Raw genomic sequence first — 230,686 nt, forward strand, 5'->3', positions numbered from 1 at the left:
AGCCACCCTAAGTGTGCTGACAGCGACTTCGCTGCATTCGCGCGCAAGGTATTACCTGCTGGCAATTAGCAGCAATAGTGCAAAAAATAGCAAAAAGGCTGCATCGCTTTATTAACAAGCGATGCAGACATTAATTTTGATCAATCAGGCCAGCGCCGTCTGAATATCGGCAGCCAGTTTCTCGGGCTTGTCCTGGGGGGCGTAACGGCGAATCACCTGGCCATCACGGCCCACCAGAAATTTGGTGAAGTTCCATTTAATGGATTTGGTGCCCAGTACACCCGGTGCCTGCGCCGTGAGCCAGCGGTATAGCGGGTGCGCGCCGTCGCCGTTGACGTCGATCTTGTGCATGAGAGGAAAGCTGACGCCGAAGTTCAGCTCGCAGAAGCTGGCGATTTCATCGTCCGTGCCTTTCTCCTGGGCACCAAACTGGTTGCAGGGGAAGCCCAGTACCACCAAGCCCTGGTCGCCATATTGCTCATGCAAGGCCTGCAGCCCTTTGTACTGGGGCGTGAAGCCGCAGGCGCTGGCGGTGTTCACAATCAGCAGCGCCTTGCCCTTGTACTGCGACAGGGGCACGCTGCGGCCCTGAATGTCAGTGGCTTCAAAGTCGTAGAGGCTGTGGGCGGTGTTGCTCATGCTGGGGCTCCTGTCGCTGCTGCGATGTGAAGGGCCAAGCTTAATGCAGCTTATATTGGCTCTCACAGCCAGAAACAACCCTGTCTGCGCAGGCTAGGCAGACAATACCGGGGCTGCGACCATAGAAAAAACTATCACCGCAAGCAGAGCGCCTGTTTTTTGGGCATTCTTCGCAGTCTTGCCTTCTTGCGGCCCTTGGCGGGCCACCATGCAACGTGCGTTTGTCCTTGAACGAATTAAAAGAAAAATGGGTTCCGCGTGCCTCGGCACTGTGGTCGCGCGCTCGTGCTTCTGCGCTGGGTCAGCGCGTTGAGGCCCTGCCCTGGTGGCGTCGCTGGCCCACGCGGCGTGAGTGGCTGCGATTGGCAGTGGCGCTGCCGGTGCTGTTCATCGTCTATGTGCTGCTGCTGATTCCGTTCACGCCCAGCATCAGCGATATCCGCAAGGCCAAGCTCGATCAGCCGGCCCAAATCTTGAGTGCAGACGGCAAGCTGCTGGGCGAATTCAAGCGCAGCAACCGCCAGTGGGTGCCGCTGGAGCAGATCTCGCCCGCCGTGGTGAAGGCGCTTGTCGCTACTGAAGACCACCGCTTTTATGAGCACCACGGCATGGACTTCACCCGTACGGCGGGATCCGTCATTCATACGCTCAACGGCAATCCACAGGGCGGCTCCACCATCACCCAGCAGTTGGCGCGCAACCTCTACCCCACAGAGATAGGCCGCGCGCGCAATATCAACCGCAAGCTCAAGGAAGCGATCACCGCCTTCAAGATTGAGGCACTCTATACCAAGGACGAGATTCTCGAAACCTATCTCAACACCGTGCCCTTTCTCTATAACGCCTACGGCATTGAGATGGCAGCGCGCACGTATTTCGACAAACCAGCCGCCAAGCTGACGGTGCTGGAAAGCGCCACGCTGGTAGGCATGCTCAAGGGCAATGCCTACTACAACCCCGTCATCAACCCGGACCGTGCCATTGCCCGGCGCAACACCGTGCTGAGCCAGATGGTCAAGCGCGGCGAACTGAAAGACGAAGAGTTTGAGCGCCTGAAAAAGCGCCCCATGCGGCTGGACTTTGAGCGCCAGGAAGAGCCCACCGGCATGGCACCGCATTTTTCGCAGCAGCTGCGCAAATGGCTGATCGCATGGGCGGACAAGCACGACTACAACATCTACACCGATGGTCTGGTGGTGCGCACCACGCTGGATTCGCGCCTGCAGAACTGGGCGCAGCAGGCGGTGAACCGCCAGATGAACACGCTGCAAGGCATTGCCAACACCAACTGGAGCCACCGCGATGGCTGGAGCACCGACAACCCACTGGTGCTGCAACTGGTGCGCGAGAGCGATGAGTTCCGCAAGCTCACCCGCACGGGCAAAGCCGAAGCGGTGAGCGAGGAAGACGCCATCAAGAAGCTGCTGTCCGATAAGCCCTTCATGAAAAAGCTGCGCGAGGACAAGACCCGCGTGCAGGCCGGCTTTCTGGCCATGGACCCGCGTACATCCGCGGTGCTGGCCTGGGTGGGCAGCCGCGACTATGCGCTGGATGCGTTTGACCATGTGGCGCAGGCCCGCCGTCAGCCCGGCTCCACCTTCAAGCCCTTTGTGTATGGCGCGGCCCTGCAACAAGGTGCCAAGCCAAGCGACACGCGCAAGGATCAGGAAGTGGAGATCAAGCTGCCCGGCGGCGAGGTCTGGTGCCCCAGCGATGCCGTGGCCCCCACGGGCATGCCCATCACGCTGACCGATGCGCTGGCCTACTCCAAGAACACCATCACCGCCGAGCTGGGGCAAGAAGTGGGCATGGACCGCGTGATCAAGCTGGCGCGTGCCCTTGGCGTGCGCCAGAGCCCGCTGGAGGCTGTGCCCTCGCTGGCGCTGGGCTCCAGCCCCGTGACGCTGCTGGAGATGGTCAACGCCTACGGCAGCATTGCCAACTCGGGCCGCTACACCCCCCCACAACTGGTCACACGTATTGAGAACGCCGATGGAGAACTGCTGGCGGAGTTCACCCCACCCAAGCCCGATGTGGTCTGGGACGAGGAAGAGAACTACGGCCTGCTGGAGATGATGCGCGCCGTCATCGACAAGGGCACGGGCCGCGCCATTCGCAAGCAGTACGGCATTCGCGCTGATGTGGCGGGCAAGACTGGCACCACACAGGGCAATGCGGACGGCTGGTTCATCCTCATGCACCCACAGATCGTGGCCGGCGCATGGGCGGGCTTCAATGACTCGCGCATCAGCCTCAAGAGCGACCAGTGGGGTCAAGGCTCGCGCAGCGCCCTGCCCATGGTGGGCGACTTCATGTCCCGCGCGCTGCGCAGTCCCATGCTCAATGCCAAGGCCCACTTTACAGAGCCCAATACCTCGCACTGGTGGAGCGATCTGGTGGGCCGCCTGCGGGATAAGGTGCAGGAATGGAGCAGCAGCGATGAAGAGGTCAGCGACAAGCATGAGCGCGCCACGCCAGCCGCGCCTTCTGCCCCTGCGCCGCAAAGCAAGGGCAGCGATGCCGACATCATCGAGAGCACGCCTGCTGCGCCGCCCTCTGCCAACTCATCCTCCACCCCGCCAGCCAGCCCTGATCGCAATGGTCAGCCGCCCGATCTGGACAGCAGCCCGGGGCTGGCGCCCAGCGATGCATTGTCTGCACCAGTGCCCGCTCAGCCCTCAGCAGCCGCCAGGATGCCAGCACCATCCAACTGGAGCGATATAGGCACGGCGCTGCCGCCTGCAGCACCGCTGAATGCACCCGCCGATTCAAGGTAGGCACTGCCTTTCAGCCACATACGCTACTGGGCTGTCGAATAGCTGGTCCAATTGACGTCTGACATCCGCCAGGTTGCCTCTCACCCAGGGGCCCCCTGGCGGATTTGTTTTCGCTCAACATAACACTCACATGTTGATAGCGCAAAGCGCCTATCCGGAGCCGACATGACCGCCAATACGCCAACCCTCGTCACCTTTGCCATCTACCTGCTGGGCATGCTGTTCATCGGCTGGGCAGGCTACAAAGCCACGACCAATCTGTCTGACTACATTCTGGGCGGACGCAGTCTGGGCCCGGTGGTCACCGCCTTGTCGGCGGGCGCATCGGACATGAGCGGCTGGCTGCTCATGGGTCTGCCCGGTGCCGTGTTTACCCAAGGGCTGTCCGCTTCGTGGATTGCCATTGGCCTGTGCATTGGCGCATGGTTCAACTGGCGCTTTGTGGCGGCGCGCCTGCGCGTCTATACCGAGAAGGTGGGCAATGCGCTGACGCTGCCCGACTACTTCACCAACCGCTTTGAAGACCAAAGCAGCCTGCTGCGCATCGTGACCGCACTGGTGATTCTGGTGTTCTTCACCATCTACTGCGCTTCGGGCGTAGTGGCCGGTGCCCGCCTGTTTGAGAGCATGTTCGGCATGAGCTACCAGACCGCCCTGTGGGTGGGTGCCGTGGCCACCATGGCCTATGTGTTCATCGGCGGCTTTCTGGCCGTGAGCTGGACAGACACCATTCAGGCCGCGCTGATGATTACGGCGCTGATTCTGGCCCCGCTGATGGTGATCTATTCCGACGGCGGCATTGGCCCCAGCACGGCCATCATTGAAACCGCACGCAGCGGCGCTTTTGACATGTTCAAGGGCCATGGGGCGATTGCCATCATCTCGCTGCTGGCATGGGGTCTGGGCTACTTTGGTCAGCCCCATATTCTGGTGCGCTTCATGGCGGCTGAGTCGCTCAAGACCATCCCCAACGCCCGCCGCATCGGCATGACGTGGATGGTGCTGTGCCTTGGCGGCGCCGTGGCCGTGGGCTTCTTCGGTATTGCCTTCTTTGCCAGCCGCCCTGATCTGGCCGCAGGCGTGAATGCCAACAGCGAAAACGTGTTCCTTGAAGTTACCAAGCTGCTGTTCAACCCATGGATTGCTGGCGTGCTGCTGGCCGCCGTGCTGGCTGCCGTGATGAGCACCCTGTCTTGCCAGTTGCTGGTGTGCTCCAGCGCGCTCACGCAGGACATCTACAAAACCTTTTTGAACAAGAACGCCAGCCAGAAGCAACTGGTCTGGTTCGGCCGTGCCATGGTGTTTGCCATTGCCTTGATTGCTATCGCCATCGCTCAGGACCCCGACGCCAAGGTACTGGGCATGGTCAGCAACGCATGGGCGGGCTTTGGTGCGGCCTTTGGCCCGCTGGTGCTGATCTCGCTGCTCTGGAGCCGCATGACGCGCAATGGCGCTCTGGCCGGCATGATCGTCGGCGCAGTCACGGTGCTGGTCTGGCAGCACTTTCAGTGGTTCAAACTCTATGAAATCGTTCCTGGATTTGCGCTGTCTGCTATCGCAATCGTAGTATTCAGCCTGCTGGACAAAGCACCATCCGCCAGCATCGCTGCCAAACACAAAGAGGTAGAGGCAGAAATCGCCGCCCACGGCGAATAAGCGTTTTCAACCTCCGCACAAGCCCTGCATGGCCCACGCCTGCAGGGCTTTTTTCCAGGGTAGGCAATCAGAAGACGCTCATTCATCGACAGCAAACAGCCACTCTCGCGCTGTATAAAAAACAGGCACGCCTTGCAATTTTGATGCCTATCCGTCACACTTGCGGGTCGAAATTTCAGGCATTACCTGAGATTCTGAAAGGTTTAGTGAATGCTCAAGGCCGCTGCAGCCAAGGTGTATCAGACGGGTTTAGCGTTGATGTTGGGTGCCGCTTTTGCGCTTGCATCCCCCTCGGCGTTGGCGCGCAAAGCGCCTGAGGTCAGCACCACCGCCCCCGGGTTTGAAACGATTACGCTGGCCGATTTGCCGCGCGATGGCCGCACCACCTATGCTCGCATTCTGCAGGGTGGCCCCTTCAGCAGCGACAAAGATGGCTCAGTCTTCGGCAACCGCGAACGCATACTGCCGCGCCAGTCACGGGGCTACTACCGCGAATACACGGTACGCACTCCCGGTGCCAGAAATCGCGGCGCGCGACGCATCGTCTGTGGAGGCCTGGAGCCCCAGTTGCCAGACGCCTGTTTTTATACCGGCGACCACTACAACAGCTTTCAACAGATCGTCCAATGAATCTTGAAGACGGCCTGCGAGCCTTTCACCCCCCGGCTTTTGCCCTTTTGAATTCCGCAGCCGTGGTTTGCGCAGATCGCCTACAGGTCTGTCAGTACCGCTGCTGCCACCAGTATTGATGTTTTTAGAAAGAATCACGGAGATGGACACGCCACTTCGTAAGCCGTCGGATACCCCTTTGCGCAATGTTCGTACGAACATTGTTCAATCCATTCGCGCCTATCGCATCCCTGATTTACAAGCCGCCGCTGAGACTTTGGGCGCTCACTTTCTCTATGCCAATCTCGCGCATGCGCAGACCAAGGCCGATATCTTCGAGCTGCTGGCGACCCAGTTCTTCCTGCCTGCCCATTTCGGCAAGAACTGGGATGCGCTGTATGACTGCATGACCGACCCGATTCATAAATCCGGCCCACAACCCGGCTTTATCGTGGTGCTCGATCAGATTCCCACTACGCCCAAGTTCGACAAGGAAGTGCGCGAGCAGTTGCTGGACGTATTCCGTGACACGGCGGAGTTCTGGGCCGAGCGCAAGGTGAGTTTCCGCTGCTTTTACTCGTTCCTCTGAGCTATCGAAATACATAGCAAAACGCCCGCATCCAATGCGGGCGTTTTTGATTTCAGAGCCTGATAAGGCTCAGCCGTTCTTGGACTGAGCTGTCGCTCTGGTCTGCATCCACTTCCCCAGCAAAATCACCAGCACAGCTCCCCCCGCTGCCGCCGCGTAGTGCACCCATGGGTGCTCCTGCACAAAGCCTTGCAGCACATGGTCATTGGTAATGGTTTCACCAGCCACCCAGCCAATCAGCGCCGCGCCCAGAGTCACGATGATCGGGAAGCGCGCCATGAGCTTGATCATCAGCGTGGAGCCAAAGACCACCAGCGGAATGCTGATGGCCAGACCTAGAATCAGCAGCAGCACATTGCCACCAGCGGCAGCTGCCACCGCAATCACGTTATCCAGACTCATCACAAAGTCTGCCAGCAAGATGGTGCGTACCGCCGCCAGCATGCCTTGCTTGACGGCATTGCCAGAGTCTGCGGCATCATCTTCACTCTTGAGCAGGCCCATGCCTATCCACAGCAGCAGCAGGCCGCCAATCACTTCAACAAACGGCAGCTGCATCAACTTTGCAGCGATCACGGTGAGCGCAACCCGCAACAACACCGCAGCACCTGAGCCGAACATCACCGCCTTCTTTTGCTGCTCAGGCGGCAAACCACGCGTGGCCAGCGCAATCACCACCGCGTTATCACCAGAGAGGATGATGTCGATCCAGACAATTTTGAACAGGCCGATCCAGAAATCGGCTCCAAGCAAAGCATCCATGGGGAAATATTCCTGATTTCTATGTCCGAGCCACTGTGACCGGACAAACGCCTGACATTCAGTGTCAGGCGCGCATAGCAATACGGGAAAGTTTAGCCACCCGGTATCAAAATGAGCTGTCGGCGTATTGCTTCATGCATCATGGGAATTTCAGGCTTGTGAAGCACTTCAGGCGTTTTAAGCGCACGAAACGCGACGAATTTTTGAAATTACCAGTTTTCAGTGATTCCCAGAATTCCTGATATCGGTAACAGTTCGTGTCATAAATATAAAGTTGGATTCCTTCATGGCAGAGAGCTTTCCCATTCCCACTGAGTCCACCCTCCCCAGCCCCTTGATCGTGGTGGAGGATGAGCCCCTGATCCGCAATCGGCTGGAGAGCATTTTGCGCAGCCTGGGCTATGACAGTGAGGCTCTGATTTTTACCACCAGCCTGGCGCAGGCGCGGGCGCAGCTGGCAGAGCATCCGGTGGCCATGGCACTTGTCGATCTGGGCCTGCCTGATGGCAACGGCATTGACCTGATCCGCCAGCTGCGAGCCGCTGACCCCGGCATGGGCATTCTGGTCATATCGGCCTGGAGCACGGAAGACGCCATTCTCTCGGCCTTGCGCGCAGGGGCCAATGGCTATGTACTCAAGGAGCGCGACGATCTGGAGGTCATGCTCTCCATCCGCAGCGTGCTGCGCGGCGGCGCTCCGATCGATCCCTTTATTGCGCGGCGCATCATTGCTGAGCTGCAGGCACCAGCCTCCACCGAGGCGCAAAAAGACGTACCGCCCGAAGCCGTGCTCAGTGCCCGGGAAATTCAAATTCTCAAGCTGGTGGCCGACGGCATGACCAACCGCGAAATTGCCGAAACGCTGTTCCTGTCGCGCTATACGGTGGAATGCCATGTGAAGAATATTTACCGCAAGCTGGCCGTTCCATCACGCACCAAAGCAATCAGCGAAGCAAGAGCTCGCGGTTTGCTGAGCTAAGACCCCCGCCCTCACATGCTTCGCCTGCTACTAGCACTCATGCTGGGACTGAGCCATTGCATGGGGTGGGCGCAAGACGCAACGCCACGGAGCCTGTTTTGCGAGCCAAAAATCGTGGCTCGGCAATCCGCCAAGGCCTTGCAAGAGGGGCCACCACCCAGCGCAGCCACATTGCAATGGACGGATGTGGGGTTTCTGGACGATTGGAACCAGCGCTGGCCCGGCTATGACGGCGCCGCCTGGTACCGCGTGGACTGGGAAAGCCCCTGCGGACGCGATCAGCCCGTGGCGCTGGCCATCATCAACATGGCGCTGGCAGGCGAGGTCTTCGTCAACTCCGAGCTGATCTGGCGCGACAGGTCGCTGGTAGAGCCGCTGAGCCGCAGCTGGAACATGCCGCGCTACTGGCTGCTGCCCGAGGCCTTGCTCAAAGAGCAGGGCAATAGCGTCTGGGTCCGCATTCACGGCATCAGCTCGCAGACGCCGGGGCTGAGCCGGCTGCGCATCGGCCACCCGGAAGAACTCAAGGAGTGGACGACATCTGCCACCTGGAATATGCGCACGATCTACCTGATCTGCCTCACGGTCTGCGCCGTGCTGTCCCTGCTGTTTGCCTTTGCCTGGTTCTATAACCGCAACCAGAAGGTCTATGGCTGGTATTCGCTCAACCTGCTGTGCTGGGCGCTGATGCTGTGCCATATTTTGATGACAGAGCCCTGGATTTTTCCTAGCTCGCAGGCCATTGCTCGCTCCAACCTGCTGACGTTTATCGCTTTCACCTACACCTTCTGCCTTTTTACGCTGCGTTTTGGCGAGCTGCGGCTGCCACGGGTCGAGCGAGTGCTGGCTGGTTTCTGCGGCCTTGCAGCCTTGGCGACTCTGCTGCTGCCCGATGATCAAATGACCATAACTAGCTTCATCTGGCTTGTGATGTTCATTATTTGCGCTCTGGTCTGCCTGCTGTTTCCCTTGCGGGCCATGCAGACGCGTGCACCCATGCACATCATCTTCAGCGCCTGCTTTTTGCTCTATCTGGTCATAGGTCTGCACGACATTTTGCTGCTGCACAAGGCCCTGGAACACAATCACCCGCTGACCCCCTACACCACCCTGCTGAACATGCTGGTAGTGGCCTGGGTGCTGGGGCGGCAGATCATGCTCAATATGCGCCGCATCGAGCGCTTCAACCACGAGCTGAGCATTACCGTCACACAGGCCTGCGACGACCTGAGCCAGACGCTGGAGCGCGAGCACAAGCTGGCGCTCAGCCATTCCCGCCTGCAAGAAAGGCTGCGCATCTCGCAAGACCTGCACGACAGTCTGGGCGGCTCTCTGGTGCGCTCTATTGCGCTGGTGGAGCAAACCAGCACGCCCCTGCCCAACAAGCAGGTGCTGTCCATGCTCAAGCTCATGCGTGACGACCTGCGCCAACTGATTGACGCAGGCACCAGCGCCACCGTTCAAGTGCCCGAAACCCCGACGCAATGGCTTGCACCGCTGCGCCACCGCTTTGCGCGGCTGTTTGAGGAGCTGGACATTCAGGTGAAGTGGGAGCTACCCATGCACTGGAGCCGTACGCCCAGCCCCATTCAATGCCTGACACTGACCCGCGTGCTGGAAGAAGCCCTGACCAATGTCATCAAACACAGCCATGCCAGCAAAGTCCAGATACGCCTGGATATTCCTGCCTCACAAGTGCTGCAGTTACAGATCATGGACAACGGCGTGGGCTTTGATGTGCACAGCACACAGATCAACAGCATGGGAGTGGGCATGCGCAGCATGCTGGCGCGGCTGGAGCGTTTGCAAGGCACGCTGGATGTGCAATCCAGCCCCGGTGGTACAGCGCTAAGGGCTCACCTGCCGCTGCACGGCAAGGTATCGACGTCTATCCCTGCGCCACAGACACCCTCGTCACCCGAGTCCGTCTGGTCACTGCGCTAAGCTGGCCGAATGCCCATATTGATCGACGGAACCCCGCATGAAGACGGCATCTTCCCTCTGCAGCTCACGCAAGGTGCCCCCCACAAACTCAAGACCAGCCCCGGCCAGGGCAGCCTGAGCTTTGGCCCCAAAGAGCAACTGCCCAAAGCAGATTTGTGGCTGGCCGCCGATGCCTCCGTACTATGGCCTTGCTTTGACCCTTTTGCCACGCCCGCAGGATCGCCATGGCCGCGCAATTTTTACTATGCAGGCAATGACAGCGGCTTTTTTGCCTGGGCGCAGCGCCGCCCCATCGAAGGCTTTACCTGGTACCCGCAGCTGCAGCAAGATATGCATATCGATGCCAGCCAGTCGAAAATCCGTGAGCTGAGCATCCACCTTCAACAGGGTAATCGCGGCCACATCCATCTGAAACTGCCAGAGCAAGGCTTGCGACTGCATCTGCATGACCAACTGAGTCAGATCACGGTGACAGGCGGCCTGCCTGACAGCTTGAGTCTGAACCCCGCCACCAGCAAAAAACCCGCCGATGCACCGTTGCAGTTGCCGGATATGGGCGCTTTGAAGAAAGTCAGCGCACTGGAACTGAGCAACGGCGCTGGAAAGCAGGCTATTTCGCTGCAAAGCCTGCTGCAATTTTCAGAGCTTAAATCGCTTGCTCTGTGGGGTAATCACAGTGATTTAGCCCTACTTTCAAGCTGTACACAGCTCAAGGCGCTATCCCTGCGCTTGATGCCCCATCTGCAGGGGCTGCCCGCATTGCAGACATGGCCTGAGCTGGACTTCTTTGTCGCCTACAACGTGGAAGAAGCCACCGGCAAATGCCTGCGCCAGCAACTCAAGGACCGCGCCAAAGAACGCCCCTCGGCAGAGCATGCATCCATCAGCCAGTTGCGCAAGCCTGAATGGTGGGCCAAAGAATATGGGCGACCATTTACCAGCTGGCCCGCAGCCCGCGCCAAGATGGGACATGCGGCCTACGATCTGGCAGAGCAGCAACTGAGCGTAGCCCAGAGCCTTAGCGATGTGCAAACGACGCTGGTCGGCTTCACCAGCCGCTTCAACACCGTCAAAGGCATAGAAACCACTGAGCGTGAAGACCTGGGACAGGCCGTGAACCAGCTAGCGCAGCTGCCAGCGGCCCAATCACTGGGCCTGACGGAAGAGCAGGCCCAGCAATGGTTTGACGAAAACCGGGATTACTGAGCCGCGTCAGGGTCCACCTGCGCAATGATGCCGCCGCCTAGGCAGACATCGCCGTCATACAGCACGGCAGACTGGCCAGGCGTGACGGCCCATTGCGCCTCTGGGAAGTCCAGACGAAAGCCATCAGCCGTCGCCTTGGAAATCAAAGCGGGCGAATCCGGTTGACGGTAGCGGGTCTTGGAGCCGTACTCCTTGCCCTCAGCCGGTGCATGGCCTGCCACCCAGCTGACCTGATCGGCCACCAGTGCATGTGACAGCAGCAGCGGATGGTCATGCCCCTGCACCACGCGCAGGATGTTCTTGTCCAGCTCCTTGGCGGCCACGAACCACGGTGCATGCTCGCCCGCACCACGGGCAGCGCCCTTTTCCTTCACGCCGCCAATGCCCAGACCCGAGCGCTGACCCAGCGTGTAGAACGACAGGCCTACATGCTTGCCCAGCTTGCGGTTGCGGTCGTCAAGAATCAGGCCCGGCTCTTTGCTGATGTAGCGATTCAGAAAGTCGCGGAACGGGCGCTCACCGATAAAGCAAATGCCGGTGGAGTCCTTCTTCTTGGCATTGGGCAGACCAATCTCTTCCGCAATGCGGCGCACCTCGGTCTTTTCCAACTCGCCCACAGGGAACATGGCTTTTGACAGCTGCGTCTGATTCAGGCGGTGCAAAAAGTAGCTCTGGTCCTTGCTGTTATCCAGACCCTTGAGCAGCTCAAACAGCTGCGTATCGGGGTTCTGGCGCACGCGAGCGTAGTGGCCGGTGGCGATCTTCTCGGCACCCAGTCTCAGGGCGTGGTCCAGAAAGGCCTTGAACTTGATTTCGGCATTGCACAGCACGTCCGGGTTGGGCGTGCGGCCTGCCTGGTATTCGCGCAAAAACTCGGCGAACACACGGTCCTTGTAGTCAGCCGCGAAATTGACATGTTCAATCTCGATGCCGATCACATCCGCCACCGCCGCAGCATCCACAAAGTCGATATTGGACGAACAGAACTCGCTGTCGTCGTCATCTTCCCAGTTCTTCATGAAGATGCCGACCACCTCATGGCCCTGCTTTTTCAAAAGATAGGCGGTCACGGCGGAATCCACACCGCCCGACAAACCCACCACGACACGCTGCTTGTTGCTCATAGGTATGCGATTATCCCAGCGCCCGTCAACTGCTGCGGGTGTGAGGATTTGCCATGGAACTGCGCCAGCTGCGCTACTTTGTACGAATTGTTGAACTGGGCTCCATGAGCCGCGCCGCGCTGGATCTGGACATGGTGCAATCCGCGCTCAGCCAGCAGATCAGCCGCCTGGAGTCCGAACTCTCCACCCGCTTGCTGCAGCGCACACCGCGCGGCGTCATCCCCACCGAAGCGGGCCAGGCCTTTTTTCATGAAGCCCAGCTCACCCTGCGCCACGCCACGCAGGCCATTCACGCCGCCCAGCAAGCGCGGCTGTCGGGTGCCGTCAGCATGGGTCTGTCTCCCACCATCGCCAATGTGCTGGGCCTGCCGCTGATGCGCGCCATGCGCGAGCGCTACCCCGATGTGCGCCTGCACATGGTGTCTGCACTTTCGGGGCATTTAACGAGTCTTCTCAACGCCAGACAACTGGATCTAGCTATTCTTTTTGATACGCAGTCAGCCCGCCGCTGGAGCGTGCTACCGCTGCTGGAAGAGCGGCTCTTCCTCATCCAGTCGCGCCAGCAGCCCGTGGCGCCGCAGATCACACACGAAGCGCCCATCAGCCTGCAGCAGCTGCAGCAAGTGCCCCTCATACTGCCCTCGGGCAGCCATGGCCTGCGCAGCTCCATCATGGCCTCGTTCAGCAGCGCGGGCTTTCAGTCGCAGATGGCCATGGAAATCGACTCACTGACCCTGCTGATGGAAGCCGTGGACGCCGGCATGGGTGCCACCGTCCAGCCCTGGTCAGCCGTGGGCATGTACCGCGATGCCGCCGAACGCTTTCAGTGGTCGCAAATTGCCGATGAATCCGTGCGCCGCAAGGCTGCGCTGTGCAGCCTGTCAGACGATGAACTCTCCCCTGCCGCTCTGGCCGCACGCGTGGTGCTGATGGACTGCGCGCGCCAACTGGTGAGGTCAGGGGGCTGGGTGGGGGCTACGCTCACCGATTGAGATATGGCTCTGGCTCTGCCTCGGCCGCTGCAATGCAGCAAGAGCCAGAAATGCAAGTTCTGAATTGCAGCGTGCTTCTTACGTAATTTCCACAGCAACTTTGTTGTGCCGAAACGCTCTCACCTCATGGCAAACCTAGATCTTCATTACAACATTGCTGTTGCGGTCCCCTCGCTGCATCTCGTCATCCATCTCGCATCACACCAGCGGCAACAGACTACAGCCGGCGTGAGCGTGCTTTTTTAATATGAGCCTTGCCCAGGGCTGGATGCGACGTGCGCTTCAGGACAGCCAGCCAAAACCAAGGTTCATTTATGACATCTCTAGATATTCAGTTGCTGCTGACCGCGCTGGTCAGCGTGCTGGTGCTGGTCGCATTGATTGTGTCGCGCATCAAGATGCACCCGCTGCTGGCCCTGCTCGTCGTCTCCATTGGCGTGGGCTTTGCCACTGGCATGGAGCCGGGCAGCATCGTCAAACAGCTGAGCAACGGCGCAGGCAAGACATTGGGCGCCGTGGGCGTGGTCATCGCACTGGGCGCCATGCTGGGAAAAATTCTGGCCGATGCAGGCATCACCGAAAAAATCGCCGAAGCCATACTCAAACATGCTTCGGATCGCATGATCCCCTGGGCCATGACCCTGGTAGCCTTTATCGTCGGCATTCCCATGTTCTTCGAGGTCGGCCTAGTCGTCATGCTGCCGCTGATCTTCAGCGTGGCGCGCAAGCTCGAGAGCCAGGCCCGCTTCAAAGGCTCGGCCTATGTGTACGTGGGTGTTCCTGTGATCTCGGCCCTGGCTGCCATGCATGGCATGGTGCCGCCCCATCCCGGCCCTTTGACCGCCATTGCCACCCTCAAGACCACGGTCGGACCAACCATGCTGTATGGCTTTCTGGCGGCCATTCCCGCCATGGTTCTGGGCGGTCCCCTGTACGGTGCCTTCATTGCACCGCGCATGAACACCAAGCCTGACCAGACTCTGCTGGATCAGTTCACCATCACGGGAAATGCCGATGGCAAGCAGCCCGGCATTGCGCTCGGCGTTCTGGCCGCACTGCTGCCAGCCATTCTGATGCTGGTTCATGCCGTCGCGGAAATGTTGCTGCCCAAGGACTCCTCGGCCATGCATGTGGCCAGCTTTCTGGGCAATCCGCTGATCGCCATGCTGCTGGGCGTGCTGTTCGCCATCGTGGCACTGGTGCTGGCGCGCGGCGGTGATATGGAAAAGCTGCGTGAGGCACTGGGCCAGAGCCTCAAGCCCATTGCCTCCATCATCATGATCATTGCCGGTGGCGGTGCCTTCCAGCAGATGCTGACCAGTGCCAAAGTCGGCGATGCCATCGTGCACCTGACACAGCAGTTTGCCTTCCCACCGCTGATTCTGGGCTGGTTGATCGCCATGCTGCTGTCGGTCTCCACCGGCTCGGCGACCGTCGGCATCGTGGGCGCTGCCGGCTTGCTGGCACCGCTGGCCGGGGCCGATCCCAGCCTGAACCTGCCATTGCTGGCGTTGTCCATCGGCTGCGGCTCGCTGTTCTTCAACTACGCCAACCATGCCGGTTTCTGGATGGTCAAGGAATCCTTTGGCATGACCATGAGCGAAGCCACCAAGACCATCTCGGTGGTGCAATCCATCGTGGCGGTGGTGGGTCTGATCATGGTGCTGATCTTCAATGCGCTGCTGAGCGTTCAGTAAACCATTCCTGTCGCCTGCAGCGGCGACAGGCCTTGGCAGCAAGGCCTCATCACAAATCGTGATACCCCCATCCCCTCAGACCTCTGCACGGGTGAGGCGGCGCTCTCTACAGTTCGGTTCAACACTTGCTGACGCTCTCTGAAAAGCTCTGCTTTCCGAGCGATCAGCAAGACAAGACTCACCCACGTTGAACCGCCACAGGCCCCCGCCTGATGGCAGCCCATCATGAAAACTGAAGCCTTTGACACCGATGTGCTCATCATCGGTGGTGGCAACGCTGCCCTGTGCGCCGCTCTTATGGCTCGCGAAGCCGGCAGCCGCGTGCTGCTGCTGGAATCCGCGCCCCGCGAATGGCGTGGCGGCAACTCGGGTCACACCCGCAATCTGCGCTGCATGCACGATGCGCCGCAAGACGTGCTGACCGAGGCCTACCCCGAAGAAGAGTACTGGCAGGACTTGCTCAAGGTCACGGGCGGCATTACCAACGAGCACCTGGCGCGCATGGTGATCCGTGCGTCTTCCACCTGCCGCAACTGGATGCGCAAGCACGGCGTGCACTTTCAGCCACCGCTGTCTGGCGCGCTGCATGTGGCGCGTACCAATGCTTTTTTCATGGGCGGCGGAAAGGCGCTGGTGAACGCCTATTTCCGCAGTGCTGAAAAGCTGAGCGTGGAGATTCGCTACGAATCGCCGGTGGACCGCATCGAAATCGACAAAGGCCAATTCAAAGCCGCTTGGGTGAACGGTCAACGCATCACCGCCAAAAGCTGCGTACTGGCTGCGGGCGGCTTCGAGTCCAACCGCGAATGGCTGCGCGAGGCCTGGGGCCAGAACGAGCGCGGGGAATGGCCTTCGGACAACTTTCTGATCCGTGGCACGGCCTTCAACAAGGGCGTGTTGCTGCGCCACATGCTCGATGAGCAAGGCGCCGACCGCATTGGCGACCCGACGCAAGCGCACATGGTGGCGATTGACGCCCGCGCGCCGCTGTATGACGGCGGCATTTGCACACGCATTGACTGCGTATCGCTGGGCGTGGTGGTGAACCGCGATGCGGAACGCTTTTATGACGAGGGCGAAGACTTCTGGCCCAAGCGCTATGCCATCTGGGGCCGTCTGGTGGCCCAGCAACCGGGGCAGATTGCCTATTCGATCATCGACAGCAAGGCCATTGGCCGTTTCATGCCGCCGGTGTTTCCCGGCGTGAAGGCTGACTCGCTGCCAGAGCTGGCCCAGAAGCTGGGTCTGGATGTAGACACCTTCATGCAGACCATGGATGCCTACAACGGCAGCTGCAAGGTCGGCCAGTTCGACCACACCGCACTGGACGATTGCCACACCGAAGGGGTGACCCCGGCCAAGACGCACTGGGCGCGACCGCTGGATACAGGGCCGTTCTACGGCTACGCGCTACGCCCCGGCGTCACCTTTACCTATCTGGGTTTGAAGGTGGATGACACCGCGGCGGTTCGCTTTAACGACCAGCCCAGTCAGAACCTGTTTGTGGCTGGCGAAATGATGGCTGGCAACGTGCTGGGCAAGGGCTACACCGCAGGCGTGGGCATGTCGATTGGCACGGCCTTTGGCCGCATTGCCGGGCGCAACGCTGCGCTGGCTGCCGCAGGTAAACCCGCCGTGCGTGGCGCTGTGAAAGACGAGGTCTGAACCATGAGCATCCCATCCCTGCAAGACCTCGCCAACGAAGCCCAAACGCTGGCCACCGGCAAGATCATCCCAATCATTCCCGCACCAACAGAGACCGCAGCCGAAGGCGAAGTGGCGCGCCAGATGCAGATCTGCAATGCCTGCCGCTACTGCGAAGGTTTTTGCGCCGTGTTCCCGGCCATGACGCGCCGCCTGGAATTTGGCAAGGCCGATGTGCATTACCTGGCCAACCTCTGCCACAACTGCGGTGCCTGCCTGCACGCCTGCCAGTACGCGCCGCCGCATGAATTTGCCATCAACATTCCCAAGGCCATGGCCGAGGTACGCGGCCAGACCTATGCCGACTATGCCTGGCCGCCCGCCATGGGCAAGCTGTACCAAAAGAATGGTTTGACGCTGTCACTGGCGCTGGTGGCAGGCCTGTTCCTGTTCCTGGCGCTGGCTGTGGCCGCACAAGGTGGGCTGGGCCAGTTGTGGAACCACAATCTGGGCAATAACTTCTACAACCTGTTCCCGCACAACCTGCTGGTCAGCATCTTTGCGCCGGTATTTCTGTTCGTGGTGTTCGCGCTCTTCATGGGCGTGCGCCGCTTCTGGAGGGATGTGAAGCCCGCCACCAGCAATGTGGATGTGAGCGGCCCGGCCGCTGCCGAGGCCACACACGATGTGCTGCGCCTGAAGTATCTGGATGGTGGCCACGGTGACGGCTGCCACAACGAGGATGACGAGTACACGCTCAAGCGCCGTCGCTTCCATCACCTGACGTTCTACGGCTTCATGCTGTGCTTTACCGCCACCGGTTTGGCGACGGTGTACCACTACGTTTTCAACCTGCCCGCGCCGTATGAGTTGCCCAGTCTGCCCAAGATTCTGGGCGCTCTGGGGGGTGTGAGCCTGATGATTGGCACCGCCGGTCTGTGGCATATCAACCGCACCCGCCACCCGCTGCATGGCGATGCCAAGCAAAAGCCCATGGACCTTGGCTTTATCGCCCTGCTGTTTGTGGTGGCCGCCAGCGGCCTCGCGCTATGGCTGGGCCGTGGCACACCTGCCCTGGCTTTGCTGCTGTGCCTGCACCTGGGCGCGGTGATTGCGCTGTTTGCCACCTTGCCCTACGGCAAGTTCGCCCACGGCGTTTTCCGCACCGCATCACTTCTGCGCCACAACGCTGAAAAGCGCCAGCCCAGCCCCATCGGTCTGGGCGCTGACTGAGAAAAAACCAACGACCCCGGGCACATCGATCCGGGGCACCCCTCATCCCTACAAGGAGACATCCCATGCTGAATAAACGCTATTTTCTGCGTGCCACCGTTGTGGCCGCGTCCATGCTGAGTCTGGGCTCTGCGGCCCTGGCCGCGCCAGACTGGCTGCCCAACAAGCCCGTCACCCTGGTCGTGGGCTTCGCTGCAGGCGGTGCAGCCGATGCAGCAGCGCGCCTGATTGCCAAGAAACTGGGCGAAAACATTGGCCAGACCGTGGTGGTGGACAACAAGGGCGGCGCGGGCGGCAATATTGCCCACCAGTTTGTGACCAAGGCTCCCGCAGATGGCACGGTGCTGCTGTTCGGCTCCATCGGCCCGTTGACGATCGCCCCCCACATCATGAAAGTGGGCTACAACCCGTTCAACGATCTGGCACCCATCTCGGGCGGGGTGAACTTTCCCAACGTGCTGGTGGTGCACAAGGGCGCTGGCGTGAAGAATCTGGCCGAGTTTGTGGCCAAGGCCAAGAAAGCACCGGGCAGCGTGGATTACGCATCGACTGGCGCGGGCTCGGCCTCGCATCTGGCGGGCGAGCTGTTCAACCAGCGGGCGGGCATTGAGATGGTGCATGTGCCCTACAAGGGCGGAGCCCCTGCGCTGCAGGACTTGCTGGGTGAACGCGTGACCTCGTACTTTGCCGCGCCGCCCACGGCTTTGCCGCACATTGAAACCGGCAAGCTGATCCCGCTGGCCACCACAGGCCTGACGCGCCCGGCCTATATGCCCAACATCCCCACCGTGGCCGAAGCGGGCTACCCCGGCTTTGAGGCCTTGAACTGGTATGCTTTTGTCGCCCCGGGCAAGACGCCCACAACAGTGCTGGACCGCTGGAATCTGGAGATCGTCAAGGTGCTCAAGGACCCCGGCGTGGCCGAAGCACTCAAGCTGCACGGCCTGACGCCCCAGCCCACGACCCGCCCCGAGTTCGCGGCCTTTATGAAGAAGGAGTACGAGCAATGGGGCAAGGTGGTCAAGGAGCGCAAGATCACCCAGAACTGAGGATGATGCGCTGGTGCTCAGACAGTGATGGCTTTCCTCTCCACCGGTGCGGCAAAACCCACGCACAGACGGTTCCAGACATTGATGCAGCCGATGGCGTAGCTGAGCTCCACGATCTCGCGCTCGCTGAAGTAGGGACGCAGGGCTTCGAAGTCCTGCGGCGCGGGATGGGCCTTGCTCAGCTGCGTGCAGCGTTCGGCCCAGTTCAGGGCGGCGCGCTCGCGCATCTCGAAGAAATCCACCTCGCGCCAGGTCACCACGCTGTTGATGCGCTGCAGGTCCTCGCCGCGTGACAGCAGCTCGCGCACATGCATGTCCACGCAGAAGGCGCAGCCATTGATCTGCGAGACGCGCAGATAGACCAGCTCCAGCAGTTGCACGCCGAGGCTGGAACGGGCAAGCAGCGCGTTGATGCCTCCCTGGGCCCTGTAAAGCTCGGGAGACAGCGCACGGAAATCCAGGCGTGGCGTGGGGATGGCAATGGGGTTGGCGATATCGGCCATATGAAGACTCCTGAGGTATTGCAGGCCCGCCCCTGTGGCTGACCCATAGCTCTTAGACGCGCCAGCGGCCCGGTTTGTGACAGACCATGCAATCCATTGCGTGAGTTTCAATAAAGATAGCTGCTAGCGCTTTATTCACAAACATCTCAGGCATAAAACCATCTGAATCTATTGAATCAAAATCGCTTGCAGCTATGATTTTATCTGTTGTCCCATCCACCTGAAAGCCGTCACTCTTCAGGTGGATGGCGGCATCACGCCGCTCAATTTATCCGGGTTGCGCAGCGTGTAGATGCGCTGGATCAGCCCGTCTTCGACCAGCAGCGTCTGCACCGACTCCACCTTGCCATCCACGCAGCGCACCAGACCCGGCAGGCCGTTGACCCGCACCAGATGCAGGGTCTGCAGCTGTCCATCGCGGCGCAGGCGCCGGGCCGTGGCGAAGTACAGCAGGGCCAGGCGACGCCCGGTTTCCAGCACCTGACCAAAGGATGCGACCTTGCCCCCGCCGTCGCTGATCAGCGCGGCATCGGGGGCGAACAAGGCCTGAATCTGCGTCAGATCTCCGCCCTGCACGGCCTGGGCAAAGCGGCGCAGCAGCTCGGCATGGGCTGGTGCTGGCACATCGAAGCGCGGCCGCCCGGCCTTGACATGGACGCGTGCACGATGCACGAGCTGGCGACAGGCGGCCTCGCTGCGGCCCAGCGCCTGAGCCACTTCGGCATAGTCGGCATCGAAAACTTCGCGCAGCAAAAAGGCCGCGCGTTCCTCGGGCGTCAGTTGCTCCAGCACAAACAGCAGCGCGGTGGAAACATCGTGGGCCCGCTCCAGCACATCCTCGGCAGAAGGGGCCGTCTCGGTCCAGGGCTGGACCAGCGGCTCGGGTAACCAGAAGCCCACATAGTGCTCGCGCTCCACGCGCAGGCGCCGCAGCCGATCTATGGCCAGCCGCGTGGCCGTGGTCACCAGCCAGGCCTCGGGCTGGACGATGCCGGCGCGATCGCTGGCCTGCCAGCGCAGCCAGACATCCTGTACCAGATCTTCGGCCTCGGCCCGCTGGCCCAGCATGCGATAGGCCAAGCCGAACAGACGCGAACGATGGCGCTCAAACTCCTGCAACCTCGTATCGACGGACGGCACAGCGTGGGAAGTGGTGCTCAAATGAAGTCTCCTGCGAATAGGCCTGGAACCCGCCACCCAGTGTGACAGGCCTCAAGCCTTAGACGCAGAACCCGCAACTTTTGTGACAGCTCGCAGCGCTTAAAACTGACACAACCCAAGCCAGAGACGGCAAACAAGGGCCGCCCCGCAGCGATGCCGTCGTCCCCCTGGGGGAAGGCGCGAAGCGACTCAGGGGGGACCTTAATACCCCACCGCGCACCCATCCTTGCGCGAGTCAGACCCCGCGATGTAATGCTCGCCATCACGCAGCACCAGCTGCGCGCCGCCAAAGGCGAACACGCCATGGCCGGCCTCCACGCTGACTTCGTGGCCGCGCGCGCGCAACTGCTCCACCACGGCGGCGTCAAAGGCCGGCTCCACCGCCACGCCCTTGCCCCCGGTCACGCGCCAGCGCGGTGCATCGGTCGCGGCCTGCGGGTTCTGGCCGTAGCGCAGCACGCGCAAAGCCATCTGCAGATGGCCCTGGCTTTGCATGGGCCCGCCCATCACACCGAAAGCCATTTGCGGCTGGCCGTCGGCCTTCATGGCAAAGGCCGGAATGATGGTGTGCGAAGGGCGCTTGCGCGGGGCGACCTGGTTGACATGGCCGGCCTCGGTGGTGAAACCATGGCCGCGGTTCTGCAGGCTGATGCCCGTGCCCGGCACGACCACGCCCGAGCCGAAGCCCATGTAATTGGACTGGATGAAGGAGACCATCATGCCGCTGGCATCGCCCGCCGCCAGATAGACCGTGCCGCCGGGCCGGGGTGCGCCATAGGCTGGCAGACCGGCTTTTTCCGCATCGATCAGCTGGGCGCGTTCCCGCAGATAGGCGCGGTCCAGCAACTGCGCGGGAGTGACGCGCATATGCTCCAGGTCGGCGCTGTGCTGGTTCAGGTCGGCCAAGGCCAGCTTCATGGCCTCGATCTGCAGGTGCACGCTGTCCACGCCGTCCAAGGGCTGCTCTCCCGCGCCCAATTCATCGAGCATGCCCAACGCCATCAGCGCGGCAATGCCCTGGCCGTTGGGCGGGATCTCATGAATCACCGAATCGCCGAAGGGCTGCGATACCGTGCCCACCCAGTCGGCCTGATGTGCTGCCAGGTCTTGCTCGGTCATCACGCCACCGCAGGCCCGCGCATGCGCAGCCATCTTCTGAGCCAGCGCACCGCGGTAAAAGGACTCGCCCAGGGTCTCGGCAATCTCCTCCAGCGTGCGCGCATGGGCTTCGCTCTTGAACACTTCACCGGCTCTGGGCGCGCGGCCGCCGGGCAGAAAGCATTCGGCAAAGCCGGGCTGGTCGCCCAGCTTCTTGCCGCCCAGCTCCCACAGCGTGGCAATGGTGGGCGAGACCGCAAAGCCATGGCGCGCATAGTTGATTGCCGGCTGGGCAACCTGTGCGAAAGGCAGTTTGCCGAAGCGCTTGGACAGCGCCACCCAGGCGGACACGGCGCCGGGCACGGTCACGGCGTTCCAGCCTTTCTCCGGGATACCGCCGAGCTGCTCAAAGTACTCGGGCGTCCAGCCTGCGGGCGAGCGGCCCGAAGCATTGAGGCCGTGCAGTTCCTTGCCGTCCCAGACGATGGCAAAGCCGTCGCTGCCGATGCCGCAGCCCGTGGGCTCGACCACGGTCAGTGTCATGGCTGCAGCCAGCGCCGCATCCACGGCGTTGCCACCGGCCAGCAGCATGGAAAGGCCGGCCTGCGCGGCCAGCGGCTGCGAAGTGCTGACCACATTGCGCCCCAGCACCGGCGAGCGCTGCGAGGCATAGGGAAGCGTCCAGTCCTTGACGAGGTTTGTCATATCTAATTCCGATCAGTGATTCATGGGCCCGACGTTTAACACTGACGCTCCGGGCCAGAGGCATCGAGCAAGAGCCGCCTCGTAACGAGGACGTGCCCACCTCCCGCGTTGGGAGAGAAGGGGAAGGTGCAAGGTCGCTCAGAGCGGTGCTTTATTCCAAAGTGATGTGGTTATCCTTGATGACCTTGGCCCAGCGTGCGCTGTCGGCCTGCACCATGGCGGAGAACTGGGCAGGCGTCTGCGCCTTGGCGGGCTCCACGCCCTGCTTGGCCAGGCTGGCGATCACCTCGGGATTCTGGATGGCGCGGTTGAAGGCCTGGTTGATCCTGCCGACCAGCTCGGGCTTCATGCCGGCCGGGCCATAGACGCCGAACCAGGTGACCGAGGAATAGCCGGGCAGACCCGATTCGACCACCGTGGGCAGATTCGGGGCCAACGTGCTGCGCTTGTCACCGGTCACGGCCAGGGCCCGCAGGCGGCCGCTGGCCACATGAGGCATACCGGTCGGAATGGAGTCGAACAGCAGGTGCACTTGGCCGGCGGCCAGATCGGTGATCGACTGCGCCGTGCCCTTGTAGGGCACATGGGTGAGCTGAATGCCGGCCTGCGCGGCAAAGGCGGCCGTGTTCAGGTGCACGATGGTGCCGTTGCCGCTGGTGGCGTAGTTGAGCTTGCCGGGGTTGGCCTTGGCATGGGCAATCAGCTCCTGCACGCTTTTAACCGGCAGCGAGGGCGTGATCAGCAGCACGCTGGCCGCGTCGGCCGTGTGGGCGATGGGAGTGAAGTCCTTGTCCGCCTTGTAGGCCAGCTTGGGCATCAAATGCGGCGAGATGGCATGCGTGCTGCTGGTAGTGAACAGCAAGGTGTAGCCGTCGGCCGCCGCCTTGGCGGCTTCGGCCGTGCCAATGGTGCCGCCGGCCCCCGGCCGGTTGTCGAGGATCAGCGGCTGGCCCAGCTCTTGCGATACACGTTGCGCAATCACACGCGCCACCAGATCGGTTGCCCCGCTGGGCGGGAAAGGCACGATCACCCGTACCGGACGGTTGGGCCAGGCGGCCTCACCCTGGGCCAGAGCCGGCAACGCCAGCAGAGCACCGGCCAGAGCCGCTGCGGTCTGAAACCAGTGACGGCGCATCGTTGAAACAGTAGATCGTGCCCGCATGGCAACTCCCGGTGAGATGGCAGCTTGTTCGAAAGGGGTTGCCGCTGCCTGGCGACAATCAAACACGCCATCTTAAAAAGTCCAGACGTTTGCCGCTATCGGCAAATTTGCAAGCCGTCGTTGCCAAAAAAGCAAAGCGAGCACAATGGCGATTTGCACCCACCGCTTGCCATGCCCGATTCCCGCCATTTGCTGCTGCAAGACACTGCACTGCGCTACTTTCACGAAGTCGCGCAAGGCGGCTCGCTGACCGAAGCCTCGGCCAAACTGCATGTGGCTGCCTCGGCCATCAGCCGCCAGATTGCGGCGCTGGAGGCGCGGCTGGGCACGCCGCTGTTCGAGCGCCACCCGCGCGGCATGGTGCTCAATGCGGCAGGCGAGATCCTGGCCGATCACGCCCGCCGCGCGGGTCTGGACGCCGAACGCGCGCTGGACGAAATCAAAGCCCTGCAGGGCCTGCGCAGCGGCAAGGTGCGCATTGCCAGTTCCGACGCCTTCGCCAGCGAATTCCTGCCACGCCTGTGCGCGGCCTTCCAGCGCGAGCACAGCGGCATCGTCTTTGAGGTGACCGTGCTACCCACGCCCGAAGTCTCCGATGCCGTGCGCGCCGGCATGGCCGACATAGGCCTGTGCTTCAGCCGGACCCCCGAGCCCGGTATTACCGTCGCCTGCCGCATGGCCGCGCCCGTGTTGGCACTGGTGGCACCCGGCCATGAGCTGGCACAGGAACGCCGCGTGACATTGGCCAGGCTGGTGCGCTACCCGCTGGCATTGACACCGCCCAGCACGGCCGTGCGCCAATTGCTGGATGCGGCCTGCAACCGCCAGGGACTGATGCTGGCGCCGGCCCTGGAAAGCAATCACGGCAAGACGCTGCTGAACTTTGCGGCCCAGGGCGTCGCGGTCGCCGTGGCCAGCGAAATCGCCGCCCGCCATATGGTGGCCACGGGTGCGCTGGTGGCCGTTGCGCTCAGCGACCGCAGCATGGATCTGCGCGATATCGAGGTACAGACCCTGGCCGGCCGCACGTTGCCGCATGCGGCACAGTCGTTTCTGGAGCTGCTTCAGCTGCGCCTGCCTGCCGCCTGGTGAGCAGAAGACCAGACGCAGCAGCCTCGTCGACTCAAGAGGCCTTCGAGCGCAGCACCATCCACAGCGACAGCGCAATCAAGCCGCCGCCCACGGCATGGGCGGCGCTCAGCGGCTCGCCCAGCAGCAGCCAGCCCCAGAGCACGGCAAACACCGGCACGATAAACGTCACCGTCAACGCTTTTTGCGGGCCTTCATCGGTAATCAGGCGGAAGTACAGCACATAGGCCAGCGCGGTGCTCAGCAGACCCAGCAGCGCCACATTACCCCAGGCCAGCAGCGGCGCAGCCTGCAGCTCCGTCATGGCCTGTGGGTGCAGAAACAGGTGCACCAGCAATGCGGGCAGCAGCACCAGCAGCGCCCCCAACTGGCTGATGAAGACGGCAGCGCGCATATCCACCGGCGCATTGGCCCCCACAAGCCGGAGTGTGAGAAAGCTGGAAAACGCATAGCAGACCGTGGCCACAAAGCAGGCGGCCATGCCACCCAGCACGGCCGTGGTGATCTCTAGCGGCCCGGCTTGGGCCAGCACTGCCACACCACAGATGCCCAGCAGCACGGCAGCAATGCGGGCGCGGGTGATGCCCTCGGCAAACACCAGCGCCCCCACCACGGTGGCCACCAGCGGCGTGGTGGCATTGAAGATGGCGCTGTAACCCGAGGGCAGCACCTGCGCGGCCAGCGAGTACATCAGAAAAGGAATGCCGGAGTTGATGACGCCCAGCGCCAGCAGCGGCCACAGATAACGCCCCAGCCGTGGGCGGTATCCCAGAACGAACAAGGCAGCACCCAGGCCCAGCGTGGAAAACAGGCCGCGCCCCACCGCCGTGGGCACTGCGCCCAGATGGGGAACCGCTATACGCATGAACAAAAAGCTGCCGCCCCAGAGGGCGGCGAGTGCAATCAGTCGAATCAGGCTGCTCAAGGTCATGACTGGGCATTGTGCACAGCCTTGTGCCTTTCAGCCTGTCACAGTACCTTCAAGCAGCGATCAATGAATCTGCGCCAGCACATCGTCGAGCGTGGCACCGGCATCCTGCGGCACGGCCGGCGTGGGCTGTGGGAGCCGGTAGATGCTGGAGTCCGTATGAACCAGGCCCAGATCATGGCGCTGGCCAGCCAGATAGTCTTGCACCGACTCCAGCACGATGGGGCTGCGGTGCAGATGGGCCGTGGCCTTGAGCTCATCGAGCGTAAGCCAGACGCTGCGCACAATGCCATCGTCCAGCGCGCAGTGGGCGTGATGCATGCCCAGCTCGCCCGTGAAGGCAAAGCGCAGATAGGTGATGTCAGAGCCGGTGCGCGTGCGCACAAAGCGGTTCATATAGATGCCAACCAGCGCCGTGGGCGTGAAGCTGTAGGCGGTCTCTTCCAGCACCTCGCGCACGCAGGCATCGATGGGGCTTTCGGCAGGGTCGAGGTGACCTGCAGGCGTATTCAGCCGCAGTCCATCTGCCGTTTGTTCTTCTACCAGCAAAAAACGGCCATCGCGCTCGATGATGGCCGAGACGGTGACATTGGGTTTCCAGCGATTGGGCATGGGCGGCATTATCCTTGCCCTGCCCAGAAAACTGGTCAGATTATTCCCACCATATAGAGGGCACTCTCTCCATAACTGGCCAAATGTTGCTGCTGCGCTGCACTTGCCACATTCTCGGCCTTATAGCCTTGACGTTCCCAGTAAAGCTGTGAGCCCTGCACCGACACCAGCGCCGTGCGCTGCACACCGCGCTCCCGGGCCTGCGTCTTGACTGCCTGCACCATGCGCTGCGCCAGCCCCTGGCCTGCAGCCACTGATGACACGGCCATATCGTGCAGATACAACACGCTGGCGTCTGCATAGTCGGCAAAGTCACCGTTAAGCGGCGTAATGGCACCGGGGCGCGACCAATAGGCAGCCAGATAGGCCACCAGTTCGCCGCCCTGCTCAGCCGCCCAGGAGCAATGCCCCACGCCCTGCAAACGGCGCGCAAACACCTCGCCCGGCTCAGCAAAACCATCGCCATAGCACTGGGCCTGTATGCGCAGCACAGCATTCACATCTGCCACGCCCAGCGCACGCAGCTGAATTGGCATCAACTCTGACATTTCAAACTCTTAAATCAATAGCTACCAGCGCCTGTCAATAAAGGGCTAGAAGCCAATTTCACTTAAATTTACTATTGACAGCTTAGCAAGTCCCTCATGTCACTGTCTGGCGCAGGCACTATCATAATGATAATGATTCTCAATTGGATTCAGCCTGCCTGAATCCATAACATCGAGCTATCGACTCAGGAAAATGCCATGACACGTTTGATTCAGGCCATGCGCCAAAACAAGCTCACGCTGAGCAAAACCATCAGCTACTACTTTATCCACATCACCGTGGCCGCCTGCGTGGCCTATGCCGTGACGGGGAACCTGCTGGCCTCGCTCACCCTCAGCCTGCTGGAGCCCACGGTTCAGGCCTTTGCCTTTTTCTTCCATGAAAAAGCCTGGGAGCGCCGCCTGAAAAAACAGGAGCAGAAAGCGCTTGCTGCACAAGCCTAAGCACATAAAAGGCCCTTATGAATACCAGCAACCCTGCCACTTTTACGCATTGGCTGCTGCAGTCACTGGCCACGCTGGGCGATTGCAACGGGCAGCTTGCCGACCTGTAGAAATCATGTGCACAAGCCTGCATTGAGCCTCTTGATAAATTAAGGATTCAGCTGGTTTCTTTCAAGTCTCTTATTGCAAGCCGCTGAAAATTTCTGAGTGCAGCTATCAGAAACAAGGCCTATCTGTGGATAACTATCGCACAAGCCTCTGCCAAGTAAGCGCCCATGGGTTTGCGGCTATTTCCCAAAGCCAGCACGCGACCAACAATGCGAAGAACTCCAGGAGTTCCCATGCAGCTTGCAGATACCCAGACTTCGGCATCCGCCACGCCTCATGATGCGCAGTGGCTGGCCGCCCACTGGATGCCCTTCACCGGCAACCGCGACTTCAAGGCCAAGCCGCGCATCATTACCGCCGCACAGGGCGCGTATTACACGGATGCCGACGGTCGCCGTATATTTGATGGCCTCTCGGGCCTGTGGTGCAGCGGCCTGGGCCATGGCCGACGCGAGATTGCCGAGGCCATTGGCAAAGCAGCGCTGCAGCTGGATTACGCCCCGGCGTTTCAGTTTGGCCACCCTGCATCATTCGAGCTGGCCAATCGCATCATCAAGCTGATGCCCCAAAGCTCAAGCCACCGGCTAGAGCATGTGTTCTTCACCGGCTCGGGCTCAGAAGCCGCTGACACCTCGCTCAAAATGGCTCGCGCCTATTGGCGGGCCAAGGGCCAGGGCACAAAAACCAGGCTGATTGGCCGCGAAAAAGGCTACCACGGGGTGAACTTTGGCGGCATTTCCGTCGGCGGCATGGTGGGCAACCGCAAGACTTTTGGCCAAGGCATTGAGGCCGATCATCTGCCCCATACCCAGCCACCGCCGGGATCGTTTTACCAAGGCATGCCGCAGACGGATGGCAAGGCACTAGCCGAGCGCCTGCTGGATCTCATCGCCCTACATGACGCCAGCAATATCGCCGCCGTGATTGTGGAGCCCATGTCCGGCTCTGGCGGCGTGGTGATTCCGCCCGCAGGCTATCTGCAGCGCCTGCGCGAGATCTGTACCCAGCACAGCATTTTGTTGATTTTTGATGAAGTCATCACCGGCTTTGGCCGTCTGGGTGCCATGACGGCAGCCGAAGCCTTTGGCGTGACGCCAGACATCATGAACATCGCCAAACAAGTGACCAATGGCGCACAGCCGCTGGGTGCCTGCGTGGTGACGCCCGAGATTTACAACAGCTTCATGGCCGCAGGCGGTCCCGAGTACATGCTGGAGTTTGCCCATGGTTATACCTACAGCGCCCACCCCGTGGCCTGCGCCGCTGGCATTGCCTCGCTGGATTTACTGGAGAAAGAAGACGGCCCGGGCCGCGTCAAGGCGCTGGCCCCGTTCTTTGAGCAGGCCGTGCACAGCCTCAAGGGCGCAAAGCATGTGCTGGATATTCGCAACATCGGCCTGGCTGCCGGGCTGACGATTGAGCCCTTGCCCGGCGAGCCCGCAAAGCGCCCCTACGAGATTGCGATGAAGTGCTGGGATGCCGGCTTTTACGTGCGCTATGGCGGCGACACCATTCAACTGGCACCGCCCTTTATCAGCGAAAAAGCGGAGATTGAGCGCCTGATCAATGCCTTAGGCGATGCGCTGCAAACGACTGACTGAAATATCAAATCAATAGCTTCTTGCGCTTATGAAATAAGCACGAGAAGTTATTTTCATCCTCAATCAGGAAAGCTGTGCGGCAAGCGCTTCGTACTCCGCCACGGGTACTTCTTCCGCACGGCGCTGCACGTCGAACTCACCCGCGAAGCCCTTTTCTTCCAGCCACTTGCCCAGCGTATTACGCAAGATCTTGCGGCGCTGGCTGAAGGCCACACGCACCAGCTCTTCCAGTAGCTGGGGGTTGAGTTCCGCAGGCTTCTCACGCGGAATCATGCGCACCACGGCGCTATCGACCTTGGGCGGAGGGTTGAAGCTGCCCGGCGGCACAAACAGCACGTCTTCCATGGCGTAGCGCCACTGCAGCATGACCGACAGGCGGCCATAGGCGGAATTGCCCGCATCGGCCACCATGCGGTCAATCACCTCTTTTTGCAACATGAAGTGCTGGTCTTGCACCACATCCACCTGCTCCAGCAGATGGAACAAGATGGGGCTGGAGATGTTGTAGGGCAGGTTGCCCACCACGCGCAGCTTGGGCACGCCCAGACGCGCCGCCAGAGCTCGGAAATCGACCTTGAGCACGTCGGACTCGACCACATCCAGATCGTCGCGCAAACGCAGACGGGCCGCTAGGTCACGATCAAGCTCGATCACGGTGAGCTTGCCCAGACGCTCGACCAGCGGCTGCGACAGCGCCATGAGGCCGGGGCCGATTTCGACCATGGGCTGGCCCGCCTCGGGGTTGATGGCGTCAACAATGCTGTCGATGATGGCGCCATCCGTCAGGAAGTTCTGGCCAAAACGCTTGCGTGGAATATGTTTCATGAATGCGAAAGCGGTGCCTGAGCACCGCTTGAAAGCTGTGGGATTGTGAGTGCCCGATGCCGAATGATGACATTAGCAGGCACTTCAAGTGAACTGCATGGGCTTATTGAGGTGGCTCGCGGTACTCAACAAAGGCCTTGCCTCGCAGCTCTTTGAGCCAGGTGTCATAGTCTTGTTCGGCCTTGCGCTCACGCACGACGTTACGCACCATTTCGCGCTGCTCGCGCTCGGTCAGCTTTTCCTGACGACGCTCGATCAACTGAATCAGGTGCACGCCAAAGCGCGACACGACAGGGGCACTGATCTCGCCGGGCTGCAAGTTGTTGAGCACGCGCTCGAACTCCGGCACATACTGGCCGGGCGAAGACCAGCCCAGATCACCGCCATTGCGTGCGCTGCCATCCTTGGAGAACTCCTGCGCCAGTTGCTGGAAGGTCGCCTGACCCGCCTGCACGCGACGCTTGTAGTCTTCGAGGCGCTTTGCGGCCTGCGCTTCAGTCATGCCATCACCCACGGTCAACAGAATATGGCGTGCATGGTTTTGCGTGATGAAAGCGGCTGCAGCGCCGGCCTGCGACTTTTCCAGCACCTTGAGCACGTGAAAGCCCGCGCCGGAGCGAAACGGCCCCACTACAGTGCCCTTAGCGGCAGAGCCCACTTGCTGAACGAACAACTCAGGATATTCGCTGACGGGGCGCATGCCCATGGCACCCCCGCCCTGACCATTAGGCACATCCGAGAATTCATGCACAGCAGCCACAAAGTCAGCGTTGCTGCGAGCGGCCTCTGCTGCTTTCTTGGCCTTGGCTTCACGCTCGGCGACCACCGCAGCGCTGGCGTTTTCAGGCACGGTGATCAGGATGTGACCCAAATTGGCCATGGCACCCGCAGCAGCGGCATCGCCGGGGCGCTTTTGCTCCTTGAGATAGCGATCGATATCGGCTTCCGTGACCTTGACCTTGCCGTCCACATCACGTTCACGCACGCGCTGCATCTGCATCTGGCCACTGATTTCAGCGCGGAACTGCGCCTCCGAAATGCCATCGGCCTTGAGGCGAGCCAGCAAACCGGCCATGTCCGTATTGTTCTGGCGGGCCACATTGGCCACGGCCTGATCAACAGTCAGCTTGTCCACATTGATGCCGGTGTCCCGGGCTTCCTGCAACTGCACGCGCTCTACCACCAGACGCTCCAGCACCTGGCGAGCCAGCTCGCTCTGGGGCGGAAGCTGACCACCCTGCTCAGTCACGTTCTGCGCCACGCGCTCCATGCGCGCGCGTACTTCGTTGTTGGTGATGGGTTCAGAATTCACCACAGCCACGATGTAATCAGCCGAGCGAATACCGCTTGCTGCGGCCGGAGCCTGACGGGCCGAAGGCTTACCAGTGGCCTCCAGAGCACGCGAGAGCGACGCATCATTGCCAGCCTTGGCCTTGCCGGGAGTCTTCAGAGACTGAGCCTGCACACCGGCAGCCATCACAGCCAAAGCCATGGCCACAGCACATGCATTGGTTGTCTTGGAGAAAAAACGCATGAAAAAGCCTTGATTAATCGTAATTGGTAAAGCGGCTGGGCGGAGTCACCGCCTCACGCAGATATTGGTAGCGCGGCACATTTTGCTTGAGACTTGTCGTGGGATCCGCACCAAAGCTCAGGCGCGAGAAGCCGACGAACTCGACCTGGAACAGCAGACGCAGATTGGACTGGACGACCGAGCTTTGCAGGCGCTCCAGCACCACGCGGCCAATCCAGCAGCAGCCGTCGTATTCAAAACCCACGACGGTATCGACCAGCTTGTTGTCCTTGATCGAGTAGTTCAGACGCCCCACGGCATACCAGCGGCCACCACCCTGACCCCGGCCTGCACCCAGATCCTTGCCCTTGTCGCCCCAGAGATCATTGATGGGCCATTGCCAGCCCACATCCACCAGTTCACTGGAAGGCTTTCTGGTCTGCGTATCAAGCTGGGTACGGTAGCCAATATTGAAAGTACGGTAGTTACCAGGGCTGTAGCGCGCCGTGGCCGTGGTCCGAACCGTACGGCCAATGTCCTTGTTGTACTGGGTCGTGCCTTCCAGCGACCATTTATCGGTCCAGTTGAAGGCCGCACCCAGCAGAACATCAGACAATTTGCTGGTGGCCGCGACCTCTCCGGGCAGCAGCACGCGCTGATCGGACAAACGCACACGCTGGGCAATCGCAAACTTGAGCTTTTCCGCACCACTTTCCGGGTCGATAAAGCGTGAAGTTGCCCCCAGTGTCAGCAAATGGTTGTCGGCGATACGGTCCTGCCCGACGTAATCATTCTCGGAAAAAATACTCGCAAAGTTGAAGTCACTGCGGCTGGTGTCATACAGCGGCAGCATGCTCTGGTTGCGGTATGGCGTGTAAGTGTAGAAAGCGCGTGGCTCAAAGGTCTGCAGCAAATTTTTGCCAAACCAGGCGGTGTCGCGCTCAAAAAACAGACCGCTGTCCAGACTGAAAGTCGGCAGCGTGCGATTAGCGCTCTTGCTGCCATCACTCATCAGCTGATCTGTCTGATACATCGCTGTATGCAGCAATACCTTGGGTGTAATGAAGGCACCGGGCGACAAGAAGGGCCGGCTCAGCTGAGCCTGTACATAGCTGCGCTGACCGTTATTTCCGACTTGCCCAGCAATCGGCCGGATCAACTCAAAGCGAGTCGTATCTGCCACCAGCGTGAAATCCAGCCCATGCGGCAGGTCCAGCGGTGTGTAGCGGTACTGCAGCTGCGGCACCATGCTGTAGGGCGGCGCAATCGGCGATGTCAAATCCTGCTGCACCTGATAGCGCAGCACATTCAGGCTCAACACACCGTCGCCCTTGGCCCAGCTCAGATTGGCAGTGCTGGGCAGCAGGCGCTGGCGCAATGCCACGGGAGCTAGGCGGAAGTCACGCCAGTAATCGCCGTCGCTGACACGGTTCAGGTTCATGCTCAGACCCAGCCCACCCACAGGCGTGTCAAAGCTCGTGCGATGCTGCCACGAATAGCCCCAGCGATCCCGATTTCGCAAGTTGTCGCCGGGCATGTAGCTGGCATAGGTCTCGCCGGAGTAACCTGGCTCCAGATAGCGAAATTGCCCCGTCAGATTCACGCCGCGCTTGGTCATCAGCGTGGGAACGATGGTCATGTCGCGGTTGGGCGCGATATTCCAGTAATAAGGCTGCGAATATTCGATACCGCCCAGCTTGTCCATGCCAATCATGGGTGGCAGCAAACCAGACTTGCGCTTGTCCGATAACGGAAAGCTCATGCGCGGCACAGGCAGAACGGTCACGCCCTTGAACTGCAACCGAGCTCCTTCAGCCACACCCACTTCTTCGGCCATGTCCAGATGAATGACCTTGGCCTTGAGCATCCAGCTCGGCTCCCAGCTGGCTTCGTCATCGCGCTGACAGGTGGTGTAAGTGGCATCGTGAACAATCGAGTGGTCTTTATCGACAAAATCCACCCGCGACGATTCGCCATGACCACCATTGGCCAGAAAACGATAGTTGGCGTTATCAAACTGGCCCTTGAAGGCATCAACCTGTAAATCCAGCGCCGTGCCCTCGTAGACATTGCCGCCTTGATTGATATGGACCGAGCCCACGGCCTTGACCTTGTCGTCCGGAACACCATAGTCCAGCTTCTCAGCGCGAATCGAGGTATCGCCACGGCGCAGTTCAGCATCGCCATGTACCGAGGCCTTGATATCGGGCTGGCCAGACAGGCTGTCACCCTTGAGATAGACCGGCTGCTGGTCGCGTACGTCCTGCGGATAGCTTTCCTGCAACAGGCTGCTGGATTTGAGTTCCAGCGTCGGCAGTGCGTCACCGACGCTGGGCGCGGACGACTCAGCCGGTGCCGCAGGCTGCGCATACGCCTGCATGCCCGTGCCGGCCCATGCCAGTGCCACAGCCCATGCCAGAGGGCGAATCACCGGCCGAGTGCCTCCCACGCGCGTCAAACGAGCGGAGCTGGCGGGTTGAAAATCTCGTGGATGGGATGGGGATTGCACGATGATCAAAAGCGTCAAAAGCGCGCATGCGCAGGCATACGTCAACAGAAAACCGAGAGCCTAGCACCACTGTCCGAAGACGGGTTGGCATCGGTTTGTAAAATCCGATTATCCATGACCGCTTCAATCACCCCCACAGACGGCGTTGCCTGGGCAGATTCTGCCCGCCACGCTGCTTTCGACGCCTGGCTGGCTCCGCTCGCTGCAAAGCACCAGGTGCTTCCTACAACTCTGCGCCCCGCCTCGGCCGATGCGAGCTTTCGCCGCTATCTGCGGCTGGATCGCGCCGATGGCAGCAGCCTGATTATCATGGACGCCCCCCCTGACAAGGAAGACTGCGCGCCGTTCGTCAAGGTGCAAGGCCTGATGGCTCAGGCCGGTCTGTGCGTGCCCCAAATTCTGGAATGGGATGCCGTCAATGGCTTCATGTTGCTCAACGACCTGGGCAGCCAGACCGTCATCGAAGCACTGAACCCCGAAAAGCCCCAGGACGCCGAAGGCTGGTATCGCTCTGCCCTTGAGACCTTGCTGGACTGGCAACTGGCCTCCAAGGCCGGCAATACAGGCAATCTGCCGATTTACAATGAGGCCCTGCTGCGCCGCGAGCTGCAGTTGTTTCCCGATTGGTACATTGGCCAGCACCGCAAGTTCACGCTGGACGACAAGCAGCAGGCCTTGATAAGCAAGACCTTCGACCAGATCGTCGCCCACAACCTGCAAGCGCCCAGCGTCTATGTGCACCGTGATTTCATGATGCGCAACCTGATGCAGCCTGTGACCAGCGGCGCACCCCTGGGTGTGCTGGACTTTCAGGACGCGGTCTACGGCCCCATCACTTATGACATTGCCAGCTTGCTGCGCGATGCTTTCATCAGCTGGGAAGAAGACTTCATCATCGACATCACCATCCGCTACTGGGAAAAGGCCCGCAAGGCGGGCCTCGTCGGCGCCAACAGTGCCAGCGGCTGGGGTGATGACTTTGGAGAGTTCTACCGCGGCGTGGAATGGATGGGTCTGCAGCGCCACCTGAAAGTGGCCGGCATCTTTGCCCGACTCACGCTGCGCGACGGCAAGCCTAAATATCTGGCCGATGCACCGCGTTTCATCCACTACATCCGCACCACCTGCGATCGCTACCGCGCTCTGGGCCCATTCCTCAAGTTGATCGATGAGATCGAGGGAATCCAGACTCAGGTGGGCTATGCCTACGGCCGGATGTAAGCAACATAAAACAATAGCGGCTAGCGTTTTTTGAGTATGAATTTCAGTATCAAAAAGGTCTGAGGTCATTGTTCAAAGAGCGCAAGCCGCTTCACTTTTGAAGAACATGCCCCGTTTTCATTGCCCCACGCCCTTGCTCCTGGGTGCCGAGCTGGACCTGCCCGCAGGCGCAGCTCGCCATGTGCAAGTGCTGCGCCACCAGCCCGGCGATGTCATCACCCTGTTTGAAGGCCAGACCGGCAACGGTTTTACCGGTGGTGAATTCCAGGCCTCCATCACCCACATGGGCCGCAGCGATGTGGGCGTGCGCGTAGACAGCCACAGCCCTGTAGAGCGCGAAGCCCCGCGTGCCATCCACCTCGTCGTGGGCATGCCCGCCAATGAGCGCATGGACTGGCTGGTGGAAAAAGCCACCGAGCTGGGCGTGGCCAGCATTCAGCCCGTAATGGCTGCGCGCAGCGTGCTCAAGCTCAAGGGCGACCGCGCTGACAAGAAAATCGAGCGCTGGCAGTCCATCGCCGTTTCGGCCTGCGAGCAATGCGGCCGCAATCAGGTGCCTGTCATCCACCCCCCCCAATCACTGGCCGACTGGCTGCGCAGCAAAGATGCGCCTCCAGCCGATGCCATCCGCCTCGTGCTATCCCTGCGCGAAGGCAACCAGCCACTGCGACTGGCCGCTGGCGATGCAAAGGCCGTCTGGGTGCTTCACGGCCCCGAAGGCGGCCTGACCGCGCAAGAGGAAGACTGGGCGCTGGCACAAGGCTGGAAGCCTGCCAGCCTCGGCTCCCGCGTGTTGCGCGCCGAAACGGCCTCTGTCGCCGCCCTTTCACTGCTGGCACTGGAGTAAATCAATGAGCAGCTGTCACCTCTCTCTGGCCAAGCCCGAGTTTTATTCGCAGAACTTTCGTGTCGATGCACCAGAAGTTCTGCCCGAAAAAATCATCACCCCGCGTCGCTCGGGCTGCATCATCGTCAATGCAGCCGCAGAATCTTCTGCAGCGCTTTTAGGACGTACGTTTACAGCTCCTGAAGAAGGAGCTCCCACATTGCCCGTAGAGCGCGTGCTGGTAGCTGCAAGCTTTGGCCTGGTGCCCAGCTGGGTCAAGTCCGCGTCTGACGGCCGCCTGCGCGCGCTCAAACTGGTCACCGCCAAGATTGATAGCCTGACCACCGGCACGGCATTTCGCGACGCCTGGCTGGCTGGCCAGCGCTGCATCGTGCCGCTGCAATCGTTCCAGGTCGATGACGTGCGATCCGGCAAGCCCGTGCCTACCCGCATCACCCGCGTGGACAACAACCCCATGGGCGCTGCAGGCGTCTGGGCCCGCTGGGTGGGTGAAGACGGTGAAATCATCACCAGCTACGCCATCATCACCGTTAACGCCAATGCCCATGCGCTGATGAACCGCTACGGCCACGCCGGTAACGACAAGGCCATGCCCGCCATCTTGAACGAAGGCTCGTACGACGCATGGCTCAATGCCAAGGTCAACAAGGCCAAAGAGTTTCTGCGTGCCTACCCCACAGAAAAGCTGCGCGCCAACCCTGTGGAAAAAGGCCGCAAGCAACCACCTCCGCAGTTCTAAAAGACGCCAAGAGTCGTTATGCAGCAGGAAACTGCTGGTTCAACCACTGCTCCAGTCGCGCAAACACCGGCGCAGCCAGCTCGGGGCTTTCGTTGAAGATCTCGTGGTAGGCCTGGTCAAAGCACTGGGCCTGCAGCACGGCGGCTGGTGCATGCTCGGCCAGCAAGGCGCTGCCAACGGGGTTGACCAGTTTGTCCTGCCCTGCCCACATCAGCAGCGTGGGCACGCTCCAGTGGCGTGCCTTGGCCTGCACCCGGCTACCGCCGCTCCCCATATAGCCCGCCAGTCTGGCGCTGATGCGGTTGTGCTGCAGGGCGTCGTCATCATAGGCCTTGACCACAGCGGCATCGTGCGAGAGATAGCGCGACTGCACGCCATTGGCAATGCGCAGATTTGGCAGCAGCTTGGGCAGATATTCCATCAAGATTTTTTGCACCCCAGACAGATGCAATGCCAGCGCTGGCGATGAGAGCACCAGTGCATCGACATGGCGCATGCCTGCTGCTACAAAATCTGCAGCTACCAGCCCGCCAAGACTGTGGCCTAGCAGCACCAAAGGCTGTTGATACGGCATGGAGGCACGCGTGGCGTCCATCACCACGGCCAGATCGCCAAGCAGCCTTGTATCGCTGCTCAGCCCGCCACGCGGCCCGCCAGAGAGGCCGTGACCATAGTGGTCATAGGCCCGCACCGCAAAGCCCCATTCGTTGAGAGTGCGCGCCAGCGCTTCGTAGCGCCCACCATGCTCCCCCAGCCCGTGGACGATGAGCACCGTGGCCCGTGCCCGGGTGCTGGCTGCTACCGGCCAGTCACGCAGGCAAAGCTGCGTACCGTCGGGGGCGGCCAGATGGCTGATCTGCATGACTGGAAGAGCGGCATTCATGCAAGCAGCATGCAAGCCGCTGGGCGGCGCGTCAATCCGTAAAGACGCAGCCGCTTCGCTTAGCAACTCATCAAGTTGAATAGCAGCTACCGCATGAAGACATTGCGCTGCAGCCTAATTCGATACTGAAATCAGGCCTGTTCAGGTTCTGCCTGCGCACGCGCCATGGCGGCAATCACTTCGGCCACAGAAGCCGTGAGCTTCTTGGCGTAAGGCACATGCAGGAACTCGTTAGGACCGTGGGCATTGCTCTTGGGGCCCAGCACGCCGCAAACCATCATCTGCGCCTTGGGAAAGCCCTTGCTCAGCATATTCATCAACGGAATCGTGCCGCCTTGGCCGATATAGCCGCAGCCCGCACCAAAGTGCGCCTGACTTGCTGAGTTCAGCGCTTTTTCAAACCAGTGATCCATGCCCGGCGCATTCCAGCCGCTGGAGCTGGACAGGCCTTCCCAGGTCACTTTGGCTTCATAAGGTGCGTTGTCTTCCAGCAAGGCCTTCATCTCCTGCACACAGGCCGCAGCATCCACCAGCGGAGGCAGGCGCAGGCTGAGCTTGAAGGCCGTGTAGGGCCGCAGCACATTGCCCGCGTTCTGCAGGCTGGGCATGCCTTCCACACCCGTCACGCTCAGCGTGGGCACCCAGGTGCGGCGCACCAGTGCTTCGACCGGATCAGTGGTTGTGGGCAAGGAGATTCGCGCCGAGCCGCCGCAGTCATAGTGCGCCCAGGGAAAGCGGGCATAGGCGTCCTCGCCCAGAATATCCGCCGTGGCGCGAATTTGCGTCATGCGCTCGGCGGGCACGTCGCAGTGAAAGCTCTCGGGCAGCACGCGGCCGTTCTTGCTGTCTTCGAGACGGTCCAGCACCTGGCGCATGATGCGGAAGGACGATGGCACCACGCCCGAGGCATCGCCCGAGTGCACGCCTTCGCTCAAAATCTGAACCTTCAGCGTGCCGCTGGCCATACCGCGCAGGCTGGTTGTGAGCCACAGCTGGTCGTAATTGCCAGCGCCGCTGTCAAGGCAGATCACCAGACCCACATCACCCAGACGCGGACGTAATGCATCCACATAGGGCAGCAGGTCGGCCGAGCCGCTTTCCTCGCAGGTTTCGATGATACCGACGATGCGCGGATGGGGCACGTTCTGGCGCTTGAGTTCCTGAATCGCGGCCACGCTGGCATAGACGGCATAGCCATCATCGGCACCGCCACGGCCATAGAGCTTGCCGTCTTCATACTTGGGCGTCCACGGGCCCAGGTCGCTGCGCCAGCCTTCAAATTCGGGCTGCTTGTCCAGGTGCCCGTACATCAGCACCGTGGGGCTGGTCGATGCTTTGTCCGCCGTGCCCTCCACCTCAAAAAAGATGAGCGGCGTGCGGCCAGGCTGTTGAATCACCTCCAGCTTCAGGCCCGCAACTTTCTGCGCTTCCACCCAGGTGGCTGCATTGCGCAGCACGGTGGCGATATGGCCTTGCTGCTCCCAGTCGGGCGCAAACATGGGCGATTTGGCCGGAATGGTGATGTAGTTCGTCAGCTCGGGCAGGATGCTCTGATCCCACTGCTGGTTGATGTGCTGCAGTGCATCTTGCGGCTGCAGCAGATTGGCGGGAGTGCGTGCGTTCATGGTCGGCTCCTTCAATAACGGGGCGGCGAGCCATGACAGGCCCGCGCCATGCCCGTGATTGTGCGCCAATGGCAGCAAGCTACGCCGCAGGCATTGGCATAGTCGGTGAAGGCTTAACGCAGCGCCACCGCCCCCCGCTCCAGCTGAAAGCGCGATACCGCGTGCAGCAAGCCCTCGGCCTGCTGGCGCAGACCCTCGGCAGCCGCTGCGCTTTCTTCCACCAGCGCAGCGTTTTGCTGGGTGGCCTGATCCATCTGCGTGACGGCTTCACCCACCTGGGCCACGCCCGCGCTCTGCTCGTTACTTGCTGCGCTGATCTCACCCATGATGTCTGTGACGCGGCGAATGGCCTGAACGATCTCGCCCATGGTGCTGCCGGCCTGGTCGGCCAGCGCACTACCGTCTTCCACGCGCTCCACGCTGGCGGTGATGAGCTGCTTGATTTCCTTGGCCGCATCCGCACTACGCTTAGCCAGCGCCCGCACCTCAGTCGCCACCACGGCAAAGCCACGGCCTTGCTCACCGGCACGGGCGGCTTCCACCGCAGCGTTCAGCGCCAAAATATTGGTCTGGAAGGCAATGGCATCAATCACGCCAATGATGTCGGCAATGCGCGAGCTGCTGGCGTTGATGTCCTGCATGGTCTCCACGACACGAGCCACCACGTCGCCGCCCTGCTGGGCCACCTGCGATGCGTTTTGTGCCAGCTGGTTGGCCGTCTGGGCACTGTCAGCGTTCTGACGCACGGTGGCATTGAGCTGCTCCATGCTGGCCGCTGTTTCTTCTAGCGCGCTGGCCTGGCTTTCAGTGCGGGCGGACAGGTCGGCATTGCCCTGCGCAATCTCGCTGGAGGCATGGTGCATCTCCACCGATGCGCCTTGGACGCGCTGCACCAGCTCGCGCAGCGAGCTGCGCATGGTTTGCAGGTCAGCCATCAGGCCCTGGGCCGCCAGGTTGTGACCTGTACCTGTGTTACTGAGGTCTCCATCCGCCACACGGCGCAGGGCCTGGCGGGCTTCGGCCGGGTCGCCGCCCAGCTCACGGCGCACGGTGCGCACCATCACCAAAAGCAGGGCCACCGCCACCACCACGGCCAGCAAGGCCAGTACGCCAGACCACAGCTGCATACGCTGGGCTCTGCTGCGAGTTTCCTGGTGCGAAGCCTCGGCCGCATCGCGGGCCGCCTTGAGTTCCTGCAACACGGCTTCGCGCAGCGTGCGCCAGGCTGGGGTTTCCTCGTTCTTCAGGGCTGCTGCTGCTGCGTCGTAGTCCTCACCCGCCAGCTGCGCGATTTTGTCCTGTGCTGCGGACTGTGCCTGGCGTAGAGCCTGCATGTCGCCCACGGCTGCGTCCATAGCCGTGCCCTGCACGCGCTGGCGCAGATCGGCATAGGCAGCGTCATAGGCCTGGCGGGCGTTACCCAGATTCTGCACGGCCTGCTTGTCCGACGGATCCATCACGATATTGCGCAGCGCCTGACCGGACTGCAGGCCTTGCGCATACAGCTCTTGCAGCTGCGCCACCACGGCCTGGTTGTTCTTCAGGTAATCGTTGAAGTCAGACTGGGTACGCGTGAGCCCCCATTGACTGCTAAGCAGGGCAAAAACAAACAAGGCTGCAGGAGCAGCCGAGCAAAAAATCAGACGGGAACTAAAACGCATGGCAATGCGCGCGGACAAGAGTTGTCCGCGCGTTGATTCATATCAAAAAAGGGAGTGATTGATTATGAGTCAGGCGCTTACATTTTTTTGCAATGTGCCCGCCAAGCAGCATGAGAAGTACCCGCCATTTTTAAATTTCATAGCTGCTAGCACTTTTAAATCATGGGTTTTAGTGAGTTTTTAAACGAAAAACCACGTTACTCATGCGCAGGCAGCTACTGTTTAAAGAGCAGCCATCAGCCGTGCTCGATGTGAAACACCGCCGTCGTCGCCAGCAGATTGGGCAAGCTGCGCACGACTTGCCCGTTCTGCAGGCCAAAAGAGTCACGGATACGCAGGCGGTTCTTGGTGGCCAGCACCTCAAAGTCTTTGTACGTGCCCACGCGGATATTGGGCGTGTCGTACCACTGGTAAGGCAGGCGACGCGTCACCGGCATGCGCCCGCGCAGCACGGACAGGCGGTTTTGCCAGTGCGCAAAGTTGGGGAAGGCCACCACACCTTGCTTGCCGATGCGGGCGGTCTCGCGCAGCATGGTCTCGGCGTTACGCAAGTGCTGCAGCGTGTCGATCTGCAGCACCACATCAAAGCTGTTGTCGCCAAAAATGGCCAGGCCGTCTTCCAGATTGAGCTGCAGCACGTTCACGCCGCGGCGGGTACAGGCCAGCACATTGGCATCGTCCAGCTCCACACCGTAGCCCGTACAGCCACGCTCGCGCACCAGATGCTCCAGCAGAGCACCATCGCCACAACCCAGGTCCAGCACGCGTGCACCCTTGGGCACCAGCTCGGCAATGGCTTTCATGGTGGTCAGCTCGGTCATACAGCGTCTCCTGTGCGGTTGGCGGTTTTCAGTTCCTGGGCGATGCCCTCAAAATAGGAGCGCATCACGCTCATGTAGCGCGGGTCATCGAGCAAAAACGCATCATGTCCATGGGGCGCGTCGATCTCGGCGTAGCTCACATCGCGGTTGTTCTCCAGCAGCGATTTGACGATCTCACGGCTGCGCGCCGGGGCAAAGCGCCAGTCCGTCGTAAAGCTCACCAGCAAGAACTTGGCTTGGGCCACAGCCAGCGCCGGCGTCAGCTCACCGCCATGGCTGCGAGCCGGGTCAAAGTAATCCAGCGCGCGGGTGATGAGCAAATAGGTGTTGGCATCAAAGTAGCCGCTGAACTTCTCACCCTGATAGCGCAGATAGCTCTCGATCTGAAACTCCACATCCTGCGTGCTGTACTTCAGCTGAAGGCCATCTCGCAGCTGGCGACCGAACTTCTGGTTCATCACGTCATCGCTCAGGTAGGTGATGTGGCCAATCATTCGCGCAATGCGCAGGCCGCGCGCGGGCACCACGCCGTGCTCGTAGAAATGGCCTCCGTTGAAGTCCGGGTCCGTCACGATGGCGCGGCGTGCCACTTCGTTAAAGGCAATGTTCTCGGCGTTCAGATTGGGCGCGCTGGCCACCACCACGGCATGCCCCATGCGCTCGGGGTAGCGCAGCGACCATGAAAGCGCCTGCATGCCGCCCAGGCTGCCGCCCAGCACAGCGGCCAGCTTGTAAATGCCCAGACGGTCAAGCAGACGTGCCTGCGCATCCACCCAGTCTTCTACCGTGACCACAGGGAAGTCCGCACCATACGGTTTGTCCGTGGCCGGATTGATGTGCATGGGCCCGGTTGAGCCAAAGCAGGAGCCCAGGTTGTTGATGCCAATGACAAAGAATTGATTGGTATCAACCGCCTTACCCGGGCCGATCATGTTGTCCCACCAGCCCTCGCTCTTGGGCTGGCCTTCGTAGCTGCCTGCTACATGGTGGGAGGCATTGAGCGCATGACAGACCACGATGGCGTTGCTCTTGTCGGCGTTGAGCTGGCCATAGGTCTCGAAAGCGAGGTCGTAATTGGCAATGAAGCCACCACTTTGCAAGGGCAGCGCCTCGTCAAAGTGCATGGATTGCGGTGTGGCGATGAAGGACATACGAAAAACCCGGCATCGCTAAAAACGAGGCCGGGTCGGTGTACTTTCACTTCGCGGACGGGTCTTTAGCTGGATTTATAAAGCGCCCGCAAGCTTTGGCAAATCGGCGCGTGAAAGGCCAGTGTACTGCATCCACTACGGCAGACTCGAAAGCTGACTGTTACAGCAGTCCAGCCCTTTAGAGTCATACGCAGACAGCTATGCTTTTGGCAGCTTCACACTTTGGTCAGGAGTGCAGCAACACCCAGCACCAGGAAGATCACGGCACACACCCGGTGAATGGTCTTGATGGGCAGCTTCTTGGTGATCTTGTCGCCAAACCACACCACCGGCGCATTCGCCAGCATCATGCCCAGCGTGGTGCCAAGCACCACCCAGTAATAAGACAGTGGGTACTTGGCAGCCAGACCCACTGTGGCCAGCTGCGTTTTGTCCCCCATCTCGGCGATAAAAAACAGCAGCAGCGTGGTGCCAAACACGCCCCAGCGGCCCGCATCGTTGCCAGTGTCGTCATCGTCGAGCTTGTCGGGGATCAGCATCCAGCCCGCCATCAGAATGAAGGAAACGCCCAGAATCCAGCGCAGCATATCGGGGCCGAGCACCGTGGTGATCCAGTTGCCGACCGCGCCTGCCAGCGCATGATTGACAACAGTCGCCACAAAAATGCCCGCAACAATTGGCAAGGGCTTGCGGAACTTGGCCGCCAGCACCAATGACAGGAGTTGGGTCTTATCCCCCATCTCGGCCAGAGCGACGATGGAGGTAGATACGAGAAAAGCTTCCATGATGTGGGAACGGCCGGAGTAGGCTGATAACGCATTGACCACGCACCGACTCCGGCCTATTTGTCCATAGGTTTGCTCGGTACGTAATCAATGGTCTCGACCAGTCACACCCTGAATTGCTCACGGTGCCGCATGCGCCATAGATCGCGAAGATCCAAGTCTGTTGACGCATACATCCGGCATGTGGTTGCCGAACGGCCTACTCCCCAAAGACAGTAAGGCGTCATTCTAGCTGTTTAGTTTTGTAAGGCAACAGCGCATATAGATATTCAAATTTGTGTCTTTTAGGGTAATTCCCGCCCCTGCAATGTTGTTACCAACACGAAATTTCAAGCTTTCAGAATACGGCGGTATCGCTGATGACTCATAATGCTCAAGTCTTTGTTTAGAGATCATGTTTCTAGATGAGGGCGAGTGCGTTAGCGTCTCTACCGTTGTCATCGCTGGTTGACTCCCTAGGGCTCCATCGCGTTTTCAAGTTTTTTCAGGAGTCCATCATGGGCAACAAGCTTTACGTCGGCAATCTGCCTTATTCTTTCCGCGACCAAGATCTGGAGCAAGCCTTCAGCGAATTCGGTGCTGTGAACAGCGCCAAGGTCATGATGGAGCGCGACACTGGCCGTTCCAAGGGTTTCGGCTTTGTCGAAATGAGCAGCGATGCTGAAGCACAAGCTGCTATCCAAGGCCTGCACGGTCAAAACCACGGTGGCCGTGACCTCGTTGTGAACGAAGCACGTCCCATGGAGCCACGTCCTCCCCGTTCCGGCGGCTTCGGCGGCGGCTTCGGTGGCGGCCGTGAAGGCGGTGGCGGCTTCGGCGGTGGCCGTGGCGATGGCGGCGGTTACGGCCGTCGCAATAGCTATTAATTAGTTATCACCCATAATAAAAAAGGATCTTCGGATCCTTTTTTTGTTGCTAAACGTTATCAAAGCGGTTTTCGAGCATTTATTTTTTCCATTAACCTCCCCCATAATTCGACACACTGGGATTTCCCAGTCGCAAGCGTATAGGTATTTAGGATTTTGTGCGTGTTTTCTTGCAGCCGACGTCCTGAAGTCGATCGCAAATTAAAGGCATTGAGGAGCTAGGAGTTATTAATGGGCAATAAGCTTTATGTCGGCAACCTTCCATATGGTGTGCGCGACAATGATCTGGAGCAGGCATTCGGTCAATTTGGCGCAGTCGCCAGCGCACGCGTCATGATGGAACGCGACACCGGCCGCTCCAAAGGCTTTGGCTTTGTCGAAATGGGAAATGATGCCGAGGCACAAGCAGCTATTCAGGGCATGAATGGTCAGCCACTGGGCGGTCGCAGCCTTGTGGTCAACGAAGCACGCCCCATGGAGCCTCGTCCTCCTCGTACCGGCGGCTTTGGCGGCGGCTTCCGCAATGAAGGCGGATTTGGCGGTGGCAACCGCGAAGGTGGTTACGGTGGTGGTGGCGGCTATGGCAGCGGCCGTAGTGAAGGCGGCTACAACCGTGGTGGCGGCGAAGGCGGCGGTGGTTACGGTGGCCGCAGCGATGGCGGATTCCGCAGCCCCTACGGTTCAGGCCCACGTCATGGTGGTCGCGGCGGCTATGGCGGTGGCGATAACCGCGGCGAATAAATTTCGCACCTCATCGCAAATAAAAAAGGCACTGTTAAGTGCCTTTTTTAATACTCTTGATATTGAAATGTATAGTCAAATATCTCCAGCGTATTAATTTCAATCCTTTTTCAGATAACGGGGTTTTCTCGTTTTTCCCTGTGTCACCTTGTCCCAGATCCATGCCGGAAGCATCCGCATCACCCGCCCTGCAATACCCATCTGCCAGGGGATCACAACATATCGCGCCTTGCGCTCAATAACGCTACAGGCACGCCTCGCAAACTCAGATGGAGCGAGTAAAAAAGGCATGGGATAGGGATTGCTTTGCGTCAACGGAGTATCGATATAACCAGGCAACAAACTGGTTACAGACACCCCTGTTTTCTGCAGTTCTACACGTAAACTTTCGCAGTAGGAAATAGCCGCCGCCTTACTCGCTGAATATGCTGCATGCCCGGGTAAGCCACGAATACCAGCCACGCTGCATATCCCCACCAAGCGCCCAGAACCTCGCACCACCATGGGTGCAATAAATGGCTGAAAGCTGGCTGCCAACCCCATGGTGTTGCAAGCGAGCACCTGCTGCATCACATCAAGGTCTTCCCGCAGTGAGGTATCCACGCCCCAACTGATGCCTGCATTGGCAATCACAATGTCGGGCAGACCTTGCCGCTCCAGACATGCCAGCCCCGCATGGCAAGCGCTGTCGATTAGCGATAAATCCGCCTCATAGACTGCATAGCGCTGCTCATCCATGCCAATGGACTGCGCCCATTGCTCAATGACCTGAGTGCGCCTGGCAACCAATGCCAATGACCAGCCAAGTTGATAGTAGTGCAGAGCCAGTGCCTGGCCAATGCCGCTGGAGGCACCCGTGATATAGACCAGCCCCGGCTTTGTCATTATTACTTGGCCTTGCCCGGCTCAATCACACCCTTGACACGGCCCTGCATCTGCAATATCTGATCAAGGTGGTGGTATTGCATGCTGTCGCCGGTAAATTTATCGCTGCCACGGGTCATGACCACGGGCTTGTTGGTGCTGACACGCTCTTCATTGGGCCAGATTTGCAGGAACTCACTTTCAAGCTGCATGGCAGGCAATGCCTTCTGGTTGGCGCGTGCAGCTATGGGCTCGCGCGTGATGACGGCCTGACCAAACATTTGAATTTCCGAGCCATCGCCATTGCTCAAGGCACGATTGGAGCGGCCTACGGTTTTACGGCCATCCGGGGTAAAACTCAGCATGCGCGCATCGTCAATCTCCAGTGTATCGGTGTCCGGAAAGTGCTCGCCCGCTGTACCGCTCAAACGACTTTTGAGCCGCCCTGACACTTCGAAGTTCTTGATGACAAAGTCCTTCAAGAAATAGTCCGGGTCATGCTGCAGCACCCTCTCAGTGCCGACCGCAATGGGCTTAGGGGCGTTGCGCACCAGCCACCAGGTGCCTAGCGCCAGCAGGCCCATGATGAGTACCGGCAAGTACATCGAAGCCTTATCGCCCACACGGCGCCAATTCGCATTCATGAGCCATACCCCGCCAGCAGACCTGCGTAAGCGCCATTGGCCGCCAGCAACAGGTCGCAAAACTGCCGCACCGCGCCATCTCCACCGCAGCGGCTGCTGACCCAGTCTGCAACATGCAGAACCTCGTCGTGCGCATTGGCCGGGGCGCAGGCAAAACGGCTACGTCGCATAACGGGAAGGTCAGGCCAGTCATCCCCCATGGCTGCCGCCTGATCCCATTGCAAACCCAGCTCGGCCAGAATGGACTCGGCAGCAGGCACTTTGTCTTCGGTACCAAAGCGCGCATGTTCAATGCCCAGCTGCTTCAGGCGTAAACGCAGCGGTGCCGAATCGCGCCCCGTCACTACAGCAGGCGTGATGCCCGCCTTTTGCAGCATTTTCAGGCCGTGACCATCCAGCGTATGAAAGCGCTTGAGCACCTCGCCTTCGCCAGAGAAGTACAAACCGCCATCGGTCAGCACGCCATCCACATCAAAGAAGACGACACGAACCTCTTGCGCTTTGAGCAGCAGTTGCGGATCCCATTGCTGGCTGGGAGTCAGAGCAGGTCGGTTCATCAAATCACCTTGGCACGCATCAAGTCGCGGATATGCACCACGCCCCGCAGTTGTTTGCGCTCATCCGTGACAAGCACTGCCGTTACGCCGCGCTCTTCCATCATGCGAGCTGCAGCAACAGCCAGCAGGTCAGGTTTGATGGTCAAAGGATTGGCGTGCATCACATCTTGCGCAGTCTGGGTGCGCAGGTCTATGCCTGCCTCAACACAGCGGCGCAAATCACCATCCGTGAAAATGCCAAGCAGCTCGCCTGTAGCATTGACCACAGCAGAGCAGCCAAGCCCCTTGGCACTCATTTCACGCATCAGCGCTACGGTACTGACGTCTTGTGCAACCTGAGGCACATCCGCCCCGTGGCGCATCACATCTCGCACATGGGTCAGCAGACGACGGCCCAGCGCGCCGCCGGGATGCGAGCGGGCAAAGTCTTCGGCGCCAAAGCCTCGTGCATCCAGCAGAGCGACAGCCAACGCATCGCCCATGGCCAGTTGCGAGGTGGTGCTGGCAGTCGGTGCCAGATTCAACGGGCAGGCTTCTTTATCGACACGGGTGTCCAACACCCAGTCGGCGTGCTTCGCCAATGTGGATTGCAGGCCGCCAGTGACTGCAACCAGTGGCACGCCCATGCGTTTGATGGCGGGCAAAACGCCTGTCAGCTCATCCGTCTCACCGCTGTTCGACAGTGCCAGCACCAGATCATCGGCCGTCAGCATGCCAAGATCGCCATGGCTTGCTTCCGCCGGGTGCACAAAGAAGGAGGGCGTACCGGTAGATGCCAAAGTCGCGGCGATCTTGCGGCCCACATGCCCGCTCTTGCCCATACCCATGACCACCACGCGGCCCGGCAGTTGCAGCACGCGCTGCACAACTGCGGTGAATGCGCCATTGAGGCGAGCGGACATGGCACGCAAGGCATCCGCCTCAATATACAGAGCCTCACGGGCCAGGTTCAGAGCACGCGGTGCGTCGATCAGTCGCGAATGGGCAGCATCAGAATTCATAGTTGGATTTTAGCCAGCCCGCACCGACCAGCCTGTGGACAACATCCCTTTTGCCTGCATTTTGGGCCTGAACCCATACACTTACCTCCGTTCCGAACCCCTGAGACCGTCCCATGCAAACTTCTACCAGCGTCAACGACTATCTGCGTGACCACATCCGTACCGTGTCGAACTGGCCGGCTCCGGGCGTGCAATTTCGCGATATCACGCCTTTGCTGCAGGATCCCAAGGTCTTCCGCGTACTGACAGACGCCTTTGTCCAGCGCTATATGGACCCAGCGCTACGCCCCGATGTCGTCGCCGGCCTGGATGCCCGCGGCTTCATTCTGGGGGCGGTGATTGCGCACGAACTGAATGTGGGCTTCATTCCTATCCGCAAGAAAGGCAAGCTGCCTTTTACTACGGTGGAAGAAACCTATGAGCTGGAATATGGCAGTGCCACGGTGGAGCTGCACACCGATGCCGTCAAACCCGGCCAGCGCGTGCTGCTGATTGACGACCTGATTGCCACTGGCGGCACCATGATGGCAGGCAAGAAGTTGCTGGAAAAACTGGGCGCCATAGTTGTGGAAGGCGCTGCCATTGTGGATCTGCCAGAACTAGGCGGCTCCAAACACCTCAAGGACAGTGGTTTGCCCTTATTCACGCTAGTCGACTTCGCCGGGCACTGATCCCGGACGCAAGCGCTGGGACTTAGCGCAACTCGCCATACTGTGTCACTCCCAGAGAGCCGAGGCCAGACACGGCGAATTCGCCACCCTCTTCATGCCCGGAACCCGGGCCCAGCAAGGGGGCTCGGCGCGACGGATGCGTACCGGCAAGCGTCGCACCCGACTGCGCCACGGCTTGCTTGAAGGCATCCATTTCCAGCGAATCAATGGGCTCGAAAGCGCGACCGGCAAATGCGGGTTGTGCAGCGGCAACGGGGACTTGTCTCTGCGCAGTTACAGGTGCTGTCGCATGGCCGCCCAGTGGCGCGGCAAAATTCGGTGCCGGTGCGGCCTGAATCTGTCCGTTGACCCGCCAATACACGGCATGAACGCCCGCTTGCATGCGGGTTCTGGCCAGTTCGGCGATCAGGGCTTCAATGCTTCTTTGCTGCGAGGCATCTGCCGCATAGGCCGGAGCCAGATCAACCATGACGACAAAGCGCTGCCCGCTGCTGTCGAGCGAAAGCACCTTGAACTTGTAGCCCGCGGAGAGGATGCCGACCCGCACCATGGCTTCACGCACGATGATATGCAACTGCTCGCGCCTTGCAGAGCGCTCTCTGCGCTGCGTCTGGCGCGCGCTCGACTCATCCTCGTGGCGAGGCGCTTGCGTGCCACCGTCTTGGCGAGACCCGCGAGAAAACCATCGAAACAGGGACATGAGCACACTCATTTAAGCAAGGTTACAACAAGACACATTCTGCCTCCAGGGCAGAGACAGCTTGCGTAATTTGCTGAAATATTAGCCTGAGTCCGACATAGATCAAGCACGAAATCCAGAGCAAACGCTAAATATCACCCATCAAGTACTGGCGACGCGGCGTCGGCTATCACCGGCACGGCGGGCCAGCACCTGGCCTGCCATGGTGACCAGTGCCAGGCCCAGAACGGGCTGGCGATTGGCCAGCTCTGTAAAACGCATGGCCGTCAGGCACCACAGGCGGCTGGGTGCTGCAGCCTGGACCGTAGCGCGGCGCGGACGGTGGGCAAAGAATGCACCCTCGCCCACGATAGAGCCGGGCCCGACCAACGCGAGGCGAATTCTTTCTTTGGCATCCTGATAGTGGACGCTCAACGAGCCATATTCCACCATGTAAAGGTTACGATCCAGCGCACCTTCGGCAAACAACACCTCACTGGCCGCAAGCGTGATCGGCTGCAGATACGGTGCCAGCAACTCCCACTGAGCTGCCGTGAGCATGCTTTGTGCGGTATCAGTGGCAACTGAAGTTGTCATCGCCTGAATCAGCGCCGACAAGTCTTTAGATGTTGAAGCAGACATAAGCAATGGTTAGATCGCGACCGCCGCATGCAATCAGAGCAGGCAGCTCTTGATCAGCAACATGGCCACTCATGGATAGAAGAAATTCATTGTGCCATGGCACACCATTAACGCAGGGTGAATGCTAAGTGACTCTGGCAATCCCGCCAATCACTTACTAGGCTAAGTTACTTTAACTGACTCAAAGAGTCTGCATTGGCATGAACAACAGCAAAAAAGGATCGATAAATCGATCCTTTTTTGATAGCTACCAGAGCTCTACCCATCAAGACAGGCGCGGTATTTGACTAAAAGTTCAAGCCCGACTCAACCGTTCGCGCGCTTTTGCAGAATTTCGAAGGCGGGCAGCATCTTGCCTTCCAGCACTTCGAGGAAAGCGCCGCCGCCGGTGGAGATGTAACCCACCTTGTCTTCGATGTTGTACTTCGCAATAGCCGCCAGAGTATCGCCGCCGCCAGCAATGCTGAAGGCGCTGGACTCAGCCACAGCCGTGGCGATGGCCTTGGTGCCACCGGCGAACTGATCGAACTCGAACACGCCCACAGGACCGTTCCAGACGATGGTGCCAGCCTTCTTCAACTGCTCGGCCAGCTTGGCAGCAGTTTCTGGGCCAATGTCCAGAATCATGTCGTCGTCTTCAACTTCAGTGGCCTTCTTCACCGTGGCGGGGGCATCTGCAGCAAAAGTCTTGGCAGTCACCACATCGGTAGGCACGGGCACGTCAGCGCCGCGTGCCGCCATGGCGTCGATCACGGCCTTGGCATCAGCCACCAAGTCAGCTTCAGCCAGAGACTTGCCGATCTTCAGGCCAGCAGCCAGCATGAAGGTGTTGGCAATGCCGCCGCCCACGATCAGCTGATCGACCTTGTCGGCCAGCGACTTGAGGATGGTCAGCTTGGTCGAGACCTTGGAACCTGCCACGATGGCAGCCAGAGGGCGAGCAGGCGCAGCCAGAGCCTTGGTGATGGCATCAATCTCTGCGGACAGCAGCGGACCAGCGCAGGCAATGGGGGCGTACTCGGCGATGCCGTAAGTCGTGCCTTCAGCGCGATGGGCGGTGCCAAAGGCGTCGTTCACAAAGATGTCGCACAGCTTGGCCATCTTCTGTGCCAGTTCGGGCTTGTTCTTCTTCTCACCCACATTCACGCGGCAGTTTTCCAGCAGCACGACCTGGCCTGCAGCCACTTGCACGCCATCCACCCAGTTGGCAACCAGAGGCACGTCACGGCCCAGCAGCTCGGACAGGCGCTTGGCCACGGGAGCCAGCGAGTCTGCAGGCTTGAATTCGCCTTCGGTGGGACGTCCAAGGTGGCTGGTCACCATCACGGCGGCTCCGGCCTTCAGCGCCATTTCAATCGCAGGCACAGAGGCACGCACGCGGGTGTCCTCGGTGATTTCACCGGCGTCGTTCAGGGGAACGTTCAGGTCGGCACGAATGAAAACGCGTTGCCCCTGGACTTTGTCCTGGGCGCACAGATCGGAGAAGCGGATGATATTCATGCAGCAAAAAAGCGACCCGAAAGTCGCCCATACAAAGGTTGGAAAACAAAAAATCTGCCGGTATTTTAGGGTGTCCGACCTGTTAAGTGCATGCGTTTACCCGCTTACTCGACTCAAAAACAGGAGCATCACTCGCTCGTGGTAACTGGGTTTCAGACCATTTACCTGCAACTCACAAGAAAACAGGAGCACTCAACTCCTGTATATCTAGCGATGGGGCTACCAGCCCAAACCGATGTGCAACGGCAGATAGATCACCATGCCCAAAGCGATGGTCCCCAAAATGCTGCGCTTGTAAAAAAAGTACACCACTGCAGCCGCTAATGCAGGCAACCGCGCGTCGGCAAAGCTGCTGATGAGCTGGCCGTTGCTCATCACAATCTCGGGAGCAATCACGGCAGCAAGGGCCGCCAGCGGTGCGTACTTGAGGCCGCGCTTGAGCCAATTGGGCAGGGGTACTTCCTGCTCGGGAATCATGAAGAAGGCGCGCGTCACCAAGGTGATGATGGCCAGGCCAATGCAGGCAATGACGATCCAGAAGCTGCTCATCATGACCGTCTCTCCTTGTCCGTGACTGCAGGCAACTGGCTCGCCTGCTTTTGCAGCTGCTCGGCCACCAAGCCCGCTGCAACGGCAGCCGCAATCGCTACCAGAATATTGAGCTTGAGCGGCAATGCAAACGCCGCCACCGCCGCCGTGCAGGCCACAACGGAAGCCACCCAGGTCGCGCGATCATTGAGCATGGACAGCAGCACGCCCAGCAGCGCCAGCACGCCAGCAAAGCCCAGGCCCCAGGACAGCGGAATCTGATCGGCCAGAAAAATACCCAGCGTAGATGGAATCTGCCAGGCCACCCAGTTGGTCACTGCGGCGCCCCAGAAATAGGGCAGTTGCTCTGGCTGCGGCTTGGCATCCGGGTAGCGGCGCATGAAGTTCACAAAAATCACGTCGCCGCTGAAATAGGCAGCCGTCAAACGATGGCGCAGGCTCAGGTGCGAAAAATAGCTGCGCCACATGCTCGACAAAATCACAAAGCGCAGGTTCACGCAGATGGCCGTGAACCAGACCACCCACAGCGGCGCACCCACGGCAATCAGCGGCAGAACGGCCAGCTGGGCGCTGCCGGCATAGGCGGTAAAGCCCATGAGTAGCGCCAGGGGCACAGAAAGGCCGCTTTTGACCATGGCCACGCCGGTGACCAGGCCCCAGGCTGCAATGCCCAGCGCCGTGCCGCTCATCTCTTTGGCACCCAGCCAGAAGAAAGGGTCTTTGACTATCGATTTCGCACGCTGGCTCAGCGTAAGCGCCTTATCCGTCATACCTTTTCAGAGCCCTCGCCCAGCACCGCGCCTGCAGGCAGCTCAAAGCCACGCAGAAAATCGCCAGCAGCCAGGCGCTTGCCGCCCGCACGCTGGAGCAGCTGCATGTTGAGGACGCCGTTGCCGCAGGCCACGCGCACGCCTTGCGCATCGGCCGACAGCACGGTGCCAGCTTCGCCTGAACCCTCTTCGGCCACAGCAACCCAGACCTTGATAGCTTCGCTGCCCAGACTGGTGGAGCCTCCGGGGAAGGGGTTGAAGGCGCGCAGGCGGCGAGCGATGACTTCAGCGCTTTCATTCCAGTCAATCAGGCTCTCGGCCTTTTCAATTTTGTGAGCGTAAGTCACGCCTTCGGCGGGCTGGGGCATGCGATTGAGGCCACCACAGGCAGCCAGCTCCAGTGCTTCAACAATCAGGCGGCCACCGAGTTCAGCAAGCTTGTCGTGCAGGCTGGCCGTGGTGTCGTCGGCAGCGATGGGCAAGCGCTCGATCAAGCACATATCGCCGGTATCCAGCCCCGCATCCATCTGCATGATGGTGACGCCAGTCTCGGCATCGCCGGCTTCAATCGCACGGTGGATGGGCGCAGCACCGCGCCAGCGCGGCAGCAGGCTGGCATGAATATTCAGACAACCCAGGCGCGGGGTATCGAGCACCCATTGCGGCAGGATCAGACCGTAAGCGGCCACCACCATCACATCAGCCTGGGTGGCATCAATCGCGGCTTTGGCGGCAGCGGCTTCTTCGGGGTACTTGCCATCCAGGCGCAGGCTCATGGGCTGGGCGATGGCAATGCCATGCTCCAGCGCGCACTGCTTGACGGGGGAAGCCTGCAGCTTCATGCCGCGACCTGCGGGACGATCTGGCTGGGTCAAGACCAGCGGTACTTCAAAGCCTGCAGCCAGCAGGCGTTCCAAGGCCACGCGCGCAAACTCGGGCGTGCCCGCAAAAATGACTTTCATATGCTTTCCGTATATCTCGGCGAGAAGCTCATGCTCCGGCGCAGCTCACATCAAAAACGCTTGACAAGAGCCGCCTCACGGTAATGGCGTCGTCCACCTCCCAAAGAAGGAGAAGCGCGCAGCGCCTCAGGGGGAGTCGTTACCGGTTCGGTTCTCTGATGTACATGCTCTCATCGGTGAACATGACCTTCTGCACCACACCTTGTGGGTCTATGTGTACATGGGCACGACGAGCAAAGGTATTGTCCAGAAAACGGTAAGTCCAGATGTCACCTTTGAAGCTGTAGACCCTCTCGACTTTGGCAGGTGGGCCAAACTCGCGGTACACCGTATCTTGGGTATCTACGCCGTTGCGCAGTGCAAAAAAGTGAGCCGTATCCAGAACCTGCTCAACGCGCACCAAACGCTGCTGGGCGTCAAAGTCCATATGGTAGACCTGCTGCCCCGCCGGTTGCTGGCTATAGACCAGGCGCTGACCGCCATCCGGCAAAGGCACGACCAGCGTGGGCTTGCCCATGCCTTTTTCGACCTCGGCCTGCGGCATGCCGGGCTTTTGCCACTGCGGCACCATGCAGCCCGCCAGCCCCAAGGCCAGCAAACTGGCAGTCAACAGAATTCTGAGACGGGGCAGGGGCATGACGGCTCCAGTCAGTCTTTAAGGGCTTGCTTTTGAGCCTTGACCAGCTTGGTCTTGATGCGATTGCGCTTGAGGGGAGAGAGGTATTCGACAAAGACCTTGCCCATCAGGTGATCCATCTCGTGCTGAATGCAGATGGCCAGCATGCCTTCAGCTTCAATCTCGCGGCTTTTACCGTTTTCGTCCAAAGCGCGCACCTTGACCGAGGTGGATCGCTCCACGCCGTCATAAATGCCGGGCACGGACAGGCAACCTTCTTCACCCAGCTGCTTTTCTTCGCTGGCCCAGAGAATTTCGGGGTTGATCAGCGTCATGGGCTCGTTGCGCTCTTCAGACACATCGATCACGACAACGCGCACATGCGCATCCACCTGCGTGGCGGCCAGGCCAATGCCATGGGCGTCATACATGGTTTCGAGCATGTCTTTGACCAGCGTCTGGATGCGCTCATCCACCTGCGCCACGGGCTGGGCAACCTTGTGAAGACGGGGATCGGGGTAGCAAAGAATGGGAAGAATGGCCATGGTATCTCGGTAAATCTGTCGTTATTGTCCCAACTTTTGACGCTAAACGCTGGGCTCAACCCCAATAAACATTGATCTATCGAGGCCTTGCATCGAGAATTTCGTCACATTTGTAAGACTTGTAGGGTCGGTTATGCCAAGATCGACCACGGTGCGGCGACGTGAGGGACGCTGCAGTAAACGAATCCCGCAAGAAGGAATTTCATGACCGCATTTGCCACTGCACGCGCCTTGAGTATTGGGGCCAGCTTGCTTGCAGCCCTGACTACGGTCCACGCTCAAAGCTACCCAGTGACCGCCACTCAGCGCTCAACAGCCCAGCAAGTCGCTCAGCAAGGCATCCCCGAGACAGAATTGGCACCCAATGCGCCCGCTCAATACACCGTCAAGCGCGGTGACACGCTGTGGGGTATTTCAGGCATGTATCTGCGTCAGCCATGGCGCTGGCCCGATCTGTGGGGCATGAATCTCTCCAACATTTCCAACCCTCACCTGATCTTCCCCGGTCAGGTGCTGTATCTGGTGCGCAGTAATGGCTATGCCCGCCTGTCCTCAACAGCACCCAACGGGGACTCCGGCGTGGTGCGCCTGTCACCACAAGCGCGTGAATCGTCACTCAGCGACCTGGCCCTGCCTACGCTGCCCCCACACCTGATCGAACCCTTCTTGGCCGAGCCACTGGTGGTGGACAGCCTGACACTGTCGCAAGCCCCTCGCATCATTGCCACCATGGACAAGCGCGTGCTGATGGCCAAAGGTGACCGCGCCTATGTCCGCAACTCCGGCGGCGCACTGTTGAGCACCGCCAAGGGCCAACCTTTGAGCTACCGCCTCTTCCGCGAAGCAACACCGCTCAAGGACCCTATCAACGGCGAAATTCTGGGCTATGAAGCCAAGTATCTGGGCAATGCGGCCGTGGTGCGCGGTGAGACGCTGATCGAAACGCCCGAAGGCCAGCCCGCGCAAAGCACGCCCGGCACGGTTGACATCACCCGCTCCAAGAACGAGATCCGCGCTGGCGACCGCCTGCTGCCCGCCCCCGAGCAGCAATACCTGAGCTATGTACCCCATGCACCCCGCACCGCCGTCAATGCGGCCGTGGTGTCTATCTACAGTGACTCGGTGGGCGTCAATGCCGCCCAGAATCAGGTGATCGCCATCAACAAGGGCGCGCAGAACGGCATGGACATTGGTACGGTGCTTGAACTCATCAGCAAAGGCAATGTCATCGTGGACAAGACTAGCGCTACCCGTGACTCAGTGAGGCTGCCTGACGAGCAAAACGGCTATGCCATGGTCTTCAAGGTCTTTGACCGCGTCTCCTACGCCCTCATCACTACGGCTCAGCGCCCCGTCAACATCGGCGACGGCCTGCAGTCGCCGCAGAACTAAACCGGAGAGCAAGCATGGTGCAGTCACTTCACAACGATGCGCACCATGCCCCGCCCGATGCCGAAATACTGGCCTGGCTGCGCCTGCTACTGACGCCCGGCATTGGACGCATCACAGCCCGCAAACTGCTGGCCAAGGCCGGAGGTGCTGAAGAAATCTGGCAGTTGCCGCTGTCAGCCTGGGCTGAATGCGGCACACAGGCCCAGATCAAAGCCTTGGCGCAGTTACCTCCCGACTGGCCCCAGCATTGCGAGACTCTTACCCGCTGGCTGGCCACTCCAGCGACGGGCACCCAGCATGCACTGATCTACCTGGGCCACCCGCAATACCCGGACAGCCTGCTGCAGACAGAAGACCCACCTTTGCTGTTATTTGTGCAAGGGCCTGCGGCGCTGCTGAACTCAGACACTGCCTGGTTCCCCTACCCTGCCACTCTGGCCATGGTAGGTAGCCGTAATCCTTCTGCGCAGGGCATCATCAACGCCCGCGACATGGCGCATGCGCTGGCTGATCAAGGGCTGTGCATCGTTTCAGGCCTGGCCCGTGGTATTGATGCTGCAGCGCATGAAGGAGCCCTCCAAAGCAAAGCCAGCAAAGCGCCCCGCACGATTGCCGTGGTAGGAACAGGGCTGGATCAAGTCTATCCACGCGCTCATACCGCCCTGGCACAACAGATTGCGCTGCATGGTCTGGTGATCAGCGAATATCCACTGGGCAGCGAGCCGCTACCCCGACATTTCCCGCAGCGCAACCGCATCATCTCCGGCCTGTCGCAAGGCACGCTGGTGGTGGAGGCGGCGCTTCAATCCGGCTCACTGATTACGGCCCGGCTCGCCAGCGAGCAGGGTCGCGAGGTATTCGCCATCCCCGGCTCCATTCATGCCCCTCAGGCCAAGGGCTGCCACGCGCTGCTGCGCCAAGGTGCCAAACTGGTAGAAACAGCAGCAGATGTTCTGGATGAACTTCAAGGCTTAAACATGCCTGTATCGCCCACTGATAAAGCGCAAGAAGCTATTAAAAACGAAGTATCAGAGCAAGAACCTGAGCTGCTGCGAGCACTTGGCCATGACCCCATGACGCTGGACACACTGATGGCCCGCACCGGCTGGGATGCAGCCCACTTGCAAGCACAGTTGATGGAGCTAGAACTAGACGGAATGGTCGCCCGCCTGCCCGGCGGTATCTACCAGCGCATCACGCGCAGCTAAAAACAAAAACTGGCGCAACCCAATAAAGAGACACCGAGGGTGTCGTCCCCCTCCCGCGCAGCGAGAGTGGGGGAAGGCGCAAAGCGCCTCATGGGGCTATGCCAACCTTTCCGGGTTCGCTTGAATCTTTTGCAACGCATCACGCGTCGCACGCACGGTCAGCGCTTCGTCGTCATGCACCGTCAGCAGCCCGGCCTGCAGATAGGCCGCCATACGCTGCGCCTGAAGCAGATAGCAGTGGCTATCCAGCGATGCAAACAGGTGCAGCTGCTTGCGGCGGCTGTGCCAGACATACTGAACCTGCACGCGCGCACCGTTGTGGTCCAGCGTGAACCAGCGACCGCTTTCCAGCGTCTTGGCCCACTCCAGCATGGCGGGCTCCACAGGCGTATCAGTATTGGGAATGACGTGCAGCCCTGCCGTATCCACACCCAGCATCAGCTCGATGCTTTCGTTGGACAGCGCCATATCGTCCAGCTTGCCATCGTCGCTGATGTATTTTTCCAGCTCTGACAGGCGCTTGGCCATGGCGTCGATACGCTCCACAGGAATCGCTGCGGTCTTGGACATGAAGGCCTGGGCCAGCGTATCGGTCAACACCTTGATCGCGACCGATTGCTCATCGCCCATCACGCTCACCAGCTCCAGCCCTTCACGCAAGGTCTGCAGCAAGGTCGGCAGGCCCTGAATAACGCGGGAGCGCTCTTGGCGCGACGGCTTGGCGCTGGCAGACCAGACCAGCTCGCTCGCGGCCTGCTTGAAGCGCATGGCTCGCGCATCCTTGGCGCCATAGCGCACCGTAGCCATGGCCAGCACATCGGCCCAGGACTTGAAGAGGAAGTCACGCACCTCTTCACGCACTGGCATATCGTTGAGCATATTGCGCAGCTCGATGGTGTACTGAACTGCCAGCGTTTCCTTTTGCTCGACCTGCTGCGCCACGCTGGTGATCTTGGACGTGGTCTGGTTTTTCGTCAGATGCTTGGTGAGGAATTCCTCAAACTCGCGCAGCACCAGTGCAAAAACTTTTTGCCCGGTTTCCGGGTATTGCTCGATCACCTGCACCACGCGGCGAATCTCAATCTCCAGCGCGTTGCCGCTGATGCTGCTCGCATCAAAGCCCATGACGCAGGAACCCATGCGGTCAATCAGCTTTCGCGCCGGGTGATTCAAGTCGCTGAAGAACTGTGGCTCTGCCAGCGCCACGCGCAGCACAGGTACCTGCAGGCGCGCAAACCAGACACGGATCGAGGGCGGCAGGCGATCTTCCGAAAGAATACTCTGGAACATCAGCGCCACCACTTCGATGGTGGCTTTTTCGCCCTTGGTCCCAGCCTTTTCCTTCCAGTCAGCCGAGCGCTCGCGCACCTGATTGACCAGCTGGCCAATCGCTGCTGGGCTGTAATCCATGGCGGGCATAGCCATTACGGTTCCAGCCATCATCGGGGGCAGGGTGTTGAACTGGGTCACCATCATGTGCTGCTGTTCTTGCAGCGCCTGCATCAGTGCCGCCGACGCAGGCGGCATGGGCTGCATCGCGCCCCCCCCCGGCATCAGGCCCGAAATACCCACAGAAGGCTGACTTAGAACCTGTCGCAACTGGTTCATGGCATCCAGTGCACGGTGACGCGCACGGGCCAGCATGCCCAGCCCCGCACTGGCACCAGGCGGCAATTGCACTCCCATACCACCCGGCATTCCAGCACCCATGCCGGCAGGCATGTACTGATGAATCGCAGAATGCGCCCAACCCGCTTCAGCCGTGCTGCCATAGCCACTATTAGCGCCGCTGTTCGCGCCGGCACCCAGATTCATGGCGCCCGTAGATACTCCGCTTTCAGTGCGTCGCACACGCAAAGGCGCATCCGCCGCCTTGCTCACGCCTTTGGCATCCAGCAGCTTATGCAGAATGTTGTATTCAGACTCCATCAACGGTGCCAAGCCGTTTTGCATGGGCTCCAGAACTTGCAGCAGATGCTTGCGCTCCAGCCCACAGGCCATCCATTGCTCGACTAGATGCAAACAGATACTTTCGGCGCGGAACATGTCTTGGGGAGGCAGCTCATGGTCTTCCAGCGCCTGCATGCGCAAGCGCATGGCGTCAAAACCAGGCTGCAGGGTCTCCCCCATGGCCAGCGCCATGCGGGATGCCAGAATTTTGTTTTCAACGACATCGTCGCTGAGCAGCTCAAACGTCAGCGGTGCGGAAGTCGAAGTCACGCTCTCGCCGCTGCCCAGAGGGGGCTTTCGCGCCGCCTGCTGCAGAGCATCTACGCTGGCCTGCGCCCAGACATCTTTCTTGAGCTGAAAGTTCTGCCAGGCCTCGCGCCACTCCTGCATTTCTTTTTGCACAGCGACGGAGCTGCTCTGGTTAGAGAGAAACTCATCCAGTTGCTGAGCGACTTTAGGCAGGCTCTGACAAATGCCATGAACCCAACGCAAGCGCGCCTGCCAGCCCAGCTGTTGCCGGGCCGCAGGCGCGTTGTTAGAAGACTGCGAGAGAGTCATTGCCTAAGTGTAAGGCGGCGCAGGCACTTGTGCGCCCCGCCACCCCCTTAAAAGCCGTCAGACCACCGCTCCAGAGTTGGGATCGTTGGGGTCTTGCGACGCAGGCTTGCCAGAGGTCTTGATCAAGTCCTCGCGCTTGACGCCAAGCCACATGGCAATGGCCGCCGCAACGAACACCGAGGAATAGATACCGAACAAGATGCCAATCGTCAGGGCCAGCGCAAAGTAATGCAGGCTGGGGCCACCGAAGAAGAACATCGACAGCACCATGGCTTCGGTAGAGGCGTGGGTGATGATGGTGCGGCTCATCGTCGAGGTAATGGCGTGATCGATGACCTCGTGCGTATTGAGCTTACGGAACTTGCGGAAGGCTTCGCGGATACGGTCAAAAATAACCACCGACTCGTTGACCGAGTAGCCCAGCACCGCCAACACGCCTGCCAGCACCGAGAGCGAGAACTCCCACTGGAAGAAGGCGAAAAAGCCCAGGATGATGATCACATCATGCAAGTTGGCGATGATGGCCGCCACACCGAACTTCCACTCGAAGCGGAAGGCCAGATAAATGATGATGCCCAGAATCACCATGCCCAGCGCCATCAGGCCGCTGTGCATCAGCTCATCGCCCACCTGAGGGCCAACAAACTCGGTGCGGCGCAGCGTAACTTCAGCATCCTGCGCCTTCAGTGCAGCAAGCACTTGCTCGCTTTGCTGTGCAGTGGTTACATCCTTTTGCACGGGCAGACGGATCATCACATCCTTAGATGTGCCAAAGTTCTGCACGATCACGTCCTGGTAGCCCAGCTTGGAGATGGTGTCGCGAACCTTGCCAATTTCGGCAGGCTGGCTATAGGCCACTTCCATGACCGTGCCGCCCGTGAACTCCACCGACAGGTGCAGGCCGCGAGAGAACAGGAAAAAGACGGCCAGCGCAAAAGTGACGAAGGAGACCGCGTTGAGCAACAACGCGTACTTCATGAACGGGATGTCTTTTTTGATGCGGAAGAATTCCATGATCTTCCTCCTTAGTTGTTGCTGCTACGGTTGGCCACGGAACGGTGTCCGTCACCCTCGACAGGCTTCCAGACCTGACCAATGGAAATGCTCTTGAGCTTTTTCTTGCCGCCGTACCAGAGGTTCACCAGACCGCGCGAGAAGAACACGGCCGAGAACATGCTGGTCAAAATGCCGATGCAGTGGACCACGGCAAAGCCGCGTACCACACCCGAGCCAAAGGCCAGCAGAGCCAGACCGGCAATCAGCGTGGTCACGTTCGAGTCCAAAATGGTGTGCCAGGCGTTCTCGTAACCCGCGTGAATGGCCGCCTGAGGCGAAGCACCAGCGCGCAGTTCTTCACGAATACGCTCGTTGATCAGCACGTTCGAGTCAATGGCCACACCCAGCGCCAAAGCCATGGCGGCAATACCGGGCAGAGTCAGCGTGGCTTGCAGCATGGACAAGATAGCCAGCAGCAGCAGCACGTTCACCGACAGAGCAATCGTAGAGAACACGCCAAACAGCATGTAGTACACGCACATGAAGGCAGCAATCGCCACCATGCCCCAGACCACAGAGTGAATACCGCGGCTGATGTTGTCAGCACCCAGCGTTGGGCCGATGGTGTATTCCTCAATGATCTCCATAGGCGCAGCCAGCGAGCCAGCGCGCAGCAGCAGCGAGGTGTCATTGGCTTCCTGAGTCGTCATGCGACCGGAAATCTGCACACGACCACCACCGATTTCGCCACGGATCACGGGAGCCGTCACTACCTCACCCTTGCCCTTTTCGAACAAGATGATGGCCATGCGCTTGCCCACGTTCTCGCGGGTCACGTCCTTGAAGATGCGCGAACCCTTGGCATCCAGCGTCAGATTGACGGTGGGCTCCTGAGTCTGGCTGTCAAAGCCAGGCTGGGCATCGGTCAGGTTCTCGCCGGTCAGCGTCACCTGCTTTTGCACGATGATGGCCTGACCGTTGCGATCCAGATACTTTTCAGCGCCGAAAGGCACGGGACCAGAGCCCATTTCAGCCGCACGCGCTTCGGAGGACTCGTCCACCATGCGCACTTCCAGCGTGGCGGTACGGCCCAGAATGTCCTTGGCCTTGGCCGTGTCCTGCACGCCAGGCAGCTGCACCACGATGCGGTCCAGACCCTGCTGCTGAATCACCGGCTCGGCCACGCCCAGCTCGTTGATACGGTTGTGCAGGGTCACAATGTTCTGCTTGAGCGCTTGCTCCTGCACCTTGCGCAGGGCTTCGGGCTTGATGGTCGCCACCAGCTTGAAGCCAGTGCCGTCTGGTGCCGAAGTGGTGGTCAGATCAGGGAACTGATCTGTGATCAGGTTGCGCGCAGCGGTCAGCGTGGCTTCGTCACGTGCGCGGATGGTGACGCTGTTGCCATCACGGTTCACGCCGCCGTGGCGGATGTTTTTGTCGCGCATGGAAGAGCGCAGATCGCCGGCATAGCTCTCAGCCTTCTTGGTCAGGGCCGCAGCCATGTCCACCTGCAGCATGAAGTGCACGCCACCGCGCAAGTCCAGACCCAGATACATGGGTCTGGCACCAATGGCGGTGAGCCAGTCAGGTGAGCGCGACACCAGGTTCAGCGCCACGATATACATGGGGTCTGCAGGATCGGTCACCAGCGCCTTCTGGATCACGTCCTTGGCCTTGAGCTGCTCGTCGGGCGTATTGAAACGGGCGCGCAACGAAGTGCCTTCCAGCGACAGCGAATCCGGTTTGACGCTGGCCGCGCTTAAGGCGGACTCCACCTTTTGCAGCACCGCGTTATCCACCTTCACAGTGGATTTGGCCGAGGACACCTGCACAGCAGGCGCTTCACCAAAGAAATTGGGCAGGGTGTAGATCACCCCCACCAGCAGCGCGATCACGAGGATCGCGTACTTCCAGACCGGGTAACGGTTCATGATCGCGCTCTTTGTTTTACAGCAACGCACAACGGGTACGCGCACTCTGGTCGAGCGCCGTACCCTTGATGAGAAACACCGGATCCGCCGGGCAGGTCAATGACCTGCGTTCGAGACGATGTGCAATGCAGCAACGTCAATGGCGGTCTCGGCGGGTCTTGAACAGACCAGCTTACTTGGCAGAGCCTTTGGGCAGCACTTGCGTCACGGCAGAGCGCTGAATCTGGATTTCCACGCCGGAAGCAATCTGGATGTAGATGAACTGCTCGGCCATGCGAGTCACGGTGCCGATGATGCCGCCAGCGGTTGCAACGTCGTCGCCCTTGGCCAGTGCGTCAATCATGGAGCGGTGCTCTTTCTGGCGCTTCATCTGGGGACGAATCATCACGAAGTACAGCACCACGAACATCAGCACCAGAGGCAGCATGCCGGTGAGCGAACCCATGAAGCCGCCTTCAGCAGCGGCGGCAGGAGCGGTCTGGGCGAAAGCAGAAGAAATGAACACGGAAAAGACTCCGAAAGAGTGAATTTGTCAGGAACAGGTCCCGCCAAGCGCGCAATTGCACGACTTGAGCGGGTCAATAGAACATTGTATTCGGCTAGCTTGCACCCACGATTGGCATAGGCCGCTGGATAGCACAGGCATTCCCTGATGTGATTAGGCCTCCCCGCCCACACCAACAAATGCAGCAAAAAACATAGCTTCAGGCGCCTTACCTGCATTGGTTTCTGACTGTTTTATATTTGAATATCAGCCAATACAGACGCTAGAAGCTATCAAATCAGATAGCCCTAACGCGACACCACAGCCACAGCCACAGCCATGAACACAAAGGCCGGGTTACCCCGGCCTAGTTGTGATGCACCTTAACGCAATTAGTTCACTGTCGCCGGCTTGGCAGGCGTAGCAAAGGCCTCAGGCATCTCATTCCAGCGCGCCATCAGCGCCTGCCACTTGGTGCGTGCCGCAGCCAGATGGCGCTCCTTCACATGGCCGTAGCCGCGAATGTCTTCGGGAATAGAGGCAATCTCCACGGCCAGCGCCAGCTTTTCAACCGTCAAGCCGCTCAGCAAAGTGTTGAGGCAGTCGCGGTACTCCCCAATCAGGGCCCGCTCGGTACGGCGCTCCTCTGTGCGGCCAAAGGGATCAAACGCTGTGCCCCGCAGACCCTTCATGCCCGCCAGCAAGCCCATGGCCTTGTGCATCCACGGGCCGTAGGACTTTTTCTTCAGGTGCCCCTGCTCGTCCTTCTTGGCCAGGCCGGGGGGCGCAAGGTGGTGCACCACCTTGAAATCGCCCTCGAACATTGCGCTGATCTTCTGGTTGAAGGCCGCATCGGTGTGCAGACGCGCCACTTCGTACTCATCCTTGTATGCCATGAGCTTGAAGAGGTAGCGTGCCACAGCCTGAGACAGGCGCGTTCCGCCACCCAGAGACTCCTCCGTCGCGTGCACCTTGCCCACAAAGTCACGGTACTGCTGGGCGTAGGCCGCGTTCTGGTACGCCGTGAGGAATTCCACACGTTTTTCCAGCATTTCAGCCAGAGATGGCTTTTTAACGAACTGAATCACCTGCGTCGCCTGATACAGCGCACGCACGGCTTCCAGATCATGGGCACAGCGGCGGCCCCACTCAAACGCCTCCTGGTTACGTGCCACCTGCACGCCATTGAGCTCCATGGCGCGCATCAGCGATGCATGGGTCAGCGGCACTTTGCCCTTTTGCCAGGCGTAGCCCAGCATCATGGGGTTGGCATAAATGCTGTCGCCCAGCAAGGCCGAAGAGGCTTTTTCGGCATCAAAGCTGCCTAAGGCGTCATAACCCACCGCATCAGCCAGCGCCGTGGCGCAGCGCGCGCCAGGCGATTGCCAGTCGGGGTTGCCCACAAATGTGGCCGTGGGCGCCGCATGGCTGTTGAGCGCCACATAGGTACGCCCCGGCTGCATGACGGACAAGGTAGTGGGCGTAGCCGCCACGATGGGGTCGCAGCCAATGACTAGGTCGGCCTTGGCAATATCTACCTTGGTGGTGTAGATAGCATCAGCGCGGTTGGCGATCTGGATATGGCTCCAGGTCGAGCCGCCCTTTTGCGCCAGCCCGGCCGCATCCTGCGTGATCACACCCTTGCCTTCAAGGTGCGCGGCCATGCCCAGCAGCGAGCCGATGGTGATGACACCCGTGCCGCCCACGCCTGCCACCACAATGCCCCAGGCCTGCTCGGCCACAGGCAGGACGGGGTCAGGAATGCCGGGCAGCGCCGCCAGATTGCCTTTTTTCTCCTGCTTGGGCTTTTTGAGCGCACCACCCTCCACCGTCACAAAGCTGGGGCAAAAGCCGTTGACGCAGGAGTAATCCTTGTTGCAGCTGTTTTGGTTGATGCGGCGCTTGCGGCCGAATTCGGTCTCCACCGGCTCCACCGACAGGCAGTTGGACTGCACCGAGCAGTCGCCACAACCCTCGCAGACCAGCTCATTGATGACCACGGTCTTATCAGGCGTGGCCAGCGTGCCGCGTTTGCGGCGGCGGCGCTTTTCAGTGGCGCAGGTCTGGTCGTAAATGATGGCTGTGCAGCCCTGAAGTTCACGGAACTGGCGCTGAATCGCATCCAGCTCATCGCGGTGGTGCACGGTCACGCCTTCACCCAGCTTCACACCGTCGTACTTTTGCGGCTCGTCGGTGACGATGACCAGCTTTTTCACGCCCTCAGATAGCAGGCTGTTCATGATCTGCAGCACCGAATGACCTTCGGGCCGCTCACCCACACGCTGGCCGCCCGTCATGGCGACAGCGTCGTTGTAAAGCACCTTGTAGGTGATGTTGGTTCCCGCAGCAATGCTCTGGCGAATGGCCAGCAGCCCGCTGTGGAAGTAGGTGCCGTCGCCCAGGTTGGCAAATACATGGGGCTCATTGGTAAACGGGGCCTGACCCACCCAGGTCACGCCCTCGCCGCCCATTTGCGTGAAGGTACTGGTACGGCGGTCGGGCATCCAGGTCGTCATGTAATGGCAGCCGATACCGGCCACAGCACGCGAGCCTTCGGGCACGCGGGTGCTGGTGTTGTGCGGACAGCCGCTGCAAAACCAGGGTGTGCGGTCGCCGGTTGATGCTTCTTTGGCCAGCTGAAGCGCGGCTTCGCGGGCATCAAGCACGGCCAGACGCTGCTGCATGCGCACTTCCACATGGCCGGGCACACCCAGCTTTTTGAGGCGTGCCGCAATCGCTTTGGCGATGAGGGCCGGTGTCAGGTCGGCATTGGGGCGCAGCAGCCAGTCAGTGCTTGGGTTGGGCAACGACCATTCACCGCCGTGGTCGTCGCTGAACTTGCCCACCACATTGGGGCGCACATCGTCGCGCCAGTTGTAGAGCTCTTCCTTGACCTGGTACTCGATGACTTGGCGCTTTTCCTCGACGACCAGAATCTCCTGCAGGCCACGTGCAAAGTCACGGGTAATAGTGGCTTCCAGCGGCCAGACCACGTTGACCTTGTGCAGGCGAATGCCCAACTGGCGGCAGGTGTCTTCGTCCAGCCCAAGATCGATCAGTGCCTGGCGCGTGTCGTTATAGGCCTTGCCACTGGCGATGATGCCAAAGCGATCGTTCGGCCCCTCAATCACGTTGTGATTGAGCTTGTTGGCGCGTACATAGGCCAGTGCCGCATACCACTTGTAGTTCATCAGCCGCGCCTCTTGCTCCAGTGGCGGATCGGGCCAGCGAATGTGCAGACCACCGGGCGGCATCTGAAAGTCTTCGGGCAGCACGATGTTGACGCGATCCGGGTCAACCAGAACGGAGGACGAAGACTCCACCACTTCCTGAATCGTCTTCATGCCCGACCACAGACCCGAGAAACGGCTCATGGCAAAGGCGTGCAGGCCCATGTCCAGAATGTCCTGCACATTGCTGGGAAAGAACACCGGCGTACCGCAGGCCTTGAAGATATGGTCGCTTTGGTGCGCAGCGGTAGATGATTTGCTGATGTGGTCATCACCCGCAATCGCAATCACGCCGCCATGCTTGGCCGTGCCCGCCATATTGGCGTGCTTGAACACGTCAGAGCAGCGGTCCACACCTGGCCCCTTGCCGTACCAGATGCCGAAAACGCCATCGAACTTCTTGGTTTCGGGATAAAGATCCAGTTGCTGCGTGCCCCAGACAGCGGTAGCGCCCAGTTCCTCATTCACTCCCGGCTGAAAAACGATGTGATTCGCCTCCATGTGCTTCTTCGCAGCCCACAGCGACTGGTCGTAAGTGCCCAGAGGTGAGCCGCGATAGCCGCTGATGAAGCCCGCAGTATTGAGGCCCGCCTGCGCATCGCGCAGTCGCTGCAGCATGGGTAGCCGGACCAGTGCCTGCACGCCACTCATAAAGGCGCGGCCACGGTCTAGGGAATATTTGTCGTCCAGAGTCACAGACTCCAGGGCACGACGGACTTCATCGGGCAAAGGGGCATTCATGGCTTGTCTCCATGTGGGTTGCATCCCTGGCAGCTGGTGGCCACCAGAGCAGCATATTGCTTTCAGCATTACTGCGCCATATGCAGTGAACGCCAGTTGTTTTGCCAAAGTTTAAGGAAAACCTTCCGAATAGAGCTTTCTTTTTATTGCCGGGATTAACCTAGTTTTTGAAAGAATCTTGCTGTAAATTATTAAAAATGAACCAACTGGATCGTTTCGACTGGGCCATCTTGAATGAGCTGCAAATGGATGGGCGCCTGACCAATGCCGAGCTCGCCCAGCGCGTGGGTCTGTCCGCCGCGCCCTGCTGGCGACGCGTGCGCGCACTGGAAGAGTCGGGCTACATCACCGGCTATCACGCGACGCTGGACCGCCACAAACTGGGCCTAGGCGTGCTGGCCTTTGTGCGCGTCGATGCCGCGCAGAACACGGCGGACATCACGCTGCGCATGGAGGAAGCCATTCGCCTGCTGCCCGAGGTCACCAGTTGCCACTACATCAGCGGCGCGGGCACTTTCGAGCTGCAGGTCGTGGCCCGCGATCTGGAGAGCTTTTCCAGCTTTGTGCGCAACGTGCTGCTGCACCTGCCCAACGTCAAAGACGTGCACACGATTTTTTCGCTGGGCGAGGTGAAGTCCAGCAGCTCCCTGCCGCTACCCAATACCTTGACCCACACATAAGCCCGCTTGACGGCATGCACCAGGGGTTCCGCTTCACAAATGGAAGCGTGTACCGCTTGATTCATCTGCATTTCGGCATGGATTTGATTTGAGATTATTTCTGAACAAGCGCTAAATGCTCATTATTTAATAGCATTCAAAGCAGTAAAACTGCGCTAATCGCAATCTACTTCGTGTTCGGCCAGCCGGGGGACTACGTATTTGTCACATCAAGTTCCTGCGACAGAATCGGCCTCATGGCCCACGATGAATCCCTAGAAAGCGCCCCCCGAGCCCCCATTTCCGAACCGGGCCAAGCCCCTTCAGGCAAGCTGCTGGAAGATCCGTCGGCCACGCCCTCCGCCAGCGCTGCGCCGCCTGCCGCTACACCCGGCGTCTGGTCACCGCTGGCCACACCCACCTTCCGCATGCTGTGGATGATCTGGATGGCCGCCAACATCTGCATGTGGATGAACGACGTGGCGGCGGCCTGGCTGATGACCTCGCTGACCACCTCGCCGGTGCTGGTAGCGCTGGTGCAGTCGGCCTCCACCTTGCCGGTGCTGCTGCTGGCCCTGCCCAGCGGCGCGCTGGCCGACATTCTGGATCGGCGCCGCTATTTCATAGTCACCCAGTTCTGGGTGGCGGCCGTGGCCCTTCTGCTGTGTCTGGTCGTGCTCTCGGGCCAACTCACCCCCTATCTGCTGCTGGCCCTGGTGTTTGCCAATGGCATCGGCCTGGCCATGCGCTGGCCGGTGTTCTCGGCGCTGATCCCCGAGCTGGTACCCAAGCATCATCTGCCTTTTGCCATGGCGCTCAACGGCGTGGCCATGAATGCCTCGCGCATCATCGGCCCGCTGGTGGCCGGCGCTCTGATTGCCAGTCTGGGCAGCGCCTGGGTGTTTGTGCTGAATGCGATGCTATCCATCATCTCCGGCTTTGTGCTGCTGCGCTGGAAGCGCCAGCAGCCCGCGAACCCGCTGGGCCGTGAACACCTGGGCTCCGCCATGCGCGTGGGCCTGCAGTTCGTCAAGGAGTCGCCGCGCATGCATGCCGTGCTGCTGCGCACTATCTGCTATTTTTTGCTGGCTGCGGCCATCATGGCCCTGTTGCCGCTGACGGCCCAGCGCCTGGACCACGGCACGGCCGGCAGCGGCAGTGCAGGCACGTTCACGGTACTGCTGGCCTCCATGGGCGCGGGTGCCATTTTGGGGGCCATGCTGCTGCCGCGTATCCGCCAAATGCTCTCCAATGAACGCACGGTGCTGGCCGGCGTGAGCACGCAGAGCCTGGCCACGCTGATCGTGGCTTTCGCGCCCCATATCTCCATCGCCATTCTGGGCATGCTGCTGTCCGGCCTGGCCCTGCTGGCCACAGCCAATACGCTGGGTGTCGCGGCCCAGATGGCGCTGCCCAACTGGGTACGCGCCCGCGGCATGTCCATCTATCAAATGTCCATCATGGGCAGCACGGCCATCGGCGCGGCGCTGTGGGGCAAGATCGCCAGCCTCAGCTCGGTGCAAGCCAGCATGGCCATTGCCGCCATCAGCGGGCTGGTAGCGCTGCTGATCGTGCAGCGCCTGAACCCCGACCGCAATATGGAGGAAGACCTCAGCCCCTCCAAGGCCTTCACCCCGCCCACCACCGACACCCCACCGGAAGCGGGTCGCGTGGTCGTGACCATCGAATACCTGGTGGAGCCCACTCGTGCCGATGCTTTCAGAAAACTCATGCAGCACAGCCGCCGCAGCCGACTGCGTCAGGGCGCGCTGTCGTGGAACTTGCTGCACAGCATGAGCCATCCCGAGCGCTTCATCGAGCAGATCACCGATGAATCCTGGACCGAACACCTGCGCCGCTTTGAACGTGTGACGGCCGACGATGTGGCACTGCGCGACCGCAAACTGAGCTTCCACAAGGGCAAGGAGCCGCCCGAAGTGCGCCGCTATTTCACCGACTCGGTGTGAATTCGCAAGCAAAAAAGGAGCTGTCAGCGCTTATTAATCAATAATTTCAAGCATTTATCTGCTTGAAGCCATTGATAAACAGGCGCTGGCAGCTCCTTTTTTAGATGTCTCTGCTTAACGCAGGTGCGGCGCAGACCCTACCAGACTCTTGGGCCAGAAGGCCCAGAGCTTGAGCGGCTGCTTTACGCGGCCGGCCACGTCGCCAGCCTCAGGACCCCAGCCCATAAAGTAGTCGGCCCGGACCGCGCCCAGAATGGCGCTGCCCGTGTCCTGTGCAAACACCAGGCGGTTGAGCGACACCGTGGGACCGGGTGTGGACAGCCAGACCGGCGTGCCGTACGGGATGCTGTTGCGGTCCACCGCAATCGACCGACCCGGAGTCAGAGCCACGCCCTGCGCGCCCTTGGGGCCGAACTGGGCATCAAAATCATTGAGCGCCTCTTCGCGGAAGAACACATAGCGCGGATTGCTCCACAGCATTTCATTCACACGCGAGGGATTGGCTGCAATCCAGGCACTGATACCGGGCCAGGTCGCATCGCGCACCAGGTTCTGGTCCAGCAACCAGCGGCCCACGCTCTTGTAAGGCTGGTCGTTGGTGCCCGCATAGGCCACACGAACCATGCGCTGGCGGCCATCGGCCTCGGTCAGCATCAGCCGGCCCGAGCCTTGAATGTGCAATACCAGCATGTCCACCGGGTCACGCATCCAGGCAATGGCCCGGCCCGCCAGCGCGGCCTGCGCTTCAGCATTGGTGTCTATCTGCTGGCGCGTAAACCATGGCTTGCGCTTGCCAAAGCCTTGCGGCGTCTGGTAGAGCGGCACATTGAAGCCATTGCCCTGCACGCGACGCGCCTCGAACACGGGCTCGTAATAGGCAGTCAGCATGCCGTCGGGGCTACCCGTGCCAGCCTCGATACGGAAGGGCTGCAGGGTGTTCATCATCCAGCTGCGCTGCTCGCCCTCTGAAGCAATGCTCAGGCGACGCACATCCCCGCACAGGCCTGCAAACACGGTACTGGGGCGCTCGCAATTTTTGATCCAGGCATTCCAGGCTTCATTGAGCGAGTCCTGCGGAACACCGGGCAAATCCCCCCACTCCACTGGCACCCAGCGGCTTTTAGTGGGTACATTGGCAGTAAATGGTGGCTTGGACGTAGTCGCAGCCCCTCCGTGCGGAGCCATCTCTGGCACCGGCATCGGGTCGTTTTGCTGCTTGGTGGTGGTACAAGCCACCAGGGTTCCTACAATCAGCGCCAGTAAAGCATGGCGCAGGAGATGGACATTCATGGGTCTGATTTTGCTTGAAGCACTGCTAGCGTTGGCGATTCTGGCCGCTATTGTGTGGTGGACCATGTTCTCGGGTCGAAAAAAGGGTGAGTTACTCTCTTCAGAAAAGGCGACGACGCCAACGAAAACTCATAAGAGTTCGGTACAGGACAAGCCGAATCCAGATTAGCGCACGGCGCTGCAAACTCGTGGAAAGTTGCCATTTCATCCACAGACAGTGACAATCTTTTTCATCCCAAACCATGCGCTAGCGGGCGTCCTACGTTTTTTGTGGCTTCTTGGCAGTACGCTAGCGTCATTGCCGCATTCCAGCAGCGCTGGTTTTTGCACGACCGCTTAAGGTCACTCACCTAACTAAGGAGTTTTCTATGCGCAAGCAAATGGCTGTGACGGCCGCTCTGGCCTCTGCATTGTTGATCACCGGCTGTGCCAACACGGGTGGCATGTCGGACACCACACGTCGCACCGCCACAGGCGCAGGCGTGGGCGCACTGGGTGGCGCAGCCATCGGTGCCATCGCTGGCGGCCACGCCGGCTCTGGCGCGCTGATTGGTGCAGGCGTGGGCGCTCTGGGCTCTTACATCTGGTCCAAGAATCTGGAAAAGCAAAAAGCCGAGATGGAAGCCGCGACCCAGGGCACTGGCGTGGGCGTGACTCAGACCGCTGACAACCAGCTCAAGCTGGACATCCCCAGCGACATTTCCTTTGACACCGGCCGCTCCGACATCAAGGGCAACTTTGCCCCCATCCTCGATCGCTTTGCCGACGGTCTGCGCAACAACCCCAACGCAGAAGTGCGCATCATCGGTCACACCGACAGCACAGGCTCTGACGCCATCAACGACCCTCTGTCACTGCAGCGTGCTGAAAGCACACGCAACTACCTGACATCGCGCGGCGTTAACGGTGCCCGCATTCAGGTGCAAGGCATGGGTTCACGCCAGCCCGTCGCATCCAACTCCACTGCCGAAGGTCGCTCGCGCAATCGCCGCGTTGAAATCTTTGTGGGCGAACGCGCTCGCTAAGCCAGGCTTTGGCCCAGCAAAAAGCCCCGAAGTTCGGGGCTTTTTTCATTTCTGAGGCCTGTGTTTCAGGCGTGGCGCAGCAGGTTGGCCAATTCCACCGCAGACTTGACCTGCATCTTGTCAAAAACACGCGCCCGGTGCACTTCCACAGTGCGCACGCTGATGTCGAGCTGGTCAGCAATCAGTTTGTTGGGAACGCCCTCCACCACCAGTTTCATCACGTCTTTTTCACGGTCAGTCAGTTCACCTAGGCGGCTGCGCACTGCCTCGCGCTCCTGCAAAACGGCAAGATGCTCGGCGGACAGCGCCAGCGCCTGCTCGACACGGTCAACCAGCGCATTGTCTGAAAACGGCTTTTCACAGAAGTCGAACGCACCACGCTTGACGGTATCTACCGCAGTGGGCACATCGGCATGACCGGTCAGGAAGATTACGGGCATGGCCTCGATCTGGCCGCGCTCCAACATGCGATTAAAAAGGGAAAGGCCACTCATGCCTGTCATGCGCATGTCGAGCAGCAGGCAAGCAGGGCGGCGCTTCACGGGGTTGGTCTGCAGCACGGCCTGCTCGAATTCTTCGGCATTGCGATAGCACTCGCTGAGCAGTCTGCGCGAACGCAGCAGCCATGCCAATGCCTCTCGGACAGCTGCATCGTCATCCACGACATAGACGGTAGCGTCGGTTACAGGTTCCATGATGCCTAGTTTTCTGTGGGTTCCCAATGAGACGGAAGCGCGAAGACAAATTCCGTGCCCTGTGGAAGGTGCGGGCGGTAATCAAGATGACCGCCATGTTGCTCAACCACCGTTCGGCACAGGCTCAGGCCCAGGCCCATGCCTTCCGAACGGGTGGTGAAGAAGGGGGTGAACAGCAGCTCGGCGACTTCTTCAGAAATGCCCGATCCACAGTCCATGACGGAAAATTCTACCCAACGCCCGTTATCCCCCTCAGAACTGCGCCTGACTCTCAGAGTCAGAACACGGTCCTTCAGGCACGGAACATCCATGGCCTGCATGCCGTTGCGCGCCAGATTGAGCAGCACCTGCTCAACCATGGTGGCATCGCAGAGCACGCCAGGCAGCTCGGGCTCCAGCTCCAGCTGAACCGTCACATGGAGTTTGTGCGCCTGCAGATAAACCAGCGGCATGACGGCATCAATCAGTTCAATGGGCTGCACGGTTTCTCTGGATTTATCGCGCCGGCGCACAAAGTCGCGCACGCTCTTGATGACCTTTCCCGCACGGTCGGCCTGAACGCTGATGCGCTCCATGGCCATGCGCAAGTCCTTGAGGCTCTCACCCCCCGGGCCTGCAGTCTCATGCGCCAGAATATTGAGCGAGCCCGTGGCATAGCTGGATATGGCGGCCAGCGGTTGCGTCAGCTCGTGGCTGAGCATGGATGCCATCTCGCCCACTGTGGCCAGGCGGGCCGTGGCCTGCAGACGCTCATGCGAGGCGCGCGAGACTTCCTCCATGCGGCGCTGCTCGCTGATGTCGATGAAGGCACTCATCCAGCCCGTGTGCTGGCCCTGAGCCGTAATCAAGGGTGCTTCAAAAATCAGCACCGGAAAGCGCGATCCGTTCTTGCGCATGAAAACGCTCTCATGGCCCTGACGAGGGATGGGCAGCAAGCCTGCAAGCCGCTGATCGCGCCGACTCACATACTCCTGCGCCAGCTCTGGCGGCCAGTAAGGTGCCACATTCAGCCCCAGCAATTCTTTGGCGGTAAAACCCACCATATTGCAAAAGGCTGGATTCACATAGGTGATGCGGCCCTGCAGATCACGCGCCCGCATGCCTGTGACCAGGGAGTCTTCCATGGCCTTGCGAAACGCCAGCGCATCGCCCAGATCGCGCTCGGCGCGCAGACGGCGGCGGTTGTCGCGCACCAGCACCACCACCACCGAAATCAACGCAATAGACATGGCCGTGACCAGCGCCGTCATGACATTGGGGAACACGCTGGGCGCGTGATGCCAGCTGTCCATGCGCAGCACCAGCGTGTTGCCGGGCAAGTCCAGCAGTTGCTGGGCCGTAAACATGCGCGAGCCACGCCACGCCGCACCCACCATGGCCAGACGGGTGCCATCAGGCTCGGTAAATGACACCTCCTGAGTGCGCGGCAAGGACTTGGCGACCTGAGTCATCAGAATGCCCTGCAGGCTGTACGTACCCAGCACAAAGCCAACCACATGGCCGTTTTCCGTCAGCGGCATGCAGACCTGCATGGTCTCCGTGCCTAGCCCTTCACCCAGCAGCTGAAACTTGCTCGCAGAGTACGAAGGCCCATTGGCGCGCCGCGCCTGAGAGCAGATCAGCGCTTCGCTGGAGTGCAGTTCCAGCGCATGGTTTTCTTCTTCCAGCAGCAAGGTGCGATAAGGTGTTTCGGCATGCTCAATCATGCCTATGCTCTCGCTGCGCCATTCAATGCGCATCAAGTCCCGGCGCTGCTGCAGCAGATCAGCCGCACGCGCCCGCCATGCGGCATGGTTGCTGCTGTGTGCGTTCAGCGCCAGCAAGTCCTGCAGATTGCGGCCCAGCGCTGCGCGAATGTCGCCCACCGCATTGGCGGTATCGCGCTCCAGCTTTTCCTGCACCTGAGATGCTTCATAGCGCCCGGCCAGCCACACCATGGTGACCAGCATGCTGACCACCAGCGCCACCAACAAAGTCCATAGCGACCAGCGCTTCCAGGCCATACGCCAGCGCCGCCAGGGCCAATGGGCGGGGTGGTCCTCGGGCAGTTCGTCAAGAGTGGAGTTCAGCGATTCAGTCACAGCACGCGATGGGTCAAAGCCGGTAATTGTTGTCTCACTTGCTGCAGGCGGTCGCGGCTCAGTTCACCCAGCACCACGCCAGTACCGCTGGCCTGCAGCGCCTGCACCTCGCCCCAGGGATCAATCAGCAGGCTATGACCCCAGGTTCGGCGGCCGTTTTCATGCACGCCGCCTTGCCCCGGTGCCAGCACATAGGCCAGGTTTTCAATGGCCCGGGCGCGCAGCAGCACTTCCCAGTGCGCCTGGCCCGTGGTGTGGGTAAAGGCGCTGGGCACCAGCAGCAAATCAGCGCCCTGCGCGCTGAGGGCGCGGTACAGCTCAGGAAAGCGAAGGTCATAGCAGACACTCAAGCCCAGACGCCAGGTTTCACCACTTTTGGTCTGTATGTCACAAACCACGGGCTGCTGCCCGGCCTGCACCACGGCAGCCTCGGTGTAACTCTCTCGCCCGTTGTCGAACTGGAAGAGATGAATCTTGTCGTAGCGCGCCACGCACTCACCGCTGGGCGCATAGACCAGACTGCTGTTGAGCACATGCTGATCGTCATCAGCCGCCAACGGCAGCGTGCCTGCCACCACCCATCGCTGCAGTTCTTTGGCGGCCTGTGCCAGGAAGGCCTGAATCGGCCCCTGGCCAAAGACTTCGCGGTACGCCAGCTTGTCCGTATCCCTGGCGCCCATGCCGCAAAAATACTCGGGCAGCACCACTAGCTCAGCGCCCAGCGCTGCGGCCTGCTGCATCAGGCTGCGTGCCTGTGCCAGATTGGTGGCCACATTCAGGCCGGAGACCATTTGCAGGGCGGCAATTTTCATGGTTTTTCCTGTGAGGTTGCGGGGACAGATTCCTTGCCTGCATCACTGGCCGCAGGCTCTGTGGCCGGGCCGGACTTGGGCACGCTGCGGCGTGGCATCTCCGTTACTTGCGGGTCTTCCCAGCTGCCGTGAATGCGGAATTCCTTGGTGGTTGCAGCAATCAGCGGCCCGCGCAAAATCATCTGCGCCAAAAAGCTGCCCAGTCCCACCACCGGGTTGATGGCCGTGGCCACCAGCGAGGCTGTCAGTGCATTGATCTCGGGCACCACCACCACATGCAGGTCCTGCGTTTCCTTGTCGATATCGGCCGAACCCTCCATCAGCACGGCGGCGTTCACACCCTTCATCTGCATATTATTCGTCTTGGCAATACCGCGCTCAATGGTGACGTCGCCCCTCATGAAGTCAAACGAGAAGCCATTGCGAAACACATCGCGGAAATCCAGCGTCAGCCGCCTTGGCAGGGACTGCAGACTCAGCACTCCCAGCAGCTTGGCCAGCCCGGGGTCAGCCTTGAGAAATTGGCCCTTCTGCACCTCAAGGTGCAAGGCACCGGACATGGTCTTGAAGACCGGCGTCACAGGCGATCCCGTCCAGCTGATCTCCCCTTGCAGATCACCCTGACCATTGGCCACCACGCCGGGCATGTCAAAGCGATTGAGCAGCTTGCCCACATCACGCAGGTTGAGCTGGAACTGCAGCCGCGTCTGGCCCGGATGTTTTTTATCGCTGCTGCGCGTGCCCCATGAGCCTTGCGCTGTCAGAGTCGCTTCGGGGGTGCTGATATTGAAACGCGACAGCTGCCACTCGCGCAGCCCCGGCCCGATAGAAAGCCAGTGGTTACGCGCCACCACATCCAGACTGCCCAGCGAGCGCTTGCCCAGCTGAAAATCATCCACGCTGACCTGCAAGGCAGGCAGCTCACGCACATCGCTGACCTGGGTTGCAGCGGCATCCAGCCCCTCGTCAGGCCCATCGGGAATCGTCAGACGCGAGAGCTTAGCGATGACCAACCCGCCCGGCTCCTGCGTGGATGGCTCGCGGTACTCCACACGGCCCGCCAGCTCGCGCGCCTGAATCTGATTGACCCAGACCTTGTTGGCATGGGTGAGCTGCAGCGATGCATCGTGCAGCGACCGACCGTGGAGCCTGACTTCCTGAGCCTTCAGCGTCAGCTGCTGCGGCAAAAACTGGCGCCAAGCCTCATCTCCCATACTCGCCGCCGCACCGGCTACGGGCTCTTTGTCTTCCGGCAACAGACGGCTCCAGGCATCGAGGTCAAGCACCGGCACCTGCACGTTGGCACGTATGCCCGATGGCGGCAGGCTGACTTCCGCCTTGCCAGACTCCAGCAGCTCCAGGCTGCCGCGCGTGATGCGATTTTGCTCGCCGCTGATATCTCGCTCCAGCAGGGCGGCTGCGTGGCTGCTCCATTGCACGCTGATCTGATCGGTCAACGGCTTGGCCACGGGCGGGACGATGCGGTTAACGCGCAAAGGCAAGGCGCTGTCTGCAGCTTTGCCAAGCGGCGCAGGCAATTGCACGGCCATGCCTTGCAAGTCAGTTTGCACGCTGACTTCAGGCACGCTGTGCAAAACCTTGATCTGCACGCCATAACGCGCCTGTCCCTGCAGGTGCTGCGCCAGTGCCGACAGCTCGCTCATCTCTTTGGCATCGCGCAGGCCCTGCGCCGTGGCCACGCCATCCACACGCACCTGCACCTGAGGCGTTGCCGTATCCGCTGCGGGCTTCATGCCGCCCTCAATGCGTACATCGCCACCCAGCGCCTTGGCCTGCACGCCCTGAAGCTGAAAACCTGTTTCGGAGAACAGCACGCTGCCGCGCGCCTGACTGAGCACAGGCACATCGGGCATGAGCTGCAAGGTATTGCCCGCCAGAGTGACTTCGCCGTGCACCGTGCTGCGCTCCATATGCATGGTGGGCAGATGCAGCTTGAGGTTGAGCTTGGCATTGCCTGTAGCACGACTACTATCTAAAACATGAGCTGTTAGCGCAGACAGGGCGGAGCTTTGAACCACATTCAGCATGTCACTCAAAGCACCATGGGCCTTGGCATTGACCTCGACTTCGGTCTTGTTCCAGTCGGCCACACCGGCCTGCGCCTCATCCACCACAATGGGGGTGTTGCCAAGAAAGCCTTTGGCCTTGCGCACCTGCATGGAGTTGCGATCAAACACCAGCTCGCCAGAGAGTTTGGTCAGCGGTGGCCACGGTTTTTCACCGGGGTTGAGAAGGTAGCTGGGCACAAACTGGTAATTGACGTCATGCACCTGCGCGCTGATGTGAAAGTCGCCCTTGCCAGTCTTTTCAAACGGTATCTGCTCCAGCTCGCCCTTGACGCGGAAATTCACCACGCTGGCCTGGCCTGAAGTAATGGCCTCGCGCACATAACGCAGCGCATCGCTGCCCAACTCCTTGGGTAGGTAGCGGTAGATGCGCTCACCCTTGCCGCGGCTCAGCTGCCCCTGCAAATCCAGCAGCCCTGGAAAGCGCGGCTGCTCTTTGGTGCCTGCGCCTGTCTGCCAGCTGGCCTGCGCCTGCCCCGCCGTATCTTCATTGGCAAAGCGCAGTCTGGGCACCTGCACCTTGATGGTCTGGCCCTTGTCCTTGATCTCCCAGCGCACCGTGCTCTCCAGCTGATCAAAGGGCACATCGGGGTCTTCAAACACCCCGGGGAAACTCATCATGGCCTGCCCGGCACCGGGCGTTTTGGCCAGCGTCGCCTCGCCTCTATCCTGGTCCAGCGTGAACTTGCCGCTCAAGCCCCTGAAGCCCGGAATGCCCAGATGATCCGGCCCATCTGGCGACACTTGCGAGTGCAAAGCCAGCTGCGCAAACTGGCCCGAGGCCTTGTACTGCGCCAGCTGCTGCAGCGGCCCGCGCCATGAGAGCTTGAGGTCACTGAGCTGCCCGGCCGGTGCCAGCGCCTTGACCTGGGTCTGCACCGCTTCTGGGACTGGCAGGCGCTGCAACATCTGCGCGGCAATGGCCAGATCAATACCGTCGGCCTGCACATCGCCATGCTCACCCTGAGCGCCCTGCTCTGCCGCCCCGGCAGGGGTGTAGTTCAGACTGAAGTCACCCTTGGGCCAGTGCAGGCCGTCATCAGCGGTGAACTTCAATCCCTGTACTGAAAACTGATAGCCGTTCTGATCCGTGGCGCGCAGACGCCCTTGCAAGGCCTGCAACGCCAGCGGCTCGGGCTTGTCCTTCCACTGCAGCTGCAGCTGCTGCACTGCCACATCCGCCACCCCGCCCACAGGCTGGCCACGGGTCAAATCGACCCAGGCGCGCACAGAACCATTGCCCTGCTGCAGCTTCCAGTCCTGCCGGTCCAGGTACTGACCCAGTTGCGACAAGTCGATGTGCGGCAAGTCCAGATAGGCCTGACCACTCCAGCGCTCCAGCCGCCCTTCATGCACCGACAGCAGCGGCTCCTTGAAGCTGCCCATGGCCGTAAAACGCTGGCCCCAGTCCTCTGGCGGCGTCGCATCAAAGCGCAGCGAATGGCTCCAGCGCTTGTTGCGCATCACCAGGTCCACATCCTGCAACTGCAATGGCGGAGCCCCCAGCATCTCATCCACCCACTGCAGCTTGCCGTGGCGAATGGCGATTTCGGGCTGGGAAAAAATCCAGTCTGAGTCCGCGCCCTGCTTGGGGTCTGAGGCCACGGCAATACCGGCCACAAAAATCTGCCCGTCCGCCGCGCGTCGCACCGTCAGATCCGGGCCTTCTATATAAATCTGCTCAACACCAAGGGTCATTAACGAGTGGGCAGTCACCGCCACCACCACCTTGGGCAAACGCAAGGCCTCATTTTGGCTGGCAGGATCGTGCAGGGTCACATCACCCAGCTCAAAAGTAGGTACCAGCCCGGAGCTGTAGGCGCTCAGAGAACCAATGGAGACCGGTACACCCAGCGTACGTGAGGCCAGGGTTTCGAGCTCGGGACGCCACTCTCCGATTCGCGGCACAATCCAGAAATGGAGTACCCCCCACACGGTGGCCAGCAAAAGCCACAGGCTCAGGACCAGTCCTAATGACCACCGTGCCATGCTGGCCAGCCTATGGATTTGGCGAGATGGGAGTGGTTTCGGTTCGATCATCGGTAGCCTAGCAATGGCAGGAATTATGACCGGCGCCTCCGCGCACGTGACGGTAACCATACGTTGCCGAGCTGATTACCTGCCTGCCTGACACCATTTTTTACGGTCCGCATGCAGTCCTCAGAGCAAACCATGGCAGAAAACGCCCTCAATGTTTCTTCCCCGGCTCAGTACTCGCGCTTTGTCCAGCGCCTTCACCGCCGTTACGAAAACTGGTTTGACGCCTTGCCCCCCGGCACACCTGTTCGCCCTCTGATGGAGCAGGCCCTGGCCACGCTGCAATCGCGGGGCCTGGATCTGCCGGCGGCTCTGCGCGTGCTGCGCCAGCTGGTGATGGATCGCATCATTGCTCTGGACTGTGAACAAAATGCTCCTCTTTCTGTAGTAACCCGCGCTGTCACTGAGCTGGCTGAGCTGGCTTTAGACCGTGCATGCACTCAGGTGCGCGCAGAACTCGACGCACGCCACGGCGCACCGCAAGGCCCCGCAGGCCAGCCCGTACAGTTCTGGGTAATTGGCATGGGCAAGCTGGGCGCGCGCGAGCTCAATGTCTCCAGCGACATCGACCTGATCTACGTCTACGAGCATGACGGCGAAACCGCCGGTCAGCCCGATGGCCGGGGCGTGCTCTCCAACCACGAATACTTTGGCCGTGCCGTTAAAGGCATCTACGGCCTGATCGGCGACACCACCGAGCACGGCTTTGTCTTTCGTGTCGACCTAGCCCTGCGGCCCAATGGCAACTCGGGCGCACCTGCGGTTTCTCTGGCATCGCTGGAGGAATATCTGCAGATTCACGGGCGCGAATGGGAGCGCTTTGCCTGGCTCAAAAGCCGCATCGTCGCGCCGCTGGCCGATGTTCAGACGCCCAATGTGCAAGCCCTGCGCAGCGTGGTTCTGCCCTTTGTGTTCCGCCGCTACCTCGACTACGCGGTGTTTGATTCGCTGCGCATTCTGCATCGCCAGATTCGCGACCATGCCGCCAAGCGCAGCGCCGGTCACCCAGAGCGCGCCAATGACGTGAAACTGTCACGCGGCGGTATCCGCGAAATCGAGTTCATCGTGCAACTGCTGCAGGTGGTGCGCGGTGGCCAGTTCCCTGAACTGCGTTGCCGCCCCACACTCGAAGCGCTGGAGCGACTAGACCGCGCCAACCTGATGAGCAGCGAAATCGCTGATGCTCTGGCCCGTGCCTACATCTTTTTGCGCCAGGTAGAGCACCGCATTCAATACCTGGACGACCAGCAGACCCATGTGCTGCCCACGCGTGACGATGATCTGCTGTGGATTGCCCGCACTCTGGGCTTTACCGATGTCCGGGGCTTTTTGCACCAGCTCGACGAGCACCGCGAACTGGTGGCCCAGGAGTTCGATACCCTGCTCGGCGGCGATTCCCAGCAATGCAGCAAAGGCAGCTGCGGCAGCGCCAAGACAGCTGCCAGCGGCAACACGCCCAGAGACATTGAAGACCTGATTGAAGCCCTGCCCCCGGTGCTGGCTGGCCAGGTGGCGGACTGGCGCAATAACGCTCGCATCAACGGCCTGCGCGATGAAACCCGCGCCCGCCTGTTCCGGCTGGTAGAGCGCACCGCGCAATGGCTGGAAAGTGGTCAGGCCAGCGTAGAAGCTGCCAAGCGTTTCATGCAATGGCTGGAGCCCTTGCTGCGCCGTGAAAGTTATTTGGCTTTATTGCTGGAGCGCCCGGCAGTGCACGAAAGATTGCTACACCTTTTGGGTGCAGCACGCTGGCCTGCACGCTACCTCCAGCAACACCCCGGCGTGATTGATGAACTGGCCAGCGACGCCATTCTGAAAGAGCGCTTTGTGGCAGCCGACTTCGAACGCGAGCTCAGCATGCGCCTGGCCGCGCTGCAGTCCACGGGCGAAGATGATGACGAAACCCTGCTCAACTTGCTGCGCCGCGCCCACCATGCGGAAGTCTTTCGCACTCTGGCACGCGATATCGAAGGCCGCATCACCGTAGAACAGGTCGCTGACGATATGAGCGCCCTGGCCGACAGCGTGCTGCGCATCACCGCCCAGTGGTGCTGGGCACGCCTTAAGAACCGTCACCGCGATACGCCACGTTTTGGCATCGTCGGCTACGGCAAGCTGGGCGGCAAAGAGCTGGGCTACGGCAGTGATCTGGACATCGTCTTTGTGTTTGATGACGACGATGATCGCGCGCCCGAGGTCTATGCGGCCTATGTGCGCAAGCTCATCAACTGGCTGACCGTCAAAACCGGCGAAGGCGACCTGTTCGAGATTGACACCGCCCTGCGCCCCAACGGCAACTCGGGCCTGCTGGTGAGCAGCTTCGAGTCCTATGCCAACTACCAGCAGCAGCGCGGCAGCAACACCGCCTGGACCTGGGAGCACCAGGCCATGACCCGCGCCCGCTTTGTGCTGGGCAGCCGAGATTTCCCCTCGCCCGCAGGCGAGCCCGTTACCGATCTGCACCTGCACCAGCGCTTTGACGCTGTGCGCGAGGCCGTCATCACCGCCCCGCGCGACCCGGTCGCCCTGCGCGGTGAAATTGAAACCATGCGCGAACGCGTGCGCAGCGCCCATTCGGTACGCGGCGGCCTGTTTGATGTGAAGCACAGCCCCGGCGGTATGGTGGATGCGGAATTTGCCGTGCAGTACCTGGTGCTGTCACAGTCTGGCTCTCACCCAGAGCTGATTGCCAACGTCGGAAACATCGCCCTGCTGCAACGCGCCGAAGATGCGGGCCTGCTGCCCAAAACCGTGGGTTATGAAGCCGCCAAGGCCTACCGAGAGCTACGTCGTCTGCAGCACGTAGCCCGGCTCGACGAGCGATCCGGCCAGCTGGAGCCAGAGCTGGCCAAAACCCAGCGCGAAGCGGTACTCAAGCTCTGGAATACCGTCTTTCGCGGTGAGGCCGCCACGCAGCCCACGTAGAAAAGCAAGGAGACTGGAGGGGTGTGAGTGCTTTTTTTCAGCGTGCTGGCAGACTTCGTCAAAAAAAACCTACAGCCAGCGTCAAACTGTTACAAAAATGAAACCCACCGGGGCTGGAACTTCTGCAACAGTGTCTCATCTGATAGACAAGTGCAATGAAGTTAAAAGGTCTGCATCCACCCATTTCCAGTTGCGAAGCCCTTGGGTCTGCCCATTGAGAATCCCCGGAGCGCTTCTCCTCCCTCCCTCTCTTAATTCGTTTCGGGATGCTTCGCAGCTTTTTTATTCCGCAGCAAAAAGGCCACTGACAAGTGGCCTTTTTCTTTGGCTGCGCTCAATGCTCAATGGGGAACGGTATTCACAAAACTGGGCCGCGCCGCCAGCTTGGTCAGCAAGGTGTTCAGATTCGGGTGATCAGTGCGCCAGTCCAGCTCGGGGAAGCGGAAATCCAGCCAGGCCAAAGCACAGCAGACGCTGATGTCGGCCAGCGTCAAATGCGTGCCGCCGCAGCAAAACGGCTTCTCACCCAAGCCCTGAGACATCACCTTGAGCGCCGCCTTGACCTTGTCCATCTGGCGGTCCATCCAGGCTTGGCTGCGCTGCTCCTCGGTGCGACCGGGCCAGGTCGCCTCCAGCCGCATCAAAATGGCGGCATCCAGCATGCCGTCGGCCAGCGCTTCCCAGGTTTTAACCTCGGCGCGCTCACGGCCCGAGCCCGGAATCAGCTTGCCCACGGGCGAGAGAGTGTCCAGATATTCGACGATGACGCGCGAGTCGAACATGGCCTCCGTGCCCTCCATCACGAGACGCGGCACCTTGCCCAGCGGGTTGCCAGTGCCGGGCGAGAGTTCCACTTCCCAGGGGTTCTCTTCGACAAATTGATAGTCGAGCTTCTTTTCGGCCAGCACAACGCGAGCTTTGCGCACATAGGGGCTGGTAGTGGAGCCGATCAGTTTCATAGCAGCTATTCCATCGCACATAAGGTTCCGGCCGCCGGGCCGGGTGATGAGGTCGATTCTATGCGCAGCCCATATGCCGTTTGAGCAGCTCCAGCCTCTGTTACCAGCACCACAGCCATGGCAGCCGAGCAACCCAGCACCGCGTGCGACTGATGCCGCGCACCTACAATTGCGCCACCATGAACCTGTCCTCCCTCACCGCCATTTCTCCGCTGGACGGCCGCTACGCCGCCAAGCTGTCTGCCCTGCGTCCCATCATGAGCGAATACGGCTATATGCACCGCCGTGTTCAGGTGGAGGTGACCTGGTTCATCGCCCTGTCGGATGCCGGCTTTGCCGAGTTCGCCCCCCTGTCCGCCGAGTCGCGTGACTATCTGCACGCCCTGGTTGCCAACTTCTCCGAAGCCGATGCCGATGCCATCAAGGCCATCGAAAAGACCACCAACCACGACGTGAAGGCCGTGGAGTACTGGATCAAGGCCAAGTTTGACGGCCGCGCCGAACTGCAAGCCGCTGCCGAGTTCGTGCACTTTGCTTGCACCAGCGAAGACATCAACAACACCAGCCACGCTCTACAAATCCGCGTCGGCCGTGACACCGTGCTGCTGCCCGCCGTGGAAGGCATCATCGCCAAACTACGCGATATGGCCCATTTGTACGCCGACGTGCCCATGCTGAGCCGCACGCACGGCCAGACCGCCTCTCCCACCACCGTGGGCAAGGAACTGGCCAATGTGGTCGTGCGCCTGCAAAAGGCCGCTGCCAACATCGCCGGCGTGAAGATCCTGGGCAAGATGAACGGCGCCGTGGGCAACTACAACGCCCACCTGTCGGCCTGGCCCGAGTTCGACTGGGAAACCTTCAGCCAGAACGTGGTGGAATCCGCCGAGCCCAAGGGCCTGGGCATCAACTTCCAGCCTTATTCCATCCAGATTGAGCCCCATGACTACATGGCCGAGCTGTTTGATGCCATGGCCCGCACCAACACCATCCTGATCGACCTGTCGCGCGACATCTGGGGCTATGTGTCCCTGGGCTTCTTCAAGCAGCGCCTGAAGGCTGGCGAAATCGGCTCGTCCACCATGCCGCACAAGGTCAACCCCATCGACTTCGAGAACTGCGAAGGCAACCTGGGCATGGCCAACGCCATGCTCAAGCACCTGGCAGAAAAGCTGCCGATCAGCCGCTGGCAGCGTGACCTGACCGACTCCACCGTGCTGCGCAACATCGGCGTGGCCTTCGGCTACACCACCCTCGCCTACGCCTCGCTGATGACCGGCCTGAACAAGCTGGAACTCAACGAAGAGCGCCTGCAGGACGACCTGAACCACGCCTGGGAAGTGCTGGCCGAGCCTATCCAGACCGTGATGCGCCGTTATGGCGTGCAAGGCGCTTACGAGAAGCTCAAGGAAGTGACCCGTGGCAAGACCGTGCAGGCCGAAGATCTGCACCGCCTGATCAACGGTCTGGAAATTCCTCAGGCCGACAAGGATCGCCTGCTGGCCATGACCCCTGCTTCCTACATCGGCAAGGCTGCCGAGCTGGCCAAGCGCGTCTAAGTCGTAAAAAAGATAGCTGCTAGCGCTTGATAAAAAAGCACTTCAGCATCAAAGAGCTGCCAAAGCCAAGATTAACTGGCGCTGGCAGCTCTTGTTTTTGATAGTTTAAAAAGGACTGCCTGCGGGCAGCACTGCTCACCGCCATGGCCATCAAGTCCACCATTTTCAAAGTCAATCTGTCGATTGCCGACATTGACCACGGCTACTACGCCGACCACAACATGACGCTGGCCCGCCACCCCAGCGAGACCGACGACCGCATGATGGTCCGCCTGGTCGCCCTGGCGCTCAACGCCTGGAAGCTGCAAGACCTGTGCAACGGCGACGGCACGCTGGGCTTTGGCATTGGCCTGTCCGACCCGGATGATCCCGATGTGCACATCACCGATTACACCGGCCAAAAGCGTCTGTGGATCGAAGTCGGCCAGCCCGACGAAAAGCCCATCACCAAGGCCTGCAACAAGTCCGACCACATGCTGGTCTACCCGTTTAACCACGCCGCCCACATCTGGTGGAAAGGCCTGGAAGGCAAGCTGGCGCGCCAGAGCAAGCTCGAAATTCACTACATCGACTCCGAAATCGCCCAGCAACTGGGCTCTCTGGCCGAGCGCAGCATGCAGCTGCAAGCCACGATTCAGGAAGGCCAGCTGACCCTGTCCAGCAATCTGGGCATGGTGTTTGTCGAGCCTGTTCGCTGGAAGTAAACGCCTCGGCCTAAAAGCTTTGACCGCGTCGCTCTGCGGCGCGCTCGGCGTAGCGGTTAAAACGCCAGGAATCACCCTCGATCGTGATGCGCCTCCACACGGCACGCTTGTCTGCAGGCTCCATCGCCGTCCACAGCTGCACCTCATCAAAGCTGCGGCCGCAGCCCTTGCATTTTTCATCGCCCTGACTGGTGGAGCAGATGGCAATACAAGGCGTATCGGGCATGGCGTCAAACCAGACCAGCCAGGCCGCCATGGCATAGGTCGGAAAGCCTTCCACCGCCACCTCATGCTCGCGTGCATGAATCATCAGCGCATACACCTCGGCCAGCGCACGCACCTCGGGTGCCAGCAGCACGCCATCGGGTGATGGGGCGCGACCTCGCCAGTAGTTGATGGCAGCTTCGATGTCGGTGATGTGAATGGCGGTCATGAGGGGGAAAACGCTTGGACGCAGGAATCATAAGCCGCAGCCCCATGACTTGCCCCGGCAAGGTTGCTCCTGTTGCGATAGCAAGTAAATGGCCCGTAGCAATGGCTGCGAAAGCCATTCAATTTATAAAACCTGTGAACTACCTGGGTTTTGAGGCTTGCCTTCACCTGCCCGCTGTGTTGAAATCCCATGCTTCGAAGGGGAGTAGCTCAGTCAGAACCGCAATAGGGTGCTGGCAGCGAACTGGTCGTCAATACGAAGCTTCACGCTTCCGGCCATTCGGATTGCAGTCATGCTGCAGTTGAGCAAGACCTTTGATGGACCCGTGACGGTCGATCAAAGTGACTCCCCGAGCCAGGTTTTTCCTCGCCCGGATAGCTCCTTGACTTACGTCGCAACGGTCAATTGGCAGCGGTGGCAAGTGGGGTGTTCACCCCACGCTAGCTCCGATACATTGGACAACGAGGAAAACAACACATGGACTTGGACTTTCTAACCCACACGCCCTTCTGGATCGCGCTGGGCCAGATCATCATCATCGACATCTTGCTGGGCGGCGATAACGCAGTCGTTATCGCTCTGGCCTGCCGCAAGCTACCCCCGAGCAACGCCGCAAGGGCATCATCTACGGTACCGCAGGTGCCATCGTGCTGCGAATCATCCTGATCGCCTTTGCCATGGTGCTCCTGGCCCTGCCGTTCTTGAAGGTTGTGGGCGCCATCCTGCTGATCTGGATCGGTATCAAGCTGATTGCTCCTGATGACGAAGGTCACGACAACATTGAAGGCAGCGACCGTCTGTTTGCAGCCATCAAGACCATCATCGTTGCCGACCTGGTCATGTCAGTTGACAACGTGATCGCCATTGCTGGCGCCGCACAAAGCTCGGGCGAACACCAGATGCTGCTGATCGTGCTGGGTCTGCTGATCTCGGTGCCCATCATCGTCTGGGGCTCGCAGCTGGTTATCAAGCTGATGGAGCGCTTCCCCATGATCATCGTGGCCGGCGGCATGCTGCTGGGCTGGATTGCAGGCGGCATGTTCGTGACCGACCCCGTCTTCGTGAACACTGAAAAGTGGCTGTGGATGCCCAAGCTGGGCACGACCGATGCACAAGGTCTGGCTGAAATCTCCAAGACCCTGTACTGGTCCGCTCACATCGGTGGTGCACTGCTGGTGCTGGCTCTGGGCAAGTTCATTGCCAGCCGCCGCCCAGCACCTGCTGCTCACTAATTCAGTAAACGCCTGAAAAATTCGTGAAGCTCTGCGGAACTGTCTGCATCTTCACGAATCACAAACTCATCAAGTCGGCATATCTCTGCAGATATGCCGCATCCTTCAACCTTCGTTCCAGTTAGGACGCACTTTGAACCCCATCATTGTTTACGTGGATGACGCCACATACGCCCAGCCAATGCTCGAGGCACTGGCGGGGTCTAGCCAGGCGGCTTCCTCCCACTGGTTGCTGGTGGCCTGTGCTCCGCGCATGACCCATCGAGTGAGCAAGTGGGTCAGCCACCGCGCCCGCGAAAACTGGCGTGGCAAATGGGCAGACAAGCTGTTTACAGCCCTGATGCCTGTGATGGCGACTGCCGGTGGCAAAGTCACTCCTGTGCTGGCCAAAGGCCCGCTGACTGAGCTGGTTGCCGAGCTGCAACAGGAACACGGCGCCGCACAAATCATCGATGCACGCCGCCCCAAGCAAGATGTGATGCAAGCCGCTCCAGTCAAGCAAGGCGCACAAACTGCTGCCACAGGTAACCGCTGGAATCTGCCTGGCACCATGGCAGCTATTGCCGCCATGATGGGCTTTGTCATCGACGATTCGCTCTCGATTTAAGAGCTTCAACTGCTCTATATATAAGCCTTGCGCGGCAAAAGCCTCGCAAGGCTTTTTTCATGCCGTTTCAAGACATGCGCAGGCCGCTGAAACAGCCTGCTGCTATGCTGGTCAGCATGAAAATCCTCGTCAAATGGCTTCTTTGTGCGGCAGCGCTGCTCGGGCTCACCTATGTCTACAGTGGCGTGCAGGTACAGAGCTTTGGCTCAGCCATGATTGCTGCGCTGGTCATCGGCCTGCTCAACACCATCATTCGCCCCATTCTGGTCATCCTGACCCTGCCCGTGACCATCATCACCGTGGGCCTGTTCCTGCTAGTGGTCAACGGCCTGATGTTCTGGATGGCCTCAGGCATGCTGGGCGGCTTTCATGTCACCAGCTTCTGGGCGGCAATGCTGGGCGCGCTGATCTACTCGGGGCTGGGCCTACTTATTGATCGCCTTGTCGCTCAGCTGTTCTCTGAGTAATTCACTCACGGCACGCAGACGTGTGTCGATGATGGACGCTTCAAAGTAATCGACCCTGGCCCCGGCCTTGCGGGCCAAGTCCTGCGCGGCCTTGAAGCGGTCCACCGCTGCCGCATAGTCATAATGCGCCACCTGCGCCTCGGCCTCGGCGCGCAGCGCACGCAGCTCCTGCCCCTGACTGCGCCACACGCGGGCCAGCATCTGCCATGCCCCGCCATCACGCGGATGATCTGTCACCCAGGTCTGCAGCGGGCTGGCAATCGGGCCTGCCTGATTGAGCTTGAGGAGAATATCCGCCTTGAGCAGCAGCTCAGGCCTGCGCGGGGCCACACTCTCGACCACATCAATGGTTGCCAGACTCGGCCCCGACAGATTGCCACTGGCCGTAACTTTGGGTGCGGCTTGAGGTGCTTTGCTGGACTGCAAAGGCAAGGCGGCCAACGCAGCCTGCGCATTGTCAGCCTTGAACTCCAGCTCGGCATCCAGCCACTTGGCCTGAATATTCGCCTGCGCATTGCCAGCGGTGGCAGTCAGCAGGCGCTGCACCATCTCACGGGCAATGACCCAGTCGCGCAGATACAGGGCGCTGAGCGTGGCGGCATACAGCTGCGCGACCTGCTCGGACTGCGGCAATCCCGCAAAGCTGCCAGAGCGCGGCAAAGTGGCCCACTGCCGGCGTACCTCGGCTCCGGGATTAGAAATCACGCGCGCCCGTGCGGCCATCATCACGTGCTCCAGCGTGGGCGCGGGTTCAGCGGCCCGCTTGCCGGGTGGAATGCGTGCATCCATGTCAGCAATACGCTGCGTCGTCAGCGGGTGGCTGCGCAGATAAGGCCAGCTGCCGTTGTCATTGAGTCGGCTGGCCTGCTGCAGCTTGCCAAACATGCTCACAAAACCCTGGGGCGCAAAGCCAGCGGGCGACATCAGGCTGTAGCCCATGCGGTCCGCCTCGCTTTCCATCGAGCGTGAGAAATTCAGCTGGTTTTGCATCATGGCGGCCGGTCCGCCCATCATGATGGCCATGGCCGCATCCGGGCTGCGCGTGGCCGCCAGAGCGCCCAGCAACATGGAAGCCAGCATCAGCGGCGTCTGCTTGCCCTGCTGCGCCATCATGCGGGCAATATGGCGCTGAGTGATGTGGCTGGTTTCATGCGCGATGACCGATGCCAGTTCATCCCCGCTACTCACCACACCGATCAGGCCCAGATAAACGCCCATATAGCCACCGGGCAGCGCAAAGGCATTGACCTGCCTATCCTTGCCCAGGAGCAGCGTCCAGGCAAAGCGCTCCTCTAGCTCGGGGGACAGCTCGCCATTCTTGCGCGCCGCATCCTGCAAATGCAGCCAGATGCCCTCCACATACTCCTGCAGCACCGGGTCATCCAGATAGTCTGGGTCGCGGTACAGCTCGCGGGCGATGGAATCACCCAGCCGGCGCTCATCACCCGTGGTCAGCGACGACGCGCCATCGCCCAACGTAGGCAAAGCTGCGGCATACGCGGGAGACATCAACAGAGAGACACTCTGAATCGCTATCAAAACAGAAGCTGTCAGCGCTTTTAAGATATGGGCTTTAGGCAATTTTTGCATCAAAAGTGGCATGGCAATCACGACATTGCCAGCATTCAGGATTCTGAGCTGCCAGCCGTTCAACACCCCACTATGATGCCCTGATTGATTCGCACCGCCGCATGACGGCCTGTTACAGCGGGGTAAAGCCCGCATGCCTTGGTGTGCACCCCAGATATTTGAGCTGCCCCTTGCAAGCAGCCCTTACAGGAAAGTCCACATGTCCTCTCTCACCCACTTCGATGCCCAAGGCCAGGCCCATATGGTCGACGTAGGCGCCAAGCCCGCCACCCAACGCGTGGCAGTGGCCGAAGGCCGCATCACCATGAAGCCCGAAACGCTGGCCATTGTGCAAAACGGTACCGCCAAAAAAGGCGACGTGCTGGGCATCGCCCGCATCGCCGCCATCATGGCCGCCAAAAAGACCAGCGACCTCATCCCCCTGTGCCACCCTCTAGCCCTGACCCGCGTGGCCGTTGAGTTTGAGTTGCAGCCCGAATCCAGCTCCATCCTCTGTACTGCCACCGTTGAGCTGCACGGCCAGACCGGCGTGGAAATGGAAGCTCTGACTGCCGTGCAGATCGGTTTATTGACTATTTACGATATGTGCAAGGCTGTGGATAAGGGGATGGTGATGGAGGAGATCAAGGTTTTAGAGAAACGAGGTGGAAAAACAGATTTCAATCTTTGAATTATTCGTAAGGATCAAATGAGTAGAAATTTAATATTTCTGCATTTTTTAAATCAATACTAGCAACCCAATATTTATTATTATCAATTACCGGAATAAATCCTAAATCATCATTGTTAATATTTTGATTTATAAAATAATTTTTAATTTTTTCAGAGTTTTTCCATTTTTTTGCTTCACTTTTTATCGAATCATAAGATTTCTCATATGGTTGCCACAAATTGTGGTTAAAACTCAGCGAATATCCATTTAGAGCCATAAATATTAGTTTATGTTGCTCTGCCTCACTCTGGAATGGTCTCAGAGCTACTTTCAACGGTTTCCCATATGAGGCATTATGATAATTAGAAAGGAATTTAGATAATTCTTTTATGTTTACATCTGAGTATCTAACAACTCTAAACCTATCATATTCAAAAACAAATAATACTGGCCTTTTAAACCACCCCCAGAAGAGCACAAATATAAATAAAAAAACAATTACGCTATTAAATAAAAATGATAATTTATCTGTTTTTACTTTTGGATAAAAGTATTTTCCAAAATTATATACAGTGTAAATTGATATTAAAAATATCAACAAGAGGAAATTCTCATTTCCTCCAGATAGAAAATTAAATGGAAAACTATAAAATACAAATAAACTAAAAACTGAAAAAAATAAAAGAATTACTACTGCTAACAGTAAAAAGCAATGCTTCTTTGTAAGAAAAGAAAATTCCATAAAAAAAAACCCCTTGGAGTTACCCAAGGGGTTCCTTAAAAAACTTATTTGCCTGCAGTAATAGCAGCGCCGTCTGCATCCTTCACACTAGGATCAGCAGCAAATTTCACGTTACAGGATCCAGGCAGAAACTTTGCAACCTTGGCATCTGAATAACCACAGGCCCATTGATTGACTTGCACATTCACAACTGGGGTGGCACCAATGGTTGCAGCAGCAGTATATGCTGTACCAGTGCTATCGCGAGGCTCCAAAATCACAAATTGACCATCAGCATTGGAGTCAATTGCTTGGATTTTTGCAACAGCAACACCATCCGCACTAGTACCAACAGAATTCACAAATTTGGAGACCTTGCCTGCATCCGCAGTCTTGGTTTCACAACCCCAACCACCGGCACCAGGAGCAGCTGTGCCAGTCTGAAATTTCTCAGTAATCGTGGTACGGCAGGAGCTGACTGCCAACACCACTTCCGACATACGGGCCTTCTTGATGTAATCCTGATAAGCAGGCAGAGCCACGGCAGCCAGAATACCGATAATCGCTACAACGATCATCAGTTCGATCAGGGTAAAACCCTTTTGAATGGAACGCTTCATAAAAAAATCCCTTGGTTAATGAAGTAACGCTTATATTAAGCAAGTGGCGTGCCAATTTTTCGCTAGTTGCGAGTAGTCAAAAAGTGACATGTTTTGCTACATGCAACAAAAAACCGCGAACATTTCTGGCGCCTCTGACTGAAAAGATGACAATTTTGTCAGCTCAAATGTCAGAGATATTCACTCCACGATAAAGCGCATGGAGCTTCCGGCCAGTTCTACGGTGTCTCCATTGAGCAGCGGCACAGACAAAGGGCCGACGATCTGACCATTGAGCTTGAGTGACTCACTTTCACCTTCCAACTGGGTCAGCACAAAGCCATGAGGCTTTTGCGTGATGGAGGCGATGGCTACGCCGGGCTTGCCCAGGGTAGTGACAACTTTGAAGAGCGGAACTTCTTTGCCTTTTAGGCTGCCGCTGAGCATCCGAATCATGGCGTGGCGCTCTGGCAGTGCGGAGAGGGATCCCTGAATGGTGGATGCGAAGCTGGAAATTTCACCAAAGCCCGAGGGCGAGGCCAGTTTGGCGTAGTCGCTATCCACTTCTTCAGAAATATGGGCCAGCACCTTCTTGATAGCCGCGGCAGCGGGGGTATCTGGGTCGGCAATCACAGTGTCCAGAAAGCGAATTTTGTAGCGGCCAATGTCCAGCAGGTCGCCGTTGAGCAATGGTTGCCTCTGGATGGCTCGGCCATTGACATAAGTGCCATTGGTGCTGCGCAGGTCTTCGATGCTAACTTTACCGTCAGCGAGAATGATCACGGCATGCTCGCCGCTGACGGCCAGATTTTCGATCACGATGTCGTTATATGGACGACGACCCAAGGTCGTGCGCTCCTTAGTGAGCTGCACTTCCTTGATAACAGCACCATCGATTGAGATGACCAAAGTTGGCATGCTCGAAGCTCCTGAGGAAACGCCAAGTTCTACTTGGCTGCACTGGCTGGGATCGTCCACACTGTAAGTGCGATCGCGCACAAAGTCACCAATCGTAACGCTGGTGAAACGCTATCGCATATCACATCTTATTTCATGAATTAGATGGGATCAGGGGTTTTGATTGATTTTCTCAACGGGGCTCCTGTAAGCAGAAAACATGCCGGTTTTCCTGCCATGCGTTGACGGCTTAGGCCGCTAGATGCAGCAAGGCCCGCGTTCTTACGAATGGCGGGCCTTTTTTGTCAGTGATTCAGCCTGCGCTGAAGCTTTTTAAAAGGGCAGAGGTCACCTTTTGTGTAAACATCTCTCTGAAAGCTAGTCAGAAGGCCGACTACGTAAAATTTTACTCTAACCCATGTAAACAAGTAAGCGTTTTTTGGCAAGTTGTTTACATTGCGTGATTAGGTGCCCCATGAAGGATGTTCCAACACTAGCTAGGTGACGAAATCGCACCAAGCAGAGCAGAACAGCCAACCACTGAACAGCATCAAGCTAGCCCAGCACTTCTATCGCCCATCCTTGCTGTTGAAGTGCGGTCACGCAGTCCGCAGATACGCGTGCTTGGTTCACCGCTAGGCACAAGAAGCTAGTGGGCCTGGACATCCCGACATATAAGCCTCTAAATTGCGACAGGACACTTTCCTTCATCTTAGGGTCACGAACATTTAGGCCGGCGAGGACAGGTAGGGCCTCTTGCAAATCAAACCTGCGGCTTCGATACCCAAGCGACTCAAGCACTAGAGTGGCAAGGTGGGTTTCACCCTTCATTGAAGCAACTGTGCCAATTTCCACCTCCACACTACGACCATCCTTGGTGACACGGCAACGCTGCTGGTCGACTTCCTGCTCAGGCTCTTTTTCAGGAGGGGCAAAGACAGGAAGAGCCTGGAACTTGGCAAATGTCATCCCGGCTGGAAACAAGGGATGCAAGTATTGATAGAAGATAGCTACTGCTCTGGCCCGTCCGTCGTCACTGCCATCGAGGTCCGTCGCAAGAGCCAGAGTGTGAAATAGCTGAACGACAGCGGTTGAGTCTTGTCCCGCGTCCGCGAGACGTCGAACCAATTGAGAGCCGTCGCGCACGCCTTCAATGTGTGGAGACTTCACTGCACGCAGTACGAGTAACGTGGCTCGCTTTACATCTATTGCCCTCGAGTACATCGAACCTTCCCTGAGCTTCGCCTCGGAAGGTTGACGTAAAAGAGCCCAAAGGCGCTCTGAGCGTCCTCCAGCTTTGGATTGTTCAAGATAGGCTGGCCAGTAATCGAGCAGCGTGCGACCAGGCTCCTGCGTTGCGGCGTTACCTTGCTTGCGAGCACAAAGAGCCTTTACCGAGCTTTTGTCTAGGGTGGCATCGTCGAACCTGTCGAGTACACAGTGGGCGAAGTGCCCGACCACATCTGCGACGCGTGCTGCCGCGTACATCAATAGCATGGGCGGGTGGACATCCCCCGCTGCGCCAGTGACCGCTGCACCGCCAACCCTTACGGTCGATACTGCGGAGGCAATAGTGGGACCAAACCTCTTGCTGCTGCTTATTGGCAGTGCGACTGTGCCGGGGAAACTCAGTTTCGATGGGTCTGCTCCGCTACCCAGTATGCGTTGGTTGACGTCACCGAATCGCTGTACTAGCACCGATGCATTGAAAAGCTTGTCGAGCAAGGCCTCCTGCTCGATGGACGTATCCTGCATTTCATCGATGTAGACCATTGGAAATCTACGCGAAATATGCTCTTTGATGTCGGGGTACTGAGCAAGCTGGGCCTCTGCGATGGCGAACATATCCGCGTATCGGAAGATGCCGGCCGCTGTGAGTTCAGCTTTGACGTTCGCGAGGACGGGATAGGTCTTTGCACTCTCTTTCGGAAGGGTTCCTTCCTCAGAATGCAGCTCTAGGGCCGGTCCTCGGAAAACCAAGCCTCCAATCATCGGCTTTACGCCTTCACTTTTCTTTGCCCATCCCCACACTGAGGGGTTTTTTATCGCAAGAGCAATGGCTTTTTGGGCGAACACATCGTCATCGATGACATCGACGGTAATGCCGCTGCTACGCAATGCAGGTAAAGCCAGGAAGCGGTCAACGAAGCTATGAATGGTGCCGATGAAGTGTGGGTAGGCTAGAAGCCGGGCCCCTTCAGGAGTCGCCGCTAGTCTCTTTTGGATTTCATCACGAGCGACCGTCGTGTGACTGAGTACGCAGATGCCGCGCTGGTCATACGGCCACTTGCGTGCGTGCAACAAGAGCTTGGCGGCAAGGACAGTAGTCTTTCCACTACCAGGTGCTGCATTGATATCCCAAGTACCAGTTGCCAACAATACTGCTTGGCGCTCAGCGTCGGTGAAGTCGAGTCCGGGCGCTAGAGACTTCAGTTCAGCGAGGTCGTCTGGGGTAATGGCAGGGATGCTCATGCTGCACCAGGCTTTCCTGTAAGCCAGTTAAGTGCATGTTGCAAATACGGTGGAAGCTTTGCGAATAGCTGGTCACCGGACCCATAGTTTCCAGTCGCGACAAGGTGGGCTGCGTATTGCGCAGTGACAGCTTTAGATGCCTTACCAGCTGCAAGTGGCTCATAGATGGCCGAAGCGAGGGCATCTGCATTGGGGGCTGTCGACGTGAGCGCTGCCCATTTCACCTCGGCTTCGGCCAAAGCGAGCAGCTCGTCTTTTTCATCCAGGCTTTCGCCTTTGGCCTCTGCCTTTATCGCGAGCTGGATAGCAATAAACATCAGCTCTGCGCAGCCATAACGGGCCAAGTCGTACTCAAAGGTCCAGTGGTCAGATACGCAGACAATGGTGTTTCCGCCTGCTGCCCGCTTGACCTTCCCATCCACCACAGCCAGCAACTCAGCGGGTGAATAGTCAGATTCGAACCGCTTCTTCCCGTTTTCAGGCTTCTTGATGTACTTAACCGCTGTATCGGGAACGACATCTCGGTCGGTCAGGCATGCCACCGGGATAGGGATGACCTCATCCTCTTTTGCACGTTGGAGAATCCGCGCGTAGTGGTACAGCCCGACACCACCGACGTTCACCACAGCGAGGCCGTGCTTTGAGAAGGACATGCCGCAGGCCTTAGCCAAAGCAGGCAGCAACAGTGCTTCGGCCGGGCCTTCCACAATTGCGACACCTCTGGCGAAGAAGAGGTTAGCCTTGGTCGCATCCAGGAAGCGGCGCAGAAATTCGTAATCACTCATCTTCAGCTTCGTCTTGTCATGCGCCAGGCTAAACACTTGGGCTTTGTGGACAAGCGTCATCGAAGCGATGTTGGCTCCAGCTGCAAGGGATGGGCTGTGGGTGGTCATGATGACCTGGACCGGACGCTTCCCTTCTTGAGGGTGGTTGGACGTTTGCTCCAACAGCTCTTGTACTCGCTCCTGCAGCTGAGGATGCAGGTGTGCTTCGGGCTCTTCGATAAGGAGCAGTGCCAGCTCATCCCCATCTCTGAGCAATACAAGCTCGGTGGCCATGAAAAGTGCATTGTTGTAGCCGAGCCCTCGTGCACATCGCAAATCTGGATGAATGCCTGCCGACGGCAACAGGCCCAGTTCAAACTTCTCAAGGACAGGTTGAAGGGCCAAATCAGGCGCAATCTGGATACGCGATTCAAGCGTATCGCCCGCAAAGGCAAACTTCCCCAGGTAGTTCTGGTTGATATCGTCCTCAACACCCTTGATGACGGGATGTTTGCCAAGGTGATGCTGGGTAAACGCCATCAATCCAACCAAATTTTGGGGAGTCTTGTCGGCATCCGTCGCATCAAAATCGTTCTCTTCCTGGCCTTGGATGCTCCTATGTGCTCCAAGAATTTGTGAGAGCCGCGATTGACGTCCTGGCTTCAGTTCAGCCTCGGCATCCCGTAGGGGGCGCAAGTATGTAGCGCGTACCAGTTCACGGATGGCGCTACCGATTTCTGGTCCGTTGCCGTCTCTACCTGCGCGAGTGATTGCATCAACGCGGCCTCGCTTGTTGTCGCGTGGAGGTATCCAGCGGGCTTGGAGGTGAAGGATGAGGCTTCGCGTCCCGTCTTCTTCGTAGGTCAGCCACTCAAGTACCGCTGCTTCTTGGTCGGCATTCAAGCCAACCAGAGTAGCCTCGATGAACATCGACTGGGCGCGAGTTGAGCCCTGCGTGTGGAAGTCTTGCTCCTGCAGCCGAATGAACTCATAGCTCGTAGTCCATAGAACGTGGCGGATGGCGTCGATGATTGAGGTCTTACCCGCGTCGTTCTCGCCAATCAGAATATTTAGACCGGGAGCCAGGTTCCAATCTAGCTGCGAAGAGGTCTTACCGTCACCGAAAGCACGAAAATTCTGGGCACGGATTCGCTGAAGATGCATTAGGTCTCCCTCAGTAGGCGCTTGAGTATTTTTATGATGTGGCCTGTTACTGGCCATCCAACTGGGTGCAAGCTAAATGCTGGGTACACCCGCCTGAGTAAACCAATGTACAGCAGCTGCTCGGGAGCACTGCATGGTTCAAGATGGCTCAACTCTCAGGCCGGGTTGTACCAGAGAAAAACCGCAAAACGCATCCTGCTGAGGGTGGACTCCTTGCATCAGTTTTTTGCGCCTTCGGACATCTCATTTTCAAAAATCAGATAAAAAACACTTCCAAGTTATTGTTTTTAAAGGAACAGATATCACGCCACAAAAATTTTGCGGGACAGTGGTAGTAATGGTTATAAATTAAGCTGCGTGACATCAGGAAGGGCGCAATGGATATCGAGCAATACTTGGAGGACTCTGGACCTCAGCTTGCGTCAACCATCAGTGCTTGGCTTGAAGGCCACGGCGTCCTGCCTGACGCTGCGCGAAAACGAATTTCCCGAGTTAAAACTCCTGTTCGTTCTTTCCCTGTGCCCTTGTTCCCTAAGGGCACACGGTTCTTATATCTACAACAAGAGCGCGAGTCTCAGCGGTTCTGGAGTTCACTGCACCGAGACCTCCGAGCTACTGGCTCAGTCTACGGAATGGCGTTGGATGGCTTGATAGCTAGAAAGGGCGCCGTTCTTTCCGAAGACTTTGGCGTTATAAGCGGCGCAACCGCAGTCCCCATAAAAAAGCAGGTGACATCAGACACAGTCCTCCAAAGGCTCATGGAGTCAGGTCTGGTAGGTCAAGGTGATACGGGCAAAGGACAGCACATTCACGTTCGGCCATACGACTTGCTCGTACCAGACCTCCCCGGCCTGCATGCCCGTGATGCCGTTGAGCGAGTCATTCTCGACGGATTGCGAGAATGGGCTCGCAACATCGGACTGGCCTCTTACAACCAAATTGCTATTCGCGGTGAGACGTCACGCGTTCCGGTCCAGCAATTTCAGTTTGACCTTTCTGGGCCGAGCTATCTTTTGCCCCTCAGGCGCGGGAACCAGGCTGAGCCAGGATTTCTTGTGGCTGATGTTTTTTCAGATGGCATCTTGAATGAGCACCACATCCGTTATTTTTTACGGAAAGCGAGAGCTCTTCACGCAACCTTAAAAAATGGCACTGTGCTTCCAATTTTGGTCGCTGATGGCTTCACCAGCAAAGCCCTGACATCAGGTCACGCAGCCGGTGTGATGATGGCAACACCAACCGCATTGTTTGGAAGAAAGGTGAGTGGTGCGTTGCAAAGCCTCTTAGCGACTCTTACAAGAGTCGCGAGTTATGCCTCAGCAGAGAATTCCAATCGAATCGTTGACCTTGTAAGGTCATTGGCAGACATCGAGGGGCGCTCCCACAACCTTCGAGGTCCTCTTTTTGAGTTGATTGTGGCTTACCTGGCGCGCAGGGATGCTGTGTCCGTCGACGTTGGGGAGAGAGCCACCGACCCTAAAACCAAAGAGCAAGCGGATATCGACGTACTCAAAGTAAAGAAAAAGGGCGAAGAGCTCGTCGCTATCGAGTGCAAAGCCCGAGAGCCCGGGGGCATGGTGGATGTTGAAGAGGTTCAGCACTGGCTGAAAAAGCTGAAAGTTGTGCAGAGCCATTTAAGAAATCGCGACCGCGAGGCTCATATCAGCTTTGAGATTTGGACCACTGGCGTTTTTACACAAGATGCTCAAGCACTGCTCGAGAAAGAGAAAAAGCAGCGAACCAAAAGTCCAATCAGTTGGAAAAGCGGAGCAGAAGTGGCACTATACGCATCCAGCCTGAAGGAAAAAGCAGTCTCCGACGTGCTGAAACAGCACTTCCTTCAGCATCCGCTAACGAAAATGGCGTAGAGGCTTGACGGCTGACCTGTACGACGGATTCGAGCACCCAGTTGCTGTTACCTAGGTTAGCTCGAAGGCTCTACTGTTGTGCACCTGATGGAGATGCACTCCCACCCCATCGGAATCACAACTGAGCTCTCAGAGGCTCTTGCGATATGCGTGAGTACCTCGGTGAGTCTGCTTGATATCGCTGACAAACCAAGCGCCCGACCAAGCCGAGCTAAGCAGCTGAAGATGCAAGCGAGCCTCCGCCTAGCTTACTTACACTTCACAAACGGCAATTGAGCGTAATTGCGAATTGCGACATAGGTGCCATGACGACGTGCAGAAAATCTAAGCAGAGCTGCTCAAATTGATGCGTCGCTACATGCCACCTTGGCTAAACAAAATCGCAAATGCTCTACATCCGCACGCGATATCCCCTGCAGAAGGGCTTGTTCGATGCGCCGCTCTAGCTCCATCCCTTTTCGATAGGCAACCCGTCCCTGAGCCGTTGCAGCAAGAGCATGCGTGCGCTTATCTGCGCCCTCTTTACGCACCGCATATCCAGCAGCCTGCAGTTTGTCCACTAGAGCCATTGTTGACGCCCTGTTAATGCCCAAGCTTCGACCAAGCGTGGCTTGGTCAGCATCATCGTTGTAAACGAGATAAGCCAAGCCCAACATCCTGCTAGGCGTGAGCTGAAGGGGTCGAAGTGCGTCGGCATAGGTGTTGTGAAAACGAATCCATGCACGGGACAGATGGAATGCAAGGGTGTCTCCGGTGTCCCCCAGTTCACTGCCTTCTAGACACCCATTTGCTTCTCGTTGATTGGTCATATCCATTGAGATTACCACCAAGAATCATTGCTAGTGGATACCTCGTTGTCGTCCTTTTTTGACCCCAAAGCTCTCGATGCGGCTCACAAATTGCCCACAAATACGATAGGAAATCTCTAGGGGAATCCATAAAGCAAAAGCTCCTTCAACGTGTTGCTCTAATCGTATGTCAGACATACGATTCGAAAATTCCGATAGTGATTTCGAACTCGGTCAACACAGATTTGAAGGTTTCAATACGCATGTCTCAAGTGCTTCGTCCGGCTCTCAGTCTTGCTGAACCACTCGCAGCCATCGAACGGCGACGCGACGGTTCGCTGTTGCTAAGGTCCCCACACCAATTGGGAAATACAGCTCGCTGTGCTTCCGAATGGCTACATAAGTGGTCACAACTCGACCCCAGCCGGACTTTTGTTGCTGAACGCTCGGGCGATGGATGGAGGCGAGTTAGCTACGCTGAAGCCTTGGATTCCGCACAACGTATTGGACAAGCGCTTGTCCGCCGAAACTTGGGTGTTGACGCACCTGTGATGGTTCTCTCGGAAAACAGCGTGGACCATGCGTTGATAGCACTAGGAGCAAGCTACGTCGGCGTGCCGCTGGTTGTCGTCTCGACGGCATATTCGCTCTTGAGTCAGGACCATGAAAAGCTTCGGAATATTGCCAAGCAGGTGAGTCCAGGGCTCGTTTACGTCTCGGACCCTACGCGGTACCAAAGAGCATTACAGGCAATTGCTATGCCTGCCACTTCAATCGAAGAATTGCTTGCTGAGCCTTCAGATGGCACTGCCGAGCGAGCCAATGCAGAGGTTCAACCTACTGACATAGCAAAAATTCTGTTTACCTCAGGCTCAACGGGCGCACCAAAGGGCGTAATTAATACGCACCGAATGATTACGGCCAATCAGCAGCAGGTACTTCAGATTTGGAAATTTCTAGCAGAGACCCCACCCGTTGTTGTTGACTGGCTTCCATGGAGCCACACTTTTGGAGGCAACTTCAACTTCAACATGGTTCTGGCAAACGGCGGGACTCTGTACATCGATGGTGGCAAACCGCTGCCTGGCCTCTTCGACGTAACGTTGCGCAACCTTCGCGACGTCTCTCCGACGATGTACTTCAATGTGCCACGCGGATTGGAAATGCTCTTACCGCATCTCGAATCGGACGCAGAGCTTCGTCAAACGTTCTTCAAGAAGTGTCAGATAGTTTTCTATGCAGCGGCGTCACTTCCAAAGCATGTGTGGGCTGGCTATGAGCAGCTTGCGGCACAAGAGCGAAACGGAGACATGGCTCTGGTATCGGCTTGGGGTTCCACAGAGACAGCTCCAATGGCTACAGCCGTCCACTATCCCGGAAGCACCTCTGGAGTAATCGGCCTTCCTGTGCCTGGCTGCGAGGTCAAGCTTGTGCCAACGGCTGGGAAATTGGAAGCAAGGCTACGTGGACCAAACATTACGCCGGGCTACTGGAAGCAAGAAGAACTCACAAAACAGGCGTTCGACGAGGAAGGCTTCTACTGCATTGGAGACGGTCTCAAGTTTGTCAAGGACAGTGCTCCTGAACTGGGCCTGATGTTTGACGGCCGAGTCACGGAGGACTTCAAGTTGGTCACTGGCACTTGGGTGCATGTCGGCGCTCTGCGAGTTCGACTTTTAGAAGCAGCAAAGGGTCTGATTCAGGATGCCGCAATTACAGGTCATGACAGGAGCTGGGTTGGTGCACTCGTATTTCTGAACCCATCCATCGCTGCCAGCCTATCAACTATCGAAATTCAGACGAGGCTCCGCGAGGCCCTGCACGTTTTGTCATCTGGCGCGCAAGGAAGCTCACTCATCGTCGCGCGGCTGCTGCCACTTACAGAACCAGCGTCCCTTGATGCAGGCGAAATTAACGACAAGGCGTACCTCAACCAAGGTGCAGTCCTGCGTCACCGTGCTGCAGACGTTGAGCGCCTCTACGCAGACGCTCCTGAGCCTGAAGTCATTCAGGCCTGAAATCTCTTCTCCAGCTTCCCCTCTCCTTCCTCACTCAGTCTTCAATATGCCCTCTCCTGCTGCCCCTCAAACCATCAATTTGGTTAGCGAAGTTCCCTTTGACCCAAACGTCATCACCTACACACGATTTCTCACGAACTATGAAGCTGCGGAGTACTCCGGATGGGTTGATGAGAGCATGTCCTGGAAAACCCACTGCTACATCGGCGACTGGTCTCCACTCTTGAAAATACAGGTGAGTGGACCAGAAGCACTCCAGTTTTTCTCCGACATCTCGGTGAACAGCTTCACGAAGTTCGACATAGGTCAGGCCAAGCACGTCATCTTCTGCAACGTTGAAGGCAACGTCATGGGTGAGGGAGTACTCATGCGACAAGCAGAAGAGTCGTTCCTCTTCACAAGCGGGACAGGCGTTCCATGGGCCATCTATCAGTTCAACTCTGGCGGTCGAAGCTATGACGCAGTACTGACCAACCTCACAGACAAACAGTTCATCTTCCAAATTCAAGGTCCCAATGCGCTCTTTGTCGTGGAAAAGGCCATGAAGCAAAGCGTGCGGGACATCGGCTTTATGCGCTTTCGCAAGGGCAGCATCGAGAATCTGGAGTTCGACATCCTGAGGCAGGGCATGGCCGGCGAGCTGGGATATGAGCTACACGGCTCCGCAGAGCATGCAGTTCAAATCTACAACTTGCTACTTAACGCTGGCGAAGAGTTTGGAATCAGGCGCCTCGGCGGTCGCACGAAGTTGGTGAATCACGTAGAGGCGTGCTTCCCGACACCAACGATTGACTATGCTCCTGCATTTGAGGGTGCTCCCGATTTCCATGACTGGTTTGCCAGTCGTCGTGGCGTTGGCCCACTGAAATTCTTCCAGAACCATCGTGGTAGCGCGCTGGTGCAAAGCCCCCGGGACTTGCATCGCAATCCATACGAATTGGGCTGGGGACGCAACGTCAAATTCGACCATGAGTTCATTGGTCGCCAAGCACTCGAGAAGATGTCTTCAGAGGGGACCAGAGTCATTGTGACGCTCGTATGGAACAGTGAAGACGTCATGGATGTACACGCATCCCTTTTCAGGAAAGATGAGCGTCCATATCAACCCATGGAGTTGCCACGCGACTATCTCGGTACATTCCAGAGCGACCGCGTTGAGGTCCTTGGCAAAGTGGTTGGCGCTACGAGCTCGCGCTGCTACAGCTATCACTTCCGCGAAATGCTGTCTCTTTGCACTATCGACGCGGAGTTCGCTCAAGAGGGAACCGAAGTTGTGGTTATCTGGGGAGCGAAGGGCCAACGCGAAAAGGCTATTCGAGCCAAGGTAGCCCCCGCCCCCTTCAAGAAAGATAACCGTCGCGCAGATGTGGCGGACTTGCCTTCCTACATCTGATAGAGGAGATGCTCATGCAAACGCGAAAGTTCGTCATGCGCCTCTCCTGCAAAAACAGGCCAGGCATCGTTGCCGCCGTGTCTAGCAAGCTGTTTGAGGCCGGCTTCAACATCCTAGACTCACAACAGTTCGACGATACGGAGACAGATATGTTCTTCGTGCGTATCGCCGTCGAATGCGAGCAGCAGTTCACCCGGAATGACATGACGGCGCTCATGGTGCCGCTCGTTCAGCGCTTCGAGATGGACCTGGACGTAAGAGATACGGCGGTCCGCCAACGCGTCGCCATCCTGGCATCCAAGGCTGACCATTGCTTGGCAGACCTGTTGTACCGCTGGAGGTCTGGCGACCTGGATATTGACATTGTGGCCGTGATTTCCAATCACCCAGTGGAGGTCTACCCCAACCTCAACTTAAGTGGTATCACCTTCCACCATATGCCAATGACTCCTGGCGGCAAAGCTGAGCAGGAAGCGAAGATTCTGGATGTGCTGAAAGACGTCAATGCAGAGCTCGTGGTGCTCGCAAGGTACATGCAGATTCTCTCAGATGACATGGCCAGCAAATTGGCTGGTCGTTGCATCAACATCCATCACTCCTTTCTTCCTGGCTTCAAGGGCGCCCGTCCATACCACCAAGCGCACGAACGCGGCGTCAAGTTGATTGGCGCTACTGCTCACTACGTGACAGCTGACCTCGACGAGGGACCCATCATTGAGCAGGACGTCGAACGTATCAGCCATCGCCATGCGCCAGATGAGTTAGTTCGAAAAGGTCGAGATATTGAGCGTCGCGTGCTTGCGCGAGCAGTTCGGTATCACGTTGAAGGCCGGGTGCTTCGTAACGGCACGAAGACCGTGGTGTTCCCCGAGTGACTCAAGGTCCCTGAGCCTGGAAGTGGGGAAACACCCATAGACCTGGTCAGGGCCTAACTAGCAAGCACATAAACAGGAGACAAGAATGCAGAGAAGAGATTTGATAGCAGGTGCACTGGCCTGGACATCTGCAGCAATGCTGCCGACCTACGCTCAGGGAAAGCCAATCCGTATCCTCGTCGGCTTCCCCCCCGGTGGTTCATCTGATGTACTTGCCAGAGTTTTGGCGGAAGGCCTTAGAGACAAGCTCGATGGTCCGGTACTTGTGGAAAACCGCGCGGGTGCAGCTGGACGTGTAGCTGTTGAGATACTGAAGTCATCGCCCGCCGACGGCACGACCCTGCTGGTCACGCCCAACGTGGCTGTCACACTGTACCCGCACACATACAAACGACTTGGGTATGACGCAGAACGCGATGTGAAGCCTGTGGCACGACTCGCGACATTCCCGCAGCTCATTGGCGTTGGCCCCAAGGTTCCAACCTCCGTTAAGACAGTGAAGGACCTAATCACCTGGTTCAAGGCCAATCCGAATTTGGCCTTCTATGGGTCATCTGCTCAAGGCTCTACACCACACTTCGTCGGACAGATGCTGGGCAAAGCTGCCGGCGTCCATCTAAGCCACGTCTCATACAAAGGCGATGCACCAGCCGTTCAGGACTTGATTGGTGGACAAATTGCGATGAGCGTTAACCCTCCGGCGGCACAGATGCCTCATGTCAGCTCGGGCAGATTGCGCGTCTTGGCTGTCTCTGGTCCAGAGCGGATGAAGCATCTACCGGACGTGCCCACCCTCGCAGAGTCGGGCTACCCCATACAAACAACTGATTGGTTTGGTGTTCTGGCACCAAGCGCAATGCCTGCCGCTACCACCCAGAAGGTGGAATCCGCAATCAAAGCAGCCATGGCCACCGCTGCTGTTCGAGAGGGCATTGAGAAGCTCTTTCTGACGCAAGACTATTTGCCAGCAGCTCAGTTGGCTAAGGACATCCGTAGCGAATCAGCCCATTGGGCTCCAATCGTGAAGGAGTCAGGTTTCCTTCTTGATGACTAGGCATTCGCCAACGGGTCCACCTTAAAGAAGGTGGGCTCCGGCAATCTATACAGCGTGAAGAGCATATTGAATGGCAGCAAAGAAAATAGATGGGAAGACCGTAGCGGCGGAACTTAGAGCAAAGGTCGCGGCAGCGGCCCAGCAATGGACGCAGCGCCACGGCAAGGCCCCAGGGCTGGCGGTTGTACTGGTTGGAAATGACCCCGCCAGCGAGGTATACGTACGCAACAAAGTGCGGCAAAGCGAGGAGTGCGGAATCTCATCCTACGAGTACAAGCGCGATGCGAGCTGTTCCGAGCAGGAACTCTTGGCGCTCATTGCCTCACTGAATGCGAACGATGCAGTGCATGGAATCCTCGTGCAGCTTCCACTCCCCAAGCACATCAACACCGCAGTGATACTTGAGAGCATCCTGCCCGAAAAAGATGTGGATGGGTTCCACCCTGTGAACGTTGGTCGCTTGAGCAGTGGAATGGAGGGCCTGGTACCTTGCACACCTTATGGTGCGATGGCTTTAATCCAGAGCGTGCATCCCAAGCTTGATGGGCTTAATGCAGTTGTTGTCGGCCGCTCCAACATCGTTGGCAAACCGATGGCTCAGCTACTGCTGGCACGAAACTGTACAGTGACCATTGCTCACTCCAGGACGCGTGACTTGCCTGAAGTTGTCAGGCAGGCGGACATTCTGGTTGCAGCGGTCGGGCAGTCCGAGTTCATACGCGGTGATTGGATTAAGCCTGGAGCTTGCGTCATTGATGTCGGTATCAATCGCGTTAGTGCAGCTGATGGAAGTACACGACTGCTTGGAGACGTTGCCTTTGACGAAGCATCCAACGTGGCAGGAGCCATCACCCCAGTCCCAGGCGGGGTAGGCCCGATGACTATTGCATGTTTGCTGCGAAATACCCTCGTAGCTGCTACCCAGTCGCGGGGAGAGACACTGCCTGCAATCTAAAACGTCGCAGAAACTCTTCGAGTTAGTAGCCTGATTTCCGCTAAGCATGAAGCTGCTTCTGAGCGGAAGAACAAACAAGTGTGGGCCACCAGGCTGCCCACACCTGTTATGTCCCCCTTTCTCAGAAACTATGACGTAAGCCCGCTCCAAAGCCCGTCTGATTGACACCAGGCATAGGCGTTCCTCCCGCCTGAGCGCCACTGACTCCGAAAGCAGCATTGCCGCTGTTCTTCACATAGCCCAGCGATGCATAGACCGCAGTACGCTTAGACAGATTGTAAGTACCGCGCAGTACTACCAACTGTCCCTTGTCCGAGTTGTCTTTGTACTTGAGCTGGTTGTACTGAGCATCTACCGTCCATGGTCCCATTGGGTAGGTCACACCCACAAACCATAAATCATTGCGTGGTGACGCGACATATCCATCGTTCTTCCGGCGCATATAGCCCCCACCAATCTTTGCACCACTAACCTTCACGTAGCCATTGAGCATGGTGCGCTTGTCAGCCTTGTCGCTACTGGTCAGCCCAGCGAAAGCGCCGGGACCGCCTCGCAGCTCGTCGTGAGCCAGCGCAGCACCCCACGACGCCGTGTCGTACTTGACCATGGCGGACCACTCACGGCAGGTCTTGGAGTCAGTGCTGCTTTCGCCTGCGCAGTTAGTGCCACCGGGACTAGGACCAGCATTGACGGCATCGCGGCCGAAGCTATAGGTAGCTCCCAGCGTAAGACCTGAGAATGTCCCCTTGTAAGAAATCGCATTGTCGGTACGCGCATTGGGGAAATAGCTATCTAAGCTGCCCATTCCATGCAAGCTCGGGCCGATGACATCTGCATCGAGCACAGACCAGAACAGCATGGTGTATTGACGCCCCAATCCCAGTGAACCCCAAGGGCCGTTCAAGCTAACAACTGACTGGCGACCAAAACCGCGTCCTCCCTGGTTGAAGGCGCCACTGTCGGGGCCGATACCCATTTCCAATATGAAGGATGCACTCAGCCCTCCCCCTAGGTCCTCGCGACCGCGGAACCCTAAGCGGGAAGGAACGCTACCTGTCAAATTGGGCATGCGTGTAAGGCTGGTTTTTGTCGCTCCCACGTTATTCATGTACTCGACAGCGGTGTCCATGATTCCGTAAATTTGGACCGATGATTGCGCATGAGTGACCCCACCCAGGCTCACCAATGCGATGGTGCTTGCAATTTTTTTAATCAACTTTGTCTCCGTTTTATCAATCTTTGTACTTCTGAAAATCGTCTGAATTTGCTACTTGTGGATTCGTCCTCCTCTCCTTTAACTACTTGGATATCCACGTTCTGTCGTGGCTTCATGAATGCTTTTTGAGCGCGCTCCGCCCAGCCGTGCCACGGGCACAGCTGACGTGTTTTTTGCGGAAAACTACGGCTCAGACCTCTTGTGGAAGCTATCGAGACGCCTAGGCGTCGTTACGCCATGAAGTCGGCTGGCAATGTCCTTTTTCGGGCTAGCGCAAGTCCCGCATGAACTGTCGGTGTGTCAGGAGCGGCCCCATGAATATTTATTATTCATAACTTATTGAGTTACAAATTTTGTTTATTTTTTATAATTAATTCAACAAAAAAAAGGACTATTCTCCTAGTGCTTTCCCTTCAGGAAAAACGCTACCTCGATGCAAAGTCGGGTCTCAATGTGGTGTCACCGTAGGCCCTATTTCGACCATTTGCTCTATCAACGATTTCGCTGAACCCATGTCCAGGGTTCAGCATCAACTCACCTGTGCTCTGGCTCCACTCATGGAAGGTTGTCTCAGCACATGCAGGTAGTAGACAAGGGCGGCCAACGCCGCAAGCTGAACGGCTCAGTCCAGCAACTGGCATGACCAATGAGAGCGATAGGCCTTCATCGACATCGTGACTCTGCCAACTAAAGTCAGAGAGCAGACCATTTCGAGAGAGAAACAAGAAGGCCATCATGCGTGGCAAAAATTCCCGCTTTCAGGCCCAAATCTGACTTGTAGTCTTCATCCACAACGAAGTCGATTGCACTATCTCGAACCGAGAATATGCTCGGTCAGCACATTTGCGAATTGTTCAGGCGCTTCCACTGGAGGGAAGTGTCCGGCATCGACCTCTTCATGCCGGGCGCCCGCGATACCACTCTTAAATTCAATGCCTGCTGACGCGGGAACCAGAGGGTCAGTTTTGCCCGTAACAATCAGCGTTGGCGCCTTAATTTGAGGCAGCGTGTCGTGCAAATCGGTATCTCGTAACACGGCAACTGTCGATGCATAGCCTTCCCGAGGTGTGGTCAAAAACACCGTGCGCAGCGTATCGATATGCGGATTGCCAGTTGCTCTGAATTCCGCCGAAAACATTCGCTCAACCATTGATGTAGCCAGGGCGTTCAGGCCAACGGTGCGTGCTGTTTCTGCTCGCGCATCCCAACCTCCAGGTGGCGCGTGCATGTGACTTGAGGCACTGCACACAACCAGCTTTTCAATACGCTCCGGTGCTAGAGCAGCGGCTCTGGCTGCAGTCATTCCTCCGACGGAGATGCCACACACAGAAAATTTGCTCCAGCCAATTTCGTCAGCCAGTCTCAATAAATCGTTGGCGAGCAAATCCACAGAGTACTCACCAGGTGTGGCCATCGAACCACCGTGGCCGCGCAGGTCGTAGCGAAGCACTTGGAAGTGAGGTAGCAAGTAAGGAATGGCTAAATCCCAAAGCGAGTGGTCCGCTCCAATGGGGTGAACGAGGATAAGAGGTGCCCGCGAGGGATTACCTTCGAGCCGGTAGTAGTGACTAGCACCATTGGAAATGAGTTGTGGCATATGGCTTTTTTGGGTTGAGGAGGGGCTGCCCCACGGACTAAATCCGTGCGGTTAATACATGAATATGGTTAAGGTTCTAGCGAGTGCCGGTAGCCTTGCTGGGCACTACCAGATTCATACCTGGCAGAAGCAACTTGGAGTCGCCGCCGTTCAAAATGAGCTTCAGGTACTTCCAAGCAGAGCGTGAATGCTCCATCGTGATGGACTCTGCCCGAGTACCTTCTCGTCGTTTAATGGCATCAACGATGCTTCGATGTTGCTCTTGGGAGACCATGAGCACCGCACGCACTGCCGCACTGTCCGACTGCGTGACGCTCACAAATGCGTTAGGCGCAGCAAATGGCAAGACAACAATTCGCTCCAGCGAGCGCATGAGCATCGGGCTCTGCGCGGCCTCATGCAAAAGGTCGTGGAAGTAATCATTCAAGCGAACGTAATCAGTCAAGTCCGGAGAAGTCTCCAGCCGCGCAATAACTTCGTCCAGGTCATCAACACAGCTTTGCATCCTGGCTAGCAAGTTTGGCGATACCCCACGTTCAGCGGCGAGTCGTGCTGCCATCCCTTCAAGGTTGCCGCGAATGGCAATCGCATCGAACACGTCCTCCTCGGAAAAGCGGGCTACAGCGTATCCACCTGTGGGAAGTTCTTCAATCAAGCCTTCTTCACATACCCGAAGCATCGCTATGCGAGCGGGCGTCCGTGAGACGCCGAGGCGGTCAACCAGCATCTGCTCTAGCACCCGGGCTCCTGGCTGGAGAGCGCCTTCAATGATGAGACCTCTAAGGCCGAGTACAGCCCGAATGGTTTGAGGTTGCTGACCGCTGTCCTCCGCGACAGCCGAGAGTGTGGATGGTTGTGTTGCCATGCCGACATTGTGCGTCAAAAGGATGGCAAACGCACCATCAGCGTATACGCAACGTATACGTGATTTCCCTGAAATTGCCGATTTATAGCTTGAGACCCTAGTATTTTTTCTTCTTTGGGCATACATTTCGGCTCAATCCATCATTTACGTATACGTTGATGCAGGATTGACACCCAGAGCCATGACCTAGAAAAGCGAGACAGACATGAGACAAAACGCCCACATACTTCCCATACTGACGTTAGCCACGTGCTTGATTGCCAGCAATGCCCAAGCTCAGCAGGTAGTGAAGGTCGGTATCGTGGGGCCGTTCTCCGGCCCATTTGCTTCGTCCTTTGGAACCCCATTTCGTCAGGGTGTTGAGGCGTACGTCGCGCAGAATGGAGACAAGGCTGGAGCTACACGCGTTGAGTTCGTGTATCGCGACCTTGAGGGCCCTAATCCGGAGCGCGCGAAGGCTCTGGCGCAAGAGCTCATCGTCAAAGAGAAGGTGCAGTACCTGGGCGGCTTTGTATTCACGCCGAATGCCTTAGCAGTAGCTCCACTCATCCAAAGCGCGAAGGTTCCGACGGTCATTTTCAACGCGTCGACCTCGATGATTCTGAGTAAGTCGGACTACTTTGTCAGAACCTCAAACACGCTTCCTCAGGTCACGGTGCCGGTGGCCAAGTACGCGCTAGATATGAAGGTCAAACGTGTCGTGACGGCAGTGTCTGACTACGGTCCCGGGGTGGATGCGGAAAACGCATTTCGCCAAACCTTTCAGGCAGGTGGAGGCGAAGTGGTCGAGTCGATTCGGATGCCTCTGAACGCAACCGACTTTGGCCCATTCTTGCAAAAAGTTCGGGCGCTCAAACCTGATGCGCTGTTCGCATTCCTGCCCTTTGGACCACCCACCTTCGGTTTTGTGAAGGCATTTAACGACAACGGACTTAAAGCGGCGGGCGTGCGATTCCTTGGTACCGCCGAAACTCAGGAGTCCGACCTGCAGGCGCTTGGTGAGTCTGCATTGAAGCTCGAGACCGGCTACTACTACTCAGCTGTTCATGACTCCCCCAAGAACAAGGCCTTCGTTGCAACACTAGCCAAAGTCAAAGCAACTCCAAACCCAGCAACCGTCGCTGCGTTTGACGGAACGCATGTCATCTACAAGATGATTGAAGCGACTGGAGGCACTCCGAATGGAACCAAGGCCATCGAAGCGGTCAAGGGCATGGCTTGGGATAGTCCGCGTGGCCCAATGAAGATTGACTCGCAAACACGCGACGTAATCCAGAACGTATACATGCGCGTGGTAGAGAAGCAACCCGACGGTCAATATGTGAACCGAGAAACGAAGACCTATTCGGCGCAGCCCGACTACGGTCTGCAACTGAAGAAATAAATAGCGAAATCCATGCACAAGGCGCCGCTCTTAGGCGGTGCCTTGGATGAACACGCCCATACACAGCTCCCCACTTTTTAGTCAGGAGGCTCTCATGAGCCTTATTGCAAGCATTCTCATTGACAGCATCGCCTACGGAATGGTGCTGTTTGTCATCTCCATTGGACTCTCAATCACTCTGGGCTTGATGGGTTTTGTCAACCTGGCCCACGGCGTATTCGCCATGGCAGGCGGCTATGGCGCCGCATGGTTCATGAAGTCGCAAGGGCTTGGTTACGAGATAGCAGTACTCATGTCGGTATCGCTAGTGGCACTTGCCGCATGGCCTCTACAGCGATTGCTATACAGCCGCTTGCAGGACCGAAGCGACCTAGACCAAGTTCTTTTCACAATTGGCCTTGTTTTCGTCGGCATCGCTGGCATGGGCGTACTTTTTGGGAACGCAATCACCCCTCTGTCGCTGCCCGACTATCTACGCGGCTCCGTCGACTTGGGATTCAGAGTCGTTCCAGCACAGCGTATTGCAGCAACCATTGCTGGGGTCGCAGTTTTGGTCAGCCTGGTCTGGCTTTTCAACCGCACTCGCTTTGGAATCGAAACACGAGCTGCCGTCGAAGACGGCAGTGCCGCACGAGCCCTTGGTATTCGTACCTCACGTGTATACGTTCTTGCGTTCAGTCTCGGCGCTGGCCTAGCTGCTCTGGGTGGCGTCATTGGTGCAGAACTCATGCCGCTTGAGCCTTACTACCCGTTGAAGTATCTGGTTGTTCTACTGGCAGTCGTCGCAGTCGGCGGTGTCGGCAGTCCCCTCGGTCTGATGGCTTCTGCTCTGCTTCTCGGGACGGTTGAAACCACCGCGAAGTATTTGGTTCCCAGCCTCTCCTCCATCCTCTTCTTCGCCACGATGCTCGCCGTTTTGGCATGGCGACCAGCTGGTCTATTTGGGCGTACGCACTGAATACTATGGAACACGTTCTTGTTGCTCAAAAGCAGAGCCAAGCCTCTCGGGCAGTCTCTGTTCTCCCAGAAGTCGGGCTATGCATAGCTGGACTACTGCTTTTTTATGTCATGCCTGAGGACCTTGGGTTTGCTACCCGAATTCTCATCGGTTGCCTATTTGCACTCTCATTGGACCTAGTTCTCGGGTATGCGGGCATCGTGACGCTCGGTCACGCGGCGATGTTTGGCGTCGGCGCATACGCGGCGGGAATCTTTGCCGTGAAGGTTTCAGGGGACCCCTTGGTAGGTCTTGTCGTCGGCGCGGCGGCCGGGGCAGTGGTCGCCGCAATAAGCGGACTACTAGTACTACGCAGCCACGGACTGACCTCGGTGATGATTACTCTCGCCATTGCGCAACTACTGGCAGAGGTAGCGAGTAAATGGCGCACCCTGACTGGTGGAGATGACGGCCTTTCGGGTATCACCACCAGCCCTCTCTTTGGCAAATTTGAGTTCGATTTCCTTGGTCAAACCGGGTACTTCTACGCTCTGACAGTTCTGATTCTGGCTTTCGCCTTTTTACGTCGACTAGTACGTTCACCTTTTGGCTTAACGACGGTCGGTATTCGGGAGGACCGTGAGCGCATGTCGTCACTTGGCTGCCGCGTCAATCGACACCTAACCATCGTCTACGCAATCGGTGGCGCGCTAGCCGGCATCGCCGGTGCTCTGTCAGCACAAATAACGCAAGTCGTTGGTCTCACCAGTCTCGGTTTCTCACATTCAGCTGAGGTGCTGGTCATGTTGGTTCTAGGCGGAACCGGACGACTCTGGGGCGCAATCGTCGGAACGCTTGCCTTCATGGTCGTGCACCACTATGCCGCGGCGGTTGACCCTTTCCGCTGGATGTTTGTGATTGGCGGCCTGCTTCTCGTCGTTGTGTTGTTCATGCCTGGCGGCATCACTGGTGCCATCGCCGCTCTCGCGCAACGCTTTAAAGGAGCCAACAAATGAACAAATCAAACGAGAACGCGCTTGAAGTTCGCGGTTTGAACAGACGCTTCGGAGCTTTGCACGTCACGACCAACGTGGACATCACGTTGAAACGCGGTGCTCGCGCAGCTCTGATTGGACCAAACGGTGCAGGCAAGACAACCCTCATCAACCTAATTTCTGGCGCTCTGCGTCCATCGTCCGGAAGCATTGCTCTGCAGGGCATGGACGTGACATCGCTAGACCAAGCAAAACGAGCTCGTCTAGGACTATTGCGCTCTTTCCAAATCACCCGGCTGTTCAAACCCATGACGATTGGGGACAACGTCCGCCTAGCCATCCTGCAAAGCAGTGGGCGGCGACTTGGCATCTGGCGGGATGTACGTTCAGAAACGGACCTCGACGAGCAGGTCTATGGCGCGCTAAAGACGGTGGGGCTGCACGACCGTGAATCAGTAGGCGTCACCAAGTTGGCATATGGCGAGCAACGGCTCCTTGAACTCGCTCTCGCTCTTGCCACAAATCCAAGCGTTCTTTTGCTTGATGAACCTGCTGCCGGCGTTCCACAAAGCGAGAGCAATGTCATCGTCCAGGCTGTTGAGCGACTCCCCAAGGACTTGGCTGTACTACTCATTGAGCATGACATGGACCTAGTGTTCAGGCTTGCCAATGAAATCACTGTCCTTGTTGCAGGTAGCGTCCTCATGAAGGGCTCTCCCAAGGATATCGAAGCAGATGAGCGCGTTCAGCGCTTGTACCTTGGAGACAAGCATGCCCATTAATGAACTCAAGTTGCAAAGCGTCGTAGCGGGCTATGCCGGAACGACTGTTCTGGAGAACGTTGAGCTGTCCGTCAGGCGAGGTGAACGGGTTGGAATCATTGGCCGAAATGGCGCCGGTAAAACAACAACCCTAGCCACAGCAATGGGCTTGACCCAGCAAATCAGCGGTCAAGTGTTTTTCGACGGAATCGACGTGAGTTCGTTGCCCACTCCTGACCGAGCGCGTAGAGGTTTGGGCTATGTACCGCAAACACGGGACATCTTCAAATCGATGACCGTGCGAGACAACCTGCGCACGGGCCTTCAAGGAGGCCCAGATGCGCGTCTCGAGGACGCATATGCCATCTTTCCTCGCCTACATGAGCGTCGCGACAACTTTGGGAATGAGCTTTCAGGCGGCGAGCAACAGATGCTCTCCATCGCTCGTTCATTGATGGGACAGCCTGACATCCTGCTGCTCGATGAGCCATTGGAAGGCCTAGCACCAGTTGTTGCACAGGAGCTGATGAGTTCCCTAACCAAGTTCTCGTCGGAGCGCGGACTCGGCTGCATTTTGGTTGAGCAGCATGTCGCACTCGTCCTAGAGTTCGCGACCTCCATTCTTCTTTTAGAGCGAGGTCAACCGGCCTTCTGGGGCACAACTCAAGAGCTAAAGAACCAACCAGAGTTGCTCGGCAGCGCCATCGGCCTCAAGAGCAATGCCTCCTCAAGTATTGAGCGCTCAGCTCAATCGCAGCTCGCATAGCAAATTCATCGCCACGGAGAAAAAACATGTTTATCAAAAACGCCTGGTACATCGCAGCATGGGCCCACGAGGTTAAGGACAAACCGTTCCCTCGAACCATTTGCAGCGAAGACATCGTTATGTACCGCGATGCACACACCGGCAAGGTCGGGGCTCTTGAGGACCGCTGCTGTCATCGCGGAACGCCACTGCGCTTTGGCCAAGTAGTAGATGGAGGCATTGAGTGCGGCTATCACGGACTGGTTTTTGACTGCGCCGGTTCTTGTGTCCGTATCCCCGGCCAAGCAAAGATTCCTACAAAAGCCAAGGTTCGCTCCTATCCCATCGTCGAGAAAGACGAGTTCCTTTGGATATGGATGGGGGAGCCCGAAAAGGCTGACGAATCACTCATCATCGACTACCCCTTCCACAACGACTACAAGAAGTGGCCGCACAAACATGAGGTCTACCATGTGAAGTGCAATTACATGCTGCTCGTGGACAATTTGATGGACATGACCCATCTGGCTTATGTGCACAAGTCGACCATCGGTGGAAGCAATCCCAAAGCACTTGTCGAAGCGAAGACCAACGTCACTCCAAATCCCAAAGGCTTGCACTACATCCGCTGGATGCAGGACTGTCCACCTCCTCCGACATACAAGCGAGCCGCTCCGAGCTTGGGCGAGAGCGTAGACCGCTGGCAAGAGTTCGAGTACGTTGTGCCAGGCAACATCATGCAGTGGAGCGGAGCACTCAATGTGGGCTTGAATGCAATGGAGAATCGCGACCAGAGCAGTGGTTTCTCGCTGCGACTGTTTCATGGGTTAACCCCTGAGACAGAGAGCACATGCTTCTATTTTTGGTCAACGGCAAATGGCTATCGCCAAGATGACCCAGCGGCCACAGAAGAACTGTTTAATGAAATCAGCATCGCGTTTAACGAAGACAAGCAAATCGTTGAAGCTCAGCAAAAGACGCTAGAGGCAACTGGTGAGACCCGTCTAGTTGACATCGTCTCTGATGCGGCACGAGTTCATATGCGTCGCGCGGTGAATCGCATCATCGCCGATGAACAAACGGCATCTGACAATGGCCAGGTAAAGGAACTAGCGTGAGCTCCGAGTTGACTCTCAAGGTTCGGGTGGCTGCGGTCTCAGATGAGGCCGAAGACATTCGAAGCCTTGAACTTGTATCGATGGACGGAAGCCTGCTTCCGGCCTTTGCTGCAGGTTCGCATATCGACGTGCACTTAACGGAAAAAATTATCCGTCAGTACTCTCTATGCAATGCACCATCCGAACGAACGCGATACGTGATTGCGGTTCTACGCGACGCACAAGGGCGAGGCGGGTCTGCTGCAGTTCATGAGTTAAAGGTCGGCGACGAAATTCTTATTAGCGCGCCACGGAACCTCTTCGAACTGCGAACAGAAGGCAACTCAGTCCTAGTTGCTGGCGGAATCGGCATCACCCCCATCCTAAGCATGGCCCAAAGCCTAGCTGCAGCGGGGCGCTCCTTCTCAATGCATTACGCAACGCGAACACGCAAGCGCACTGCATTCCTGGAAAAAATACGCACCTCCACGTTTGCTTCTTCAGTTTCGCACTACTGGAGCCAAGAGCCGGACGGCCAAAAGCTAGAGCTCGAAGAATTGCTCCGTGCTCCAAAGCCAGATGACCATTTGTACGTCTGCGGGCCTCGCCATTTCATGGATTCAGTAATCAAAACTGCCAGTGATATGGGTTGGCCTGAAGGGAACGTTCACTATGAATTCTTCACTGGCGAAGTTGTGCGGCTGGATTCTGACGAGACCTTTAACGTGCAAATCGCCAGCTCTGGTCAATCGATTTCAGTTGGCCCTGAGCAAACGGTCGTCGAAGCGCTTGCGGCCGTCGGCATTGAAATCCCGACCTCTTGTGAGCAAGGAATCTGCGGAACCTGTCTAACAAGGGTTCTACGAGGCGAGCCAGACCATAGGGATATGTTTCTCACCCCAGAGGAACAGGCATGCAACGACAAGTTCTTGCCCTGCTGCTCACGTTCCAAGTCTAAGATTCTTGTTTTGGACCTTTAATGGAGCTTGAATCTCTGAGAGAAGGCCGGCTGCCGCCCGTCAAGGCCTAGTTCATCGAACACAACAACTTTGGCGGCGTGAGTAGGGCAAGGGATGATTCTCCGCATTAGCGGAGCACCTGAATTTTTCAGGCCTTGCCCGTCTTTCTGAGCTTCGATTTATTCCTCGAACGCAAACGTGCCGCCACTGAAGCTGTGAGCCCTAATCATTCCAAGGCAGCTGCTTCCTTGACTTCCAGCTCCATGGCACCACGGTCGTTTTGAGGAGCGACTAAGTCGGGGAGCGCACCATCTCGGCTCATGAGCTACAAAGCCATAGCTACATTCCAACGCTCACAGACGGGTCGCTGGCTTCAAGCTACTGCAGCGTTGCCACGGAACGCGCATGCGGCTGGCCCAACTCCGCAGCGACTCCTTTCGTCCTAGCCGCATCAAGGCCTGGTCCACTTCCAATTTATATAGTGCTACTTGGGTAGCAGGCGGGACAGCACCGAACTCTCGGGTGCTCTCTGACATACTCATCTATCAGTACAAAAGTACCCAATTTGTACTCATATATCGGTACACCTACAGCCTGCACTCCTTGGCACAGCGGTGCAATGAAGCGCTAGGACTGGCCGGCAATCACCATGAAGAAACGGGCGGTCCAGCACTACCTTGGCGCACAATTGGCGTATGAGTATTTCAGAGCGCAAGAAAGCAATATTGGATGCGGTAAAGGCTGCCCGCAGCCCTGTCCGGCCAAGCACATTGATGAACTCCATTGCGAGTTCACGAGCCTCTCTCAATCGCGATTTGAAAAGCTTGGCCGAGACTGGGCTACTGGAAACTCAGGGCAAGGGGCGTTCGACGCGTTACCTCGCAGGGGTCGACCCCAACGAGCCTCCAAAGGCCGGCCGGCAATGGTCTTCAACAGCAACGGCGTTGTTTGAGACATTAAGCACATCGTCGACTACGCGCCCACAGTTTCAGTACGATGCAAGTTTCTTGACTGACTACACCCCGAATCTGTGCAGCCTTCTACCGCCACAGCTAGCCCTGTATTTGTTCCATGCAGGCTATTACGGACAAGCGTGCCCTGTGCAACCCAAGCCTGGTTTAGCAGCACAGCAACCTTTTGAGGAACTTGCATGGTCGTCTGGTTGTCTTGATGGCATCTCCATGAGACTTGATGACGCCAAGCTGGTCCTAAACAGGCAACCTCACCCAGCCGGTCTCAGCAGGGATGCTTTGGTACTTCTCAATCACAAGGATGCCATCGACTACATCAAGGTCAATGCGCCGGAGCAGGACATATCCGTTGAGAGCATTGTCGACGTGCAAGCCTTGCTGATGCGGGACCTAGTGGATGCACCGCTCATAGGCAGCATCCGCACGCTGCCTATTTATGGCTGCGACTACGCTCCTTGCCACGACCCTGCAGTCTTGCATTCGCTGCTGGCGTCCATCAGCGACAAGGCGCGACAAATACACAACCCTATTGAGGCGGCGTTCTTCACCTGGGTCAATTTGTCGTACCTGCAAGCATTCAATTTCGGAAATGGCTCCACCGCTCGCCTGGCTGCCAACATCCCGTTGCTACACAAGAACTGTGCTCCTTTGTCGTTTCAAGGCGTGCCCAGAGATGACTATGAGTTGGCGCTCAGCGGTATCTATCAAAAGCAGGACGTGACAGCCGCGGCAGAACTCTTTGAGTTCGTATATCGCCAGTCCGCGCAAAGCTTTTACCAGTGAGCGCATCAAGGTTCTCGCTGGAGGTCTGCGAATGCTCAGAAGGAGCTAGTCAACTCGACCACCCATAGCAAGACTACTCACCAAGCTCGTTGTCGTCGACCGGCTTATCAGGGTGTTCATCGCGGTCTAATGGCTCACGGAGTTCGTCCAAACTTTCCTCTTGCGGTGGCTGGGAATAGTACGCTTGGTGAATGTCATCGAGGGATAGCTCTTGCGCTACGTGCGAGTTAGCCATGCCCGAAGCCAATCGAATACGGGCATCTCGTGACAACTCAACCACTCGTTGACTCTCACTGCTAAACCTTTCGATGTATCCCAGCCTGTAACGCTTCGATGATTGCAGAACACTCATGCGCGGTCGCCTCAAACGCATCGGGCGCATAGCCTGCAGGAGGCTTAGAGACTTCATCGCCGTGCGTGGAGGAGCGAGCAGTTGCTGCAAGAACGCATTTGTGGGTTGTAGGTCGTTCAGGTGGGTCAACACCTCCTCGAGAGTCTCGAAGCGACCACTTTGGGGATTGAAATACCTCCACGGATGCCCCTCATTCGAGTCGCATTCCAAGCAGTCGCGTGCAAAACTCTCGAAATCAGCGACAGGACATACCCCCACTGGCTGAGGTTTCGTGTTGTTCTTGGCCCGGCTGTCTTTGACCAGCAAAGAAAAATTCGCATAGCCTTGTTCTAAAGCCAACCGATTCTGGGCTGCATTGAGGGGGATGGATTGCTCGCGAGCCAAGCGTTTAGCTGAACGCTTGAGTTGCTCCAAACGAGCGGGGGGAAGGCGCTTGGTCATGATTTATTCCCACAGTCACCCTGACACAATGCGCCCACACATTGAGCCTGGATGACCCGTTGGTCAAACCACAACCCGGAACTACTACGCTGTCGCGAACAACTTGGCCACCGTGGGCGGGCGAGCCGGCGAGTCGGCTCCGCTTAAAAGTATAGGAAACGCCTGAGCAGACTTCAAGCAAATTACAGGGTCCTCAGCAACCGCTCAAAGGTTTACTGACGAAGAAATCAACTAGGACCTCAATACTCGCCTGGTTCCTGCTCGCCTGAGTCGATGTGCGGTCCCTCCAGATTGCTTACGAAAACTCCACAGCATCGCCCGCCAACTACTGAGCTAACGGGACCAAGCTGAAGACATGGTGCCAGTGTTCCTACCATGGCAGTCTGTATATTCCGGTTGAACTGGCCGGCTGTGGCTGACCAGGCTACTGCTCCTAACCGACTGAGTTCGGCCAGAAGCAGACACTCTGGGATGACCTCAACCTGTAAGCTACTCACAATATCTTCTATATAAACGATGAGGCCCAAATGTCCCGATACGCTCAGCTCACTTCCGTACTGCTTTCTAACCCAGCAGCGCAAGTCATTCTGACGTTCGACGAGCTGGACAGAATCGTGCCGGGCGGATTGCCAGCCTCGGCCAAGCAATATCCGGCATGGTGGGCAAACAACGCGTCAAGCCAGCCGCACGCAAAGTACTGGCTTGATGCTGGACGACGAGCCACGCCCAACTTCAAAGCAGGTCGGGCAGTCTTCACCCTGGATGAGTCCATTGAAACTGGTGAGCTGGCCGCGGCGGTAGTCGATGAGTCGACGCCGCAAGCCCTAACGGAATATGTCGAAAGCAGCTTGAGCCTCGAGCGCGACCTCGAAGACCAGATAGTTAGTCACCTTGACGTTCTGGAGCCTGGCCTGACGCTCGTTTCGCGCCAAGAAACCAGTGATGTTGGCAGGCTCGACCTACTCGCGAGGGACGCAGAGGGCCGCATGGTCATAATCGAACTGAAGGCAGGCGAGGCAAAGGACTCATCCATCGGACAAATTGCGCGCTATATCGGCTGGTACGCGCAGAAAGAAGGCCAACCACCACGGGCAATTTTGGTCGCATCGGGATTTTCGGAGCCAGTAAGGTGGGCGGCCAAGGCAATTCCGGGACTGAAACTGGTGACGTATCGAGTGCAGTTTGTGTTCGAAGCAGCGACAGTATAAAAAGGGAGATGCTTTACTTCAGCCAGTCGCTGTGGAACGCCTTCCATGACTGGTTAGGGTCGCATGCAGCCGCTGGTCAGCTCAAGCATACCGGTCAGCTCCGAACGGAATGAAGGTCAACGATGGCCAGCACCCGCAGGCAGTCACCACTGCTTAATTTGCTCTTTCAATTTGTCTGACAGCTCTTTAAGAGCCTGAGGTTCAGATAGTCCTGACGTTCGTTCTGTCAGCACGAGATGCGGGGATGCCGCGGCACCCCAGCCTTCGTCGTCGTCATCCAGGGCGACCCAGCTAGTTGCAGAGCGGCGTGTGGCATCCGCGAGCACTTGGGCACCTCGGGTCATCGCATCGAACTCGAACTTGTTCATCGCGCTGTGAAACGTAGCCCCAATCACTCGAGAGCGCAGGGCTTCAGGGAGGTAAGCCTTGGCCTGGGAATAGCTCAGCACGCGCACCCAGGAAGTAGACAAGACGATGGCGACTTCCGGGTATGGCGCCAGAGCTTCGACAAGGAGCTCCGCGTTCTCGAACAAGCGATGACCAGCATGGTCGACACTGAAGTACATCCCACCCCTCGGGTGGCGATACACAGGCTCCGGGTGCAGAACTCCGTCGTAGTCCAAGTACAGAATGGTCTTTGACATGTTTGCCTGGCTTACTGGCAGGTCAGCAGGTACAGATGAACGCCGGTTGGTGCCGCTGATTTCAAGGTTTAGAACTTATGCCTCGCAGCGTAAAGGCATGCCGAAGGCTTTGAAGCTCGTCCTTCTGAAAGCCAACACCCTCCTGGCAGAGAACCACGAATTGGCGCCGTTCTCGCGACCAGTTCTCGAATCCTGTGCCTGAGAGTCCGTCATCGAGCGCAGCCCACGAGTGAGCACATTTTGGATGCAGGTCCAGCCAACTGTTGATTTCCACCGCCCGATGCGCCCGCCGCGAGACTTGAGGTGTGGTCCAGTCCTGATGCAGCCCCTGTGCGACAAAGCCAAGACCGCCCAGCTCTAGCGTCCTCTCCAATAGGTCTCGGTCAAAAAACCAGCGCCAACTTGTGGAGAGCACATACCGAGGAGAGAACTCCTCATGCACCAGCCTGAGATGCGACACAGCGTGAGCGTCGAACAGCTTGGTCCAGAGCTCATCCCAAGCACACAGCGGTGTACCTGCCCGAGCTGCCTCATCCAAAGCAGTTAACGCGTCATAGCCACCAAATGGGTTGTTGAGGCAAATGACATCATCGAAATCCAGGAACAGGATGGGGCTCATACAGGCTCAGCTCGCTGCGGCTCCTGGCCGAGGAGTCGGAGTTCTCCTTCAGTTGCAGTACTCATGCTATCTGTGTGCAGGTTCATCCAGTCACGAAGCTTCTGCTGGACGCTGATGTCCGATATCCCCGTCTCACTCTCACAAAGTATCAATGTCGGCCAAGAACCTGGCGGCCCCGGAAAGAACTTAGGTTTGTCGTCTAGCACGACGTAGTCAGTGATGGCGTTGAGCTCCAACCAGGCACGTATCGCTACGTCTCGTCCTATTTGGGGATTGCCAATGGAACCACCGTACCAGCGGGCAATTGGAGCAAGGAGTTCTCCCAGCTGGGCGTCATTCAAGAAGATGCGCCAGGAGCTGCTGACAACCACTGCGATATTTGAATGCTTCTGCAGCAGGTCCGCGAGGATGCCAAGGTGCTGGAAGGTGCCTGGCCATCCCGCTCGAATTTCGTGCGGCTCAAGCGGAGGCCTCGCACCTGCAATAGCTCGGGGTGGATGCAGGACTCCGTCAAAGTCTAAAAAAATGACGCGACTGCATTGCTCTGCAAGCTTGTTAGGTCCGTACTTCGATGAAGTCATCAGTTCAACCAATCAAAAGGACAATAACTTGGGTGTGACACGTCGCCGGCAAGCAAGTCGATGCCAATGGACTCGAAATAGACTAATTTCGTGAACGCCTCTTTGCAGAAGCTCCGGAAATTTCGAACAGTGGTACCCAGTCATCCGACTCAGCCCTCACGACAGGCTTCATAGAGTGGCCGTCGAGATATTTGTCTGGAACGTCAGACGTCTTTAGGGCTAACTTTTCGCTGTGGCGCCCTGGGCGGACCCAAACCTCTTCTATGGGCTGCATGGCCAAGTTAGTCTGCTGTTTGGAGTAGGTGATGCAGTGCAACGCAACAATCAGATAGGACTCTTGGGTGCTTCGAAGCCTACGGAGTGCCTCTACATCCGGGAACATGGCCGTCACTCGCTCTGAAATCGGCTCCCCTCTGGGTTGGACAGTTGCAATGAACATAGGCGCCGCACAGTCTTTGACGACGCTGCCCCAGTACCCACCACCGTTAGGGAAAAAGACCTTCTGATGCGGGTAGGGAATCTGGTTTTCGGGCAAGCAAAGAAACATGAAATTCCACAATAGCTACCACTCTATTGTGTCATATATAGCACTACCATATACAGCAACCTTCTATATAGCACCGCTCTATATGAAGTCGACATATAAGGAGAGCTGCAACAACATGTCGGGATGTACATCCCGAAGCTTCCAAAGCAGAAAACGACGGTCTCAACAAAGGAGGTACTAGCTAAAAATCTCGTGCGCCTCCGAGCGGAACGGCAGATGTCGCAAGAGGACCTTAGCTACATGGCTGGCTTGGGTAGAACATATGTCAGCCACATCGAACGACGGGAGCGCAATGTCACCCTTGAAACGTTAGAGGCACTTGCGGCAGGCCTTGGCGTCTCTGTTCGTGACCTGTTTGATGAGTCCAATTAGTACTTTGGGTCGCCAATTGCGGGCGCTGGTATCAAACCATCCCGAGGCGCGATACGGGCCTGCCTGTACGCCCCTTTGCAGACACTGCATGGCGTCCTATTGGCACTCATGCAAATTAGATGCGTGCATCCCGATTAGCATTCTCTTGGCGGCGTCTAAGTCGCCTTTCTGAGCTACGGCTTCAGTGTTCGACTCATTTCTTCTGACAAATAGCCAAATTTCGGCCACTGTATCGCCCCGGCTTTTTGGCCCGACTGTCTGGCCACTAGGGCTTTCGCGTCCGAGCAGTTTTTAGCGGGTCGGCTGCTTCTTTGCTGATAGCAGCAGGTCATTCTCAGTAAAGGTGCCTTTCGCCATGCGCCCTTGTTTGTGAAGAAAGGTATTCAGTTTTAGGAAGGCGCGACCGAAGGCATTGAGCTGAAGCAACAGGCGATAGGTCCGGACCTCTCCATCCTTATCGATGGGGACAAGCTTTCCAGGGGGAGGCCTTTGCTCATACCACTCAGCGAAGGTTTCTCCGTAGTAGGTCGTACCCGTCTCTGGGTCTGTACCCATGTAGCATTCCGCTTCCCAGCTCCCTTCCAAGGACTCTTTGTAAGCCTCAAGGTCGCTGCCATAGTCCGCCCAGGGAATGAAGTGCTGAAGCAAGTCTTCGATGGTGCTGCCTGCTGCATAGAAAAGCGGCCAACGCTGAGTCTTACCACCGCCGGTCATCGTCACCTGATAGCGTGGCAGCGATTTGTTGGCCCAATCATCGAACTCCATCACAACTACTTTACGTTGCTGGAGCAGCTTCATCCAGGGAACGTCTAGACGCAATCGATTGAGTCGTTGGATGTAGGGTTCTGGTTGGACCATCTCAGCGAACTGAGGCGGAATAACACCCTCCATCAATCGTTGGCACGTTGGAATTGTTAATTTCCAGCCCTTGCCGGCACTAGCCAGGTTGTCCTTAGTGACCTGCTGCCAGTACATCTCCTTCTCATCTGGATGGTAGAAGAGCATGAGCACAGGCATTGTGTGATTCAGCCAGTACTCGACATGCTTTTGTTCGGGGCGAAAGATGAAGCTGGATGGACCAGCTTCTTCAAAAAAGCTTCGACCAGACTTGATTTGAAGTGCCAGAAGCTTTCCCGTGGGGTAGCTTCCGTCGGCATCAAATATTTCGACATGAGCGTCGATACCAAAGTCATGGACGAACTGCTCGCGAAAGAGCCATCCATAGCTAGCAAAGATTGTCGCAGCGTAGGTAACGCCAAACCGCTCTGTGAGTTGGATAGCCATTTGATATCTGAACCTCTTCTATTGACGGTGGAGCAGCTGCGGCGGCCCCTCGCAAGGGTGATTTCCGCTTTGAGCCATTGACCTACCTTCTCAAGGGAGTCCTTGGCCGCACGAACGGCATCACACCATCATTGGACGGCGTGATGCCTTCCAGAAGTCTCTTGAGCCGCGGATTCGCCGGTTGCGAAGCTTGTCAGTCCTCTATGCGCTCAACCATACCTACAAGGGTATGGCTGACTTTTGGAGCTCTTGCAGGGCGAGTGACGGTTCTCGTCTTAATAAGAACCCTCCATCGTTCACCTATGGTATTGCCGGCGGCCAGAAGTGCCTCCAAGTCCCGCCGTGCGAACTCACGAGCGACCGCGCCGACGAGAGGCGGTTCACCTTCGACAAGTCTCAGCTCAAATCGTCGGGCTGCAGGAAGTATGAAGATGCGGCCAGTGAGCTCTGTTGCCTCGCTATCCACAATGCTGGCCGCTCCGGCGCGCTCTCTTCCTCGGCGGACTGCATCCAGGTTGAGCTCAACCTCACGCTCTTCCTCGACAACGCGGACCACGGCCCTCTTGTCGTCGAGCACTTCGAAGAACTGGCCTAAAGAGTTCAGAAAGCGTGGGTCCATGCGCTCCAGCGCTTGCTCGAACTCATCACCTTCCTGTGCCGCAGCGGCCGACACTGTGTCCACAACGTGGTCAACTACCACTTTCAACTGAGTATCAGCAAATGCGTCTGTCTGAGCAGCTTCCTCAAGGAGCAAACCAACAGAACCTCTGACAACGTTCGTGACGATGAGGTCAGAGTTGGCTTGCATGGCAACGGGCCCACGGCGCCCAATGTCGCCAACTTCTTCGAGTGCGAACTGCTTAGTCACCATCTCCTGGAATAGCGTCACGGTCCTTGCTGCGAACGTGGCGTCGATGCCATGCGAGCCAATCACAGGGCCACCCGAGAAAAAAAGACCTACTGCGGCCCTATGGGTGGCTACAGCTACTACCTCATCGACCTTTGCCTGCAAAGCATCCCGTCTCTGAGACAGTTGCAGGAATCCGATGGGGTCGGCCTCCGGGGTACGTTCTTCCAGCAGGGAATTGATAGACCCTAGGTCTGCGCGCAACGCTTGAAGTTCAAGCCGCTTGAGCATCCTGTGCCTCCAATTGTTCTAGTATCACCAGTGCTTGTGCGTCATCGCTGAGCAGAGGCATTGTGACCAGCCCCTTCCACATGAACGTATCCCGTTGATGTGAGAACAGGCCGTACCAGTACATGGTGTCCTGCACGACATATCGTGCATCCTTTGCCAAGTCTACGAAGTACGCATCGCAAGAGTACGCCTCTTTCACTGCTGCTGTATCAAATAGCGCAATGTGCTCACCCAGAAAAGCGGCGGCTTCTTGAGCAGGAACCGGAAGATGTGAAAAAGTGACCAAGTCGATGTCGCTTGGAGGCCTGCTACGAGTGCGCTCGCAATCCTCCAAAAAGCTGCCGTCGATGATTTGAAAACCAGTCACGATAGCAATAGACCGCAGGGCCTGCCGGAAATCCAATAGCCCTCGCAAGATGCGTCTTCGCTCCGGCGAATAGCCGAACTGGACAACCATCTCGCTCATGGACGCCTTATAGGGAGACGCCTTCTGACGCTCGTCAGGGCCATCCCCAAGGAAAGGGGGCAGCACTCCAGACGCGTTGAACGATGGCAACACGTGTCTCTCCGTTCTCGTTTTGTTGGGCCGAGCCCAATGATGCCATGTAAACAAATGATTCAGATGTCGTGCTCGAGCCCTAGCCATTCAGGGGTGCCGCATCGAATGGGAATGCGTCGGAGTTGCCAGTGCCTTAAGCATGGCCTGGACCTTGTGTATGGAAACCCAAAACCACCCTCGCAAACCCGTCCTGCGCGAGCTGACCAGCTCAGTACCGCTTTCTAGGTCGTAAAGGATGGCGTAGGCCAACTACTTCCTGCTAATGGGAGGCAATGGCTGATTGAGAAAGTTGGCATCCAACCCACGCGTATTCGCGTTGTATGCCCACCGGACGAACTGTTCAAGCAGCCTCGTGTTCTCAAGCTCAAGCCGCTTATTTTCGGCCTCTAGTCTGTCCGCTCTTTGCCATGCGAGCTCCAATTCAGGGCTGGAGGCCACCTTTGGACTGCGAGGCTTCTCTGAAGAAAGTGTCTTTTTACGCAGAGTGAAGGCATCCCGAATACGAACGTGTTTGTGCAACGCCTGGCGCGTGTAACGAACGAAGAGATGCTTCTCAATCGAATCAATGAGGGCATCCCACGTCAAACCGCCTGACCAACCGTCCAATATGCCGACAATCCTTGCGATGTCCTCATCATCAAGATTCTTTGCTCGGCTCATTCAGTAGCTCCTTCTTCAACAACAATCCATTTCAGCAAGCGGTGCTCGTCGGACTTTTTTTCAAGGGCTGCGCGGGCTTTCACTGCATGCTGAAGTCGAGATGCTTGCTCAACGTGCGTGAGGCGAATAAGGGCACCCTCCGGAACCCGCGGGTTGTCCAAGATGGCGATAAGCTCTGACAGGCGAGAGTGGGTCAACGTCTGGTGCTGAACCCAGCGCGACGCACCATACTCCCCGTCGGCATCAGCTTCTTTCGCAGCTTCCAGCAGACTCGCTGTTTCCTCATGCGCTGCCCTTGCGTTGGCTTCGCCGACCTTGTCCCCCTTGATACACACCTGCTCGTTGCAGTTGTTGCAATCCTGATGGAGTGGACATGGGGACATGACGAAGTCGTGGACACAAATACCGAAATCCGTTGTGTGAGCCGCCTTAATTCCTAGCTTCTTGAACTCTGACCTCGGAACGAGGCTGATGCGAACCTGAGGGACCAAATCGGTCGATGAGCTTTCCTCAACTTCTCTCTTAAGCTCAACAATACGGGCCTGGACGTCACGGTCGGAGACATGGTTGTATGCCTCGTTTTGGCGAATGTCTTTACGACCGGACCACTTCGCAATGTCCAACTCACTCAAGCCTCCAGCTTGAGCGAGTGTGTTCAAGTAGTGCCGGAACTGGTGCGTCCGAATACCCTTGCACCACTGCCCTGGTGACGTCCGACTAACAGGCTCAGCGAAAAGGACTTCTCCTAGTTCCTCCATGAACAAGTCTTTCCCTCGTAGGTGCTCTAGGTGCGAAGGCAGGTACATCGCGCTCGGATTGTCCTCGTACCAACGAGCCACCTGCCGGGCTTCGGAGGAAGTGCCCTGCAACCTTCTAATCGCCTCCTGAACCACTGAACTCATTGATGGCACAACCCATTTGACCATCGGGTCTGCACCTTTCGATGGCCAGAAACGTAGCCCATACGCTTCAGGCGCTTCCTGCCGGGAGCTATGCACCTCACATCCTGTCTGGAGCCTCAGCACTTCATTCACGCGGTCCGGGGCCGAGCACATGATTGCGGCCACAGATGCCACAACAACGTCCGGGGTTTCAGATGCAGCACGGAATGCTCGAGCCAGCGCGTCAAGAGCGAAGGGGGAAGGGAGCATTTCCTGCCGGCGAGCTTCAAACTCTTCACCAACTCGCCCAGCCGTCTGCACCGGGCGCTCAATCGGGTTTACCCAACGCAATGGGACAGAAGCCAACCGGTTGTTGTCTATGAATGACGCCAACATTTCTAGCTGCTGCCCAGTCCGATAAGCAGTGTCCTTACCGTAATGAACAGTTATGAGCTGAGCTGCGCGATTGAGCACCTGGCCATGAACGAGAGTGACGTCATTCGAACCATATTCAGCCAATGCAGCACCTAAGGCCCGGGTTGCAGCAAGCCGAGAACCTATGGATTTTGTTGGACAAAAGGCATGTTGATAGCGGAAGTAGGACTTTGCGAAAGCGGCATAGGGCTCAGCCATAGGTGTCGGCTCGCTGTCATCGGCAGACTCCCACGTGCTGAAGACTGCACGCAGTGCCCCATTTTTGCCTTTGAGCTTTATGTGGTTCGTCACATCCCACTTCATCTCGTCGAACGGGAGGTCAGCCCCTAAAGCTGTCAATTCGTCACGACACATGGCAACGAACGCCACCAGATTTTTCTCAGCACTGAGTTCGCGACGTGGCTTGAATAGAACCAAGTTAGACATCCTTGGTCTCCTCGCTGGCTTCTACAGGGAGCAACTTTGTCTCTTCACTTGCCTTAACAGCGGGATTTTTTTTCTCCTCGCAAAGCCGAATCACTGCGGCAACGGCAAAGATAGTCCGGTCATTGATAGACGCAATTCGCTTGTCTGTGGTTTGAAGCTGCCTGTCACGGTTTTCAAGAAGGTGTGCCAAGACGCCTTCGTGTGGCCCATCAACCCATGCTTCGAAGCTTGAGCACGTGTAGCAAGCAATGGGAGCATTGAAACCACAGAAACCGTGTTTCCCACAGTCCCCCATAGGTGCACCGCTGCGGTCGACACGCAAGTCGATAATGCGATTTGAGGTGTCAACGCCCAACCCATCCACCAATTTCCCAGCAAACGCCTGGGCCAAAGGCGCAATTCCCATTGCAATTACTCGGTCGATTCGGTCGATGATTGCTGGAGAGCTGGCTGTATACACCTGAACATTCTGGGTATCACTGTGGTCAAGGAGGGCTGCGATTTCGAGCTCGCTGTAGCCTTCCTCTGCCGCCCGCGTCCCTGTCGTTCTTCGGAAGCGTGTTGGAGTAATGCTCATCACCTCTCCCGTACGCTCTGAGACGACCGACAGCCCCTCAAGCACGGTGGTGATAGTCTTTCCAATATCCAGCGCAGTCCGGTGAAATTCGAATCCGTTAGTACCACCCGCCGAGCGCTTTGTCGGAAACAAAGGTGCCTGCATCGGGTCCACCAAACGGCCCTCAAATTGCTTGCATACACCTTCAGCATAAGCTACAAGAATTTCGCCAAACTGCTCAAGGAGAGAGCGCTCTTTCAGTTCTGCACGGGCGTTCTTAGTGCGTTTCTTGGCGCGAGGCATGTGTATCGAGTACTTAAGTACCCCCTCAGCATTTCTCTTAACCCGTACATCGCAGACCTTTAGGGCTGCGTATTGCTGATTTCGCTGACCCAGCAAAATGTACAACCAAGCCAAGACGTAGTCTTCTTCAGACACTGACCCGCAGGCATAGGCTTGGTTCAACGCGGCGTGAAGGCCCTCCATCTCGTTGGTTGTGAATGGACCATCTATGGGGTCCCAGGTCAGCACAGCTATACCTTTTCGATTTCCCTTAAGTCGCAGCTGCTTCAGCAGTAAATCCACGCCCTCATCAACACCGGGATAACCCAGCTGAATCCATTTCCTCAGAAATCCGGCGAGAGTTCCGAGATACCAACCTGTCGACTCGTCAAGGCCCGCACGGTAATTGAGTAGGCTCACATCACTGATACTTGAGAGCTGACTCGGCGTCATACGAATGAAGTGCTGGAATCGCTGAAAAAGATTCCTCATATGAGCGGATGAATTGTTCTCGGCGTACCAAGACAGCACTCTTTTCGCACTCTCACGTAACTCATCTGAAATGTTCGTCAGCTGACTAAAGTTCAGACTCACGTCTGTCACGTCATCACGAAATGCCCAGATATCAGCACTGGCGTCAAACTCAATACCAGACTTGGTGCGCACCGGTCCTAGCGTACTCAAAGGACGGGCGGGGAGATTCTCAGTGGTAGGCAAGTCTTTTTTCATCAGTTTTTCTTATCTGTGGGCTTGAACGATTTGGCTTGCAGCGCTAGTGAGGCTTCATTGCTCTTTCGTTCGATATGCCTCTTCGTATAGTGACCGGCCATCCTCGATTGAGGGGACCAACCCATCGCCTGGCGCCGCATCCTTTCCTCATCCTCTGATGACACACCCTTTGTGTCCATTAGCTCGGAGAAATCGTCGTTCCAGGTGTGACGCAGCACATGAGGCGAAAGGTCATTAGTTAGTCCAGGCACCTTCGTCCGTAGCTCTCTGAAAAGCTTGTTGAGGGCCGGCTTTGACAGTGCTGCACCTGTACCGTTGGCCACAAAAAGGTAAGGATGGCGTCGCGCGCCCTTGATGCTCGAACGCGAACCCTTTTTATCCTTGCTCTTCCCAATGATGTAATCACGCGTAAGGTCCATTAACCCAGGACTAAGGGCTAAGAGCCTGCTTCTTGTCTTAACCAGTGGAGCGTTCCCGCGCTCATCCTCCGGGTTATCTGGTCGGCGGGTGATGACAACTTCTCCTTTGCGGAGATTGACGTCATCGACATAGACCCCCAGAAGTTCACCATTCCGAATACCAAGCAGAAGCAGCCACATGAAAATGAGCTGATTCCTAAGGCGAACATGCCTGCCCTTCCAAGGGTTTTCTGGGCTATCAGGGTTTATGACCTCTAGTATTCGGGCGCGCACCTCAGCACTGACACCTTGTCGGCCACCGGCGTCATGGTCGCGACCAGGGATGCGTGCATTCAGTTGGCCTACCACAGTCTCAGTCGCTACATTCAAAGCACGGAAGTGCTCGTGACCAACATCAAGCTTCAAGCGTCTGCCTGCGCTTAGCCATTCAATGTACTTGCGGATATATATGAGTCGAGTGGCCTTCGTTTCAGACTCGACTCGCTTTGAAGCTCTAGCTGAGGTGCGCATACGCGCTCTTTCAAGCGAAACAACACGAGACGCTGCCTGCGACTTTTTTTTGTTTCCTAGGAGTGCGTCAAGCTCTTCTTGCTTCAGCCCTGCCAAATTCACAAGCTCATCTACTTCACTCAACGAGAGAAGCTTTCCTTGCTCTAGGCGCTGATTCAGGTCGATACCCAAGTAACGAAAAACCTGCAGGCCGACCATCACGGCTCTAGCCGCATGCGCAATCGTGTTGGTCGCCAAACTGGTAGAGCGCAGCGCCGTCAGGATGAACAGCGTCACATCCCAGACTGGCACTCCAGTTTCTTCGCTTAGTAGCAGCGGAAGCCGCTCACCAGACTCCAAACGTATCGTTCTGACTTGATAGCCTACTGACATGTTTACATTTCCTCAAAGGTAGTCGATAAGTACACACTATCGGCCTTCGAAAAAAATGTTAACAAAGAAAAAGGCCCGTAGATTCGTCATCTCGGGCCTCTTGTTTACAAATCAGGAAAGGTAGGCTCTAGAACGGGATATCGTCATCCATGTCGTCAAAACCCGACGCTGCGCGCTGGGGAGGAGGGGCCATGGGAGCGGGCGCTGAGCGCTGCTGCATGGGTGCCGGTGCGGGGCGTTGCTGCTGCATGGGAGCTGGGGCAGGGGCCGCGCGACGTGGAGCTTCGTAGCTGCTTTCGCCATAGCCGTCGTCATTGCCGTAGCCGCCTTGACCTTGTGGCTGACCACCGCCTTGGCGGCTGCTCAGCATTTGCATGGTGTCAGCGCGGATTTCTGTGGCATAGCGCTCTTGGCCAGTGGCCTGATCGGTCCACTTGCGGGTACGCAGGCTGCCTTCTACATAGACTTGGCTGCCCTTGCGCAGGTATTGACCGGCGATTTCAGCCAGGCGGCCATTGAAGGTCACGCGGTGCCATTCTGTGGCTTCGCGGTTTTCGCCGGTGTTCTTGTCGCGCCAGCGGTCTGTCGTGGCGATGGTAACGTTGGCCACTTGGTCGCCGCTGGGAAAGCTGCGCATTTCAGGATCGCGACCCAGATTACCTACGATGATGACTTTATTGACGGATGCCATAAATTTGCCTTTTCAAAAAGTGGCTCGGGCGATTGATGATGAGTCCCGAGCCAATGGAGTGCGCATTTTGCCCCAAGCGGGGTATGCCGAGCACGGGATTACCCTATGCCCGTCACGCCTGTCAGCCATGGCGGCCCACAGGGCGCAGCGGAAGGCTGATCACCAGCCACAGCAACGTGAGCACGGCCGTCATGACAAACAGCCCCGGCACACCCGCCCACTTGGCCACTGCACCGCCAATAGCGCCGCCAGCGAACAAGCCCAGCGACTGCAGCGTGTTGTAAGCCCCCAGAGCTGCACCGCGCAGCGGCGCAGGCGCCATACGTGACACCAGGCTGGGCTGGGTCGCCTCCAGCGCGTTAAAGCCACAGAAGAACAGAAACATCAGCAGCGCCATGCACCAGATGGTGGGGATGGTGCCACTGGCGGCCAGCATGCCCAGCCCAATTTGTACCAGTAGTACCAGACCGATGGCACCCAGCAAAGCCTTGCGCAGTTTGCCCTTGCGCTCCATGGAGAACAGCATGCCCATGGCCACAAAAGACAGCAGCACCGCCGGCAGATAGATATGCCAGTGCTGCTCTTTAACCAGCCCTGACTGCACCAGCATGGCGGGCACGGCCACCCACATGGACATCTGCACGGTGTGCAGGATGAACACACCAAAGTTCAGGCGCAGCAGGTCACGGTGGCCTAGCAAGTCGCTGAACTTGCCCTTTGGCGCATTGGCATGCTGCTCAGGCTCAGGCGGCACCACCCACAGCACCACGGCAACACCGGCCATGGCCAGTGCGCAAGTCAGGCCAAAAATGCCCGACAGGCCAATCCATGCATTCAGCAGCGGGGCCAGCACCAGCGCCAGCGCAAACATCAGCCCGATGCTTCCGCCCACCACGGCCATAGCCTTGGTGCGCACACCGTCGCGCGTCAGATCGGCCAGCAGCGCCGTGACGGCAGCCGACACGGCACCTGCGCCCTGAATGGCACGACCGACCATCAGCCCGGTCAGCGAATCGGCCATGGCAGCCATCAAGCTGCCCGCCGCAAACACCAGCAGGCCGGCCACGATGACGCGCTTGCGGCCAAAGCGGTCTGACGCCAGGCCAATAGGCAGCTGGAACAGGGCCTGCGTCAGCCCATACAGGCCCATGGCCAAGCCGATCATGGCCGGGTCATCGCCGCCGGGGTATTTACGCGCTTCCAGCATGAAGACGGGCAGAACCAGAAACAGGCCCAGCATGCGCAACGCAAAGATCAGCGCCAGCGCGCCGCTTGAGCGACGCTCCAGAGAAGTCATGGTGGTAGAGGATTTTTCCGCGCCCTGCGTGCCCGCACTAGGGGATGTATTGATTTTGTTCACGCTCAAATTTTGCCAAGAGTCGGAGTCTTATGCCCACGTTAACTAAATCACTGCTGAGCAAAAGAGAAGAAATAGAACTGTAGATTGTCCGTGAACCTGAATCCTCTAGTCACGAGCAGGCCCGTCTGACTATCATGGAGAGTTTTCCCCGCCTGGAGCGCCCGTGTCCCTGAAGCCTGATTCGTCCCCTGCTCACAAGACCGTCGAAACCGACGACAGCCTGTACCTGGGCCGCTCGCTCGCGCAGACACGTATCGCCATTCGCGGCGCACGCACGCACAACCTCAAGAACATTGACCTCGACATTCCCCGCAACCAGTTGGTGGTGATCACGGGTCTGTCGGGTTCGGGCAAGTCTAGTCTGGCCTTTGATACCTTGTATGCAGAAGGCCAGCGTCGCTATGTGGAAAGCCTCTCGGCCTATGCGCGCCAGTTTCTGGGCCGGCTTGATAAGCCCGATGTCGATCTTATCGAAGGCCTGTCGCCCGCCATCTCCATTGAGCAAAAGGCCACCAGCCACAACCCGCGCTCTACCGTGGGCACGGTCACCGAGATCAACGACTACCTGCGCCTGCTGTTTGCCCGCGCCGGCACGCCGTTCTGTCCCGACCACAACCTGCCGCTGCAATCCCAGACCATCAGCCAGATGGTAGACAGCGTGCTGCAGCTGCCCGAAGACACCAAGCTGATGATTCTCGGCCCGCTGGCGCGCGAGAAGAAAGGCGAATTTGCCGAGCTGTTTGTGCAGCTACAAGCACAAGGCTATGTGCGCTTTCGCGTGGATGGGCAGATTTACGATGCCCAGTCGCTGCCCAAGCTGGAAAAGAACGAGCGCCACAACATCGACGTGGTGATTGACCGCATCAAAGTCCGCGAAGACATCAAACAGCGCCTGGCCGAAAGCTTTGAAGCCGCCCTGCGCGCTGGCGGCAACGACGCCGGTGGCCGCGTGCTGGCGGTGGAAATGGACAACGGCAAAGAGCATTTGTTCAGCGCCAAGTTCGCCTGTCCACTTTGCGACTACTCCTTGCCCGAGCTGGAGCCGCGCCTGTTCTCCTTCAACTCGCCCATGGGCGCTTGTCAGGCCTGTGATGGTCTGGGCAACAGCGAAGACTTTGACCCAGACCGCGTCGTGCCCTTCCCTACGCTGAGTCTGGCCAGCGGTGCCATCAAAGGCTGGGACAAGCGCAACAACTACTACTTCTCCATGCTGGAAAGCGTGGCCAAGCACTACGGCGTGAGCACCGAAACGCCGTTTGACGAGCTGCCCGAGAACGTGCGAAACGTCATACTCTGGGGTTCTGGCGACGAGGCCATGGCCTTCAACTATGTTTTTGAGAGCGGCGAGCGCAAGGGCCAGGCCTTTATCAAGAGCCACCCCTTCGAAGGCATCATCCCCAACATCAAGCGCCGCTTTCGCGAAACTGAATCCACCGTGGTGCGCGACGATCTGGCCAAGATGCGCACCATCCGCAAATGCCCAGCCTGCGAAGGCACACGCCTGCGCCGCGAGGCCCGCTTTGTGCGCGTGGGCGAAGGCGATCAGGCCCGCGCCATCTATGAAGTCAGCCACGCCACGCTGGCCGACGGCCTGCACTGGTTCAAGCACCTGAGCATGGCCGGCGCCAAGGCCGAGATTGCCGACAAGATCGTGCGCGAAATTGCCTCGCGTCTGCTGTTCCTCAACGACGTAGGCCTGTCCTACCTGAGTCTTGACCGCAGCGCCGACACGCTCTCGGGCGGCGAGGCCCAGCGCATCCGCCTGGCATCACAAATCGGCTCCGGCCTGACGGGCGTGATGTATGTGCTGGACGAGCCCTCCATCGGCCTGCACCAGCGCGACAACGACAAGCTGATCTCCACACTCGAGCATCTGCGCGACATCGGCAACAGCGTGATCGTGGTCGAGCATGACGAAGACATGATGCGCGCTGCCGACCAGATCATCGACATGGGCCCCGGCGCGGGCGTGCACGGCGGCCGCATCATGGCGCAGGGCACGTATGACGACATCAAGGCCAACCCCGAATCGCCCACCGGCCGTTACCTGAACGGCACTCAGAGCATTCCCGTGCCCAAGCACCGCACGCCCTGGCTGCCCGTGGTCAGCAAGACAGCTGATGGGGAAGAGGCCAAGAGCACATCGCAGTTCCCCACCACGGCAGCGCACAAGCGTGCCCGAAAAAATGCGGCAGTCGGGGACCTACAAGCCCTGCGCGTAGAAGGCGCACGCGGCCACAACCTGAAGAGCGTGACGGTGGATTTCCCCGTGGGCCTGCTGACCTGTGTGACCGGTGTCTCGGGCTCGGGCAAGTCCACGCTGGTCAACGACACGCTGTATGCCGAAGTCGCCCGCCAAGTACACCGCGCAGGCACAGAGCCCGCCGCGCATGACGACATCATCGGCATCGACTACTTCGACAAGGTCATCAACGTAGACCAGTCCCCCATCGGCCGCACACCGCGCAGCAACCCCGCCACCTACACCGGCCTGTTCACGCCTATTCGTGAGCTGATGACCGAAACCACCACCGCCAAAGAGCGTGGCTACGGCCCGGGGCGCTTCTCCTTCAACGTCTCTGGCGGCCGCTGCGAAGCCTGTCAGGGCGACGGCGTGGTGAAGGTAGAAATGCACTTTCTGCCCGACGTCTACGTGCCCTGCGACATCTGCCACGGCAAACGCTACAACCGCGAAACGCTGGAAGTGCTGTGGAAGGGCAAAAACATCTCGCAGATTCTGGAGATGACCGTAGAAGACGCCCACGCCTTCTTCAAAGACGTGCCCAGCATCGCGCGCAAGCTGCAAACGCTGCTGGATGTGGGCCTCTCCTACATCCGTCTGGGTCAGAGCGCGACCACGCTTTCGGGCGGCGAGGCCCAGCGCGTCAAGCTGGCGCAGGAGCTGAGCAAGCGCGATACCGGCCGCACGCTCTACATCCTTGATGAGCCCACCACCGGCCTGCACTTTGCCGACATTGCTCTGCTTTTGAAGGTGCTGCACCAGCTGCGCGATGCGGGCAACACCATCGTCGTCATCGAGCACAACCTCGACGTCATCAAGACCGCAGACTGGCTGATCGATATGGGCCCTGAAGGCGGCTCGGGCGGCGGCAAGGTCGTCGCCGTGGGCACGCCCGAAGAAGTGGCGGCCAACCCCGCCAGTGTGACGGGGCGCTACCTCAAGCCTTATCTGAAGAAACGCTGATTTGAATGAAAAAGGCTGCTAGTGCTTATGAATCAAGCGTCAGCAGCTATCAAATTTGAATCAATCCTCTAGGGCTGCAGACGAATCAGCTTGCCGTCCGGGCCATCTGTCAGCAAGTAAACAAGCCCATCTGCGCCCTGGCGTACATCCCGAATGCGGTCACCCGTCTGGGCGTAGAGCTTGTGCTCAGCCAGCACTTTGCCGTCCTTGATCTCCAGCCGCGCAAGGTGGCGGCCCTTGAGCGCACCAATCAGCAGATTGCCCTTCCAGGCCGCGCCATAGCGCTCGCCACTCACAAAGGTCATGCCAGAAGGCGCAATGCTTGGCACCCAGTAATGCAGCGGCTGCTCCAGCCCTGCCTTCTGCGTGCTTTCGCCAATCTTGCCGCCGCCGTATTCCTCGCCATAGGTAATCACCGGCCAGCCGTAGTTTTTGCCGGGCTGCGGCAGGTTGATCTCATCGCCGCCCTGCGGGCCATGCTCATGCAGCCACAGCTTGCCGTCAGGCGCGATGGTCAGACCCTGGCTGTTGCGGTGACCATGGCTGTAGATCTCTGGCAACGCGTCTTTGCGAGCCGCATACGGGTTGTCTGCAGGCACGCTACCGTCCTTGGCAATGCGGATGAGCTTGCCGTGGTGGTTATCCAGCGTCTGCGCATCATTGCGGCGCGAATAGCGGTCGCCCAGACTCAGGAACAACGTGCCGTCACGCGCCTCGGCAATGCGGCAGCCAAAGTGGGCGCTGCTTTTGACCTTGGGGCGCTGGCTGAACAGCACTTTTACGTCTTCCAGACTGCGCTCATCACGGGCAATGCGGCCCGTAGCCAGCGCCGTGCTGTTCGTGCCCTTTTCACTACCGGGCTCGGCATAGCAAAAGTAGATGCGGCGGTTGCTGGCGAACTGACTGTCCGCCACCACATCCAGTAAACCGCCCTGCCCGCCAAAGTCTACGGGTGGCACGCCGCTCAACTCAGACTGCTTTTGCCCCTTGCCATCCAGCAGCCAGAGCTTGCCTGCGCGCTCGCTCAGCACAAAGCGCTGGTCGGGCAGCGGGGCAATGGCCCAGCCATTGGCAATACCCGTAGCCAGCACCTCCTGCCTGGGAGCCGTGCCTTGCGCACAGGCGGCCAGCGCCAGCATGCCGGAGCCCGTCAGCGCTGCCAGCCTCAGACGTTGAAATGGTGAGCATGTCATCACAAACGGGCCTTCCATGGTGTTTTGCAGACAGTACCATGCAGGTCATGGATACCGCCAACCGCTCCCCCCTCGCCAGCCTCGCTCGCGCCCCTGATGCCGTCTGGGATTTCGTCATCGTCGGTGCGGGCATGGCCGGCACCTCTACCGCCTGGCAACTGGCTCAGTCGGGCGGCGACGCCCCCCCTTCCGTGCTGGTGCTGGAGCGCGAATCCCAGCCCGGCTATCACACCACCGGCCGCTCCGCCGCGCTGTTTGAAGAGCATTACGGCCCCGCGCAAGTGCAGGCCCTGACCCGCGCCAGCCGCACCTTCTACGATGCGCCGCCCGCTGGCTTTGCCGACGCATCCATCCTCTCGCCACGCGGCGTGCTCTACGTGGGTACGGCCGAGCAAAAGCCACTGGTCGATACCGCCTATGCCGAAGCCGCCATCCACTACCCCTGCACACGACGCCTGAACGCCGAGCAGCTCAAGGCGCTGGTGCCCGTGCTGAACACCGAAGTGCTGGTAGACGGTTTTCTGGATGACGGCGCACGTGACATTGACGTGCACGGCCTGCATCAGGGCTATATCCGCGGCCTGCGCCAGCGCGGGGGCGAGCTGTGGTGCAGCGCTGAAGTGCAGGGCATCACCCGCGCCAACAGCCTCTGGCACATCACCTTGCCGCAAGGCCGCAGCATTCAGGCCAAAACCCTTATCAACGCCGCTGGCGCATGGGCCGATGTGCTGGCCGCCATGGCGGGTGCAGCCCCCATAGGCATCGTGCCCAAGCGCCGCAGCGCCTTCACCTTCCCCGCCCCACAAGGCATGGACGCCACGCACTGGCCCGCCATCATCAGCGCCGATGAAAACTGGTACATCAAGCCGGACGCGGGCCAGCTGCTGGGCTCGCCCGCCAATGCCGACCCCGTGGCACCACACGATGTGGTGCCCGAGGAGCTGGACATTGCCACCGGCATTTATCACATCGAAGAAGCCACGACGCTGCAAATTCGTCGCCCATCGCACACCTGGGCCGGGCTGCGCTCGTTTGTCGCAGATGGCGAGCTGGTAATCGGCTGGGATGCATCGCCCACACCTGTCGCGGGCTTCTTCTGGGTTGCCGGGCAGGGCGGCTACGGCATCCAGAGTGCAGCAGGCTACAGCTTGCTGGCGCGCAACCTGTTGCTAGGCGAGGCAATGGACCCTTTGCTGGCTGGGCAAGGTGTTCAGACCGAGCGACTCTCGCCCAAGCGCTGCCAGCAGCCCGACTAGAAGTCTCGCTCTCAAAAGAAAAGCGGCTTGCGCTTGATTGGAGACAGTTTCAGATAGAAAACCACCTGAAACTCATAACCAACCCGCATAAGCCGCTTTGATTTTTTGTGGCTACACCCGGCTATTCACAGGGGTGTAGCACGCCAATTCATCAGTTCTCGATCTTGGCGAACTGAACAATCTTGGTGTACTTGGCAATTTCGGCATGGATGTACTTGCCAGCGTCCACCTTGGGGTCGGCCACCACGTTGCCGGTTTCTTCCATCTTCTTACGGAACTCGGGCGAAGCCAGGGTTTCGTCCAGCGCCTTCTTGAGCTTGGCGGCGATCGGTGCGGGCAGGCCCTTGGGTGCCATCATCGCGAACCAGACATTGATGTCCACGTTCTTGTACTGGGGCAGCTCGGACAGGGCCGGAATATCGGGGGTGATGGCCGAGCGCTTGGCTTCGGTCGTACCCAGGGCGATGACCTTGCCGGCCTTGATCTGGGGCAGACCACTGGAGAGCACGAACATGCCAAATTCGATGTTGTTGCCCACCAGATCGGTGGTCAGTGGTGCCACGCCCTTGTAAGGCACATGCATCATCTGCAGCTTGCCCTGCTCCTTGATCATTTCACCGGCCAGATGCAGGGCTGTGCCCACGCCGGAGCTGCCGTAGCTGAACTTCTCCGGGTTCTTGCTGACCAGGGCGGTGAACTCGGCGGCGTTCTTTACACCGGCCTTGGGCGAAGCCACCAGCACCATGGGCTGCGAGCCGACCATGCCGATAGGCGTGAAGTCGCCAATGTTGTACTTCACGGCCTTGTTGATCAGCTTGGCAATGGCCAGCTCGTTATTGGCACCCACCAGGACGGTGTAGCCGTCGGCAGGAGCTTTGGAGACTTTCTGCGCACCGATAACACCACCGGCGCCGCCCAGGTTCTCGACCACCACAGGCTGACCCAGGCGCGAAGCCAGGCCATCGGCCACAAAACGGCCCACCAGATCGGTGCTGCCACCTGCGGGGTAGCCCACCACCATGGTGATGGCGCGGCTGGGGTAGTTGTCAGCCGCAACAGCGGTACCGGTCAGGCCCACAGTGGCGGCCATCAAGAAAGCTGCAGACAAAGCAGTACGGCGCATCGTGTTTGTGTTTTGCATGGATCTATTCCAAATCTGTATGACGTCGATTGTGCGAAAAGCAGCAAAAACATTTGGTGCCGATCCGGCACATAGCCGTGCTATTTCAGCACACGTCAGATTCAAAAGCAGTATTCCGCTCAACGGCCCTATTGAAACCCGTGCGGGGCTTTTACCAAACACCACCCAATACACCGAAAAAGTGAGCGCTTGCGCATTAAATGGCAACAGTTGCCCTGAGTCCACCTAGGGCTTGGTGATATCCGCCCAGAACTGTTCAGCCGCTACGCCCAGATGGCGTTTGGGCCGGTAAAGGCGGATGTCGAAGTGCACGTCCAGGCTGTTGTCTCCGGCGATCGCCAGGCGCCCGGCCTGGCAATCGCCGCGCACCATGAACCAGGGCATCCAGGCCACGCCCAGGCCCTTGAGCACGTATTCGTAATTGGCGTCAGCCGAATCGCAGTCAATGCAGCGGCGCAGGCGCGGGGCCAGCGGGTGCTGGGTCAGGTGGTCTTCCACCAACCGCCCCAGCGCCATGTGATGGGAAAAAGCCAGATACGGCACAGGCGGTGCGCCCGGGTGTGCAGCCTGGCTCAGATCATGTATCGGGCGGCCATGGGCATCGGCTTTGGCCACGGGCACCAGCTTGTCGTGGGCCACGGTCAGGTGGCTGAACTGCCGGCCATCAAGCCGCACGGCAATGGCGGCGTGGTGATAGAGCAGGGAAAAACTCACCTCGCCGCGCTGCAGCATGACCACGGTTTCCTCGAGCGTGCGGGTGACGATGCGCATCTCCGCGCTTTGCAGCACGCTGCTGTAGCGCGCCAGCCAGTCGGCAACGATGGTGCGCGCCAGCGTGCGGCCCGTGGCCAGGGTAATGATGTGGGCTTGGCGGCCCGCCACGGCCTGCAGCTCGTCATGAGACTGGGCCAGGGTGCGAACCAACTGCTCTGCCGTGTCTTTAAAGGCCTCGCCTGCAGGCGTCAGGCGTACCGGGCCACTGCCGGACTCGATCAATGCCGTGCCCGCCCAAGCTTCAAGCGCACGAATGCGCCGACCAAAGGCGGGGTGGGTGACATGGCGCAGCTCTGCCGCACGGGTAAAGCTGCGCTCCTGGGCCAGGAGCAGAAAGTCTTCCAGCCATTTGCTTTGCATGGCCAGAATTCCGATCCTGGCTTAGCCGCGTGCTGCAGCCTGCAGCGTGGCGCGGGTGGCGATCGCGGCGTCGCGCGCTGCCTTGGCAAAGTCATCACCCTGACCCGCGTAAAGAATAGCGCGCGAGGAATTGATGATGATGGGGCCGCCGCCAATGCGGGCCGCCTTCACGGTAGCCACGGCATCGCCGCCCTGTGCGCCCACACCGGGAATCAGCAAAGGCATCGTGGGAGCCACGGCGCGCACGCGCTCGATCTCGTTGGGACGGGTTGCGCCCACCACCAGACCCAGCTGGCCGTTGGTGTTCCACGGGCCCTGGGCCAGCTTGGCCACATGCTCAAACATGGCGGGGTTACCGGGCACATCGGCCAGATGCTGCGCCTGCAGATCGTCACCGCCGGGGTTGGAGGTACGGCACAGCAGAAAGGCGCCCTTGCCTTCGTACTTGAGGTAAGGCGTGATGGAGTCAAAGCCCATGAAGGGCGACAGGGTCACGGCATCGGCACCGTAGCGCTCGAAGGCTTCCTTGGCGTACTGCTCGGCGGTGGAGCCGATGTCGCCACGCTTGGCATCCAGAATCACGGGCACATGGGGTGCCACGCGGCGCATATGTTCCATCAGCTTTTCCAGCTGATCTTCAGCGCGGTGGGCGGCGAAGTAGGCAATCTGGGGCTTGAAGCTATTCACCAGATCGTGAGTGGCATCGACGATGGCTGCACAGAAGTCGTAAATCTTGGACGCATCGCCCTTCATTGCGCCAGGAAAACGGCTGGGTTCAGGGTCCAGACCCACGCACAGCATGGAGTCATTGCGCGTGGACGCGTCGCGCAGCATGTCGAGAAAATTCATAAAGGGAGATTTTAATTGCTCGCCTCTTCCAAGCCCCGCTACAGGTCTTGCGCCAAGCCGCAAAACAAATCGCACGCACCAGCTCAGTGACACCGAGGAAGCGCCGCCGCGCACCGACGGTGTCGTCCCCATCCCGCGAAGCGAGTGAGGGGGAAGCGGCGCAGCCGCTCAGGGGGAGAAGATCATTCCGGGGGAGATAATCAGGTTATGCCCTCGTTCACGCCCAAACAGCTCATTCTTCTTGTTCTTCTCACCATCGTCTGGGGCCTGAACTGGCCCGTGATGAAACTGGGCGTGCAGCACTTCCCCCCGCTGTCGTTCCGCATGGTCAGCATGTGGATAGGGCTGCCGATTCTGGCCATCTTTGTCGCCAGCAAAGGCCTGCCGCTGACCATTCCGCGCAGCTACTGGGGACAGCTGGCCAAGCTCACCCTCTTCAACATGGTGCTTTGGCACTGCCTGATCATCATCGCCATCCCCACACTCTCCAGCGGCCGCGCGGCGATTCTTGGCTACACCATGCCTATCTTCTCGGCCGTCTTCGGCAGCCTGTTCTTCAAGGACAAGCTCGGCCCGCGCGCCTGGGCGGGCGTGGGCGCTGCTTTTTTAGGCGTTTTGCTGCTGCTGTGGCACGAAGTGGGCGCTTTAGGCAGCAAGCCCCTGGGCGTGATGCTGATGCTGATTGCCGCCGCTGGCTGGGCCTGGGGCACGCAACTACTGCGCCGTACCGAAGCGCCCGTGCCTCTGATGACGCTGTCGCTGTGGATGGTGGCCATCACCACCGTGGTGCTGACCGTACTGGCCTTTACTTTTGAGAGAAAACAGTGGCACGCCCCCGACCAGAGCGCGATGGCTGCTATCGCTTTCAATGGCGTTCTGGTGCTGGGCTTTGCCCAGGCCGTCTGGTTTTATCTGGCCCGCAGCCTGCCGCCCGTGGCCTCCACGCTGAGCGTGATGATGATCCCGGTGCTGGGCGTATTTGTCGGTGCCTGGTGGCTGGGCGAAGTGCTGCACTGGCAGGACTGGACGGCCGTGTGCCTGATGGTGGGGGCGATTGCTTCTGTGCTGTGGCCTAGCAAGAAGGCTTGAGGTGTTTTGGCTGCTTTGTGCCGATGGGGTAAGCGGTAGCAGCTATCGATTTTGATAAAGAGGCTATACCGCTTCCCTTGCCTGCCGGGGCCAGACCCAGCCTCTGCCCTGAAATCAAGCAAGCCTCAAAAATTGACTCAAACCGACACCCATCCCAATCACAGCAAGGGCCAGCAGCTACAAAAACAAAAGCGCACTGCGTTCCCACAGTGCGCTTTCTTCATCCAGAGCCGAAAGGTTTAAGCCGCAGCTTCCTGCTTGCCCCCACGGGCCTGCATGAACTTGCCCAGACCGACCACCAGCACCGCGCCAGCGGCAGCCGCCACGTAGTGCAGCCAAGGATGAGCCATGGTGTAGCCGTGCAGCAGGTTGTCGTTGACGATGGTTTCACCGCCCACCCAGCCGATCAGCGCTGCACCCAGCGTGATGATGACGGGGAAGCGTTCCATCAGCTTGATCATCAGCGTGGAGCCAAAAACCACCAGAGGGATGGAGATGGCCAGGCCCAGAATCAGCAGAACCATATTGCCCTGCGCAGTGGCGGCCACGGCGATCACGTTGTCCAGGCTCATCACCAGGTCGGCGATCAGAATGGTGCGAATGGCGACCATCATCGAGCCATTGCCCTTGGATTCGCCGTCGCCGTCTTCTTCGCCCGTCAGCAGCTGGTAGCCGATCCACAGCAGCAGCACGCCGCCGATGACCTGCAGGAAGGAGAGCTCCAGCAGCTTGGCTGCCACCACCGTCAGCACAATGCGCAGCACCACGGCTGCGCCAGAGCCAAACATGATGGCTTTTTTCTGCTGTTCAGGGGGAGTGAGCGTGCGGCGAGCGCAATCACGACGGCGTTGTCGCCGGAGAGGATGATGTTGATCCAGATGATCTTCACCAGACCGATCCAGAAATCGGCGCTATTGAGAAATTCCATTGATGACTCCACTGTTTTGAATATGAAAGCGCCGCTTGAGGCGGCGCTTTCTTTTAAGAGTGGAGGCAGTTTAGGGGCCTGAGCCCACTTTGCCAGTTCGTAATACTGCGTAAATTCAGCGCAGCATTACGAACTCTGCACAGGACTTACTTCTTCAGCAGGCCTTGCAGCAGGCGACCCATTTCGGATGGGTTGCGAGTGATGGTGAAACCGCACTCTTCCATGACAGCCAGCTTGGCATCTGCAGTGTCAGCGCCACCGGAGATCAGGGCACCTGCGTGGCCCATGCGCTTGCCGGGAGGAGCAGTCACGCCAGCGATGAAGCCGACGATTGGTTTCTTCATATTGGCCTTGCACCACATGGCGGCTTCAGCTTCATCGGGACCGCCGATTTCACCGATCATGATCACGGCATCGGTGTCGGGATCGTCGTTGAAAGCGCGCATCACGTCGATGTGCTTCAGGCCGTTGATGGGGTCGCCACCAATACCGACTGCGGACGACTGGCCAATGCCCAGTTCGCTCAGCTGAGCCACGGCTTCGTAAGTCAGCGTGCCGGAGCGCGAGACCACGCCGATGCGGCCCTTCTTGTGGATGTGGCCGGGCATGATGCCGATCTTGATTTCGTCAGGCGTAATCAGACCGGGGCAGTTCGGGCCCAGCAGCAGAGTTTCCTTGCCGCCAGCCGCCACCTTGGCGCGCATTTTGTTGCGCACTTCCAGCATGTCACGGACAGGGATGCCTTCGGTAATGCAGATGGCCAGGTCCAGGTCGGCTTCAACCGCTTCCCAGATGGCAGCAGCAGCACCTGCGGGAGGCACATAGATCACGGACACGGTGGCGCCAGTTTCCTTGGCTGCGTCTTTGACGGAACCAAAGATTGGGATGTCGAAAATCTTTTCGCCAGCCTTCTTGGGGTTCACACCGGCGACGAAGCAGTTCTTGCCGTTCGCGTATTCCTGGCACTTTTCAGTGTGGAATTGACCAGTCTTGCCAGTAATGCCCTGGGTAATGACTTTGGTGTCTTTATTGATAAAGATCGACATGTGTGTATCTCCGGGGCGTATTACTTAACGGCAGCGACGATTTTTTCAGCCGCTTCAGCCATGGTGTCGGCAGCAATGATGGGCAGACCGGAGTCAGCCAGAATTTGCTTGCCCAGCTGTTCGTTGGTGCCCTTCATGCGCACAACCAGAGGCACGCTCAGGTTCACGGCCTTGCAGGCTGTGACCACGCCGTTGGCAATGGTGTCGCACTTCATGATGCCGCCGAAGATGTTGACCATGATGCCCTTGACTTCAGGGTTCTTGAGCATGATCTTGAAGGCTTCGGTGACCTTCTCGGCTGTCGCGCCGCCGCCCACGTCCAGGAAGTTGGCTGGCTCGCCGCCATACAGCTTGATGGTGTCCATGGTGGCCATGGCCAGACCAGCGCCGTTCACCAGACAGCCGATGTTGCCGTCCAGAGAGATGTAGGCCAGATCGAACTTGGAAGCTTCGATTTCAGCAGCGTCTTCTTCGTCCAGGTCACGCAGAGCCACCAGATCGGGGTGACGGAACAGCGCGTTCGGGTCGAAGTTGAACTTCGCATCCAGAGCCATCAGGTTGCCCTTGGAATCGCAGTTCAGGGGGTTGATTTCCACCAGCGACGCGTCGGTTTCCATGTAGCACTTGTAGATCTTGGCGAAGATGTCTACGGCTTGGTCAATGGAAGCGCCTTCCAGACCGATAGCAGCGGCCACCTTGCGCGATTGCGCTTCGGTGATGCCGGCCAGCGGGTCGATCATTTCGGTAACGATCTTCTCGGGAGTGGAGTGAGCCACTTCTTCGATGTCCATGCCGCCTTCGCTCGAAGCGATCAGGGCTACCTTCTGTGTAGCGCGGTCAGTCACCAGCGACACATACAGTTCGTTCTTGATTTCGGCGCCATCTTCGATGTACAGGCGGCGAACCTTCTGGCCTTCTGGGCCAGTCTGGTGCGTCACCAGCTGCATGCCCAGAATCTGCTCAGACAGCTTCTGCACGTCGTCGATGGTCTTGGCAACCTTCACACCACCACCCTTGCCGCGGCCACCCGCGTGAATCTGGGCCTTCACGACCCACACGGGGCCACCAAGCTTCTGGGCTGCTTCAACAGCCTCTTGCACTGTGAATGCAGGAATGCCACGGGGAACGGGCACACCAAAATGGCGCAAGATTTCCTTGCCTTGGTATTCATGAATCTTCATGACTTTGTCTCTCTGAACTGAGGGGAAATACCCGCTTGTCACAGACTCTGTAGAGCCTGGCCATCGGGTTCTTATGACATGGCGAGGAGGAATGTACCATGCTGCACCGCGCAAAACGACCCCTCAATATGCGCAGAATCCACAATTTCGCGCATCTTTGTCGCGTTCACGAAATTGCTGCAATGTATTGAATTCGTTGAAAAAATCATGTCTACACGATATTTTTTCTTCCCGCAACTTTCTTATGTCTTATATAAAAGTGAAGGGCCTTGGGCCCCTCGTGGCGGGCAGGCTGGCAATGTGCTGACAACCGGCAATAGTCACAGCATGAACTAGGCCATTTGTGGGTGATTTGCCTAAAACACAGGCAACGCGCATCCCACCTCAGATTCAAGGACAATCGACGCCGGAAAGCGGCAATGGTGCCGCAGGCAGCGGCATGAAAACAATCAAATGCGCGCGCCGGTGCAGGAGAAAATGCAATGGCAAAAGTCTTTATCGACGGTGAAGCAGGGACCACAGGTCTGCAAATCCGTGATCGTCTGGTAGATTTCGCAGGGGTAGAGCTGGTCAGTATCGACCCCGCACTGCGCAAAGACCCTGCCGCCAAACGTGCTCTGATTGCCGGTGTCGATCTGGTCATCCTGTGCCTGCACGACGATGCAGCCCGCGAAACCGCCGCCGTGGTGGACTCCATCACCTTAGAGACTGGCCGCGCCATCAAGATCATTGATGCATCGACCGCCCACCGCACGGCGCCCGACTGGGTCTACGGCTTCCCCGAACTGCGCGCAGGCCAGCTCGACGCCGTGAAGACCGCCACCCGCGTCTCCAACCCCGGCTGCTACGCCACGGGTGCCATCGCCCTGCTGGCACCTCTGGTGGCTGCGGGCCTGATTCCTGCGGACTTCCCTGTCAGCCTGCCTTCCGTGTCCGGTTATTCGGGCGGCGGCCGCCCCATGATTGAAGCCTATGAGGCCGGCAACGCCGCGCCTTACGAGGCTTATGCACTGGGCCTGTCGCACAAGCACATCCCCGAAATCCTGCACTACACCGGTATGACACGCCGCCCCGTGTTCATCCCCGCAGTCAGCAACTTTGCCCAAGGCATGCTGGTGCAACTGCCGCTGCACCTCGACCTGCTGCCCAGCGCGCCCAAGGCCGTCGACCTGCACGATGCCCTGGCCAGCCACTACTCCGCCACCAACACGCCCGCCAACTGGGTCAGCGTGCTGCCCCCGACAGACGACAACAAGCTGGCCGCCGACACCTTGGCCAATACCAACAAGCTGGAGCTGCGCGTGTTTGCCAACGAGCAATACCGCCAGGCCGTGCTGATTGCGCGCCTGGACAACCTGGGCAAAGGTGCCAGCGGCGCTGCCGTGCAGAACCTGCAGATCATGCTGGGCCTGTAAGCCACCCGGATCAGTATCAGTACAGGAACGGCCCGCATGGGCCGTTTTTTTCGTCTACGCTTTGCTTCTGAAGCCAGAGCGGCCAGCGCACATCGATGGCTATATTTATGCAAAAAATGGCACGAAACCAAGTCAAGACAAGCGCAAACAGCTATGCATTCAGGAGTGTCTTCTGGAGCGCACAGGTATGACCAAAATGGACGCCACAGACAAAGCCACCCTCATCGGCCTGCTGGCCGTACTCTGCTGGAGCTGCACCATAGGCCTGATGCGCGCTGTGGCCGAGCCATTGGGGGCCGTGGGCGGTGCCGCAGCGCTCTACACCACAGCTGCCATCTGCATTGCCGTGGCGCGCGGGCGCAAAGGCTGGCGTGAAGTGGCCCGCTGGCGCGAAATGCACCCGGTTTATCTTTGGGGCTGCGGCGTGCTGTTTGTGATTTATGAGGTCTGCCTGTCCGTCGCCGTGGGGCTGGCTCATGATCGCGCTCAGGCCATGGAAATCGGCGTTATCAACTACCTCTGGCCCAGCCTCACCATCGCCCTGGCCGTGCTCTGCCGCCAGCAATTCGCGCGCTGGTGGCTGTGGCCAGGCTTGCTGATTTGCCTGTGGGGTCTGGCCCGCGTGCTGGGTGGCGAAAGCTTCAGCCTGCCCACGCTGTGGGCCCATGTGCAAGGCAACCCGCTGGCCTACGGCATGGCCTTTGCCGCTGCCATGCTCTGGCCCACCTACTCGCTGCTGGCACGCCGCTATGGCGCAGGTTTTAACGCCGTGGGTTTGTTTGTAACCGGCACGGCCCTCGTGTTGTGGCTGCAATGGTTCAGGCTGGATGCTGCGCCCGTCATGCAATGGTCATGGACTGCTGGCGCGCAACTGTTCATAGCCGGCGCGCTGACGGCGCTGGGCTACAGCTGCTGGGAACACGGTATTCAGCATGGCAAGCTGGCCGTGCTGGCGGCGGCCTCGTATTTCACGCCCGTGCTCTCAGCACTCATGGCCAGCCTACTACTGCAAGTGCTGCCGGGCTGGAGCTTCTGGCAAGGCGTGGCGCTGGTTACGCTGGGGTCGTTGATCTGCTGGTGGGCGACGCGCAGTCAATAAGGGGACGACTCTATGGCTAAAACAGGCATCCAGCGCCCAATGGTATTGCGCTAGCAGCTATTAAATCAGGAGTCACTCTGATGTGACAGCTACGCCGTCAGCCAGATGCCTACGCCCAGCACCACGACGTGTACGCCCATCAAAAGCCACAGCAGCGTCCACGATGGCTCGGCCATGTCTTCCAGTAAGCCGTGCACCTTGTCGCCCAGAAAAGCGCGCAGCGCCGGGTCGCCTTTGCTGGCCTCGGTGCCCCACTCGATGCGGGTCTGCCCCCATTCGTCCATCAAATCAGACAGCGGCAGGCGGTTGAGAACCGTGCGCACCACCCACTGCACGGCGCGGCCGTCGCCAATCCACGGTTTCAGGTGCTCCATGGCGGTGCCCATGGTCAGCAGGTCCGCCGTTTTGTGCATGGCCTTGTGCGCGCGGGGCATGGATTCCACGCGCTGAGCCAGCATCTCGGCCAGCCGCTGCGACAGGCCCTGGCCGTAACGCGCCACCAGCTTGCCCGTGGCGCGAGCACGCCCGATCTGCAAGCCGATAAAGACGTAAGCCGGAATGATGAACACCAGCAGCAAGGCCACCACCAGCGACGGTGAAAACAGCAGGGTAATAAAGGCCCCCGCTCCGCCCGCATGGGCCGCTGCGGGCATGCCCGGCCCGTTCAGCCGCGTGAAGTAGAACGCGGTCGTGGTGCAGCCCAGCACCAGCGCCAGTGCAAGACCGAGCATCAAGCCGCCCAGCAGGGATTTACCGGCACTCAGGCCAACGCGCAGGGCGGATGGGGAATCTGTATTCGAGGCGGCAGCGGGCATGCAGGGTCCTTTGCATCACAGAGTCAAACGGGTGGCTGAATCAGTCAGCCTCATCACCTTCGTTGAGGTCCGAGTATGGTGCCTCTCGCAAAACTCGCGAAGCCACGCCCGAGGAAAAGCCCCGCGACGCCATAAAGCGCAGCTGTTTGGCTTTTTCCTTGATGTCGGCGGGCGGCATGCCAAAGCGCTTGCACCACAACTCGCGGGCGCGCTCCAGCTCGGTGTCGCGCAATTGCTCGCTGGCGTTGCGCACCATTTCATCGTCCAGCCCTTTGCTGCGCAGCTCCTGCACCAACCGCGCCATGCCAAAACGGCTGGCCTTGCTATGAATGACGGAGTCCACCACCCGCTGCTCGCTGATGAAGCCGCGCTTTTCCAGCTCATCCAGAGTGGCGCGCAGATCGTCGCCCTCTTCCACATGCGGCGCCAGCTTGCGCTGCAACTCCAGCCGCGAATGCTCGCGCTGACTGAGCAGCTTCAAGGCGCGACCTTTGAGCGAGAGCTTGGCAAAGCTCATGAACACATCTCCACAACAAAAAAGCGCAGGGGTTACCTGCGCAAAGATGGCAAACTTTTCAAAACAGGCACGATTCAGTCGAGGGAAGCTAGCAAGAGCCGCCCCCAGCGGAGCTATCCGTCCCCCTCCTTGGCGCGCAGCGCTTAGAGAGGGAGGGCGCACCGCGCCTCAGGGGGAATTAGCTGATCACACCGTCTTCATCCACGGCTGCATTCTTGTCAGCCTTCTTGCCCTTGGCGGGCTTGGCCGCTTCTTCACCCGCAGCACCGGGCAGCGGGGCAATGCCCAGACCGTCGCGCACCTTGTTTTCAATTTCAAAGGCCAGTGCGGGGTTCTCACGCAGGAATTCACGCGAATTGTCACGGCCTTGGCCGATTTTTTCGCCGTTGTAGGCATACCAGGCACCGCTCTTGTCCAGAATCTTGGCAGTCACACCCATGTCCAGAATTTCGCCTTCGCGGCTGATGCCTTCGCCGAACAGAATGTCGAACTCAGCGGTCTTGAAGGGAGGCGAAACCTTGTTCTTCACGACCTTGACCTTGGTTTCGTTGCCGATAACCTCGTCACCCTTTTTGATGCTGCCGGTGCGGCGAATGTCCAGACGCACAGAGGCATAGAACTTCAGCGCATTACCGCCGGTTGTGGTTTCTGGCGAACCAAACATCACGCCGATCTTCATACGAATCTGGTTGATGAAGATGACCATGCAGTTGGTCTTCTTGATGGTGGCGGTCAGCTTGCGCAGCGCCTGGCTCATCAGACGGGCTTGCAGGCCGGGCAGGGAATCACCCATTTCGCCTTCGATTTCAGCCTTGGGGGTCAGCGCAGCGACCGAGTCAATCACGATCAGGTCCACAGCACCAGAGCGCACCAGGCTGTCGCAAATTTCCAGTGCCTGCTCACCCGTGTCGGGCTGGCTGATCAGCAGCTCGTTGAGGTTCACACCCAGCTTCTGCGCGTAACCGGTGTCCAGGGCGTGCTCGGCATCAATAAAGGCGCAGGTGCCGGCCTGCTTTTGCATTTCGGCGATGACCTGCAGCGTCAGCGTGGTCTTGCCCGACGATTCAGGGCCGTAGATTTCGATCACTCGGCCACGGGGCAGGCCACCTACGCCCAGCGCAATATCCAGACCCAGCGAACCGGTGGAAACCACCTGAATGTCCTGAATCGCTTCACCTTCACCCAGCTTCATGATGGTGCCTTTGCCAAACTGCTTTTCAATCTGGGCGAGGGCAGCCGCCAGCGCTTTGGATTTTTCGCTGTTGGCGTCGTTGGTCTTAGCGATGGCGTTCATTTCAGGCTCCGGGTAGGTTGGGTGACTGTCTGTGATTCAACCTGTTTTTGCATTCAGGCTGGATGCTTGAACAGTAGTTTATGGGCTTGTACCGGCCTTATGTTTAAATATTTAGTCAGTTTGCCTTACTATTATTCATGAGCGAAATTTCCCCGGTCACCCCTCCTCAAGACGTCTGGCGGCAAACCCATCTGGGCCGTCTGCTGGGCCACGCCATGCGCCGCTTCGATGCGCGGGTGCTGCAGCTCATGGCCCGCGATGTAGAGGTGCCGCTGGCACTATCCAACCTCGCTGCGCGCGACAAGGTGGGGGCCGCTCATATCCACATCACGCGGCATCTGTCGCTGGCGGGCGACCGCATTACGGATCTGGCCGAGAAGGCCGGCATGACCAAGCAGGCCATGGCCGATCTGGTTCTGCAATGCGAGGCCTGGGGCCTGGTCACACGCGAAACCGACCCGCACGATGCGCGCGCCAAGCGTGTGCGTTTTACCGAGGCAGGGCTTGCCTGGCTGCACGCCTTTCATGCCGCTGTCACGCAGGCTGAAGCCGAGTTTCGCGAAGCCGTGGGAGACGATGTAGCGACCGTTGTAGCGTTGGGGCTGGAGGCTTACGCCGACGGTTACTGACGCCCGCTGGCCGCTGCCAAAAATTCCGCATAGCAAGCAGAGCCCCTCTCTACAATGGCAGCAAAAGTGCAACCAGCACAGATAACAGCAGGAGACAGAGATGCGCATACTGATTGCCGAAGACGACCAGGTGCTGGCCGATGGATTGCTGCGCACGCTGCGCAGCTCAGGCGCCGTTGTCAGCCATGTAGCCAATGGCAGCGAGGCCGATACCGCCTTGCTGACCAGCAGCGAATTTGATTTGCTGATTCTGGATCTGGGTCTGCCCAAGGTGCATGGGCTGGAGGTTCTCAGGCGCCTGCGCGGGCGCGGCGATGCGCTGCCGGTGCTGATTCTGACAGCCGCCGACTCCATTGAGGAACGCGTACAGGGCCTGGACTATGGCGCCGACGACTACATGGCCAAGCCCTTTGCCCTGTCCGAGCTGGAAGCGCGTGTGCGCGCTCTGACACGGCGCGGCATGGGAGGGGCCAGCTCCACCATCAAGCATGGCCCGCTGGTCTATGACCAGACCGGCCGCGTGGCCACCATTGACGGCAAGATGATCGAGCTGTCTGCCCGTGAGCTAGGCCTGCTGGAAGTGTTGCTGCAGCGCGCGGGCCGTCTGGTCAGCAAAGACCAGCTGGTGGAGCGCCTGTGCGAGTGGGGCGAAGAGGTGAGCAACAACGCCATCGAGGTCTATATCCACCGCCTGCGCAAGAAGATCGAGAAGGGGCCGATTCGCATCGCCACCGTACGCGGTCTGGGCTATTGCCTGGAAAAAATCCCTAGCTGAACCGATTTCTCAATTCATAGCTGCTAGCGCTTATTCAGAAAGGGCTAGCGGCCAAAAATGCTTAAAACCACCGAGCAGCCGTCTTGAAGATCTTTCAGCGTGAGCAGCGCTCCCTCTTTGGCGAGATCCTCGACTGGATGCTCACGCCCCTGCTGCTGCTGTGGCCCGTCAGTCTGGCTCTGACCTGGCTGGTGGCACAGGGCCTGGCCAACAAGCCGTTCGACCGTGCGCTGGAGTACAACGCTCAGGCGCTGGCGCAGCTGGTCATCGTGCAGCGCGGCAAGGTGCAGTTCAATCTGCCGCAGTCGGCCAGCGAGATTTTGCGCGCCGATGAGTCGGACACCGTTTTCTTTCAGGTCAGCGGCACCAAGGGCGAATATCTGGCCGGCGAGCGCGACCTGCCCCGTCCGCCCGTCGCGGAGGAAGATCCGCCCACCGGCACCGTGCTGCTGCGCGATGAGGAGTACAAGGGCATTGATTTGCGCGTGGCCTATATCTGGGTGCGCATGCCCCTGCCTGGCGAGCCCAGCGCGCTGGTGCAAGTCGCCGAAACGCGTGAAAAACGCAGCGTGCTGGCTACAGAAATCATCAAGGGCGTGATGCTGCCGCAGTTCGTCATCTTGCCGCTGGCGGCTCTGCTGGTGTGGCTGGCGCTGGCGCGGGGCATCAAGCCGCTGCATCGGCTGGAGGAGCGCATCAGAGCCCGCAAGCCCGAAGACCTCTCGCCCATCAACCACAAGGATGTGCCGCTGGAGGTGGTGCCGCTGGTCGATTCGGTCAACGACCTGCTCCAGCGACTCGATGGCTCCATCGTCACCCAAAAACGCTTTCTGGCCGATGCGGCGCACCAGCTCAAAACCCCCCTGGCAGGTCTGCGCATGCAGGCCGATCTGGCCCAGCGCGAGGGCACGAATACCGAGGATTTGAAGCGTTCGCTGGCGCAGATCGGCCGCTCATCCATGCGCGCCACCCACACCGTCAACCAGCTGCTGGCACTGGCGCGCGCCGAAAGCGCCGTGCCCGCCATGCAGGGCTGCAATCTGGTGCGCATCGTCACCGATGTGTTTCAGGACTGCCTGCCGCGCGCCATGGACAAGCATATTGACCTGGGTTACGAGGGCGCCAGCGCCAGCACGCCCGGCGTCTGGCTCAATGGCAATGCCACGCTGCTGACCGAGCTGGTGCGCAACTTGGTGGACAACGCCATTAACTACACGCCATCAAGCAGCGAACACCCCGGCATGGTCACCGTGCGTGTGCAGGCCGATCACTTTGGTCAGGTGCTGCTGCTACAGGTGGAAGACTCTGGCCCCGGCGTGCCGCAGTCTGAGCGCGAGCTGATTTTTCAACCCTTTTACCGCGCGTTGGGCACCGAGGCCGATGGCTCAGGACTGGGCCTGCCCATCGTCATGGAAATCGCACGCCAGCATGGTGCGCAGGTGCTGCTGCAGGACACCAGACCCGGCCACACTCCGCCGGGCGCGCTGTTTACCGTGCGTTTCAAGGCCATGCCCGGACAGCGCTGAACAGTGCTGCTCAGCCCTTATGCGCCCAATTGGCAGTGACCCGAGTAGCGGAAATTGCGTATTCCGTAACTAAACAGTTACCCTAGAATGAATTTCACTATAGGTTGTGCCGTGAGTCAGCGCTAGCGCTCTTCGGATGTAATCAATTTGGAATCACCGGATCCTGGGAACATTTTCATGCAACGTCGCCATTTCATCTGCTCCGCCACCGCTGCGGCCATCGCCTCTTCTTTCTCCGGCCTGAGCATGGCGCAGGAGGCATCACGCCCACTGCGCATCGTCGTGCCCTTCCCTGCCGGTGGCCCTACCGACATGGTGCCACGCAACATGCAGGACGTGCTGATCAAGCTGCTGGGCGGCCAGCCCGTGGTGATTGAAAATAAGGCCGGCGCAGGCGGCTCCATCGGCATGGCCGAAGTGGCACGCACCACCGACGGCGTGACCTTCGGCATCGCCACCCTGTCCACCCACGGCGTGAACCCTGCCGTGTTCAAGAAGCTGCCCTACGACGCGATCAAAGACTTCGTCGGTGTGACCGAGATCGTCAAGGCACCCGGTGTGCTGGTGATCAACCCCAAGCTGATTCCTGCCAAGACCTTTGCCGAATTCGTGGCCTACCTGAAGGCCAACCCCGGCAAGGTGTCCTATGCCACGCCTGGCAACGGCACCATCGGCCACATGTGGGGCGCCCAGTTCCTCAAGAGCACGGGCACCGAGATGCACCACATCCCCTACCGTGGTTCCGCTCCGGCCATCAACGACGTGCTGGGCGGCCAAGTGCCCGTGTATTTCGACCAAGTGAACTCTTCTCTGCCTCACATCAAGTCGGGTAAGGTGCGTGCGCTGGCCGTGTCCTGGCATGAACGCCTGGATGTGCTTCCCGATGTGCAGACCTATGCGCAAGCCGGTCACCCCGATCTGAACGAGCCATCCTGGTTTGGTCTGGTGGCCCCCAAGAACACGCCCGCCGCGCAAGTGGATCGCGTGCAAAAGGCCATCATCGCTGCACTCAAGGACCCAGCCGTCAAGCAGCGCATGGCTGATCAAGGCCTGTACCCTTCGGGCACATCGAGCGCCGACTTCACCAAGCAGATCGCCAGCGAAGTGACCAAAATGAAGAAGCTGGCTGCTGCCTCCAATATTCAGATGGATTAAAAACAGGAGCTGCTTGCGCTTGTCGCAACTGCTTTTGAGAACAAAAAGGCCTGCATCTGCAGGCCTTTTTACGCTGACAGCTATCAAAAATTACTTTGAGCAAGCCTGCAACGCTCTGGGCAGCAGGTTCTTGCCCACCAGCAGCGCCACATCGTTCCTGAAGCTGGCTGTGGCCTTGGGCAGGCGCAGCGCATAGGTGGTCACTTCGGGGCGCTCCTGCACCACACGCGCGGTGCGCACGCCCTGGCGCGCAAAGCTGGCCAGTTGGCGCTGTGCCGCTTCTTCTGTAGAGAAGCGACCCAGCGACAGGCCTGGCTCCAGACTGCCGCCTGCGCGGTCAAAGTCGATGTTCATCAGGCGCAGTTCACCGCGTTTGCGGTCCAGAAACTCGGCATCGGGGAACTTGCCCATGTAGACCATCCAGCGGCCGTTCTGGTGACTGGGCACCAGCTCCCACTCGCCCTTGGCTTTGCTGGCCAGCGCGCGGCGAATGCTGTCGGCCTGACCTTCTTCAATATTGCCGGCCTGATAGCAGGTCTCGGGCTCCTTCGCCGCCTTGGCTTCCTTCAGCTCTTTCGCTTCTTTAGCCTCTTTGGCTTGCTTGGCCTCCTTGGCCGCTAAAGCAGCAGCCTCTGTCTTGCCGTCTTTGGCCTCGGGTTTGGCTTCTTGCTCGGGCTCTGGCTTGGGGGCAGGTGCGCTGTCGTCCACCACAGGCGGCTCAGCTTCTTGAGGTGCAGACTCGGAAGGCTCGCTGCTCTTGTCCTGCGGGGCATCCTGCTTTGGCAGCACCAGCGCATCGGGCTTGATCTGCTCTTGCGCACGCTGCGGCTCGGACTGCACTTCCGGAGCCAGCCCCATGCTGGCCAGATAGCCGTGGCTCCACATGTAGTAGCCCGCGTTACCCAGCAGCAGCAGCAAGAAAATGATTCTCAGCATAAAACTCCCTCGAATGCCGTCTTAATTTTGCAGCGGACTGCTAGCCGGGCGCACGCTGATTTCAGAACTGGTCACCGCCTGCAGGCCCGTGGCTGTGCGCACCATGAAGCCGCCATCCGCCGCCACACCTTCGGCCATGCCGCTGGTGCCGTCGCTCAGATTCACCTCTCGGCCTGCCAGCAGGTCGCGCTGGGCAAAGCGGCGCAGCAAGGGCGCAAAGCCGTGCTGGGCAAAGGCCTGCACCTCAGCCACCAGCGCCGGCAGTATGCAGGCCAGTGCTGTGGGGGCGTCCAGCGCCATATCCAGCTCCTGCAAACAAGCCGGGGCCGTGCGCATGCCGTCGCCGGGGCGCGAGCGCACATTGATGCCAATGCCAATCACCACATAGCGCGGCGCACTCATATCGTGCTGGTGGGTGCCGACAAAACTGGCGGTCTCGATCAGAATGCCGGCCAGCTTGCGGTCGCCTTCCAACCACAGATCGTTAGGCCATTTGATGCCGATCTTGGGCGCACGCCCTGCTGCGGGCAGGCGGGGCTGCAGGCTCTCGGCCACGCTCACACCCACAGCCAGCGACAGGCCCGACCAATCCTTGGGTGCCAGCGGCAAACCCAGAGAGAACATCAGCGAATCGCCCACGCCACTGACCCAATTGCGCCCCAGCCGTCCACGGCCTTGCGTTTGCTGCTCTGCAATCAGGAGTGCCGGATCGGTCAATCCATCACGCGCACGGCGCATGAGTTCAGTGTTGGAGGAATCGATGCTGGGCAGCACCTCGACCGTAAAGCCCGGTAACTGCGGTGCAATCGCTTCCCACAAAGCTTCGGCATTCCAGTGAATCGGCTGAGTCATTTCTTCTATCCAAATCTAAAAACTGGCGCACCCTACGTAAGGGATGCCGAGCAAGAGCCGCCTCGCGGCGAAGGCATCGTCCCCCTCCCGAAGAGAGAGGGGGAAGGCGCAAGGCGCCTCAGGGGGAGTTACTTCCCCTCCGGCATCGGCGGTCTCCAGCCCCGCTTGGGGGCCAGCATGGTGCCCCGGCAGTCGGCTGCACCGCAATAGCAGGCGTATTCGGCCTTGAGCTTGGCGGTGTAACGCTCTTCCACCATCAGGCCGTAGTCGTAGTTCAGCTCCTCGCCCACCGTAATATTGCGCAGCGCCACGATGTAGACACGGCCATCCATCTCGTCGGTATAGCAATTGGGCGCGCAGCTGTGGTTGATCCAGCGTGCGGAATTGCCCTTGTGCGTGGCGTCAATCACACGTTCATCATCGACCTGAAAATAAAAGGTGTGATTGGGCTGGCTGGGGTCATGCGGGTGGCGGTCCTGGGCCTGCTGCCAGTCAATGACCTCTCCCACATACTCAATAATGGTTTCGCCCTCCGCAATATCCTGCACGGCGAAAACGCCTTTGCCGTGCACGCCGGAGCGTCTGGCCTGTATACGGCGGCCTGTTGATGGTGCCAAGGATGTGCGGGGCATGTTTTCTCTGATACTTTGAATATGCACACATGTGCGCGTACGCGCGCGTGAGAAGCGAATTGTATGAGCCTGAGCACATGTTCAGACTCAGGTGGTTAATGACGACGAGAACACACAATGAATAAAACCCTGGTGATTGCAGAAAAGCCTTCTGTCGCACAGGACATCGTCCGTGCGCTGACCCCTGTGGCAGGCAAGTTCGAGAAACACGATGACTATTTCGAATCCGACAACTATGTGGTGACCAGCGCGGTCGGCCACCTGGTTGAGATTCAGGCGCCCGAGGAATTTGACGTCAAGCGCGGCAAATGGAGTTTTGCCAATCTGCCGGTCATTCCCCCGCGCTTTGACTTGAAGCCTGTGGACAAGACCAAGACCCGCCTGAACGCCGTGGTCAAGCAGGCCAAGCGCAAAGACGTCACCCAGCTCATCAACGCCTGTGACGCGGGCCGCGAAGGTGAGCTGATCTTCCGCCTGATCGAGCAATACGCCGGTGGTGCCAAAGGCAGCCTGGGCAAGCCCGTACAGCGCCTGTGGCTGCAGTCGATGACGCCTCAAGCCATTCGTGACGGCTTCAACAACCTGCGCAGCGATGCACAGATGCAGGGCCTGGCCAGCGCCGCGCGCAGCCGCTCTGAAGCCGACTGGCTGGTGGGCATCAATGGCACGCGTGCCATGACGGCCTTCAACTCGCGTGATGGCGGCTTCTTCCTGACCACCGTGGGTCGCGTGCAGACGCCAACGCTGTCGCTGGTTGTGGAGCGCGAAGAAAAAATCCGCAAGTTCGTCAGCCGCGACTATTGGGAAGTGCACGGCACGTTCAACGCGCAGGCCGGCTCCTACCTGGGCAAGTGGTTCAACCCGCAGTGGAAGAAGAGCGACGACGCTGAAAGCCGTGCCGACCGCCTGTGGAACAAGGCCGAGGCCGATGCCATCTCCGCCGCCGTGCAGGGCAAGCCCGCAACAGTGACAGAAGAAAGCAAGCCCACATCGCAAGCCTCGCCTCTGCTGTTCGACCTGACCAGCCTGCAGCGCGAGGCCAACGGCAAGTTCGGCTTCTCGGCCAAGACCACGCTAGCACTGGCCCAGAGCCTGTATGAGCGCCACAAGGCCCTGACCTACCCACGTACCGATTCGCGCGCCCTGCCCGAAGACTATCTGCCGGTCGCAAAGCAGACCTTCGACATGCTGGCTACCAGCGGCATGCGCCATCTGGCTCCGTTTGCCCAGCAGGCCATCAACGACAACTACATCCGCCCTACCAAGCGCGTGTTTGACAACAGCAAGGTGTCGGATCACTTTGCCATCATCCCCACGCTACAAGCTCCCTCGGGCCTGTCTGAGGCCGAACAGAAGCTGTACGACCTGGTCGTGCGCCGCTTCATGGCCGTGTTCTTCCCCAGCGCTGAATACCAGGTCACCACCCGCATCAGCAAGGTGCAGCAGCACTCCTTCAAGACCGAAGGCAAAGTGCTGGTCAAGCCGGGCTGGCTGGCCATTTACGGCAAGGAAGCCGCAGCTGAAGTCGAAGACGCAAAGGAAGGCGACAAGGGCCAGCCCCTGGTGGCCGTGCAACCGGGCGAACAGCCCCGCACCGACCACGCCGATGTGAAGGCCCTGAAGACCAAGCCCCCTGCCCGCTACTCTGAAGCGACTCTGCTGGGTGCCATGGAAAGCGCCGGCAAGCAGATCGACGACGAAGAGCTGCGCAGCGCCATGCAAGAAAAGGGTCTGGGTACGCCAGCCACGCGCGCATCCATCATCGAAGGCCTGATTACTGAAAAGTACATGCTGCGCGAAGGTCGCGAGATGATCCCCACGGCCAAGGCCTTCCAGCTGATGACACTGCTGCGCGGCCTGGAAGTGGAAGAGCTGTGCCGCGCCGACCTGACCGGCGAGTGGGAATACAAGCTGTCGCAGATGGAAAAGGGCGAGCTGTCGCGTGAAGCCTTCATGCAGCAGATCAAGGCCATGACCGAGAAACTGGTCAAAAAGGCCAAGGAATACGACCGCGACACCATCCCCGGTGACTACGCCACGCTGGCCACGCCCTGCCCCAACTGCGGCGGCGTGGTCAAGGAAAACTACCGCCGCTACGCCTGCACGGGTGCCACAGGTGCCAGCGAGGGCTGCGGCTTCTCGTTCACCAAGTCGCCTGCGGGCCGTACGTTTGAAACCGCCGAGGCAGAGCAACTGCTGCGCGAGCGCCGCATCGGCCCGCTGGAAGGCTTCCGCTCCAAGGCGGGCTGGCCCTTCACGGCAGAAGTGGCCATCGTGCACGACGAAGAAGCCAAGAACTACAAGCTGGAATTCGACTTCGGCGACGACAAGGACTCCGAGGACACCGGCGAGATCGTGGACTTTGCCAGCCAGCAGTCCCTGGGCCCCTGCCCCAAGTGCGGCTCGCCCGTGTTTGAGCATGGCGCCAACTACGTCTGCTCCAAGGCCGTGCCTACGCTGGATCAGGCCACGCCTAGCTGTGACTTCAAGAGCGGCCAGATCATCCTGCAGCAGCCCATTGAGCGCGAGCAGATGACCAAGCTGCTGCAGACCGGCAAGACCGATCTGCTGGAGAAATTTGTCTCCAACCGCACACGCCGCAACTTCAAGGCCTTCCTGGCCTGGGATGGTGCTGCTGGCAAGGTGAACTTCGAGTTCGAGCAGCGCGAGAGCAAGTACCCTGCACGCAAGACGGCTGGTGCAACTGCTACAAAAACAACAGCTGCGGCCGCAAAGAAGACGGGCGCTGCAGCCAAAAAAGTCGCGACAAAAACCGCCACTAAAACGGCGGCAGCCAAGACCCCTGCGGTCAAAAAGCCCCGCACCGTCAGCGCCACGCTGCAGCCCAGCGCTGACCTGGCAGCCGTGATTGGCGATGCAGCCACTTCGCGCCCCGAAGTCATCAAAAAGCTGTGGGATTACATCAAGGCCAACAGCCTGCAAGACGCCAAGGACAAGCGCGTCATCAATGCCGACGCCAAGCTCAAGCCGGTGTTTGGCAAGGATCAGGTCAATATGTTTGAGCTGGCTGGCATCGTGGGCAAGCACGTGAGCTGATCACCGCTGGCACCCGCAAAAAAGCCCGTGCAGCTTCTAGCTGCATGGGCTTTTTTATGGATCATGCGCAGTCGAAATGCGCAAAGTCTGGGGTGGTCATGACTTCGCGGAAATGCGCATAACTCCAGGGCCAGGTGGCAGGAATACCCTGGGCATCCAGATACCAGCTGCTGCAGCCCGATGCCCAGACCGTGTTTCTGGCGGCCTCTATGCGCGAGACCTCGTAGTCATCCATGGCAGTCTGCCCGACGCTGATTTGCTGATAGCGCCCCTCTCGCAATGGCTCCAGCAGCTGGGCGATGTAGTTCCACTGTGCTTCGGCCACATCAATGAGCGAGAAATTTCCGACCGGCCCGGAAGGGCCGTTGAGCATGAAGAAGTTCGGGAAACCGGGAACCGACATGGCCAGATAGGCAAAAGACCGCTCAGCCCATACCTCGTTGAGCACCCGGCCATTGCTGCCCACCACATTCATATCACGCACAAATCGATCTGCGTGAAAGCCTGTGGCCAGCACCAGCACATCCAGTTCATGCAGCACACCGTCGCGGGTGCGAATACCACAGAACTCCACGCACTCGATGCCATCGTTGACCAAGGCCACCTGTGGGTGCTGTATGGCCTGGTAGTAGTCCGGCGAAACAATCAGCCGCTTGCAGGCCGCGCGGTACTGGGGTCTGAGCTTTTCACGCAGCACGGGGTCTGTGATGCTGCGCTCCAGGTTCTCTTCCACGGCCGCCTGCAGATGGGCCAGCTCGGGGGAGTTGGCATCAATCACCGCCCGCGTGAAATGATCCACGATCGCCAGGTAAGACTCGCTGGCCTGGGCTTGTTTGAGCAGCTCTGGATCATCCCGCAACGCCTGTTTCTGCGCTTCCGTGAAAGCAGGGTTTTCCACCGGAAGAATCCACTGCGCAGTGCGCTGAAAGTGGGTGAGCTTGGCCGCACGCCCGGCCAGCGCCGAGATCAGCTGAGCCCCCGTCGAGCCATTGCCAATCACGCCTATGCGCTTGCCATCCAGCGCCGCACCGTGGTCCCAGCGCGCGCTGTGAAAGCAGTCACCCTCAAACTTCTGCAGCCCCTGCAGCTGCGGGTACTTGGGGTGGTGCAGCACACCAGCAGCCGCAATGACCACATCGGCCTCTTCAAACCCACAATCACGCGTGCCCAGCCGCCATGCATCACCCAGCCATTCACAGGCCGTCACTTCCTTGTTGAAGTGAATGCAGGAGGCAAGATCGTGCTGCTTCACCATGTGCTCGAAATAGGCCTGAATTTCCGGGCCGGGGGCCATATGCCGGCTCCATTCCGCATTGGGTGCAAACGAGTAGGTGTAGGCGTGTGCCGGCACATCACAGCTAAGCCCCGGATAGCTGTTGTCACGCCAGGTACCGCCTATGCGGCCCGCTTTTTCATAGATGGCTACATGTTGGTAGCCCGATTGGCGCAGCTTGATGGCCGCCAGAATTCCAGACATGCCAGCACCGATGATGACTACGCGCAGTTGGCGGTTGTGTTTCTCCGTCCCTGTCATTTCACGCGCCTCCAGATCAGATAGGAAATGCTGTTCGCAATGGGTAGCTTGTTGTACAAGGTCAGCTGGTCACCATCGATCTGGTAAATACGCGGCTGCTGCACGCCATTCCAGTTGGGAAAAGAGGAGACCTCGATGTGATGGATCACCGTGCTGTCTGCCTCCTGCACTTCGTAACGCCCTGCGTAGCCGGAAAAAAGATCAGAGACCGAGGCTTTTTCTTCCTGACTGGCCTCTCTGGCAATGCCCGACGCAAAAGGCTTGCGACCCGCCCATTGCATGTTCACGCTCATCATCCCGTCGCTGCCGTAGATCAGATAACCCTCGGGGTTCTGACCAAACGTCGCATGGCTGCTGCCATCGGTCATTCGGGTTTCGACAGAGAGCAACTTCCAGGAACCCACCAGCGCAGCAGCACTGCCTGCAGCCGCAGCCTGACGGCCCTGAGCCACTTTCTGCGGCTGCGCTTGCGCTGATATCAGGCCACTCGCCATAAGACTGAGCAACGCCCTTGATGGCCAGCTGCCCAGCCCTGTTTTCCATGTCTGAATCATCATTGCTGCGCTCCTTCAATTTCTGTGTACCTGCCGCCTTGCTGCGGTGACTCACAAAAACTATAGAGACAGTCAAAGAAAATTGCGTACACCGTATGGTGTATGAAATCAGTTCGTGAAAGCGCTACTGCCGAGTATGTTGCGCACCAGTTGCACCTGCCCAGAACAGCCGGTGCGGGCATAGATTTTTTTGGTCTGCGTACGCACAGTGTGCTCGCTGACACCCAGCACCTCCGCCGCTGAACGCAGGCTGTGGCCATAGACCAGCAGCAAGGCCAGCTCAGCCTCAGCAGCAGAAAGCCCAAAGACCTGCGCAATGGCAGTCGAAGAGCCGCCGTCAGCCTGACCTCCCGCACCGATCAGCAACCTGATTTTGGGCGACGCCGTTTTGAGCAATGGCATCTCCGGCAACAACTGCACCGCGATGCTGCGACCATCTCGCGCACCTGCTCCTAGGCCAATATGCCCCAGCGTGCGTGGCTGGTTTTTGGAAAGCGACAAAGCCTTCAGGCCCTGTGCGATCAACATTTGCAACTGACTGTTAGCGTCCACTTCCTGCACAGAAATTCGACTCTCATGGGTTTTGATGAAAGGCATGCGCGCCAGCACTTTCAGGTTCTGCGCCAGGGGCAGCAGATAGCCCTGGCCATCCAACAGCAGACTTTGCAAGCCGCCTCCCGTCCATTGCAGGCCCTGCAGCTGCGCCAGAACCAGCGCCTGATAACTGCGCAACGCCTGCTGCAGATGCGGCAGCATGGCGCGGCACTGCGCCAGGTCGGTGGCGGTGAAATTGCCCTGCTCCTTGCTGCGCCCGCACAGCAAAGAAGCCAGCCCCCTTCATCGCTACAGATCACGGCCCGCATGCCGTGCAGCGCGCCATGCTCATGCATGAACTCGCGAAAAAACGGTGTGCTGCGCAATACGTCCAGCGTAATCACCTTGTCCATGGTGGTCACATCGCCCGCCATCATTGGATGGGTATGCCAGGGGTCTTGCCGGAAATACGTCTGGCGATACTGCGCAATATGCCGGGGATCCGTGGCACCGTCATGCAGCCACACCAGAGTCTGGCCCAGCTGGGGAATACGGATGCTCATGCCCAGGTCCAACGCCTTCAATTGCTCGCGATAGCGCTGAAGAAATCCATGCCAGGGATCGGCCTCCAGCGGGCCCGCATAAATGGCCAGAAGCAGTGACTCGTCCAGCCCGTTTTCTATCGCCATGGTGTGCCTGAGCTCAAAACACCCAGCTTAAAGCCAAGTTGCGGCCAAACCGGCCTTCGATGCGTCATCGTGAAAATGAAAGCGCTGGGCTGCAAAGCCTGCAGCGCTTTTTCGTGGCCTGCGCATCTCAGGTAACTCCAAAGACATGCCTTTTTTGCGGCAATCCGCTATAAGCATTGATATGAATGCAAACGATGACCTGATCATGGCCACCGGCCTCGAAGCGCAAGCCCCCCACTTCAGCCGCCCCATTGCCCTGGAGGGCGCATCCAACTTTCGCGACCTGGGTGGCTACCAGGGCCAGGATGGTCGCCACTTGCAGTGGCGCAAGTTGTACCGCTCGGCCCATCTGGCCCATCTGACACAAGATGACCTGAACCAGCTCAAAGCCCTGGGCGTGAGCCGCAGCGCAGACTTTCGCGGCCTGGGGGAAAGCGCACATCTGGCCTACAACTGGCCCCAGCTCAGCCGCCATGCGTTGACCGTGGAGCCCACCGTGGTGCAGCGCGCCCAATCCATGATTGAAAAAGGCCAGGACCTGACGGCAGGCGACACCGTGGAGCTGATGCATGACACCTACCGCAGCTTTGTGAATGTCTATGGCCAGCGCTTTGCCGAGTTCTTCACTCTGCTGCAAAGCAGCGATGCGCCGCTGGTCTTTCACTGCACCGCCGGCAAGGACCGTACCGGCTGGGCCGCCGCCCTGCTGCTCACAGCCCTTGGCGTGGACGAGGAGCAGATCATGGATGACTACCTGCTGACCAATCAGCTCTTTCGCCGCCCCCCAGCCTCCATGCTGGGCCAGATATCCGAAGAGGCGCTGGATGCACTGTGGCGCGTACAGCCTTCCTATTTGATGGCGTCGGTCGATACCGTTCGCAACCAGTACGACAGCCTGGACAGCTATCTGACCCAGGCTCTGGGTGTGGACCGCGCGGCCCGGGAGCGGTTGGCCGATCTTTACCTCTCCGAGTAATCAAAAAGCATAGCTGCAAGCGCTTGATATTCAAGCGCTACAGGCATATTTCGCGCATAACCGCCTCTGACCAGCGGGCATCCGCCACGCGCTACCATGAAGCATGGCCCGCGCTGCTTGCGGGCAAGGAGTGGACTATGCGCAAATGGCTAACTCTGGCTGCAACCGTCGCAGCGATGGCGCTGAGCGCCTGCTCGGGCACCATGCCAAGCTCTTCCAGCAGCTCTGGCAGCACCAGCGGCGTAGAGGTGTTTGGCACCATTGATGCCGGCGTCACCCGCACCTGGTAAACCAGCCCAGATGCAAAAAGCCCGCAGCACTAAGGTGCTGCGGGCTTTTTTGTTGAGAGCGCTTAGCGGCTCACATTCGCATCGGCGACGGTCAGCGCCGTCATGTTCACAATGCGGCGCACCGTGGTGCTGGGGGTCAGCACGTGCACTGGCTGGGCGGCACCCAGCAGAACCGGGCCAACCGCAATGCCGCCGCCAGCTGCCTGCTTGAGCAGGTTGTAGCTAATGTTGGCTGCATCAATATTGGGCAGCACCAGCAGGTTGGCATCACCCAGCAGCGTGCTGTTGGGCATGAGCTTGGCGCGGGCCTTGCCGTCCAGAGCCACATCGCCGTGCATCTCGCCATCAACTTCCAGCCACGGGGCCTGCTCGCGTAACAGCTCCAGAGTCTGGCGCATCTTGACGGCGCTAGGCTGGTTGCTGGAACCAAAGTTGGAATGGCTCAGCAGCGCGGCCTTGGGCTTGATGCCAAAGCGCATCATTTCCTCGGCAGCCATGATGGTGATCTCGGCCAGCTGCTCGGCAGTCGGATCGTAGTTGACATGGGTGTCGACCAAGAAGACCTGACGCTCAGGCAGCAGCAGACCGTTCATGCAGGCATAGGTGGTCACGCCGCTGCGCTTGCCGATGACCTGATCGATGTAGTTCAGGTGCACATTGGTGTTGTTCCAGGTGCCGCAGATCAGGCCGTCGACCTCGCCCTTGTGCAGCAGCATGGAGCCGATCAACGTCAGGCGGCGGCGCATTTCGATCTTGGCAATGGGCTCGGTGATGCCCTTGCGCTCCGTCATGCGGTGGTAGGTCTTCCAGAAGTCGCGGTAGCGCTCGTCATGCTCGACGTTGACCACGTCGTAGTCCTGACCTTCCTTCAGGCGCAGGCCAAACTTCTCGATGCGCTGGGCAATGATGCTGGGGCGACCAATCAAGGTGGGACGTGCAATGCGCTCGTCCACCACGATCTGGGCGGCACGCAGGATGCGCTCTTCTTCGCCTTCCGCATAGGCCACGCGCTTCTTGGCGGCTTTCTTGGCGGCCATGACGATGGGCTTCATCATGGTGCCCGATGCGTAGACGAAAGTCTTCAGGTGCTCGCGGTAAGCGTCCATGTCCTCGATGGGGCGCTTGGCCACACCGGCTTCTGCAGCAGCCTTGGCCACGGCAGGAGCCACGATCAGCATCAGGCGCGGATCGAAAGGCTTGGGAATCAGGTACTCAGGGCCGAAGCTCAGGGCTTCACCCACATAGGCGGCGGCCACTTCTTCGGACTGCTCGGCCTGCGCCAGATCAGCGATGGCATACACGCAGGCGATTTCCATCGAGGTGGTGATGGTGGTCGCACCGCAATCAAGCGCGCCGCGGAAGATATAGGGGAAGCACAGGACGTTGTTAACCTGGTTAGGGTAGTCCGTACGGCCGGTGGCGATGATGGCATCGTCACGCACCGCCTTCACATCTTCGGGAGTGATTTCGGGGTTGGGGTTGGCCAGCGCAAAGATGATGGGCTTGGCGGCCATCTTCTTGACCATGTCCTGCTTGAGCACATTGCCAGCCGACAGACCCAGGAAGGCGTCAGCGCCTTCAATCACTTCACCCAGCGTACGCAGCTCGGTCTTCTGGGCAAACAGCGCCTTGTCCGGATCCATCAGCTCGGTACGGCCTTCGTAGACCACGCCGGCGATGTCGGTCACAAACACGTTTTCGCGCTTCAGGCCCACTTCCAGCAGCAGATTCAGGCAGGCCAGAGCCGCAGCGCCAGCGCCCGAAGACACCAGCTTGATCTCTTCAATCTTCTTGCCCGCAACCTTCAGCGCGTTGACCATGGCAGCCGCCACGGTGATGGCTGTGCCATGCTGGTCGTCGTGGAAGACGGGAATGTTCATGCGCTTGCGCAGCTCGCGCTCGACATAGAAGCACTCAGGCGCCTTGATGTCTTCGAGGTTGATGGCGCCAAAGGTAGGCTCCAGCGCGGCAATGACTTCAACCAGCTTCTGCGGGTCTTTTTCATCGATTTCGATATCGAACACATCGACGCCGGCGAACTTCTTGAACAGAACGCCCTTGCCTTCCATCACCGGCTTGGAAGCCAGAGCGCCAATGTCGCCCAGACCCAGCACAGCCGTGCCGTTAGAGATCACGCCCACCAGATTGCCGCGGCTGGTGTACTTGTAGGCCGCAGCGGGGTCCTTGACGATTTCTTCGCAAGGTGCAGCCACGCCGGGTGAGTAAGCCAGTGCCAGATCATGCTGGTTGGCCATGGGCTTGGTCGCCGTGATGGCCACTTTGCCGGGCTTGGGGAACTCGTGATACTCCAATGCGGCCTGACGCAGCAGAGCACGTTTATCAATCGAGGTAATGGGCTTGGTTTCGGACATCAGCGGTCTCCAGCTCGCAAAGTAAGTCATCCGCAGTAAGGACTCTCTATGGGTGCACTACCCGGCCCCTGTGCTCTTGCGGACGATGAAATCGGATTTTGGATTGTAGGCCGAGCGCTATCAAAAAAAGAGGGGTTGCAGCTCGGCGTTTAAGGTCAAACAGCCATGACTGTTCAATAACAATGCAAACGAAATCATAGCATTATGCAAATAATGCATGACTCGCAAGGATATGATCCTTGCTGACCTTTATTTCCCTGCATCTCTGAAAGCTACCGCCCATGCTGCCCCGCCACAACGACCCGATTGCCGCCATTGCCACCGCCCCAGGGCGCGGAGCCGTGGGCATTGTGCGGGTCTCCGGCAAAGGCATTGGAGCATTGGTGCGGACGCTGTGCGGCAAGGATCTGAAACCGCGTGAAGCGACCTATCTGCCCATCAAGGATGCAGCAGGCTCACCCATTGATCACGGTCTGGCAATCTACTTCCATGGCCCGCACAGCTATACCGGCGAAGACGTGCTGGAGCTGCAGGCCCACGGTGGTCCTGTCGTGCTGCAACTGCTGCTGGCACGCTGCCTTGAGGCTGCGCAGACTGCTGATACCGATGGAAAAACCGTGCTGAACGGCCTGCGTCTGGCCCAGCCCGGTGAATTTACCGAGCGCGCTTTTCTCAACGACAAAATCGATCTGGCCCAGGCCGAAGCCATTGCTGACCTGATCGACGCCAGTACCGAGGCCGCTGCGCGCAGCGCCAGCCGCTCGCTGTCAGGCGCTTTCTCACAAGAAATTCATGTGCTGCGCGATGCCCTGGTGCATCTGCGCATGCTGGTGGAGGCCACACTGGACTTCCCCGAAGAAGAAATCGACTTTCTGCAAAAAGCCGATGCCTTTGGCCAGCTCGAACGCCTGCGCGCCCAGGTTGCCGCCGTGCTGGCCCGCGCCCATCAGGGTGCGCTGCTGCGCGAAGGTATCAAGGTGGTGATTGCCGGCCAGCCCAATGCCGGCAAAAGCTCGCTGCTCAATGCCTTGGCAGGGGCAGAGCTGGCCATCGTCACCCCGATTGCTGGCACCACGCGTGACAAGGTGCAGCAAACCATTCAGATTGAGGGCGTGCCCCTGCACGTGATCGACACCGCAGGCCTGCGCGACAGCGACGACGAAGTGGAACGCATTGGCATTGCCCGCGCCTGGGACGAGATTACAGCGGCCGATGCAGTGCTGTTTCTGCATGACCTGACCCGCGTGGAGCAGGCCGACTATGCCGCCGCCGATACCGAGATTGCCGCCACCCTGCAGCAAAAGCTGCCAGCTCTGGTGCCCGTCATCCATGTCTGGAACAAGACCGATATGGCGCAAGCTGATGTGCAGGCCCGCCACACGGCCCAGCTGGCTTCGGATTCGGGCCAGATTGCTCTGTCGGCCCGCACAGGCGATGGTCTCGATGCTTTGCGTAAGCGCCTGCTGGAAGTCGCTGGCTGGCAATCTGCCCCCGAAGGTCTGTATCTGGCCCGCGCCCGCCATGTGGAAGCGCTGCAGTCCGTAGAAGCACATCTGGAGATGGCCGATGAGCAACTGGCCGCACAGGCTGCGCATCTGGATTTGCTGGCCGAGGAACTGCGCCTGGCCCAGATTTCGCTGAACTCCATTACCGGCGAATTCAGCTCCGATGATTTGCTGGGTGTGATCTTCTCCAGCTTCTGCATCGGCAAATAAGCGCTCTCTTTCTCCCATCAAGCACCCATAAAAAAACCGCCACCCGAAAGGATGGCGGTTTTTTGTTTCAGCGCTCGGCTTACTTGCCTTCAGCAGCCTTGCCAAACTTGGGCAGGTTGAACTGAGGTGGTACGCCCATGCGCTTGTTGATGATCCACTGCTGGGCGATCGACAAGATGTTGTTCGTCAGCCAGTACAGCACCAGACCCGAGGGGAAGAAGAAGAACATCACGCTGAACATCAGCGGCATGATCCACATCATCTTGGCCTGCATGGGATCAGGAGGAGCGGGGTTCAGAGCCGTCTGCAGCAGCGAGGACAGAGTCATCAGCAGCGGCAGAATGAAGAACGGGTCAGGCATCGACAGATCGTGAATCCAGCCAATCCAAGGCGCGTTGCGAATTTCAACGCTGGATTGCAGCACCCAGTAAAGAGCCATGAACACAGGCATCTGAATGATGATGGGGAAGCAACCACCCATGGGGTTGACCTTCTCCTCGCGGTAGATGCGCATCATCTCCTGCTGCATCTGCTGAGGCTTGTCCTTCAGGCGCTCGCGCATTTCCTGAATCTTGGGGTTGATAGCCTTCATCTTGGCCATCGACGAGTAAGCCTTGGCGTTCAACCAGTAGAAAGCGATCTTCAGCAGCACCACCAGTGCCACGATAGACCAGCCCCAGTTGTTGATGAAGCTATGCAGCTCAGACAGCAACCAGTACAGAGGCTTGGCCAGAATCGTCAGCCAGCCATAGTCCTTGACCAGCTCCAGACCAGGCGACAGCTTTTCCAGCATGGGCTCGATCTGAGGGCCGGAGAACAGGCGCGAGTTCACGCTCTTGGTCTGGCCGGGTTCTACCGTACCCACGGGCGTGATCATGCCCACGGCGTACAGGTTGTCGCCCACCTTGCGCACGAAGTTGTCGCGCTGTGTGCCATCGGCCAGCAACCAGGCGCTCGCGAAGTAGTGCTGCACCATGGCCACATAGCCACTGGTGGAGGACTTATCGACTTCGGCCTTGCCGCTTTCAATGTCCTTGAACTCAACCTTGTGGTATTTCTTGGCTTCGGTGTAAACCGCTGGGCCCGTGAAGGTGGAGTAGAAGCTGGACTCGTGCTCAGGCTTGTTGCCATCGCGCACCAGCTGCATGTACAGCTGGGGGTTCACAGCGGCGGTGCCGGTGTTGACCACATCGTGCTGCACGTCCACAGCGTAAGAGCCGCGCTTGAGTGTGAAGGTCTTGACCAGCTTCACGCCACCCATGTCGGCGGACTCGAAGCGCACTTGCACGCTGTCTTGGCCGTCCTTGAGTTCACGTGCGCCGGGCATCACGGTCATCGGTGTCTTGTGGGTGGGGAAATTGCCACCAATCAGACCCGTCTGGCCCATGTACACGCGCTTGGCGTTCTCTTCAAACACCTGCATGAGCTTTTTCTCATCCACGGTGTCGGAGTACTTGAGCAGCTCGGAATGCTTGATGGTGCCGCCTTCGCTGTCGAAGGTCAGGCTCATCACATCGCTGGTCACGGTCACGTTCTGACGTGGCGTGGCGGGTGCAGCAGGCTGAGCCGCAGCGCCAGCAGCCGCGGCGGTGCCGGGCACATCACCGGCAGAACCGGTGGCTGCCGCCTGAGGCACGCTGACATCAGCGGGCTTGACGTCATCAGCCGCAGGCGCACTGACGGTTTGCGGCGAAGGGAAGAAAGTGGGCTTTTTGCCGTTATGGATTTGCCACTTGTCCCAGAGCAAAACCATGGAAAAGCCAAATATCACCCACAGTATGGTGCGGCGAATATCGTTCATGAAGACTTCTTAGGTGAGGAAGGTTGGGTGGTCGCGGAAGAGTCCGAAGCGTTTTCCAGAAAGGAAAACAGCCTGGGCTTTTGCTGTGGCACGGGATCATGCCCTCCGTCACACCACGGATGACAACGTGCCAGACGGCACAGTGTCAGATAAGAGCCTACAGCAGCGCCGTGTTGCTCCAGCGCTTGAAGGGAATAAGCCGAGCAAGTCGGCTCAAAGCGGCAGGCCGAGCCCAGCCAGGGGCTGAGCAGCAACCTGTAGCCGCGCACCAGGGCCATGAGCAATCGCTGCATCATGGCTGGTGCTCCGCCTGATTTACTATTAAATCAGTAGCTGCTTGCGCTTGATTATCAAGGGCTTGAGGCTTTATTTTCTTAAAACCCGTCTCACCCTCAGTCGCTTGACGCGGCTGCGTCAGGCGGCGTGCGGCCGAGGCAAAAAGCTGCTGCAACTCCTGACGAACGGCTGCACTGAGCAGCTCCGAAGTTGCACTGACGAATTGCTTACGGTCAAACCCCGAACGCAGTCGCACCACATAAGAAGCACGCAACAAAGCCGCCTCGTAATCCGTGGCCACCGCGTAAATCTGGCGTTTGATGGTATGGCGCGTGACCGAGCGTTTCGCCCAGCGCTTGGGCACCATAGCGCCCAGCCAAGCCTGCTCTCGTACGACACCAATGCCAAACAGGGCCTGCGGATCATTCGATCCGGGCCCTGTCTTGGGGTTGGCAACCATCTCCGCCACCTCAGCCACCAGCTCCATACGGTGCAAGGCGAAATGAGGCGTGCGGGCAATCGTGCCCGCTGACATGGTGGCCTGGAATTGCGGACGCGTTTTCAGCCTTTGCATAAGAGAACCTCCAGTCAGAGGCCTTCAGCGCAGCGAAGGTGCAGACCGCTAACCAACTCTGGCCTTAGACGGCCAGACGCTTGCGGCCCTTGGCGCGACGTGCGTTGATCACGGCACGGCCACCCTTGGTCTTCATGCGGACCAGGAAACCGTGGGTACGGGCGCGGCGAATCTTGGAAGGTTGGTAAGTACGTTTCATGTTGGTTCCTTGAGAAGGTTCAGTATTTGCGTCGGCAAGGCGCTATATCCGCGCCCGACCATCCAGGTTTTGCGCCGCACACTCTCACCGTCAAGTCCGATATTTTTTCACATGTCGAGCATGTCATCAGGCTTGCAGGAAATAAACGGTACAAAGCACTCGCCTCAGCGCAAAAGCCACTGGGCGCGCGCGCACAAAAATTGGCACCCGGTTCATATCACCCTGAACACATTCAGGGAAACCTGCGATTATCACAGTGTTGGGCCTTTGATGCAATGACCTTTGAAATCGCCATGGACTCACGGGTCATTACGGCCCGCGCGCGGTCGCGTCAGAGATTCTTTACAAACAGCGGACTGCCAATCTATTAGGATGTGCAGCCTATCACGCACCGGAGCCGGGGATAGCCTTCTGATATTTTGTGGATAACTTCCGCAAAAGCTACAATACAAGCCCCGCAACTGTTCCTCCTATCCACAATTAGACTTTTGACAATGACAGAGGAACCAACCAATGATGCAGGCCAGGCCCTGTGGCAGGTCTGCGTGGAGCAACTGGGCCAGGAAATGCCCGAGCAGCAATTCAACACCTGGATCAAGCCGCTTACCGCTCTAGTTGCAGAAGATTTTTCCAAGGTCACCGTCTATGTGGCCAATCGCTTCAAACTGGACTGGATCCGCGCCCAGTACGCAGGCCGCATCTCGGCCATGCTGGAGTCGCTGTACGGCCAGCCAGTCACCCTTGAGTTAGCACTTGCTCAGCGAGAAAGCGTTGTGCGTACTTATGTACGCCCTCCTTCATCTTCACAACAGTCGGCACCCCAGACACACAATGTGTCGGTGCCCACGGTGACGAATGAAGAAGCCAGCGCCCCGGTTTTTCGCACGCGCCTGAACCCAGCTCTCACTTTCGAGACACTGGTGGAAGGTACGGCCAACCGCATGGCACGCTCGGCGGCCATGCACGTGGCGGGCTCGCCCGGTCATCTGTACAACCCGCTGTTCATTTATGGTGGTGTCGGTCTGGGTAAGACCCATCTGGTGCACGCTGTGGGTAACCAGTTGCTCAAGGACAAGCCGGACGCCAAGATTCTCTACATCCACGCAGAGCAATTTGTGTCGGATGTGGTCAAGGCTTACCAGCGCCGCACTTTTGATGAGTTCAAAGAGCGTTACCACTCGCTCGATCTGCTGCTGATCGACGATGTGCAGTTCTTTGCCAACAAAGACCGCACGCAGGAAGAATTCTTCAACGCCTTTGAAGCCCTGCTGGCCAAAAAGAGCCACATCGTGATGACGTCGGACACTTATCCCAAGGGTCTGGCCAATATTCACGAGCGCCTGGTTTCGCGCTTCGATTCGGGCTTGACGGTCGCCATCGAGCCGCCCGAGCTGGAAATGCGCGTGGCGATTCTGATCAACAAGGCCCGCGCCGAGAACGCCGACATGCCCGAGGAAGTCGCCTTCTTCGTGGCCAAGAACGTGCGCTCCAACGTGCGTGAGCTGGAAGGCGCGCTGCGCAAAATTCTGGCTTATTCGCGCTTCAATCAGAAGGAAGTGTCGATTCAGTTGGCCCGCGAGGCGCTGCGCGATCTGCTCAGTATTCAGAACCGCCAGATTTCTGTGGAAAACATCCAGAAAACGGTGGCTGATTACTACAAGATCAAGGTCGCCGACATGTACAGCAAGAAGCGCCCGGCCAGTATTGCCCGCCCGCGCCAGATTGCCATGTACCTGGCCAAGGAGCTGACGCAAAAGAGCCTGCCCGAGATTGGCGAGCTGTTTGGCGGCCGCGACCATACGACGGTGCTGCATGCGGTACGCAAGATCGCAGGCGAGCGCCAGACCAATACCGAGCTGAACCAGCAATTGCATGTGCTGGAGCAAACGCTCAAGGGTTGATGAAAACTCCCCCATGGATGTCACTCACACACGGCAAAATGGGGAATTCACGCGGCATGAGGGAGCGTCCGCTCCGCCCTGCGGACGCCGCCGCGTCAAAACAAATGCGCACTTAATTCACTGAGGTTGACATGATCGTCCTGAAAGCCACACAAGACAAAGTTCTCGCGGTCCTGCAATCGGTGGCCGGCATTGTTGAACGCCGCCACACGCTGCCCATTCTGGCCAATGTGCTGATCAAGAAGACAGGCAACGCGCTGCAACTGACGACCAGCGATCTGGAAATCCAGATCCGCACCACCGCCGAGCTGGGCGGCGACGCTGGCGACTTCACCACCACCATTGGTGCCCGCAAGCTGATCGACATTCTGAAGACCATGCCCGGCGACCAGACCGTGAGCCTGGAGACGCAGCAAGCCAAGATGATTCTCAAGGGCGGCAAGAGCCGCTTTACGCTGCAGACCCTGCCCGCAGAAGACTTCCCGCTGGTGCAGGAATCGGCTGCGTTTGGCCCCGCTTTCAGCGTGCCGCAAAAGGTGCTGAAGGACTTGCTGGGTCAGGTGTCCTTCTCCATGGCGGTGCAGGACATTCGCTACTACCTGAACGGCATTCTGTTCGTGGCCGAAGGCAACACACTGAGCCTGGTGGCCACCGACGGTCACCGTCTGGCCTGGGCCAGCGCCACGCTGGATGTGGAAGTGCCCATCAAGCAGGAAGTGATTCTGCCACGCAAGACCGTGCTGGAGCTGCAACGCCTGCTGTCAGACGCCAGCGGTGACAACCAGCCCGTCATCGAGATGCAGTTCGCCAGCAATCAAGCCAAGTTCACCTTTGGCGGCATGGAGTTCGTGACCAAGCTGGTCGAGGGCAAGTTCCCCGACTACAACCGCGTCATCCCGCGCAACCATACGAACAGCGTGACTCTGGGCCGCGCACCGCTGCTGGCATCGCTGCAGCGCACGGCCATCATGACCAGCGACAAGTTCAAGGGCGTACGCCTGTCGGTCGAACCCGGCACGCTGCGCGTCGCATCCAATAACGCCGAGCAGGAAGAAGCGATGGATGAACTCGATATCGACTACGGTGGCGACACCATTGAGATCGGTTTCAACGTGACCTATCTGATCGACGTGCTCACCAATATGAGCCAGGACATGGTCAAGATCGATCTGCAGGATGGCAACAGCTCCGCGCTGGTCTCCATCCCTGAGAACGAAAGCTTCAAGTACGTCGTGATGCCCATGCGCATCTAAGCAGACCGAACGCAGCCAGCCATTCCATTGCCTGAAAAACATGAGCAGCTACCGCTGGTCAGATATGGTTTTCAGGCAAGTATTCATTTGAAAGTTATGCAAGTCAGGCGCCAGCAGCTTCTGACTTTGTAGCAGCAAGGTAATTTCATGACCGAAGACAACAAGCCAGATACCCAGACCGCCGCAGATGCAGGCGGCTATGGCGAAGGCTCAATCCAGATCCTCGAAGGCCTGGAAGCCGTGCGCAAGCGCCCCGGCATGTACATCGGTGACACCTCGGACGGCACCGGTCTGCACCACCTGGTCTTTGAGGTCGTGGACAACTCCATCGACGAAGCCCTGGCTGGCTACTGCGACGACATTCTGGTCACCATCCACGCTGATGGTTCGCTCTCCGTCATCGACAACGGCCGTGGCATTCCCACCCGCGTGAAGATGGACGACAAGCACGAGCCCAAGCGCTCTGCCGCTGAAATTGCGCTGACCGAGCTGCACGCGGGCGGCAAGTTCAACCAGAACAGCTACAAGGTCTCGGGCGGTCTGCACGGCGTGGGCGTGTCCTGCGTGAACGCGCTGTCCATCTGGCTCAAGCTCACCGTAAGCCGCGACGGCGTGCGCCACGAAATCGACTTCTCGCGCGGCTTTGTGCAAAACCGCCTGATCGAGGTGGTGGACGGCGTGGAAGTCTCGCCCATGCGCGAAGTGGGCGCATCCGACAAGCGCGGCACCAAGGTGCACTTCCTGCCCGACCAGGAAATCTTCAAAGAGAACTTCGAGTTCCGCTACGAGATTCTGGCCAAGCGCCTGCGCGAACTCTCCTTCCTGAACAACGGCGTGCGCATTCGCCTCAAGGACGAACGCGACGGCAAGGAAGACGACTTCTCCGGCGCCGGTGGCGTGCAAGGCTTTGTGGAATTCATCAACGGCACCAAGAAGGTGCTGCACCCCACGACCTTCCATGCCGAAGGCACACGCCCCGCCGAAACATACGGCGGCATTCCCGGCACCGAAATCGGTGTGGAAGTGGCCATGCAGTGGAACGACAGCTATGCCGAGCAAGTGCTGTGTTTCACCAACAATATTCCCCAGCGTGACGGCGGCACCCACCTGACCGGCCTGCGCGCCGCCATGACCCGCGTCATCGGCAAGTACATCGCCGACAACGAACTCGCTAAGAAGGCCAAGGTCGAAGTCACCGGCGACGACATGCGCGAAGGCCTGTGCTGCGTGCTGTCCGTGAAGGTGCCCGAGCCCAAGTTCTCCAGCCAGACCAAAGACAAGCTGGTCAGCTCCGAAGTCCGTGCGCCTGTGGAAGATATCGTCGGCAAGCTGCTGGCCGAATTCCTCGAAGAAAAGCCCAACGACGCCAAGATTCTCTGCAACAAGATTGTGGATGCGGCTCGCGCCCGTGAAGCCGCCCGCAAGGCCCGTGAAATGACGCGCCGCAAGGGCGTTCTCGACGGCATGGGCCTGCCCGGCAAACTGGCCGATTGCCAGGAAAAAGACCCATCGCTGTGCGAAATCTACATCGTCGAGGGTGACTCCGCCGGCGGCTCTGCCAAGCAAGGCCGTGACCGCAAGTTCCAGGCCATCCTGCCCCTGCGCGGCAAGATCCTGAACGTGGAAAAAGCCCGCTACGAAAAGCTGCTGTCCAGCAACGAAATCATCACCCTGATCACGGCCCTGGGCACCGGCATCGGCAAGGTCAGCGAAGACTCGGGCAAGAGCAGCAGCGACGACTACAACGTCGACAAGCTGCGCTACCACCGCATCATCATCATGACCGACGCGGACGTTGACGGCGCACACATCCGCACCCTGCTGCTGACCTTCTTCTACCGCCAGATGCCCGACCTGGTCGAGCGCGGCCACATCTACATTGCCCAGCCACCGCTGTACAAAGTCAAGAACGGCAAGGAAGAGCTGTATTTGAAGGACGGCCCGGCCCTCAACAAATACCTGCTCAAAATTGCGCTGAACAACGCCAGCGTGACGACAGGTGGTGCCAATACCCGCACCATCGAAGGTGAAGAGCTGGCCAAGCTGGCCGACATGCATCTGGCCGCAGAAACCGTAATTGAGCGACTGTCCAACTTCATGGATGCCGAAGCCCTGCGCGCCATTGCCGATGGCGTGCAAATCAAGCTCGACACCATCGAAGAAGCCCAGATCTGCGCCCCCATTCTGGAAACCAAGCTGCGCGAACTCACCACCACCGGCGTGCCCGCCGATGTGACGGCCGAGATCGACCCCAACAGCGAGCACCCCATTCTGCGCATCAGCCGCCACCACCACGGCAATATCAAGAGCTCCATCCTCACGCAGGAGTTTGTGCGCAGCAATGACTACGCCGCCCTGTCAGCCGAGGCTCAGCACTTCAACGGTCTGCTCAACGAAGGCGCCAAGGTGCACCGCGGCGAAGGCGAAAAAGCCAAGATGGAAAAGGTGGGCGACTTCCGCCAGGCCATGACCTGGCTGATTGCCGAAGCCGAGCGCACCACCGGCCGCCAGCGCTACAAGGGTCTGGGTGAAATGAACCCGGCCCAGCTGTGGGAAACCACCATGGACCCCAACGTCCGCAGCCTGCTGCAAGTCAAGATCGGCGATGCTATCGAGGCAGACCGCGTCTTCACCATGCTCATGGGCGACGAAGTGGAACCACGCCGTAATTTCATCGAAGACAACGCCTTGCGCGCTGGCAATATCGACGTCTAAAGTTGTGTAGGTGGATGCAATAAGCGGGATTTTTGATGGCAAAAGTCGGGATTTTTATGACTAATTAAATCTCGATTGAAGCAAGCTGCCTATGCCCGCCATTGCTAAACAAGATTAGGTTCTACGTCTCATAAAAACAGCTGCCTTCGCAGCTGTTTTTACGTCATCTGGGTGCTGTTCGAACTCTCATCTTTGGTTCACAACCAGAGTCCGAGTCCTCGCTACATCAATGTCTTCGCATTGAAAAGCAAAACAAACACAAAATATGCCTGCACAGCTGGCGAGATACCTTCCAAGGAGACAGCTTTGTTCAAACCGACATTTCATCACTTCCGACGTGCTGCTTGCGAAATCGCAAAACATGGCGATAACGACACGTTGCCGTTCGACATTGACGTTAAATTTTGTGGTGAGAAGGCTGACGCTCTTGCCTCCATCGCCTACGGCTTTTATTCAAAACTTCGAGACAGTCAAGATATTCAAGAGAACCGTGAGCGCATTACAGAGCTACACGTTCACAGTGAACGGCTGCTCGCCCCTTCTGGTCCTGCCGGATTCCGGGTAGTAACGAAGATTCATCTGTTCTGGAACATATACCTTAATGGATTGGCAATCGCCATTGCAGAGGTACTTGAACCACATCGCTCCCCGAATGCCCACTCATACCGCTTCCTACCATCAGGTAATGAACAGCTTTTCGATGAAAATAGGTCATGGCGTGCCTTCAAGGAAGCGACCATAAGTGATGTAACCAATGCTGGTGATGAGGCGGTTGTTGTTCAAACAGACATCTCGAGCTTTTACGAACACATTTCTCATCACTACATCGAAAACTTCATTCAAGCCCTAGGCGGCGATGCAGGGCCTGTTTCGAGGCAAGTCAACACCATTCTTAGCAAGCTCTTCGCAGGACGCTCCTTTGGACTCCCGGTCGGTGGCCAAGGAGCACGCATACTTGCGGAATTATTTCTGGCTCAAGTAGACGCGGCGCTTACGACTCATGGAGTGCAGTGGCACCGCTATGTTGACGACTATGTGCTGATTGCAAAGGACACGACAGAAGCATACCGAGCGCTTGGCCTACTTGCGCAAGTCCTAATGGACTATGGCTTGAGCTTGAATAAGACCAAAACTGTTTTCCTCTCGGCAAAACACTATAAAGACTACGTGGCTTCACAACTCGGCGGCGAAGACGTAGAGGCAGCAAAGCTACGCAGCATCGACCTGAAATTCGACCCATACTCGGATAGTCCTCATGAGGACTACGAGTCGCTCGTGGAAACCGTCGAAACACTTGAAGTACGACAGCTTTTGAATCGTGAGCTGGAGAAGGCACTACCAGACTCTTTCTTGGTAACCCAGATTGGTCGGACTATGCGGCTTCATCAGCCAGTCGCAGCACTCGATATAGCTGCAACGCTGTTAAAGCAGCAAAACCTGCATGCGTTCCGCTCATCGTTTTCCACCATCATGAGAGGAATTGCCAACCTCCGAAACGATGCACGGTTTTCCAGCATTCACTCGCGCCTCGACTCATTGCTTGATGCCATCCCAACTCACTCTGCGCATCTATTGAAGGCAGACACCAATCTGCTCCACTACCTGCGTTGCTTGCGCTTTCAAAGTACACCGACACGCACACAATTCGTGCGCCATCTCTTCGATACGACGCCATTGGATACAGTACGTCGTAGTTGCATTGATTGCTGGCGTGGTTGGCGCGACAGAGCGGCGTTTAACCATCTGCGCAACCGTTGGCAACAAATGACTCCCGAGTGCCAGCGACTCTACTGGCTCGCATCCTATGAATTTGACGATGAGGGAAACAAGGCACGAATCCAAGCGAAACGTGCGGTACAGCAATACTGGGCTCTCGGGGTAGAGCAGCCCAGCGGCGAAGAAAAGAGCAAGGCAGAACACTTATTTGCGTCGGTGTTCATAAAGTGGGCTGAAGAGGTAAGTAATGCAGTTTGACCCACGCACAGTCGCGCACGAAATTCCAGGCATTTTCGATGAGATATTTCCTCAGCTAACGCCAAGCATCGTCACGCATCTCAACAACTCCGCGTGCTTCATTCCAGTCCAACCACTTCAACAGGAGCTGCTACGTCAGTCAGAGTTGCAGCGGGCTATGCTTTTCGAACTTGGCTACACCGCAGGTGAACGATTGATACGAGGGGAGACTTCTATTGATTGGCCCAGCTGCTTTGAGGACACACTCCGCCGGCAGCGTGCTTATTTTGACGCAAAGCTACCTGACCAACTGACCGCCTGGGACCAAGCCTTAGCCGAAACGGTTGGAAAAAATCTTGCGAACTCGATGGCGGAATTAAGTCGTGCAAGTGGGCACCCTGTTCTCATTCGGCCTCAAATTCCAGGTCTTGAATGGATTGCCAGTGGTCACGGAGATTTCGCTCTCGGAAGTACTTTGGTTGAGGTAAAGTGCACCGCCAAACGCTTCTCCTCTGCCGACTATCGTCAAGTGGCTATCTATTGGCTGCTTAGTTACGCAACATCTCTCGAGGGGCGTGGTTCTGAGTGGCAAGACTTCGTGCTACTTAACCCACGGAGAGGTGAGAAAGTTTCGATGAAGTTCGATACTTTCTTGTCAATCATCAGTAGCGGTCGCACGAAAGTAGACATCCTCCAACTCTTTCAAGCCCTTATCGGCTCCCGTCTCACACGCTGAAGCACCAGAGCAGCGACAAGCAAATACGGGCATCTTTCTTGCGAAAAAACCTAGTCAATGCAGGGTTGTGCCATCCGCGATGGTGAAAACGTTGGAATTGGCCGGCTCAGGCCCTTCATACGCGCTAAGTATTAGCTGGACTCAGTTGAACGATGAGAGGTTGAGGTTTTTAATCAACTGGAAAGCAAGATTTCGCTGAGGCTGCGTAGCGCATCCTGCGGATGTACTGCAGGGGCTGGAGCACCATGCAAGGGAGTTGTTGCCACATCGTTGACTGCTTGAGGACGACGCAGCAAGCTGAGTGCCTCGGCATTCAAGCGGGGATGGACAGACGCTTTCGGCAGCATTACCACTTTGCACTTCAGACTCTACCCCTACGCCCCCCGCCTACAGCGGAAGGTGGAGAACCTCAAGGTCGAGCCGTGTTCCGCCAACCTCCAGAGCACGAGTCCGCACCGGAATGGCCGTACTGTGTCGAAGAGACCGAAGAATGGTGCCAGTCGGTCACGATGCGGAAGTTGCGCCGAATATAAAGTCACTAAGTAAACATGAGAAACGAAAATTATCTCTATAGGTGATGGCCGTTTGGGCTCAATTGCCTGTGACTGCCTCCGCAGGCCGAGGCTCACGGGCCAGGGAGATAGTCTTGAAGTCATCGCCAAGGAAACTGAATTTCTTTGAGAAGAGCGACGCAACCTTCGTGTCCGCGGTAGCAAAGAAGATTTGGCGACCAGAGTTCACAGCAAGGTCCCGTAGGTAGTCCAAGAAGGACAACGCGTTCAGGTCATCGATGTGGGCTATGGGGTCGTCAATAAGTAATATGGGAGGCGCATTTGTCGCAGTGCGATTCCTAGCTAGGAAGATTGATAGCGCGAACGCAGCGCGCTGTCCGGTACTCACCTGAGCCAGGGTTCGTGTTTCCCGTGTCTCGACTGACCTCAGAAGCACATCGGAGCTACCTACGTATTCGTATTCCTTAGGTGAATGGATGCGAGAAAAGACTTCGTTGATTTGGCTGCCAATTGCCTCCAAGACCTCTTGGGTAGCACTTTCGAGCGAAGCGTTGGAAACCAGGTCACCCAATAGATTCTGGGCAGCGCCCAAAGCATCCGCTTCACCACGAGCAGTGCTGAGTTTTAGCTGCTGAGCCTCAATTGCAGGAGGAAGAACCCGCAGCTCTTCCGAGTTGCTCACCTCACTGTGCCAGGCATTAACAGCCTCACTGCAGGCTGATGCTACAGCGGCAACACGAGCTTGAAGTTCAGCGAGCGAGGCATCATCAGACACATGCAGATAAGAACGTAACCTCTCAACGTTGTCCGCAGCCGGGATGAACTCGTCTTTTAGTGTGATGAGCGACGCGAAGGAGTTGATGGGCTGAACACGTGTTGACCAACTATCTGAATCGATGGCTCGGCAGATTGCACGGATTTCCTCAGCTACAGCGTCAATCTGCCGCCGAAGGGCCTCAAGCTCATTACGCTTGCCTTCCGCCGCCTCATTCTGGGAACGCAGCACTTCCGCTGCGCCATTGGTCGCATGACCGCTTGAGGTCGACTCAAAGAAATGACTGACTCGGCTCCAGAGACGGTCGTGCTCATCGCTGGTAAGCCCAGCCTCTCTCAGAGCCTTCCCCTCCTGGGTGAGTCGCTGGAGTTCAAGTCGAGCTTTGTCAGCTTCAAGCCGCAGCCCAGCAAGCTCATCCAGTATCTCTTTAGGAGTTTCGCCCTTCAGGCCCACAAGGCTCGCAGTGCTCTGGCAATACTCCAAGCCAGTCGCAATCTTCTTGGCCTCGTTTGCATCATGTTCAGCTTGGCTCGACACGTGAACGAGAGCATTGAGCTCTGCAGAGGAATCGTTGCCAGAATTCAGTTCTTCGATGAGGTGAACCAAAGCGCCATCCGGATGGACTGTTTGACAAACGGGGCAAGCATTCGGGTGTTGAGACTGCTGGAGCACCTTGAAGGCAGCGCTCTTAAGGCTTTCGAATGCGGCGGCACGCGCTGACGCTGCTTTCCCATGCAGGTCCAGAGCCTTCTTCGCACCTCCAAACCTCTCCTCGGCATCGCGTACAGCCTGGTTGGCCGATTGAAGTGCCACCCCGATAGGAAGCTCCGCATAGCGAACCGGAATTTCTGGGGCCTCGCCTGAAAGTTGGCTCTTGAGCCGCTCCGCAAGTGCGTCCACTACACCACGTGCGTCAAAGTACCGAGTCCGCACATCTAGGAATCCCGAAGACTCGTAGACGAGCCTACGGCTAAGCAGCTCAGCATTTCTTTCATGCGCCTCGATATGTTCTACAAGGTCATTTTCCAGCTTATTCAACTCTGAGAGACGCTCTTGGTGGGGCCGAGCGGCTTCAAGCGCGGTGTTAAGTTCGGTGAAGCGATACTCGATGTCACTTAACGTCCGAGCAGCATCGCCTAAGGAGGAGAGGGCTTGGATATGTCCCAACGCCGCCAACAGTTGCGGTTCTTCGTCTAGCTGAGAAACACCGGCGTTAGGGGAACTCTTCCATCCGAGAGAGACGAGCACGGCGCGATACGACTCCGCAAGGGTCATTGCGATTGAAGGCCTGCTCTGCAACTCTCGCAAACGCTTCTCAAGCTGAATCAAGTCCTCTTGTAGCTTATCGGCGTTGGCCTCTGCTTTGTCGAACGCCTTTTCCACGTCCCCGTGGATTTTCTGGAGGTAGTCAAACGTCGTCGCAGCGGTCGCGCCTACGAGCAGTCGACTAAGCTCGGTGGCGACATCCGCTGGCTGGAGCTGGGCCGAAAGGCGGAAAGCGGCGTCTGTGTCCAGGAAGTTGTACTGCGAGAAACTATCGACGATGGCGTCGACGGCGAACTCTTTGCGGTTGTACCAAGCTAAGCAACGAGCCTTGAGACGCGGGCCGTCTGACGTGGATTGGAGGTCAATGCCATCTCCACCCTCGTTAGGCGCAAGCTTGCCCTTGAGGCGAACTACTCCAGTGTTCTTACTTCTTAAATTGTTCCCGCAATAAAACCGTTCGATAGCCTCAAGCAATGATGTTTTGCCAGTGCCGTTTGCGCCCGTGACGAGTGTGACCTTGCCAAAATCGTAGGTCTTACCGTCATGCACAGGACGAAAACTGCTGATGGTCAAACTGAGCAGTTTGGACTTCGCAAGCGGTATGTCTGCGCGATTAAGGTCGCTAATGCGTTGACGACTACTTGCCGGCGTTCCTGCCTCGCGTTTGGCAATCTTCGCCACCACCCCCGTTCGAGGGGTGACGCAATCGAGCAGAAGTTCTAGCTGACCTGAGGCAAGCCTGCGTCTCCAATCTGCGAGCACATCAGGCGACACGCTGCCATCCGTCGCCTCGAAGAGTTCGGCAGCGCCCAGCAGCGATTTGAGGTCTTCCGCTGATACGACACGCTTTCGCGCGTAGTCCCTGTCTTCCTCAATCGCTGCTTTCGCCGCAGCGAACTGAGGATTTGATGTGGAGTTTGGACCAGCAACGAGATAAAGGTATTTGTTCCAGCGCAGGTCACCTGGCGAATCGAAAAAGTCGTCGCCGAGAATTCGCTCCTGAAAGTCGCGTAGATGCTGCGAGCGTTGCACCACCTCATCAGCAAAGTCTACGTAGGCTACGGCGTAAGCATGTGGCCCAAACCTCTTTTCTCCACGCACAACGCTCTCATCCACAGCTTTTAGTCCGACGAGGAGGTGTGAGAGCGAGTCACGAGCCGTTTGCATTTCTAGCATCTCACTATCCCCCTGTGATGGACGTCATGCTGGACCCATCGAAAGCAATGTCTGTTTGCGCCTTGATATCGGCGAACTTTATGTTTCCGGCGGCTGTCCGGAAACATACTGCCACCCGATTTTTGTGAGCTTTGTTTTCCTTACGGAGCAACTCAAATGCTGCGTCGCCAATGTTCTTCACAACGTCGGGCGCCGGACTCTCACCTAGATAGGCGACCAGCGCTGGACGAACTCCTGCCTTGGTCACGTTGGTGTTAGGCGAGTCTGGACTCCAGGATATAGAAGCACCTCCACCTCCTAAGTCCTTGATAGGTAAAGGTAGCTTTTCATTCCGAAGGATGTTCCCAAGAACGGCGACCTTCCCAAGTCGTCTCTGCCGATTTTCCTTAGCGACTGCGTTTCGGTCTAGTTGCAGGGTCGCTCGCCCAACAACTTCAGACTCCTGGATTTGACAGACGTCCAACTTGTCTACGCGATGCCATTGCTCGCTTATCTTGTGAGGACCACATGAAAGAGAGATAGCTCGTTCTACATACAGGCGGTTTTGGACGTCCTGGAGGTTCTCGAACCCAGCTGCAAAATCCGGGTCCGCGTTGATGATGGAGGACCACCCTGTTTCGGGGCAATCATTAGTTTCAACCCAGGCTGCGGTGGTTTCATCCCAGATGAGGCGAGCATCGACTATCGGCCCCACCAAGACGTCATGCACAGCAGGGCCGTCCTGCACCACCTTCGGTACGGTTAGCGCGAAAACAGCCTCGTCATAGTGGAAGTGCAATACGTGGCGCTTCTTATCATGCCGCGTGTAGTAGAGACCCTTTGCCTCATTGCTGATGACCTCGGCATCCTTGACCGAGCACCGACCGTCTGGCAAGTACCAAGCCGACCCGCTCTCGTTATCCCACTTTGCGGGCGTCTTACTGTCCGCTTCATACTGCTCCATGTCTTGAGCCCAGTTCAGGCAAACAATGTCGCAGTTAGTCAAATTTGCGCTGCGGCTGAAAACATCTGTTCGATACCGGCGATAGTCGTCGTGCTTAGGCTTCGGATTCAACTGCACGTGGATGAGAATCGTACGGTCAGACAGTTTTTTCGTGGTCGCTGCGTCCACCCTCCACATCTCTAATGAGAACTGGCACCGTTCCTCCCGAAGAAACTTTTGCAACTTCTCAAATAGTATCAATTTGTTGCAGCATAAATCAGAGCAAGGTTACCGACCAGTACATCGAGACTGTGAAGGGAGGAATGACGCGTCCGTATTCGGACTGCTTGTAATCGCCACGCAGCAGGTCCGCTACTGACCAGATGAAAGAAGAAAGTACTTGGTGATTCATAACTTCGCCTACAGCGAGGCATTATTTTTTCTTGGTCAATTTACAAAAGTCATTTTTTAATACTGCACCGCAATTTAAAAGCAATGACTTTAAATATTCAATTTATCTCAATAATAGTTCATCTCAATATAAAAATCTTAAATTCAATCCATTTAATTACTACTCAGAAAATTCTCAAGATGAAAAAACAATCATCTATTAAATAGAATGAATTAATATTTCAGCAAGATTCATTAATGATTCATCTCACATTGGAACGGAAAATCGGCATTGCATTGCTGTAGCACCTGACCAAGCCGCTTTCATCAAGCTCACTACAAACAAGTTGCAAGCACTCACTTCAACTTATCAACAGACCTAATGTCGGTAGTGAACAACGGATTTTTACCGCGTCTTGACTTTTGTAATGCCTCTAAAAAATAACATTAGAGAAAATTCGAGGTGTAACGTCCTATTTAAGTCGCATTAGAAATCTTTAATCACTCAAAATAGGACGATTAATCCCATCAAGCCATACTGGTAATTTTTTGTCGTTCTTGATGTTTTTTTGGTTATCTCATCCAATGACATATAAAACCAATCCCATCAATCTATAGGAGCCTCATCAGATACCACCCTTCCTTGTTGATTTTTTAAATTGAATATATGCAAGCTGAAATGAAACGAACCAAATTCGACCACTCTTGCGCCTGTGAGCCTTGTTCTCACAGGCCCAGGTTTTTACAACCCCAGAACGGCTGGAGGTACGTCCATACCTCGTAGCTTCAACCGTTCTGTAGCCTTGGAAAGGATTTGCCATGTTGGCTACAGGCACGTATGGGCGGCGCGGCCGTCTTGGACAACTCGAGACCGGCATCCGCCTGGTTTCACCCACGTATGGGCGCTCACGCATACGCACGTACAGTGCCAGCAGCGGCGAAATCATCGTCGACAGCCAAGCCGAACGCTTGGTATCCCAGATGCTGGCCATCGACCCCAGTGTCAGCAGCTATCGTCCCCAGCCTTTCACGATTGACCTGAACGCTCAAAGACTGCTGACGACTCGAGAGCAAGTCAAAGAAGTTCTGGACCGCTATAGCCGGCACCTGGGACCTCGCCTCTATACCCCCGACTTCTGCATCCACTGGCAAGGCGCCAGGAAAACCGCCGTAGAAGTCAAAACCGAGTCCTACCCTGGCGACGCACGCGACCAGGAGCGTTGGACCCGTGCAGCAGCGATTCTGGCCGCCTATGGCTACGAATTTGCCAACGTGGTGGTGCCGAACCGTATGTTGGGTCCGCTCAAACAGAATGTGCAGCTATTGCAACAGGCCAAGCGTTTGCAATGCAGCTTACTGAGCCCTGAGCTTGCCAAGCAACTCGACCGCCTGGAGGGTCGCGCACTTACCTTAGGTGAGGTCTGCGCCCATCTCGCCCTTCCGCTGCCGCTGGCACCGACACTGCTGCTCTCTGGTGCGGTTTCCCTGGACCTGTTGCATCACCCGATGCACGCCGAGACACCCGTCGAGCTGGCCTATGGCGAACTTGAGCATCTGCGCCTTGTGGAAAGGATGTGGTGATGCTTCAAGGACTCAAAAAGGGTGACGCACTCACCGACATCACATCCAGCATTGAGTACTTCGTTGTGGACTCTCAACTGGTCGATGGCTGCATTGCCCTGCTGGACCGCAGCAGCCGCGAGCCCAAGTTTTGGCCGCTGCATGAGGTTTACGAAGGTATTTCCCAGCAGCGCATCAAACTGCACCGAGCAGACACGGCCTTCGTGCCGGTACACGCTCATGACAGTCCAGCATTTCTACAGCGCCTGAACTGGGCCACGAAATGCCTGCGCCAAGTGCTCGACACCACCGACGAGCTGGGGATGAGTTTTGACAGAGCTTTTCATCTGGTGCGTGACGAACATCGAGGCCAGCCGTTTCCCACCCGCTCCTCGATGTACCGCTTCAAAGCCCGCCATCTGGCCGGTCTTCCCGTGCTCAAGGGCGACAAAAACAAGGGCTGCAGAAAAGCGCGTTACCAACTCGAGGTTTACGAGCTCATCACGCAACACGCCCCCTTGTACTGCAGCCCCCATTCACGCTGGCAAATGCCCGCGTTTGTGCGATTTATCAACCAGCAAGCCAGAGACAAGGGCTACATCGAAGCCACCCAAAGCGTTAGCTTGAGACATGTGCGTGACACCTTGAAGCAGCAGGGCTACATCGACACAGGCTCCTACCGGATGGAGCGCAAGAACGTCGCTGCAGCGCGCTCTATGGGTGCCCGCCGTATTCACACGACCTACCCGTTTGAACGCGTGGAGATGGATGGCGTGCATCTGCCATTCCTGGTGCAAACAGACCATGGCGTGAGCTCCAACATCTGGTGTGTGCATGCTATCGAAGTCAAAACCGGCATGGTTCTGGGTTGGAAACTGGTGGTGGGAAGCCCGTCAGAAAACGATGGCCTCGACTGCATTCAGTCGATGCTGTTTTCCAAGAAGACGGCATTTCGACTCTTGGGACTGAACTACAGCTTCGACATCTATGGCACGCCGGGCCTGATTGTTTTTGACAACGGCGCCGAAGGCAAAGGTGAGCGCATGGAAAAGCTCTTGCTGCTGGGTATCGATACCGAACATTGCCCGGCACGCCATCCGCACAAAAAGCCCTATATCGAACGTCTCAACCGCAGTTTGAAAACCGCCCTTGAGACGCTTCCCGGCTGCACCCGAATGGATGGTATCGATGGCAAACGCACCATGGCTGCCGAGCGCGAAACCCCCTTGAGCTTGCTCGAAATCGAGCAGTTCATGGTGCGCTGGTATTACGAACAATGGGGCAACCAAACACTGGAGCGGCACCAGTACACCGACCCCGAGTGCGGAGTCACCCCCATGGAGCGCTGGAAGTATTTCACCGAGACATCAGGCCATGTCATGCCCATACCAGTGACTCAGGACGAATGGCGCAAAGTGACCTTGGTGAGAAGCCAGCGCAAGCTGTCTTCCAAAACAGGTATTACCTATGAAGGCCTCAGCTACAAGGGCTCCAATCTGCCGCATCTGCTGCAACGCTTTCACGAAGCTCCTGTCTCGGTTTATGCAGACCCGAGGGACTATCGCTTTATCTATGTCGATGACGGCAGCCAGTTGGTCGAGCTGGCAGAAGAGTTCGTGCATTCTGACTCTCCAGCTTTCACGCTGGAGCAATGCAAAGTGCAGCGCAAGGCCCTGCGTGAGCAGCTCAAACCTGGCGAAGCGAGCCAGTTTGAACGCGACATTTGGAGCCAATCTCTGCAGACAACGACCAGAAAGACTCCCGAAAAAACTGCGCAAAGAAATCGCACTACGGCCAAAAAACACAAGGAGTCGCAAGCTATCCAGCGCGCGATTGCGAAGCCGCTAAAAGCCTCGAGCCTGCTTGGTGAATCGGTCAACAAGGTTCATGACGCAACGATGACTTTTGACAACCTGCCGACTTTCGATGTCGTGGACCGCCGTAACGAGGGTGGCAAAGCATGAACAACGCCCAAGAACTTCGCCAAGCCATTGAACACTGCGTGATTCAGCATCCTGAATTTCGCAAACACGCCGACAGCCTGCAACAGCGCATTGACGATGCCATTGCCGGCTATTCGCCGCGTATCGAGTGGCTGATTGGACCGCCCCAAGTGGGCAAACATGTGCTGTGCAACATGCTGTCGCGCCAATACCCATCGCAACGCATCAACGGCAAACTACAAATCCCAGTGCTGGCGGCCAACCTCCCCTCCAGCATCACCCCGGAAATGCTGCCCACTATGTTGCTAAGCAAGCTGGGCCAACCTCTACCGCAAAAAACCAGCGAAAACGATGTGATGTTCAAACGCCTGTGTGACTGGCTTCATCTGGCCGGAACCAAGGTGGTGATTTTTGAGAACGCCAGTTACCTGGTCAACCCTAGGGCTCGCATGCAACCACTGGGTGCCGGTGACTGGTTCAAATCGCTGGTGCACATCACCGGCGTGACCGTGGTGCTGATGGGTCTTCCTCGTCTTGAGCAGCTTTTTACCTGTAACCCAGAGCTTCGCTCATCCGCCGCTGAAGCCATTTTTAGACATCACACTGGATGTCTGTCAGCGGCATTTCAACGGACGCCTTGGTGCACAGGACCAGACAAACGCCCCTGCGGAGCAAAACTTCAAACATTTGGCAGTGGCCGCCAAGCAGATGGGCGTCTCGCGCGCCCTGCTTATCAAGGCCATTGCTCAGGGGGAATGCGCGCATCGAACTATGCGTTACGGCACAAAAGGCGAGACCTTCGAGGTTTCACTAGAAGAGATTTCCCGTATCCAGGTCGCCCGCCAAGACTGGATTGACGAGGTCTCGGCATGCACTCTAACCGGCGTTACGCCAGCCATTCTTCAAAACATGGCAGCTGCAGGAATTCTGCAATCGGACCTCAAGTGGCGCGGAAATATCTTCAGAGCCGGGGCGTTTTATCAGCCCTCGTTGGTACAGCTCCATAAGGCGCTGAAGGAGTTCAGCAATCCATTCAAAACGGATGAAGAAACGGTGACATGGTCTGCACTGACCAGCCGCCGTATGGGCGATAAAGCGGCGATTGCATCCGCCATGATGGCCGCCTCCTTGGGTGAAATCCGGGCAGTCAAAGTCGGCAAAAAGCTTGGCGACTATGCGTTCTTGCTCTCCGATGTGCGGCGTTATTTCGGCACCCCACTGCTGGAATCGGGGATGTCCATTGCCCAGTTGTCCAAAGCGACCGGGTGGAAGAATGAATCCATCGCCCACTGGATAGACGAACAGTTGCTCGAGGCGGAACAAATTCAGCTGCGCGGCCAGCTTTGCCGAGTCATTACGCCCGCGCAATTGCTGCGTTTTCGGCGCAGCTACATACCGCTGGCGGACTTGGCAAAGGTCATGGAGAGCAGGCCTTCGTCTCTCATCGACAAGCTCGCAGATGTCGATGTCGTTGGTGCCAAAAAACTTCCCAATGGAGCTCAGCGTGGTGCCCTTATACGCATGGCGGACCTTGGCAAGTGGGCCATGGTTGGACTGCAGGTTTCACGTGGCGGACTGTTCAAGCTGCAGGACTATTCATGAGCATGGTGGAGACCCCAAATGACACCTGAATTCAGCGAATACCAGCCACAGGCAACGATTCCGAAAGATTTTCCTAGGAGTGCAGAGCGCGGTGCTGCAGGCGGTGCGGCTACCAAGTTCCTTGCGAGATACATGGACGGGAAGTATGTGGTCGGCGATACCCCGGCCGAGCATCAGGAACGCTACCTCGCTTGCTGCTCGCTCGTTTCTGACCTCATTGCCTACTGTCGTAGAAAGCAAAAGCAGGACGTGGCCTGGACCGCTCAAAGCTTGCGCCAACGGGTCATAGAAGGCCTCAAAGAATCGCCGCAGCTCGAGCTGACAGGCAAGGAGTTGGCTTGGGTTCTGCGCGAGCTATCCATATGCATGGACTGGACGACTCCGGAAGGAGAGCCGCGATAGCTACATGCGTCTGGCTAAGCCAGACGCATTGCCCACCATCACTTGGTACCGAATTCCCCATCAGCGAAGTCAGCGTCCAGTTTTCTGGTCCAGGAGCACGCAATGCAAAGAGTGAATATTCAGGCAATCGAGCAGCAGGCCACCGTAACGCTCGCGGCATGGAGCGTCTTTGAAGTACAGCTCCCGCATGAAGCTGCGCCCACTTGGCATCTCTGTGGGTTCCGTTTAGAGACAAATCGCGGCAAGGTCAGCTCCGCGATTTCTGCGTTTGACCCATACACGGCGCGGTGCATTACACGCAGTGGCAATGTCTATGAGCTGTATGGCAACCCGGGCGCAAATGCCGATGCGCTAGCCACTCGTGGTGTGTGGCTTCGGATGAACCAGGTTCAGCATGACCTGGATGTCACTCCTGCGTTCTTGGCATACCTGCAGCAAGGCGGCCAGTCATGAATCAATCTCAACGTCCCGTGATTTTTCTCGATTTCGACGACGTCATCTGCTTAAACAGACCCTACGGCGGCTATGACGCCAAGCTTGCAATCCACGATGAATCCTCCGAGGTTTGGGCCCGCTTGTTTGACGCAAAGGCCAAACAGCACCTGGAGATGCTCCATGAAAAATTCACGCCCTGGTTCGTGATTTCCAGTAGTTGGTGGTGGCTTTTTGACAGGGAAGAGCTAGTCGAAGTCATGCAGCGCAGCGGGCTCAGCTTTGTCTCGGACAGCTTGCACTCCGCATGGGCAACACCCAAGCAATCACGCCAAGGAATGCGTGCGACAGAAGTGAAAAGTTGGCTTGCGCTCCACCCTGAGTTTTCCAACGCGTGGGTTGTCATCGACGACAAACTTTCAGGCACTGGCTTCAAGAATTGGAGCCGTGAAGCCTTGTCATACGTAGTTCTCTGCCAGCTGGAAGTTGGTCTTCAAACTTTGGAAGTTGCACAACTACATGATGCTCTCGAGCGCAGGATGAACATCAAGAGTTAGGAATTCGCTGCCGTTTTAGATACGGCTCAGCAAAGAAACAGCATGACCTCACTAACATGCTAGGGGTCAAGGTGTTAAGTAACTAAGGAATCCAAGTGTTCGAAGCCGCAGGCGATGAAACACTACAGTCATAAAACAAGCAGAAGAAGGGAGCAGCGTGAGCACGACCGTGTTTTTTGAAGCAGAGCGGTTCAGATTCTTTCGGCCACTGGCAGGCTCCAGGCGCGAACTCATTGCCGCCTGCCTGCGGGTGGCCTTGGCTACAGGTGCGCGACTCGCAAGCTATCCGAGAAGCGACAGGCCGACTTACACGACAAAAGACATCAGCTCAACTCTGGCGAGAAGCGGTACAGACAACATTGCACGCCTCCGATGAGGCCAAGAAGTCCATAGGCAGCTATCTCATCGACATCCCGGGCCGCACAATGACCGACGTGATGGCACGCTTGAATCTTCTCAGCGGACTCAACGGTCACCTGCAAAGGTAGAAGTCTCCTTGCTTCCGGTGCGGTATTGAAAGTCGGTGCTCAGGGGAAGGTCCGGAGACAGTGCGAAGCAATCTGGATTACTGAGCCAAGCAGGGGAGTACCGGAATGCCGAGACCTCCTTTTGCCCCTGTCTGGAAAATTGCAGTTCGCCCACTTCCAGTCCCGTGTCGCCCAGATAGACGAGCAGCGTCCGCGTTGTGCTGGTTTTTGCTTTTTTTGTCGTTGCCATTACAGGGCTCCACTGTCCGGGTTGGTTTTGCGTACCCGGATGCGTTTGGCTACCGCCTTGTTCATGAGCGCTAGGCCGAGCGCATCATTGGTGGTGTTCAGTGCCTTGTTGAGTTCGGGCAGGAGGTTCAGGATGTTCAGGACCCGAACCACAGCGCCCCACGACACCCCGGGGTCGCCCTGTTCCAGCCGGTAGAGAGTCTTTTTTGAGATGCCCGCCCGCTCCGCCATGGATGACGTAGAAAGCCCTCGGCGTCGGCGGGCCAGCGCAAGGTCATCTCCGGCAGCAACCAGCGCACGCTCGACCGGTAAGGGCATCGGTCTTTCGGTGATGCGGCCGGAAAGCTTGGGGGTCGCCGCTGCTTTCACTTTATCGGTCATATCTGAACCCTTATCGAGTAAAAAGGTCATATTTGACCGTCATACGAAATTTCTCAGCTGGATACCAGTGCGTTGTTAAAAACGGCCAGATAAGGGACAGTATTTAGATTAAGAAGTCATAACTGACTCTTTGTTGTAGAGTCGGGCGCGAGACCTCAAATGGAGATTGCCACGCCCCCCCTAGCTCAAAGCCCCTAGATGCTCGGACCAGCTGTTCTCTTCGGCTTGCTCCCGCTTGACCGCAGGCAGGACTCGTGACCTAGGTAGTGCCTGCGCTTCCTGGTCGAAAGAGCGCCCTGCACCGTGTTGACTCCGCCGAAGATTTCTTCGGCAAAGAAAAGACCACAGCAGCTTGCGCTACCGTGGTCTGGGCGTGTCCGAATTTTTGTGTAAACGGTTCGGACTATCAGTTGATAGAGATGCGGTCTGCGAACTCAATGGTAAAGCGTGTCAGTGCAGCTTTCCAATCCCGGATGGGCATGCTCCACTTCTGGCTGATGTTGCGCAAAGCCAGGTAAAACAGCTTGGTCAGCGCTTCGTCGCTAGGGAAGTCTCGTTGCAAGAGACAGCCATATCCGACGGGTACTTCCAATGATGCGCTTGTACCATCCTCGCTTTTGCTCAAGTGCGTATTCCGGTTGAATTGACCGCCTGTTCCGGTTGCGACTGACCAGGCTGCTGGTCGTGACCGGCTGAGTTCGGACGGGAGCAGTCCTTCAACGGCTCCCGGCAAGCGACTGCTTCGGACCTGAAAGCGGCGGCGCTATCGTCCAGTTTTGCAACTATCAGAGGTCACTCAGACTGCGTCACCAGCTTGGACAACTCATCAATGCCTACCGGCGGTTTTGCAAGCCATTGCAATGCAAATACTTTCTTGGCCAGCCGTTCGGAAACACGTGCAATTTGTTTTGCTTCTCCGGATAGGCGGGCAGTTAGCAGCGGGTCCCTGGTTCCGGTTGCCAGAATGCTCTTGTTAATTACCCAGGCGAAAGGCTCAACCTTGGCTCTGCGCAAATCCTCTTGTAATGCCTCAGCCTGCGACACAGGCGTCGTTTCGGGAAGTGTGACGAGAATGATTTTGGTGTACTCGGGGTCTTGCAGCCTCATCAATGGGGTAACAACCCGAGCGGAGGTTTTTCCTTTAAACTCCTGCATCATTTGACGGTGATAAGCCCCCGTGGCATCCATGAGCAACATGGAATGCCCGGTCGGTGCAGTATCCAGAACAACGAAGGAATTGCGCGCTTCACTCACCACGTGTGAAAACGCATGAAATACAGCGACTTCCTCTGTACAAGGTGAACGCAAGTCTTCCTGCAACAAGGCGCGCTCTTGTTCGTTCAATCCCGCGCCCTTGGACGCCATGATTTTCTCGACATAGCGCTGGGTTTCAATGGTGGGGTCGATGCGGTCCACACGCAGACCGTCAACGGCACCGTCCAGGGTAGCCGCCAAGTGTGAGGCCGGGTCAGTCGTGCTCAAATGCACGGACTTTCCGCGCTGGACCAGACCCAAGGCCAGGGCAGCCGCGATGGTCGTTTTTCCAACCCCGCCTTTTCCCATCACCATGATGAGTCCTTTGTCGGCGTGAGCCAGCTCGTCCACCAGGGCATCCAGGCCCATGCCTTGCTTCATCGTGGGAAAGTGCTCGGCTGTCATGCCTGAAACAATTGACGTGCCGGGATGAAGAAGTGCCCGTAAGGCCGGTAAGCCAACCGTGTCAAAAGCTCGCAGCGGGACTTGGTCCTGATGCAGCGCACGCAGGTTCTGAGGCATTTCATCGATGGCTTGCTGACCCAGCGATTCCATAGCACTGGCGACAGCGTCTTGTTTGTCGGTCGCTCTGAACAAACCGTTGACGATGAGCCACTGGTTACTCAAACCCAAAGCCTTGAGCTCCTCGGATGTTCGTGACGCTTCCACTATCGCCCCCTTTTCTGGGCGGGTGACCAGAACAACCGTCGTGAGGGCTGGATTGGACAAGGCATCGAGGGCCGCTTTGAACCGAAGTTCCTGCATCTTCAGGCCCGAGTGCGGACCCAAACAGGAGGCACCGCGGTCATTTCCAGCCAGGAATCCTGTCCAGGCCTTTGGCAGGCTCAGCAGGCGCAGGGTGTGTCCCGTCGGAGCCGTATCAAAAATGACGTGGTCGTAGTCCTGGTTCTCCTCAGACAACAGTACAGAAAATTCGTCAAAAGATGCAATCTCTGTCGTGCATGCCCCAGATAGCTGTTCCTTCACTGTTGAAATCTCAGCATCAGAGGATTCCTGGCTCATCTGCTGAATGACTCGTTGCCTGTAAGCCTCGGCAGCGACATCCGGGTCAATATTCAATACGGACAGGCCAGGCGCACCGGGCACAGGTGTTGGCTGGTTGCTCAGTGGAGCGCCAAGCATTTCATCCAAGTTTGAAGCCGAATCCGTACTGACTAGCAAGACCTTCTTGCCTGCATCCACCAATTGCAAAGCAACGGCAGCGGACAGAGATGTTTTGCCAACGCCCCCTTTGCCCGTGAAGAAGATGTGCCTTGTAGGATGATTCAATAGACTCAGTGTTTCCGGCTTCATGACTCATTTCAGTTGGTTGAGCGAGGTAATTCCCGTCTTATACGCCCCAGACTTCTCCTGGACCTGACGATGACCGAGTAAATGACCACCTTGTCCAGCGACTACTGCTTCAACATGCGTTCATGGCCCTCCATGGCATCTTTGCCATGGTCTGAGAGTTGGGCATCAAACCATTTGTGCAAAGCGGCGACCAGGTTGGCATCTACAGTCTTGTAGGTCAACTCAGCACCTCCTTTGACATCTTTGTAGGCGATGGCTATTTGACCGGGTTTAGCGGCCTTCAACTCCGCCAATCCCGGCATGTCTTGACCATGAATGTGGCTGGGACCGGAGAAGTCGCCTTGGAGAAACTGTGCACGAATCTCTTGCAAGTGCTTGCGAACCAGTTTCTCCTGCGCTTTGTCGGAGGGCATCTTGGCCACCACACGCTGCACGCCGCCTTCTGCATTCTTGGTGAAAATGTGGGTCGTGGCAGGTAGGCTGAAGGGCATGACATCTTTGCCGCGCGCCGACACCTCCGCTTGCCGTTGAGCATCTGCCATCATTTTCATGTGTGCCGCATGGTCCATTTTGGAGTGGTCCATCATCATCGGGGTCGTGGTCTGGGCCTGTGCCATTGCAGCAATCAAGGTGATGACGAAAGTCAGTCCAAGGCGTTTGTTCATGGTGTTTTTCATATTGAAGTTGTACTCATGCCCTGTATTTCTGGAGGCATCCAAATCGAAGCCATAGAGCTGTTACTTATAAAAGGCGGCCTTGCAGCGAAGCGGAACTTCAGGATGTCAGCTCGCAAGATTGCGTCGGGTCGTTCTGCGACGGGCAGCCTACCGTCCAGCAGGCTTTGGACAATTAAATCGATGCTTGATTCACGCGCTTTGATAGCTCCGCAGCCGTCTCTTTGCGCTCACTGTAGCGGTCTACCAAGTAGGGGGACACATCCCGGGTGAGTAACGTGAATTTCATCAATTCCTCCAGCACATCCACGATGCGGTCGTAGTAGCTGGAAGGCTTCATGCGGTTGTCGTCACCAAACTCCAGGAACGCCTTAGCAACTGAAGACTGGTTGGGAATGGTCAGCATGCGCATCCAGCGGCCCAGAATACGCATTTGGTTCACTGCATTGAAAGACTGCGAGCCGCCACAGACTTGCATGACTGCCAACGTTTTTCCCTGGGTGGGCCGAATCGCACCTTCGGACAATGGAAGCCAGTCAATTTGCGTTTTCATCACACCTGTCATGGCTCCGTGACGCTCAGGTGAGCACCACACCATGCCCTCACTCCATCGCGTCAGCTCGCGCAGCTCCTGAACCTTGGGGTGATTCACTGACGCATCATCTACCAATGGGAGCCCGGTGGGGTTGAAGACCTTCACCTCAGCCCCCAACGCTTTGAGCACCCGCGCAGACTCTTCAATCACCAGTCGGCTAAAAGACCGTTCACGCAAAGAGCCATACAGTAAGAGGATGCGCGGTGCACCGCACAGGCAAATGCCCCCAGCATGGCTTTCACCGAAAAAATCACGGGTACGCCCGAGACAAGAAGCGCCATTCCTATGCCCAGCCCTGCAAGCAGGCCAACACCCCCACCCACAATGGTCACCATGCTGGCTTCCGTCAGGAACTGACGCAGGATGTCACGCTGCCGAGCCCCCACCGCCATGCGAATGCCGATCTCCCTGGTCCGCTCGCGCACCGTCATCAGCATCACGTTCATGACTCCGATGCCGCCAACCACCAGTGAAACGGCCGCAATCAATCCCAGCATCACGGCCATGCTCTGGCGCGTTGCTGCTTCTGCCTGAATACGAGCGGCTGCATTGCCGATGCCGAAGTCTTCCCGCCCCCCGTGCCGCGCTAGCAGAAGGCTGCGGATGGATTGCTCGGCTTCATGAACCAGCTCCGAGGAGCAGGCCTCCACAACCACATAGTCGGGCTGTGTCTGCGCTTGATAGACTCTTGCGCGCCCCGACTGATAGGGAATGAAGACCATGTCGTCATAGTCCTGGGCACCAGAGTCAGCCCCACGCTCGCTCATGACACCGATGACTTCGAATGCTGAGTTCCCGATGATCAGCTGCAGACCCAAGGGATTGGCTACCTCCGGGAAAAAATGCTGGTACGCCTTGTGACCTATCACCACCAGCGGGGCCAGATCGCGGTCTTCCACATCGGTGAAGTAACGGCCTTGGGCCACACTCCAGTGGTGAACCAGTGGCATTTCCTGGCTGGCGGCAAACACATAGAGCTGCTTGTCGGCCTTGCCATAGCGCACCGTGACAGGGTCTCCGATGACAGGCATTACTCTGCGTATCGCTGGCAACTCCTGCATGGCAGCAAGATCGTCTTCGGTGATCTGGCCCGCAGGCCCACCGCTGGCCGGTGGTTTGCTTCCCATATAGAGAATGGCCGTTCCCATGGTGCCCATCTGCTCAACCACTTTGCGCCGTGCACCTTCACCAATGGCCAGCATGACGATCACCGAGGCCACACCGATCACGATGCCCAGCAAAGTCAGGCTGGTGCGTACCCGGTTCATGCGCATGCCGCGCCAGGCACTGCGTGCCGCTTCGGAAATTTCAGCCACCCACGAAATTGCCGACGTTGCGGTGTTTCGCTTCGAGGTCAAGGGCGGAAGCTCGCCACGAGCGTGAATGCCATCAGGGGCACTGTCATTGACGACACGTCCATCGCTGATTTCGATGACACGCCTTGCCTGGGCTGCAACTTCGCGATCATGCGTAATCACAATGATGGTGTGCCCCGCATCGGCCAGCTCGCGCAGCAAGGCCATCACCTCGGCACCGCTATGCGAGTCAAGAGCCCCTGTCGGCTCATCGGCCAGGATGATGTGGCCGCCGTTCATCAACGCTCGCGCAATAGACACGCGCTGCTGCTGCCCACCCGAGAGTTGATTGGGGCGATTGCTCAAGCGTGATCCCAGCCCCAGACGCTCAAGCAAAAGCTGAGCTCTGTGCACCCGCTGCTCCTTGGGCAGACCTGCGTAAATCGCCGGCATCTGCACATTCTCCGAAGCGCTTTCACTGGAAATCAGGTGGTAGCCCTGAAACACGAAACCAAAGGCTTCACGACGCAACCAGGCCAAGGCATCCGAGTCCAGCGTGGACACGTCCTGCCCTTGAAATTGATAGCAACCTTCGCTTGCCTTATCAAGGCAACCCAGGATATTCATCAAAGTGGACTTGCCCGAGCCGGAGCTGCCGACGACGGCCACATACTCGCCCGCGCGAATATCCAGATCAATGCCGTGCAACACGGTCACCGACGGCTGTTCACCCACTCCGCCATAGTGCTTGCGAATGCCACGCAGCGAAATCAGCGCAACCGGCTCCATCGCACTCACCATTGCAGCCACCGCAGACCGCCAGGGATCATGGTTTCGCCAACGATGACGCGCTCGCCCTCGGCCACACCATCGAGCACCTGGACCTGGTGGCGGCTTCGCACCCCCAGCTTCACGCTTCGCAGCTCAGGTTGCTGTTTAGATGTCAGCACCCGAACACTCTGCGATTGCTGGTCCTTTTGCGACTGCAGCGCAGTCAATGGAACCGTCAAGGTCTGCTGCGCGCTACCGGTCACAAAGACCACCTGGGCCGTCATCTGCGGCAGCAACTCCGCGTCCTTGTTATCCACATCAAACAATGCCGTATAGGTTACGGCCTTGGTAGCTGCTGCGGGTGTCGCCGCATTGCCTGCGGCGGGTACGACGCTGGCCGGAGGCGCAGGCAGTACCTGTCTCACCTTGCCGTTCCAGCGCCGAGCCTGTTCCTGACCCGCACTCCCCAGAGTGGTGAAATAGACCGGCATGTCCGCGGTCACGCGCCGCACATCGGCTTCCGATACATCGGTCCAGACCGTCATGGCCGTCAGATCGGCAATGCGCAAAATATTGGGTGTCTGGTAGGTCGCATTCAGGGTCTGCCCTTCGCGTGCATCCACAGACACGACCGTGCCAGACATCGGCGCATAGATGCGGGTATAGCCCAGACGGGCTTCATCCGCTTTGAGGCTGGCCTGCGTTTGCTGCATCTGCGCCTTGAGATGGTCAATGCGCGCCGCCGCTCCTGCTACCTGGGCCTCGGCAATCTGCACGTCTTCCTGCCTTGTAGCCTCTTCGGCTGCCAGTTGCTGCTGTCGCAGCAATTGCTGGCGGGCCAGTTTCAGCTGCGCCTGCTGCTCTGCAATCTGGGCTCGCAAGCTTGCCAACGATGCTCTTCCCGCATCCACGGTGGCGCGCTGGACACTGGGATCAATTTCGACCAGCAATGCACCCTTCTCGACTTTGGCCCCCGGGCTCACCAACAAACGGGTAATCTGCCCTGAAACCTGTGCTCCTACATCCACATAAGTTAAAGGCTGCAAAGTGCCAATGGCCGTGACGGTGGATTCCACATCGCCGCGCTGCACCGAAGCACTTTGGTACTCAACCCGTGAGCGACTTCCCCACCACAGAGCAGCGCCTGCAGCACAGACCAGAAGCAGCCCGAGGCCGCCCCAGCGTTTGAGTTTTCCCACCGTCATGAACGTCGCACTTTCCAGAAAACAATTCGCAGTCGCTGCTGAAACGCATGCTCAAGGCATGAGTTGGAGCGATTGAAGATCCAAAGCCAAACAGGCGTAGAGGTGACCGTCACCAGAGGCAACTGACTGCACCCAGCAGCGCCATCACGGCAGCAGCTACCGCAAAATTCCGAGCCGACCAGGAGAGCCCTGCGACTGTCGCGAGCGCACCCAGACTCCAGAAACCCAGCACCAGCGCAGTACTAACCGTTGCGCTCCAACTGCGAATGGCCGGTAGCCAGACTGCCAGTAAAAGTAGGAATCCCAGCACACGCAGCGCCATGCGATGTGCTGCAGGCACCTCATCCAGTGGCTTCAATTGCGCGTAATGACGATCCATGGCAAGGGCCAACGCCGTCATTCCTCCCATTGAAAGAGCCAGAGCCTGCAAAGATGATTGCCACAGAGTCATGAGAGGCTCCCTTGCTTGGCGGCATTGGCGTCCACCACCGCAGACAAGTCTTTCGACACTTCACGAGGCATCTGTTTTCGCACAGGCTTCGGCCTGCGCATCCAGAACAAAGCAGCGACAGCCGCCACCCCGACCACAATGGCAAAAAGCTCGACTCCTGCGCTTTCCCAGTCCCCCTCCAGAAGATATCCAACAAGGTGATCTCCGGTGGCCAGGAAGTTCAGCACAGGCAGCAGAAGACACAGCACAGCCAGCGCCGTCATCTGATCACGCCATGCCATTGGCGGCGACCTCAATAGCGCATGCAGAAGAGCCAGAATCCAGAGCGCAAAAAACGACACTAGCTCCCATCTGGAGCGTTGCGAAAGCTCGATGGGGAGCAAACGATTGGCCCACAAAAAGCCCACGCAAGCGATGCCCAGCCCCACAATGGCTGCCACATTCAAAGCCTCAACCATCCGGTAGACCGTCGAGGTGCTGGCTCCAAACTCCCCCTGGTGCTTGCTGCGCCGCTTGACCATGAAGAGGATCGCCCCCGTCGCCATCATGGCGCTGCCGGCCAGGCCACAAACGAAGTACACCCACTTCAGCGGAAAACCGCCATAAGTAGCCATATGCAGCCCACCTATCACCGATTGCGTGAGTGAAGCCGCACCGCCGCTCACATCGCCAGGCAGGCGCAGCTGCTGCAGCTCTCCGGTGGCAGCCGAGAACATGGCCATGCCACTGGTGGAACTGAGACGCTTGTTCAGATCATCGGCGGCATTCCATCCATAAACGCCAACGCGTGCAGCAGCATCTCCGGGGTAATCAATCACCACCGCGCGCACCGGTTGCCCGATCAGCTCTTGCCCACGCAACACCAAGGGCTCCAGATCCGGCACTTGCATGGGCTGCCCCGAGCGCTGTGGCTTACCCGGTTCATTCAGCGCCACTTGAAACGACTTGAGGGCTTCGGCACTGCTGCCATAGTAGGCAGCAATACCTGCAGGCATGAAGGTCGAGCAAGATATGGCGATGCCTGTGTAGGCAATCATGAACTGGAAAGGCAGAGTCAGCACCGCCACGGCGTTGTGCATGTCCAGCCAGCTTCTCTGCCCTTTGCTGGAGCGAAAGGTGAAGAAATCCTTGAAGATTCGTCTATGGGTGATCACTCCGCTGACCAGCGCTACCAGCATGGCAAGCGCGGCGATGCCGACAATCCAGAGGCCAACCTGCCCCGCATGAAGCTGGTAATGAAAATCCACAAAATGATGGCCACCTTCGGTCTGACGCACCTTGGGTGCATCAGCAGCGTCCACGGCATTGCCAGACTTGGGATCGAGTTCCACCGCAGCGTACTGCCCATTGGCATCAAACCAGTAGACGCGTAAATCGCCGCCCCCTTGGGCATCTGCAGGCCAAAGCTCCCACATTCCCGCACCCGGGTGCTGCCGCTTCATATAGGCCATGCCCCACTGCAGCCGCTGGCTCAGAGAAGACTCCACTTCTTGTGCAGAGCCTGTAGAGCGCGCCTCGGCTTGCTCATGTGCATGATGCTCCGGTGTCATCCAATGGGTGATCGGCTCCTCGAATACGGCCAGAGTCCCAGTCAGGAAAACGGCATACAGAAGCCAGGAGAACCATAAGCCACACCAGGTATGCAACCAAGCCTGCGCCTGACGAAAACTGCCTTGGCCGGCACCAAATTCATTCTTTGACTGCGCCATCACAGCCCCTTCAGGTACAACAAAGCGGCGGCTCCAGCGAGCATTACCAATATCAGAATGCTCAGCACGGCCCATATCCGTCGCGGTGAGGCCGGGGAGAACGCCCAAATCACGGCTGCGACATACCACAGCCAACTGGATTGCATGCCTCCCACAACCGCCTCAACACGCGCTTGGCTCATGGCGCCACATAGGACGACCCAGGCGCTGGAGATGGCATAGCCCCCCAGCACCGCTGCAGCTACGCGCGCGCCCACACCCCAGCCAGAATGCGATGCATCAGTTTGCGACATTGCTAAGCCTCTTCAAAACCGGCCCTTGAGGGACAAAGTCACCGAGCGCTTTTCACCGTAGAAGTTGCCATAGCCCGCATAGCCAACCGTGCTGTAGTAGGTTTTGTCAAACAAATTGCCCACATTCATGGCAACGCTCCAATCCTTGTTGAAGGCATAAGCCACGCGAGCCGACCAAACGGCATAGCCCGGAGATGTGAAGTTGTAGGGCGTCCAGGCTCCGTCATAGCGACCTGTCGACGGGTTGTAAGCGCTAATCCCTGAAGCCCGGTAATTTGAGCTTTGCGCCACAACGCCACCACCAACGCTCCAGCCACGCAAGTCACCACTCATGCGGTAGTCCGCCCAGGCCTTGAACAAATGACGAGGCGTCACCGTGCTGAACTGAGCACTGTCTTTACGTCGATCTTCGTTGCTGTTGTAGGTATAGCCCACAGCCAGCTGCAGGTTGGGAGTGATTCGACCCGTCATCTCCAGGTCAATACCTTGGCTCAACTTGAAACCATCGCGGAAGTAGCAGCAGCCACCACGCCAATCAGTCTGGGGATAGGCCGGGTCATACACTGCTTCGCCTTTTTTATCGGTACGAAACAAGGCAGCACTGGCAATCAAATTGGGATTCAACTCACTCTTGATGCCCAGCTCGTAGGTGCGACCACGAACCGGATCCAGCGGCGTTCCTGGCAGGGGAGCTGAAAATTTTCCGGCTTGAGACTGATAAATTTCCGCCGTGCTGAAGTACAGATTGGTCGACTTGGTCAGCTCATGCACCAGGCCCATATAGGGCACAAAAACATTGGACTCGCGGCTATTCGCGGTGAGCGCTCCGTTCATGTCATGCTGTGTATTGCGATCCTGCAGCACATAGCGTCCGCCAAGCACAACGGCCCAACGCTCCACTGGGCGCAAACGCACAGATCCGTAGAAGCCGCTTTTTTGCGTTTTGGTATGTGATCCGCTGGTCCAGTCACCAAGAGGGTAGCCAGGGTCCTCGGGTGGAACTCGATTAAAGACGTCAGCAGGACCCACTCGCGGCCACAAGCTTCGATAGGAATTGCTGGCTCGATGCTGATCGAAGCCCAGGATTACATCGTGCCGCTGGCCAAACGCATCAAAGCCACCCTGCAAGTTGATATCAAAGCTGGTTTCACGCTCGCGGGACTTGGCCTGATGAATCCACCAATCAGCCCCCTCCAGCGTGATGGGGTCTGGCGAATTTTCAATCTCCGCGCCATTCACCCCCTCATTGAAACGGGTGTGTCTCAGCTGGGTCTTGAGCAGCCAGTCATTGCTGAGCTGATGTTCCAGCTTGGCAAATACAGTGGTGTTTTCGCGATTAATCCAGTTCCAGGGGGCACCAAAGTTGGTATTGCGCGGGAAGCCAATATCGGTGCCATCGGCATACCGAGGAAGACTCGCATTGAAGCCTGTATTTCTATCTTTTTGATAGCTAGCACCAAGCGTCGCGACTGTGCTGGAGGTCAAATCGAGCTCCATCGCGCCATACAGCATCTGCCGTTTGAGCTTGGATGGCTCCGCCATTTCCTTGCGGTCATGGTTGACGGCAACAAACCGGCCACGCAGAGTTCCGCTTGCGTTCAACGACCCCGTGGTGTCGATCTCGGCGCGATAGTTGCTCATCGTTCCACCGGAAAGCATCACTTGCGTCTGGCGTTTGGCCTGTGGTCTTTTGTAGGTGAAATTTAGAACCCCACCCGCTTCACCGGCACCAAACAGACCGTCAGCCCCGCGCAGAACACTGACGCTATCGAATTGCGCCATGTCCAGGCTGCGACTCCCAGAACGGCTTGAACTGGCCGCTCCGCCATCGAATCGGAAATTGGTGATGCTCATGCCACGGGAAAGATAGGTCGTATCCAGCCAGCTCTCTTCGCGAGTGACCCCGGTGGTGTAGTTCATCACATCATCCAGCGTGCGCATGGCCTGATCGTCCATACGCTGACGAGTCACCACGGTCACAGACTGCGGCACCTCTTTCAAAGACTGGGCCGTCTTGCCTACTTCGACCCCAGCAGCCACATAGGAGTCACTGGACTCTGCGTAAACATTGGGGATCGCCTTCTCCTGAACCGTCACTTCCGAAAGTGTGGGCGCGACATCCTGCTGTGCATGAGCGATGCAAGGCAGCAGACAGACCATGCTGACCGCCAAGGATGTGGCGTGGAGACGAAATGGCAAAGCCCCACCTACGGGGCAAAAAGAGCGTTCTAGCATGAGCGTTTCAATGACAAACGAGGTTTTCTCTTCGGGCTAGGAATGATCATCAACAGCCGAAGAACCAATAACGCTGTGGCTAGAACGGAGACACCGTATGCGGGCTACCAGCAAATATAAATGAGAATAATTCTCTATTCCATTATCGCCGATTGTAAATATTGCGTAAAAAAACTCAACTGCTTTGTAAATTGGACAAGACCCACCGCAGCCTGCAATCACCAGATTTGTCTTTGCAGCTCACAGCCGTATTGCGACCGCTCGGTCACCGCTAAATAGCGGTCATCTGAGTGTCGATGTCGGCGGCTTCCGAGGACGGGTTTTAGGCGAACAGTCGACGTGGCCGTCAACTGCAGTTGGGGTTCCGCTATCAAGGCTCATGAACAGGCATAGCCGCCCTTTAGCGGACTGACCTTCTTAAATTTCTCTGGTGCCTGCAGCCGATGCTAGAAACTCCGATGGAGGGCAGCCAAAGATCTTCTTGAATGCCACAGAGTAGGCGCTATGGCTTTCATAGCCGCTTTCCAAGGCGACAGAGGTGATCGGCATGCCCTGCAGCAGCATCTCCATGGATTTCAGCAAGCGCATTTTTTGACGCCATTTGCCAAAGTTCATGCCCGTGCTTTTCAGAAAGCGGCGATGCAAGGTCTTGGAGGTCATCGCATGGTCTTGCGCTACCACCTCGGCGTTGGTCGCTTGCGCAGGATCAAGCATCAGGCTTTCACAAATCTTGCCCATCAAATCATCGTTGGGCCAGGGCAGGTGAAACGGCAAATGCGCTACCGTTTTCAACTCTTCAACCAGCAATTGGCCTAAAAGGGCATCGCGCGCTTGAAACGGTGGTTCATGAGGCGTCTTCACCAAGGCGGTGATGAGTTCACGCATTAAGGGCGATACATGCACCACGCAATCATTTTTCGGCAGTTGCGCGGCATAGCGCTCGGCAACAAAGATGCCATGTGCCGTGACTGCAGTCACGGCGGTGAGCTGGTGTTGTACTGACGGGCACAGCCAGACCGCCGTCGTCGGCGGCACCAGCCACTGCCCCGTTGAGGCCTGCACCAGCAGGACTCCTGTCGATGCATAGATCAGATGTCCACGCGAATGGCTGTGCAGCGGCACGACATGCGCTGCAGGGTAGCGCTCGACCACGCCCGTCACCGGCAAGTCTGAAGTTTGTGCGTGGCGTAGATCTAGTGCGTGGCCGCCGCGTTCCGGCGAAGCAAAGCCCATGGGATGAATGTCCAAATTGATCAAACAAATGGGAATTTATTGATAGTTCCCTTTTGGGTGGCAGTCTAAAGTCCAAACATTGCTTCCCACAAGTCTTTTCCCGTGAACCTCTCGCACACGCTATCGCTATGCCTGCTCGCCCTGACATCTGGTCGGGGTCCGTACGCATGCGCTTGCGAATGGTCCCACGCTGGTTTCCCCAGACCCCGACCTTAGCCAGCTCCTTGGAGCAGGGAAGCCAGCAGCCCAATTCCCAAATTCTGAGGTTCCCATGCTGGCTCACCCTTCCCAAAAATACCGTGCATTTCCCATGGTCGATTTGCCTGATCGCCAATGGCCTTCACGTGCCCTGACACAAGCGCCCACCTGGCTGTCCACCGACTTGCGTGACGGCAACCAGGCATTGTTTGAACCCATGAACCGCGAGCGCAAGTTGCGTTTGTTCCAAGAACTGGTGCGCATTGGTTTCAAGGAAATTGAAGTGGGCTTTCCGTCCGCCTCGCAAACCGATTTTGAGATCGTGCGCCATCTGATAGACGCGCGTTTGATCCCCGATGACGTGACCCCCATGGTCATCACTCAGCTGCGCGAGGATCTGATTACCACCACGGTACAAAGCGTCGCTGGAGCCCGGCGTGTGATCGTGCATCTGTACAACGCGATTGCGCCTGCGTTCCGCGAGATCGTCTTTGGCATGGCAGTGCCTCAAATCATCGCGTTGGTAGAGCACCATATCCAGTTGCTGAAACGTCTGACGCAAGACCATCCGGAGACCGAATGGGTGCTGCAGTACTCGCCAGAGACATTCTGTATGGCGGAGCTGGAGGTGTCGCTGCAAGTGTGCAACGCCGCCATCGCTGCCTGGGATGCCGGCCCCGAACGGCCCATGATCATCAACCTGCCCACCACCGTGGAGGTCTCAACTCCCAATGTCTTTGCCGACCAGATCGAATGGATGGATCGCCGTTTGGCGAGGCGCGAACATATTGTCCTGTCTGTCCACCCCACAACGACCGCGGCACAGGCATCGCCTGCGCAGAGCAAGCGCTGCTCGCAGGTGCTCAACGCCTGGAAGGCTGCTTGTTCGGCAATGGGGAGCGCAGCGGCAACCTGGATGTGGTGACGCTGGCCTTGAATCTCTACACCCAAGGAATCGCTCCAGGCCTGGATTTTTCAGACATCGCAGGCGTCGCGCGCATCGCGGAAGAATGCACGGCTTTGCCGATTCACCCACGCCACCCCTATGTCGGAGATCTGGTGTTTACCGCATTCTCCGGCTCGCACCAGGATGCGATTGCCAAAGGCTTTGCGGCGCAAAAACCCGATGCATTGTGGCGTGTGCCCTATCTGCCCGTGGACCCCAAAGATCTTGGTCGTACTTACGACAGCATTGTCCGGGTCAATAGCCAATCAGGCAAAGGCGGGATCTCCTACCTGCTCCAGCGGGACCACGGCATCGTGATGCCCAGACGCATGCAAGTCGAATTCAGTGCCATCGTTCAAGCCATGGCCGATGGCAGCGAAACGGAGTTGTCGAGCCAACAAATCTGGGACTTGTTTGAAGCCACCTATCTACACCCGGACAAGGTGGTGAACAACGCCCGGTATGTCGGGTATCGCTTGCTTGACGATGCACAGGGGCAAGGCATTGAACTGCAATGGATGAGCCCCGAACAGCAGTTGCAGACCCGTATTGGCACTGGCAATGGCCCGATTGCCGCGACCGTCGCCGCACTGAATCTGCCACTGCGTATCGACAGCTACGAGGAGCGCAGCTTGGGCACGGGAGCAGATGCCTGTGCGCTGGCGATCGTGGAAGCAACCTATCCGGGTGTTCCGGGTTCCAGGTTTGGCGTGGGTAAGGATGCCAATATCGTGACGGCCTCGGTGCTGGCTGTTTTGAATGCAGCCATGAGGTTCGATCGCTCCATCAATTAAAGTGGTTCTAGCTACCGTGCTTTAGGTTCGCCTGTGCGGGGTAGCTACTTAACGACGGCTTCAAGCTGCGAGCTGACGTAGGGGCTTCAACATCGAATGTCGGCGGCGATCAACAGCTGAACTTGATGGACTCTGGCTGAAATCTCCAAGAATCGGCATTCAAGGATTTCCGCATCCCTTGCCGGAGACCACCCCGTCCCGGCCCCTTGACGACGATTCACCCTGCCTTCAGGCAAAATCCAGACGATCGGGGCAAGCTTGGCATCAGATCTGCCGGGAAGCCCACCTTGAAGAATGGAACAACATCAATGGCACTGACGAAGAAGGGCGAGTTCTGCTACGGGACGACGTCCGGCGACACCCAAGCCGAGCTGCGTAGCTACAGCGTTGCGAATCGCCATGAGGCCGTCCGGTTTGCCTCGTCCAAATGCAATTGCGGGTGCCGGACTTTTGCGCTGCAGACCGATGAAGAAGCCGGCGTGGCAATCCGCACCTGCACCGACTGCGGGCAGAAACACCTGATGGGCGACAGCGCGGACTACGTTGAAGAGGCCGCCCCCGAGGCGCACGAGTGCGTGTGCGAGAACGAGGTGTTCGAGCTGATGTCCGGCGTCTCCGTGTACGAGGGTACACATGACGTGCGCTGGTACTACATCGCTTGCCACTGCGTGGAATGCAATCTGGTTGGGGTCTTCGCAGACTGGAAGTGTGAAGCGGGTGATGCGGCGGCCTTCCTCGCCAAGGTATGAGCGCGAGCCCCCGCAGAGATCATGCTCGCAGGCTCGAGCGGCCGAGGAGTGTCATTAGGTGTCGGTGGACTTGGCTGTATCAATGACGGCAATCACTGGCGGATTCAACCGGTCGAACATCTCAGCGGGTGTGTCGAAGCCTAGCGTCTTACGACGTCCTCTCATCTCAAGCCGTGTATCCAGAAAAATCGTAACCCTTTGATTTTTAATGAGATAAAATCTCATTTTTTTGAATCCGCTACAGAAATAGCACGCAATCAAGCGCCAAACTGCTGTTGGGCGCTTTTTTGTTGCTGAGAAAAATCATGAAATCCTCCATCCGAATCGTCGATGTAGATCGACTCGAAACCTGGAGCCAGTACAAGGCAGGCATGTGCGACAGCTGCGCGGCCAACTGCTGCACCATGCCGCTGGAAGTGCGCTTGCCTGATCTGGTGCGCCTTGAGCTGGTGGACCCGTTTGAGGTCGAGAACATTGAGCCCAAACTGATTGCCAAGCGCCTGATGAAAATGCGCTTGATTGACCACTTCAACCCCAAGCACGAGATCTTCACCATGGCTCGCAGGGCCGGTGGGGACTGCAATTTTCTGGATAAAAAAACACGCCGCTGCACGGTGTATGAAAAGCGGCCAGAGACTTGTCGCCTGCACCCGAAAAAAGGCCCTAAGCCGGGCTTCTGTGCTTACGGCAACAAGGCTCTTTCGCAGATTTAAACCAAGGCTTCAGGTGCTCATGCATCCATCACCGCAGGCAGCCATATGCGCGCCATCATGCCCGGGTGACTGTTGTGAAAGCTGAGCTTTCCACCATGCAGCTGAACGATGGCCAGCACGCTGGCAAGGCCCAGCCCGTAGCCTTGCCGATCGGATTCGGCACGATAAAAACGGGTGGTCATCTGCTCAATCGTCTGGGCGTCTGCACCGGGGCCTTTGTCCTGCACCGTAATCTCTACGCCCCATGCGCCATCGCTGCCGTTTTCCTGTGCTGATGCAGTAGTCAAGAGCACGTCAGCGCCGTTCTCATCTGTAGTTGATGCTCCGTATTTGATAGCATTATCAACAAGATTGGATACGGCGCTGGCGATCAGGTCACCGTCGCCCAATGCCTGCACACCGGCCTGTACATCCAGTCTCAGTGCACCGCCTGCGTCTTCCACCAGCGGCTCATAAAAGTCCACCACATCGACCAGCAAGGCCTGCAAATCAACAGGTGCAAAGCGCTTGCGGCTGGCACCGCTTTCGACCTCTGCAATCTGCAAAAGTTTTTCAAAAACAACGCCCAGTTCGGCCACTTCTTCGGCCACCAGCGCCAGCGTAGCGGACTGCATTTCGGGGCTGGCCTGCTGTGCATTGCGAAGGCGCAGAAGAATGCGTGTGAGCGGTGTTCTGAGGTTGTGCGCAATGCTGTTGGAGACATGACGTATGCCTTCCATCAGCTGCTCCAGACGATCAAGCATTGCGTTGATATCGCGGTTGAGCAGCGTAAATTCATCGCCGCGCTGATCCACCGGAATGCGTTGTCGTAAATCACCAGCCGCCACGCGCGACATGGTGCTGCGAATGGCGGCAGCGCGCTCATCCACTACACGCCTGAAGACGATGGCGCCAATCAGGGCCATGATGCAAGCGGCAATGGCGGCCAGCAAACTGGCCTGACCAAACAGATCTTCCATATCGCGCTGCAGCTGCATGTCGCTGCCGGCGGCCAGCAAGTTTCCATTGGGCATTTCGACCACGGCAACACGCCCGACGACCAGTCTCCCACCGCGCTTGACGGTCAGCTCGCGCACCCCCATGGTGGTGAGTTTTCGGTGCGGAAAAACCTCGGCATTGCTGACGATGGGTTCACCATCGCGGTCCATGAGAATGAGGATTTCCGTGTCGGTGTTCACGCCATCACGGATGGTTTGCAGAATTTCGTTTTCCAGCGCTCCGGGGCCGTATTTCGCGGAGTGTTCCATCAATCTGCGCACATGGTTTTCGGCCTGTTTGTCGAGCCGCACGCGCACCACACCCACCGTCTGCACATAGAAGACTGCGAGCACGATGGTCATGGTCAGCACCATGAGACCGCCATAGCTGAGTGCCAGCCTGAAAGCCAGCGAACTCCAGGGTCTGGAGCGCTGCATCAGACCACCTCAGGCAGGTCTTGCGGATGATCCGAGAGGCTGTAACCCACGCCGCGCACGGTGTGGATCAGCGGTGTTGGGAAGCCTTTATCCACCTTGCCACGCAGGCGGCTGATGTGAACATCAATCACATTGGTCTGCGGGTCAAAACGGTAGTCCCAGACCGACTCCAGCAACATGGTGCGCGTGACAATCTGGTGTGCGTGCTGCATGAGAAATGCCAGCAGACGAAATTCACGCGGTTGCAGCGAAAGCGGCTGCCCTGCACGTTCTGCGCTGCGCGAGATGAGGTTGACGCGCAGGTCTGCCAGATACATCTCGCGTGTAGGTGCGGGAATCTGTGCACGGCGCACCAGCGCTTCAAGCCGGGCCGACAGTTCGGAGAAAGCAAAAGGCTTGGTCAAGTAGTCATCACAGCCGGCACGCAGGCCACGCACTCTCTCGTCTGTAGCAGACAACGCGCTCAGGACAAGCACTGGCGTCTGTTTCCCCATGGAGCGCAGCGTCTGCAAAATCTGCAGTCCGTCAAAGCCATTGGGCAGCATGCGGTCGAGGATGATGACGTCCCAGTTCTCGCCCACAGCCTGAGCAATGCCTTGCACGCCATCACCGCAGACGTTGACATGCGCACCTTGCTGGCGCAGCCCTTCAGCGATGTAACGCGCGTTGAGCGCATCGTCTTCGATGATGAGGTAGCGGTACATGCGATATCGGTCTGCCGTTGGGGGATGAATACTATAAGCCGTGGACTCTCCCTCTGCATTGGGTAAAGCATCAGACAGCGCAGCAGCCGCAGGAGGTGGGGCCGGAATTTGCGCCATCTCCTGCTCGCTCTCAAGGCTGAATCTGGGGCAGATCACCACTGGCCAGACGCACTTCCCACTCGGCATCCAGCATGTCCTTGACCAGTTCAAGGTGCTCAAGCCTGTGCTCGTTGATGGAGCCCAGCGCGTCGATCAACTCCAGAATCGTGCCCTTGCCCAGTTTGTAAGCGTCTTGCGCCATCTGGTGCAGCGGGGCGATTTGGGCGAGTCCTTCTTTTTCATAGTCGCGCACCGCTGTGCGGCGCAGCGAAAGCTGCTGCAGCGCACGTTGCAGTTCTGACTGCGCAGCAAGCACTGCGGCATCGCGACGCAGCTCGGCCTGATCGGCTTCCACCTTGGCTCGCTCAATAGGTCCTTGACGACGGTCGAAAAGCGGTATTTCAACGCTCACCCCGACCTGATTAAAGCTGCCATCTACGCTATTGCGGATGCGGGAAAGGCCAAAGGATGGCGTGGGCAAAGCCTCGCGCTGTTCCAGTTTGATTTTCTGGCGCGCACGATCCAGCTCTGCCTGACTGGCGCGCAGACTGGGCAACTGGGTTTGCGCAGTGTTCCAGAGCTGGTCATACGCGGGCGCTTTGCGCAAGTCTGTGGCTTGCAAGCTGCCTTCCACACGCACCTTCCACTGGGGCAAGGCAGCAATGCTGGCTACGCGCGCCGCAGCATCACGCAAAGCGGCCTGCGCCTTGCTGACTTGCATGCTCATCTGGGCTTGCTGCAGGTTCAGGCGTGCACCATCATAACGACTACGTGTGCCGGCCTCAATCTGGCCTTTGACGATAAAACCCGCCTTCTCCAATTCATCGCGGGCTGCCAGCCAGACTTGATAGCGCTGCTGGGCCACCAGAAGCTCGTTAAACGCGTGCGCAGCATCGCTAAGGGTGGTTGCTACTGCGACATCCGAATTCGCTGCAGCGGCCTGCTCACCGAGCCGCGCGTTTTCAATGCGCATGCCGCGCTGGCCGAAGATGGGAATGGCCTGCTCCACACCCCATTCCTTCTCACCGCGCTTATTGAAGTAATGGGCTACCGGGTTGGAAAAAGTTGCTGCCGTTTTGCTGTCGGCCTTGGCCAGATCCAGTTGCATGCGATCTGCTGCAAGCGCGGGCTGGTTTTGCACCACGATGCGCAGATATTCCTGCAAGGTCACTGGTTGTACTGGAGCCGCCACCTGCCCGGCGATGCGCTCTGCGCCCGTACTCAAGGTCGGCGTTACAGCCGCATCAGCGGCATGGCTGGTTACGCTAAAAGTGCCGCAGCACAAGGCGGCAGCCATTGCAAGAGAGTGCCACTTAGTCATTTTGAGCGCCTTCATCACGTTCTTCCTGCGTCATCATGTTCTTGGGGCCAAGCCAGGCATATAACACGGGCAGCAGCACCAGTGCCACCAGTGGCAGCACAACCATGCCGCCGACGATGACCGAGGCGAAGGGGCGCTGCGTTTCGCTACCCACGCCAGTGGAAAGCGCCATGGGCAGCAAACCCAGCAGCGCCAGCAAAGCCACCAGAATGATGGAACGCATGCGCTCTGCCGTGCCTTCGATCAGCGCCTGCATCAAAGGCATGCCCTGACGGCGTAAATCTTCTACCGCAGAGACCACCAGCAAGCCCGCCAAAGCTACCTGCCCCAGCAGCGCAATAAAGCCGATAGCCGCGCTAATGGACAGCTCGATATTCGCCATATGCAGGGCCGCAATACCGCCCACCATGGCAAACGGGGCACACAGCAAAATGATGCTGGCACTACGTGCCTGACCCAGCGCACCAAACAGCAGTGCATAGACCACAATCAGTGACAGAGGAATCACCACCTTCAGGCGTGCAGCAGCGCGCTGCTGGTTTTCCCATTCACCGCCCCACTGAGCGATATAGCCTTCTGGCAGCTTCACGTTCTGCTTGAAAGTAGCCAGCGTGTCTTTCACCACCGAGCCGATATCGCGCCCCTCCACGTTGAATTTGAGCGCCATGTAGCGCGCATTGCCTTCGCGAAAAATAGAAGAGTTACCGATCTTCATGCTGACCGTTCCAACCGAGCCCAGAGGGACAGAGCCACCGTCAGGCAAAGGTATGGCGATGTTGCGAATGCGCTCTTCATCCATGCGATCCACATAGGGCAAACGCACGCGCACAGGAACAGGGTATTCGCCCTCCCACAAGGTGGTTGCGACATTGCCTGCCAAGGCCACTTCAAGCGTCTTCTGAGCGTCTTCCATGGCGATGCCCTGACGAGCCAGGGCCTGACGGTCAAACTCCACATGCACCTGTGGAGCGGGGGCATCGCGGTACAAGTCCAGATCGACCACACCATCAATGCCCTTCACCAGACCCTTGGTCTGCTGAAGAATGCCGCGCAGCGTCGGAATATCAGGGCCAAACAGCTTGAGAACCACCTGACCACGCGCCCCCGATGTGGACTCCTCCACGCTGTCACGGATAGGTTGCGCAAAGTTAAAGGCCACACCCGGAATTTCACCCAGCGTTGCACGCATTTCTTCGATCAGCGCGGGCTTGTTCAAGCCCTTGCGCCATTCGCCATGCGGCTTCAGACGTACCAGCACCTTGGCAAGGTTGAGCGTCTCGTTATCGGTGCCAGATTCAGGTCGGCCCTGCTCTGTGGTCACGGTGAGGACTTCAGGGAAGACCTTGAGACGCAGGCGTACATCGCGCAGCACTTCCTGGCCTTTTTCCAGAGAGATGGAAGCAGGCATCTGCACCAGCACATAGGCATCGCCTTCGTCCAGTTCAGGCAAGAATTCGGTGCCCAACCATTTGGCAGAAAAACCAGCAACCACCAGCACGCTTACAAACACGGCGATCACTGCGGTGCGGCTTTTGGCGGTGCTCAGAATGCGGCCAATCCAGTGCTGATAACCGTGGTGCGCGCGGTCAAAAATCTTGGGCTCTTCCACCATCACATGCTTGGGCTTGAGCAGCAGCGCACACAGCGCTGGCACCAACCCCATGGCAAACACCAGCGCACCCAGCAGCGCAAAGCTGTAGGTCATGGCCAGCGGACGGAAGATGCGGCCTTCAATGCTTTGCAACGAGAACACTGGGATCAGCGCAGCAATCACGATCGCCATGGCAAACAGCGTGGGTTTGGCCACGGCCACAGCCGAATCCACAATGATGTGGCGCATGTCATTCGCTGTCTGCGGTTTTCGCAGCCGCGCATTGCGAAGTATGTTTTCCGCCAGCACCACCGCACCATCCACCATGATGCCGAAGTCGATAGCGCCCATGGAAATCAGATTAGCCGGCATGCCCAGCGCATGCAGGCCAATAAAGGCGACCAGCAACGACAAAGGAATCACCGTCGCAACGATCAGCGAACCACGCAGGCTGCGTAAGAAGAGCCACAGTACAGCCACGATCAGCGTGGCACCAAACAGCAGGTTGTGCTGCACGGTTTTAAGAGTGTGGCCCACCAGATCGGAGCGGTCATAGTTGGTGACCATCTTCATGCCTTCAGGCAGGCCACCGTTGTTGAGTTCTTCTACCTTGGCGTGAATATCATCGAGCACGATGGAGGGGTTGGCACCGCGCTTGAGCAGCACAATGCCCTGCACCACGTCGTTCTGATCATCCATGCCAACAGAGCCCTGGCGCGGTGTGTGCGACTGCACTACACGCGCCACATCACCAATCGTCACAGGGGCCTTGCCGCGCATGGCAACCACCACATCCTGAATCTCCTGTGGAGTGCGCAACAAGCCAATGCCACGAATGATGAAGGACTGCTCGCCACGGCGCATCAGACCACCACCCACATTGCGGTTGGACTTGGAAAGCGCATCGCTCACATCATCCAGGCTCAGACCCAGGCTGTAGAGTTTTTCAGGGTCTACTTCCACGTGGAATTCTTTGACGAAGCCACCAATACTCACCACATCAGCCACGCCTTGCACTTGCTTGAGAACGCGCACTACATGCCATTCTTGCTCGGTGCGAAGCTGCGCCAGCGTGTGTTTATCGCTTTGCAAGCGGTAGTAAAAAACCTTGCCCAGCGGCGTGTAGTCCGGTGCCATTTCTGGCGTCACACCATTAGGCAAATTGGCCTGTGGCAAACGCTGGGAAACCTCGGCACGCGAGTTAAAGCTATTGGCGTTGTCATCAAAGACAAGGTTGATCATGGAGAGGCCGAAATAGCTCTCCGATCGCAGTGCCGTCAGCCCCGGCGTGCCGTTCAACTCGCGCTCTAGCGGCTGAGTGATCTGGCGCTCTACTTCTTCGGGGGCAAGCCCCGGCGCCTGGGTAATCACACCCACCTGCACATTGGTCACATCGGGGTAGGCCTCGATGGCGGTCTGTAGATAGGCGTACACGCCATAAATGGCGATGGCGAGGGTGACGCTCAGCGCCACCAGACGTCGATGAACGACGAAGGAAATAAACGAACGCAGCATGGTTCAGGCTCCTGCCAGGACTACAGAAGCTGGCTGGCTGCGCCGTCAAGCAGCAGACCACCACGCACCACAATTTTTTCGCCCACCTTAAGGCCAGAGATCACCGGCACCATGCCGCGCGATGGACGCCCCAGAGTCACCTTGCGCGCCTCAAACTGGTTGTTCTCGTGCTGCACATAGACCACGCTAAGGCTTTCATCCTTGATGAGCACGGCGCTCACGGGGATCAGCATCTCTTGCAGGTTGGAAAGCTGCACACCCACCTTGGCCTGCATGCCAGGACGCAGCACGGGGTTCTGCTCGCTCAGCTCCACCACCACTGCGGCGCGGCGCGATTCTTTATCCAGCGTAGCCCCCAGATGACGAACCGTACCCTTGAGGGGTTTGGCCAGTTGCGGTACTTCAACCTGAACAGCGCTGCCTAGGCGAATGCCAGGCAAGTCGGACTCAAACACCTCGGCCACCACATTCATGGCCTGCGGGTCACCAATCATGAACAGTGCAGCACCTGGGTCAGCCGCATTGCCAACCACAGCCTTGCGCTCGGCCACGATGCCTGCACGCGGGGCGCGCAGTTCAATGCGATCGCCACCGCCGGAGCCCAGCAGTGCAGCTGTGCCTTGAGCACGGCCCAGCTCTTGCGATGTTTCACGCAGCTTGGCCTGAGCAGCACGCAGATCGACCTCAACGCCCACGCCCTTGTTCACCATGTTTTGCTGACGCTGGGCTTCAACCACCGCCACATCGTGGGCGGTCTTGGCTGCGGCCACGTCATAGCGTGTGCGCAGTGCATCGGGGCTGACCAGCGTCGCCAGCAAATCGCCGGCCTTGACCATATCGCCCACATGCGCGTTGACGGTGACCACGCGCGCCGAGATGGGTACAGAAGCCGATGCCACACGATCTTCCACAAACGCCACATGCGCAGGAGCCCAGGCCATTTGCAAGCCTTGAGGGTCTGTCACCGCCGCAATATCCAGCATCTTCACGGACTCAGGCTTGACCTGCAAAAAGCCCTTGGGCAGGGAAGCCGCAGTGTTTTGTGCGCCCTCTGTCGCTTTAGAGGCGTCGCACCCGCTGAGCAAGCCAGCCAAAGCAACGGCCATAGCCGCCACAGACAGTTTTGCCACTGTCTTGGTTGGTAAATGCGCCGCTGCCGGCAGTCCCACAAGGCTCTTGTTCATCGTTCACCCTTTTTCGATGGCTGGAAAGTGAAGAGCTTCAGCACCGCTTCTCTTCCAGTGATGGCGCCATGCTAGGAACAGCGGCAAGCCTATTGGGTGACGCACGCATTACGGTTTGGTAAGGGACGGACAGTAGCTGCAACCCAGTCCGCGCGCGCCCTCACGCTGACCAGAACTCAGTCAGCTCTGAACACGCAACAGCTTTGATTTGCCTGTTTTTTCATCAAGGCAAAGTAAACACGCCTGAATTGCCTAAAAAACAGGCGATCAGCCTGTTTTCTCGTGTGATTTTTCATACATGAGTACTAAGAGTATCTAGATATCGTCAGATCAGGTCGACAGCTGGCTCAAGCCATGTTTTCAATAAAAGTGCTCTCAATCCCTTGTATAGCTTTGGATATCTACTATCAAAAGAAGAGCTACCGAGTTATCCATTCGGTGGATAAATTGAAGATCCGTGCCTCTGTTTTTCAAGAAATCAACACAAAAAGCAGATCTGGCATACAAATCACGTTTTGAGCAGCTACAGAAGAAAAACTAGCCAGGATAAAACGCATGAAATAACGAGCTTCATAGCTGTGGATAAATTACATGTTCTCCGAACTTAGAGAGCCACAATAAGCGTGAACAACCTTAACCACAGCACTTGAAAACTAGCAATTTTTCACTCTTAAAGCGAATTTTCAAATTCTAGAAAAACCTATTTATTCATAAAAATTTAACAACCTTATCAACAACTATTACTACATAGTTATCTCCAAGATACAAACAAGCTCCATCAGCGTCACTTCTGTGGATAAGTTTCTTGAAAACTACGTTTCAGACAATCCACAATTAAAATGAACAAGTCCTCCTCAAGTGGTGGAAAAGATTACTCATATACACCTCCGAGATACATCTGTAGAACATACGAAAATCATCGATTTGTATGCTGTATTGCATAAGAAATTCAATCTTATTTAATACATATCCCTGTACGAATACTTATAAAACGCTAAAGCACAGTGCCTTTGCGTCTCGAAAAGCGCTGAAATGCACGAAAAAAAGTGGGCTGAAGAGGCCCTGAATTCCTTTGATGCCGTCGTTGGAGCCATGCCAGGATTTCGCAGCCGTGAAGGGCAGCGAAAAATGGCAGCTCAAATCGCAAAAACGCTGAGCGAAGCCCAGCTCGGAAAAGTCGATGAAGACGATCCAGAACCCCGCCGGGCCATTGCCGTGGTGCAGGCCGGAACAGGCGTGGGAAAGTCGCTGGCCTACAGCATCCCGGCCATCCGCATGGCGCTGTCGCGTGGCACGCGTGTGCTGATATCCACCGCAACGGTGGCGCTGCAAGAGCAGTTGGTAAACAAGGATTTGCCGGCACTGGCCGCCAAGCTCGATCAGCCCTTCAAATTCGCGCTGGCCAAGGGCCGTGGCCGCTTTGTCTGCAAACTCAAGCTGGAGCGACTTGCCAGTACGGGCGAAGCGCAGGATGAGGAAATAGACGATCTTTTTGGCGATGAAAAGGCCCAGACCAAGATCAATCGGCCCCAGCACGAGCTGCAGGCCCGCATGCAGTTCTACAAATCCATGGCAGATGCGCTGGCAACCGAGGCATGGAGTGGCGACCGCGATTCGCTAGAAACGCCGCCAGAGCCCGAGGCATGGAGCCCCGTGGCCGCAGAGTCATCGTCTTGCACTGGCAAGCACTGCCCTGCTTTCAGCAACTGCGTTTATTACGAGCGCCGCAAGGACCTGGTAGCCGCGCAAGTCATTGTGGCCAATCATGATTTGCTGCTTTCCTCGCTCGGCTCCAAGCTGCTTCCGGATCTGGATAACTGCCTGCTGATCCTTGATGAGGCGCACCACCTGCCCTCCACCGCGCTCGATCAATTTGCAGGCGAGATGGACCTGAGCCGCCTGACCTGGATCGACAAACTGGCCAGCCGTGCGCTGCGCGTGAACCAGGTCGCTGAAGTGGAAGAGCTGGCCGATTTGCCCAAGCACGCAGGTCAGCTGCGCCTGCAGATGCAGGAGCTGGCCAGACTGGTCATGGAGCAGTACGGAGAGGCCCTTAAATCGCAAAAAGACAGCTATGGGCCGCCTAGGGTACGGGCGGCCCGCGGAATGCTGCCTGAGACGCTTTTAGAGCCTTTGGGCCTTATTGCGCACCATGCCGATGGCTTTCTGGATGCGCTGCGTGCTGTTTCCAAAGCGCTGCGTGCAGAAATCAAGGACAAGCCCGAGGAAGCACAGCGCCTGTCCACCATCTATGCGCAGGTCGGGGCACTCGCACCGCGGCTGGAAGCCATCTCCAACACCACTCAATTGCTTTTGCAGCAAAGCGGGCAGGATGGCGAGAGCACGACGGTGCCCAACGCCAAGTGGTTCACGCTGGAGATGGACGGGGAATTCATTGCCGTCAAGGCTCACGCCAGCCCCATTCAGCCGGGTTCCACCCTGCGCCGGCACCTGTGGTCGCAGGTCAGAGGCGCAGTGCTGACCTCTGCCACGCTGGCCAGTTGCGGCCATTTCGACTTCTTTTTGCGTGAGGCTGGGCTGGTCAACGACCCCTCAGTCACCACGCTGGAAGTACCCAGCCCCTTCGACTATGCCCGCCAAGGCACGCTAGTGGCCCGGGAGACGGCCGCAGACCCGCGTGAAGCGGCCCGCTTTACCGAGGAGATGGTCGAGGCCTTGCTGAACGATCTAAGCCGCATACAGGCCGGTGCGCTGGTCTTGTTCACATCCCGCGAGCAAATGCGGCAGGCGGTGGATGCGCTATCCACCAGCATGCGCAATCAGGTGCTGGTCCAAACCGCCTTGCCCCGCCAGACCTTGCTGGCGCGCCACCGCGAAGCCGTGGAAACGGGCGAGCCTTCCATCATCTTCGGCATGCAATCTTTTGGTGAAGGGCTGGATCTGCCCGGTGCGCTGTGCGAGTCGCTGTTCATCACCAAGCTGCCTTTTGCCCCGCCCGACGACCCGGTGGGTGAAGCAAGAGCCGAATGGCTGCGCAGCAGTGGCCGCAACCCCTTCAACGAACTGGTTGTGCCTGCCACGGCCATTCGCCTGGCGCAGTGGGTAGGACGCGCCATTCGAACCGAAGAAGACCAGGCCCATGTGTACTGCTATGACCGCCGCCTGACAGGCACCAGCTATGGCCAGTTGCTCATCAAGAGCCTGCCGCCATTCACCCTGCAACGCAGGCCGGTTCAAGCTGTTTGATGACACTGGCGAAGAGGCTTTTTCAGGCTTCTTCGCGCCATTTTTGTGGCGTTTTTCACGCCTCTTAGCCTGCTGCACCAGCCGTCTATTTCATGCCTGGCATCGGCATGAGCACAAGCCTTTTTGCACCAAAAGGCTTTTGTAATTTTTCTAACACTTGAAGGGGTGGAGTTGGGTGGAGGATCAATGACTCCAGCCTCCCAACCTTCCTAGTGATTCGTTGTGCTCTCGCATCCAGTCGCTCAGCGATTGCGCTGTGATCAACAGCTGGAGTTCATCAGACACGATGAGTTCGCATCACTTCGCAATGGGCGTGGCTTCTCGCAACGGTGCCATCCACAAGTTCTTTGCTTTTGACCTGCAGCTGTGGGCAGGCTGCAAAGGAGCAATTGAAGGCGTCTTCAGAAAAATCGTTTGAAAACAATGGCGTAAAGACCATTGAATTTTTTTGAATGCACTGCTATCGCCTGCCTGCAATGGGCAGTGTGGCTTTACGGAATAGCTATCCCCAGCTGTTTATAACATTCTGTGGATAACTTCCTTCACCAAGGACTTGTTATTGAACTTTATCCCCAACTCTTGATGTTGAGGCTGCGCATCTTACGCCAATTTTTTGAGTTCTGACGCGTCAATTTTTCTAAAGCCATTTTTTCCTGCTCTCACCCTCTGTAGAGAGGCTTTGAGACACCTGATTGACGGAAGTTCAAACCCACACACATTGCGCAATCTTGGGTTTGCCTTTGGTTGTTCTTTAGATTTCTTATAAATATTTAGTCGTAGTAGTAAGGATCTCATGTTCCTGTTGATAACTATCAAAAATTGATAAAAATCAACCATCTTGGGTTCTGATAAACATGGAGACAGATGATGGCTACTGCTGTCCTCCATTCATGAACAACTTGCAAGGTTTAAGAATTTCTGTGGACAACATCTAAGTTGATATGGCGTTATCCACAAAAATTCATATCTCATGAATAAATAAGAAAAACGCTGTTTATCAAGTAAATACAAGCATTATTAGCTATGCTTTTTATAGTGAATAACTAAAGAAGACCTGATTGGGCACATCAGGTTTGAGGGATGTGAAGTACCCCGAGGGCTTTCTCAACAATCTGAGCAACCCATTTTTTATTCAATGCGTGCAGGTATGCTGTGCAAACTTTGGCTTTAGTTGTTATTGCTAATCTTATATTTTTACTTAGTAGTAATAGTAAGTGACCCACTTAATTGTGGATAAGTAATAAATTTCAATAAAAATCAACGACTTAAGATTTATTTAAGTCTGTGGCTGAAGATCAACTCCTGCTGTCCTTGATTTGGGAATAACTTTTTCAAACTGGGAATATCTGTGGAAAACATGAAAATTTCTCTATTCTTATCACCATGTTTATACACAGGCCTGTTTGACTGATGACAGACATGAAAAAGCCACCCGGAGGTGGCTTTGCCTGGTTGCAGCTGTCTGGCTGACTAGAAGTACCGTGCGTATCGGAGCTGGAGAAAGTTTGCGCCGGGGTTGGGTTCCTTGATTCCTGCATTGGAGTGGTGCTCCAGCCGTAAGCTGATTTCGTTTTTCAGCTGCTCGCCAAACAGGTAGCCGACTCCCAGGTGACTGGCAAAGTTGTAGCGCGTTGAGAACTCTTTGTGGTCTGTGATGTAGCGATGGTTGGTGGCATAGCTCACGCCCAGCCCTGCTTGCAGAAACCAGGGTGATTGGCCTTGTGCGGGGCGCCAGCGCAATGTGGGTTGTGCTCCCAGAACCCAGGTCGAACGATTGCCGCCCTGGTAATCGGCCGACCAGCGACTGACCGAGAGATCCCAGTAGCCTGTCAGCTTGCCCGAGCCTAGTGCGTAGCTCCAGTTCCAGGGGAGCATGACGCCGCCGGTCCAGCTGTCTGTGCCATGTTCTGAGGCACCGTATTGCAGGTATACGCCTGTGGCCGAGTTCTGCACAGACTGTGCATGGGCTGACAGGCTGAGCAGCGCTGGAGCCAGCAACATGACAAATGTTTTTGCTATCTGCAGCTTTTTCATGGCAAAGATCCTTCCAGTGTCTGGAATACGGGGCGTTATCGATCTGCTTGAATGGCCTGAATTTCGTATGCTCTGTGGAAATGAATCTAGATCTTTGTTAATAAATGTGCTGTCGGCAAGCGATTGCGCTTGCAGTCAGCCAATGGATATCGTGCAAAAGAAAAAGCCCCCGGTCATGACGACCGGGGGCTTGTTGATTGCAGCTTCAGTTCAGCTTACTTGGTGGCGGGAGCAGGCGCTGCGGGGCGTTCCTGACCGGGTTTGCCGCCATGGTGACCGTGGTGGTGCTCACCGCGCTGGTGATGCATGCGCAGCGAGGCCGCGTCGAATGTCTTTTGCTGCTCTGCATTGAGCTGAGCGTAGAAGGCCTTGGTGGCGTCGGCACGGCGGTCCATTTCAGCATCACGCTTGGCGCGCATCTCACGCATCTTGTCGATGCGCTGGGGCGTGGTCAGCTTGGCAAATGCGTCACGGTCGCTGGGGGCAGGGCGCTCACCGGGCTTCATGGCGTTGGTGTACGTGGTCCAGGCGGACTCCTGAGCGGGGGTCAGCTTCAGGTCGGCCTTGAGCTTGGCCATACGTTCCTGCATGTGTTCCATGCGATCACCGCGCTTGTCACTACGTTGATGCTTATGGTGCTCTGGGGCTTTTTGGGTTGCTGCTGGCTGCTCTGCAGTGGCAGCAGTCTGTGCGAAGCTGGGCAGGCTCAAAGAAGCGAGCAGGGCAGTGGCAACAGCGGCGCCGGTGATGGTTTGGCGAAAGCGGGTCATGTCATATTCCTTTTCAGTTGAAGTGGAAGAAGTGGCCGCTCGGTCTGCGTCTTGAAAGGCATTCGGCAGCGGATGGATGAAGTGTGGGGCGCTCATGTTTCTGTCACGTGAGGTTTTGCAGCCGCTCTGTAAAGTATTGAGAAGATTAGGCGGCTCTGACTGCGCAACAATGGATGCATGGGCTGCTTTGGCAGCCGATTTTTTCCGTGAGACTCCGCTGCGGGATCTCACGACGATTGAAGGTTTAGCAAAGGTTTTTGATGTTCAAGAACATGATTGTTTATCGCATTGCCGAAAGCTGGCAGGGCGATCTGCAGGTGCTGGAAGATGCGCTGCAAAAGACGGTGTTTGCCGAGTGCGGCGCGACGCAGGAACGCTCGGTCGGCTGGATGCCACCGCGTGGCGAGCAGCATGGCCCGCTGGCCGAATCGGTGGCTGGGCAATGGGTGATGCGCTTCATGAGCGAATCCAAGATGCTGCCTGCCAGCGTGCTCAACCGCAGGGTTAACGAAAAGGCCGCACACATTGAAGCGACGGAAGGCCGCAAGCCGGGCAAGAAAGAGAAAAAAGACCTGAAGGACGAGGCCAAGCTGGATCTGCTGCCCATGGCTTTTACCAAGCAAGGTGCCATGTGGGTCTGGATTGACCCGCAGGCGCGTACGCTGGTGCTCGATACCAGTGCGCAAGGCCGTGCCGATGAGATCGTCACGCTGCTGGTCGAAGGCCTGCCCGGCTTTGCGCTGGCACTGGTGGACACTCAGACCAGCCCGCAGGCGGCCATGGCGCACTGGCTGATGACGCAAGAGCCACCCGCAGGCTTTGCGGTGGACCGCGAATGTGAACTGAAGGCTGCCGACGAATCCAAGGCCGTGGTGCGCTACGCACGCCACCCGCTGGATATTGACGAGGTGCGCCAGCATATCGAGCACGGCAAGATGCCCACCAAGCTGGCCATGACCTGGGATGACCGCGTGAGCTTTGTGCTGACCGAAGGCCTGCAGATCAAGAAGATTGCGCTGCTGGATGCGGTGATGGATGGCCAGTCGCAAGACGATGGCGGTTTTGATACCGATGTGACCATTGCCACCGGCGAGTTGTCACGCCTGATTCCTGATCTGATCGAGGCGCTGGGCGGTGAAGGCCGTACCGGTCTGGGCGAGTGGCTGCCTGCTTCTTTGCGCGCCACGCCTGCTGAAACCTTGCCCGTGCGACTGGCCCAAGGCCGCAGCCAAGGCACGGTGACCGGTCCGGCTGCAGCGCCTGCCGATACCGCTCCCGAAGAAGCACCCTTCTGATGCTATTGAAGGTATAGCTGCTTGCGCTTTATAAATAATGATTTGGAAATGTTTTGATGCTAAAACATTGAAAGAACAAGCGCAAGAAGCTATCAAAAAATCATAAAAAGGCCTGCCAGATTACTCTGACAGGCCTTTTTTGTAGGGCGTTTTAAAGCCGTTGAAGCAGCGGATTACACGCGCTCAAAAATCGCTGCAATGCCTTGGCCACCGCCGATGCACATAGTCACCAGAGCGTAGCGGCCACCGGTGCGGTGCAGCTCGTAAATTGCCTTGGTGGCGATGATGGCTCCGGTAGCGCCCACGGGGTGACCCAGCGAGATGCCAGAGCCGTTGGGGTTGACCTTGGCGGGGTCCATACCTAGCTCCTGAATGACGGCACAGGCCTGGGCGGCGAAGGCTTCGTTGGCTTCGATGACGTCCATGTCCTGAATCTTCAGGCCGGTGCGGGCCAGTACCTTTTGCGTGGCGGGCACGGGGCCGATACCCATGTATGCAGGCTCCACACCGGCGTGAGAATAGCCGACCAGACGGGCCAGAGGCTTGGCACCCGAGGACTTCAGGGCCTGCTCGCTCATCATCAGCACGGCGGCAGCGCCGTCATTGATGCCGGAGGCATTGCCGGCGGTCACAGTGCCGCCTTCCTTTTTGAACGCGGGCTTCATGCCGGCCAGTGTTTCCAGCGTGGTGGTGGCGCGCACATGCTCGTCGGTGTCAAACAGCACCACGCCCTTGCGGGTGGCGATTTCGATGGGAACGATCTGTTCCTTGAAGCGACCGGCTTCAATGGCGGCAGCGGCGCGCTGCTGGCTGAGAACTGCCAGTTCGTCCTGCATGGTGCGGCTGATGTTGTAGCGCTCGGCCACGTTTTCAGCGGTGATGCCCATGTGCATTTTTTGCCATGGATCGTGCAGGATGCCCAGCATGTAGTCGATGCTTTTGGCGTCGCCCATGCGTGCGCCCCAGCGTGAAGCCATGTCGAAGTAGGGGCCACGGCTCATGGATTCGGAGCCGGCGCCAATTGCTACCTCGCAGTCGCCCAGTGCAATGGATTGCGCAGCCGAAACGATGGCTTGCAGACCCGAGCCGCACAGACGGTTGACGTTGTAGGCGGGAGTTTCGATGGGGCAGCCAGCATCCACAGCGGCCACGCGGGACAGATAGGCGTCGCGGGTTTCAGTGGGGATGACGTTGCCCATGACGACGTGGCCCACGGTGTCGGCCGCAATGCCTGCGCGCTCAATGGCGGCTTTGACCACGGTGGTGGCCATTTGGGCATTGGGAACGTCCTTGAGGCCGCCACCAAAGGTACCGATGGCTGTGCGCGCTGCGCTGACGACGAAGATGTCTCGGGTGCTCATGTTGTTTGTCTCCTCCATTGCGAGAGCAATGGTTACTGATCTATGCGTGGATGGTCTTGAAGTGAATGAGAGCGTTCACATCCATTTCGTCGCATATTTTGCAATAAATGTTGCGTTGCAGCATGTCTCATTGTTGACGACTGGCAGTCGAAAAAATGAGACAGGTTTCACGTGAAACCCGGGTCAAGCGTTTTCGGAGACTTTTCCTCAGGCTGCAGCCTTGCTGCGGCGTCTGGGCGTGGGGGTAATGGGCTCGCGTGATGAGCAGGCGACAGATCGGTGTCGGCGCTGGCCAGATCGTCGAGGATGGGACAGTCGGGCCGGTCATCGCCATGGCAGCAATGCACCAGCGTCTGCAAAGTGCGCTGCATGGACTGCATGGCGGCAATGCGCTCGGCCAGCGCGGCAATATGCTTTTGCGCAATGGTCTTGACCTGATTGCTGGCACGGTCCTGGTTTTGCCACAGGCCGAGCAGGGTGGCGATCTCATCCATGGAAAAGCCCAGATCACGCCCGCGGCGGATAAAGCGCAGCGCGTGCACATCGGCCTCCGTGTACTGGCGGTAGCCGCTGTCTGTGCGGTGAACGGGTGCCAGCAGGCCTAGTGATTCGTAGTGGCGCACCATGCGCGGCGACACCCCGGCACGGCGTGCGGCTTCGCCGATGACGACAGGCCAGTTTTGAGCGATTTTTTGCGTTGATGGTTGGCTAGGCATGGTGCTCCTCGAAAAAACGCGCCAGCGGCCCTTTGATGACTTGCATGAGGCGCTGGCGCTGTGGTGTGAGAGCTGGCTCAGGCGACCTTGTAGCCTTCTTCGGCAATGGCGGCTTGCAGTGCATCGCGGCTGGCGCTGCTGTCCACCTCAACGCGGTTGGCGGAACGGTCGATCTTGATCTGGGCCTGGGCGTCAATGCCTTGAATGGCGTTGGTGACAGCGCGTTCGCAATGGCCACAGGTCATGCCTTGAACTTCAAAAACTTGTTGCATGGATCAGCTCCTTCAGAGGTGAGCCACCGGGCTGGTGGACTCTATGATTTGAATGTTCAACCCTAACATCATGGCAAGGTCAAGCGCTTTTCAAAACATGAGCACCGGCAGGGTTGATAAGTCGCAAAGCATGCCGATAAGAACTTGTCATATTGCAGGTCGCCATGGTGCAAGTGCTTTGGTTGTGGCCTTTTTGTTTGTTGACAATTTGAAACAATTGCTGTTTCTGGTGTAAAAGATGCCGGTCTTTCAAAGTCGAGGGGGGATTCATGAGTCTGTTGGAAATGATGCGGGGTTTCACCATCCGCACACGCATGCTGGGCGCCATTGGTGTGGTGATGGTTTTGCTGGGATTGCTGGGAGGCGCTGGCATGCTGGGGATGTCGCGCATTCAGGATATGAGCCAGGATTTTCGGAACAATGCCTTTGCAAAATCAGGCCATATGGCGCAATTGCGCATAGAGCTGGGCGGCATCCGCATCAGTGAAAAAGACATGGTCATCCAGTACGAGAAGCCTGAGGAAGTGATCAAGGCCAATCAGCAGTGGAGCAAGTTCATCGACCAATCCAAGGCCACGCTGGGCAAGTTTATGACCGATCAGAGCGCAGAAGATGCGCTGCTGGCCAAGAGCATCACTGAGCGCATAGACAGCTATCGCAAGCTGTTTGAGCCGGTGGCACGCCAGCTGGAAGCTGGGGGCTATGACTCGGCAACCACGGCCAATCGCATGAGCGGCAAGGCGCTGGCCGAAATGGCCGAGGCCGACAAGTTGCTGGCCCAGCTCGACAGCTTGCTGCGTCAGCAGTCAGATGCGCTGACCGCGGCTGAGCGCAAGGTGGCTGAGCAAACGCGCTGGTTGTTTATCGCGGCGGTGGTGCTGGCTCTGGTGGTGGTGATTCCGCTGACCTTGCTGAATATGCTGTCCATCTGCCAGCCGCTGGAAAGCGCCCGCCAGATGGCCTTGACGATTGCTGGTGGGGATCTCTCGCGCAAGGCGCATGTCAGCGGCAAGGATGAGCTGACCGATCTGCAGCAGGCGCTGGATGAAATGCAGCAATCGCTGAGCAGCACGGTGGCGCAAGTGCGCGACGCCAGCGGCAACATTGCCACGGCCAGCCAAGAGATTGCGACGGGCAACCAGGACCTGTCTGCCAGAACCGAGCAGACGGCCAGCAACCTGCAGGAAACCGTGGCTTCTCTGGCCCAGTTGACGGCTACTGTGCAGCAGACGGCATCGTCGTCGCAGCTGGCCAATCAGCTGGCTGCTTCGGCATCTTCCACCGCCGTGCAAGGCGGTCAGATCGTGGGTCAGGCCGTGAACAGCATGCAGGAGATTTCAGGCTCCAGCCGCAAGATTGGCGACATCATCGGGCTGATTGATTCCATCGCATTCCAGACCAATATTCTGGCGCTGAATGCAGCGGTAGAAGCCGCTCGCGCAGGCGAGCAAGGCCGCGGTTTTGCCGTGGTGGCATCTGAGGTGCGCAGTCTGGCCAAGCGCTCGGCCGAAGCGGCCAATGAAATCAAGACGCTGATCAACACCAGCGTGCAGAGCGTGGATGTGGGCGCGCGCCAGGTGGAGAGTGCGGGCAAGGCCATGCAGGACACGGTGGACAGCGCCAAGCGCGTGGGCGACATCATTGGCGAGATCACTGCGGCGTCCAGCGAGCAGTCTCTGGGTATTAGCCAGGTGAATCAGGCCGTGGGTGATATTGACCGCATGACGCAGCAAAACGCGGCGCTGGTGGAAGAGTCTGCCGCAGCTGCCGAATCGCTGCGCGAGCAGGCGGCAAGGCTGGCGCAACTGGTCAGCCAGTTTCAACTGGCGGGTGGTTCTGTGCAGGCCGCGATGCGTGCTGGGCCAGGGCCGCGCCGGAGTCCACCTCCGGCGGTGACGTCGGTTGGAAAGGCTGCCTTGCCTAAGCAAAAGTCCCCGTTGCTGGAACATGCATAAGCGCTAAGTCACGCCAATAAAAAAAGCCCGGTTGCAGCAATGCGCCGGGCTTTTTGCTTTCAATTCAGTAGCTGCCAGCGCAATCAATGAAAGCGCTGGAAGCTGTTTTAACTATGAATGAGCGATA

Annotated in this window: 191 protein-coding genes and 6 pseudogenes (1 of these 197 running past the window's edge); 83 read left to right on the forward strand and 114 right to left on the reverse strand. The window is 58.1% G+C overall.

What is annotated here, in order from left to right; all coding sequences use genetic code 11:
- Positions 1-144 precede the first annotated feature (144 nt).
- Positions 145-639: a glutathione peroxidase gene (locus CLU84_RS18740; RefSeq protein WP_099739294.1), complete on the reverse strand. Its 495-nt coding sequence runs from the start codon at positions 637-639 to the stop codon at positions 145-147.
- A gap of 221 nt (positions 640-860) precedes the next feature.
- Here CLU84_RS18740 and CLU84_RS18745 point away from each other — a divergent pair, with 221 nt between their 5' ends.
- The 4 genes from CLU84_RS18745 (at position 861) to CLU84_RS18760 (ending at position 6,270) form a co-directional block, all read left to right on the forward strand.
- The gene (locus tag CLU84_RS18745; protein WP_369826887.1) at positions 861-3,416 is read left to right on the forward strand and encodes a transglycosylase domain-containing protein; all 2,556 of its coding nucleotides are present in this window, start codon (positions 861-863) and stop codon (positions 3,414-3,416) included.
- Positions 3,417-3,581: 165 nt separating this feature from the next.
- The gene (gene putP, locus CLU84_RS18750; protein ID WP_099739299.1) at positions 3,582-5,072 is read left to right on the forward strand and encodes a sodium/proline symporter PutP; all 1,491 of its coding nucleotides are present in this window, start codon (positions 3,582-3,584) and stop codon (positions 5,070-5,072) included.
- Between the two features lie 210 nt (positions 5,073-5,282).
- On the forward strand, positions 5,283-5,702 hold the full coding sequence (locus CLU84_RS18755) for a ribonuclease domain-containing protein (RefSeq protein WP_099739302.1): 420 nt from the start codon (positions 5,283-5,285) through the stop codon (positions 5,700-5,702).
- 142 nt (positions 5,703-5,844) lie between these two features.
- Positions 5,845-6,270 (forward strand): barstar family protein, encoded by a 426-nt coding sequence (locus CLU84_RS18760; protein ID WP_099739304.1) that lies wholly within the window; start codon positions 5,845-5,847, stop codon positions 6,268-6,270.
- A 69-nt stretch (positions 6,271-6,339) separates the two neighbouring features.
- On the opposite strand, the gene CLU84_RS18765 is transcribed toward CLU84_RS18760, so the two are convergent.
- Positions 6,340-7,032 carry a TerC family protein gene (locus CLU84_RS18765; protein WP_099739307.1) on the reverse strand — a complete coding sequence of 231 codons (693 nt, stop codon included), beginning with the start codon at positions 7,030-7,032 and terminating at the stop codon, positions 6,340-6,342.
- A 286-nt stretch (positions 7,033-7,318) separates the two neighbouring features.
- Here CLU84_RS18765 and CLU84_RS18770 point away from each other — a divergent pair, with 286 nt between their 5' ends.
- The 3 genes from CLU84_RS18770 to CLU84_RS18780 all read left to right on the forward strand — a co-directional run bounded on the left by CLU84_RS18770 (position 7,319) and on the right by CLU84_RS18780 (position 11,161).
- Positions 7,319-8,011, forward strand: a complete 693-nt coding sequence (locus tag CLU84_RS18770; protein ID WP_099739309.1) for a response regulator transcription factor — start codon at positions 7,319-7,321, stop codon at positions 8,009-8,011.
- Between the two features lie 114 nt (positions 8,012-8,125).
- Positions 8,126-9,955 (forward strand): 7TM diverse intracellular signaling domain-containing protein, encoded by a 1,830-nt coding sequence (locus CLU84_RS18775; RefSeq protein WP_233210311.1) that lies wholly within the window; start codon positions 8,126-8,128, stop codon positions 9,953-9,955.
- A gap of 9 nt (positions 9,956-9,964) precedes the next feature.
- On the forward strand, positions 9,965-11,161 hold the full coding sequence (locus tag CLU84_RS18780; RefSeq protein WP_099739313.1) for a transcriptional regulator: 1,197 nt from the start codon (positions 9,965-9,967) through the stop codon (positions 11,159-11,161).
- Here CLU84_RS18780 and mnmA read toward each other — a convergent pair.
- Positions 11,155-12,285, reverse strand: coding sequence for a tRNA 2-thiouridine(34) synthase MnmA (gene mnmA / locus CLU84_RS18785; protein ID WP_099739315.1), 1,131 nt, complete (start codon positions 12,283-12,285; stop codon positions 11,155-11,157). The two genes, CLU84_RS18780 and mnmA, sit on opposite strands and share 7 nt — an antisense overlap.
- Before the next feature lie 53 nt (positions 12,286-12,338).
- Here mnmA and CLU84_RS18790 point away from each other — a divergent pair, with 53 nt between their 5' ends.
- The 5 genes from CLU84_RS18790 (at position 12,339) to CLU84_RS18810 (ending at position 18,900) form a co-directional block, all read left to right on the forward strand.
- Positions 12,339-13,277 carry a LysR substrate-binding domain-containing protein gene (locus tag CLU84_RS18790; protein WP_099739318.1) on the forward strand — a complete coding sequence of 313 codons (939 nt, stop codon included), beginning with the start codon at positions 12,339-12,341 and terminating at the stop codon, positions 13,275-13,277.
- A 314-nt stretch (positions 13,278-13,591) separates the two neighbouring features.
- Positions 13,592-14,974, forward strand: a complete 1,383-nt coding sequence (locus CLU84_RS18795) for a GntP family permease (protein ID WP_099739320.1) — start codon at positions 13,592-13,594, stop codon at positions 14,972-14,974.
- A gap of 225 nt (positions 14,975-15,199) precedes the next feature.
- Complete coding sequence (gene tcuA, locus CLU84_RS18800) at positions 15,200-16,639, forward strand: FAD-dependent tricarballylate dehydrogenase TcuA (protein ID WP_099739323.1); 1,440 nt, start codon at positions 15,200-15,202, stop codon at positions 16,637-16,639.
- A gap of 3 nt (positions 16,640-16,642) precedes the next feature.
- Positions 16,643-17,851: a tricarballylate utilization 4Fe-4S protein TcuB gene (tcuB, locus tag CLU84_RS18805; protein ID WP_199173802.1), complete on the forward strand. Its 1,209-nt coding sequence runs from the start codon at positions 16,643-16,645 to the stop codon at positions 17,849-17,851.
- Positions 17,852-17,916: 65 nt separating this feature from the next.
- Positions 17,917-18,900 carry a tripartite tricarboxylate transporter substrate binding protein gene (locus CLU84_RS18810; RefSeq protein WP_099739324.1) on the forward strand — a complete coding sequence of 328 codons (984 nt, stop codon included), beginning with the start codon at positions 17,917-17,919 and terminating at the stop codon, positions 18,898-18,900.
- 17 nt (positions 18,901-18,917) lie between these two features.
- Here the strand turns inward: CLU84_RS18810 and CLU84_RS18815 are convergent, their stop codons facing one another.
- The 4 genes from CLU84_RS18815 to CLU84_RS18835 form a co-directional block, all read right to left on the reverse strand.
- A complete protein-coding gene (locus CLU84_RS18815) occupies positions 18,918-19,403 on the reverse strand; it encodes a carboxymuconolactone decarboxylase family protein (protein ID WP_099739326.1) in 486 nt (161 codons plus the stop codon).
- A gap of 237 nt (positions 19,404-19,640) precedes the next feature.
- Complete coding sequence (gene sigJ, locus CLU84_RS18820; protein ID WP_199173803.1) at positions 19,641-20,564, reverse strand: RNA polymerase sigma factor SigJ; 924 nt, start codon at positions 20,562-20,564, stop codon at positions 19,641-19,643.
- A 201-nt stretch (positions 20,565-20,765) separates the two neighbouring features.
- On the reverse strand, positions 20,766-22,367 hold the full coding sequence (locus tag CLU84_RS18830; protein WP_099739330.1) for a gamma-glutamyltransferase family protein: 1,602 nt from the start codon (positions 22,365-22,367) through the stop codon (positions 20,766-20,768).
- Between the two features lie 151 nt (positions 22,368-22,518).
- Entirely contained in the window at positions 22,519-23,529 is a 1,011-nt protein-coding gene (locus tag CLU84_RS18835) for a tripartite tricarboxylate transporter substrate binding protein (RefSeq protein WP_099739332.1), read from the reverse strand.
- Positions 23,530-23,700: 171 nt separating this feature from the next.
- Here CLU84_RS18835 and CLU84_RS18840 point away from each other — a divergent pair, with 171 nt between their 5' ends.
- Positions 23,701-24,621, forward strand: a complete 921-nt coding sequence (locus CLU84_RS18840; RefSeq protein ID WP_099740052.1) for a LysR family transcriptional regulator — start codon at positions 23,701-23,703, stop codon at positions 24,619-24,621.
- A 31-nt stretch (positions 24,622-24,652) separates the two neighbouring features.
- On the opposite strand, the gene CLU84_RS18845 is transcribed toward CLU84_RS18840, so the two are convergent.
- The 3 genes from CLU84_RS18845 to CLU84_RS18855 are packed head-to-tail and all read right to left on the reverse strand — an operon-like array spanning position 24,653 to position 26,706.
- Positions 24,653-25,549, reverse strand: coding sequence for a DMT family transporter (locus CLU84_RS18845; RefSeq protein WP_099739335.1), 897 nt, complete (start codon positions 25,547-25,549; stop codon positions 24,653-24,655).
- Between the two features lie 60 nt (positions 25,550-25,609).
- Positions 25,610-26,167, reverse strand: coding sequence for an NUDIX hydrolase (locus CLU84_RS18850; RefSeq protein ID WP_099739338.1), 558 nt, complete (start codon positions 26,165-26,167; stop codon positions 25,610-25,612).
- 26 nt (positions 26,168-26,193) lie between these two features.
- Positions 26,194-26,706 carry a GNAT family N-acetyltransferase gene (locus CLU84_RS18855; protein WP_099739341.1) on the reverse strand — a complete coding sequence of 171 codons (513 nt, stop codon included), beginning with the start codon at positions 26,704-26,706 and terminating at the stop codon, positions 26,194-26,196.
- 198 nt (positions 26,707-26,904) lie between these two features.
- Between CLU84_RS18855 and CLU84_RS18860 the strand changes: the two genes are divergently transcribed.
- Positions 26,905-27,150 (forward strand): DUF2061 domain-containing protein, encoded by a 246-nt coding sequence (locus CLU84_RS18860; protein ID WP_099739343.1) that lies wholly within the window; start codon positions 26,905-26,907, stop codon positions 27,148-27,150.
- A 341-nt stretch (positions 27,151-27,491) separates the two neighbouring features.
- A complete protein-coding gene (locus CLU84_RS18865) occupies positions 27,492-28,859 on the forward strand; it encodes an aspartate aminotransferase family protein (RefSeq protein WP_099739345.1) in 1,368 nt (455 codons plus the stop codon).
- 63 nt (positions 28,860-28,922) lie between these two features.
- Here CLU84_RS18865 and rsmA read toward each other — a convergent pair whose 3' ends face one another.
- The 3 genes from rsmA to CLU84_RS18880 all read right to left on the reverse strand — a co-directional run bounded on the left by rsmA (position 28,923) and on the right by CLU84_RS18880 (position 33,577).
- Positions 28,923-29,684, reverse strand: coding sequence for a 16S rRNA (adenine(1518)-N(6)/adenine(1519)-N(6))-dimethyltransferase RsmA (gene rsmA / locus CLU84_RS18870; RefSeq protein ID WP_099739348.1), 762 nt, complete (start codon positions 29,682-29,684; stop codon positions 28,923-28,925).
- 103 nt (positions 29,685-29,787) lie between these two features.
- Positions 29,788-31,218, reverse strand: a complete 1,431-nt coding sequence (locus tag CLU84_RS18875; RefSeq protein ID WP_099739350.1) for a peptidylprolyl isomerase — start codon at positions 31,216-31,218, stop codon at positions 29,788-29,790.
- Between the two features lie 13 nt (positions 31,219-31,231).
- A complete protein-coding gene (locus tag CLU84_RS18880; RefSeq protein WP_233210336.1) occupies positions 31,232-33,577 on the reverse strand; it encodes an LPS-assembly protein LptD in 2,346 nt (781 codons plus the stop codon).
- Positions 33,578-33,820: 243 nt separating this feature from the next.
- Here CLU84_RS18880 and CLU84_RS18885 point away from each other — a divergent pair, with 243 nt between their 5' ends.
- The 3 genes from CLU84_RS18885 (at position 33,821) to CLU84_RS18895 (ending at position 36,513) form a co-directional block, all read left to right on the forward strand.
- Entirely contained in the window at positions 33,821-34,927 is a 1,107-nt protein-coding gene (locus CLU84_RS18885; RefSeq protein WP_099739353.1) for an aminoglycoside phosphotransferase family protein, read from the forward strand.
- 106 nt (positions 34,928-35,033) lie between these two features.
- On the forward strand, positions 35,034-35,774 hold the full coding sequence (locus CLU84_RS18890; protein WP_099739355.1) for a 16S rRNA (uracil(1498)-N(3))-methyltransferase: 741 nt from the start codon (positions 35,034-35,036) through the stop codon (positions 35,772-35,774).
- Between the two features lie 4 nt (positions 35,775-35,778).
- Positions 35,779-36,513, forward strand: coding sequence for an SOS response-associated peptidase (locus CLU84_RS18895; protein WP_099739357.1), 735 nt, complete (start codon positions 35,779-35,781; stop codon positions 36,511-36,513).
- 16 nt (positions 36,514-36,529) lie between these two features.
- Here CLU84_RS18895 and CLU84_RS18900 read toward each other — a convergent pair whose 3' ends face one another.
- The 6 genes from CLU84_RS18900 to CLU84_RS18925 form a co-directional block, all read right to left on the reverse strand.
- The gene (locus CLU84_RS18900) at positions 36,530-37,396 is read right to left on the reverse strand and encodes an alpha/beta hydrolase (protein ID WP_099739359.1); all 867 of its coding nucleotides are present in this window, start codon (positions 37,394-37,396) and stop codon (positions 36,530-36,532) included.
- Between the two features lie 131 nt (positions 37,397-37,527).
- Positions 37,528-39,021, reverse strand: coding sequence for a M20 family metallopeptidase (locus tag CLU84_RS18905; RefSeq protein ID WP_099739362.1), 1,494 nt, complete (start codon positions 39,019-39,021; stop codon positions 37,528-37,530).
- A gap of 113 nt (positions 39,022-39,134) precedes the next feature.
- The gene (locus CLU84_RS18910; RefSeq protein ID WP_099740054.1) at positions 39,135-40,682 is read right to left on the reverse strand and encodes a methyl-accepting chemotaxis protein; all 1,548 of its coding nucleotides are present in this window, start codon (positions 40,680-40,682) and stop codon (positions 39,135-39,137) included.
- A gap of 236 nt (positions 40,683-40,918) precedes the next feature.
- Positions 40,919-41,503, reverse strand: a complete 585-nt coding sequence (gene metW, locus CLU84_RS18915) for a methionine biosynthesis protein MetW (protein WP_099739363.1) — start codon at positions 41,501-41,503, stop codon at positions 40,919-40,921.
- Positions 41,500-42,654, reverse strand: coding sequence for a homoserine O-acetyltransferase (locus CLU84_RS18920; RefSeq protein WP_099739366.1), 1,155 nt, complete (start codon positions 42,652-42,654; stop codon positions 41,500-41,502). The genes metW and CLU84_RS18920 overlap by 4 nt, the downstream gene beginning before the upstream one ends.
- Before the next feature lie 215 nt (positions 42,655-42,869).
- Positions 42,870-43,439: a TMEM165/GDT1 family protein gene (locus CLU84_RS18925; protein WP_099739368.1), complete on the reverse strand. Its 570-nt coding sequence runs from the start codon at positions 43,437-43,439 to the stop codon at positions 42,870-42,872.
- A 497-nt stretch (positions 43,440-43,936) separates the two neighbouring features.
- On the opposite strand from CLU84_RS18925, the gene CLU84_RS18930 reads away from it, so the two are divergent.
- Positions 43,937-44,305: an RNA-binding protein gene (locus CLU84_RS18930; RefSeq protein ID WP_099739370.1), complete on the forward strand. Its 369-nt coding sequence runs from the start codon at positions 43,937-43,939 to the stop codon at positions 44,303-44,305.
- 231 nt (positions 44,306-44,536) lie between these two features.
- Positions 44,537-45,046: an RNA-binding protein gene (locus tag CLU84_RS18935; RefSeq protein ID WP_099739372.1), complete on the forward strand. Its 510-nt coding sequence runs from the start codon at positions 44,537-44,539 to the stop codon at positions 45,044-45,046.
- A gap of 99 nt (positions 45,047-45,145) precedes the next feature.
- Here CLU84_RS18935 and CLU84_RS18940 read toward each other — a convergent pair whose 3' ends face one another.
- Genes CLU84_RS18940 through CLU84_RS18955 form a run of 4 tightly spaced genes read right to left on the reverse strand, consistent with a single transcriptional unit; the run spans position 45,146 to position 48,112 of the window.
- A complete protein-coding gene (locus CLU84_RS18940; protein WP_099739375.1) occupies positions 45,146-45,931 on the reverse strand; it encodes an SDR family oxidoreductase in 786 nt (261 codons plus the stop codon).
- Positions 45,932-45,933: 2 nt separating this feature from the next.
- Positions 45,934-46,554, reverse strand: a complete 621-nt coding sequence (gene lptC / locus CLU84_RS18945) for an LPS export ABC transporter periplasmic protein LptC (protein ID WP_099739377.1) — start codon at positions 46,552-46,554, stop codon at positions 45,934-45,936.
- Positions 46,551-47,111, reverse strand: coding sequence for an HAD family hydrolase (locus CLU84_RS18950; RefSeq protein WP_099739379.1), 561 nt, complete (start codon positions 47,109-47,111; stop codon positions 46,551-46,553). The genes lptC and CLU84_RS18950 overlap by 4 nt, the downstream gene beginning before the upstream one ends.
- Positions 47,111-48,112 carry an SIS domain-containing protein gene (locus tag CLU84_RS18955; RefSeq protein WP_099739382.1) on the reverse strand — a complete coding sequence of 334 codons (1,002 nt, stop codon included), beginning with the start codon at positions 48,110-48,112 and terminating at the stop codon, positions 47,111-47,113. The genes CLU84_RS18950 and CLU84_RS18955 overlap by 1 nt, the downstream gene beginning before the upstream one ends.
- A gap of 113 nt (positions 48,113-48,225) precedes the next feature.
- Here CLU84_RS18955 and CLU84_RS18960 point away from each other — a divergent pair, with 113 nt between their 5' ends.
- Positions 48,226-48,783, forward strand: coding sequence for an adenine phosphoribosyltransferase (locus tag CLU84_RS18960; RefSeq protein ID WP_099739383.1), 558 nt, complete (start codon positions 48,226-48,228; stop codon positions 48,781-48,783).
- A 22-nt stretch (positions 48,784-48,805) separates the two neighbouring features.
- On the opposite strand, the gene CLU84_RS18965 is transcribed toward CLU84_RS18960, so the two are convergent.
- From CLU84_RS18965 to def, 8 genes are all read right to left on the reverse strand, one after another.
- Complete coding sequence (locus CLU84_RS18965; protein WP_099740055.1) at positions 48,806-49,483, reverse strand: hypothetical protein; 678 nt, start codon at positions 49,481-49,483, stop codon at positions 48,806-48,808.
- Positions 49,484-49,624: 141 nt separating this feature from the next.
- Positions 49,625-50,104 carry a Crp/Fnr family transcriptional regulator gene (locus CLU84_RS18970; RefSeq protein WP_099739385.1) on the reverse strand — a complete coding sequence of 160 codons (480 nt, stop codon included), beginning with the start codon at positions 50,102-50,104 and terminating at the stop codon, positions 49,625-49,627.
- Positions 50,105-50,410: 306 nt separating this feature from the next.
- Entirely contained in the window at positions 50,411-51,604 is a 1,194-nt protein-coding gene (locus CLU84_RS18975; protein ID WP_099739387.1) for a phosphoglycerate kinase, read from the reverse strand.
- 219 nt (positions 51,605-51,823) lie between these two features.
- Positions 51,824-52,156: an AzlD domain-containing protein gene (locus CLU84_RS18980; RefSeq protein ID WP_099739389.1), complete on the reverse strand. Its 333-nt coding sequence runs from the start codon at positions 52,154-52,156 to the stop codon at positions 51,824-51,826.
- Positions 52,153-52,923, reverse strand: coding sequence for an AzlC family ABC transporter permease (locus CLU84_RS18985; protein WP_099739391.1), 771 nt, complete (start codon positions 52,921-52,923; stop codon positions 52,153-52,155). The genes CLU84_RS18980 and CLU84_RS18985 overlap by 4 nt, the downstream gene beginning before the upstream one ends.
- Entirely contained in the window at positions 52,920-53,885 is a 966-nt protein-coding gene (gene fmt / locus CLU84_RS18990; protein WP_099739393.1) for a methionyl-tRNA formyltransferase, read from the reverse strand. Before fmt ends, CLU84_RS18985 begins: the two co-directional genes overlap by 4 nt.
- A gap of 139 nt (positions 53,886-54,024) precedes the next feature.
- Positions 54,025-54,522, reverse strand: a complete 498-nt coding sequence (locus tag CLU84_RS18995; protein ID WP_099739395.1) for a hypothetical protein — start codon at positions 54,520-54,522, stop codon at positions 54,025-54,027.
- Positions 54,523-54,533: 11 nt separating this feature from the next.
- Positions 54,534-55,046 (reverse strand): peptide deformylase, encoded by a 513-nt coding sequence (gene def / locus CLU84_RS19000; RefSeq protein WP_099739396.1) that lies wholly within the window; start codon positions 55,044-55,046, stop codon positions 54,534-54,536.
- Positions 55,047-55,250: 204 nt separating this feature from the next.
- Here def and CLU84_RS19005 point away from each other — a divergent pair, with 204 nt between their 5' ends.
- Together CLU84_RS19005 and dprA are read left to right on the forward strand one after the other, a co-directional pair.
- Complete coding sequence (locus CLU84_RS19005) at positions 55,251-56,438, forward strand: LysM peptidoglycan-binding domain-containing protein (protein WP_099739398.1); 1,188 nt, start codon at positions 55,251-55,253, stop codon at positions 56,436-56,438.
- A 14-nt stretch (positions 56,439-56,452) separates the two neighbouring features.
- Entirely contained in the window at positions 56,453-57,646 is a 1,194-nt protein-coding gene (gene dprA, locus CLU84_RS19010; RefSeq protein WP_099739399.1) for a DNA-processing protein DprA, read from the forward strand.
- A gap of 96 nt (positions 57,647-57,742) precedes the next feature.
- Here the strand turns inward: dprA and CLU84_RS19015 are convergent, their stop codons facing one another.
- The 5 genes from CLU84_RS19015 to CLU84_RS19035 all read right to left on the reverse strand — a co-directional run bounded on the left by CLU84_RS19015 (position 57,743) and on the right by CLU84_RS19035 (position 67,536).
- Positions 57,743-60,154, reverse strand: coding sequence for a DUF1631 domain-containing protein (locus CLU84_RS19015; RefSeq protein WP_099739401.1), 2,412 nt, complete (start codon positions 60,152-60,154; stop codon positions 57,743-57,745).
- Positions 60,155-60,211: 57 nt separating this feature from the next.
- Positions 60,212-61,168 (reverse strand): protein translocase subunit SecF, encoded by a 957-nt coding sequence (gene secF, locus CLU84_RS19020; RefSeq protein ID WP_099739403.1) that lies wholly within the window; start codon positions 61,166-61,168, stop codon positions 60,212-60,214.
- An 11-nt stretch (positions 61,169-61,179) separates the two neighbouring features.
- Positions 61,180-63,081 (reverse strand): protein translocase subunit SecD, encoded by a 1,902-nt coding sequence (secD, locus tag CLU84_RS19025; RefSeq protein WP_099739404.1) that lies wholly within the window; start codon positions 63,079-63,081, stop codon positions 61,180-61,182.
- A gap of 172 nt (positions 63,082-63,253) precedes the next feature.
- Positions 63,254-63,586, reverse strand: a complete 333-nt coding sequence (gene yajC, locus CLU84_RS19030) for a preprotein translocase subunit YajC (protein WP_099739406.1) — start codon at positions 63,584-63,586, stop codon at positions 63,254-63,256.
- A 371-nt stretch (positions 63,587-63,957) separates the two neighbouring features.
- Complete coding sequence (locus CLU84_RS19035; protein ID WP_099739408.1) at positions 63,958-67,536, reverse strand: indolepyruvate ferredoxin oxidoreductase family protein; 3,579 nt, start codon at positions 67,534-67,536, stop codon at positions 63,958-63,960.
- 197 nt (positions 67,537-67,733) lie between these two features.
- Here CLU84_RS19035 and CLU84_RS19040 point away from each other — a divergent pair, with 197 nt between their 5' ends.
- Both CLU84_RS19040 and CLU84_RS19045 read left to right on the forward strand, forming a co-directional pair.
- Positions 67,734-68,216 (forward strand): Lrp/AsnC family transcriptional regulator, encoded by a 483-nt coding sequence (locus CLU84_RS19040; protein WP_099739409.1) that lies wholly within the window; start codon positions 67,734-67,736, stop codon positions 68,214-68,216.
- 236 nt (positions 68,217-68,452) lie between these two features.
- Positions 68,453-70,162: an MFS transporter gene (locus tag CLU84_RS19045; RefSeq protein ID WP_099739411.1), complete on the forward strand. Its 1,710-nt coding sequence runs from the start codon at positions 68,453-68,455 to the stop codon at positions 70,160-70,162.
- A gap of 114 nt (positions 70,163-70,276) precedes the next feature.
- Here CLU84_RS19045 and CLU84_RS19050 read toward each other — a convergent pair whose 3' ends face one another.
- Positions 70,277-71,452, reverse strand: coding sequence for a murein transglycosylase A (locus CLU84_RS19050; RefSeq protein ID WP_099739413.1), 1,176 nt, complete (start codon positions 71,450-71,452; stop codon positions 70,277-70,279).
- Here CLU84_RS19050 and CLU84_RS22255 point away from each other — a divergent pair.
- Entirely contained in the window at positions 71,451-71,621 is a 171-nt protein-coding gene (locus CLU84_RS22255) for a hypothetical protein (RefSeq protein ID WP_199173804.1), read from the forward strand. The genes CLU84_RS19050 and CLU84_RS22255 overlap by 2 nt on opposite strands.
- A gap of 199 nt (positions 71,622-71,820) precedes the next feature.
- Entirely contained in the window at positions 71,821-72,477 is a 657-nt protein-coding gene (locus CLU84_RS19055; protein ID WP_099739415.1) for an OmpA family protein, read from the forward strand.
- Between the two features lie 65 nt (positions 72,478-72,542).
- Here the strand turns inward: CLU84_RS19055 and CLU84_RS19060 are convergent, their stop codons facing one another.
- From CLU84_RS19060 to CLU84_RS19075, 4 genes are read right to left on the reverse strand one after another with little or no spacing between them, the layout of a single operon-like run.
- Positions 72,543-73,172, reverse strand: coding sequence for a response regulator transcription factor (locus CLU84_RS19060; RefSeq protein ID WP_099739417.1), 630 nt, complete (start codon positions 73,170-73,172; stop codon positions 72,543-72,545).
- 5 nt (positions 73,173-73,177) lie between these two features.
- Positions 73,178-75,253 (reverse strand): nitrogen regulation protein NR(II), encoded by a 2,076-nt coding sequence (locus CLU84_RS19065; protein ID WP_099739419.1) that lies wholly within the window; start codon positions 75,251-75,253, stop codon positions 73,178-73,180.
- A complete protein-coding gene (locus CLU84_RS19070) occupies positions 75,250-76,065 on the reverse strand; it encodes a carbon-nitrogen hydrolase family protein (RefSeq protein WP_099739420.1) in 816 nt (271 codons plus the stop codon). The genes CLU84_RS19065 and CLU84_RS19070 overlap by 4 nt, the downstream gene beginning before the upstream one ends.
- Entirely contained in the window at positions 76,062-80,141 is a 4,080-nt protein-coding gene (locus tag CLU84_RS19075) for a YhdP family protein (protein WP_099739422.1), read from the reverse strand. The genes CLU84_RS19070 and CLU84_RS19075 overlap by 4 nt, the downstream gene beginning before the upstream one ends.
- 183 nt (positions 80,142-80,324) lie before the next feature.
- Between CLU84_RS19075 and glnE the strand changes: the two genes are divergently transcribed.
- Positions 80,325-83,114 carry a bifunctional [glutamate--ammonia ligase]-adenylyl-L-tyrosine phosphorylase/[glutamate--ammonia-ligase] adenylyltransferase gene (gene glnE, locus CLU84_RS19080; protein ID WP_099739424.1) on the forward strand — a complete coding sequence of 930 codons (2,790 nt, stop codon included), beginning with the start codon at positions 80,325-80,327 and terminating at the stop codon, positions 83,112-83,114.
- 341 nt (positions 83,115-83,455) lie between these two features.
- Here the strand turns inward: glnE and CLU84_RS19085 are convergent, their stop codons facing one another.
- A complete protein-coding gene (locus CLU84_RS19085) occupies positions 83,456-84,073 on the reverse strand; it encodes a glutathione S-transferase family protein (RefSeq protein ID WP_099739426.1) in 618 nt (205 codons plus the stop codon).
- A gap of 179 nt (positions 84,074-84,252) precedes the next feature.
- On the opposite strand from CLU84_RS19085, the gene purB reads away from it, so the two are divergent.
- Positions 84,253-85,632, forward strand: coding sequence for an adenylosuccinate lyase (gene purB / locus CLU84_RS19090; protein WP_099740056.1), 1,380 nt, complete (start codon positions 84,253-84,255; stop codon positions 85,630-85,632).
- A gap of 143 nt (positions 85,633-85,775) precedes the next feature.
- The gene (locus CLU84_RS19095) at positions 85,776-86,336 is read left to right on the forward strand and encodes a YaeQ family protein (RefSeq protein WP_099739428.1); all 561 of its coding nucleotides are present in this window, start codon (positions 85,776-85,778) and stop codon (positions 86,334-86,336) included.
- Positions 86,337-86,346: 10 nt separating this feature from the next.
- Here CLU84_RS19095 and CLU84_RS19100 read toward each other — a convergent pair whose 3' ends face one another.
- A complete protein-coding gene (locus CLU84_RS19100) occupies positions 86,347-86,769 on the reverse strand; it encodes a DUF3717 domain-containing protein (protein ID WP_099739430.1) in 423 nt (140 codons plus the stop codon).
- A 477-nt stretch (positions 86,770-87,246) separates the two neighbouring features.
- Here CLU84_RS19100 and CLU84_RS19105 point away from each other — a divergent pair.
- From CLU84_RS19105 to CLU84_RS19115, 3 genes and pseudogenes are all read left to right on the forward strand, one after another.
- Positions 87,247-88,001: pseudogene (locus tag CLU84_RS19105) on the forward strand (TerC family protein).
- 133 nt (positions 88,002-88,134) lie between these two features.
- Positions 88,135-88,608, forward strand: a complete 474-nt coding sequence (locus CLU84_RS19110; RefSeq protein ID WP_099739432.1) for a hypothetical protein — start codon at positions 88,135-88,137, stop codon at positions 88,606-88,608.
- Between the two features lie 104 nt (positions 88,609-88,712).
- Positions 88,713-89,075, forward strand: a complete 363-nt coding sequence (locus CLU84_RS19115; RefSeq protein WP_369826898.1) for a phage holin family protein — start codon at positions 88,713-88,715, stop codon at positions 89,073-89,075.
- Here CLU84_RS19115 and CLU84_RS19120 read toward each other — a convergent pair.
- Entirely contained in the window at positions 89,034-90,677 is a 1,644-nt protein-coding gene (locus CLU84_RS19120) for a M48 family metalloprotease (protein WP_369826889.1), read from the reverse strand. The genes CLU84_RS19115 and CLU84_RS19120 overlap by 42 nt on opposite strands.
- A gap of 187 nt (positions 90,678-90,864) precedes the next feature.
- Here CLU84_RS19120 and moaC point away from each other — a divergent pair, with 187 nt between their 5' ends.
- Positions 90,865-91,335, forward strand: a complete 471-nt coding sequence (gene moaC, locus CLU84_RS19125; protein WP_099739433.1) for a cyclic pyranopterin monophosphate synthase MoaC — start codon at positions 90,865-90,867, stop codon at positions 91,333-91,335.
- 1 nt (position 91,336) lies between these two features.
- Here the strand turns inward: moaC and CLU84_RS21955 are convergent, their stop codons facing one another.
- The 5 genes from CLU84_RS21955 to CLU84_RS19145 form a co-directional block, all read right to left on the reverse strand.
- Positions 91,337-92,059, reverse strand: coding sequence for a hypothetical protein (locus CLU84_RS21955; protein ID WP_144445478.1), 723 nt, complete (start codon positions 92,057-92,059; stop codon positions 91,337-91,339).
- A gap of 44 nt (positions 92,060-92,103) precedes the next feature.
- Positions 92,104-92,658, reverse strand: a complete 555-nt coding sequence (locus tag CLU84_RS19130; RefSeq protein ID WP_099739435.1) for a prepilin-type N-terminal cleavage/methylation domain-containing protein — start codon at positions 92,656-92,658, stop codon at positions 92,104-92,106.
- A 180-nt stretch (positions 92,659-92,838) separates the two neighbouring features.
- Complete coding sequence (locus CLU84_RS19135) at positions 92,839-93,555, reverse strand: FHA domain-containing protein (protein ID WP_099739437.1); 717 nt, start codon at positions 93,553-93,555, stop codon at positions 92,839-92,841.
- A 534-nt stretch (positions 93,556-94,089) separates the two neighbouring features.
- Positions 94,090-96,006 (reverse strand): UvrD-helicase domain-containing protein, encoded by a 1,917-nt coding sequence (locus tag CLU84_RS19140; protein WP_099739439.1) that lies wholly within the window; start codon positions 96,004-96,006, stop codon positions 94,090-94,092.
- Complete coding sequence (locus CLU84_RS19145; RefSeq protein ID WP_099739441.1) at positions 96,003-97,934, reverse strand: ATP-dependent endonuclease; 1,932 nt, start codon at positions 97,932-97,934, stop codon at positions 96,003-96,005. Before CLU84_RS19145 ends, CLU84_RS19140 begins: the two co-directional genes overlap by 4 nt.
- 377 nt (positions 97,935-98,311) lie before the next feature.
- Here CLU84_RS19145 and CLU84_RS19150 point away from each other — a divergent pair, with 377 nt between their 5' ends.
- Positions 98,312-99,802 (forward strand): restriction endonuclease, encoded by a 1,491-nt coding sequence (locus tag CLU84_RS19150; protein WP_099739443.1) that lies wholly within the window; start codon positions 98,312-98,314, stop codon positions 99,800-99,802.
- A 338-nt stretch (positions 99,803-100,140) separates the two neighbouring features.
- On the opposite strand, the gene CLU84_RS19155 is transcribed toward CLU84_RS19150, so the two are convergent.
- Complete coding sequence (locus CLU84_RS19155; RefSeq protein WP_099739444.1) at positions 100,141-100,617, reverse strand: MarR family winged helix-turn-helix transcriptional regulator; 477 nt, start codon at positions 100,615-100,617, stop codon at positions 100,141-100,143.
- Positions 100,618-100,853: 236 nt separating this feature from the next.
- On the opposite strand from CLU84_RS19155, the gene CLU84_RS19160 reads away from it, so the two are divergent.
- The 5 genes from CLU84_RS19160 (at position 100,854) to folD (ending at position 106,885) form a co-directional block, all read left to right on the forward strand.
- Entirely contained in the window at positions 100,854-102,608 is a 1,755-nt protein-coding gene (locus CLU84_RS19160; RefSeq protein WP_099739446.1) for a feruloyl-CoA synthase, read from the forward strand.
- 46 nt (positions 102,609-102,654) lie between these two features.
- Entirely contained in the window at positions 102,655-104,001 is a 1,347-nt protein-coding gene (locus CLU84_RS19165) for an aminomethyltransferase family protein (protein WP_099739448.1), read from the forward strand.
- A gap of 14 nt (positions 104,002-104,015) precedes the next feature.
- Positions 104,016-104,876, forward strand: a complete 861-nt coding sequence (gene purU, locus CLU84_RS19170) for a formyltetrahydrofolate deformylase (protein ID WP_099739450.1) — start codon at positions 104,016-104,018, stop codon at positions 104,874-104,876.
- Between the two features lie 85 nt (positions 104,877-104,961).
- Positions 104,962-105,930: a tripartite tricarboxylate transporter substrate-binding protein gene (locus CLU84_RS19175; RefSeq protein ID WP_099739451.1), complete on the forward strand. Its 969-nt coding sequence runs from the start codon at positions 104,962-104,964 to the stop codon at positions 105,928-105,930.
- Between the two features lie 70 nt (positions 105,931-106,000).
- Positions 106,001-106,885, forward strand: a complete 885-nt coding sequence (folD, locus tag CLU84_RS19180) for a bifunctional methylenetetrahydrofolate dehydrogenase/methenyltetrahydrofolate cyclohydrolase FolD (protein WP_099739452.1) — start codon at positions 106,001-106,003, stop codon at positions 106,883-106,885.
- Between the two features lie 121 nt (positions 106,886-107,006).
- On the opposite strand, the gene CLU84_RS19185 is transcribed toward folD, so the two are convergent.
- From CLU84_RS19185 to CLU84_RS19195, 3 genes are all read right to left on the reverse strand, one after another.
- On the reverse strand, positions 107,007-108,101 hold the full coding sequence (locus tag CLU84_RS19185) for a porin (RefSeq protein ID WP_099739454.1): 1,095 nt from the start codon (positions 108,099-108,101) through the stop codon (positions 107,007-107,009).
- Positions 108,102-108,909: 808 nt separating this feature from the next.
- Positions 108,910-109,698, reverse strand: a complete 789-nt coding sequence (locus CLU84_RS19190) for an alpha/beta fold hydrolase (RefSeq protein ID WP_099739456.1) — start codon at positions 109,696-109,698, stop codon at positions 108,910-108,912.
- 76 nt (positions 109,699-109,774) lie between these two features.
- Entirely contained in the window at positions 109,775-110,563 is a 789-nt protein-coding gene (locus CLU84_RS19195; protein WP_099740059.1) for a GntR family transcriptional regulator, read from the reverse strand.
- Between the two features lie 205 nt (positions 110,564-110,768).
- Between CLU84_RS19195 and CLU84_RS19200 the strand changes: the two genes are divergently transcribed.
- The 8 genes from CLU84_RS19200 (at position 110,769) to CLU84_RS19235 (ending at position 119,195) form a co-directional block, all read left to right on the forward strand.
- The gene (locus CLU84_RS19200; RefSeq protein ID WP_099739457.1) at positions 110,769-111,947 is read left to right on the forward strand and encodes an ABC transporter substrate-binding protein; all 1,179 of its coding nucleotides are present in this window, start codon (positions 110,769-110,771) and stop codon (positions 111,945-111,947) included.
- Between the two features lie 94 nt (positions 111,948-112,041).
- Complete coding sequence (locus tag CLU84_RS19205) at positions 112,042-112,905, forward strand: branched-chain amino acid ABC transporter permease (RefSeq protein WP_099739459.1); 864 nt, start codon at positions 112,042-112,044, stop codon at positions 112,903-112,905.
- Between the two features lie 5 nt (positions 112,906-112,910).
- Positions 112,911-113,900 carry a branched-chain amino acid ABC transporter permease gene (locus CLU84_RS19210; protein ID WP_099739461.1) on the forward strand — a complete coding sequence of 330 codons (990 nt, stop codon included), beginning with the start codon at positions 112,911-112,913 and terminating at the stop codon, positions 113,898-113,900.
- The gene (locus CLU84_RS19215) at positions 113,897-114,661 is read left to right on the forward strand and encodes an ABC transporter ATP-binding protein (RefSeq protein ID WP_099739463.1); all 765 of its coding nucleotides are present in this window, start codon (positions 113,897-113,899) and stop codon (positions 114,659-114,661) included. The genes CLU84_RS19210 and CLU84_RS19215 overlap by 4 nt, the downstream gene beginning before the upstream one ends.
- A complete protein-coding gene (locus tag CLU84_RS19220; RefSeq protein WP_099739465.1) occupies positions 114,651-115,406 on the forward strand; it encodes an ABC transporter ATP-binding protein in 756 nt (251 codons plus the stop codon). The genes CLU84_RS19215 and CLU84_RS19220 overlap by 11 nt, the downstream gene beginning before the upstream one ends.
- A gap of 26 nt (positions 115,407-115,432) precedes the next feature.
- Positions 115,433-116,503: an aromatic ring-hydroxylating dioxygenase subunit alpha gene (locus CLU84_RS19225; RefSeq protein ID WP_099739467.1), complete on the forward strand. Its 1,071-nt coding sequence runs from the start codon at positions 115,433-115,435 to the stop codon at positions 116,501-116,503.
- The gene (locus tag CLU84_RS19230; protein WP_099739468.1) at positions 116,500-117,462 is read left to right on the forward strand and encodes a PDR/VanB family oxidoreductase; all 963 of its coding nucleotides are present in this window, start codon (positions 116,500-116,502) and stop codon (positions 117,460-117,462) included. The genes CLU84_RS19225 and CLU84_RS19230 overlap by 4 nt, the downstream gene beginning before the upstream one ends.
- Before the next feature lie 674 nt (positions 117,463-118,136).
- Complete coding sequence (locus tag CLU84_RS19235; protein ID WP_099739470.1) at positions 118,137-119,195, forward strand: Fic family protein; 1,059 nt, start codon at positions 118,137-118,139, stop codon at positions 119,193-119,195.
- 73 nt (positions 119,196-119,268) lie between these two features.
- Here the strand turns inward: CLU84_RS19235 and CLU84_RS19240 are convergent, their stop codons facing one another.
- Complete coding sequence (locus CLU84_RS19240) at positions 119,269-119,988, reverse strand: hypothetical protein (protein WP_099739472.1); 720 nt, start codon at positions 119,986-119,988, stop codon at positions 119,269-119,271.
- 527 nt (positions 119,989-120,515) lie between these two features.
- On the opposite strand from CLU84_RS19240, the gene CLU84_RS19245 reads away from it, so the two are divergent.
- Positions 120,516-121,196, forward strand: coding sequence for an endonuclease NucS domain-containing protein (locus CLU84_RS19245; RefSeq protein WP_099739474.1), 681 nt, complete (start codon positions 120,516-120,518; stop codon positions 121,194-121,196).
- Between the two features lie 143 nt (positions 121,197-121,339).
- Here CLU84_RS19245 and CLU84_RS19250 read toward each other — a convergent pair whose 3' ends face one another.
- The 3 genes from CLU84_RS19250 to CLU84_RS22090 all read right to left on the reverse strand — a co-directional run bounded on the left by CLU84_RS19250 (position 121,340) and on the right by CLU84_RS22090 (position 123,040).
- Positions 121,340-121,840 carry an HAD domain-containing protein gene (locus CLU84_RS19250; protein WP_099739476.1) on the reverse strand — a complete coding sequence of 167 codons (501 nt, stop codon included), beginning with the start codon at positions 121,838-121,840 and terminating at the stop codon, positions 121,340-121,342.
- 61 nt (positions 121,841-121,901) lie between these two features.
- Positions 121,902-122,459 carry an HAD domain-containing protein gene (locus tag CLU84_RS19255; protein WP_099739478.1) on the reverse strand — a complete coding sequence of 186 codons (558 nt, stop codon included), beginning with the start codon at positions 122,457-122,459 and terminating at the stop codon, positions 121,902-121,904.
- Positions 122,456-123,040, reverse strand: a complete 585-nt coding sequence (locus CLU84_RS22090) for an HAD domain-containing protein (protein ID WP_099739480.1) — start codon at positions 123,038-123,040, stop codon at positions 122,456-122,458. The genes CLU84_RS19255 and CLU84_RS22090 overlap by 4 nt, the downstream gene beginning before the upstream one ends.
- A gap of 670 nt (positions 123,041-123,710) precedes the next feature.
- Here CLU84_RS22090 and CLU84_RS22585 point away from each other — a divergent pair.
- Positions 123,711-123,959, forward strand: a complete 249-nt coding sequence (locus tag CLU84_RS22585) for a helix-turn-helix domain-containing protein (RefSeq protein ID WP_099739484.1) — start codon at positions 123,711-123,713, stop codon at positions 123,957-123,959.
- A 291-nt stretch (positions 123,960-124,250) separates the two neighbouring features.
- On the opposite strand, the gene CLU84_RS19275 is transcribed toward CLU84_RS22585, so the two are convergent.
- The 9 genes from CLU84_RS19275 to CLU84_RS19315 all read right to left on the reverse strand — a co-directional run bounded on the left by CLU84_RS19275 (position 124,251) and on the right by CLU84_RS19315 (position 134,198).
- Entirely contained in the window at positions 124,251-125,243 is a 993-nt protein-coding gene (locus CLU84_RS19275) for a DUF4365 domain-containing protein (RefSeq protein WP_099739486.1), read from the reverse strand.
- Positions 125,244-125,436: 193 nt separating this feature from the next.
- A complete protein-coding gene (locus CLU84_RS19280; RefSeq protein ID WP_099739488.1) occupies positions 125,437-126,381 on the reverse strand; it encodes a hypothetical protein in 945 nt (314 codons plus the stop codon).
- Positions 126,365-126,847, reverse strand: coding sequence for a hypothetical protein (locus CLU84_RS19285; RefSeq protein ID WP_144445479.1), 483 nt, complete (start codon positions 126,845-126,847; stop codon positions 126,365-126,367). Before CLU84_RS19285 ends, CLU84_RS19280 begins: the two co-directional genes overlap by 17 nt.
- A 342-nt stretch (positions 126,848-127,189) precedes the next feature.
- Positions 127,190-127,600 (reverse strand): hypothetical protein, encoded by a 411-nt coding sequence (locus CLU84_RS19290; RefSeq protein WP_099739492.1) that lies wholly within the window; start codon positions 127,598-127,600, stop codon positions 127,190-127,192.
- Positions 127,597-129,342, reverse strand: coding sequence for an integrase (locus tag CLU84_RS19295; protein ID WP_099739494.1), 1,746 nt, complete (start codon positions 129,340-129,342; stop codon positions 127,597-127,599). Before CLU84_RS19295 ends, CLU84_RS19290 begins: the two co-directional genes overlap by 4 nt.
- A complete protein-coding gene (locus CLU84_RS19300) occupies positions 129,335-130,909 on the reverse strand; it encodes a site-specific integrase (RefSeq protein ID WP_099739495.1) in 1,575 nt (524 codons plus the stop codon). Before CLU84_RS19300 ends, CLU84_RS19295 begins: the two co-directional genes overlap by 8 nt.
- Positions 130,909-132,210 (reverse strand): tyrosine-type recombinase/integrase, encoded by a 1,302-nt coding sequence (locus CLU84_RS19305; protein WP_003064696.1) that lies wholly within the window; start codon positions 132,208-132,210, stop codon positions 130,909-130,911. Before CLU84_RS19305 ends, CLU84_RS19300 begins: the two co-directional genes overlap by 1 nt.
- 127 nt (positions 132,211-132,337) lie before the next feature.
- Complete coding sequence (gene ssb / locus CLU84_RS19310) at positions 132,338-132,901, reverse strand: single-stranded DNA-binding protein (protein WP_099739497.1); 564 nt, start codon at positions 132,899-132,901, stop codon at positions 132,338-132,340.
- 121 nt (positions 132,902-133,022) lie between these two features.
- Entirely contained in the window at positions 133,023-134,198 is a 1,176-nt protein-coding gene (locus CLU84_RS19315) for an MFS transporter (protein WP_099739499.1), read from the reverse strand.
- 226 nt (positions 134,199-134,424) lie between these two features.
- Between CLU84_RS19315 and uvrA the strand changes: the two genes are divergently transcribed.
- Positions 134,425-137,466, forward strand: coding sequence for an excinuclease ABC subunit UvrA (gene uvrA / locus CLU84_RS19320; protein ID WP_099739501.1), 3,042 nt, complete (start codon positions 134,425-134,427; stop codon positions 137,464-137,466).
- A gap of 68 nt (positions 137,467-137,534) precedes the next feature.
- Here the strand turns inward: uvrA and CLU84_RS19325 are convergent, their stop codons facing one another.
- Positions 137,535-138,605: a PQQ-dependent sugar dehydrogenase gene (locus CLU84_RS19325; RefSeq protein WP_099740060.1), complete on the reverse strand. Its 1,071-nt coding sequence runs from the start codon at positions 138,603-138,605 to the stop codon at positions 137,535-137,537.
- Between the two features lie 101 nt (positions 138,606-138,706).
- Here CLU84_RS19325 and CLU84_RS19330 point away from each other — a divergent pair, with 101 nt between their 5' ends.
- Positions 138,707-139,915 (forward strand): FAD-binding oxidoreductase, encoded by a 1,209-nt coding sequence (locus CLU84_RS19330; protein ID WP_099740061.1) that lies wholly within the window; start codon positions 138,707-138,709, stop codon positions 139,913-139,915.
- Positions 139,916-140,066: 151 nt separating this feature from the next.
- Here the strand turns inward: CLU84_RS19330 and CLU84_RS19335 are convergent, their stop codons facing one another.
- From CLU84_RS19335 to pyrF, 3 genes are all read right to left on the reverse strand, one after another.
- The gene (locus CLU84_RS19335) at positions 140,067-141,056 is read right to left on the reverse strand and encodes a tripartite tricarboxylate transporter substrate binding protein (RefSeq protein WP_099739503.1); all 990 of its coding nucleotides are present in this window, start codon (positions 141,054-141,056) and stop codon (positions 140,067-140,069) included.
- A gap of 225 nt (positions 141,057-141,281) precedes the next feature.
- The gene (locus CLU84_RS19340) at positions 141,282-142,190 is read right to left on the reverse strand and encodes a LysR substrate-binding domain-containing protein (RefSeq protein ID WP_099739505.1); all 909 of its coding nucleotides are present in this window, start codon (positions 142,188-142,190) and stop codon (positions 141,282-141,284) included.
- 21 nt (positions 142,191-142,211) lie between these two features.
- Positions 142,212-143,039: an orotidine-5'-phosphate decarboxylase gene (gene pyrF / locus CLU84_RS19345; RefSeq protein ID WP_099739507.1), complete on the reverse strand. Its 828-nt coding sequence runs from the start codon at positions 143,037-143,039 to the stop codon at positions 142,212-142,214.
- 207 nt (positions 143,040-143,246) lie between these two features.
- Between pyrF and CLU84_RS19350 the strand changes: the two genes are divergently transcribed.
- Positions 143,247-144,128: a DMT family transporter gene (locus CLU84_RS19350; protein ID WP_099739509.1), complete on the forward strand. Its 882-nt coding sequence runs from the start codon at positions 143,247-143,249 to the stop codon at positions 144,126-144,128.
- Positions 144,129-144,367: 239 nt separating this feature from the next.
- On the opposite strand, the pseudogene CLU84_RS19355 reads toward CLU84_RS19350, so the two are convergent.
- The 3 genes and pseudogenes from CLU84_RS19355 to sucC form a co-directional block, all read right to left on the reverse strand.
- Positions 144,368-145,056: pseudogene (locus tag CLU84_RS19355) on the reverse strand (TerC family protein).
- Positions 145,057-145,202: 146 nt separating this feature from the next.
- Positions 145,203-146,102 carry a succinate--CoA ligase subunit alpha gene (gene sucD / locus CLU84_RS19360; RefSeq protein WP_099739510.1) on the reverse strand — a complete coding sequence of 300 codons (900 nt, stop codon included), beginning with the start codon at positions 146,100-146,102 and terminating at the stop codon, positions 145,203-145,205.
- A gap of 20 nt (positions 146,103-146,122) precedes the next feature.
- Positions 146,123-147,283, reverse strand: a complete 1,161-nt coding sequence (gene sucC / locus CLU84_RS19365) for an ADP-forming succinate--CoA ligase subunit beta (RefSeq protein ID WP_099739512.1) — start codon at positions 147,281-147,283, stop codon at positions 146,123-146,125.
- Between the two features lie 482 nt (positions 147,284-147,765).
- On the opposite strand from sucC, the gene argC reads away from it, so the two are divergent.
- Positions 147,766-148,698, forward strand: coding sequence for an N-acetyl-gamma-glutamyl-phosphate reductase (gene argC / locus CLU84_RS19370; protein WP_099739514.1), 933 nt, complete (start codon positions 147,766-147,768; stop codon positions 148,696-148,698).
- A 187-nt stretch (positions 148,699-148,885) separates the two neighbouring features.
- Positions 148,886-149,797, forward strand: coding sequence for an aromatic amino acid DMT transporter YddG (gene yddG / locus CLU84_RS19375; protein WP_099739516.1), 912 nt, complete (start codon positions 148,886-148,888; stop codon positions 149,795-149,797).
- 89 nt (positions 149,798-149,886) lie between these two features.
- On the opposite strand, the gene CLU84_RS19380 is transcribed toward yddG, so the two are convergent.
- The 3 genes from CLU84_RS19380 to recA form a co-directional block, all read right to left on the reverse strand.
- Entirely contained in the window at positions 149,887-150,612 is a 726-nt protein-coding gene (locus CLU84_RS19380; RefSeq protein WP_099739518.1) for a hypothetical protein, read from the reverse strand.
- A gap of 40 nt (positions 150,613-150,652) precedes the next feature.
- The gene (gene recX / locus CLU84_RS19385; protein WP_099739519.1) at positions 150,653-151,129 is read right to left on the reverse strand and encodes a recombination regulator RecX; all 477 of its coding nucleotides are present in this window, start codon (positions 151,127-151,129) and stop codon (positions 150,653-150,655) included.
- 178 nt (positions 151,130-151,307) lie between these two features.
- Entirely contained in the window at positions 151,308-152,423 is a 1,116-nt protein-coding gene (gene recA, locus CLU84_RS19390) for a recombinase RecA (protein WP_099739521.1), read from the reverse strand.
- 137 nt (positions 152,424-152,560) lie between these two features.
- Here recA and CLU84_RS19395 point away from each other — a divergent pair, with 137 nt between their 5' ends.
- The 4 genes from CLU84_RS19395 to CLU84_RS19410 all read left to right on the forward strand — a co-directional run bounded on the left by CLU84_RS19395 (position 152,561) and on the right by CLU84_RS19410 (position 156,508).
- Positions 152,561-153,052 (forward strand): MarR family winged helix-turn-helix transcriptional regulator, encoded by a 492-nt coding sequence (locus CLU84_RS19395; protein ID WP_099739522.1) that lies wholly within the window; start codon positions 152,561-152,563, stop codon positions 153,050-153,052.
- A gap of 100 nt (positions 153,053-153,152) precedes the next feature.
- A complete protein-coding gene (locus CLU84_RS19400) occupies positions 153,153-153,827 on the forward strand; it encodes a response regulator transcription factor (RefSeq protein WP_099739524.1) in 675 nt (224 codons plus the stop codon).
- An 83-nt stretch (positions 153,828-153,910) separates the two neighbouring features.
- Entirely contained in the window at positions 153,911-155,353 is a 1,443-nt protein-coding gene (locus CLU84_RS19405; protein WP_099739526.1) for a sensor histidine kinase, read from the forward strand.
- Positions 155,354-155,530: 177 nt separating this feature from the next.
- Positions 155,531-156,508, forward strand: a complete 978-nt coding sequence (locus tag CLU84_RS19410) for a tripartite tricarboxylate transporter substrate binding protein BugE (protein WP_099739528.1) — start codon at positions 155,531-155,533, stop codon at positions 156,506-156,508.
- A 90-nt stretch (positions 156,509-156,598) separates the two neighbouring features.
- On the opposite strand, the gene CLU84_RS19415 is transcribed toward CLU84_RS19410, so the two are convergent.
- From CLU84_RS19415 to CLU84_RS19425, 3 genes are all read right to left on the reverse strand, one after another.
- Positions 156,599-157,444 carry a sporulation protein gene (locus CLU84_RS19415; RefSeq protein WP_099739529.1) on the reverse strand — a complete coding sequence of 282 codons (846 nt, stop codon included), beginning with the start codon at positions 157,442-157,444 and terminating at the stop codon, positions 156,599-156,601.
- A 21-nt stretch (positions 157,445-157,465) separates the two neighbouring features.
- Entirely contained in the window at positions 157,466-158,296 is an 831-nt protein-coding gene (locus tag CLU84_RS19420; RefSeq protein ID WP_099739531.1) for a biotin--[acetyl-CoA-carboxylase] ligase, read from the reverse strand.
- Positions 158,297-158,424: 128 nt separating this feature from the next.
- A complete protein-coding gene (locus CLU84_RS19425) occupies positions 158,425-158,928 on the reverse strand; it encodes an SET domain-containing protein (RefSeq protein WP_099739533.1) in 504 nt (167 codons plus the stop codon).
- Positions 158,929-159,045: 117 nt separating this feature from the next.
- Here CLU84_RS19425 and CLU84_RS19430 point away from each other — a divergent pair, with 117 nt between their 5' ends.
- Positions 159,046-161,985, forward strand: coding sequence for a DNA topoisomerase III (locus CLU84_RS19430; RefSeq protein WP_099739535.1), 2,940 nt, complete (start codon positions 159,046-159,048; stop codon positions 161,983-161,985).
- Positions 161,986-162,046: 61 nt separating this feature from the next.
- Here the strand turns inward: CLU84_RS19430 and CLU84_RS19435 are convergent, their stop codons facing one another.
- The 3 genes from CLU84_RS19435 to CLU84_RS19445 form a co-directional block, all read right to left on the reverse strand.
- A complete protein-coding gene (locus CLU84_RS19435; protein WP_099739537.1) occupies positions 162,047-163,519 on the reverse strand; it encodes an NAD(P)/FAD-dependent oxidoreductase in 1,473 nt (490 codons plus the stop codon).
- On the reverse strand, positions 163,516-164,076 hold the full coding sequence (locus CLU84_RS19440) for a lipocalin-like domain-containing protein (RefSeq protein ID WP_099739539.1): 561 nt from the start codon (positions 164,074-164,076) through the stop codon (positions 163,516-163,518). Before CLU84_RS19440 ends, CLU84_RS19435 begins: the two co-directional genes overlap by 4 nt.
- Before the next feature lie 105 nt (positions 164,077-164,181).
- On the reverse strand, positions 164,182-164,829 hold the full coding sequence (locus CLU84_RS19445; RefSeq protein WP_158235244.1) for a LuxR C-terminal-related transcriptional regulator: 648 nt from the start codon (positions 164,827-164,829) through the stop codon (positions 164,182-164,184).
- A 122-nt stretch (positions 164,830-164,951) separates the two neighbouring features.
- Here CLU84_RS19445 and CLU84_RS19450 point away from each other — a divergent pair, with 122 nt between their 5' ends.
- From CLU84_RS19450 to CLU84_RS22260, 3 genes are all read left to right on the forward strand, one after another.
- Entirely contained in the window at positions 164,952-165,269 is a 318-nt protein-coding gene (locus tag CLU84_RS19450) for a hypothetical protein (RefSeq protein ID WP_099739543.1), read from the forward strand.
- A 208-nt stretch (positions 165,270-165,477) separates the two neighbouring features.
- The gene (locus tag CLU84_RS19455; protein ID WP_233210313.1) at positions 165,478-166,272 is read left to right on the forward strand and encodes a tyrosine-protein phosphatase; all 795 of its coding nucleotides are present in this window, start codon (positions 165,478-165,480) and stop codon (positions 166,270-166,272) included.
- A 137-nt stretch (positions 166,273-166,409) separates the two neighbouring features.
- On the forward strand, positions 166,410-166,562 hold the full coding sequence (locus tag CLU84_RS22260; RefSeq protein ID WP_199173829.1) for a hypothetical protein: 153 nt from the start codon (positions 166,410-166,412) through the stop codon (positions 166,560-166,562).
- Positions 166,563-166,624: 62 nt separating this feature from the next.
- Here the strand turns inward: CLU84_RS22260 and CLU84_RS19465 are convergent, their stop codons facing one another.
- Entirely contained in the window at positions 166,625-168,934 is a 2,310-nt protein-coding gene (locus CLU84_RS19465) for an NADP-dependent malic enzyme (protein WP_099739547.1), read from the reverse strand.
- Positions 168,935-169,215: 281 nt separating this feature from the next.
- On the opposite strand from CLU84_RS19465, the gene mnmE reads away from it, so the two are divergent.
- The gene (gene mnmE, locus CLU84_RS19470) at positions 169,216-170,649 is read left to right on the forward strand and encodes a tRNA uridine-5-carboxymethylaminomethyl(34) synthesis GTPase MnmE (protein WP_099739549.1); all 1,434 of its coding nucleotides are present in this window, start codon (positions 169,216-169,218) and stop codon (positions 170,647-170,649) included.
- Between the two features lie 79 nt (positions 170,650-170,728).
- Here the strand turns inward: mnmE and yidC are convergent, their stop codons facing one another.
- The 4 genes from yidC to rpmH all read right to left on the reverse strand — a co-directional run bounded on the left by yidC (position 170,729) and on the right by rpmH (position 173,499).
- Positions 170,729-172,450 carry a membrane protein insertase YidC gene (yidC, locus tag CLU84_RS19475; protein WP_099739551.1) on the reverse strand — a complete coding sequence of 574 codons (1,722 nt, stop codon included), beginning with the start codon at positions 172,448-172,450 and terminating at the stop codon, positions 170,729-170,731.
- Complete coding sequence (gene yidD, locus CLU84_RS19480) at positions 172,447-172,746, reverse strand: membrane protein insertion efficiency factor YidD (RefSeq protein ID WP_099739553.1); 300 nt, start codon at positions 172,744-172,746, stop codon at positions 172,447-172,449. Before yidD ends, yidC begins: the two co-directional genes overlap by 4 nt.
- On the reverse strand, positions 172,743-173,300 hold the full coding sequence (locus CLU84_RS19485; protein WP_099739554.1) for a ribonuclease P protein component: 558 nt from the start codon (positions 173,298-173,300) through the stop codon (positions 172,743-172,745). Before CLU84_RS19485 ends, yidD begins: the two co-directional genes overlap by 4 nt.
- A 64-nt stretch (positions 173,301-173,364) precedes the next feature.
- Positions 173,365-173,499 carry a 50S ribosomal protein L34 gene (gene rpmH / locus CLU84_RS19490; RefSeq protein ID WP_003060014.1) on the reverse strand — a complete coding sequence of 45 codons (135 nt, stop codon included), beginning with the start codon at positions 173,497-173,499 and terminating at the stop codon, positions 173,365-173,367.
- Positions 173,500-173,993: 494 nt separating this feature from the next.
- Here rpmH and dnaA point away from each other — a divergent pair, with 494 nt between their 5' ends.
- The 5 genes from dnaA to CLU84_RS19515 all read left to right on the forward strand — a co-directional run bounded on the left by dnaA (position 173,994) and on the right by CLU84_RS19515 (position 182,057).
- Complete coding sequence (dnaA, locus tag CLU84_RS19495; RefSeq protein WP_099739556.1) at positions 173,994-175,400, forward strand: chromosomal replication initiator protein DnaA; 1,407 nt, start codon at positions 173,994-173,996, stop codon at positions 175,398-175,400.
- Between the two features lie 131 nt (positions 175,401-175,531).
- The gene (gene dnaN / locus CLU84_RS19500) at positions 175,532-176,653 is read left to right on the forward strand and encodes a DNA polymerase III subunit beta (protein WP_099739557.1); all 1,122 of its coding nucleotides are present in this window, start codon (positions 175,532-175,534) and stop codon (positions 176,651-176,653) included.
- 147 nt (positions 176,654-176,800) lie between these two features.
- A complete protein-coding gene (gyrB, locus tag CLU84_RS19505) occupies positions 176,801-179,368 on the forward strand; it encodes a DNA topoisomerase (ATP-hydrolyzing) subunit B (protein ID WP_099739559.1) in 2,568 nt (855 codons plus the stop codon).
- A 306-nt stretch (positions 179,369-179,674) separates the two neighbouring features.
- Positions 179,675-181,342 carry an RNA-directed DNA polymerase gene (locus CLU84_RS19510; protein WP_099739561.1) on the forward strand — a complete coding sequence of 556 codons (1,668 nt, stop codon included), beginning with the start codon at positions 179,675-179,677 and terminating at the stop codon, positions 181,340-181,342.
- Positions 181,332-182,057 (forward strand): hypothetical protein, encoded by a 726-nt coding sequence (locus CLU84_RS19515; protein ID WP_099739563.1) that lies wholly within the window; start codon positions 181,332-181,334, stop codon positions 182,055-182,057. The genes CLU84_RS19510 and CLU84_RS19515 overlap by 11 nt, the downstream gene beginning before the upstream one ends.
- Positions 182,058-182,648: 591 nt before the next feature.
- On the opposite strand, the gene CLU84_RS19520 is transcribed toward CLU84_RS19515, so the two are convergent.
- The 3 genes and pseudogenes from CLU84_RS19520 to CLU84_RS22535 all read right to left on the reverse strand — a co-directional run.
- On the reverse strand, positions 182,649-185,786 hold the full coding sequence (locus CLU84_RS19520) for an AAA family ATPase (protein WP_099739565.1): 3,138 nt from the start codon (positions 185,784-185,786) through the stop codon (positions 182,649-182,651).
- Positions 185,787-185,790: 4 nt separating this feature from the next.
- A complete protein-coding gene (locus CLU84_RS19525) occupies positions 185,791-186,897 on the reverse strand; it encodes a hypothetical protein (protein WP_144445480.1) in 1,107 nt (368 codons plus the stop codon).
- A gap of 118 nt (positions 186,898-187,015) precedes the next feature.
- A pseudogene (locus CLU84_RS22535) lies at positions 187,016-187,120 on the reverse strand (type I restriction-modification system subunit M N-terminal domain-containing protein); the annotation flags it as partial.
- Between the two features lie 797 nt (positions 187,121-187,917).
- Here CLU84_RS22535 and CLU84_RS19535 point away from each other — a divergent pair.
- The 7 genes from CLU84_RS19535 to CLU84_RS19565 all read left to right on the forward strand — a co-directional run bounded on the left by CLU84_RS19535 (position 187,918) and on the right by CLU84_RS19565 (position 193,594).
- Complete coding sequence (locus tag CLU84_RS19535; protein ID WP_099739568.1) at positions 187,918-188,679, forward strand: TnsA endonuclease N-terminal domain-containing protein; 762 nt, start codon at positions 187,918-187,920, stop codon at positions 188,677-188,679.
- A complete protein-coding gene (locus CLU84_RS19540; RefSeq protein WP_099739570.1) occupies positions 188,679-190,622 on the forward strand; it encodes a DDE-type integrase/transposase/recombinase in 1,944 nt (647 codons plus the stop codon). Before CLU84_RS19535 ends, CLU84_RS19540 begins: the two co-directional genes overlap by 1 nt.
- Positions 190,619-191,458: an ATP-binding protein gene (locus CLU84_RS19545; protein ID WP_099739572.1), complete on the forward strand. Its 840-nt coding sequence runs from the start codon at positions 190,619-190,621 to the stop codon at positions 191,456-191,458. Before CLU84_RS19540 ends, CLU84_RS19545 begins: the two co-directional genes overlap by 4 nt.
- A gap of 52 nt (positions 191,459-191,510) precedes the next feature.
- The gene (locus CLU84_RS22095) at positions 191,511-192,203 is read left to right on the forward strand and encodes a hypothetical protein (protein WP_099739574.1); all 693 of its coding nucleotides are present in this window, start codon (positions 191,511-191,513) and stop codon (positions 192,201-192,203) included.
- Between the two features lie 18 nt (positions 192,204-192,221).
- Positions 192,222-192,605, forward strand: coding sequence for a hypothetical protein (locus CLU84_RS19555; protein WP_099739576.1), 384 nt, complete (start codon positions 192,222-192,224; stop codon positions 192,603-192,605).
- Between the two features lie 102 nt (positions 192,606-192,707).
- Complete coding sequence (locus CLU84_RS19560; RefSeq protein WP_099739578.1) at positions 192,708-193,058, forward strand: hypothetical protein; 351 nt, start codon at positions 192,708-192,710, stop codon at positions 193,056-193,058.
- Positions 193,055-193,594, forward strand: a complete 540-nt coding sequence (locus tag CLU84_RS19565; RefSeq protein WP_099739580.1) for an HAD domain-containing protein — start codon at positions 193,055-193,057, stop codon at positions 193,592-193,594. The genes CLU84_RS19560 and CLU84_RS19565 overlap by 4 nt, the downstream gene beginning before the upstream one ends.
- A 465-nt stretch (positions 193,595-194,059) precedes the next feature.
- Here CLU84_RS19565 and CLU84_RS19575 read toward each other — a convergent pair whose 3' ends face one another.
- The 13 genes and pseudogenes from CLU84_RS19575 to CLU84_RS19635 all read right to left on the reverse strand — a co-directional run bounded on the left by CLU84_RS19575 (position 194,060) and on the right by CLU84_RS19635 (position 207,720).
- Entirely contained in the window at positions 194,060-194,311 is a 252-nt protein-coding gene (locus CLU84_RS19575; protein WP_199173805.1) for a HipA N-terminal domain-containing protein, read from the reverse strand.
- Positions 194,311-194,691 (reverse strand): helix-turn-helix transcriptional regulator, encoded by a 381-nt coding sequence (locus tag CLU84_RS19580; protein ID WP_233210314.1) that lies wholly within the window; start codon positions 194,689-194,691, stop codon positions 194,311-194,313. Before CLU84_RS19580 ends, CLU84_RS19575 begins: the two co-directional genes overlap by 1 nt.
- A 406-nt stretch (positions 194,692-195,097) precedes the next feature.
- Positions 195,098-195,241 (reverse strand): annotated as a pseudogene (locus CLU84_RS19585) (IS256 family transposase); the annotation flags it as partial.
- Between the two features lie 242 nt (positions 195,242-195,483).
- Positions 195,484-197,259 carry an arsenical pump-driving ATPase gene (gene arsA, locus CLU84_RS19590; RefSeq protein WP_099739583.1) on the reverse strand — a complete coding sequence of 592 codons (1,776 nt, stop codon included), beginning with the start codon at positions 197,257-197,259 and terminating at the stop codon, positions 195,484-195,486.
- Between the two features lie 101 nt (positions 197,260-197,360).
- Entirely contained in the window at positions 197,361-197,924 is a 564-nt protein-coding gene (locus CLU84_RS19595; protein WP_099740063.1) for an aspartate carbamoyltransferase, read from the reverse strand.
- Positions 197,925-198,108: 184 nt separating this feature from the next.
- A pseudogene (gene arsH, locus CLU84_RS19600) lies at positions 198,109-198,732 on the reverse strand (arsenical resistance protein ArsH); the annotation flags it as partial.
- A complete protein-coding gene (locus CLU84_RS19605; RefSeq protein ID WP_369826900.1) occupies positions 198,675-200,612 on the reverse strand; it encodes an ABC transporter permease in 1,938 nt (645 codons plus the stop codon). The gene CLU84_RS19605 and the pseudogene arsH, both read right to left, overlap by 58 nt.
- 5 nt (positions 200,613-200,617) lie before the next feature.
- Positions 200,618-201,799: an efflux RND transporter periplasmic adaptor subunit gene (locus tag CLU84_RS19610; protein WP_099739589.1), complete on the reverse strand. Its 1,182-nt coding sequence runs from the start codon at positions 201,797-201,799 to the stop codon at positions 200,618-200,620.
- A gap of 109 nt (positions 201,800-201,908) precedes the next feature.
- Complete coding sequence (locus CLU84_RS19615) at positions 201,909-202,250, reverse strand: DUF3325 domain-containing protein (protein WP_099739591.1); 342 nt, start codon at positions 202,248-202,250, stop codon at positions 201,909-201,911.
- Positions 202,247-203,959, reverse strand: coding sequence for a PepSY domain-containing protein (locus CLU84_RS19620; protein ID WP_099739593.1), 1,713 nt, complete (start codon positions 203,957-203,959; stop codon positions 202,247-202,249). Before CLU84_RS19620 ends, CLU84_RS19615 begins: the two co-directional genes overlap by 4 nt.
- Positions 203,959-204,252, reverse strand: coding sequence for a hypothetical protein (locus tag CLU84_RS19625; RefSeq protein ID WP_099739594.1), 294 nt, complete (start codon positions 204,250-204,252; stop codon positions 203,959-203,961). Before CLU84_RS19625 ends, CLU84_RS19620 begins: the two co-directional genes overlap by 1 nt.
- A 12-nt stretch (positions 204,253-204,264) precedes the next feature.
- Positions 204,265-206,487 (reverse strand): TonB-dependent siderophore receptor, encoded by a 2,223-nt coding sequence (locus CLU84_RS19630; protein WP_099739596.1) that lies wholly within the window; start codon positions 206,485-206,487, stop codon positions 204,265-204,267.
- A 417-nt stretch (positions 206,488-206,904) separates the two neighbouring features.
- Positions 206,905-207,720, reverse strand: a complete 816-nt coding sequence (locus CLU84_RS19635; protein ID WP_099740064.1) for a helix-turn-helix domain-containing protein — start codon at positions 207,718-207,720, stop codon at positions 206,905-206,907.
- 271 nt (positions 207,721-207,991) lie between these two features.
- Between CLU84_RS19635 and CLU84_RS19640 the strand changes: the two are divergent.
- The 3 genes and pseudogenes from CLU84_RS19640 (at position 207,992) to CLU84_RS19650 (ending at position 211,120) form a co-directional block, all read left to right on the forward strand.
- A pseudogene (locus tag CLU84_RS19640) lies at positions 207,992-209,658 on the forward strand (2-isopropylmalate synthase).
- A gap of 308 nt (positions 209,659-209,966) precedes the next feature.
- Positions 209,967-210,407 (forward strand): hypothetical protein, encoded by a 441-nt coding sequence (locus tag CLU84_RS19645; RefSeq protein WP_099739598.1) that lies wholly within the window; start codon positions 209,967-209,969, stop codon positions 210,405-210,407.
- A 305-nt stretch (positions 210,408-210,712) separates the two neighbouring features.
- Positions 210,713-211,120, forward strand: coding sequence for a YkgJ family cysteine cluster protein (locus CLU84_RS19650; RefSeq protein WP_099739600.1), 408 nt, complete (start codon positions 210,713-210,715; stop codon positions 211,118-211,120).
- Between the two features lie 17 nt (positions 211,121-211,137).
- On the opposite strand, the gene CLU84_RS19655 is transcribed toward CLU84_RS19650, so the two are convergent.
- The 5 genes from CLU84_RS19655 to CLU84_RS19675 form a co-directional block, all read right to left on the reverse strand.
- On the reverse strand, positions 211,138-212,535 hold the full coding sequence (locus CLU84_RS19655; protein WP_099739602.1) for a HAMP domain-containing sensor histidine kinase: 1,398 nt from the start codon (positions 212,533-212,535) through the stop codon (positions 211,138-211,140).
- The gene (locus CLU84_RS19660) at positions 212,535-213,239 is read right to left on the reverse strand and encodes a response regulator transcription factor (protein WP_099739604.1); all 705 of its coding nucleotides are present in this window, start codon (positions 213,237-213,239) and stop codon (positions 212,535-212,537) included. Before CLU84_RS19660 ends, CLU84_RS19655 begins: the two co-directional genes overlap by 1 nt.
- Positions 213,240-213,369: 130 nt before the next feature.
- Complete coding sequence (locus CLU84_RS19665; protein WP_099739606.1) at positions 213,370-214,674, reverse strand: TolC family protein; 1,305 nt, start codon at positions 214,672-214,674, stop codon at positions 213,370-213,372.
- Entirely contained in the window at positions 214,652-217,765 is a 3,114-nt protein-coding gene (locus CLU84_RS19670; protein ID WP_099739608.1) for an efflux RND transporter permease subunit, read from the reverse strand. The genes CLU84_RS19665 and CLU84_RS19670 overlap by 23 nt, the downstream gene beginning before the upstream one ends.
- A 20-nt stretch (positions 217,766-217,785) precedes the next feature.
- Positions 217,786-218,949, reverse strand: a complete 1,164-nt coding sequence (locus CLU84_RS19675) for an efflux RND transporter periplasmic adaptor subunit (protein WP_099739610.1) — start codon at positions 218,947-218,949, stop codon at positions 217,786-217,788.
- 1,032 nt (positions 218,950-219,981) lie between these two features.
- On the opposite strand from CLU84_RS19675, the gene dinG reads away from it, so the two are divergent.
- Positions 219,982-222,156, forward strand: coding sequence for an ATP-dependent DNA helicase DinG (gene dinG, locus CLU84_RS19680; RefSeq protein ID WP_099739612.1), 2,175 nt, complete (start codon positions 219,982-219,984; stop codon positions 222,154-222,156).
- Positions 222,157-223,626: 1,470 nt separating this feature from the next.
- On the opposite strand, the gene CLU84_RS19685 is transcribed toward dinG, so the two are convergent.
- Both CLU84_RS19685 and CLU84_RS19690 read right to left on the reverse strand, forming a co-directional pair.
- On the reverse strand, positions 223,627-224,190 hold the full coding sequence (locus CLU84_RS19685) for an acyloxyacyl hydrolase (protein ID WP_099739614.1): 564 nt from the start codon (positions 224,188-224,190) through the stop codon (positions 223,627-223,629).
- 215 nt (positions 224,191-224,405) lie between these two features.
- Entirely contained in the window at positions 224,406-224,960 is a 555-nt protein-coding gene (locus CLU84_RS19690) for a Spy/CpxP family protein refolding chaperone (RefSeq protein ID WP_099740065.1), read from the reverse strand.
- A gap of 260 nt (positions 224,961-225,220) precedes the next feature.
- Here CLU84_RS19690 and CLU84_RS19695 point away from each other — a divergent pair, with 260 nt between their 5' ends.
- Entirely contained in the window at positions 225,221-226,255 is a 1,035-nt protein-coding gene (locus CLU84_RS19695) for a recombination-associated protein RdgC (RefSeq protein ID WP_099739615.1), read from the forward strand.
- A 173-nt stretch (positions 226,256-226,428) separates the two neighbouring features.
- Here the strand turns inward: CLU84_RS19695 and CLU84_RS19700 are convergent, their stop codons facing one another.
- From CLU84_RS19700 to CLU84_RS19710, 3 genes are all read right to left on the reverse strand, one after another.
- Positions 226,429-227,616 carry an acetyl-CoA C-acyltransferase family protein gene (locus CLU84_RS19700; RefSeq protein ID WP_099739617.1) on the reverse strand — a complete coding sequence of 396 codons (1,188 nt, stop codon included), beginning with the start codon at positions 227,614-227,616 and terminating at the stop codon, positions 226,429-226,431.
- Between the two features lie 167 nt (positions 227,617-227,783).
- Positions 227,784-228,332, reverse strand: coding sequence for a Cu(I)-responsive transcriptional regulator (gene cueR, locus CLU84_RS19705; protein ID WP_099739619.1), 549 nt, complete (start codon positions 228,330-228,332; stop codon positions 227,784-227,786).
- 77 nt (positions 228,333-228,409) lie between these two features.
- Positions 228,410-228,604, reverse strand: a complete 195-nt coding sequence (locus tag CLU84_RS19710; protein WP_099739620.1) for a heavy-metal-associated domain-containing protein — start codon at positions 228,602-228,604, stop codon at positions 228,410-228,412.
- Positions 228,605-228,656: 52 nt separating this feature from the next.
- Between CLU84_RS19710 and CLU84_RS22100 the strand changes: the two genes are divergently transcribed.
- The gene (locus CLU84_RS22100; protein WP_158235246.1) at positions 228,657-228,839 is read left to right on the forward strand and encodes a hypothetical protein; all 183 of its coding nucleotides are present in this window, start codon (positions 228,657-228,659) and stop codon (positions 228,837-228,839) included.
- A 34-nt stretch (positions 228,840-228,873) separates the two neighbouring features.
- Positions 228,874-230,559 (forward strand): methyl-accepting chemotaxis protein, encoded by a 1,686-nt coding sequence (locus CLU84_RS19715; RefSeq protein ID WP_099739622.1) that lies wholly within the window; start codon positions 228,874-228,876, stop codon positions 230,557-230,559.
- A 111-nt stretch (positions 230,560-230,670) separates the two neighbouring features.
- Here the strand turns inward: CLU84_RS19715 and CLU84_RS19720 are convergent, their stop codons facing one another.
- Positions 230,671-230,686 carry the 3' end of an alkene reductase gene (locus CLU84_RS19720; RefSeq protein ID WP_099739624.1) on the reverse strand. It continues 1,103 nt past the right edge of the window, so 16 of the gene's 1,119 nt are visible here — the last part of the coding sequence; its start codon lies off the right edge, out of view; its stop codon occupies positions 230,671-230,673.

Origin of the sequence: Comamonas sp. 26 (assembly GCF_002754475.1) — a bacterium.
GTDB lineage: Bacteria > Pseudomonadota > Gammaproteobacteria > Burkholderiales > Burkholderiaceae_C > Comamonas.

What these genes read in the sequence shown, in the direction of transcription:
- CLU84_RS18940 (WP_099739375.1), bottom strand. Translation starts at nt 45,931, where the DNA reads ATGACAAAGCCGGGGCTGGTCTATATCACGGGTGCCTCCAGCGGCATT.
- CLU84_RS19330 (WP_099740061.1), top strand. Translation starts at nt 138,707, where the DNA reads ATGGATACCGCCAACCGCTCCCCCCTCGCCAGCCTCGCTCGCGCCCCT.
- CLU84_RS22585 (WP_099739484.1), top strand. Translation starts at nt 123,711, where the DNA reads ATGTACATCCCGAAGCTTCCAAAGCAGAAAACGACGGTCTCAACAAAG.
- CLU84_RS22260 (WP_199173829.1), top strand. Translation starts at nt 166,410, where the DNA reads ATGCGCAAATGGCTAACTCTGGCTGCAACCGTCGCAGCGATGGCGCTG.
- CLU84_RS19295 (WP_099739494.1), bottom strand. Translation starts at nt 129,342, where the DNA reads ATGTCTAACTTGGTTCTATTCAAGCCACGTCGCGAACTCAGTGCTGAG.
- CLU84_RS19115 (WP_369826898.1), top strand. Translation starts at nt 88,713, where the DNA reads ATGCTGGTCAGCATGAAAATCCTCGTCAAATGGCTTCTTTGTGCGGCA.
- CLU84_RS19160 (WP_099739446.1), top strand. Translation starts at nt 100,854, where the DNA reads ATGTCTCAAGTGCTTCGTCCGGCTCTCAGTCTTGCTGAACCACTCGCA.
- CLU84_RS18780 (WP_099739313.1), top strand. Translation starts at nt 9,965, where the DNA reads ATGCCCATATTGATCGACGGAACCCCGCATGAAGACGGCATCTTCCCT.
- CLU84_RS19555 (WP_099739576.1), top strand. Translation starts at nt 192,222, where the DNA reads ATGACACCTGAATTCAGCGAATACCAGCCACAGGCAACGATTCCGAAA.
- CLU84_RS19565 (WP_099739580.1), top strand. Translation starts at nt 193,055, where the DNA reads ATGAATCAATCTCAACGTCCCGTGATTTTTCTCGATTTCGACGACGTC.
- CLU84_RS19615 (WP_099739591.1), bottom strand. Translation starts at nt 202,250, where the DNA reads ATGACTCTGTGGCAATCATCTTTGCAGGCTCTGGCTCTTTCAATGGGA.
- CLU84_RS19445 (WP_158235244.1), bottom strand. Translation starts at nt 164,829, where the DNA reads ATGCTGCCGCATCTGCAGCAGGCGTTGCGCAGTTATCAGGCGCTGGTT.
- mnmA (WP_099739315.1), bottom strand. Translation starts at nt 12,285, where the DNA reads ATGAGCAACAAGCAGCGTGTCGTGGTGGGTTTGTCGGGCGGTGTGGAT.
- CLU84_RS18910 (WP_099740054.1), bottom strand. Translation starts at nt 40,682, where the DNA reads ATGCGTTTTAGTTCCCGTCTGATTTTTTGCTCGGCTGCTCCTGCAGCC.
- CLU84_RS18830 (WP_099739330.1), bottom strand. Translation starts at nt 22,367, where the DNA reads ATGACAAACCTCGTCAAGGACTGGACGCTTCCCTATGCCTCGCAGCGC.
- pyrF (WP_099739507.1), bottom strand. Translation starts at nt 143,039, where the DNA reads ATGAATTTTCTCGACATGCTGCGCGACGCGTCCACGCGCAATGACTCC.
- CLU84_RS19325 (WP_099740060.1), bottom strand. Translation starts at nt 138,605, where the DNA reads ATGCTGGCGCTGGCCGCCTGTGCGCAAGGCACGGCTCCCAGGCAGGAG.
- CLU84_RS19035 (WP_099739408.1), bottom strand. Translation starts at nt 67,536, where the DNA reads ATGAATGCCCCTTTGCCCGATGAAGTCCGTCGTGCCCTGGAGTCTGTG.
- CLU84_RS19715 (WP_099739622.1), top strand. Translation starts at nt 228,874, where the DNA reads ATGAGTCTGTTGGAAATGATGCGGGGTTTCACCATCCGCACACGCATG.
- CLU84_RS21955 (WP_144445478.1), bottom strand. Translation starts at nt 92,059, where the DNA reads ATGGAATTTTCTTTTCTTACAAAGAAGCATTGCTTTTTACTGTTAGCA.
- CLU84_RS22100 (WP_158235246.1), top strand. Translation starts at nt 228,657, where the DNA reads ATGTTCAACCCTAACATCATGGCAAGGTCAAGCGCTTTTCAAAACATG.
- CLU84_RS19650 (WP_099739600.1), top strand. Translation starts at nt 210,713, where the DNA reads ATGAAATCCTCCATCCGAATCGTCGATGTAGATCGACTCGAAACCTGG.
- CLU84_RS19315 (WP_099739499.1), bottom strand. Translation starts at nt 134,198, where the DNA reads ATGACTTCTCTGGAGCGTCGCTCAAGCGGCGCGCTGGCGCTGATCTTT.
- CLU84_RS18880 (WP_233210336.1), bottom strand. Translation starts at nt 33,577, where the DNA reads ATGCAGGCGTATGCGCAGCCTGCGGCACCGGCTGAGTCGTCCGCGCCC.
- CLU84_RS19150 (WP_099739443.1), top strand. Translation starts at nt 98,312, where the DNA reads ATGGATATCGAGCAATACTTGGAGGACTCTGGACCTCAGCTTGCGTCA.
- CLU84_RS18840 (WP_099740052.1), top strand. Translation starts at nt 23,701, where the DNA reads ATGCCCGATTCCCGCCATTTGCTGCTGCAAGACACTGCACTGCGCTAC.
- CLU84_RS19435 (WP_099739537.1), bottom strand. Translation starts at nt 163,519, where the DNA reads ATGACAGGGACGGAGAAACACAACCGCCAACTGCGCGTAGTCATCATC.
- CLU84_RS19545 (WP_099739572.1), top strand. Translation starts at nt 190,619, where the DNA reads ATGAACAACGCCCAAGAACTTCGCCAAGCCATTGAACACTGCGTGATT.
- CLU84_RS22095 (WP_099739574.1), top strand. Translation starts at nt 191,511, where the DNA reads ATGGCAGCTGCAGGAATTCTGCAATCGGACCTCAAGTGGCGCGGAAAT.
- CLU84_RS18875 (WP_099739350.1), bottom strand. Translation starts at nt 31,218, where the DNA reads ATGCGTTTTTTCTCCAAGACAACCAATGCATGTGCTGTGGCCATGGCT.
- CLU84_RS19135 (WP_099739437.1), bottom strand. Translation starts at nt 93,555, where the DNA reads ATGCCAACTTTGGTCATCTCAATCGATGGTGCTGTTATCAAGGAAGTG.
- CLU84_RS19005 (WP_099739398.1), top strand. Translation starts at nt 55,251, where the DNA reads ATGACCGCATTTGCCACTGCACGCGCCTTGAGTATTGGGGCCAGCTTG.
- CLU84_RS19580 (WP_233210314.1), bottom strand. Translation starts at nt 194,691, where the DNA reads ATGACCGATAAAGTGAAAGCAGCGGCGACCCCCAAGCTTTCCGGCCGC.
- CLU84_RS19560 (WP_099739578.1), top strand. Translation starts at nt 192,708, where the DNA reads ATGCAAAGAGTGAATATTCAGGCAATCGAGCAGCAGGCCACCGTAACG.
- dnaA (WP_099739556.1), top strand. Translation starts at nt 173,994, where the DNA reads ATGACAGAGGAACCAACCAATGATGCAGGCCAGGCCCTGTGGCAGGTC.
- CLU84_RS19440 (WP_099739539.1), bottom strand. Translation starts at nt 164,076, where the DNA reads ATGATGATTCAGACATGGAAAACAGGGCTGGGCAGCTGGCCATCAAGG.
- yddG (WP_099739516.1), top strand. Translation starts at nt 148,886, where the DNA reads ATGACCAAAATGGACGCCACAGACAAAGCCACCCTCATCGGCCTGCTG.
- CLU84_RS19275 (WP_099739486.1), bottom strand. Translation starts at nt 125,243, where the DNA reads ATGGCTATCCAACTCACAGAGCGGTTTGGCGTTACCTACGCTGCGACA.
- CLU84_RS19635 (WP_099740064.1), bottom strand. Translation starts at nt 207,720, where the DNA reads ATGGGCTTTGCTTCGCCGGAACGCGGCGGCCACGCACTAGATCTACGC.
- ssb (WP_099739497.1), bottom strand. Translation starts at nt 132,901, where the DNA reads ATGGCATCCGTCAATAAAGTCATCATCGTAGGTAATCTGGGTCGCGAT.
- recX (WP_099739519.1), bottom strand. Translation starts at nt 151,129, where the DNA reads ATGAGCTTTGCCAAGCTCTCGCTCAAAGGTCGCGCCTTGAAGCTGCTC.
- CLU84_RS19380 (WP_099739518.1), bottom strand. Translation starts at nt 150,612, where the DNA reads ATGCCCGCTGCCGCCTCGAATACAGATTCCCCATCCGCCCTGCGCGTT.
- CLU84_RS19205 (WP_099739459.1), top strand. Translation starts at nt 112,042, where the DNA reads ATGAGCCTTATTGCAAGCATTCTCATTGACAGCATCGCCTACGGAATG.
- CLU84_RS18790 (WP_099739318.1), top strand. Translation starts at nt 12,339, where the DNA reads ATGGAACTGCGCCAGCTGCGCTACTTTGTACGAATTGTTGAACTGGGC.
- CLU84_RS19290 (WP_099739492.1), bottom strand. Translation starts at nt 127,600, where the DNA reads ATGAGCCGAGCAAAGAATCTTGATGATGAGGACATCGCAAGGATTGTC.
- CLU84_RS18905 (WP_099739362.1), bottom strand. Translation starts at nt 39,021, where the DNA reads ATGAACGCACGCACTCCCGCCAATCTGCTGCAGCCGCAAGATGCACTG.
- dnaN (WP_099739557.1), top strand. Translation starts at nt 175,532, where the DNA reads ATGATCGTCCTGAAAGCCACACAAGACAAAGTTCTCGCGGTCCTGCAA.
- CLU84_RS19300 (WP_099739495.1), bottom strand. Translation starts at nt 130,909, where the DNA reads ATGAAAAAAGACTTGCCTACCACTGAGAATCTCCCCGCCCGTCCTTTG.
- dprA (WP_099739399.1), top strand. Translation starts at nt 56,453, where the DNA reads ATGGTGCAGTCACTTCACAACGATGCGCACCATGCCCCGCCCGATGCC.
- CLU84_RS19280 (WP_099739488.1), bottom strand. Translation starts at nt 126,381, where the DNA reads ATGCTCAAGCGGCTTGAACTTCAAGCGTTGCGCGCAGACCTAGGGTCT.
- CLU84_RS18985 (WP_099739391.1), bottom strand. Translation starts at nt 52,923, where the DNA reads ATGACGGATAAGGCGCTTACGCTGAGCCAGCGTGCGAAATCGATAGTC.
- CLU84_RS18935 (WP_099739372.1), top strand. Translation starts at nt 44,537, where the DNA reads ATGGGCAATAAGCTTTATGTCGGCAACCTTCCATATGGTGTGCGCGAC.
- CLU84_RS19515 (WP_099739563.1), top strand. Translation starts at nt 181,332, where the DNA reads ATGCAGTTTGACCCACGCACAGTCGCGCACGAAATTCCAGGCATTTTC.
- CLU84_RS18890 (WP_099739355.1), top strand. Translation starts at nt 35,034, where the DNA reads ATGCCCCGTTTTCATTGCCCCACGCCCTTGCTCCTGGGTGCCGAGCTG.
- CLU84_RS19455 (WP_233210313.1), top strand. Translation starts at nt 165,478, where the DNA reads ATGAATGCAAACGATGACCTGATCATGGCCACCGGCCTCGAAGCGCAA.
- CLU84_RS19055 (WP_099739415.1), top strand. Translation starts at nt 71,821, where the DNA reads ATGCGCAAGCAAATGGCTGTGACGGCCGCTCTGGCCTCTGCATTGTTG.
- CLU84_RS19240 (WP_099739472.1), bottom strand. Translation starts at nt 119,988, where the DNA reads ATGACCAAGCGCCTTCCCCCCGCTCGTTTGGAGCAACTCAAGCGTTCA.
- argC (WP_099739514.1), top strand. Translation starts at nt 147,766, where the DNA reads ATGGCAAAAGTCTTTATCGACGGTGAAGCAGGGACCACAGGTCTGCAA.
- yidD (WP_099739553.1), bottom strand. Translation starts at nt 172,746, where the DNA reads ATGATGCAGCGATTGCTCATGGCCCTGGTGCGCGGCTACAGGTTGCTG.
- CLU84_RS19420 (WP_099739531.1), bottom strand. Translation starts at nt 158,296, where the DNA reads ATGACTCAGCCGATTCACTGGAATGCCGAAGCTTTGTGGGAAGCGATT.
- folD (WP_099739452.1), top strand. Translation starts at nt 106,001, where the DNA reads ATGGCAGCAAAGAAAATAGATGGGAAGACCGTAGCGGCGGAACTTAGA.
- CLU84_RS19520 (WP_099739565.1), bottom strand. Translation starts at nt 185,786, where the DNA reads ATGCTAGAAATGCAAACGGCTCGTGACTCGCTCTCACACCTCCTCGTC.
- CLU84_RS19215 (WP_099739463.1), top strand. Translation starts at nt 113,897, where the DNA reads ATGAACAAATCAAACGAGAACGCGCTTGAAGTTCGCGGTTTGAACAGA.
- CLU84_RS18930 (WP_099739370.1), top strand. Translation starts at nt 43,937, where the DNA reads ATGGGCAACAAGCTTTACGTCGGCAATCTGCCTTATTCTTTCCGCGAC.
- CLU84_RS19595 (WP_099740063.1), bottom strand. Translation starts at nt 197,924, where the DNA reads ATGAACAAACGCCTTGGACTGACTTTCGTCATCACCTTGATTGCTGCA.
- CLU84_RS18795 (WP_099739320.1), top strand. Translation starts at nt 13,592, where the DNA reads ATGACATCTCTAGATATTCAGTTGCTGCTGACCGCGCTGGTCAGCGTG.
- recA (WP_099739521.1), bottom strand. Translation starts at nt 152,423, where the DNA reads ATGAACGCCATCGCTAAGACCAACGACGCCAACAGCGAAAAATCCAAA.
- CLU84_RS19235 (WP_099739470.1), top strand. Translation starts at nt 118,137, where the DNA reads ATGAGTATTTCAGAGCGCAAGAAAGCAATATTGGATGCGGTAAAGGCT.
- CLU84_RS19250 (WP_099739476.1), bottom strand. Translation starts at nt 121,840, where the DNA reads ATGTCAAAGACCATTCTGTACTTGGACTACGACGGAGTTCTGCACCCG.
- sucD (WP_099739510.1), bottom strand. Translation starts at nt 146,102, where the DNA reads ATGTCGATCTTTATCAATAAAGACACCAAAGTCATTACCCAGGGCATT.
- CLU84_RS19485 (WP_099739554.1), bottom strand. Translation starts at nt 173,300, where the DNA reads ATGCAAAGGCTGAAAACGCGTCCGCAATTCCAGGCCACCATGTCAGCG.
- CLU84_RS18865 (WP_099739345.1), top strand. Translation starts at nt 27,492, where the DNA reads ATGCAGCTTGCAGATACCCAGACTTCGGCATCCGCCACGCCTCATGAT.
- CLU84_RS19575 (WP_199173805.1), bottom strand. Translation starts at nt 194,311, where the DNA reads ATGGCAACGACAAAAAAAGCAAAAACCAGCACAACGCGGACGCTGCTC.
- CLU84_RS19100 (WP_099739430.1), bottom strand. Translation starts at nt 86,769, where the DNA reads ATGACCGCCATTCACATCACCGACATCGAAGCTGCCATCAACTACTGG.
- CLU84_RS19070 (WP_099739420.1), bottom strand. Translation starts at nt 76,065, where the DNA reads ATGAAAATTGCCGCCCTGCAAATGGTCTCCGGCCTGAATGTGGCCACC.
- CLU84_RS18755 (WP_099739302.1), top strand. Translation starts at nt 5,283, where the DNA reads ATGCTCAAGGCCGCTGCAGCCAAGGTGTATCAGACGGGTTTAGCGTTG.
- CLU84_RS19395 (WP_099739522.1), top strand. Translation starts at nt 152,561, where the DNA reads ATGAGCGAAATTTCCCCGGTCACCCCTCCTCAAGACGTCTGGCGGCAA.
- CLU84_RS19095 (WP_099739428.1), top strand. Translation starts at nt 85,776, where the DNA reads ATGGCCATCAAGTCCACCATTTTCAAAGTCAATCTGTCGATTGCCGAC.
- CLU84_RS19175 (WP_099739451.1), top strand. Translation starts at nt 104,962, where the DNA reads ATGCAGAGAAGAGATTTGATAGCAGGTGCACTGGCCTGGACATCTGCA.
- lptC (WP_099739377.1), bottom strand. Translation starts at nt 46,554, where the DNA reads ATGAATGCGAATTGGCGCCGTGTGGGCGATAAGGCTTCGATGTACTTG.
- CLU84_RS19630 (WP_099739596.1), bottom strand. Translation starts at nt 206,487, where the DNA reads ATGCTAGAACGCTCTTTTTGCCCCGTAGGTGGGGCTTTGCCATTTCGT.
- CLU84_RS19200 (WP_099739457.1), top strand. Translation starts at nt 110,769, where the DNA reads ATGAGACAAAACGCCCACATACTTCCCATACTGACGTTAGCCACGTGC.
- CLU84_RS18845 (WP_099739335.1), bottom strand. Translation starts at nt 25,549, where the DNA reads ATGACCTTGAGCAGCCTGATTCGACTGATTGCACTCGCCGCCCTCTGG.
- CLU84_RS19190 (WP_099739456.1), bottom strand. Translation starts at nt 109,698, where the DNA reads ATGCCACAACTCATTTCCAATGGTGCTAGTCACTACTACCGGCTCGAA.
- secD (WP_099739404.1), bottom strand. Translation starts at nt 63,081, where the DNA reads ATGAACCGTTACCCGGTCTGGAAGTACGCGATCCTCGTGATCGCGCTG.
- CLU84_RS18950 (WP_099739379.1), bottom strand. Translation starts at nt 47,111, where the DNA reads ATGAACCGACCTGCTCTGACTCCCAGCCAGCAATGGGATCCGCAACTG.
- cueR (WP_099739619.1), bottom strand. Translation starts at nt 228,332, where the DNA reads ATGCCTAGCCAACCATCAACGCAAAAAATCGCTCAAAACTGGCCTGTC.
- CLU84_RS19410 (WP_099739528.1), top strand. Translation starts at nt 155,531, where the DNA reads ATGCAACGTCGCCATTTCATCTGCTCCGCCACCGCTGCGGCCATCGCC.
- purB (WP_099740056.1), top strand. Translation starts at nt 84,253, where the DNA reads ATGAACCTGTCCTCCCTCACCGCCATTTCTCCGCTGGACGGCCGCTAC.
- CLU84_RS18955 (WP_099739382.1), bottom strand. Translation starts at nt 48,112, where the DNA reads ATGAATTCTGATGCTGCCCATTCGCGACTGATCGACGCACCGCGTGCT.
- CLU84_RS19665 (WP_099739606.1), bottom strand. Translation starts at nt 214,674, where the DNA reads ATGAAGGCGCTCAAAATGACTAAGTGGCACTCTCTTGCAATGGCTGCC.
- CLU84_RS19675 (WP_099739610.1), bottom strand. Translation starts at nt 218,949, where the DNA reads ATGAACAAGAGCCTTGTGGGACTGCCGGCAGCGGCGCATTTACCAACC.
- CLU84_RS18920 (WP_099739366.1), bottom strand. Translation starts at nt 42,654, where the DNA reads ATGTCCTTCATCGCCACACCGCAATCCATGCACTTTGACGAGGCGCTG.
- rsmA (WP_099739348.1), bottom strand. Translation starts at nt 29,684, where the DNA reads ATGAAACATATTCCACGCAAGCGTTTTGGCCAGAACTTCCTGACGGAT.
- CLU84_RS18900 (WP_099739359.1), bottom strand. Translation starts at nt 37,396, where the DNA reads ATGAATGCCGCTCTTCCAGTCATGCAGATCAGCCATCTGGCCGCCCCC.
- CLU84_RS19050 (WP_099739413.1), bottom strand. Translation starts at nt 71,452, where the DNA reads ATGAATGTCCATCTCCTGCGCCATGCTTTACTGGCGCTGATTGTAGGA.
- CLU84_RS18925 (WP_099739368.1), bottom strand. Translation starts at nt 43,439, where the DNA reads ATGGAAGCTTTTCTCGTATCTACCTCCATCGTCGCTCTGGCCGAGATG.
- CLU84_RS18965 (WP_099740055.1), bottom strand. Translation starts at nt 49,483, where the DNA reads ATGTCCCTGTTTCGATGGTTTTCTCGCGGGTCTCGCCAAGACGGTGGC.
- secF (WP_099739403.1), bottom strand. Translation starts at nt 61,168, where the DNA reads ATGGAATTCTTCCGCATCAAAAAAGACATCCCGTTCATGAAGTACGCG.
- sucC (WP_099739512.1), bottom strand. Translation starts at nt 147,283, where the DNA reads ATGAAGATTCATGAATACCAAGGCAAGGAAATCTTGCGCCATTTTGGT.
- CLU84_RS22255 (WP_199173804.1), top strand. Translation starts at nt 71,451, where the DNA reads ATGGGTCTGATTTTGCTTGAAGCACTGCTAGCGTTGGCGATTCTGGCC.
- CLU84_RS19625 (WP_099739594.1), bottom strand. Translation starts at nt 204,252, where the DNA reads ATGTCGCAAACTGATGCATCGCATTCTGGCTGGGGTGTGGGCGCGCGC.
- CLU84_RS18810 (WP_099739324.1), top strand. Translation starts at nt 17,917, where the DNA reads ATGCTGAATAAACGCTATTTTCTGCGTGCCACCGTTGTGGCCGCGTCC.
- CLU84_RS19210 (WP_099739461.1), top strand. Translation starts at nt 112,911, where the DNA reads ATGGAACACGTTCTTGTTGCTCAAAAGCAGAGCCAAGCCTCTCGGGCA.
- CLU84_RS19120 (WP_369826889.1), bottom strand. Translation starts at nt 90,677, where the DNA reads ATGCCACTTTTGATGCAAAAATTGCCTAAAGCCCATATCTTAAAAGCG.
- CLU84_RS19040 (WP_099739409.1), top strand. Translation starts at nt 67,734, where the DNA reads ATGAACCAACTGGATCGTTTCGACTGGGCCATCTTGAATGAGCTGCAA.
- CLU84_RS19535 (WP_099739568.1), top strand. Translation starts at nt 187,918, where the DNA reads ATGTTGGCTACAGGCACGTATGGGCGGCGCGGCCGTCTTGGACAACTC.
- CLU84_RS19225 (WP_099739467.1), top strand. Translation starts at nt 115,433, where the DNA reads ATGTTTATCAAAAACGCCTGGTACATCGCAGCATGGGCCCACGAGGTT.
- CLU84_RS19465 (WP_099739547.1), bottom strand. Translation starts at nt 168,934, where the DNA reads ATGTCCGAAACCAAGCCCATTACCTCGATTGATAAACGTGCTCTGCTG.
- metW (WP_099739363.1), bottom strand. Translation starts at nt 41,503, where the DNA reads ATGACCGAGCTGACCACCATGAAAGCCATTGCCGAGCTGGTGCCCAAG.
- gyrB (WP_099739559.1), top strand. Translation starts at nt 176,801, where the DNA reads ATGACCGAAGACAACAAGCCAGATACCCAGACCGCCGCAGATGCAGGC.
- CLU84_RS18975 (WP_099739387.1), bottom strand. Translation starts at nt 51,604, where the DNA reads ATGAATATCATCCGCTTCTCCGATCTGTGCGCCCAGGACAAAGTCCAG.
- CLU84_RS18760 (WP_099739304.1), top strand. Translation starts at nt 5,845, where the DNA reads ATGGACACGCCACTTCGTAAGCCGTCGGATACCCCTTTGCGCAATGTT.
- tcuB (WP_199173802.1), top strand. Translation starts at nt 16,643, where the DNA reads ATGAGCATCCCATCCCTGCAAGACCTCGCCAACGAAGCCCAAACGCTG.
- CLU84_RS18960 (WP_099739383.1), top strand. Translation starts at nt 48,226, where the DNA reads ATGCAAACTTCTACCAGCGTCAACGACTATCTGCGTGACCACATCCGT.
- CLU84_RS18740 (WP_099739294.1), bottom strand. Translation starts at nt 639, where the DNA reads ATGAGCAACACCGCCCACAGCCTCTACGACTTTGAAGCCACTGACATT.
- putP (WP_099739299.1), top strand. Translation starts at nt 3,582, where the DNA reads ATGACCGCCAATACGCCAACCCTCGTCACCTTTGCCATCTACCTGCTG.
- CLU84_RS19155 (WP_099739444.1), bottom strand. Translation starts at nt 100,617, where the DNA reads ATGGATATGACCAATCAACGAGAAGCAAATGGGTGTCTAGAAGGCAGT.
- CLU84_RS18850 (WP_099739338.1), bottom strand. Translation starts at nt 26,167, where the DNA reads ATGCCGCCCATGCCCAATCGCTGGAAACCCAATGTCACCGTCTCGGCC.
- mnmE (WP_099739549.1), top strand. Translation starts at nt 169,216, where the DNA reads ATGCTGCCCCGCCACAACGACCCGATTGCCGCCATTGCCACCGCCCCA.
- CLU84_RS19245 (WP_099739474.1), top strand. Translation starts at nt 120,516, where the DNA reads ATGTCCCGATACGCTCAGCTCACTTCCGTACTGCTTTCTAACCCAGCA.
- CLU84_RS19700 (WP_099739617.1), bottom strand. Translation starts at nt 227,616, where the DNA reads ATGAGCACCCGAGACATCTTCGTCGTCAGCGCAGCGCGCACAGCCATC.
- rpmH (WP_003060014.1), bottom strand. Translation starts at nt 173,499, where the DNA reads ATGAAACGTACTTACCAACCTTCCAAGATTCGCCGCGCCCGTACCCAC.
- glnE (WP_099739424.1), top strand. Translation starts at nt 80,325, where the DNA reads ATGGCAGAAAACGCCCTCAATGTTTCTTCCCCGGCTCAGTACTCGCGC.
- CLU84_RS19690 (WP_099740065.1), bottom strand. Translation starts at nt 224,960, where the DNA reads ATGACCCGCTTTCGCCAAACCATCACCGGCGCCGCTGTTGCCACTGCC.
- CLU84_RS19695 (WP_099739615.1), top strand. Translation starts at nt 225,221, where the DNA reads ATGTTCAAGAACATGATTGTTTATCGCATTGCCGAAAGCTGGCAGGGC.
- arsA (WP_099739583.1), bottom strand. Translation starts at nt 197,259, where the DNA reads ATGAAGCCGGAAACACTGAGTCTATTGAATCATCCTACAAGGCACATC.
- CLU84_RS18855 (WP_099739341.1), bottom strand. Translation starts at nt 26,706, where the DNA reads ATGTCAGAGTTGATGCCAATTCAGCTGCGTGCGCTGGGCGTGGCAGAT.
- CLU84_RS19400 (WP_099739524.1), top strand. Translation starts at nt 153,153, where the DNA reads ATGCGCATACTGATTGCCGAAGACGACCAGGTGCTGGCCGATGGATTG.
- CLU84_RS18835 (WP_099739332.1), bottom strand. Translation starts at nt 23,529, where the DNA reads ATGCGGGCACGATCTACTGTTTCAACGATGCGCCGTCACTGGTTTCAG.
- CLU84_RS19045 (WP_099739411.1), top strand. Translation starts at nt 68,453, where the DNA reads ATGGCCCACGATGAATCCCTAGAAAGCGCCCCCCGAGCCCCCATTTCC.
- CLU84_RS19415 (WP_099739529.1), bottom strand. Translation starts at nt 157,444, where the DNA reads ATGCTGAGAATCATTTTCTTGCTGCTGCTGCTGGGTAACGCGGGCTAC.
- CLU84_RS19655 (WP_099739602.1), bottom strand. Translation starts at nt 212,535, where the DNA reads ATGCAGCGCTCCAGACCCTGGAGTTCGCTGGCTTTCAGGCTGGCACTC.
- CLU84_RS19145 (WP_099739441.1), bottom strand. Translation starts at nt 97,934, where the DNA reads ATGCATCTTCAGCGAATCCGTGCCCAGAATTTTCGTGCTTTCGGTGAC.
- CLU84_RS18860 (WP_099739343.1), top strand. Translation starts at nt 26,905, where the DNA reads ATGACACGTTTGATTCAGGCCATGCGCCAAAACAAGCTCACGCTGAGC.
- CLU84_RS19130 (WP_099739435.1), bottom strand. Translation starts at nt 92,658, where the DNA reads ATGAAGCGTTCCATTCAAAAGGGTTTTACCCTGATCGAACTGATGATC.
- CLU84_RS19285 (WP_144445479.1), bottom strand. Translation starts at nt 126,847, where the DNA reads ATGAGCGAGATGGTTGTCCAGTTCGGCTATTCGCCGGAGCGAAGACGC.
- CLU84_RS19015 (WP_099739401.1), bottom strand. Translation starts at nt 60,154, where the DNA reads ATGACTCTCTCGCAGTCTTCTAACAACGCGCCTGCGGCCCGGCAACAG.
- CLU84_RS19340 (WP_099739505.1), bottom strand. Translation starts at nt 142,190, where the DNA reads ATGCAAAGCAAATGGCTGGAAGACTTTCTGCTCCTGGCCCAGGAGCGC.
- CLU84_RS19645 (WP_099739598.1), top strand. Translation starts at nt 209,967, where the DNA reads ATGGCACTGACGAAGAAGGGCGAGTTCTGCTACGGGACGACGTCCGGC.
- CLU84_RS18770 (WP_099739309.1), top strand. Translation starts at nt 7,319, where the DNA reads ATGGCAGAGAGCTTTCCCATTCCCACTGAGTCCACCCTCCCCAGCCCC.
- CLU84_RS19610 (WP_099739589.1), bottom strand. Translation starts at nt 201,799, where the DNA reads ATGACGGTGGGAAAACTCAAACGCTGGGGCGGCCTCGGGCTGCTTCTG.
- CLU84_RS19165 (WP_099739448.1), top strand. Translation starts at nt 102,655, where the DNA reads ATGCCCTCTCCTGCTGCCCCTCAAACCATCAATTTGGTTAGCGAAGTT.
- moaC (WP_099739433.1), top strand. Translation starts at nt 90,865, where the DNA reads ATGTCCTCTCTCACCCACTTCGATGCCCAAGGCCAGGCCCATATGGTC.
- CLU84_RS19335 (WP_099739503.1), bottom strand. Translation starts at nt 141,056, where the DNA reads ATGCAAAACACAAACACGATGCGCCGTACTGCTTTGTCTGCAGCTTTC.
- CLU84_RS19305 (WP_003064696.1), bottom strand. Translation starts at nt 132,210, where the DNA reads ATGTCAGTAGGCTATCAAGTCAGAACGATACGTTTGGAGTCTGGTGAG.
- CLU84_RS18815 (WP_099739326.1), bottom strand. Translation starts at nt 19,403, where the DNA reads ATGGCCGATATCGCCAACCCCATTGCCATCCCCACGCCACGCCTGGAT.
- CLU84_RS19060 (WP_099739417.1), bottom strand. Translation starts at nt 73,172, where the DNA reads ATGGAACCTGTAACCGACGCTACCGTCTATGTCGTGGATGACGATGCA.
- CLU84_RS19255 (WP_099739478.1), bottom strand. Translation starts at nt 122,459, where the DNA reads ATGAGCCCCATCCTGTTCCTGGATTTCGATGATGTCATTTGCCTCAAC.
- CLU84_RS18895 (WP_099739357.1), top strand. Translation starts at nt 35,779, where the DNA reads ATGAGCAGCTGTCACCTCTCTCTGGCCAAGCCCGAGTTTTATTCGCAG.
- CLU84_RS18765 (WP_099739307.1), bottom strand. Translation starts at nt 7,032, where the DNA reads ATGGATGCTTTGCTTGGAGCCGATTTCTGGATCGGCCTGTTCAAAATT.
- CLU84_RS18995 (WP_099739395.1), bottom strand. Translation starts at nt 54,522, where the DNA reads ATGCCCCTGCCCCGTCTCAGAATTCTGTTGACTGCCAGTTTGCTGGCC.
- CLU84_RS18980 (WP_099739389.1), bottom strand. Translation starts at nt 52,156, where the DNA reads ATGATGAGCAGCTTCTGGATCGTCATTGCCTGCATTGGCCTGGCCATC.
- CLU84_RS19620 (WP_099739593.1), bottom strand. Translation starts at nt 203,959, where the DNA reads ATGGCGCAGTCAAAGAATGAATTTGGTGCCGGCCAAGGCAGTTTTCGT.
- CLU84_RS19605 (WP_369826900.1), bottom strand. Translation starts at nt 200,612, where the DNA reads ATGGAGCCGGTTGCGCTGATTTCGCTGCGTGGCATTCGCAAGCACTAT.
- CLU84_RS19140 (WP_099739439.1), bottom strand. Translation starts at nt 96,006, where the DNA reads ATGAGCATCCCTGCCATTACCCCAGACGACCTCGCTGAACTGAAGTCT.
- CLU84_RS19195 (WP_099740059.1), bottom strand. Translation starts at nt 110,563, where the DNA reads ATGGCAACACAACCATCCACACTCTCGGCTGTCGCGGAGGACAGCGGT.
- yidC (WP_099739551.1), bottom strand. Translation starts at nt 172,450, where the DNA reads ATGAACGATATTCGCCGCACCATACTGTGGGTGATATTTGGCTTTTCC.
- CLU84_RS18885 (WP_099739353.1), top strand. Translation starts at nt 33,821, where the DNA reads ATGACCGCTTCAATCACCCCCACAGACGGCGTTGCCTGGGCAGATTCT.
- dinG (WP_099739612.1), top strand. Translation starts at nt 219,982, where the DNA reads ATGCACGAAAAAAAGTGGGCTGAAGAGGCCCTGAATTCCTTTGATGCC.
- tcuA (WP_099739323.1), top strand. Translation starts at nt 15,200, where the DNA reads ATGAAAACTGAAGCCTTTGACACCGATGTGCTCATCATCGGTGGTGGC.
- CLU84_RS19350 (WP_099739509.1), top strand. Translation starts at nt 143,247, where the DNA reads ATGCCCTCGTTCACGCCCAAACAGCTCATTCTTCTTGTTCTTCTCACC.
- CLU84_RS19430 (WP_099739535.1), top strand. Translation starts at nt 159,046, where the DNA reads ATGAATAAAACCCTGGTGATTGCAGAAAAGCCTTCTGTCGCACAGGAC.
- CLU84_RS19685 (WP_099739614.1), bottom strand. Translation starts at nt 224,190, where the DNA reads ATGAAAAAGCTGCAGATAGCAAAAACATTTGTCATGTTGCTGGCTCCA.
- fmt (WP_099739393.1), bottom strand. Translation starts at nt 53,885, where the DNA reads ATGAAAGTCATTTTTGCGGGCACGCCCGAGTTTGCGCGCGTGGCCTTG.
- CLU84_RS19220 (WP_099739465.1), top strand. Translation starts at nt 114,651, where the DNA reads ATGCCCATTAATGAACTCAAGTTGCAAAGCGTCGTAGCGGGCTATGCC.
- CLU84_RS19670 (WP_099739608.1), bottom strand. Translation starts at nt 217,765, where the DNA reads ATGCTGCGTTCGTTTATTTCCTTCGTCGTTCATCGACGTCTGGTGGCG.
- CLU84_RS19075 (WP_099739422.1), bottom strand. Translation starts at nt 80,141, where the DNA reads ATGGCACGGTGGTCATTAGGACTGGTCCTGAGCCTGTGGCTTTTGCTG.
- CLU84_RS22090 (WP_099739480.1), bottom strand. Translation starts at nt 123,040, where the DNA reads ATGACTTCATCGAAGTACGGACCTAACAAGCTTGCAGAGCAATGCAGT.
- CLU84_RS19660 (WP_099739604.1), bottom strand. Translation starts at nt 213,239, where the DNA reads ATGTACCGCTACCTCATCATCGAAGACGATGCGCTCAACGCGCGTTAC.
- CLU84_RS19540 (WP_099739570.1), top strand. Translation starts at nt 188,679, where the DNA reads ATGCTTCAAGGACTCAAAAAGGGTGACGCACTCACCGACATCACATCC.
- def (WP_099739396.1), bottom strand. Translation starts at nt 55,046, where the DNA reads ATGGCCATTCTTCCCATTCTTTGCTACCCCGATCCCCGTCTTCACAAG.
- CLU84_RS19085 (WP_099739426.1), bottom strand. Translation starts at nt 84,073, where the DNA reads ATGAAACTGATCGGCTCCACTACCAGCCCCTATGTGCGCAAAGCTCGC.
- CLU84_RS18970 (WP_099739385.1), bottom strand. Translation starts at nt 50,104, where the DNA reads ATGTCTGCTTCAACATCTAAAGACTTGTCGGCGCTGATTCAGGCGATG.
- CLU84_RS19450 (WP_099739543.1), top strand. Translation starts at nt 164,952, where the DNA reads ATGCTCATGCATGAACTCGCGAAAAAACGGTGTGCTGCGCAATACGTC.
- CLU84_RS19710 (WP_099739620.1), bottom strand. Translation starts at nt 228,604, where the DNA reads ATGCAACAAGTTTTTGAAGTTCAAGGCATGACCTGTGGCCATTGCGAA.
- CLU84_RS19425 (WP_099739533.1), bottom strand. Translation starts at nt 158,928, where the DNA reads ATGCCCCGCACATCCTTGGCACCATCAACAGGCCGCCGTATACAGGCC.
- purU (WP_099739450.1), top strand. Translation starts at nt 104,016, where the DNA reads ATGCAAACGCGAAAGTTCGTCATGCGCCTCTCCTGCAAAAACAGGCCA.